General features: G+C 69.8%; 213 protein-coding genes, 4 tRNA genes and 4 pseudogenes (1 of these 221 cut by a window edge). 68 read left to right on the top strand and 153 right to left on the bottom strand.

All coding sequences use genetic code 11. From position 1 onward, the window contains the following. Positions 1-130: 130 nt before the first annotated feature. The 48 genes from rpsD to QQM67_RS01135 all read right to left on the bottom strand — a co-directional run bounded on the left by rpsD (position 131) and on the right by QQM67_RS01135 (position 37,563). Positions 131-757, bottom strand: a complete 627-nt coding sequence (gene rpsD / locus QQM67_RS01370) for a 30S ribosomal protein S4 (RefSeq protein ID WP_314171586.1) — start codon at positions 755-757, stop codon at positions 131-133. A 27-nt stretch (positions 758-784) separates the two neighbouring features. Continuing rightward, positions 785-1,186 (bottom strand): 30S ribosomal protein S11, encoded by a 402-nt coding sequence (rpsK, locus tag QQM67_RS01365; protein ID WP_241060872.1) that lies wholly within the window; start codon positions 1,184-1,186, stop codon positions 785-787. Between the two features lie 67 nt (positions 1,187-1,253). Next, positions 1,254-1,634, bottom strand: coding sequence for a 30S ribosomal protein S13 (rpsM, locus tag QQM67_RS01360; protein ID WP_241060870.1), 381 nt, complete (start codon positions 1,632-1,634; stop codon positions 1,254-1,256). Between the two features lie 207 nt (positions 1,635-1,841). After that, positions 1,842-1,955, bottom strand: coding sequence for a 50S ribosomal protein L36 (gene rpmJ, locus QQM67_RS01355; RefSeq protein WP_003956441.1), 114 nt, complete (start codon positions 1,953-1,955; stop codon positions 1,842-1,844). Between the two features lie 63 nt (positions 1,956-2,018). Continuing rightward, on the bottom strand, positions 2,019-2,240 hold the full coding sequence (gene infA, locus QQM67_RS01350; RefSeq protein ID WP_003948620.1) for a translation initiation factor IF-1: 222 nt from the start codon (positions 2,238-2,240) through the stop codon (positions 2,019-2,021). A 210-nt stretch (positions 2,241-2,450) separates the two neighbouring features. After that, positions 2,451-3,287 (bottom strand): type I methionyl aminopeptidase, encoded by an 837-nt coding sequence (gene map / locus QQM67_RS01345; RefSeq protein WP_314171570.1) that lies wholly within the window; start codon positions 3,285-3,287, stop codon positions 2,451-2,453. A gap of 236 nt (positions 3,288-3,523) precedes the next feature. Next, the gene (locus QQM67_RS01340; protein ID WP_314171569.1) at positions 3,524-4,192 is read right to left on the bottom strand and encodes an adenylate kinase; all 669 of its coding nucleotides are present in this window, start codon (positions 4,190-4,192) and stop codon (positions 3,524-3,526) included. Next, a complete protein-coding gene (gene secY, locus QQM67_RS01335) occupies positions 4,192-5,505 on the bottom strand; it encodes a preprotein translocase subunit SecY (RefSeq protein WP_314171568.1) in 1,314 nt (437 codons plus the stop codon). Before secY ends, QQM67_RS01340 begins: the two co-directional genes overlap by 1 nt. A 158-nt stretch (positions 5,506-5,663) precedes the next feature. Next, positions 5,664-6,128 (bottom strand): 50S ribosomal protein L15, encoded by a 465-nt coding sequence (gene rplO / locus QQM67_RS01330; RefSeq protein WP_314171566.1) that lies wholly within the window; start codon positions 6,126-6,128, stop codon positions 5,664-5,666. Between the two features lies 1 nt (position 6,129). Further along, positions 6,130-6,312, bottom strand: a complete 183-nt coding sequence (gene rpmD, locus QQM67_RS01325) for a 50S ribosomal protein L30 (RefSeq protein ID WP_314171564.1) — start codon at positions 6,310-6,312, stop codon at positions 6,130-6,132. Beyond that, entirely contained in the window at positions 6,312-6,914 is a 603-nt protein-coding gene (rpsE, locus tag QQM67_RS01320; protein ID WP_028433263.1) for a 30S ribosomal protein S5, read from the bottom strand. The genes rpmD and rpsE overlap by 1 nt, the downstream gene beginning before the upstream one ends. A gap of 43 nt (positions 6,915-6,957) precedes the next feature. Further along, on the bottom strand, positions 6,958-7,341 hold the full coding sequence (gene rplR, locus QQM67_RS01315) for a 50S ribosomal protein L18 (protein WP_314171563.1): 384 nt from the start codon (positions 7,339-7,341) through the stop codon (positions 6,958-6,960). A 3-nt stretch (positions 7,342-7,344) separates the two neighbouring features. Continuing rightward, entirely contained in the window at positions 7,345-7,884 is a 540-nt protein-coding gene (rplF, locus tag QQM67_RS01310; protein ID WP_314171561.1) for a 50S ribosomal protein L6, read from the bottom strand. Positions 7,885-7,907: 23 nt separating this feature from the next. After that, positions 7,908-8,306, bottom strand: coding sequence for a 30S ribosomal protein S8 (gene rpsH / locus QQM67_RS01305; RefSeq protein ID WP_314171560.1), 399 nt, complete (start codon positions 8,304-8,306; stop codon positions 7,908-7,910). A gap of 235 nt (positions 8,307-8,541) precedes the next feature. Next, the gene (locus QQM67_RS01300; protein WP_019354939.1) at positions 8,542-8,727 is read right to left on the bottom strand and encodes a type Z 30S ribosomal protein S14; all 186 of its coding nucleotides are present in this window, start codon (positions 8,725-8,727) and stop codon (positions 8,542-8,544) included. Positions 8,728-8,729: 2 nt separating this feature from the next. Then, a complete protein-coding gene (gene rplE / locus QQM67_RS01295; protein WP_314171558.1) occupies positions 8,730-9,290 on the bottom strand; it encodes a 50S ribosomal protein L5 in 561 nt (186 codons plus the stop codon). Further along, positions 9,290-9,613 carry a 50S ribosomal protein L24 gene (rplX, locus tag QQM67_RS01290; RefSeq protein WP_314171557.1) on the bottom strand — a complete coding sequence of 108 codons (324 nt, stop codon included), beginning with the start codon at positions 9,611-9,613 and terminating at the stop codon, positions 9,290-9,292. The genes rplE and rplX overlap by 1 nt, the downstream gene beginning before the upstream one ends. Positions 9,614-9,615: 2 nt before the next feature. Further along, the gene (rplN, locus tag QQM67_RS01285; protein WP_314171556.1) at positions 9,616-9,984 is read right to left on the bottom strand and encodes a 50S ribosomal protein L14; all 369 of its coding nucleotides are present in this window, start codon (positions 9,982-9,984) and stop codon (positions 9,616-9,618) included. 126 nt (positions 9,985-10,110) lie between these two features. After that, positions 10,111-10,398, bottom strand: a complete 288-nt coding sequence (gene rpsQ / locus QQM67_RS01280; RefSeq protein ID WP_314171555.1) for a 30S ribosomal protein S17 — start codon at positions 10,396-10,398, stop codon at positions 10,111-10,113. Continuing rightward, positions 10,398-10,622: a 50S ribosomal protein L29 gene (gene rpmC, locus QQM67_RS01275; RefSeq protein WP_028433254.1), complete on the bottom strand. Its 225-nt coding sequence runs from the start codon at positions 10,620-10,622 to the stop codon at positions 10,398-10,400. The genes rpsQ and rpmC overlap by 1 nt, the downstream gene beginning before the upstream one ends. Further along, entirely contained in the window at positions 10,622-11,041 is a 420-nt protein-coding gene (rplP, locus tag QQM67_RS01270) for a 50S ribosomal protein L16 (RefSeq protein ID WP_028433867.1), read from the bottom strand. Before rplP ends, rpmC begins: the two co-directional genes overlap by 1 nt. Before the next feature lie 5 nt (positions 11,042-11,046). Then, positions 11,047-11,883, bottom strand: a complete 837-nt coding sequence (gene rpsC, locus QQM67_RS01265; protein WP_241060851.1) for a 30S ribosomal protein S3 — start codon at positions 11,881-11,883, stop codon at positions 11,047-11,049. After that, complete coding sequence (gene rplV, locus QQM67_RS01260) at positions 11,883-12,230, bottom strand: 50S ribosomal protein L22 (protein ID WP_314171553.1); 348 nt, start codon at positions 12,228-12,230, stop codon at positions 11,883-11,885. Before rplV ends, rpsC begins: the two co-directional genes overlap by 1 nt. Before the next feature lie 43 nt (positions 12,231-12,273). Beyond that, positions 12,274-12,555 carry a 30S ribosomal protein S19 gene (gene rpsS, locus QQM67_RS01255; RefSeq protein WP_055485903.1) on the bottom strand — a complete coding sequence of 94 codons (282 nt, stop codon included), beginning with the start codon at positions 12,553-12,555 and terminating at the stop codon, positions 12,274-12,276. 12 nt (positions 12,556-12,567) lie between these two features. Next, positions 12,568-13,404, bottom strand: a complete 837-nt coding sequence (gene rplB / locus QQM67_RS01250) for a 50S ribosomal protein L2 (protein ID WP_070008918.1) — start codon at positions 13,402-13,404, stop codon at positions 12,568-12,570. A 39-nt stretch (positions 13,405-13,443) separates the two neighbouring features. After that, complete coding sequence (gene rplW, locus QQM67_RS01245) at positions 13,444-13,776, bottom strand: 50S ribosomal protein L23 (protein ID WP_314171551.1); 333 nt, start codon at positions 13,774-13,776, stop codon at positions 13,444-13,446. Next, on the bottom strand, positions 13,776-14,441 hold the full coding sequence (gene rplD, locus QQM67_RS01240) for a 50S ribosomal protein L4 (RefSeq protein WP_314171550.1): 666 nt from the start codon (positions 14,439-14,441) through the stop codon (positions 13,776-13,778). The genes rplW and rplD overlap by 1 nt, the downstream gene beginning before the upstream one ends. Positions 14,442-14,449: 8 nt before the next feature. Beyond that, the gene (rplC, locus tag QQM67_RS01235) at positions 14,450-15,094 is read right to left on the bottom strand and encodes a 50S ribosomal protein L3 (RefSeq protein ID WP_314171549.1); all 645 of its coding nucleotides are present in this window, start codon (positions 15,092-15,094) and stop codon (positions 14,450-14,452) included. Positions 15,095-15,110: 16 nt separating this feature from the next. Further along, positions 15,111-15,419 carry a 30S ribosomal protein S10 gene (gene rpsJ / locus QQM67_RS01230; protein WP_016909683.1) on the bottom strand — a complete coding sequence of 103 codons (309 nt, stop codon included), beginning with the start codon at positions 15,417-15,419 and terminating at the stop codon, positions 15,111-15,113. Positions 15,420-15,814: 395 nt separating this feature from the next. After that, a complete protein-coding gene (locus QQM67_RS01225; protein WP_314171548.1) occupies positions 15,815-16,996 on the bottom strand; it encodes an aminotransferase class V-fold PLP-dependent enzyme in 1,182 nt (393 codons plus the stop codon). Positions 16,997-17,009: 13 nt separating this feature from the next. Beyond that, positions 17,010-17,516 carry a MarR family winged helix-turn-helix transcriptional regulator gene (locus QQM67_RS01220; RefSeq protein ID WP_314171546.1) on the bottom strand — a complete coding sequence of 169 codons (507 nt, stop codon included), beginning with the start codon at positions 17,514-17,516 and terminating at the stop codon, positions 17,010-17,012. Positions 17,517-17,588: 72 nt separating this feature from the next. Further along, a complete protein-coding gene (panD, locus tag QQM67_RS01215; protein WP_314171545.1) occupies positions 17,589-18,020 on the bottom strand; it encodes an aspartate 1-decarboxylase in 432 nt (143 codons plus the stop codon). A gap of 188 nt (positions 18,021-18,208) precedes the next feature. After that, on the bottom strand, positions 18,209-18,766 hold the full coding sequence (locus tag QQM67_RS01210) for a YceI family protein (protein WP_314171544.1): 558 nt from the start codon (positions 18,764-18,766) through the stop codon (positions 18,209-18,211). Positions 18,767-18,978: 212 nt separating this feature from the next. Further along, the gene (tuf, locus tag QQM67_RS01205) at positions 18,979-20,172 is read right to left on the bottom strand and encodes an elongation factor Tu (RefSeq protein WP_314171543.1); all 1,194 of its coding nucleotides are present in this window, start codon (positions 20,170-20,172) and stop codon (positions 18,979-18,981) included. A gap of 222 nt (positions 20,173-20,394) precedes the next feature. Continuing rightward, complete coding sequence (gene fusA, locus QQM67_RS01200; protein ID WP_314171541.1) at positions 20,395-22,518, bottom strand: elongation factor G; 2,124 nt, start codon at positions 22,516-22,518, stop codon at positions 20,395-20,397. 39 nt (positions 22,519-22,557) lie between these two features. Beyond that, positions 22,558-23,028: a 30S ribosomal protein S7 gene (gene rpsG / locus QQM67_RS01195; protein ID WP_028433241.1), complete on the bottom strand. Its 471-nt coding sequence runs from the start codon at positions 23,026-23,028 to the stop codon at positions 22,558-22,560. A 2-nt stretch (positions 23,029-23,030) separates the two neighbouring features. Beyond that, positions 23,031-23,402, bottom strand: a complete 372-nt coding sequence (gene rpsL / locus QQM67_RS01190; RefSeq protein WP_003948652.1) for a 30S ribosomal protein S12 — start codon at positions 23,400-23,402, stop codon at positions 23,031-23,033. 294 nt (positions 23,403-23,696) lie between these two features. After that, positions 23,697-24,227: a DUF1707 and DUF4190 domain-containing protein gene (locus QQM67_RS01185; RefSeq protein WP_314171524.1), complete on the bottom strand. Its 531-nt coding sequence runs from the start codon at positions 24,225-24,227 to the stop codon at positions 23,697-23,699. An 88-nt stretch (positions 24,228-24,315) separates the two neighbouring features. Then, positions 24,316-28,215 carry a DNA-directed RNA polymerase subunit beta' gene (locus tag QQM67_RS01180; RefSeq protein ID WP_314172202.1) on the bottom strand — a complete coding sequence of 1,300 codons (3,900 nt, stop codon included), beginning with the start codon at positions 28,213-28,215 and terminating at the stop codon, positions 24,316-24,318. 127 nt (positions 28,216-28,342) lie between these two features. After that, positions 28,343-31,828, bottom strand: coding sequence for a DNA-directed RNA polymerase subunit beta (gene rpoB, locus QQM67_RS01175; RefSeq protein ID WP_314171522.1), 3,486 nt, complete (start codon positions 31,826-31,828; stop codon positions 28,343-28,345). A 518-nt stretch (positions 31,829-32,346) separates the two neighbouring features. Next, a complete protein-coding gene (rplL, locus tag QQM67_RS01170; RefSeq protein WP_070017404.1) occupies positions 32,347-32,736 on the bottom strand; it encodes a 50S ribosomal protein L7/L12 in 390 nt (129 codons plus the stop codon). Between the two features lie 117 nt (positions 32,737-32,853). Continuing rightward, entirely contained in the window at positions 32,854-33,393 is a 540-nt protein-coding gene (gene rplJ / locus QQM67_RS01165; protein ID WP_314171518.1) for a 50S ribosomal protein L10, read from the bottom strand. 296 nt (positions 33,394-33,689) lie between these two features. Continuing rightward, the gene (locus tag QQM67_RS01160; RefSeq protein WP_314171516.1) at positions 33,690-34,586 is read right to left on the bottom strand and encodes a LolA-like protein; all 897 of its coding nucleotides are present in this window, start codon (positions 34,584-34,586) and stop codon (positions 33,690-33,692) included. 148 nt (positions 34,587-34,734) lie between these two features. Continuing rightward, positions 34,735-35,457: a 50S ribosomal protein L1 gene (rplA, locus tag QQM67_RS01155; protein ID WP_314171515.1), complete on the bottom strand. Its 723-nt coding sequence runs from the start codon at positions 35,455-35,457 to the stop codon at positions 34,735-34,737. Between the two features lie 98 nt (positions 35,458-35,555). After that, positions 35,556-35,990 (bottom strand): 50S ribosomal protein L11, encoded by a 435-nt coding sequence (gene rplK, locus QQM67_RS01150; RefSeq protein ID WP_028433846.1) that lies wholly within the window; start codon positions 35,988-35,990, stop codon positions 35,556-35,558. 162 nt (positions 35,991-36,152) lie between these two features. After that, on the bottom strand, positions 36,153-37,031 hold the full coding sequence (nusG, locus tag QQM67_RS01145) for a transcription termination/antitermination protein NusG (RefSeq protein WP_314171514.1): 879 nt from the start codon (positions 37,029-37,031) through the stop codon (positions 36,153-36,155). Between the two features lie 70 nt (positions 37,032-37,101). Beyond that, positions 37,102-37,371 (bottom strand): preprotein translocase subunit SecE, encoded by a 270-nt coding sequence (gene secE, locus QQM67_RS01140; protein ID WP_314172201.1) that lies wholly within the window; start codon positions 37,369-37,371, stop codon positions 37,102-37,104. Positions 37,372-37,490: 119 nt separating this feature from the next. After that, positions 37,491-37,563, bottom strand: a tRNA-Trp gene (locus QQM67_RS01135). 175 nt (positions 37,564-37,738) lie between these two features. On the opposite strand from QQM67_RS01135, the gene QQM67_RS01130 reads away from it, so the two are divergent. Both QQM67_RS01130 and QQM67_RS01125 read left to right on the top strand, forming a co-directional pair. Continuing rightward, the gene (locus QQM67_RS01130; RefSeq protein WP_314171513.1) at positions 37,739-38,977 is read left to right on the top strand and encodes a pyridoxal phosphate-dependent aminotransferase; all 1,239 of its coding nucleotides are present in this window, start codon (positions 37,739-37,741) and stop codon (positions 38,975-38,977) included. A 158-nt stretch (positions 38,978-39,135) separates the two neighbouring features. After that, the gene (locus tag QQM67_RS01125; RefSeq protein WP_314171512.1) at positions 39,136-40,149 is read left to right on the top strand and encodes an adenosine deaminase; all 1,014 of its coding nucleotides are present in this window, start codon (positions 39,136-39,138) and stop codon (positions 40,147-40,149) included. Between the two features lie 31 nt (positions 40,150-40,180). On the opposite strand, the gene QQM67_RS01120 is transcribed toward QQM67_RS01125, so the two are convergent. Beyond that, positions 40,181-40,918 carry a TetR family transcriptional regulator gene (locus QQM67_RS01120; RefSeq protein ID WP_399064771.1) on the bottom strand — a complete coding sequence of 246 codons (738 nt, stop codon included), beginning with the start codon at positions 40,916-40,918 and terminating at the stop codon, positions 40,181-40,183. Positions 40,919-40,948: 30 nt separating this feature from the next. Between QQM67_RS01120 and QQM67_RS01115 the strand changes: the two genes are divergently transcribed. Further along, on the top strand, positions 40,949-41,656 hold the full coding sequence (locus QQM67_RS01115; RefSeq protein WP_314171511.1) for an NAD(P)-dependent oxidoreductase: 708 nt from the start codon (positions 40,949-40,951) through the stop codon (positions 41,654-41,656). Positions 41,657-41,864: 208 nt separating this feature from the next. On the opposite strand, the gene QQM67_RS01110 is transcribed toward QQM67_RS01115, so the two are convergent. The 6 genes from QQM67_RS01110 to QQM67_RS01085 all read right to left on the bottom strand — a co-directional run bounded on the left by QQM67_RS01110 (position 41,865) and on the right by QQM67_RS01085 (position 44,543). Continuing rightward, a complete protein-coding gene (locus QQM67_RS01110) occupies positions 41,865-43,019 on the bottom strand; it encodes a UDP-N-acetylmuramate dehydrogenase (protein WP_399064767.1) in 1,155 nt (384 codons plus the stop codon). A gap of 40 nt (positions 43,020-43,059) precedes the next feature. Further along, positions 43,060-43,494 (bottom strand): MaoC family dehydratase, encoded by a 435-nt coding sequence (locus tag QQM67_RS01105; protein WP_314171510.1) that lies wholly within the window; start codon positions 43,492-43,494, stop codon positions 43,060-43,062. Beyond that, on the bottom strand, positions 43,494-43,952 hold the full coding sequence (locus QQM67_RS01100; protein WP_314172199.1) for a MaoC family dehydratase N-terminal domain-containing protein: 459 nt from the start codon (positions 43,950-43,952) through the stop codon (positions 43,494-43,496). The genes QQM67_RS01105 and QQM67_RS01100 overlap by 1 nt, the downstream gene beginning before the upstream one ends. Before the next feature lie 143 nt (positions 43,953-44,095). Continuing rightward, the gene (gene rpmG, locus QQM67_RS01095) at positions 44,096-44,260 is read right to left on the bottom strand and encodes a 50S ribosomal protein L33 (protein ID WP_018834916.1); all 165 of its coding nucleotides are present in this window, start codon (positions 44,258-44,260) and stop codon (positions 44,096-44,098) included. Positions 44,261-44,351: 91 nt separating this feature from the next. Further along, positions 44,352-44,424 (bottom strand) — tRNA-Met (locus QQM67_RS01090). A gap of 46 nt (positions 44,425-44,470) precedes the next feature. Next, positions 44,471-44,543: transfer RNA gene (locus QQM67_RS01085), tRNA-Thr, on the bottom strand. Between the two features lie 233 nt (positions 44,544-44,776). Between QQM67_RS01085 and QQM67_RS01080 the strand changes: the two genes are divergently transcribed. Further along, positions 44,777-46,339: an amidohydrolase family protein gene (locus QQM67_RS01080; protein ID WP_314171508.1), complete on the top strand. Its 1,563-nt coding sequence runs from the start codon at positions 44,777-44,779 to the stop codon at positions 46,337-46,339. Between the two features lie 46 nt (positions 46,340-46,385). Then, complete coding sequence (locus tag QQM67_RS01075) at positions 46,386-47,057, top strand: SDR family oxidoreductase (RefSeq protein ID WP_314171507.1); 672 nt, start codon at positions 46,386-46,388, stop codon at positions 47,055-47,057. 60 nt (positions 47,058-47,117) lie between these two features. Here QQM67_RS01075 and QQM67_RS01070 read toward each other — a convergent pair whose 3' ends face one another. Further along, entirely contained in the window at positions 47,118-48,131 is a 1,014-nt protein-coding gene (locus QQM67_RS01070; protein ID WP_314171506.1) for a YihY/virulence factor BrkB family protein, read from the bottom strand. Positions 48,132-48,516: 385 nt separating this feature from the next. Here QQM67_RS01070 and QQM67_RS01065 point away from each other — a divergent pair, with 385 nt between their 5' ends. The 3 genes from QQM67_RS01065 (at position 48,517) to QQM67_RS01055 (ending at position 52,384) form a co-directional block, all read left to right on the top strand. Further along, entirely contained in the window at positions 48,517-48,963 is a 447-nt protein-coding gene (locus QQM67_RS01065) for a DUF7144 family membrane protein (RefSeq protein ID WP_314171505.1), read from the top strand. A gap of 1,433 nt (positions 48,964-50,396) precedes the next feature. Continuing rightward, positions 50,397-51,008 (top strand): hypothetical protein, encoded by a 612-nt coding sequence (locus QQM67_RS01060; RefSeq protein ID WP_314171504.1) that lies wholly within the window; start codon positions 50,397-50,399, stop codon positions 51,006-51,008. A 533-nt stretch (positions 51,009-51,541) separates the two neighbouring features. Then, complete coding sequence (locus QQM67_RS01055) at positions 51,542-52,384, top strand: DUF3800 domain-containing protein (RefSeq protein ID WP_314171503.1); 843 nt, start codon at positions 51,542-51,544, stop codon at positions 52,382-52,384. Between the two features lie 142 nt (positions 52,385-52,526). Here QQM67_RS01055 and QQM67_RS01050 read toward each other — a convergent pair whose 3' ends face one another. From QQM67_RS01050 to QQM67_RS01020, 7 genes and pseudogenes are all read right to left on the bottom strand, one after another. Next, positions 52,527-53,891, bottom strand: coding sequence for a tetratricopeptide repeat protein (locus QQM67_RS01050; protein ID WP_314171501.1), 1,365 nt, complete (start codon positions 53,889-53,891; stop codon positions 52,527-52,529). A gap of 1,266 nt (positions 53,892-55,157) precedes the next feature. Further along, positions 55,158-55,766 carry a hypothetical protein gene (locus QQM67_RS01045; RefSeq protein WP_314171500.1) on the bottom strand — a complete coding sequence of 203 codons (609 nt, stop codon included), beginning with the start codon at positions 55,764-55,766 and terminating at the stop codon, positions 55,158-55,160. Positions 55,767-56,818: 1,052 nt separating this feature from the next. Then, positions 56,819-56,932 (bottom strand): annotated as a pseudogene (locus tag QQM67_RS01040) (transposase); the annotation flags it as partial. Positions 56,933-57,038: 106 nt separating this feature from the next. Beyond that, positions 57,039-61,118, bottom strand: coding sequence for a trypsin-like peptidase domain-containing protein (locus tag QQM67_RS01035; RefSeq protein ID WP_314171498.1), 4,080 nt, complete (start codon positions 61,116-61,118; stop codon positions 57,039-57,041). A 6-nt stretch (positions 61,119-61,124) separates the two neighbouring features. After that, positions 61,125-61,436, bottom strand: coding sequence for a CU044_2847 family protein (locus QQM67_RS01030; protein ID WP_314171496.1), 312 nt, complete (start codon positions 61,434-61,436; stop codon positions 61,125-61,127). 81 nt (positions 61,437-61,517) lie between these two features. After that, entirely contained in the window at positions 61,518-61,649 is a 132-nt protein-coding gene (locus tag QQM67_RS01025) for a helix-turn-helix domain-containing protein (protein ID WP_314171495.1), read from the bottom strand. Continuing rightward, on the bottom strand, positions 61,649-61,840 hold the full coding sequence (locus QQM67_RS01020) for a hypothetical protein (protein ID WP_314171493.1): 192 nt from the start codon (positions 61,838-61,840) through the stop codon (positions 61,649-61,651). The genes QQM67_RS01025 and QQM67_RS01020 overlap by 1 nt, the downstream gene beginning before the upstream one ends. Positions 61,841-62,161: 321 nt before the next feature. Here QQM67_RS01020 and QQM67_RS01015 point away from each other — a divergent pair, with 321 nt between their 5' ends. Next, entirely contained in the window at positions 62,162-63,082 is a 921-nt protein-coding gene (locus tag QQM67_RS01015) for an FkbM family methyltransferase (RefSeq protein WP_314171491.1), read from the top strand. A 252-nt stretch (positions 63,083-63,334) separates the two neighbouring features. On the opposite strand, the gene QQM67_RS01010 is transcribed toward QQM67_RS01015, so the two are convergent. Both QQM67_RS01010 and QQM67_RS01005 read right to left on the bottom strand, forming a co-directional pair. Beyond that, the gene (locus QQM67_RS01010; protein WP_314171490.1) at positions 63,335-64,075 is read right to left on the bottom strand and encodes a GntR family transcriptional regulator; all 741 of its coding nucleotides are present in this window, start codon (positions 64,073-64,075) and stop codon (positions 63,335-63,337) included. Positions 64,076-64,077: 2 nt separating this feature from the next. Next, on the bottom strand, positions 64,078-64,284 hold the full coding sequence (locus QQM67_RS01005) for a hypothetical protein (protein ID WP_314171489.1): 207 nt from the start codon (positions 64,282-64,284) through the stop codon (positions 64,078-64,080). Positions 64,285-65,066: 782 nt separating this feature from the next. Here QQM67_RS01005 and QQM67_RS01000 point away from each other — a divergent pair. After that, positions 65,067-65,828: a GntR family transcriptional regulator gene (locus tag QQM67_RS01000; RefSeq protein ID WP_314171488.1), complete on the top strand. Its 762-nt coding sequence runs from the start codon at positions 65,067-65,069 to the stop codon at positions 65,826-65,828. A 67-nt stretch (positions 65,829-65,895) separates the two neighbouring features. On the opposite strand, the gene QQM67_RS00995 is transcribed toward QQM67_RS01000, so the two are convergent. From QQM67_RS00995 to QQM67_RS00980, 4 genes are all read right to left on the bottom strand, one after another. After that, entirely contained in the window at positions 65,896-66,717 is an 822-nt protein-coding gene (locus QQM67_RS00995) for a P-loop NTPase family protein (RefSeq protein ID WP_314171487.1), read from the bottom strand. Further along, the gene (locus QQM67_RS00990) at positions 66,714-67,283 is read right to left on the bottom strand and encodes an RNA polymerase sigma factor (RefSeq protein WP_314171486.1); all 570 of its coding nucleotides are present in this window, start codon (positions 67,281-67,283) and stop codon (positions 66,714-66,716) included. Before QQM67_RS00990 ends, QQM67_RS00995 begins: the two co-directional genes overlap by 4 nt. Before the next feature lie 316 nt (positions 67,284-67,599). Continuing rightward, positions 67,600-68,385: a glycosyltransferase family 2 protein gene (locus QQM67_RS00985; RefSeq protein WP_314171485.1), complete on the bottom strand. Its 786-nt coding sequence runs from the start codon at positions 68,383-68,385 to the stop codon at positions 67,600-67,602. Then, positions 68,379-69,167 carry a GntR family transcriptional regulator gene (locus QQM67_RS00980; protein WP_314172198.1) on the bottom strand — a complete coding sequence of 263 codons (789 nt, stop codon included), beginning with the start codon at positions 69,165-69,167 and terminating at the stop codon, positions 68,379-68,381. Before QQM67_RS00980 ends, QQM67_RS00985 begins: the two co-directional genes overlap by 7 nt. 463 nt (positions 69,168-69,630) lie before the next feature. Between QQM67_RS00980 and QQM67_RS00975 the strand changes: the two genes are divergently transcribed. From QQM67_RS00975 to QQM67_RS00920, 12 genes are all read left to right on the top strand, one after another. Next, positions 69,631-69,939, top strand: a complete 309-nt coding sequence (locus tag QQM67_RS00975) for a hypothetical protein (protein WP_314171484.1) — start codon at positions 69,631-69,633, stop codon at positions 69,937-69,939. Beyond that, positions 69,936-70,922, top strand: coding sequence for a DUF2637 domain-containing protein (locus QQM67_RS00970; protein ID WP_314171483.1), 987 nt, complete (start codon positions 69,936-69,938; stop codon positions 70,920-70,922). Before QQM67_RS00975 ends, QQM67_RS00970 begins: the two co-directional genes overlap by 4 nt. 148 nt (positions 70,923-71,070) lie before the next feature. Further along, positions 71,071-73,251: a cell division protein FtsK gene (locus QQM67_RS00965; RefSeq protein WP_314172197.1), complete on the top strand. Its 2,181-nt coding sequence runs from the start codon at positions 71,071-71,073 to the stop codon at positions 73,249-73,251. Between the two features lie 141 nt (positions 73,252-73,392). Beyond that, a complete protein-coding gene (locus QQM67_RS00960) occupies positions 73,393-73,650 on the top strand; it encodes a hypothetical protein (RefSeq protein WP_314171482.1) in 258 nt (85 codons plus the stop codon). Positions 73,651-73,684: 34 nt separating this feature from the next. Continuing rightward, the gene (locus QQM67_RS00955; RefSeq protein ID WP_314171481.1) at positions 73,685-73,867 is read left to right on the top strand and encodes a hypothetical protein; all 183 of its coding nucleotides are present in this window, start codon (positions 73,685-73,687) and stop codon (positions 73,865-73,867) included. Positions 73,868-73,884: 17 nt separating this feature from the next. After that, a complete protein-coding gene (locus QQM67_RS00950; protein ID WP_314171480.1) occupies positions 73,885-74,136 on the top strand; it encodes a hypothetical protein in 252 nt (83 codons plus the stop codon). A 74-nt stretch (positions 74,137-74,210) separates the two neighbouring features. After that, positions 74,211-74,870 (top strand): hypothetical protein, encoded by a 660-nt coding sequence (locus QQM67_RS00945; RefSeq protein ID WP_314171479.1) that lies wholly within the window; start codon positions 74,211-74,213, stop codon positions 74,868-74,870. Continuing rightward, complete coding sequence (locus QQM67_RS00940) at positions 74,870-75,214, top strand: hypothetical protein (protein WP_314171478.1); 345 nt, start codon at positions 74,870-74,872, stop codon at positions 75,212-75,214. Before QQM67_RS00945 ends, QQM67_RS00940 begins: the two co-directional genes overlap by 1 nt. Positions 75,215-75,370: 156 nt before the next feature. Continuing rightward, on the top strand, positions 75,371-77,353 hold the full coding sequence (locus QQM67_RS00935; RefSeq protein WP_314171477.1) for a DUF3987 domain-containing protein: 1,983 nt from the start codon (positions 75,371-75,373) through the stop codon (positions 77,351-77,353). 348 nt (positions 77,354-77,701) lie between these two features. Beyond that, a complete protein-coding gene (locus QQM67_RS00930) occupies positions 77,702-77,890 on the top strand; it encodes a helix-turn-helix transcriptional regulator (protein WP_314171476.1) in 189 nt (62 codons plus the stop codon). Between the two features lie 57 nt (positions 77,891-77,947). Further along, entirely contained in the window at positions 77,948-79,315 is a 1,368-nt protein-coding gene (locus tag QQM67_RS00925) for a tyrosine-type recombinase/integrase (RefSeq protein ID WP_314172196.1), read from the top strand. Positions 79,316-79,576: 261 nt separating this feature from the next. Further along, positions 79,577-82,672: an NACHT domain-containing protein gene (locus tag QQM67_RS00920; protein WP_314171475.1), complete on the top strand. Its 3,096-nt coding sequence runs from the start codon at positions 79,577-79,579 to the stop codon at positions 82,670-82,672. A gap of 180 nt (positions 82,673-82,852) precedes the next feature. Here the strand turns inward: QQM67_RS00920 and QQM67_RS00915 are convergent, their stop codons facing one another. Both QQM67_RS00915 and QQM67_RS00910 read right to left on the bottom strand, forming a co-directional pair. Continuing rightward, complete coding sequence (locus tag QQM67_RS00915; RefSeq protein WP_314171474.1) at positions 82,853-83,026, bottom strand: hypothetical protein; 174 nt, start codon at positions 83,024-83,026, stop codon at positions 82,853-82,855. Positions 83,027-83,142: 116 nt separating this feature from the next. Further along, positions 83,143-83,224: transfer RNA gene (locus tag QQM67_RS00910), tRNA-Tyr, on the bottom strand. A gap of 189 nt (positions 83,225-83,413) precedes the next feature. Here QQM67_RS00910 and QQM67_RS00905 point away from each other — a divergent pair. Beyond that, a complete protein-coding gene (locus QQM67_RS00905; RefSeq protein ID WP_169134387.1) occupies positions 83,414-83,902 on the top strand; it encodes a YajQ family cyclic di-GMP-binding protein in 489 nt (162 codons plus the stop codon). A 144-nt stretch (positions 83,903-84,046) separates the two neighbouring features. On the opposite strand, the gene QQM67_RS00900 is transcribed toward QQM67_RS00905, so the two are convergent. The 14 genes and pseudogenes from QQM67_RS00900 to QQM67_RS00835 form a co-directional block, all read right to left on the bottom strand. Next, a complete protein-coding gene (locus QQM67_RS00900; protein WP_314172195.1) occupies positions 84,047-84,847 on the bottom strand; it encodes an MSCRAMM family protein in 801 nt (266 codons plus the stop codon). A gap of 174 nt (positions 84,848-85,021) precedes the next feature. After that, a pseudogene (locus QQM67_RS00895) lies at positions 85,022-87,202 on the bottom strand (MMPL family transporter); the annotation flags it as partial. Positions 87,203-87,332: 130 nt separating this feature from the next. Next, positions 87,333-87,923, bottom strand: coding sequence for a TetR/AcrR family transcriptional regulator (locus QQM67_RS00890; RefSeq protein WP_314171473.1), 591 nt, complete (start codon positions 87,921-87,923; stop codon positions 87,333-87,335). Between the two features lie 181 nt (positions 87,924-88,104). Continuing rightward, positions 88,105-88,962: a zinc metalloprotease HtpX gene (htpX, locus tag QQM67_RS00885; protein ID WP_314171472.1), complete on the bottom strand. Its 858-nt coding sequence runs from the start codon at positions 88,960-88,962 to the stop codon at positions 88,105-88,107. Positions 88,963-89,170: 208 nt separating this feature from the next. After that, the gene (locus tag QQM67_RS00880) at positions 89,171-90,832 is read right to left on the bottom strand and encodes a proton-conducting transporter transmembrane domain-containing protein (protein ID WP_399065198.1); all 1,662 of its coding nucleotides are present in this window, start codon (positions 90,830-90,832) and stop codon (positions 89,171-89,173) included. 38 nt (positions 90,833-90,870) lie between these two features. Beyond that, a complete protein-coding gene (locus QQM67_RS00875) occupies positions 90,871-92,655 on the bottom strand; it encodes a complex I subunit 4 family protein (RefSeq protein WP_314172194.1) in 1,785 nt (594 codons plus the stop codon). Beyond that, positions 92,652-94,685, bottom strand: a complete 2,034-nt coding sequence (locus QQM67_RS00870) for an NADH-quinone oxidoreductase subunit 5 family protein (protein WP_314171469.1) — start codon at positions 94,683-94,685, stop codon at positions 92,652-92,654. Before QQM67_RS00870 ends, QQM67_RS00875 begins: the two co-directional genes overlap by 4 nt. Beyond that, positions 94,682-95,134: an NADH-quinone oxidoreductase subunit NuoK gene (gene nuoK / locus QQM67_RS00865; protein WP_314171467.1), complete on the bottom strand. Its 453-nt coding sequence runs from the start codon at positions 95,132-95,134 to the stop codon at positions 94,682-94,684. The genes QQM67_RS00870 and nuoK (QQM67_RS00865) overlap by 4 nt, the downstream gene beginning before the upstream one ends. Next, positions 95,134-95,781 carry an NADH-quinone oxidoreductase subunit J family protein gene (locus tag QQM67_RS00860; RefSeq protein ID WP_314171466.1) on the bottom strand — a complete coding sequence of 216 codons (648 nt, stop codon included), beginning with the start codon at positions 95,779-95,781 and terminating at the stop codon, positions 95,134-95,136. The genes nuoK (QQM67_RS00865) and QQM67_RS00860 overlap by 1 nt, the downstream gene beginning before the upstream one ends. Continuing rightward, the gene (locus QQM67_RS00855) at positions 95,778-96,443 is read right to left on the bottom strand and encodes a NuoI/complex I 23 kDa subunit family protein (protein ID WP_314171465.1); all 666 of its coding nucleotides are present in this window, start codon (positions 96,441-96,443) and stop codon (positions 95,778-95,780) included. Before QQM67_RS00855 ends, QQM67_RS00860 begins: the two co-directional genes overlap by 4 nt. After that, positions 96,443-97,405 (bottom strand): complex I subunit 1/NuoH family protein, encoded by a 963-nt coding sequence (locus tag QQM67_RS00850; protein ID WP_314172193.1) that lies wholly within the window; start codon positions 97,403-97,405, stop codon positions 96,443-96,445. Before QQM67_RS00850 ends, QQM67_RS00855 begins: the two co-directional genes overlap by 1 nt. After that, positions 97,402-98,619: an NADH-quinone oxidoreductase subunit C gene (locus tag QQM67_RS00845; protein WP_399064742.1), complete on the bottom strand. Its 1,218-nt coding sequence runs from the start codon at positions 98,617-98,619 to the stop codon at positions 97,402-97,404. The genes QQM67_RS00850 and QQM67_RS00845 overlap by 4 nt, the downstream gene beginning before the upstream one ends. Next, on the bottom strand, positions 98,616-99,410 hold the full coding sequence (locus QQM67_RS00840) for an NADH-quinone oxidoreductase subunit B (RefSeq protein WP_314171464.1): 795 nt from the start codon (positions 99,408-99,410) through the stop codon (positions 98,616-98,618). Before QQM67_RS00840 ends, QQM67_RS00845 begins: the two co-directional genes overlap by 4 nt. Continuing rightward, entirely contained in the window at positions 99,401-99,772 is a 372-nt protein-coding gene (locus tag QQM67_RS00835) for an NADH-quinone oxidoreductase subunit A (protein ID WP_314171463.1), read from the bottom strand. The genes QQM67_RS00840 and QQM67_RS00835 overlap by 10 nt, the downstream gene beginning before the upstream one ends. Before the next feature lie 449 nt (positions 99,773-100,221). Between QQM67_RS00835 and QQM67_RS00830 the strand changes: the two genes are divergently transcribed. The 7 genes from QQM67_RS00830 to rarD all read left to right on the top strand — a co-directional run bounded on the left by QQM67_RS00830 (position 100,222) and on the right by rarD (position 109,550). After that, positions 100,222-101,070, top strand: a complete 849-nt coding sequence (locus QQM67_RS00830; RefSeq protein WP_314171462.1) for a S1 family peptidase — start codon at positions 100,222-100,224, stop codon at positions 101,068-101,070. 294 nt (positions 101,071-101,364) lie between these two features. Further along, on the top strand, positions 101,365-102,609 hold the full coding sequence (locus QQM67_RS00825) for a sensor histidine kinase (protein ID WP_314171461.1): 1,245 nt from the start codon (positions 101,365-101,367) through the stop codon (positions 102,607-102,609). Positions 102,610-102,832: 223 nt separating this feature from the next. Further along, complete coding sequence (locus QQM67_RS00820; protein ID WP_314171460.1) at positions 102,833-104,176, top strand: sensor histidine kinase; 1,344 nt, start codon at positions 102,833-102,835, stop codon at positions 104,174-104,176. A 155-nt stretch (positions 104,177-104,331) separates the two neighbouring features. Beyond that, the gene (locus QQM67_RS00815) at positions 104,332-105,024 is read left to right on the top strand and encodes a response regulator transcription factor (protein ID WP_314172191.1); all 693 of its coding nucleotides are present in this window, start codon (positions 104,332-104,334) and stop codon (positions 105,022-105,024) included. 234 nt (positions 105,025-105,258) lie between these two features. Further along, positions 105,259-107,223 carry a 2-oxoacid:acceptor oxidoreductase subunit alpha gene (locus QQM67_RS00810; RefSeq protein WP_314171458.1) on the top strand — a complete coding sequence of 655 codons (1,965 nt, stop codon included), beginning with the start codon at positions 105,259-105,261 and terminating at the stop codon, positions 107,221-107,223. Next, positions 107,216-108,307 (top strand): 2-oxoacid:ferredoxin oxidoreductase subunit beta, encoded by a 1,092-nt coding sequence (locus QQM67_RS00805; RefSeq protein ID WP_314171457.1) that lies wholly within the window; start codon positions 107,216-107,218, stop codon positions 108,305-108,307. Before QQM67_RS00810 ends, QQM67_RS00805 begins: the two co-directional genes overlap by 8 nt. Before the next feature lie 214 nt (positions 108,308-108,521). Then, the gene (rarD, locus tag QQM67_RS00800; protein WP_314171456.1) at positions 108,522-109,550 is read left to right on the top strand and encodes an EamA family transporter RarD; all 1,029 of its coding nucleotides are present in this window, start codon (positions 108,522-108,524) and stop codon (positions 109,548-109,550) included. Here rarD and QQM67_RS00795 read toward each other — a convergent pair. The 4 genes from QQM67_RS00795 to QQM67_RS00780 all read right to left on the bottom strand — a co-directional run bounded on the left by QQM67_RS00795 (position 109,540) and on the right by QQM67_RS00780 (position 114,262). Beyond that, positions 109,540-110,490 carry an ABC transporter permease gene (locus QQM67_RS00795; protein ID WP_314171455.1) on the bottom strand — a complete coding sequence of 317 codons (951 nt, stop codon included), beginning with the start codon at positions 110,488-110,490 and terminating at the stop codon, positions 109,540-109,542. The two genes, rarD and QQM67_RS00795, sit on opposite strands and share 11 nt — an antisense overlap. Continuing rightward, positions 110,477-111,442, bottom strand: coding sequence for an ABC transporter ATP-binding protein (locus tag QQM67_RS00790; RefSeq protein WP_314171454.1), 966 nt, complete (start codon positions 111,440-111,442; stop codon positions 110,477-110,479). Before QQM67_RS00790 ends, QQM67_RS00795 begins: the two co-directional genes overlap by 14 nt. A 109-nt stretch (positions 111,443-111,551) precedes the next feature. Then, on the bottom strand, positions 111,552-112,928 hold the full coding sequence (locus QQM67_RS00785; protein ID WP_399064733.1) for a LolA family protein: 1,377 nt from the start codon (positions 112,926-112,928) through the stop codon (positions 111,552-111,554). A 320-nt stretch (positions 112,929-113,248) separates the two neighbouring features. After that, positions 113,249-114,262 carry a polyprenyl synthetase family protein gene (locus QQM67_RS00780; RefSeq protein WP_314171452.1) on the bottom strand — a complete coding sequence of 338 codons (1,014 nt, stop codon included), beginning with the start codon at positions 114,260-114,262 and terminating at the stop codon, positions 113,249-113,251. A gap of 300 nt (positions 114,263-114,562) precedes the next feature. On the opposite strand from QQM67_RS00780, the gene fahA reads away from it, so the two are divergent. Then, positions 114,563-115,819: a fumarylacetoacetase gene (fahA, locus tag QQM67_RS00775; RefSeq protein WP_314171451.1), complete on the top strand. Its 1,257-nt coding sequence runs from the start codon at positions 114,563-114,565 to the stop codon at positions 115,817-115,819. Between the two features lie 64 nt (positions 115,820-115,883). On the opposite strand, the gene QQM67_RS00770 is transcribed toward fahA, so the two are convergent. Together QQM67_RS00770 and QQM67_RS00765 are read right to left on the bottom strand one after the other, a co-directional pair. After that, complete coding sequence (locus tag QQM67_RS00770) at positions 115,884-116,732, bottom strand: FadR/GntR family transcriptional regulator (RefSeq protein WP_314171450.1); 849 nt, start codon at positions 116,730-116,732, stop codon at positions 115,884-115,886. 5 nt (positions 116,733-116,737) lie between these two features. Continuing rightward, entirely contained in the window at positions 116,738-118,111 is a 1,374-nt protein-coding gene (locus tag QQM67_RS00765; protein WP_314171449.1) for an enolase C-terminal domain-like protein, read from the bottom strand. A 341-nt stretch (positions 118,112-118,452) separates the two neighbouring features. Here QQM67_RS00765 and QQM67_RS00760 point away from each other — a divergent pair, with 341 nt between their 5' ends. Then, a complete protein-coding gene (locus QQM67_RS00760) occupies positions 118,453-119,373 on the top strand; it encodes a fumarylacetoacetate hydrolase family protein (protein WP_314171448.1) in 921 nt (306 codons plus the stop codon). 70 nt (positions 119,374-119,443) lie between these two features. Here the strand turns inward: QQM67_RS00760 and QQM67_RS00755 are convergent, their stop codons facing one another. The 15 genes from QQM67_RS00755 to QQM67_RS00685 all read right to left on the bottom strand — a co-directional run bounded on the left by QQM67_RS00755 (position 119,444) and on the right by QQM67_RS00685 (position 136,724). Beyond that, entirely contained in the window at positions 119,444-119,977 is a 534-nt protein-coding gene (locus tag QQM67_RS00755; protein ID WP_314171447.1) for a hypothetical protein, read from the bottom strand. Between the two features lie 226 nt (positions 119,978-120,203). Beyond that, positions 120,204-121,853 carry an NADH-quinone oxidoreductase subunit NuoN gene (nuoN, locus tag QQM67_RS00750; RefSeq protein ID WP_314172190.1) on the bottom strand — a complete coding sequence of 550 codons (1,650 nt, stop codon included), beginning with the start codon at positions 121,851-121,853 and terminating at the stop codon, positions 120,204-120,206. A gap of 11 nt (positions 121,854-121,864) precedes the next feature. Beyond that, positions 121,865-123,529, bottom strand: coding sequence for an NADH-quinone oxidoreductase subunit M (locus QQM67_RS00745; protein WP_314171446.1), 1,665 nt, complete (start codon positions 123,527-123,529; stop codon positions 121,865-121,867). A gap of 3 nt (positions 123,530-123,532) precedes the next feature. Then, positions 123,533-125,422, bottom strand: coding sequence for an NADH-quinone oxidoreductase subunit L (gene nuoL / locus QQM67_RS00740; RefSeq protein WP_314171445.1), 1,890 nt, complete (start codon positions 125,420-125,422; stop codon positions 123,533-123,535). 13 nt (positions 125,423-125,435) lie between these two features. After that, positions 125,436-125,735: an NADH-quinone oxidoreductase subunit NuoK gene (nuoK, locus tag QQM67_RS00735; RefSeq protein WP_028437880.1), complete on the bottom strand. Its 300-nt coding sequence runs from the start codon at positions 125,733-125,735 to the stop codon at positions 125,436-125,438. Beyond that, positions 125,732-126,694, bottom strand: a complete 963-nt coding sequence (locus QQM67_RS00730) for an NADH-quinone oxidoreductase subunit J (RefSeq protein WP_314172189.1) — start codon at positions 126,692-126,694, stop codon at positions 125,732-125,734. The genes nuoK (QQM67_RS00735) and QQM67_RS00730 overlap by 4 nt, the downstream gene beginning before the upstream one ends. 2 nt (positions 126,695-126,696) lie before the next feature. Continuing rightward, positions 126,697-127,473 (bottom strand): NADH-quinone oxidoreductase subunit NuoI, encoded by a 777-nt coding sequence (gene nuoI, locus QQM67_RS00725; RefSeq protein WP_314171444.1) that lies wholly within the window; start codon positions 127,471-127,473, stop codon positions 126,697-126,699. After that, on the bottom strand, positions 127,466-128,872 hold the full coding sequence (nuoH, locus tag QQM67_RS00720) for an NADH-quinone oxidoreductase subunit NuoH (protein WP_314172188.1): 1,407 nt from the start codon (positions 128,870-128,872) through the stop codon (positions 127,466-127,468). The genes nuoI and nuoH overlap by 8 nt, the downstream gene beginning before the upstream one ends. Before the next feature lie 41 nt (positions 128,873-128,913). After that, complete coding sequence (locus QQM67_RS00715) at positions 128,914-131,448, bottom strand: NADH-quinone oxidoreductase subunit G (protein ID WP_314171443.1); 2,535 nt, start codon at positions 131,446-131,448, stop codon at positions 128,914-128,916. Then, a complete protein-coding gene (gene nuoF, locus QQM67_RS00710; RefSeq protein WP_314171442.1) occupies positions 131,445-132,791 on the bottom strand; it encodes an NADH-quinone oxidoreductase subunit NuoF in 1,347 nt (448 codons plus the stop codon). The genes QQM67_RS00715 and nuoF overlap by 4 nt, the downstream gene beginning before the upstream one ends. Next, entirely contained in the window at positions 132,791-133,699 is a 909-nt protein-coding gene (nuoE, locus tag QQM67_RS00705) for an NADH-quinone oxidoreductase subunit NuoE (protein ID WP_314171441.1), read from the bottom strand. Before nuoE ends, nuoF begins: the two co-directional genes overlap by 1 nt. Further along, complete coding sequence (locus QQM67_RS00700; RefSeq protein WP_314171440.1) at positions 133,696-135,033, bottom strand: NADH-quinone oxidoreductase subunit D; 1,338 nt, start codon at positions 135,031-135,033, stop codon at positions 133,696-133,698. Before QQM67_RS00700 ends, nuoE begins: the two co-directional genes overlap by 4 nt. Further along, positions 135,033-135,800, bottom strand: a complete 768-nt coding sequence (locus tag QQM67_RS00695) for an NADH-quinone oxidoreductase subunit C (RefSeq protein WP_314171439.1) — start codon at positions 135,798-135,800, stop codon at positions 135,033-135,035. Before QQM67_RS00695 ends, QQM67_RS00700 begins: the two co-directional genes overlap by 1 nt. Continuing rightward, the gene (locus QQM67_RS00690) at positions 135,797-136,351 is read right to left on the bottom strand and encodes a NuoB/complex I 20 kDa subunit family protein (protein WP_028437888.1); all 555 of its coding nucleotides are present in this window, start codon (positions 136,349-136,351) and stop codon (positions 135,797-135,799) included. Before QQM67_RS00690 ends, QQM67_RS00695 begins: the two co-directional genes overlap by 4 nt. 13 nt (positions 136,352-136,364) lie before the next feature. Beyond that, the gene (locus QQM67_RS00685) at positions 136,365-136,724 is read right to left on the bottom strand and encodes an NADH-quinone oxidoreductase subunit A (protein ID WP_055488006.1); all 360 of its coding nucleotides are present in this window, start codon (positions 136,722-136,724) and stop codon (positions 136,365-136,367) included. Positions 136,725-137,598: 874 nt separating this feature from the next. On the opposite strand from QQM67_RS00685, the gene QQM67_RS00680 reads away from it, so the two are divergent. Continuing rightward, a complete protein-coding gene (locus QQM67_RS00680) occupies positions 137,599-138,369 on the top strand; it encodes a C40 family peptidase (protein WP_314171438.1) in 771 nt (256 codons plus the stop codon). Between the two features lie 135 nt (positions 138,370-138,504). Here QQM67_RS00680 and QQM67_RS00675 read toward each other — a convergent pair whose 3' ends face one another. Both QQM67_RS00675 and QQM67_RS00670 read right to left on the bottom strand, forming a co-directional pair. After that, positions 138,505-139,377 (bottom strand): hypothetical protein, encoded by an 873-nt coding sequence (locus QQM67_RS00675; protein WP_314171437.1) that lies wholly within the window; start codon positions 139,375-139,377, stop codon positions 138,505-138,507. A gap of 33 nt (positions 139,378-139,410) precedes the next feature. Beyond that, entirely contained in the window at positions 139,411-140,253 is an 843-nt protein-coding gene (locus QQM67_RS00670) for a peptidoglycan recognition protein family protein (RefSeq protein WP_314171436.1), read from the bottom strand. Positions 140,254-140,531: 278 nt separating this feature from the next. On the opposite strand from QQM67_RS00670, the gene QQM67_RS00665 reads away from it, so the two are divergent. Beyond that, the gene (locus tag QQM67_RS00665; RefSeq protein ID WP_314171435.1) at positions 140,532-141,545 is read left to right on the top strand and encodes an ArsR/SmtB family transcription factor; all 1,014 of its coding nucleotides are present in this window, start codon (positions 140,532-140,534) and stop codon (positions 141,543-141,545) included. Between the two features lie 53 nt (positions 141,546-141,598). Here the strand turns inward: QQM67_RS00665 and QQM67_RS00660 are convergent, their stop codons facing one another. From QQM67_RS00660 to QQM67_RS00630, 7 genes are all read right to left on the bottom strand, one after another. Beyond that, on the bottom strand, positions 141,599-142,426 hold the full coding sequence (locus QQM67_RS00660) for a class I SAM-dependent methyltransferase (RefSeq protein ID WP_314171434.1): 828 nt from the start codon (positions 142,424-142,426) through the stop codon (positions 141,599-141,601). 146 nt (positions 142,427-142,572) lie between these two features. Continuing rightward, positions 142,573-143,856, bottom strand: coding sequence for a geranylgeranyl reductase family protein (locus tag QQM67_RS00655; protein ID WP_314171433.1), 1,284 nt, complete (start codon positions 143,854-143,856; stop codon positions 142,573-142,575). Between the two features lie 229 nt (positions 143,857-144,085). Next, a complete protein-coding gene (locus QQM67_RS00650; protein WP_314171432.1) occupies positions 144,086-144,847 on the bottom strand; it encodes an alpha/beta hydrolase in 762 nt (253 codons plus the stop codon). Positions 144,848-144,921: 74 nt separating this feature from the next. After that, entirely contained in the window at positions 144,922-145,530 is a 609-nt protein-coding gene (locus QQM67_RS00645; protein WP_314171431.1) for a TetR/AcrR family transcriptional regulator, read from the bottom strand. A 72-nt stretch (positions 145,531-145,602) separates the two neighbouring features. Then, the gene (locus QQM67_RS00640; protein WP_314171430.1) at positions 145,603-146,295 is read right to left on the bottom strand and encodes a demethylmenaquinone methyltransferase; all 693 of its coding nucleotides are present in this window, start codon (positions 146,293-146,295) and stop codon (positions 145,603-145,605) included. A 255-nt stretch (positions 146,296-146,550) separates the two neighbouring features. After that, on the bottom strand, positions 146,551-147,747 hold the full coding sequence (mqnC, locus tag QQM67_RS00635; RefSeq protein WP_314171429.1) for a cyclic dehypoxanthinyl futalosine synthase: 1,197 nt from the start codon (positions 147,745-147,747) through the stop codon (positions 146,551-146,553). A gap of 109 nt (positions 147,748-147,856) precedes the next feature. Next, positions 147,857-148,729, bottom strand: a complete 873-nt coding sequence (locus tag QQM67_RS00630; protein WP_314171428.1) for a menaquinone biosynthetic enzyme MqnA/MqnD family protein — start codon at positions 148,727-148,729, stop codon at positions 147,857-147,859. A gap of 289 nt (positions 148,730-149,018) precedes the next feature. Between QQM67_RS00630 and QQM67_RS00625 the strand changes: the two genes are divergently transcribed. Further along, positions 149,019-149,222, top strand: coding sequence for a cold-shock protein (locus QQM67_RS00625; protein ID WP_028432886.1), 204 nt, complete (start codon positions 149,019-149,021; stop codon positions 149,220-149,222). Between the two features lie 84 nt (positions 149,223-149,306). Here the strand turns inward: QQM67_RS00625 and QQM67_RS00620 are convergent, their stop codons facing one another. The 5 genes from QQM67_RS00620 to QQM67_RS00600 all read right to left on the bottom strand — a co-directional run bounded on the left by QQM67_RS00620 (position 149,307) and on the right by QQM67_RS00600 (position 155,059). Then, on the bottom strand, positions 149,307-149,798 hold the full coding sequence (locus tag QQM67_RS00620) for a ribose-5-phosphate isomerase (RefSeq protein WP_314171427.1): 492 nt from the start codon (positions 149,796-149,798) through the stop codon (positions 149,307-149,309). Positions 149,799-149,971: 173 nt separating this feature from the next. Beyond that, positions 149,972-151,786 carry a dihydroxyacetone kinase family protein gene (locus tag QQM67_RS00615; RefSeq protein ID WP_314171426.1) on the bottom strand — a complete coding sequence of 605 codons (1,815 nt, stop codon included), beginning with the start codon at positions 151,784-151,786 and terminating at the stop codon, positions 149,972-149,974. Next, the gene (locus QQM67_RS00610) at positions 151,783-153,246 is read right to left on the bottom strand and encodes an FGGY-family carbohydrate kinase (protein WP_314171425.1); all 1,464 of its coding nucleotides are present in this window, start codon (positions 153,244-153,246) and stop codon (positions 151,783-151,785) included. Before QQM67_RS00610 ends, QQM67_RS00615 begins: the two co-directional genes overlap by 4 nt. Then, the gene (locus QQM67_RS00605; protein WP_314171424.1) at positions 153,243-154,337 is read right to left on the bottom strand and encodes an NAD(P)-dependent oxidoreductase; all 1,095 of its coding nucleotides are present in this window, start codon (positions 154,335-154,337) and stop codon (positions 153,243-153,245) included. Before QQM67_RS00605 ends, QQM67_RS00610 begins: the two co-directional genes overlap by 4 nt. Then, on the bottom strand, positions 154,334-155,059 hold the full coding sequence (locus tag QQM67_RS00600) for an HAD family hydrolase (protein ID WP_314171423.1): 726 nt from the start codon (positions 155,057-155,059) through the stop codon (positions 154,334-154,336). Before QQM67_RS00600 ends, QQM67_RS00605 begins: the two co-directional genes overlap by 4 nt. 147 nt (positions 155,060-155,206) lie before the next feature. Here QQM67_RS00600 and QQM67_RS00595 point away from each other — a divergent pair, with 147 nt between their 5' ends. The 3 genes from QQM67_RS00595 (at position 155,207) to QQM67_RS00585 (ending at position 158,687) form a co-directional block, all read left to right on the top strand. Beyond that, complete coding sequence (locus QQM67_RS00595; RefSeq protein ID WP_314171422.1) at positions 155,207-155,995, top strand: DeoR/GlpR family DNA-binding transcription regulator; 789 nt, start codon at positions 155,207-155,209, stop codon at positions 155,993-155,995. A gap of 144 nt (positions 155,996-156,139) precedes the next feature. Continuing rightward, positions 156,140-157,516, top strand: coding sequence for an MFS transporter (locus tag QQM67_RS00590; RefSeq protein ID WP_314171421.1), 1,377 nt, complete (start codon positions 156,140-156,142; stop codon positions 157,514-157,516). A 286-nt stretch (positions 157,517-157,802) separates the two neighbouring features. Further along, positions 157,803-158,687, top strand: a complete 885-nt coding sequence (locus QQM67_RS00585; protein WP_314171420.1) for a hypothetical protein — start codon at positions 157,803-157,805, stop codon at positions 158,685-158,687. A gap of 153 nt (positions 158,688-158,840) precedes the next feature. On the opposite strand, the gene QQM67_RS00580 is transcribed toward QQM67_RS00585, so the two are convergent. Continuing rightward, positions 158,841-159,308 carry a spore-associated protein A gene (locus tag QQM67_RS00580; RefSeq protein ID WP_314171419.1) on the bottom strand — a complete coding sequence of 156 codons (468 nt, stop codon included), beginning with the start codon at positions 159,306-159,308 and terminating at the stop codon, positions 158,841-158,843. Between the two features lie 290 nt (positions 159,309-159,598). On the opposite strand from QQM67_RS00580, the gene QQM67_RS00575 reads away from it, so the two are divergent. From QQM67_RS00575 to QQM67_RS00550, 6 genes are all read left to right on the top strand, one after another. After that, a complete protein-coding gene (locus QQM67_RS00575; RefSeq protein ID WP_314171418.1) occupies positions 159,599-160,603 on the top strand; it encodes a TetR/AcrR family transcriptional regulator in 1,005 nt (334 codons plus the stop codon). A 193-nt stretch (positions 160,604-160,796) separates the two neighbouring features. Continuing rightward, positions 160,797-161,690, top strand: a complete 894-nt coding sequence (locus tag QQM67_RS00570) for a BKACE family enzyme (RefSeq protein ID WP_314171417.1) — start codon at positions 160,797-160,799, stop codon at positions 161,688-161,690. Positions 161,691-161,851: 161 nt separating this feature from the next. Continuing rightward, the gene (locus QQM67_RS00565; RefSeq protein WP_314171416.1) at positions 161,852-162,907 is read left to right on the top strand and encodes a 3-hydroxyacyl-CoA dehydrogenase NAD-binding domain-containing protein; all 1,056 of its coding nucleotides are present in this window, start codon (positions 161,852-161,854) and stop codon (positions 162,905-162,907) included. Positions 162,908-162,981: 74 nt separating this feature from the next. Next, on the top strand, positions 162,982-163,485 hold the full coding sequence (locus QQM67_RS00560; RefSeq protein WP_399065191.1) for a thioesterase family protein: 504 nt from the start codon (positions 162,982-162,984) through the stop codon (positions 163,483-163,485). 368 nt (positions 163,486-163,853) lie between these two features. Further along, on the top strand, positions 163,854-164,789 hold the full coding sequence (locus QQM67_RS00555; RefSeq protein ID WP_314171414.1) for a TauD/TfdA dioxygenase family protein: 936 nt from the start codon (positions 163,854-163,856) through the stop codon (positions 164,787-164,789). Positions 164,790-165,121: 332 nt separating this feature from the next. Continuing rightward, on the top strand, positions 165,122-166,303 hold the full coding sequence (locus QQM67_RS00550) for a lipase family protein (RefSeq protein ID WP_314171413.1): 1,182 nt from the start codon (positions 165,122-165,124) through the stop codon (positions 166,301-166,303). An 80-nt stretch (positions 166,304-166,383) separates the two neighbouring features. Here QQM67_RS00550 and QQM67_RS00545 read toward each other — a convergent pair whose 3' ends face one another. The 5 genes from QQM67_RS00545 to QQM67_RS00525 all read right to left on the bottom strand — a co-directional run bounded on the left by QQM67_RS00545 (position 166,384) and on the right by QQM67_RS00525 (position 172,873). Beyond that, positions 166,384-166,902, bottom strand: a complete 519-nt coding sequence (locus QQM67_RS00545; protein ID WP_314171412.1) for an ASCH domain-containing protein — start codon at positions 166,900-166,902, stop codon at positions 166,384-166,386. Between the two features lie 45 nt (positions 166,903-166,947). Further along, on the bottom strand, positions 166,948-167,922 hold the full coding sequence (locus tag QQM67_RS00540; protein ID WP_314171411.1) for a hypothetical protein: 975 nt from the start codon (positions 167,920-167,922) through the stop codon (positions 166,948-166,950). Then, on the bottom strand, positions 167,919-169,289 hold the full coding sequence (locus tag QQM67_RS00535; RefSeq protein WP_314171410.1) for a radical SAM protein: 1,371 nt from the start codon (positions 169,287-169,289) through the stop codon (positions 167,919-167,921). Before QQM67_RS00535 ends, QQM67_RS00540 begins: the two co-directional genes overlap by 4 nt. Positions 169,290-169,518: 229 nt before the next feature. Next, entirely contained in the window at positions 169,519-171,444 is a 1,926-nt protein-coding gene (locus tag QQM67_RS00530) for an AMP-dependent synthetase/ligase (protein WP_314171409.1), read from the bottom strand. Between the two features lie 124 nt (positions 171,445-171,568). Further along, positions 171,569-172,873, bottom strand: coding sequence for an acetyl-CoA C-acetyltransferase (locus QQM67_RS00525; RefSeq protein ID WP_314171408.1), 1,305 nt, complete (start codon positions 172,871-172,873; stop codon positions 171,569-171,571). Between the two features lie 72 nt (positions 172,874-172,945). Between QQM67_RS00525 and QQM67_RS00520 the strand changes: the two genes are divergently transcribed. Further along, positions 172,946-174,361 (top strand): 3-oxoacyl-ACP reductase, encoded by a 1,416-nt coding sequence (locus QQM67_RS00520; protein WP_314171407.1) that lies wholly within the window; start codon positions 172,946-172,948, stop codon positions 174,359-174,361. 5 nt (positions 174,362-174,366) lie between these two features. Beyond that, a complete protein-coding gene (locus QQM67_RS00515) occupies positions 174,367-175,446 on the top strand; it encodes a MaoC/PaaZ C-terminal domain-containing protein (RefSeq protein ID WP_314172187.1) in 1,080 nt (359 codons plus the stop codon). Here the strand turns inward: QQM67_RS00515 and QQM67_RS00510 are convergent. Further along, positions 175,415-176,047 (bottom strand): TetR/AcrR family transcriptional regulator, encoded by a 633-nt coding sequence (locus QQM67_RS00510; RefSeq protein WP_314171406.1) that lies wholly within the window; start codon positions 176,045-176,047, stop codon positions 175,415-175,417. The two genes, QQM67_RS00515 and QQM67_RS00510, sit on opposite strands and share 32 nt — an antisense overlap. 245 nt (positions 176,048-176,292) lie before the next feature. On the opposite strand from QQM67_RS00510, the gene QQM67_RS00505 reads away from it, so the two are divergent. Both QQM67_RS00505 and QQM67_RS00500 read left to right on the top strand, forming a co-directional pair. Then, the gene (locus QQM67_RS00505) at positions 176,293-176,940 is read left to right on the top strand and encodes a TMEM175 family protein (RefSeq protein ID WP_314171405.1); all 648 of its coding nucleotides are present in this window, start codon (positions 176,293-176,295) and stop codon (positions 176,938-176,940) included. Between the two features lie 91 nt (positions 176,941-177,031). Continuing rightward, on the top strand, positions 177,032-177,931 hold the full coding sequence (locus QQM67_RS00500) for an MIP/aquaporin family protein (protein ID WP_314171404.1): 900 nt from the start codon (positions 177,032-177,034) through the stop codon (positions 177,929-177,931). Between the two features lie 252 nt (positions 177,932-178,183). Here the strand turns inward: QQM67_RS00500 and QQM67_RS00495 are convergent, their stop codons facing one another. After that, on the bottom strand, positions 178,184-179,662 hold the full coding sequence (locus QQM67_RS00495) for an MFS transporter (protein ID WP_314171403.1): 1,479 nt from the start codon (positions 179,660-179,662) through the stop codon (positions 178,184-178,186). A gap of 421 nt (positions 179,663-180,083) precedes the next feature. Between QQM67_RS00495 and QQM67_RS00490 the strand changes: the two genes are divergently transcribed. Continuing rightward, positions 180,084-180,563: a hypothetical protein gene (locus QQM67_RS00490; RefSeq protein ID WP_314171402.1), complete on the top strand. Its 480-nt coding sequence runs from the start codon at positions 180,084-180,086 to the stop codon at positions 180,561-180,563. 106 nt (positions 180,564-180,669) lie between these two features. On the opposite strand, the gene QQM67_RS00485 is transcribed toward QQM67_RS00490, so the two are convergent. The 7 genes from QQM67_RS00485 to QQM67_RS00455 all read right to left on the bottom strand — a co-directional run bounded on the left by QQM67_RS00485 (position 180,670) and on the right by QQM67_RS00455 (position 189,494). Further along, positions 180,670-181,275: a GOLPH3/VPS74 family protein gene (locus tag QQM67_RS00485; RefSeq protein ID WP_314171401.1), complete on the bottom strand. Its 606-nt coding sequence runs from the start codon at positions 181,273-181,275 to the stop codon at positions 180,670-180,672. A gap of 269 nt (positions 181,276-181,544) precedes the next feature. After that, positions 181,545-182,915 (bottom strand): permease prefix domain 1-containing protein, encoded by a 1,371-nt coding sequence (locus QQM67_RS00480; protein ID WP_314171400.1) that lies wholly within the window; start codon positions 182,913-182,915, stop codon positions 181,545-181,547. Next, positions 182,912-183,286 (bottom strand): PadR family transcriptional regulator, encoded by a 375-nt coding sequence (locus QQM67_RS00475; RefSeq protein WP_314171399.1) that lies wholly within the window; start codon positions 183,284-183,286, stop codon positions 182,912-182,914. Before QQM67_RS00475 ends, QQM67_RS00480 begins: the two co-directional genes overlap by 4 nt. Before the next feature lie 127 nt (positions 183,287-183,413). Next, positions 183,414-185,255, bottom strand: coding sequence for a sugar-binding protein (locus QQM67_RS00470; protein WP_314171398.1), 1,842 nt, complete (start codon positions 185,253-185,255; stop codon positions 183,414-183,416). Between the two features lie 127 nt (positions 185,256-185,382). Continuing rightward, positions 185,383-186,642 carry a vWA domain-containing protein gene (locus QQM67_RS00465; protein ID WP_314171397.1) on the bottom strand — a complete coding sequence of 420 codons (1,260 nt, stop codon included), beginning with the start codon at positions 186,640-186,642 and terminating at the stop codon, positions 185,383-185,385. After that, positions 186,639-187,922: an AAA family ATPase gene (locus QQM67_RS00460; protein ID WP_314171396.1), complete on the bottom strand. Its 1,284-nt coding sequence runs from the start codon at positions 187,920-187,922 to the stop codon at positions 186,639-186,641. The genes QQM67_RS00465 and QQM67_RS00460 overlap by 4 nt, the downstream gene beginning before the upstream one ends. Before the next feature lie 132 nt (positions 187,923-188,054). Then, the gene (locus QQM67_RS00455; protein ID WP_314171395.1) at positions 188,055-189,494 is read right to left on the bottom strand and encodes a hypothetical protein; all 1,440 of its coding nucleotides are present in this window, start codon (positions 189,492-189,494) and stop codon (positions 188,055-188,057) included. Here QQM67_RS00455 and QQM67_RS00450 point away from each other — a divergent pair. After that, positions 189,415-189,945, top strand: coding sequence for a helix-turn-helix transcriptional regulator (locus tag QQM67_RS00450; protein ID WP_314171394.1), 531 nt, complete (start codon positions 189,415-189,417; stop codon positions 189,943-189,945). The two genes, QQM67_RS00455 and QQM67_RS00450, sit on opposite strands and share 80 nt — an antisense overlap. Before the next feature lie 78 nt (positions 189,946-190,023). On the opposite strand, the gene QQM67_RS00445 is transcribed toward QQM67_RS00450, so the two are convergent. Next, positions 190,024-191,013: an LLM class flavin-dependent oxidoreductase gene (locus tag QQM67_RS00445; protein ID WP_314171393.1), complete on the bottom strand. Its 990-nt coding sequence runs from the start codon at positions 191,011-191,013 to the stop codon at positions 190,024-190,026. Between the two features lie 116 nt (positions 191,014-191,129). After that, positions 191,130-192,038 carry an SMP-30/gluconolactonase/LRE family protein gene (locus QQM67_RS00440; protein WP_314171392.1) on the bottom strand — a complete coding sequence of 303 codons (909 nt, stop codon included), beginning with the start codon at positions 192,036-192,038 and terminating at the stop codon, positions 191,130-191,132. Positions 192,039-192,500: 462 nt separating this feature from the next. On the opposite strand from QQM67_RS00440, the gene QQM67_RS00435 reads away from it, so the two are divergent. The 3 genes from QQM67_RS00435 (at position 192,501) to QQM67_RS00425 (ending at position 195,664) form a co-directional block, all read left to right on the top strand. After that, positions 192,501-193,301: a TetR/AcrR family transcriptional regulator gene (locus QQM67_RS00435; RefSeq protein WP_314171391.1), complete on the top strand. Its 801-nt coding sequence runs from the start codon at positions 192,501-192,503 to the stop codon at positions 193,299-193,301. 154 nt (positions 193,302-193,455) lie between these two features. Further along, complete coding sequence (locus QQM67_RS00430) at positions 193,456-194,385, top strand: LysR family transcriptional regulator (RefSeq protein ID WP_314171390.1); 930 nt, start codon at positions 193,456-193,458, stop codon at positions 194,383-194,385. Positions 194,386-194,491: 106 nt separating this feature from the next. Then, positions 194,492-195,664 (top strand): NAD-dependent formate dehydrogenase, encoded by a 1,173-nt coding sequence (locus QQM67_RS00425; protein WP_314171389.1) that lies wholly within the window; start codon positions 194,492-194,494, stop codon positions 195,662-195,664. 121 nt (positions 195,665-195,785) lie between these two features. Here QQM67_RS00425 and QQM67_RS00420 read toward each other — a convergent pair whose 3' ends face one another. Both QQM67_RS00420 and QQM67_RS00415 read right to left on the bottom strand, forming a co-directional pair. Next, positions 195,786-196,328, bottom strand: a complete 543-nt coding sequence (locus QQM67_RS00420) for a DUF1707 SHOCT-like domain-containing protein (protein ID WP_314171388.1) — start codon at positions 196,326-196,328, stop codon at positions 195,786-195,788. 156 nt (positions 196,329-196,484) lie between these two features. Further along, the gene (locus QQM67_RS00415) at positions 196,485-197,240 is read right to left on the bottom strand and encodes a class I SAM-dependent methyltransferase (protein WP_314171387.1); all 756 of its coding nucleotides are present in this window, start codon (positions 197,238-197,240) and stop codon (positions 196,485-196,487) included. A 102-nt stretch (positions 197,241-197,342) separates the two neighbouring features. Between QQM67_RS00415 and QQM67_RS00410 the strand changes: the two genes are divergently transcribed. After that, positions 197,343-198,374 carry an AraC family transcriptional regulator gene (locus QQM67_RS00410; RefSeq protein WP_314171386.1) on the top strand — a complete coding sequence of 344 codons (1,032 nt, stop codon included), beginning with the start codon at positions 197,343-197,345 and terminating at the stop codon, positions 198,372-198,374. A gap of 105 nt (positions 198,375-198,479) precedes the next feature. Beyond that, the gene (locus QQM67_RS00405) at positions 198,480-198,815 is read left to right on the top strand and encodes a putative quinol monooxygenase (protein WP_314171385.1); all 336 of its coding nucleotides are present in this window, start codon (positions 198,480-198,482) and stop codon (positions 198,813-198,815) included. Between the two features lie 30 nt (positions 198,816-198,845). Here the strand turns inward: QQM67_RS00405 and QQM67_RS00400 are convergent, their stop codons facing one another. The 5 genes from QQM67_RS00400 to QQM67_RS00380 form a co-directional block, all read right to left on the bottom strand. Then, a complete protein-coding gene (locus QQM67_RS00400) occupies positions 198,846-199,673 on the bottom strand; it encodes a phosphoenolpyruvate hydrolase family protein (RefSeq protein WP_314171384.1) in 828 nt (275 codons plus the stop codon). Further along, the gene (locus tag QQM67_RS00395; RefSeq protein ID WP_314172186.1) at positions 199,663-200,892 is read right to left on the bottom strand and encodes a Tm-1-like ATP-binding domain-containing protein; all 1,230 of its coding nucleotides are present in this window, start codon (positions 200,890-200,892) and stop codon (positions 199,663-199,665) included. The genes QQM67_RS00400 and QQM67_RS00395 overlap by 11 nt, the downstream gene beginning before the upstream one ends. An 83-nt stretch (positions 200,893-200,975) precedes the next feature. Next, the gene (locus QQM67_RS00390) at positions 200,976-202,238 is read right to left on the bottom strand and encodes a cytochrome P450 (protein ID WP_314171383.1); all 1,263 of its coding nucleotides are present in this window, start codon (positions 202,236-202,238) and stop codon (positions 200,976-200,978) included. After that, on the bottom strand, positions 202,238-202,990 hold the full coding sequence (locus QQM67_RS00385) for an alpha/beta fold hydrolase (protein ID WP_314171382.1): 753 nt from the start codon (positions 202,988-202,990) through the stop codon (positions 202,238-202,240). Before QQM67_RS00385 ends, QQM67_RS00390 begins: the two co-directional genes overlap by 1 nt. 110 nt (positions 202,991-203,100) lie before the next feature. Continuing rightward, a complete protein-coding gene (locus QQM67_RS00380) occupies positions 203,101-203,295 on the bottom strand; it encodes a hypothetical protein (protein ID WP_314171381.1) in 195 nt (64 codons plus the stop codon). Between the two features lie 123 nt (positions 203,296-203,418). On the opposite strand from QQM67_RS00380, the gene QQM67_RS00375 reads away from it, so the two are divergent. Next, a complete protein-coding gene (locus tag QQM67_RS00375) occupies positions 203,419-203,994 on the top strand; it encodes a dihydrofolate reductase family protein (RefSeq protein WP_314171380.1) in 576 nt (191 codons plus the stop codon). 87 nt (positions 203,995-204,081) lie between these two features. Here the strand turns inward: QQM67_RS00375 and QQM67_RS00370 are convergent, their stop codons facing one another. Beyond that, entirely contained in the window at positions 204,082-204,297 is a 216-nt protein-coding gene (locus QQM67_RS00370) for an EF-hand domain-containing protein (protein WP_277400611.1), read from the bottom strand. 212 nt (positions 204,298-204,509) lie between these two features. Next, positions 204,510-204,929: a VOC family protein gene (locus QQM67_RS00365; RefSeq protein WP_314171379.1), complete on the bottom strand. Its 420-nt coding sequence runs from the start codon at positions 204,927-204,929 to the stop codon at positions 204,510-204,512. 202 nt (positions 204,930-205,131) lie between these two features. Between QQM67_RS00365 and QQM67_RS00355 the strand changes: the two genes are divergently transcribed. Continuing rightward, a complete protein-coding gene (locus tag QQM67_RS00355) occupies positions 205,132-205,656 on the top strand; it encodes an AAA family ATPase (RefSeq protein WP_314171378.1) in 525 nt (174 codons plus the stop codon). 285 nt (positions 205,657-205,941) lie between these two features. Beyond that, entirely contained in the window at positions 205,942-206,751 is an 810-nt protein-coding gene (locus tag QQM67_RS00350; protein ID WP_314171377.1) for a hypothetical protein, read from the top strand. A 350-nt stretch (positions 206,752-207,101) separates the two neighbouring features. On the opposite strand, the gene QQM67_RS00345 is transcribed toward QQM67_RS00350, so the two are convergent. Continuing rightward, positions 207,102-208,442: a cation:dicarboxylate symporter family transporter gene (locus QQM67_RS00345; RefSeq protein ID WP_314171376.1), complete on the bottom strand. Its 1,341-nt coding sequence runs from the start codon at positions 208,440-208,442 to the stop codon at positions 207,102-207,104. A 160-nt stretch (positions 208,443-208,602) separates the two neighbouring features. Next, positions 208,603-209,769 (bottom strand): mandelate racemase/muconate lactonizing enzyme family protein, encoded by a 1,167-nt coding sequence (locus QQM67_RS00340; protein ID WP_314171375.1) that lies wholly within the window; start codon positions 209,767-209,769, stop codon positions 208,603-208,605. A 102-nt stretch (positions 209,770-209,871) separates the two neighbouring features. Here QQM67_RS00340 and QQM67_RS00335 point away from each other — a divergent pair, with 102 nt between their 5' ends. Continuing rightward, positions 209,872-210,555 carry a GntR family transcriptional regulator gene (locus QQM67_RS00335; RefSeq protein WP_314171374.1) on the top strand — a complete coding sequence of 228 codons (684 nt, stop codon included), beginning with the start codon at positions 209,872-209,874 and terminating at the stop codon, positions 210,553-210,555. On the opposite strand, the pseudogene QQM67_RS30560 reads toward QQM67_RS00335, so the two are convergent. The 4 genes and pseudogenes from QQM67_RS30560 to QQM67_RS00315 all read right to left on the bottom strand — a co-directional run. After that, positions 210,553-210,744: pseudogene (locus QQM67_RS30560) on the bottom strand (IS5/IS1182 family transposase); the annotation flags it as partial. The gene QQM67_RS00335 and the pseudogene QQM67_RS30560 sit on opposite strands and share 3 nt — an antisense overlap. Next, complete coding sequence (locus QQM67_RS00325; protein WP_314172185.1) at positions 210,734-212,047, bottom strand: dicarboxylate/amino acid:cation symporter; 1,314 nt, start codon at positions 212,045-212,047, stop codon at positions 210,734-210,736. The pseudogene QQM67_RS30560 and the gene QQM67_RS00325, both read right to left, overlap by 11 nt. 248 nt (positions 212,048-212,295) lie before the next feature. Beyond that, the gene (locus tag QQM67_RS00320) at positions 212,296-212,586 is read right to left on the bottom strand and encodes a DUF4229 domain-containing protein (RefSeq protein ID WP_314171373.1); all 291 of its coding nucleotides are present in this window, start codon (positions 212,584-212,586) and stop codon (positions 212,296-212,298) included. A 252-nt stretch (positions 212,587-212,838) separates the two neighbouring features. Continuing rightward, entirely contained in the window at positions 212,839-213,363 is a 525-nt protein-coding gene (locus QQM67_RS00315; protein WP_314171372.1) for a GNAT family N-acetyltransferase, read from the bottom strand. 176 nt (positions 213,364-213,539) lie between these two features. Here QQM67_RS00315 and QQM67_RS00310 point away from each other — a divergent pair, with 176 nt between their 5' ends. The 9 genes and pseudogenes from QQM67_RS00310 to QQM67_RS00270 all read left to right on the top strand — a co-directional run bounded on the left by QQM67_RS00310 (position 213,540) and on the right by QQM67_RS00270 (position 225,442). Further along, positions 213,540-214,640: a DUF3344 domain-containing protein gene (locus QQM67_RS00310; RefSeq protein WP_314171371.1), complete on the top strand. Its 1,101-nt coding sequence runs from the start codon at positions 213,540-213,542 to the stop codon at positions 214,638-214,640. Positions 214,641-214,701: 61 nt separating this feature from the next. After that, positions 214,702-215,874 (top strand): glycosyltransferase, encoded by a 1,173-nt coding sequence (locus QQM67_RS00305; RefSeq protein WP_399064680.1) that lies wholly within the window; start codon positions 214,702-214,704, stop codon positions 215,872-215,874. Beyond that, positions 215,871-217,433: an exopolysaccharide biosynthesis polyprenyl glycosylphosphotransferase gene (locus QQM67_RS00300; RefSeq protein ID WP_314171370.1), complete on the top strand. Its 1,563-nt coding sequence runs from the start codon at positions 215,871-215,873 to the stop codon at positions 217,431-217,433. Before QQM67_RS00305 ends, QQM67_RS00300 begins: the two co-directional genes overlap by 4 nt. 5 nt (positions 217,434-217,438) lie before the next feature. Continuing rightward, positions 217,439-218,938, top strand: coding sequence for an O-antigen ligase family protein (locus QQM67_RS00295; protein WP_399064676.1), 1,500 nt, complete (start codon positions 217,439-217,441; stop codon positions 218,936-218,938). Next, the gene (locus QQM67_RS00290) at positions 218,935-220,809 is read left to right on the top strand and encodes a lipid II flippase MurJ (RefSeq protein ID WP_314171369.1); all 1,875 of its coding nucleotides are present in this window, start codon (positions 218,935-218,937) and stop codon (positions 220,807-220,809) included. Before QQM67_RS00295 ends, QQM67_RS00290 begins: the two co-directional genes overlap by 4 nt. A 166-nt stretch (positions 220,810-220,975) precedes the next feature. After that, positions 220,976-221,653, top strand: a pseudogene (locus tag QQM67_RS00285) (polysaccharide deacetylase family protein); the annotation flags it as partial. A gap of 173 nt (positions 221,654-221,826) precedes the next feature. Beyond that, a complete protein-coding gene (locus QQM67_RS00280) occupies positions 221,827-223,020 on the top strand; it encodes a glycosyltransferase (RefSeq protein WP_314171368.1) in 1,194 nt (397 codons plus the stop codon). An 8-nt stretch (positions 223,021-223,028) separates the two neighbouring features. Further along, the gene (locus tag QQM67_RS00275) at positions 223,029-224,291 is read left to right on the top strand and encodes a YveK family protein (RefSeq protein ID WP_314171367.1); all 1,263 of its coding nucleotides are present in this window, start codon (positions 223,029-223,031) and stop codon (positions 224,289-224,291) included. Next, on the top strand, positions 224,288-225,442 hold the full coding sequence (locus QQM67_RS00270) for a GNAT family N-acetyltransferase (RefSeq protein ID WP_314171366.1): 1,155 nt from the start codon (positions 224,288-224,290) through the stop codon (positions 225,440-225,442). The genes QQM67_RS00275 and QQM67_RS00270 overlap by 4 nt, the downstream gene beginning before the upstream one ends. 108 nt (positions 225,443-225,550) lie before the next feature. Here the strand turns inward: QQM67_RS00270 and QQM67_RS00265 are convergent, their stop codons facing one another. After that, positions 225,551-226,325, bottom strand: the 3' portion of a protein-coding gene (locus QQM67_RS00265) for a glycoside hydrolase family 26 protein (RefSeq protein ID WP_314171365.1). Its footprint extends 560 nt past the window's final position; 775 of the gene's 1,335 nt are visible here — the last part of the coding sequence; the start codon falls outside the window, past its right edge; it ends in the stop codon at positions 225,551-225,553.

Raw genomic sequence — 226,325 nt, 5'->3', positions numbered from 1 at the left:
GACGATCAGCTGCTCCTGCACCTGGGTGTCGATGCTGCAACACCCTGGGGAGTAATCCCCAGACCCCAAGCAGACGCGTGGTGCACGCCACCAGGGACCGGCGCCGGAGCGGCCGTACGCCGTACCCGAACTACTTCGAGTACAGCTCGACGATCAGCTGCTCCTGCACCTGGGTGTCGATCACCTGGCGCTCGGGCAGCGAGTGGACGAGGATCCGCATCTTCGAGGGGATGGACTCCAGCCACGCCGGAACCGTCTTCTCGCCCGCCTCCGCGGCCGCCACCTGGAAAGGCGTGAGGTTACGGGAGGACTCGCGGACCTCGACGATGTCCGAAACGGACACGCGCGCCGACGGGATGTCGGTCTTGCGGCCGTTCACGGTGATGTGCCCGTGCCGGACCAGCTGACGGGCGTGGTCACGGGACTTGGCGAAGCCCGCCCGGTAGACCACGTTGTCCAGACGGGTCTCCAGGATGCGCAGCAGGTTCTCACCAGTCTTGCCCTGCTGGCGGTTGGCCTCGTTGAAGTACCCGCGGAACTGCTTCTCCAGGACGCCGTAGATACGCGCCGCCTTCTGCTTCTCGCGCTTCTGCAGCAGGTACTCGGAGTCCTTGGTGCGCCCGCGACCGTGCTCACCCGGGGGGTAAGGACGGATCTCGATCGGGCACTTCGCGCTCTCGCACTTGCTCCCCTTGAGGAAGAGCTTCTGCTTCTCCCGACGGCAACGCTTGCAGTCGGCCCCGGTGTAACGCGCCATTGTCTTTAGATCTCCTGTTTCAGCTGGTCAGACTCGGCGACGCTTGGGCGGGCGGCAGCCGTTGTGCGGGGTCGGGGTGACGTCCTGGATGGAGCCGACCTCGAGGCCGGTGGCCTGGAGGGAACGGATCGCGGTCTCACGGCCGGAGCCGGGACCCTTCACGAAGACGTCGACCTTGCGCATGCCGTGCTCCTGAGCGCGGCGAGCGGCGTTCTCGGCGGCCATCTGCGCCGCGAACGGCGTCGACTTGCGGGACCCCTTGAAGCCGACATGGCCGGCGGAGGCCCAGGAGATCACGTTGCCTGTCGGGTCGGTGATCGAAACGATGGTGTTGTTGAACGTGCTCTTGATGTGAGCGTGCCCGGCGGGGACGTTCTTCTTGTCCTTGCGGCGCACCTTCTTGGCGGCCGTACGGCCCTTCGGAGGCATATGGATTTACTCCTGTGGAGGTCGTCGGTCCAGCAACACGGACCGCTTGCAGCGAGTCCGGTGCGGACTACTTCTTGCCCGGCTTCTTCTTGCCGGCGATCGCGCGACGCGGGCCCTTGCGGGTGCGGGCGTTGGTCTTGGTGCGCTGACCGTGGACGGGGAGACCGCGGCGGTGCCGCAGACCCTCGTAGCAGCCGATCTCGACCTTGCGGCGGATGTCGGCCTGAATCTCACGGCGGAGGTCACCCTCGACCCGGAGATTGTTGTCCACGTACTCACGGATCTTGACGAGGTCTTCCTCGGCCAGATCCCGCACCCGGGTGTCGGGGTTGACGCCGGTCTCACCCAGGGTCTGCTGGGCAAGGGTACGACCGATGCCGAAGACGTAGGTGAGGGCGACCTCGACGCGCTTCTCGCGCGGGAGGTCGACGCCTGCGAGGCGTGCCATTCCTTGGGCTCCTGATGTGCTTTGCGGAGGTCTGCCGCAGCGCCGTCCCCTGTCCGCACTGCTACGGGCAGGGTCCCCGGCCTCCGACCGAGGGTGTCGTCCCCACCGACATGAGTTACAGGCGGGGGGTCGGGCGTCTGCGTATGTACTTTTCGCTTGCGTCGCGCGAAGAGTGCGATCCGTGCGAAGGCTTGCGGTGCTTCTGCTTCAGCCCTGGCGCTGCTTGTGGCGCAGGTTGTCGCAGATGACCATGACCCTGCCGTGGCGGCGGATCACCTTGCACTTGTCGCAGATCTTCTTGACGCTCGGCTTGACCTTCATGGATGAGGTTCTCCGGGTCAGGCCGCCGCCCCACGGCATGGGACAACGGCTCGATCTGTCGAGCTACTTGTAGCGGTAGACGATCCGCCCGCGGGTCAGGTCGTACGGAGAGAGCTCCACCACGACCCGGTCGTCGGGAAGGATACGGATGTAGTGCATCCGCATCTTGCCGCTGATGTGCGCGAGAACCTGGTGCCCGTTCTGAAGCTCCACCTTGAACATCGCGTTCGGCAGAGATTCGACGACCGTGCCCTCGATCTCGATGGCCCCTTGTTTTTTGGCCATGCTCTAGCGCTTCACCTTCCGGGATCGGCTACCTGGGGTGACCCCGGGCATACTGATACCCCGGGACCGACGAGCCAGTCTACGGTACCCGTCCGGCAAAGACGAATTCGGGTAGCCTCCCCGGCAATCAAGATCATCATGCCCGGCGCGCCAAACTCCGCGCGGCGCGGGCGCTCCACGGGGGGCGCCGGACGGGTTCCCGCCCGCGGATCAGCCGACGGGGTCGGGCGCGGCCGTGATCCCCAGCTCGGCGAGCTTCGCCCGGCCGCCGTCGGGCGCGGTCAGCACGAGCGGGCCCTCCTCGGTGAGGGCGACCGAGTGCTCCCAGTGGCTCGACCAGGTGCCGTCGTTCGTCTTGACCGTCCAGTCGTCCGAGAGCACATGCGTCTTGGGCGTGCCCATCGTCAGCATCGGCTCGATGGCCAGGCAGAACCCGGGCACCAGCTTCGGGCCGCGGCCGCGGCGGCGGTCCACGTAGTTCAGCAGATGCGGGTCCATGTGCATCTGGGAGCCGATGCCGTGGCCGCCGTAGTCCTCGACGATCCCGTACGAACCGGAGGCGGGGCGCGGCTGGCGCCGGACGTACCCCTCGATCGACCGCGAGACGTCCACGAGCCGGTTGCCCTTGCGCACGGCGGCGATGCCCGCCCACATGGACTCCTCGGTGACGCGGCTCAGTTCGCGGAGCTCGGCGGAGTGCCCGTCGCCCACGAAGACCGTGATCGCCGCGTCGCCGTGCCAGCCGTCGACGATCGCGCCGGCGTCGATGGAGAGCAGGTCGCCCTCCTTGAGGACGGTCTCCCTGTCGGGGATTCCGTGCACGACGATGTCGTTCACCGAGGTGCAGATGTTGCCCGGAAAGCCGCCGTAGCCGAGGAAGTTGGGCTTGGCGCCGTGGTCGGCGAGCACCTTCGCGGCGACCTCGTCCAGGTCCTTCGTGCTGGCGCCCGGCACCGCGGCGGCCCGGCACGCGTCGTGCATCGCCGCGACGACCAGGCCCGCCTCGCGCATCTTCGCGATCTGTTCCGGGGTCTTGATCTCCACCATGCGGCGGTGCCTTTCTCGACGGGGTGCTGTCGGGCTTTGAAGGGTCCTGACGGGGACATGATGGCTGCGTCGCGACGGCCGACCCCTTTGCCGGCCATGGGATACACGGGGGCGGAAGCGCATCGCCCCGCCTCACTCAGTGTGCCGTACGAGCCCGTGATCGCGAGACCGGGCCCGGGCACCGACCCGGACCGCGACCGCTGGCGCGGCCGTTGGTCACGGATCGCTCATCCCCGTCAGTCGGCGACCGAGTCCTTCGCGTCCTCGAGAGCCTGCATCGAGCGCTCGGTGACCTCGCTCACCTCGCCCAGCGCGGAGATGGTGGTGACGAGGTCCTGGCGCTTGTAGTGGTCGATGATCGGTTCGGTCTCGTTGTGGTAGACGGCGAGCCGCTTACGTACGGTCTCCTCGCGGTCGTCGTCCCGCTGGTAGAGCTCGCCGCCGCACACGTCGCACACCCCGTCGTTCTTCGGCGGGCTGTACTCGGCGTGGAAGACGTGGCTGCTGTCGCTGCGGCAGATGCGGCGGCCGGCGATCCGCTTGACGACCTCTTCCTCCGGGACCTCCAGGTCCAGCACGGCGTCGAGCCTCTGGCCCCTCTCCTCCAGGATCAGGTCCAGCGCCTCCGCCTGTGCGATGTTGCGGGGAAAGCCGTCGAGCAGGAAGCCGTCGGCGGCGTCCGGCTCGGCCATCCTGTCCTTCGCCATGCCGATCGTGACCTCGTCGGGCACGAGCTGGCCCGCGCGCATGTACTCCTGGGCCTGCTGACCGAGCGGCGTGCCCTGGCTGATGTTGGCGCGGAAGATGTCACCCGTGGAGATGTGCGGAATCGACAGGTTCTCGGCGAGGAACGCGGCCTGCGTTCCCTTACCCGCGCCAGGCGGTCCGACGAGGACGATACGCATCAGCGGAGGAACCCTTCGTAATTGCGCTGCTGAAGCTGGCTCTCGATCTGCTTCACGGTCTCGAGCCCGACGCCCACGATGATCAGAATGCTCGTCCCGCCGAACGGGAAGTTCTGCTGGGCGCCGAACGCGATCAGCGCGACGGTCGGCACCAGGGCGATCAGCCCGAGATACAAAGACCCCGGCCATGTGATGCGGTTCAGCACATAGGCCAGGTACTCGGCAGTGGGCCGACCTGCCCGGATGCCCGGGATGAAGCCACCATACTTCTTCATGTTGTCGGCGACTTCTTCGGGGTTGAAGGAGATCGCCACGTAGAAGAAGGCGAAGAAGACGATCAACACGAAGTACGTGACGATGTAAAGCGGGTGGTCACCCTTCACGAAATGGGCCTGGATCCACTGCGCCCAGCCCGCCTGCGATCCGCTGAACTGAACGATCAGCGCCGGAATGTAGAGCAGCGAGGACGCGAAGATGACCGGAATCACACCCGCCTGATTGACCTTCAGCGGAATGTACGTGGACGTACCGCCGTAACTGCGGCGCCCGATCATGCGCTTCGCGTACTGCACGGGGATACGGCGCTGGGCCTGCTCGACCAGCACCACGAGAGCCACCATGGCGAGGCCGCTGATGATCACCGCGCCGAACTCGATCCAGCCGTCGGCGAGCTTGCCTTGCTTCTTGATGGCCCACAGCGCGCCCGGGAAGCCGGCGGCGATCGAGATGAACATCAGGATGGACATGCCGTTGCCGATGCCGCGGTCGGTGATGAGCTCGCCGAGCCACATGATGAAGGCGGTGCCCGCCGTCATGCAGATCACCATGGTGACGGTGGTGAAGACCGACTGGTCCGGAATGATCTGGTCACGGACCTGGCACTGCGGGAAGAGGGTGCCACTGCGGGCGGTGGCCACAAGGCCCGTCGCCTGGAGGATCGCGAGCGCGACCGTCAGATAACGCGTGTACTGCGTGATCTTGGCCTGGCCGGCCTGGCCCTCCTTCTTCAGCGCCTCCAGCCGCGGAATGACCACGACCAGCAGCTGAAGAATGATGCTCGCGGTGATGTACGGCATGATGCCGAGCGCGAAAATGGTCAACTGCAACAGCGCGCCACCGCTGAACATATTGACCAGCCCGAAGAGGCCCTGGTTCCCCTTGGCCTCGTTCATGCACTGGTTGACGTTCTCAAAGCTGACACCCGGCACCGGAACGTGCTGCCCCAAGCGGAAGAGCACCACGATGGCGAGCGTGAACAACAGCTTCTTTCGCAGGTCGGGCGTCTGGAACGCCCGGGCGAACGCGGTGAGCACGGTGCCTCCTGCGCCCCCCGCGTCTCGCGCGAGAGGTGACGGTCTTGGGGTCGACAGATACCAACAGTGCCCGCCACCTTACCGGCGACGGTGCCCGCCGTGGAACGACGGACCGGGGACGCCCCGCTGGGACGCCCCCGGCCAGTCAGTAGGCGAACTCAGTCAAGCTCGGTGACGGTGCCGCCGGCAGCGGTGATCTTCTCCTTGGCGGAGCCGGAGACCTTGTTGACGGTCACCGTCAGAGCCACGGAGATGTCGCCCGACCCGAGCACCTTCACGAGCTCGTTCTTGCGGACGGCGCCCTTGGCGACCAGATCGGCCACCGTGACGTCGCCGCCCTTGGGGTAGAGCTCGGCCAGCCTCTCCAGGTTCACGACCTGGAACTGCTTGTGAGCCGGGTTACGGAAGCCCCTCAGCTTGGGCAGCCGCATGTGCAGCGGCATCTGCCCGCCCTCGAAGTTCTCCGGAACCTGGTAACGGGCCTTGGTGCCCTTGGTGCCACGTCCGGCCGTCTTGCCCTTCGACGCCTCGCCGCGACCCACGCGGGTCTTGGCGGTCTTGGCGCCCGGAGCCGGCCGGAGGTTGTGCACCTTCAGCGGGTTGTTCGCTGAAGAGTCAGCCATCTCAGTCGACCTCCTCGACCGTGATGAGGTGCCGCACGCTGTGCAGCATGCCGCGCACCTCGGGACGGTCATCGCGTACGGAGACGTCGCGGACCCTCTTCAGGCCGAGCGTCCGCAGCGTGTCCCTGTGGTTCTGCTTCGTCCCGATGACGGAGCGGGTCTGCGTGATCTTCAGGCGAGCCATTACGCACTCACCCCGGCACGTGCCCGCAGCAGAGCGGCGGGCGCCACGTCCTCGAGCGGCAGGCCACGGCGGGCGGCGATCTCCTCGGGGCGCTGAAGGCCCTGAAGCGCCGCACGCGTGGCGTGCACGATGTTGATCGGGTTCGCGGAGCCGAGCGACTTGCTGAGCACGTCGTGGATGCCCGCGCACTCCAGCACGGCACGCACCGGGCCACCGGCAATCACACCGGTACCAGGCGAAGCCGGCTTGAGCAGCACGACACCCGCGGCCTCCTCACCCTGGATCGGGTGCGGAATGGTGCCCTGGATGCGGGGGACCTTGAAGAAGTGCTTCTTGGCCTCCTCGACGCCCTTGGCGATGGCGGCCGGCACCTCCTTGGCCTTGCCGTACCCGACACCCACGGTGCCGTCACCGTCGCCCACCACGACCAGCGCGGTGAAGCTGAAGCGACGTCCACCCTTCACAACCTTGGCCACGCGGTTGATCGCGACGACGCGCTCGACGTACGCGGTCTTCTCGGCGGCGGCGCCGCCATCCCGGCCCTTGCGGTCCCGACGCTCGCCGCCACCGGCGCCGCCTCCGCGGCGCTGGGGTCCAGCCATTGGAATTACCTCTCTCCTTTATCCGCTCAGCGTTGGAACCGGCTCAGAACTTGAGCCCGGCTTCACGGGCGGCGTCAGCCAGAGCGGCAATCCGCCCTGCGTATTTGTTTCCGCCGCGGTCGAACACGACGGTCTCCACACCCGCGGCCTTCGCACGCTCGGCGACGAGTGCGCCCACCTGCTTGGCCTGTGCGCTCTTGTCACCCTCGGCACCGCGGATCGACGCGTCGAGCGACGACGCCGAGGCCACGGTGTGGCCCGCCAGGTCGTCCACGACCTGGGCGACCATGTGGCGGTTCGAGCGCGTCACCACAAGGCGGGGACGGGCGGGAGTGCCCGAGACCTTCTTGCGGATGCGGATGTGACGGCGCTTGGCGGCGGCGCGCTTGTAGGCGTCGCCCTTAGCGATCTTCACGCCGTATGCCATGGCTTACTTACCAGCCTTTCCGACCTTGCGGCGGATGGTCTCGCCCGCGTACTTCACGCCCTTGGCCTTGTACGGGTCAGGCCGGCGCAGCTTGCGGATGTTGGCGGCGACCTCGCCGACCTTCTGCTTGTCGATGCCTTCGACCGAGAACTTGGTCGGCGACTCGACCTTGAACGAGATGCCCTCCGGCGCCTCGACCAGGATCGGGTGGCTGTAGCCCAGCGAGAACTCCAGGTTGGAGCCCTTCGCCTGGACGCGGTAACCCACGCCGCTGATCTCGAGTTCCTTGGTGAATCCCGCGGTCACGCCAGTGATCATGTTCGCCACCAGCGTGCGGGACAGACCGTGCAGGGCCCTGTTCCGGCTCTCGTCGTTCGGACGGGAGACGACCAGCGCGCCGTCCTCGCCCTTCACGATCTCGATGGGCGCGGCAACGGTGTGCGAGAGGGAACCCTTGGGTCCCTTCACGGCGACCGCCTGGCCATCGATGGTGACGTCCACACCGGCGGGAACCTGGATGGGGAGCTTGCCGATACGCGACATTGCTTTGCCTCCGTTCCCTTCCGTTACCAGACGTAGGCGAGGACTTCCCCGCCCACGCCCTTCTTCTGTGCCTGCTGGCCGGTGAGGAGTCCGTGGGAGGTGGAGATGATCGCCACTCCCAGGCCGCCGAGCACCTTGGGCAGGTTGGTGGACTTCGCGTAGACCCGCAGGCCCGGCTTCGAGATCCGCTTGATGCCTGCGATCGAGCGCTCGCGGTTGGGCCCGAACTTCAGCTCGAGCACGAGGCTCTTGCCGACGTGGGCCTCCTCCGTCCTCCAGCCGGTGATGTAGCCCTCCTGCTGGAGGATCTCCGCGATGTGCGACTTGATCTTGCTGTGCGGCATCGCGACGGAGTCGTGGTACGCCGAGTTCGCGTTACGCAGACGCGTCAGCATGTCCGCGATCGGATCGGTCATTGTCATGTGATGGCCTTCGGCCTCTCTCGCCGGGGTTTCCTGTGTGCGCCCTCCTTCTCCCCGTACAGGGACGGGACAGGTGGGGTGCGGGGACCTACGGCGTAGTAAGACGGTCACGGACGGCGGGCGGCCGGCCGCACGACTCGCGGTCGTACGACGGACGCCCTCCGGCCTTGATGCTCTTACCGAGAGCCCTGGCTGGCCCGTGTCCGCTCGCCCGCGAGGGACGAGCGACCGCGGGTTACCAGGAGCTCTTGGTGACGCCCGGCAGCTCGCCGCGGTGTGCCATCTGACGGAGGCACACACGGCACAGGCCGAACTTGCGGTAGACGGAGTGCGGACGGCCGCAGCGCTGGCAGCGCGTGTACGCGCGGACAGCGAACTTCGGCTTGCGGCCCGCCTTGGAGATCAGAGCCTTCTTCGCCATGGTCAGTTCTCCTTGAACGGGAAGCCGAGGTGACGGAGAAGGGCGCGGCCCTCGTCGTCGTTGGTCGCCGTGGTGACCACGGTGATGTCCATGCCCCGGACCCGGTCGATCTTGTCCTGGTCGATCTCGTGGAACATGACCTGCTCCGTGAGACCGAAGGTGTAGTTGCCCCGCCCGTCGAACTGCTTCTGCGACAGACCGCGGAAGTCGCGGATGCGCGGCAGCGCGAGGGAGAGCAGGCGGTCCAGGAACTCCCACATCCGGTCGCCGCGCAGCGTCACGTGCGCGCCGATCGGCATGCCCTCGCGCAGCTTGAACTGCGCGATGGACTTGCGGGCCTTGGTCACCGCCGGCTTCTGGCCGGTGATCGTGGCGAGGTCCTTGATGGCACCGTCCATCAACTTGGAGTCGCGGGCGGCGTCACCCACGCCCATGTTGACCACGATCTTGGTGAGACCGGGGATCTGCATGACGTTGTCGTACTTGAACTCGTCCTGCAGCTTGCCCTTGATCTCCGAGCGGTACCGCTGCTTGAGGCGCGGTGCTTCAGTGGTGGCAGTCATCAGATGTCCTCACCGGTCCGCCTGGCAACGCGGATCTTGTTGCCGTCGTCATCGAAGCGGTACCCGACGCGGGTGACGACCTTCTTGCCGTCCTTCTCCACCACGAGCTGCACGTTGCTCACGTGGACCGGAGCCTCGGTCGTCACGATGCCGCCCGTCTTCGAACCACGAGCGGTCTGGCCGGCCTTCGTGTGCTTCTTGACCCGGTTGACACCCTCGACCAGGACACGGTCCTCGCGGGGGTAGGCCACGATGACCTTGCCCTGCTTGCCCTTGTCCTTGCCGGTGATGACCTGGACCAGGTCGCCCTTCTTGATCTTCATCGTCACAGCACCTCCGGCGCGAGCGAGATGATCTTCATGAACTTCTTCTCGCGCAGCTCCCGGCCCACGGGGCCGAAGATGCGGGTGCCGCGGGGGTCGCCGTCGTTCTTGAGGATGACCGCCGCGTTCTCGTCGAAGCGGATGTACGAGCCGTCGGGCCGGCGGCGCTCCTTGACGGTGCGCACGATGACGGCCTTGACGATGTCGCCCTTCTTCACGTTCCCGCCCGGGATCGCGTCCTTGACGGTGGCGACGACGACGTCACCGACGCTCGCGTAGCGCCGGCCCGAACCGCCGAGAACACGGATGGTGAGAATCTCCTTCGCACCCGTGTTGTCGGCGACGCGCAGCCGGGACTCCTGCTGGATCACGTCTATCTCCTGATCGTCTGCCGGTTCCCGGCAGGGTCACACCTGCGGGGCGTGCCCTGCCGAGCCTGGCGGAACTTCCTGGGGGTCCCCAGGCCGATTGCCAAGCCGGTTCCGTTGCGGAACCGCTTACTTCGCCTTCTCAAGAATCTCGACGATGCGCCAGCGCTTGGTCGCGGACAGCGGCCGGGTCTCCATGAGGAGTACGCGGTCGCCGACCCCGGCGGCGTTCTGCTCGTCGTGCGCCTTGAGCTTGTTGGTACGGCGGATGACCTTGCCGTACAGCGCGTGCTTCACGCGGTCCTCGACGGCGACGACGACGGTCTTGTCCATCTTGTCGCTGACGACCAGACCCTCGCGGGTCTTGCGGAAACCGCGCTCCTTGGTTGCCTTCTCAGTCACATTCGTCTCGCTCATCAGGCGCTCTCCACCGTCTCGATGCCCAGCTCACGCTCACGCATCAGGGTGTAGATCCGGGCGATGTCCTTACGCACGGCCTTCAGCCGGCCGTGGTTCTCCAACTGCCCGGTCGCCGCCTGGAAGCGGAGGTTGAACAGCTCTTCCTTGGACTCGCGAAGCTTGCCGAGAAGCTCCTCGTCGCCCAGCTCACGCAGCTCGGAGGCCTTCGTACCGGCCGCCATCACGACTCACCTGCCTCGCGCCGAACGATCCGGCACTTCATCGGAAGCTTGTGGGCGGCGCGGGTGAGCGCCTCCTTGGCAATCTTCTCGTTCGGGTAGGACAGCTCGAACATCACCCGGCCCGGCTTGACGTTCGCGACCCACCACTCCGGAGAGCCCTTGCCGGAACCCATGCGGGTCTCGGCGGGCTTCTTCGTCAGCGGGCGGTCCGGGTAGATGTTGATCCACACCTTGCCGCCACGCTTGATGTGACGGGTCATGGAGATACGAGCTGCCTCGATCTGCCGGTTCGTCACATACGCGGCGGTCACGGCCTGGATGCCGTACTCGCCGAACGAGACTTCGGTGCCACCCTTGGCCATGCCCGTGCGCTTCGGGTGGTGCTGCTTACGGTGCTTGACCCTGCGCGGGATAAGCATGGCGGTCAGCCCTCCTTCCCGGCAGCGCCGGGCTCTGCCGCCGCACCGGCGGGCGCCGCGGCCTCGGCCTTGGGGGCCTCGGCGGGTGCGCTCTGCTGCTGCGGCTTGCGGCCGCGGCCGCCGCGCTCGCCACCACGACGGGGGCGGTCGCTGCCGCCACCGCGCGACGGGCGGTTGCCCGCACGGGCGGCGGCGTTCTCGGCGCGGACCTCAGCGATGTTCTTGACGTCACCCTTGTAGATCCAGACCTTCACGCCGATGCGGCCGAAGGTGGTCCTGGCCTCGAAGAAGCCGTAGTCGACGTTCGCGCGGAGCGTGTGCAGGGGCACGCGGCCCTCGCGGTAGAACTCCGAGCGGGACATCTCGGCGCCGCCGAGGCGGCCACCGCACTGGATCTTGATGCCCTTCGCGCCGGCCTTCATCGTCGTCTGCATGCTCTTGCGCATGGCACGGCGGAAGGAGACGCGGGAGGAAAGCTGCTCGGCGACGGCCTGTGCCACCAGTTGCGCATCCGTCTCGGGGTTCTTGACCTCGAGGATGTTGAACTGGATCTGCTTGCCGGTCAGCTTCTCCAGGTTGCCCCGGAGCCTGTCGGCCTCGGCGCCGCGGCGGCCGATGACGATGCCGGGACGTGCGGTGTGCACGTCGACACGGACGCGGTCACGGGTGCGCTCGATCTCCACCTTGGAGATGCCGGCCCGCTCCATGCCCTGCGTGAGCATCTTGCGGATCGCGACGTCTTCCTTGATGTAGTCCTTGTAGAGCTTGTCGGCGTACCACCGCGACTTGAAGTCGGTGGTGATGCCGAGGCGGAACCCGTGCGGGTTTACCTTCTGGCCCATTACCGGGTTCCTTCCTTGCTGCTCAAGACCACGGTGATATGGCTCGTCCGCTTGCGGATCCGGTAGGCACGCCCCTGGGCGCGCGGACGGAAACGCTTGAGGGTCGGGCCCTCGTCGACGTACGCCTCGGAGATGAAGAGGCTGTCGGCGTCCGTGTGGTCGTAGTTGTGTGCGGCATTGGCGATGGCGCTGTCGAGCACCTTGCCCACCGGCACGCTCGCGGCCTGCGGTGCGAAGCGCAGGACCGCCTGAGCCTCCGTGGCAGGCAAGCCACGGACGAGGTCCACCACCCGGCGGGCCTTCATGGGCGTGACGCGCACATAGCGCGCGGAGGCCCTGGCTTCCATGGTTGTCCCTTCGGTGTCAGTCATAGGTCTTCACACCCCGCCATCAGCGGCGACGCGACTTGCGGTCGTCCTTGACGTGGCCGCGGAAGGTGCGGGTCGGCGCGAACTCGCCGAGCTTGTGGCCGACCATCGACTCGGTGACGAACACCGGGACGTGCTTGCGGCCGTCGTGCACCGCGATCGTGTGGCCGAGCATGGCCGGGACGATCATCGAGCGGCGGGACCAGGTCTTGATGACGTTCTTGGACCCGGCGTCGTTCTGCGCGTCCACCTTCTTGATGAGGTGGTCGTCGACGAAGGGCCCCTTCTTGAGACTGCGCGGCATCTGATCCGCCTCCTAGCGCTTCTTGTTCGTCTTGCGGCGGCGGACGATGTACTTGTTGCTGGCCTTCTTCGGCGAGCGCGTACGCCCCTCCTTCTGACCCCACGGCGAGACCGGGTGGCGGCCACCGGAGGTCCGGCCCTCACCACCACCGTGCGGGTGGTCGATCGGGTTCATGACCACACCGCGGACGGTCGGCCGGACGCCCTTCCAGCGCATCCGGCCCGCCTTGCCCCAGTTGATGTTCGACTGCTCGGCGTTGCCGACCTCGCCGACGGTGGCGCGGCAGCGGACGTCGACCAGGCGGATCTCGCCGGACGGCATGCGCAGGTGGGCCATGCGGCCCTCCTTCGCCAGCAGCTGCACGGACGCACCGGCGGACCGGGCGAACTTCGCGCCGCCGCCGGGCCGCAGCTCGATGGCGTGGATCGTCGTACCGACCGGGATGTTGCGCAGCGCCAGGTTGTTGCCCGGCTTGATGTCGGCCCCGGGGCCGTTCTCCACGCGGCTGCCCTGCGCGAGGCCGGCGGGCGCCAGGATGTAGCGCTTCTCGCCGTCCGCGTAGTGCAGCAGCGCGATGCGCGCGGTGCGGTTCGGGTCGTACTCGATGTGCGCGACCTTGGCAGGCACGCCGTCCTTGTCGTGACGACGGAAGTCGATCACTCGGTAGGCGCGCTTGTGGCCGCCGCCCTGATGGCGAGCGGTCACACGACCGGCGTTGTTACGGCCGCCCTTGCTGTGCAGCGGGCGGACCAGTGACTTCTCCGGCGTGGACCGCGTGACCTCGACGAAGTCGGCGACACTGGCGCCACGACGGCCCGGAGTCGTCGGCTTGTACTTGCGGATACCCATTTCTCAGTCCTCGTCCGATATCGGACGGTCCTGCCTCCGTCAGGAGACCGGGCCGCCGAAGATGTCGATTCGGTCGCCCTCGACGAGGGTCACCACGGCGCGCTTGGTGTTGGCGCGCCTGCCGTAGCCGGTACGGGTGCGCTTGCGCTTGCCCTGCCGGTTGAGCGTGTTGACCCCGCTGACCTTGACCGAGAAGACCGCCTCGACGGCCTGCTTGATCTGGGTCTTGTTGGCACGGGGGTCGACGATGAACGTGTACTTGTTCTCGTCCAGCAGCGCGTAGCTCTTCTCCGAGACCACGGGCTTGATCAAGATGTCACGGGGGTCCGTGAACGTCTTGCTGGTGGCCTGGGCGGCTGTTGCCTCGCTCATCAGGCTTCGCTCCCTTCGAGCTCTGAGGTGGCAGCCTTCTGCGGGCCGGCCACGAAGGACTCGAAGGCGGCCTTGGTGAAGACCACGTCGTCGGAGACGAGCACGTCGTACGTGTTCAGCTGGCCCGGCTCCAGGATGTGGACCTGGGGCAGGTTCCGGGCGGAGAGCCAGGACGCCTCGTCGGCGCGCTCGGCGACCAGGAGCACGTGCTTGCGCTCGCTGACCTTGCCCAGCAGCGTCTTCGCGGCCTTCGTGGAGACCTCGCTCTCCACGACTCCGGAGACGACGTGCACGCGGCCGTGGCGGGCCCGGTCCGAGAGGGCACCGCGCAGGGCGGCGGCCTTCATCTTCTTCGGCGTCCGCTGCGAGTAGTCACGCGGCACGGGACCGTGCACGACGCCGCCGCCCGCGAACTGCGGGGCGCGCGTCGAGCCCTGACGGGCGCGGCCGGTGCCCTTCTGGCGGTACGGCTTCCTGCCGCCGCCGCGGACCTCGCCGCGGGTCTTCGTCTTGTGCGTGCCCTGGCGGGCAGCGGCCAGCTGGGCGACGACGACCTGGTGGATCAGCGGGACGCTGACCCGCGCGTCGAAGATCTCCGAGGGGAGCTCGACGGTCCCGGCCTTGTCGCCGGCAGGCGAAAGGATGTCAACGGTACTGGTAGTCATGGTTAACCTCAGGCCCCCTTGGCCGCGGTGCGGACCAGGACGAGGCCGCCGTTCGGACCGGGAACCGCGCCCTTGATGAGCAGCAGGCCCTTCTCCGCGTCAACGGCGTGGACGGTCAGGTTCTGGGTGGTGACCCGCTCGTTGCCCATGCGGCCGGGCATCCGCGTGCCCTTGAAGACACGGCCGGGTGTGGCGCAGCCGCCGATGGCACCGGGCTTGCGGTGGATGCGGTGCGCACCGTGCGAGGCCTTGCCGCCGCGGAAGCCGTGGCGCTTCATGCCGCCGGCGAAGCCCTTGCCCTTGGACTTGCCCGTCACGTCCACCTTGCCGCCGGCCTCGAAGGTGTCGGCGTTGATCTCCTGGCCGGGGCTGTACTCACCGGCGTCGGAGGTACGCAGCTCGACGAGGTGCCGGCGGGGAGTGACGTCGGCCTTGGCGAAGTGGCCCTTGAGGGGCTTGTTCACCTTGCGCGGGTCGATCTCGCCGAAGGCGATCTGAACGGCTTCGTAGCCGTCCTTGTCTGCGGTGCGGACCTGGGTCACGACATTGGGCCCGGCCTTGACCACGGTCACGGGCACGACGCGGTTGTTGTCGTCCCAGACCTGGGTCATGCCGAGCTTCTCGCCCAGGACGCCCTTGATCTGCTTAGCCATCTTCTTCCCGCACCCCTCAGAGCTTGATCTCGATGTCGACGCCGGCCGGGAGGTCCAGGCGCATCAGCGAGTCAACGGTCTTGGGCGTCGGGTCGAGGATGTCGATCAGACGCTTGTGGGTGCGCATCTCGAAGTGCTCGCGCGCGTCCTTGTACTTGTGCGGCGACTTGATGACGCAGTACACGTTCTTCTCAGTGGGCAGCGGCACCGGGCCCGCGACCGACGCGCCTGTGCGCGTCACCGTCTCGACGATCTTCTTCGCAGAGTTGTCGATGACCTCGTGGTCGTAGGCCTTGAGCCGGATGCGGATCTTCTGTCCCGCCATGGCTACTTCGTAGTCCTGTCTCTCGTAAACGCTCTGGAACCCATGGGTGCCGTCCTCCTCGACTCCCGACCCACGCGGTCGGGCGTGTCGTATCCCTTCCCGCAACGAACCGCGGAGGTTTCTCTCGAGAGAAAGGATTCGGGGGTACGGACCCACCGGGCGCCTGGTTGGAAGCCCCTCCTGCACTTCCCGGAAGATTCCCGTACTTCCGCTCCTGATAAGGGGCGACGAATACGCTGGGACTCGCTTCCGGTCCTCCCGGCGGGAGGCGTGCAGCATCGGCACTCAACCGAGCAACCTGGACAGTGTGCCATATGGCATTTGGCTCATGCCAATCGGCCCGATCTCCGGATTCGGAGGTGGGCCGCCGGGGCGGCGGGCGCGGGCGAACGGCCTCAGGCCTGCGAGCAGTTCAGCACATCGAGTGCGCGGTCCATGTGGTCCGCGGTGTTGCAGAGGTGGGGCGAGAGCCTGACGTTGCCCTCGCGAACCGCGATGTGGATCCCCTCACGTTCCAGACGCTCCGCGATCCGGTCGGCCCGGCCGCGGCGCGGGCCGAGCACCACGAGGTTGGAGCGCTCGCGGAGCGTCCGCGGGCCGATCACCTCGAAGAGCTCCGGGTCGACTCCGTCCAGCAGGCGCCGCACGAGCCGGCGGCCGTGCGCTTGGATCGCGGGCGGGCCGATGCCGGCGAGCAGTTCGACGGCGCTCTTCCAGGCCGCCGTGTCGAGGAAGTCGGCGGGACAGAAGACGTCAAGGTCACGCACCCCGCGGTCCTCGATCGTGTACGAGCGCATGTGCTCCAGCCCCCGTCCGCGCTGCTGGGCGAGCCAGTAGACGCGGTGCGGCTCGATCGCGGAAATCAGTGACGGCGCGAGCCAGGCGAACCCCGTGCCGTACGGGCCGCACATCCACTTGTAGCCGCACGAGACGAGGGCGTCGACGGGCGTCGAGGCGACGTCGACGGGACGGGCGCCGACCGCCTGCGAGCCGTTCACCACGAACAGGGCGCCGGCCTCCCGGCAGATCTCGCCGAGCGAGCCGAGGTCCGCGGCCGCGCCCGTGAAGGAGTCGACCCAGGTGAGCGCGAACACGCGCGTACGCGCGGTGAGCGAGGCCCGCACGCGCTCCGGATCGAGGAGCCCGTGCGGGCCCCGCGGCACGAACCGCACCCGTACGCCGTGGTGTTGCTGTGCGAGCCAGGGCAGCACGGTGGCCGGGTAGTCGCCCTCGACGCACAGCACCTCGTCGCCGTCCTGCCAACGCAGGCCGTACGCGACGAGGTTCAGGCCGTGCGAGGTGCTGTCGCCCAGCACGATCTCCTCCGGGCGTCCTCCGACGAACGCGGCGAGCAGGGAGCGCAGTTCCTCGGGTCGCTCGGTGAAAGCCTCGTCGGGGATGCGGTGCGGTGCGGCCTTCTCGTGTGCCGCCTCGCAGGCCGCATGTACGGCGGACGTGGGCATCGGCCCCTGATGCGCGGTGTTGAGCCAGACATGGCCGTCCGGGTCGCCGAAGTACGCGGTGTAATCGGGCAGTTCGGCCATGGCCTCCCCCGCCCTCGGGCTCCTCTCCGCCATGCGCTCGCCGTCCTCAGTGTCCGGCAGCCGTGGAGACGACGCAGTCGGCGCCGCGGCAGACGGCGTGCTCGCACAGCCGGCAGACGCGGCGCGCACCCGGCCTGTCGCCGGGAAGCTGCGGGAGCAGCCCCTTCAGCGCCTGCTCCAGGCCGGCGGTCTCCTCGGGAGTCAGCCGCCCGACGAGCCCTTCGAGCACCTGCCTGCGGGCGCGCAGCATCTCGTCGGCCGCCGCGTCCCCGTCCTCACTCAGGCTCAGTCCGCGCGTACGGCCGTCGGGGCCCGGGCCACGGACCAGGAGCCCCGAATCGACCAGCCGCCCCACGACCCGTACGCATCCGGAATGCGTGACCCCGAGGGTCTCGGCGAGCTCCGAGACGGACTGCCCGGGACGCGCCCGTACGGTCAGCACCGCGGCGACGGCCGCCGGATCGAGACCGGAGGCGTCCCGCAGCGCCCGGTCCAGCAGGTCGCCGAGGCCGACGGTCAGTGCGCCCAGCCAGTTCGCGGTCAGCGTCGTCATCGCAGAAGCATGACACAGACACATGTCTCGCGCATACGTTTTCGCGTGCTCGGCCTCAGGCGGCGACTCGGGTCATCCCGCCACGGACGCGGCTGCCGCGTGCGGGCTGCGGACGGCGTCGCCGCCGGGGACCGCCTCGGCGGCGTCCGCACCGGTGCCCACGATCCGGTTGTCCGCGTCGACGTGTACGACGGCGGGCCGCAGTGCACGCGCCTCCGCGTCGTCGACCTGGGCATAGCTGATCAGGATGACCAGATCGCCGGGGTGCACGAGGTGTGCCGCGGCCCCGTTGATCCCGATCACGCCCGAGCCCCGCTCGCCCTCGATGACGTACGTCTCCAGGCGCGAGCCGTTGGTGATGTCGACGATGTGGACCAGCTCGCCCGGCAACAGATCGGCGGCGTCTATGAGTTCGGCATCGACCGTGACGGAGCCCACGTAGTGCAGGTCGGCCTCGGTCACGGTGGCCCGGTGGATCTTGGACTTGAACATGGTGCGCAGCATGGCGTCGCTCCTGAGGAAGAAGGTCGCGCCCTCGCGAGGAGGTGCGCGCCGACCCCGCCATCGTATGCGACCGCGCGAGAAGCCCCGTAAGACGGCCTGTACGACGGGCCGTACGGCAAGACACGACGCGGCCCACGCCGACGAGCCGCCGTGGCTCATCGCGTGGGCCGTCGTACGCGCGTGGTTGGTCAGCCCTGCTTGATGGCCGAGACCTCGAACTCGAGCGTGACCTTGTCGCTCACCAGGAAGCCGCCGGTCTCCAGCGCGGCGTTCCAAGTGACGCCGAAGTCCTGGCGGTTGATCGTGGTGGTGCCCTCGAAGCCGATCCGGCTGTTGCCGAAGGGGTCGGTGGCCTGGCCCTCGTAGGTGAACGGAACGGTCACCGAGCGGGTCACGCCCTTGATGGTGAGGTCGCCGGTGACGTCGAACGCGTCGTCGCCGCTCTGCCGGACCTCCGTCGAACGGAAGGTGATCTCCGGGTGCTCGTCCATCTTCAGGAAGTCGTTGCCGCGCAGGTGGGCGTCGCGGTCGGTGTTGCGGGTGTCGATGCTCTCGGCCTTGATGACCAGTTCCACCGACGACCTCTCGGGGTTCTCACCGTCGATGTGGGCGGTGCCGGTGAAGTCGTTGAACGCCCCGCGCACCTTCGTCACCATCGCATGGCGCGCTACGAAGCCGATGCGGGTGTGGGTGGGATCGAGGGCGTAGTCCCCGGTCAGCTTGGCGTAATCGGTAGCAGTGGTCATGGCATTCCTCCAGATTCACAAGGGTCACGGTGCTTGCTTGCCTATGCGTGAACCTCGTTGAACGCTGAACTATTCCACTCACGGCCCACTGATTGCCGCTTGCCGGAGTGCGGTCTCCCCGGGCAGCACGAAGGGGCCCGTACGACGTGCGTCGTACGGACCCCTTCGCCGCCTTCAGGCCGGCAGCCCCCCTCGGAGAAGGGAGCGGCGGGTCACTTGATGATCTTCGTGACCTGGCCGGCGCCCACGGTACGGCCACCCTCACGGATGGCGAACTTGAGGCCCTCTTCCATGGCGACGGGCTGGATGAGCTGGACGCTCATCTCGGTGTTGTCGCCCGGCATGACCATCTCGGTGCCCTCGGGGAGGGTCACGACGCCGGTCACGTCGGTGGTACGGAAGTAGAACTGCGGGCGGTAGTTGTTGAAGAACGGGGTGTGCCGGCCGCCCTCGTCCTTCGACAGGATGTAGGCCTGGCCCTCGAACTCCGTGTGCGGGGTGACCGAGCCGGGCTTGATGATGACCTGGCCGCGCTCGACGTCCTCGCGCTTGATGCCGCGGAGCAGCAGACCGACGTTCTCACCGGCCTGGCCCTCGTCGAGGAGCTTGCGGAACATCTCGATGCCGGTGACGGTCGTCGAGGTCTTCTGCTCCTTGATGCCGATGATGTCGACGTTCTCGTTGACCTTCAGCACACCGCGCTCGATGCGGCCGGTGACGACCGTGCCGCGGCCGGTGATGGTGAAGACGTCCTCGATCGGCATCAGGAACGGCTTCTCGACGTCACGCTCGGGCTGCGGGATCGCGTCGTCGACGGCGTCCATCAGCTTGGCGATGGAGTCCGACCACTCGGCGTCGCCCTCAAGGGCCTTGAGCGCGGAGACCTTGACGACCGGAACGTCGTCGCCCGGGAACTCGTACTCGGAGAGCAGCTCACGGACCTCGAGCTCGACGAGCTCCATGATCTCCTCGTCGTCCACCATGTCCGCCTTGTTGAGGGCGACCACGATGTACGGCACGCCGACCTGGCGAGCAAGGAGGACGTGCTCCTTGGTCTGCGGCATCGGGCCGTCGGTGGCGGCGACCACGAGGATCGCGCCGTCCATCTGGGCGGCACCGGTGATCATGTTCTTGATGTAGTCCGCGTGACCCGGGCAGTCGACGTGAGCGTAGTGACGGTTCTCCGTCTGGTACTCGACGTGCGCGATGGAGATCGTGATTCCGCGCTGGCGCTCTTCGGGCGCCTTGTCGATGCTGTCGAACGCGGAAGCCTCGTTCAGCTCCGGGTACTTGTCGTGCAGCACCTTGGTGATCGCCGCGGTAAGAGTCGTCTTACCGTGGTCGATGTGACCGATGGTGCCGATGTTGACGTGCGGCTTAGTCCGCTCGAACTTCGCCTTCGCCACTGGGGTCCTCCTGTGGACTGGTGCTGTACACCCTCCACATTCTGCGGAGGGGTTCAGATGGTCGTTATGAACCGGTCAGGACCCCGAGGGGGATGCCCTTGACCAGTTCGCTTGGGGGGCTGGCGGCCGGGGACCCCGGCACAGCCGACGGACGAGCCGTACGGTCTGCACCGAAGTGCCCCGAATGCCTTTGCTCCAGCCTAAGGGTTGAGCAACGCGGTGTTACTCGCCCTTGGCCTTCGCGATGATCTCCTCGGCGACGCTCCGCGGAACTTCGGCGTAGGAGTCGAACTGCATGGAGTAGTTGGCACGGCCGGAGGTCTTGCTGCGCAGGTCTCCGACGTAACCGAACATCTCCGACAGCGGGACCAGGCCGGTGACGAGCTTGGCGCCACTCCGGTCGTCCATGGACTGAACCTGGCCACGACGGGAGTTGATGTCGCCGATCACATCGCCCATGTACTCCTCGGGCGTGGTGACTTCGACCTTCATCATCGGCTCCAGCAGCGCCGGGCTCGCCTTGCGCGCGGCATCCTTGAACGCCATGGAACCGGCGATCTTGAATGCCATCTCCGAGGAGTCGACGTCGTGGAAGGCACCGTCGAGCAGCGTCACGCGGACGCCGGTCAGCGGGTAGCCCGCCAGCACACCGAACTCCATGGCCTCCTGGCAGCCCGCGTCCACGGACGGGATGTACTCCCGCGGGATGCGGCCACCGGTGACCTGGTTGACGAACTCGTAGCCGTCACCTTCGAGCGGCTCGACGGCGATCTGCACCTTCGCGAACTGACCGGAACCACCGGTCTGCTTCTTGTGGGTGTAGTCCACCTTGTCGACCGCCTTGCGAAGCGACTCGCGGTACGCCACCTGCGGCTTGCCGACGTTGGCCTCGACCTTGAACTCGCGCTTCATGCGGTCGACCAGCACGTCCAAGTGCAGTTCGCCCATGCCCGCGATGATCGTCTGGCCGGTCTCCTCGTCGGTCTTGACCTGGAAGGACGGGTCCTCCTCGGCCAGCCGCTGGATCGCGACGCCCAACTTCTCCTGGTCGCCCTTGGACTTGGGCTCGATCGCGACCTCGATCACGGGAGCCGGGAACTCCATCGACTCGAGGATCACCGGGTTGCTCGCGTCGCAGAGAGTCTCACCGGTGGTGGTCTGCTTGAGACCCATGACGGCGACGATGTCGCCGGCACCCACCGACTCGATCTCCTCACGCTTGTTCGCGTGCATCCGGTAGATCTTGCCGATGCGCTCCTTCTTGCCCTTCACCGAGTTCATCACCTGCGAGCCGGTTTCCAGCTTGCCGGAGTAGACCCGGATGAAGGTGAGCTTGCCCAGGTGCGGATCGCTCGCGATCTTGAATGCGAGCGCCGACATGGGCTCCTGCTCCGACGGCTTCCGCGACAGGACCTCTTCCGGGTCCTTCACGGAGTGACCCTCGATCGCCTCGACGTCCAGCGGGGACGGGAGGTAGCGGGCGATGGCGTCGAGCAGGGGCTGAACGCCCTTGTTCTTGAACGCCGTTCCGCAGAAGACGGGGGTCACGGTGGTGGTGCCCTCGGCGCCGGTGGAGGCGAGGGTGATACGGCGGATCGCCGCGTAGAGCTGCTCCTCGGTGGGCTCCTGGCCCTCCAGGTACAGCTCCATCATCTCCTCGTCGTTCTCCGCGACGGCCTCGAGCAGATTGCCGCGCCACTCGTCGGCGGCCTCGGCGTGCGTGGCCGGGATGTCGACGGTGTCGTACATCTCGCCCATCTTCGCCTCGGGCGACCAGACCAGCGCCTTCATGCTGACCAGGTCGACGACGCCCTTGAAGTCCGCCTCGGTCCCGATCGGGATCTGCATGACCAGCGGCACCGCACCGAGGCGGTCCACGATCATGTCGACGCAGCGGTGGAACTCCGCGCCGGTGCGGTCCAGTTTGTTGACGAAACAGATGCGCGGCACGCCGTACCGGTCCGCCTGACGCCAGACGGTCTCGGACTGCGGCTCGACGCCGGCCACGCCGTCGAACACCGTCACGGCACCGTCGAGCACACGCAGCGCACGCTCCACCTCGACGGTGAAGTCGACGTGGCCGGGGGTGTCGATGATGTTGATGGTGTAGTCGACGTCGTTGAGCGGCCAGTGAGTGGTCGTCGCGGCAGACGTGATCGTGATGCCGCGCTCCTGCTCCTGGGCCATCCAGTCCATCGTGGCAGCGCCGTCGTGGACTTCACCGATCTTGTAGCTGCGACCGGTGTAGAACAGGATCCGCTCGGTGGTCGTCGTCTTGCCCGCGTCGATGTGGGCCATGATCCCGATGTTCCGGACCTTGGCCAGGTCAAGTGAAGTGGTAGCCATAAGGCTTCAGTCTTCTCTCGGTCTCGATGGGGTCTGCGACTACCAGCGGTAGTGCGCGAAGGCCTTGTTGGACTCGGCCATCTTGTGAGTGTCCTCGCGCTTCTTCACGGCGGCACCGAGCCCGTTGGAGGCGTCGAGCAGCTCGTTCAGCAGGCGCTCGGTCATGGTCTTCTCGCGGCGGGCGCGCGAGTAACCCACGATCCAGCGCAGCGCGAGCGTGGAGGAACGGCCGGGGCGGACCTCGACCGGAACCTGGTATGTGGCGCCACCGACGCGCCGCGAGCGGACCTCGAGGGTCGGCTTGACGTTCTCCAGCGCGCGCTTGAGGGTGATGACCGGGTCGTTGCCGGTCTTCTCCCGCAGGCCCTCCATGGCGCCGTAGACGATGCGCTCCGCAGTGGAGCGCTTGCCGTTCAGCAGCACCTTGTTGATGAGGGACGTCACCAGAGGAGAGCCGTAGACCGGGTCGATGATGACCGGGCGCTTCGGGGCGGGGCCCTTACGAGGCATGGTTACTTCTCCTTCTTGGCGCCGTAGCGGCTGCGAGCCTGCTTGCGGTTCTTGACGCCCTGCGTGTCGAGGGAGCCGCGGATGATCTTGTAGCGAACACCCGGCAGGTCCTTCACACGGCCGCCGCGCACGAGCACGATGGAGTGCTCCTGCAAGTTGTGGCCCTCACCCGGAATGTAGGCCGTGACCTCGATCCCGCTGGTCAGACGCACACGCGCGACCTTACGCAGGGCCGAATTCGGCTTCTTCGGGGTGGTCGTGAAAACACGCGTGCAGACGCCGCGACGCTGAGGGGAACCCTCGAGTGCGGGCGTCTTGTTCTTCTCGACCTTGTCCTGCCGGCCCTTCCGGACCAGCTGCTGGATCGTAGGCACCGTTTCTCCGGTTTCTGTGTGCCGTCTCGGTAAAGCTAACCTGGGCCACTCTCCCGACCCACGAGGTCGGGCGTGTCGAAAACCGCACAGCCCCGCGCCAAGGCGAAGGGCCCTCCTCAGGTGAGAAGCATGCAGATCCGGTGCCGCCGTTCGCACTTCCCGAGCGTCTGATCGCTTACGAGAGAGCAGGGGGCACCCCAGGCACAAGGTCAGAGCGTACCTATCGCGTCGTCCCCGGTCAAAACAAGCCTCCACGCTGCCCACGGATCACACGGGCCCCAGGTCGGCGGCCTGTCAGAGCACGGCGAAGACGACCGCCAGCAGCCCCGTCAGTGCCATGCAGATCCATCCCAGCAGCAGCCCGGCCACCGCCGCGCTCTCGCCGCGCTCTCCCGTGCGCCGCACCTCGCGGCGCGCCTTGTGCCCGAGGATCACGCTCGGCGCCGCTCCCAGCCAGAAGAGGTAGGGGGCGTTGAGGCCGTACATCAGCGGCGCCGTGAACGCGGAGAAGACAGGCGCGGCGATGCCGCAGACGAGCGCCGCGGTCGCCGTGCTGTTCTGCCGCCGCGGAAAGGTGTACGGCATCACCGTTTGCGGCTGGAAGGGCATCAACTGGCCCTGGCCGGACGGACGTTGGAAGGTAGGCGGAACGGCACTGGGCCCGTTGGGCACATCCCCCGTCAGCTGCTGGAGCTCCTCGACCGTACGGGCCGCGACGGCTCGCCCGACCCTGTAGTCGTACTCGTCCTTGTTCAGCCGTCCCTCCGCGTACGCGGCCTTGAGTACGTCTGCCGCCCGGTCCCGGTCAGCGTTCCCGGCGAGCATCCGACCACCCCCTCCGGATCATCATGCACGGAGGGCGGCCGCTCCGGGTAGGAACGGCCGCCCTCTGTAGCAGAGCTATGACCTCGGGTCAGGCGTTGTACGGACCGTAGTCGTAGTCCTCCAGCGGGACCGCCTGGCCGGAGCCCGTGCCGAACGGCGAGTAGTCGATGTCGTCGTAGCCGACGGCCGAGTACATCGCCGCCTTCGCCTCCTCGGTGGGCTCCACCCGGATGTTGCGGTAACGGGACAGGCCCGTACCGGCCGGGATGAGCTTGCCGATGATGACGTTCTCCTTGAGGCCGATCAGGGAGTCGGACTTGGCGTTGATCGCCGCGTCCGTCAGGACCCTGGTCGTCTCCTGGAAGGACGCCGCCGACAGCCACGACTCGGTGGCCAGCGAAGCCTTGGTGATGCCCATCAGCTGCGGACGGCCGGAGGCCGGGTGGCCGCCTTCCGCCACGACGCGACGGTTCTCACCCTCGAACTTCGTACGCTCCACCAGCTCGCCCGGCAGCAGCTCCGCGTCGCCGGACTCGATGATCGTCACGCGGCGCAGCATCTGCCGGATGATGATCTCGATGTGCTTGTCGTGGATCGAGACGCCCTGCGAGTTGTAGACCTTCTGGACCTCGCCGACCAGGTGCACCTGGACCGCACGCTGGCCGAGGATGCGCAGCACGTCGTGCGGGTTGGTGGCACCCACCGTCAGCGCCTGGCCGACGGAGACGTGGTCGCCCTCGCCCACCAGCAGCCTGGCGCGCTTGCTGACCGCGTACGAGGTCTCGTCCGAGCCGTCGTCCGGGGTGACGACGACCTTCTTGGTCTTCTCCGTCTCCTCGATACGGACCCGGCCGGCCGACTCCGAGATCGGCGCGACGCCCTTGGGCGTACGGGCCTCGAACAGCTCGACCACACGCGGCAGACCCTGCGTGATGTCGTCACCGGCCACACCACCGGTGTGGAAGGTGCGCATCGTCAGCTGGGTGCCGGGCTCACCGATCGACTGGGCCGCGATGATGCCGACGGCCTCGCCGATGTCGACGAGCTTGCCGGTGGCCAGCGAACGCCCGTAGCACATGGCGCAGGTGCCGACCGCCGACTCACAGGTCAGGACGGAGCGGGTCTTGACGGTCTCGACGCCGTGCCGCACCAGCTCGTCGATGAGCACGTCGCCCAGGTCGGTGCCGGCCGGGGCCAGCACCTTGCCGTCGACGACGATGTCCTCGGCGAGGCAGCGCGCGTACACGCTGGTCTCGACGTCCGCGGCCTTGCGCAGCACGTCGTCGGCGCCCTTGGCCGCGATCTCCAGCTTGAGGCCGCGGTCGGTGCCGCAGTCCTCCTCGCGGATGATCACGTCCTGGGAGACGTCGACGAGACGACGCGTCAGGTAGCCCGAGTCCGCGGTACGCAGGGCGGTGTCCGCGAGACCCTTGCGGGCGCCGTGCGTGGAGATGAAGTACTCCAGCACGGAGAGGCCCTCACGGAACGACGCCTTGATCGGCCGCGGAATGGTCTCGTTCTTCGCGTTGGACACCAGACCGCGCATACCGGCGATCTGACGCATCTGCATCATGTTCCCTCGGGCGCCCGAGTCGACCATCATGAAGATCGGGTTCGTCTTCGGGAAGTTGTCGCTCATCGCCTCGGAGACCTCGTTGGTCGCCTTCGTCCAGATCGCGATGAGCTCCTGCGTGCGCTCGTCCTTGGTGATCAGACCGCGCTCGTACTGCTTCTGGACCTTCTCGTCCTGCGCCTCGTAACCGGCGATGATCTCCGGCTTGGCGTCGGGGACGACGACGTCCGAGATGGCGATGGTCACGCCGGAGCGGGTCGCCCAGAAGTAACCGGCCGACTTCAGGTTGTCCAGCGCGGCCGCCACGGTGACCTTCGGGTAGCGCTCGGCCAGATCGTTGACGATCTGGGAGAGCTCCTTCTTGCCGACCGAGTACTCGACGTACGGGTACTCCTCGGGCAGCAGCTCGTTGAAGAGCGCACGGCCCAGCGTCGTACGCAGCCGGAAGCCGTCGCCGGGCTGCCACTCGGGCTCGCCCTGCTCGGGCAGCGGCGGCGTCCAGTCCGCCGGCGGCACGGAACCGATCGGGAAGCGGATGTCGATCTCGGCCTGGAGCGAGAGCTCCCCGGCGTCGAAGGCCATGATCGCTTCGGCGGTGGAGTTGAACGACCTGCCGTCGCCGACGGTCTCGCGCTGCTCCTCGGTGGTGGTGAGGAAGAACAGCCCGAGCACCATGTCCTGCGTCGGCATGGTCACCGGCCGGCCGTCGGCCGGCTTGAGGATGTTGTTCGAGGACAGCATCAGGATGCGGGCCTCGGCCTGCGCCTCCGCGGACAGCGGCAGGTGCACGGCCATCTGGTCACCGTCGAAGTCCGCGTTGAACGCGGTGCACACGAGCGGGTGGATCTGAATGGCCTTGCCCTCGACCAGCTGCGGCTCGAAGGCCTGGATGCCGAGGCGGTGCAGCGTCGGTGCGCGGTTGAGCAGCACCGGGTGCTCCGCGATGACCTCTTCCAGCACGTCGTACACGACCGTGCGGCCGCGCTCGACCATGCGCTTCGCCGACTTGATGTTCTGCGCGTGGTTGAGATCCACCAGGCGCTTCATCACGAACGGCTTGAAGAGCTCCAGCGCCATCGCCTTCGGCAGACCGCACTGGTGCAGCTTGAGCTGCGGGCCGACGACGATCACCGAACGGGCCGAGTAGTCGACGCGCTTGCCGAGCAGGTTCTGCCGGAAGCGGCCCTGCTTGCCCTTGAGCATGTCGGACAGCGACTTCAGCGGACGGTTGCCGGGGCCCGTGACGGGGCGACCGCGGCGGCCGTTGTCGAAGAGCGCGTCGACGGCCTCCTGAAGCATCCGCTTCTCGTTGTTCACGATGATCTCGGGCGCACCGAGGTCGAGCAGACGCTTCAGCCGGTTGTTCCGGTTGATGACGCGGCGGTAGAGGTCGTTCAGGTCGGAGGTCGCGAAGCGGCCACCGTCCAGCTGCACCATCGGACGCAGGTCCGGCGGGATCACCGGCACGCAGTCCAGCACCATGCCCTTGGGGCTGTTGCTGGTCTGGAGGAAGGCCGAGACGACCTTGAGGCGCTTCAGCGCCCGGGTCTTCTTCTGGCCCTTGCCGGTACGGATGATCTCGCGGAGCCGCTCCGCCTCCTCGTCCAGGTCGAACGTCTCCAGGCGCTTCTGAAGGGCAGCGGCGCCCATGGAGCCGTCGAAGTAGGTGCCGAAGCGGTCGCGCAGCTCGCGGTAGAGCAGCTCGTCGCCCTCCAGGTCCTGGACCTTGAGGTTCTTGAAGCGGGACCACACCTCGTCGAGGCGGTCGATCTCGCGCTGCGCGCGGTCGCGGATCTGCTTCATCTCGCGCTCGGCGCCCTCGCGCACCTTGCGCCGTACGTCCGCCTTGGCACCCTCGGCCTCGAGCTCGGCCAGGTCGGACTCCTGCTTCTTGGCGCGGGTCTCCAGGTCGGCGTCGCGGCGCTGCTCGATCTGCTGGCGCTCGACGCCGACGTGCGCCTCCAGGGAGGGCAGGTCGCGCGTGCGGCGCTCCTCGTCGACGTACGTGATCATGTACGCCGCGAAGTAGATGACCTTCTCCAGGTCCTTCGGAGCCAGGTCCAGCAGGTACCCGAGGCGCGACGGAACGCCCTTGAAGTACCAGATGTGCGTGACGGGCGCGGCCAGTTCGATGTGGCCCATCCGCTCGCGGCGCACCTTGGCGCGGGTGACCTCGACACCGCAGCGCTCACAGATGATGCCCTTGAAGCGGACGCGCTTGTACTTGCCGCAGTAGCACTCCCAGTCCCGGGTCGGACCGAAGATCTTCTCGCAGAAGAGTCCGTCCTTCTCGGGCTTGAGGGTGCGGTAGTTGATGGTTTCGGGCTTCTTGACCTCGCCGTGCGACCACTGACGGATGTCGTCAGCGGTGGCCAGGCCGATCCGCAGTTCGTCGAAGAAGTTGACGTCGAGCACTCTCGTCAATCCCTCTCAGGGTTGTGTCGATGAATGGTCTGAGCGGGGTTTGGAGGGGTCTCCTCCAGGCCCCCAGGGCCGAAGGGGGAGGCCGGAACGCCTGGCGATCGCGTCCCGGCCAGACCCGTCAGACCTCTTCGACGCTGCTCGGCTCGCGCCGGGACAGGTCGATACCGAGCTCTTCCGCCGCGCGGAAGACGTCTTCGTCCGTGTCACGCATCTCGATGGACATGCCGTCCGAGGACAGCACCTCCACGTTGAGGCAGAGCGACTGCATCTCCTTGATGAGCACCTTGAACGACTCAGGGATGCCCGGCTCGGGGATGTTCTCGCCCTTGACGATGGCTTCGTAGACCTTCACGCGGCCGGTGACATCGTCGGACTTGATGGTGAGCAGCTCCTGCAGTGCGTACGCGGCGCCGTACGCCTCCAGTGCCCACACCTCCATCTCACCGAAGCGCTGGCCACCGAACTGTGCCTTACCGCCCAGCGGCTGCTGGGTGATCATGCTGTACGGGCCGGTCGAGCGCGCGTGCAGCTTGTCGTCGACCAGGTGGTGCAGCTTGAGGATGTACATGTAGCCGACCGAAATCGGGTCCGGGAACGGCTCGCCGGAGCGGCCGTCGAACAGGTGCGCCTTGCCGGAGGGCAGAACCATCCGGTCGCCGTCCCTGTTCGGCACGGTGGCCTGGAAGAGGCCCGCGATCTCGTCCTCGCGCGCACCGTCGAAGACCGGGGTGGCCACGTTGGTGCCCGAGGCGACGTCGTCCGCGCCGATCTGCTGGAGCCGCCGCGCCCACTCCTCGTCGATCCCCGCCACGTTCCATCCCTGGGAGGCGAGCCAGCCCAGATGGATCTCCAGCACCTGTCCCGGGTTCATGCGGGACGGGACGCCGAGCGGGTTGAGGATGACGTCGACCGGGGTGCCGTCCTCCAGGAACGGCATGTCCTCGACCGGGAGGATCTTGGAGATGACGCCCTTGTTGCCGTGACGGCCGGCGAGCTTGTCGCCGTCGGTGATCTTCCGCTTCTGCGCGACGTACACACGCACCAGCTGGTTCACACCCGGGGGCAGTTCGTCCCCCTCCTCGCGGTCGAAGACGCGGACGCCGATGACCTTGCCGGTCTCGCCGTGCGGCACCTTCAGCGAGGTGTCGCGGACCTCGCGGGCCTTCTCACCGAAGATCGCGCGAAGCAGCCGCTCCTCGGGGGTCAGCTCCGTCTCGCCCTTGGGCGTGACCTTGCCGACCAGGATGTCGCCCGCCTCGACCTCGGCACCGATGCGGATGATGCCGCGCTCGTCGAGGTCGGCGAGGACCTCCTCGGAGACGTTCGGGATGTCCCGGGTGATCTCCTCGGGGCCGAGCTTGGTGTCACGGGCGTCGACCTCGTGCTCCTCGATGTGGATCGAGGAGAGGACGTCGTCCTGCACCAGACGCTGGCTGAGGATGATCGCGTCCTCGTAGTTGTAGCCCTCCCACGGCATGAACGCGACGAGCAGGTTCTTGCCGAGCGCCATCTCGCCTTCGTCGGTGGACGGACCGTCGGCCAGGACCTGGCCCTCGATCACGCGCGAGCCCTCGTCCACGAGCACCTTCTGGTTGAAGGAGGTGCCCTGGTTGGAGCGGGTGAACTTCGCGACGCGGTACGTGGTGTAGGTGCCGTCGTCGTTGGCCACCGTGACGTAGTCGGCGGAGACCTCCTGGACGACACCGTCCTTCTCGGCCTTGATGACGTCGCCGGCGTCGACCGCGCAGCGGTACTCCATGCCGGTGCCGACCAGCGGCGACTCGGCCTTGATGAGCGGCACGGCCTGCCGCATCATGTTCGACCCCATGAGCGCGCGGTTGGCGTCGTCGTGCTCGAGGAAGGGGATCATGGCCGTCGCGACCGACACCATCTGGCGCGGCGAGACGTCCATGTAGTCCACGTCGTCACCGGGGATCAGGTCGACCTCGCCGCCGCGGCGGCGGATGAGCACCCGGTCCTCGGCGAAGCGCATCTCCTCGGTGAGCGGCGCGTTCGCCTGGGCGATGACGAAGCGGTCCTCCTCGTCGGCGGTCAGGTAGTGCACCTCGTCGGTGACGACCCCGTTGATCACCTTGCGGTACGGGGTCTCCACGAAGCCGAAGGCGTTCACGCGGCCGTACGACGCGAGCGAGCCGATCAGGCCGATGTTCGGGCCTTCCGGCGTCTCGATCGGGCACATGCGGCCGTAGTGCGAGGGGTGCACGTCACGGACCTCGAAGCCCGCGCGCTCACGGCTCAGACCGCCCGGGCCCAGCGCCGAGAGGCGGCGCTTGTGGGTGAGGCCCGAGATCGGGTTCGTCTGGTCCATGAACTGCGACAGCTGGCTGGTCCCGAAGAACTCCTTGATGGAGGCGACGACCGGCCGGATGTTGATCAGCGTCTGCGGCGTGATCGCCTCGACGTCCTGAGTCGTCATCCGCTCACGGACCACGCGCTCCATGCGGGCCAGGCCCGTGCGGACCTGGTTCTGGATCAGCTCGCCGACGTTGCGCAGGCGGCGGTTGCCGAAGTGGTCGATGTCGTCGGTCTCGATGACGATCTGGTCGCCCTCGGCCGACGTCGACTCGGTCTCCCCCGCGTGCAGCTTGACCAGGTACTTGATCGTCGCGATGACGTCGGCGGTGGTGAGCACGCCGGAGTCCAGCGGCTCCTCGCCGCCGAGCTTCTTGTTGATCTTGTACCGGCCGACCTTGGCGAGGTCGTACCGCTTCGGGTTGAAGTAGAGGTTCTCCAGGAGCGTCTGCGCGGCCTCACGCGTCGGCGGCTCGCCCGGACGCAGCTTGCGGTAGATGTCGAGCAGCGCGTCGTCCTGCCCCTGGGTGTGGTCCTTCTCCAGGGTGGCGCGCATCGACTCGTACTGGCCGAACTCCTCCAGGATCTGCTCGTTCGTCCAGCCGAGCGCCTTGAGGAGGACGGTCACCGACTGCTTGCGCTTGCGGTCGATGCGCACGCCGACCATGTCGCGCTTGTCGACCTCCATCTCCAGCCACGCACCCCGGGACGGGATGATCTTGGCGGAGTAGATGTCCTTGTCGGAGGTCTTGTCGATGGAGCTGTCGAAGTAGACACCCGGCGAGCGGACGAGCTGCGACACGACGACGCGCTCGGTGCCGTTGATCACGAAGGTGCCCTTGTCCGTCATGAGCGGGAAGTCGCCCATGAAGACGGTCTGGGACTTGATCTCGCCGGTCTCGTTGTTCGTGAACTCGGCGGTGACGAAGAGCGGAGCCGCGTACGTGAAGTCGCGCTCCTTGCACTCGTCGATCGAATTCTTAGGGGGCTCGAAACGGTGGTCGCGGAAGGTCAGCGACATCGACCCGGAGAAGTCCTCGATCGGGGAGATCTCCTCGAAGATCTCTTCCAGACCGGACTTCGTCGGGACGTCGTTTCCACTCTCCAGCGCAGCCTCGACCCGGGACTTCCAGGCTTCGTTGCCGAGCAGCCAGTCAAAACTCTCGGTCTGGAGCGCAAGGAGATTGGGAACCTCGAGAGGCTCCTTGATCTTCGCAAAAGAGATACGCAGCGGGGCGGTGCTGGCGCCGTTGTTCGAATTGGCGGTCGAGGCAGTGCGCGAGGCGGCCAAGAGGGGGTCCTTCCGAGGGCTCGGACTCTCTACGCGCATACCGGTGCCCCTGGTGACGGGCAGGGAGCAGCTAACAGGCAGCGCAAAGGGTCAGTGTAGCCTCAAGGCCCACTGATGTCCAGAGCAGATTTCCGGGACCGGGCCTCGGTCCCGGTCTCCGCCTCCAGCCGGTGGCAATCTCTCCTCCGGGAGGACCCTGTCCTTCGTTCCCTCCGGGAGGGCCCCCTAGTTGTTCATCTCTGCCGCGGCCCGTCCCGACGGCCTCGGTACGTCAGGGCGGAACGTGCTTGCCGCAACACTTCCCGCTTCGTCCTCGATCCATGCCTCGGAACCCGGATCGATGCGAACGGCGCGTCCAGAGAATTGCGCGCCAAGTGCCGTTCGTCAAGGGCCCCACGGCAGCGAAGATCACCATACCCGCCCGTTCCGAGGGGTCTCGCGAGCGCTTCGAAGACGCCGAAGGGCGACCACCCGGCTGGGTGATCGCCCCTGGCTGGGGGGTCTCACGACCCCGTCGATCACTTGACCTCGACGGAGGCGCCGGCGCCCTCGAGGGACTCCTTCGCCTTGTCCGCGGCGTCCTTCGCGACCTTCTCGAGGACCGGCTTCGGGGTGCTGTCCACGAGCTCCTTGGCCTCCTTCAGACCCAGCGAGGTCAGCTCGCGCACGACCTTGATGACCTGGATCTTCTTGTCGCCGGCGCCGGTGAGGACGACGTCGAACTCGTCCTGCTCCTCGGCCTCCTCGGCGGCACCGCCACCCTGGCCGGGGGCGGCGACGGCGACGGCGGCCGGAGCCGCGGCCTCGACGTCGAACTTCTCCTCGAAGGCCTTCACGAACTCGGAGAGCTCGATGAGGGTCATGTCACTGAACTGCTCGAGCAGCTCGTCCTGGCTGAGCTTCGCCATGGTGGCGGTCCTTCCACTAGTCCGGCTGGTGCCGTGTGTATGAATCGACGGGTTCGTCAGGCTTGGAGCCCGCTGTGACCGGGTGCGTGTGACTGCCCGGCCTCGACGGGAGCCGAATTACTCGGCACCGCCCTGCTCGACCTTGCTGCGCAGCGCGTCCGCGGTGCGGGCGAACTTCGTCAGCGGGGCCTGGAAGGTCGCCGCGGCCTTCGCCATGGACGCCTTCATGCCGCCGGCCAGCTTGGCGAGCAGCACCTCGCGGGATTCGAGCGCCGCGAGCTTGTTCAGGTCTTCGGCGCTGTACAGCGCGCCGTCGACGATGCCGCCCTTCACTACCAGGGCGGGGTTCTCCTTGGCGAAGTCACGCAGACCCTTCGCCGCCGCGACCGGGTCACCGGTGACGAAGGCGACGGCCGACGAGCCCGTGAAGAACTCGTCGAGCTCGTTGATCCCGGCCTCGTTGGCCGCGATCTTGGTCAGTGTGTTCTTCACCACGCGGTACTGAGCGTTCTCACCGAGCGAGCGGCGCAGCTCCTTGAGCTGGGCAACCGACAGCCCCGTGTACGCGGTGACCACTGCGGCGCTGGAGTCACGGAACTTGTTCGTGATCTCCTCGACGGCGGCGATCTTGTCGGGTGCGACCTGGTCCCTCGCCATGAGCCTCGGCCTCCTTCCGGGTGATGAGACCGCTCGGAAGGGGCTGGAACGACGAAACGCCCCTGCGCAGGCGCTGGGGCGTGGCTCGACCGGAAGACGACGCACGCGTCTCACGGGAGCTTCCTCATCACCTACGCGGGTCGTCCGCGGCTAGCGGATCCTTCGGCCACCGTGCCTCTTGGATCAGCACGACGACGACCAGCGGTCTTTGGCTTCGTACGAGATTACGCGAACGCCCCCTCCGGCACCAAATCCGGTGCCGGAGGGGGCCGTACGCCTGGTGGCCCGCCGGCTGCTCAGCTCTGGCCGGGCAAGGCCTTCTCGAAGGGGACGGTGTCGGAGGCGGCCGGTGCCTCGACCGAGACCTCGGTGCCGTAGTCGGAGTAGAAGACCGTCGAGTCGAGGTTGCCGTTCGTGCCCTTGGCGCGCTCCTGCTTCTTCACGAGCAGGTCCTCGCCGTCGATCCAGACGTCGACCTTCTCGGTCTTGAAGCCCTGCTGCTTCAGCTGGCCGGAGAGCTCGTCGAGGTCCTTCTCGCTGAGCTTCTTCGACTGCATGCGGGCCAGCTCGGCGACCTCGACGGTGCCGCTGTAGTGGACCGTCTTCTTGCCCTTGACGTTCTCGGAGCCGACCTTCTTCACCTTGCCGCTGGCCAGGAGCAGATCGACCGAGCGGGCCGGGTTGTTGTTCTGCATCTGGTCCTTGATGAGCGCGCCCGAGGGGCCCGCCTGCTCGGCCAGCTTGTCGTAGTCGTACTTCATCCAGTGCTTGCCCTTGCCCGCCGTGGAGGCGAACGCGTCGCCGAGGTTCACGTACATGGCGTCCTCGGTGTAGCGCGCGGGCATGGGCTTGCCGCTCGTCGGCATGCCGCTCGCGCCGGAACCCTGCTGCGTGACGGTCATCTCGGCGGTGGTGCCGCCGCCGGACCAGTCGACGGAGCCCTCGGTCTTCGTGGAGATCTCGCCCCGCGGAGTGCCCTGGGACTGGTCGCCCTCGACCTTCGCGGACTTCTTCTCCTCCGTGGTCCTGGACGCCTGCTCCAGCTCCGTGATGGCCACCTGCGCGGGCGAGAGGCCCTGCTTGTCCTTGGAGCCGCCGCCGGAGTCCTTGCCGCCGGATTCGCCGCCACAGGCCGTGAGACCCGCGGCCATCACAACTACGGCCGCTGTCATGGCGATTCGGGCGTGGCGCATGTGATTCCCCCTGTTTTTCCACTTGTTGAGCAGTACGCAGAGGACCTTATCCCGGACATGCCCGCCCCGTGCAACGCACACCGGGCCCCGCCCTCCGAAGAGGACGGGGCCCGGGTCACATCGCTGCCCGCGCGGGCTGAGCAGGGGCTCAGACGGCGGCGGGGTCCTCCTCCACGAGGAGGTTGCGGGTGCGGTTGGGGTCGACGGGGATGCCGGGGCCCATCGTGGTGGTGATGGACGTCTTCTTCACGTACCGGCCCTTGGCGGCCGACGGCTTCAGCCGCTGGACCTCGTCGAGCGCCGCGGCGTAGTTCTCGACGAGCTGCGTGTCGTCGAACGAGGCCTTGCCGATGATGAAGTGGAGGTTGGCGTGCTTGTCGACACGGAACTCGATCTTGCCGCCCTTGATGTCGTTGACCGCCTTGGTGACATCGGGCGTGACGGTGCCGGTCTTCGGGTTCGGCATCAGACCGCGCGGACCGAGCACGCGGCCGAGACGGCCGACCTTGCCCATCAGGTCCGGCGTGGCGACGACGGCGTCGAAGTCCAGACGGCCGCCGGCGACCTCCTCGATCAGCTCGTCGCCGCCGACGATGTCGGCTCCCGCGGCCTCCGCGGCTGCTGCACGGTCACCGGTCGCGAAGACCAGGACCCGGGCGGTCTTGCCGGTGCCGTGCGGCAGGTTCACGGTGCCGCGGACCATCTGGTCGGCCTTGCGCGGGTCGACGCCCAGGCGCAGGGCGACCTCGACGGTCGCGTCGAACTTCTTGGTGGAGGTCTCCTTGGCGAGACGGACGGCCTCGAGCGGGGCGTAGAGACGCTCCCGGTCGATCTTGGCCTCCGCGTCGCGGAAGTACTTGCTGCGCTTCACTTCTGCTCCTGACAGTGTCGTCGTACGGCTGCGGCCGCACGGCGGTTACGGAGTCGTGGTACGGGCCTGCGCGGGCCCTGCCACGGTGGTCTGGCCGGTCAGCCCTCGACGGTGACGCCCATGGAACGGGCCGTACCGGCGATGATCTTCTCGGCCTGGTCCAGGTCGTTGGCGTTCAGGTCGGGCATCTTCGTGGTGGCGATCTCGCGCACCTGGTCACGCGTGATCTTGGCGACCTTGGTGGTGTGCGGGGTGCCGGAGCCCTTGTCCACGCCCGCGGCCTTCAGGATCATCTTCGACGCCGGCGGCGTCTTGGTGATGAAGGTGAAGGAGCGGTCCTCGTAGACCGTGATCTCCACGGGGATGACCCAGCCGCGCTGCGACTCGGTCGCCGCGTTGTAGGCCTTGCAGAACTCCATGATGTTGACGCCGTGCTGACCCAGCGCCGGGCCGACCGGCGGCGCCGGATTGGCGGCTCCGGCCTGGATCTGGAGCTTGATCAGCCCCGCGACCTTCTTCTTCTTGGGAGGCATGCTCTCTCCGGGTCCTTGTGAGAGGTGATTCGGCCTCCATCCTTCGAGCGGATGAAGGCATACCGCACAACGATAGCCCGTACCGTCGTGCGCACTGAAACCGGCAGCTCAGGCGACCTGCGACGGAACGCGCCGGGCCGCCGAACTGCCGGGCGGGAAGGCTCAGTTCTTCTGGATCTGGTCGAAGCTCAGCTCGACCGGGGTCTCCCGGCCGAAGATCTCGACGAGGCCCTTGACCTTCTTCGAGTCGGCGTTGATCTCGTTGATCGTCGCCTGGAGCGTGGCGAACGGGCCGTCGGTGACGGTGACCGAGTCGCCCACTTCGAAGTCCAGCACCTGGACCTCGACCTTGCGCCCAGGCCCGCCCGCCGGCTTGCCCTCTTCCTCGGCAACCGCCGCCTTCGCGGCCTTCTCCTCGGCCTCGGGGGCGAGCATCTTGACGATCTCGTCGAGCGTCAGCGGGTACGGGTCGTAGGCGTTGCCGACGAAGCCGGTGACGCCCGGGGTGTTGCGGACGACGCCCCAGGACTCGTTCGTGAGGTCCATCCGTACGAGCACGTAGCCCGGGAGCTTGTTCTGCCGGACGGTGCGGCGGTCGCCGTTCTTGATCTGGACGACCTCTTCCTGGGGCACCTCGGCCTGGAAGATGAAGTCCTCGACGTTGAGCGAGACCGCGCGCTGTTCAAGATTCGTCTTCACGCGGTTCTCGTAGCCCGCGTAGGTGTGGATCACATACCACTCGCCGGGCAGGAGACGCAGCTCGTCACGGAGCGCGGCGACCGGGTTCTCGGCCTCGGGCTCCTCCGCGGTCTCGTCGGCCTCGACGTCCGACTCGGCGTCAGCGTCGACGTCCGACTCGGCGTCGGCCTCGACGTGGAGCGCGGCCTCCTCCGCCGGCTCGCCGGCGTCCGCCTCGGCGCCGAGCGCCGGGGAGTCCCCGTTGTCCTGGTCCGCGTTCTCGTCCGCAGCCTCGACGATGTCGCGTGCGGTGTCGTCGCCCTCGCCGGGCTCGACGGCATCGTTCAGGTTCGGATCAGACACGGTGGCTGCTTCTTCCTGGCTTCATGGGTTCGAACATACGGAAAGCACCGCGGGCGGTGCCTTCGCGGGCTCAGCCGAAAACGTACTTGACGGCCTGGGTGAAGCCGTAGTCAATCACGGTCACGAGACCAATCATGATGACGACGAAGACAATCACCACTGAGGTGTACGTCGAGAGCTGATGCCGGGTTGGCCAGACGACCTTGCGGAGCTCCGCGATGATCTGACGGTAGAAGAGTCCGAGGCGGCCCAGTGGGCCCTTCTTCCCGCGCTTGCCCCCGCGGCGCGGCCTGCCCTCCGACGACCCTCCTGGCTCTGGGACCTGGGTGGTATCCGTGATCTCCGTCACTCGTCCTCACCTGATCCGGGTCGTTGCCATGCGGCGTCCGGCCCGGCCGCACAGCGGTGCATTTCAGTACGTACGCAAGCACTCACACGCCGCTTGGACGGTGTGTGGAGCAGGGCCGGAGGGACTCGAACCCCCAACCGCTGGTTTTGGAGACCAGTGCTCTTCCAATTGAGCTACGACCCTTTGTGATTCCCCAACTTACCCCATCGGAACGACTGCTCGGTGTGCGCACGGGGCGACGGCCGGGGATCGACGACGTGTGAGTGTACGTGCTCCGTGGTCGGGCGTCGAACACGTAACGCCCGCCCGCGGGGAATCCCCGGTGCCGGGCTGCGGCGGCGTCTGGGAACATGCCCTTATGAGCGCTGCAACGCCACCTGGACAGTCACCCACCGAACGACGTGTCTCGGCCCGAGTGGGGTCGATCTCCGAGTCCGCGACGCTCGCCGTCGACGCCAAGGCCAAGGCCCTCAAGGCCGCCGGGCGTCCGGTGATCGGCTTCGGCGCGGGCGAACCGGACTTCCCGACGCCGGACTACGTCGTGGACGCGGCGGCGGCGGCCTGCCGCGACACGAGGAACCACAGGTACACGCCTGCCGGCGGCCTTCCCGAACTGAAGAGCGCGATCGCCGAGAAGACGCTGCGCGATTCCGGTTACGAGATCGAGCCCGCGCAGGTGCTCGTCACCAACGGCGGCAAGCAGGCGATCTACGAGTCCTTCGCCGCGGTCCTCGACCCGGGCGACGAGGTCATCGTCCCGGCGCCGTACTGGACGACGTACCCCGAGTCGATCAGGCTCGCGGGCGGCGTGCCCGTGCCCGTCGTGGCCGACGAGACGACGGGCTATCTCGTCGACGTCGAGCAGCTGGAGGCGGCGCGCACCGAACGCACGAAGATGGTGGTCTTCGTCTCCCCCTCCAACCCCACCGGCGCCGTCTACCCGCGCGCGCAGGTCGAGGCGATCGGCAAGTGGGCCGTGGAGCACGGGCTGTGGGTGATGACGGACGAGATCTACGAGCATCTCGTGTACGGCGACGCCGTGTTCACCTCGCTGCCCGCCGTCGTGCCCGGGCTGCGCGACAAGTGCGTGGTCGTCAACGGCGTCGCCAAGACGTACGCGATGACCGGCTGGCGCGTGGGCTGGGTCGTCGGCCCGAAGGACGTCGTGAAGGCCGCGACGAACCTCCAGTCGCACGCCACCTCCAACGTCAGCAACGTGGCGCAGGTCGCCGCCGTCGCCGCGCTCTCCGGCGGCCTCGACGCCGTCGCCGCGATGCGCGCCGCCTTCGACCGCCGCCGCCGCACCATCGTGCGGATGCTGAACGAGATCGACGGCGTCGTCTGCCCCGAGCCCGAGGGCGCCTTCTACGCGTACCCCTCCGTGAAGGGCGTGCTCGGCAAGGAGATCCGCGGCAGGCGTCCGGCGAGCAGCGTCGAGCTGGCCGAACTGATCCTGGAGGAGGCGGAGGTCGCGGTCGTGCCGGGTGAGGCGTTCGGCACCCCGGGATATCTGCGGCTCTCGTACGCGCTCGGCGACGAGGATCTGGCCGAGGGCGTCTCGCGCATGCAGAAGCTGCTGGGCGAGGCGCACGACTGACCGGCTTCTGCTGAGAGCCTGTCCGCTGAGAGGCGTCCGCTTCTCGTGCGGGACGGCCCTCCGGCGTACGTGCCGGGGGGCCGTTCCCGTGTTCGGGCAAGCGCTCGTTCAGGGAAAAGCGGGTACCGGCGGGCGGACGCTTGCGGCAGGATCTGTGGATGGCTGTCCGAGATCTGCGCACCCTGCCCAAGGCCCATCTCCATCTGCACTTCACGGGTTCGATGCGTCCGGCCACGCTGCTGGAGCTCGCCGACAAGTACGGCGTGCATCTGCCGTCGGCCCTCAGCGGCGGCGAACCGCCCAGGCTGCGCGCCACCGACGAGCGCGGCTGGTTCCGTTTCCAGCGCCTCTACGACATCGCGCGCTCCTGTCTTCGCGAGCCGGATGACATCCGGCGCCTCGTGCGCGAGGCCGCGGAGGAGGACGTGCGGGACGGTTCGCGCTGGCTTGAGATCCAGGTGGACCCCACCTCGTACGCACCCCGGCTGGGCGGTCTGATCCCGGCGCTGGAGATCATCCTGGACGCCGTCGAAGGCGCGGCGCGCGAGACCGGCCTCGGGATGCGGCTGGTGGTGGCGGCGAACCGGATGAAGCACCCGCTGGACGCCCGTACGCTCGCGCGGCTCGCCGTCCGCTTCCGGGACCACGGCATCGTCGGGTTCGGGCTCTCCAACGACGAACGCCGGGGATTCGCCCGCGACTTCGACCGGGCCTTCGCGATCGCACGCAACGGCGGGCTGCTGGCCGCGCCGCACGGCGGCGAGCTGACGGGGCCGGGCAGCGTGCGCGACTGCCTGGACGACCTGGGGGCCTCCCGCGTCGGGCACGGGGTGCGGGCGGCCGAGGATCCGGCGCTGCTGGCGCGGCTCGCGGAGCGGAACGTTACCTGCGAGGTGTGTCCCGCCTCGAACGTGGCGCTCGGCGTGTACGACAAGCCGGAGGACGTGCCGATGCGCACGCTCTGGGACGCGGGGGTGCCGATGGCTCTCGGCGCCGACGACCCGCTGCTGTTCGGCTCGCGGCTCGAAGCGCAGTACGCCATCGCCCGGGACGCGCACGGGTTCGCGGATCACGAACTGGCCGAGCTGGCACGGCAGTCGGTGCGTGCGGCGTCGATGCCGGCGGATGTACGGGCGCAGGTGCTGGCCGACATCGACGAGTGGCTCGCCTGAACGACCGGAGCAGCCCTCCACGTCCTCGCGGTCAGTCTCGCTCGGGCGCGATCCCGGCGAGCAGCGTACGGACGACGCCCGCCGCGAAGTCCTCCAGGGGCTGCTGCCCTTCCTCCGCGCCGCCGCCGATGTTCAGCAGAATCGCCCGCTGGTTGCATGCGCCGAGCAGGAGCGCCGCGGCGGCCTCCGGATCGGCGCCGGCGCGGATGCGCCCCGCTTCGCGCTCGGCGCGCAGATACCCGGCGAGCGCCTCGACCGGCTTGTGCGGTCCCGTGCCGAGGCTGCGCATGGCCTCGTCGTGGCGTTGCAGCAGCTTCGGTTCGGCGAAGAGGGACGCCGCGATGGGGAAGCTGCGCTCGTAGAAGAGGGCCGCGCGCCGGGCGATCTCGACGAGGTTCTGCTCGACGCTGCGGGCAGCGGGCCCGTCGCCCGCAGCGTCCTGGTCGTTGAGCTGTTCCAGGAGCAGGTTGAGCGGCGGAAGGCGCTCCTTCAGTACGTCGACGAAGATCTCCTCCTTGCCCGCGAAGTGCTTGTAGAGGGCGGCCTCCGAGCAGTTCGCGGAGCGGGCGATCTCCTTGGTGGTGGCGCGGGCGAGGCCGATGGTGCGCATCCGTTCCTCGGCGGCGTCGAGGATGCGCTCACGGGTCGGCCGTGCGGAAGCCGGCGACCCCGAGGCCGACGAACCGGAGGCGGACCTGCCGGGCGTCCGCCGGCCTGGGCGGGCTGAGCGGCCCGAGCCGCCAGAGGAACCTGTGAGGTGAGTGGGCATTCACCCACTTTAATGGCAGAGTGGCGAGTGGTGAGTGAACACTCACCCACCTTCGTGGTCACGCACTCAGGAAAGGCGACGCTGATGCGCTTCACGGTCTTCGGAGCGACCGGCGGCACGGGCCGCCAGCTCGTACGGCAGGCGCTGGACGCCGGGCACGAGGTCACCGCGGTGGTCCGGGACCCGTCCCGGCTGCCCGTACCGGAAGGAGAGCCCGAACGGAAGGATCGGCTCCAAGTCGTCACCGCGGACGTCACCGACGCCGAGGCTCTTGCCCCCGCGGTGGCCGGCCGTGACGCGGTCCTCTCGGCACTCGGCGCACCCAGCAACCGGGCGGCGGGCATCGCCTCGCGCGGCACGCGGGAGATTCTGCGCGCCATGGAGGCGGGCGGAGTGCGCCGCTACGTCGGAGTGAGCGCGGCGCCCGTCGGGCCCTGGGGAGAGGGCGAGAGCCTGCTCGTCCGGACGGTGATGCTGCCGCTGGTGCGCAGGGCGCTGCGCGAGGTGTACGCGGACCTGGCGGTGATGGAGGACGTCGTACGGGAGAGCGGCCTGGACTGGACGGTGGTACGGCCGCCGAGGCTGACCGACAAGCCCGCGAAGGGCACGTACCAGCGGGTGATCGGCGGAAATGTGCAGCGCAGCAACACCGTCCCCCGTGCCGACCTCGCTGCGGCGATGCTGGCGATGGTCGACGATCCGGCGACGGTGAAGCAGGCGGTCGGGGTCGCGTCCTGACGTCCGTATGAGAGGCCCCTATAAGAGGGGTGCGGACAGTCGACCCGGTGCCCGGAGTCCGCGCCCCGGGCGCACGGATGCTCACAGGGGCACGGGGCGCACGCGGAGCGCTGGCCGGTCGTGTGCGCGAGCCGGAGTACGGAGTACGGAGCATGGCCCAAATCACATGCGTGCGGGCCCTGTTCGGGAGCGGAGCGGCGTACTGCCCCTACAGCTCGCAGCCCACGGTCACGGGCTCGTTGACGAGCGTGACGCCGAACGCCTCGCGCACCCCGTCCCGTACCTCACGGGCGAGCGCGAGCAGATCGGCCGTGGTGGCCTCTCCGCGGTTGGTGAGGGCGAGGGTGTGCTTCGTGGAGATGCGGGCCGGGCCGCTCCCGTACCCCTTGCCGAACCCGGCGCGGTCGATGAGCCAGGCCGCGGAGGTCTTCGTGCGGCCCTCCCCCGCCGGGAACGCGGGCGCCGCGACGTCCTTGCCCAGGCGCTCGGCGACGCGGGCGGTGAAGGCGGTGAACTCCTCGTCGTCGAGCACGGGGTTGGTGAAGAAGGACCCCGCCGACCAGGTGTCGTGGTCCTCCGGGTCGAGCACCATGCCCTTGCCCGCGCGAAGCTTGAGCACGGTCTCGCGCGCGGTCTGCGCCGAGACGCGGTCGCCGGGTTCGACGCCGAGGACGCGGGCGGTCTCCGCGTACTTCAGGGGCGCCGACAGGCCGCCGGCGTCCTCGAGTTCGAAGCGGACGCGCAGTACGACGAAGCGCGAGGGGTCGGCCTTGAAGCGGCTGTGGCGGTAGGAGAAGCCGCACTCGGAGTTCGGGATGGTGACCGTCTCGTCCGCGCGCCGGTCGTAGGCGACGACCTCGGTGAGGGTCGCGGACACCTCCTGCCCGTACGCGCCCACGTTCTGAATGGGCGTCGCCCCGGCGGAACCGGGAATCCCGGCCAGGCACTCGATGCCCGCGAGGCCCGCCTCGACGGTGCGGGCGACGGCCTCCGACCAGTTCTCGCCTGCGGCCAACTCCAGCCTCGTGCCCGAGAGTCGGAACCCCGAGGTGGCGATGCGCAGGGCGGTGCCCGGGAAGCCCTCGTCCGCGATGACGAGGTTGCTGCCGCCTGCGACGATCAGCAGCGGAGTGCCCGCGGCGTCGGCCTCGCGGACCGCGGCGACGACCTCGTCGTCGGTCGTCGCGGTGCGGAGGCGGGCGGCGGGACCGCCGAGCCGGAAGGTGGTCAGCGGGGCGAGGGGGGCGTCATGGAGTTCCTGCACGCGCTCAAGCGTACGAGAGTGGGCAGGGCGGGCGCTCTCGGGCGACGCCGTACGCCCGGAGCGACACCCGTACTCCCCCGACCCGACCCGAGGCTCCACTGAACTACGAGCTCCCCGCTCCGGATGCGGCACGCGGCCGTCAGGCGAGCCGCACCACCGCGCGCGACATTCCGAGCACCTTCTGGCCCGCGCTCATCACCGTCAGGTCCACCCGCACGGTGCGCGCCTCGTCGTCGAGCTTGGCCGCGACCTTTCCGCTCACCTCGATCGACGCGCCCTTGTCGTCGTCCGGCACGACGACGGGCCTGGTGAAGCGCACCCCGTACTCGACGACCGCCGCCGGATCGCCGGTCCAGTCGGTCACGACCCGGATCGCCTCCGCCATGGTGAACATGCCGTGGGCGATCACGTCGGGCAGACCGACGTCCTTAGCGAACCGCTCGTTCCAGTGAATGGGGTTGAAGTCGCCCGAGGCGCCCGCATAACGCACGAGGCGTTCGCGGTCGACGGGGAAGGTGCACGGGGGCAGTTCGGTGCCCGTCTCGACGTCCGCGTATGCGATCTTCGCCGCCATCAGGCCTCCGCCTCCTCGGGGCCGCGCGCGACCAGCTTGGTGTGGGCGGTCACCACGTGCTCGCCCGACTCGTCCAGCACCTCGCCGCGCACGTCGAGGATGTCGTTGCCCGCCATCGACTTGATGGACTCGATCGTGGAGGAGACCGTGAGCCGGTCCCCCGCCCGTACGGGACGGGTGTACGCGAACTTCTGGTCCCCGTGCACCACTCGGTCGTAGTCGAGGCCCAACTGCGGGTCCTCGGTGACCTGTCGGGCCGCGCGGAAGGTGATGGCGAAGACGAACGTGGGCGGCGCGATCACATCGGGGTGCCCGAGGGCTTCGGCCGCCTCCCGGTCCGTATAGGCCGGATTCGTGTCACCGATGGCTTCGGCGAACTCGCGGATCTTCTCGCGGCCCACCTCGTACGGACTGGTGGGCGGATAGCTCCGCCCGACGAAGGACTGGTCGAGCGCCATGGGGCGCGTCACCTCCTGAACGGTGCTGGTGAAGCGGGGCCGTATCACGGGAGCCGGGCCGGGCGGAAGCGGGCAGGGGGCGCCGCGGGCAACGACACGAGGCCGTCCCCGGGTGTGGGGACGGCCTCGCAGAAGGGCCTGATTCAGCGCGTCTCGCGGTGCGCCGTGTGCGCGTTGCAGCGCGGGCAGTGCTTCTTCATCTCCATGCGATCCGGGTTGTTGCGCCGGTTCTTCTTGGTGATGTAGTTCCGCTCCTTGCACTCCACGCAGGCCAGCGTGATCTTCGGGCGGACGTCGGTGGCAGCCACGTGAGTGCTCCTTGACGGACAGATGGGTCAGACAAGCAGGAAGAGTAGCCGATCGAAGGACCGAACCCACAATCGGCTACATTCGGTGAAGTAGCGGTGACCGGACTTGAACCGGTGACACAGCGATTATGAGCCGCTTGCTCTACCGACTGAGCTACACCGCCACGATGCGCGGACTCCCATCTCCCGACGGGAGATCTCACACATCAGAGCCCCAAAACGGAATCGAACCGTTGACCTTCTCCTTACCATGGAGACGCTCTGCCGACTGAGCTATTGGGGCGAGCGGTGAAGACATTACACGTCTGGCAGCCAAACGTGAAATCCGTATCGACCCCGTCAGCCGCCCCTCCAGGGCCCTGCTTCAAGGGTCTCATCCGGAGTCCTCGGAGGCCCCAAACTCCCCTCGCACCACGTCAGTACGACTATTCGCCTCCTCCTCGCCGGTGCCGTGCGGGCGCCCTACTCTCTACTCACGCTGCGTGATCATGATCATCCGCCGATGTGGGGAGTGCGATGGCCGACAGCCACTCAGAGGAGCCGGGAAACGGCGACGGCCCCCTCGACGAACCGGCCGCGAACGACGGCCGCAGCGGTGACACGAGCGGCCGTGAGAGCGGTCGACCGGAGGACCGTCCTGAAGATCGTCCGGAGGGCGGGGCGGCTGCCGCCCCCGGTGCCGAATCCGGTGCCGAATCCGAAGCCGAAGCCGGTACGGAGTCCGGTGCATCCGGTACGTCCGGTGCTTCCGGTGGCGACGCCTCGCATGGCACCTCCGCGCGCGGGCCCGCTGCCGGCTCCGAGCCCGCGGCGCCCCGCGAACCGGCCACGCCCCGCGACGCCACCGCGGACGGCGCGTCCCCCCGCAGCCTCATGCTGTGCGGCGCACGCCTCGCCGACGGACGCACCGTCGACGTACGGCTGGGCGGCGGCCGCATCGAGGCGGTCGGTACGGCGGGCAGTCTCGCGCAGGGACCGCAGCCCGCGGGCGGTTCGAGGGTCGACCTCGCCGGCTATCTGCTGCTCCCGGCGCCGGCGGAGGCGCACGCGCACTACGACACCGCGCTGACCGCGGTCTCCCCCAGCTCCGACGGCCCGCCCCGCAGCGCCCCCGAGGACGTGCAGCGGCGTACGACCGAGGCAGCACTGCTGCAACTCGGCCTCGGCGCCACCGCCACGCGCACCCACGTACACATCGGGGACGTCGCGGGCCTGCGCTCGCTGGAGGCGGTGCTTCAGGCCCGCCGGGCGCTGCGCGGTCTCGTGGAGTTGAGCACCGTGGCCGTGCCGCGGCTGCTGACCGGCGTCGCGGGGGCCGACGGCCTCTCGATGCTGCGGGACGCGGTGAAGATGGGCGCGTCCGTCATCGGGGGATGCCCCGACCTCGACCCCGATCCTGCGGGCTATGTGGACGCCGTACTGGAGGTCGCGGCGGAGCACGGCTGCCCTGTCGACCTCCACACCGACGGTGGAGATCCGGCCCGGCTGTCCAGGCTGGCCGCCGCCGCGGGAGGGCTGCGGCCCGGCGTCGCGATCGGGCCGTGCGGGGGCCTCGCGAGGCTGCCGCACAAGCCGGCCGTGCGCACGGCCGAGCGGCTGGCCGCGGCGGGGGTCACCGTGGTGTGCCTGCCGCAGGGCGACTGCGGTGTGCTGGAGCGTCCTTCGCAGACCTCACCGTCGCGTGTGGCACCCGTACGGCTGCTCAGGGCGGCCGGCGTGACGGTGGCGGCGGGCAGCGGAGCTCTGCGGGACGCCGCCAACACCGTCGGCAGGGGCGATCCGCTGGAGGCCGCGTATCTGCTCGCGTCGCACGGGGAGGCGGATGCGGAGGCCGCGTACGACGCGGTCTGCGCGCGGGCCCGCACGACGATGGGCCTCCCCGAGGTGCGGGTGGAGGCGGGGTTCCCGGCGGAGCTGGTGGCCGTGCGCGGTTCGGAACTGGCGGGGGCGCTGTCGCTCGCGTACAGCCGGATCGTCGTACACCGGGGGCGCGTTGTGGCGCGCACCAGCGCGGTCCGCGAGTTCTGCGACTTCACCGGTACGTCGGAGTTCGATTTGCCCCGGCAGTCGCAGGGCTGACGGCGCCTCAGCACGCGCCCCGGCGGCTCTGACGTACGGTCGGGGCATGCGCACAGTCATCGCTGGTGGACATGGTCAGATCGCGCTGCGGCTCGAGCGCCTGCTCGCTGCGCGAGGGGACGAGGTCGCGGGCATCATCCGCAACCCGGAGCACGCCGAGGACCTGCGGGCCGCGGGTGCCGAACCGGTCGTCTGCGACCTGGAGTCGGCTTCCGTGGACGAGGTCGCCGCTCATCTGGAGGGCGCCGACGCCGTGGTCTTCGCCGCCGGAGCGGGCCCGGGCAGCGGCGCGGCACGCAAGGAGACGGTGGACCGGGCGGCGGCCGTTCTCCTCGCGGACGCGGCCGAACGGGCAGGCATCCGGCGCTACATCATCGTCTCGTCCATGGGTGCGGACGCGGGTCTGACGGAGCCGCCGCCTGGCGCCGACGCGGTCTTCACCGCGTACCAGCGGGCAAAGGGGGCAGCGGACGACGCCGTACGAGCGCGCGACGGGCTCGACTGGACGGTGCTGCGGCCCGGCCGCCTGACCAACGATCCCGGCACGGGAACCGTCCGGCTCGCCGAGCGGACGGGTCGCGCGGAGGTGACGCGGGACGACGTGGCGGCGGTGCTGGGCGCTCTGCTGCACGCTCCGGGGACCGCCGGAAAGACGCTCGAACTGATCGGCGGCGACACTCCCGTCGACGAGGCGGTGGGAGCGGTCGTGCTGGGGTGAGTCGGGGATCGGTGCGCGCCGGGCGGCGGAGCACGGTGACGACCGGCGCCGGCGCACGGCTCAACTGCCCGCGTCTCTGCGCAACTTGGCGACCTCGGCGTTGAACTGCGCGCCAGCGAGCAGCGCCAGGTTCGACATCCACAGCCACACCAGGAAGACGACGATTCCGGCGAGGGACCCGTACAGGCGGTGGTACGTGCCGACGTTCGAGGTGTAGAGCGCGAAGCCCGACGACGAGGCGAGCCACAGCAGTACGGCGAGGGCACCGCCCGGTGCCCGCTTCCGCACACCCCGCGTCCCGGCCGGTCCCGCGCGGAAGACGAGGAGCACGAGCACGGCCGCGAGGCCCAGCAGCAGCGGCCACTTCGTCGTGTTCCATGCATCGGCGGCGAAGTCGTCCATGCCGAGGAGTCCGCCGGCCGTGCGCGCGACCTCGCCGCTGAGCACGAGCACGAAGACGCTCGATACCAGCAGAGCGAGCAGCGCCAGCGCGGTCAGCACGATCCGCGGGACGGTCCGCCACACGGGGCGGTGGTCCTCGACGCCGTGCATCGAGTGCAGCGCGCGGCGGAAGACGCTGAGGTAACTGGACGCGGACCAGAGCGATCCGGCCGTACCGAAGACGGCGAGCAGCCAGGCCGCGGTGCTCTGCGCGGCCATGTCCTTGAGCACGCCCGCCATGAGCTCCCCGGACTGGGCGGGCAGGACGGTGGTGACGCGGGCGATGAGCTCCCTCGTGGCGTCCGAACCGGCGAGGCCCACGGCGGAGACGGTCACGAGCAGGGCGGGGAAGATCGCGAGCACCGCGTAGTAGGTGAGGGCGGCGGCCCAGTCCGTGACGTCGTCGTTCCAGATCGACACGGGCGTACGGCGCAGCGCGGTGCGGCACTCTGCGGCGCTGCGCAGTGACGCGTGCGCCGGTGCGGCCTCGGAGGAAGTCCTGGAGGAAGCCTCCGAGGAAGGGGACGGCGGTGCCGGAGGGGCGGTGGCTTCGGACGGCTCGGCGGGGCCGCGCCCGCGGTCGCCGGCTCCTGCCTCTCCTCCCGCGTCTCCCTCGGTCACGCGTGTGCTCACTCGGGACGCCTCCACGTCGCGCGGCGCACTCGTCGGCTCATGGCCCTGCCGAGCGCTGCCGCTCTCCTTGCCCTGCGCTGTTCTGTTTCTCTGTCCTGTCGTACGCGTCTGGCCGGGTTCGCCGTACCGGAAACATGGTGCGCACAGGGCCGGCGCGGGCAGCGCGCGGGGTACCGCAGAGGGTCGTCGGGGCACGAGCGCCGAGGCCCGGGCGGCAGGGCCCGGGAGGGGGCGGGTGGCGCACGGGGGCCCGCTGGACATCGCCGCCTACGGGCCCTCTGACCTGGGAAAACGTCTCCGGTCGCAGGTTGCCGAGATTCTGACAAACTGGGGCATAAGCACCTGAACAGGTGAAGGTAGACCTTGCAAGAGGGAGGGTCTCGACATGGCAACTCATGCTGCCGGCGGAGCGCACGCGGGTACCGCGGTTCGCAGTACCGGCAAGCCGATGTTCAGCGGCTGGACGAAGCTGGCCGGCGCTCTGATGTTCTTCGGCGGGCTGCTCGCCGTCTCATCGGGTGTCGCCGCCCTGCGCGAGGACGCCGTTTTCGCATCACCGCAGAGCTACGCGTTCGACTACAGCCTCACGGGCTGGGGATGGGTGCATCTGTTCCTCGGCGCCGCGATAGCGGTCGCCGGGATCGCGGTGCTGTTGACGGGCGCTACGTGGGCCCGATGGATCGGCATCGGACTTGCCGGTCTCGGCATGATCGCCAGCTTCATGTGGCTGCCTCACTTCCCGCTCTGGGCAGTCATCACGCTGGCCGTGGACGTGTTCATCATCTGGGCGCTCTGCGCGGGGATGGGCACGCGATCGCAGGCGTCGACCTAACCCCGCCGAGGTGGCGGCTCCGGACCGGACATACGGGCCGGAGCCGTCCGCCTGCCGGCGTGCACGCGGCGCCGGGGCTCCGTGACCCCGCCGTTCCCGGCTCCGGGCCGTGAACGAGCGGCTGGCCGGGGCCACTTGGCAACGCGGCACGGACGGGTACGAATGCGGCTCCCCGGCTCACACGGGAACACGAAAAGGCCCCTGCCTGCGCTCATGCAGGTCAGGGGCCTTTTCCTTGTCTGTGGCGGCGCTAGGATTCGAACCTAGGAAGGCTGAGCCGGCAGATTTACAGTCTCCACTGGCAACACCTGCTGACCTGCACATTCATCGGGAAAGCTGCGCACTGCCCCACGCTAGCCCCGCAGAGCACCTTGATTGCCGATGCTACCGACGGGCGAGTGTGTAGCTGGTGGATCACGGGTCACAGATGTCAGAACCACTCGTCGCCATTCGTCCGCAGCCGCGGCCGGACCCCCTCCGACCTTCGTAAACAAAGAGCTTCTCTTGATGCTCATGTACATGAAGCCGGATGGCGTGTTCTCGCGGGCTCCGAATCCACACTTATCGTGTCGGCCCTCCGCTCAGCCCCATACGCAGGCTAAGCCGCAGCACCCAACGGGGCTCCGATGGACGGGCAGGTGAGTCCCCCACGGTCCCGTTCGGTCAGGTAGTCCCTGGCGCCTTCGCAGAGGTGTCCTCGACGGAGTGGATGATGTCCAGGGTATGGATGCGTAATTCGGAAGCTGGCGATGCCGCAATACGTGCCCAAGTCTGTGATGCCGATGTCGAGCCCGGCAGGCCGCCTCAAGCTCGTCGAGGATCTCAGGGAGGAGCGACGGCTCGGCTTCCGACGAACCCAGCTTGATTCAGGTGTGCGAGCACGTTGCGGGCGCGCTTCAACTGCGCATCAGGCACCCGGGGGTTCGTCCCTCCGGCCAGGAGAAGGAGAGACTGCACGGTGCAGACGCGTGCCAAACCTGGCCGCCGGTTAGCCGTGAAGTCGTCAGGGAAGCAGACTTGTGGTGGATTCGTGTTCTCAGGGATCGACCACTGAGCGGCAACTACGCTTCGCTAGGGCACCGTTCACGTCATTGGGTCCGCGTCTCGTCCGGGCCTAGCGGCTCAAGCAACTAGCCGCTGGGGTGATCTGCTGGGTGCTCATCGGGGATCAAGGCCGGGGGACGATGTTGGGCGACTCAGCACGGCGGGCTACCCGTAAGACCGCCGCCATCCGTGCGCTGGATGCTAAGCGGGCCATAGGCGACGAGCCGCCGGACAGCGACCGTCGGTTCAAATGGGTGACGGCGGGCCTGGGCCTACTCATCCTCATCGCTGCCCCTATGAGCGTCGTGATGTCGGAGGGTGAAGAGGGGCCCGGGGATCCTCCTAGCCCTACTCCCAGTCCGCCACTGCAGGGTGATCCACCTTCAGACATGAACCTGCAGGAGATCTACGCCGAAAACATTGTCGACGGCCGAAAGAGTCTGATCCCGGGCAGGCTCCGCTACTCCGACCTGGACAACGAGGCTTCGGTAGGCGATGAGTTCACCCTGGACGTGCTCGCAAAGAATCGATGGGGCGCCAGCGCATCGCCGTCGCCCTCTGTCCAACCTCCGGCCTCAGAAGAGGACATCAAGGTCGGGGGGCTCATCGGGGTGAAGGTTCACTGCTCCGGTGCAAGGGCACGGTGCGTTCGGCTGTCGACGGAGCGCCAGAATGTCTTAGGCAGGGCAGGCGAGGAACCGGCAAGATGGCAGTGGTCCATCGCGCCGAAGGAAGCTGGTCCTTTGACCGTCACCCTCACGGCCTCTACCTACTACCGCAGTTCGAACATAGTGCTTTCTGAGACGGATCCTCTCAGTCAGACAGTTGAGGTAACAACGCCACCTGGTGAAAAGGTCGGGAGTGCCACAAACTGGGTCCTTGGGCTTCTCACGGCCCTTGGAGGTGTGGGCGGGCTTCTCTCCGCGGTTGAGTTCGGCCGACGCCGCCGGTCGCGACGCGAACAACGACCTGCCGCCCAGGATGCCGAGCCGCAGAGCTAATGGAGGTTCCTGGTTGGAAACGGCCGGCGGCGGAGCGGTCTCCTGGAGACGTCAAGGAGCCTGTGCCGCACGTGCCGGGACCAAACCGAGAAGGGAAGCAAGGCAGTGATCGATGTCAACGAGAGTGTGTCGAAGTGGGGTTGACCGTGAGCCTCCGTGGCCTGCTCGTGCAGGGAGGACGGCATCTCCGGTTCTCGATGTCGCTGCCACTACTCTCCTGGCTGCTGAGTCTTTCGGGCACCGTCACCAGTTCGCCGTACTGGAGCCACGTTGTCAGGTGAGTGCTGCACGGCACGACGAACAGTGATGTAGCCACATCGGGAAGAGCTGTCGCGCCGCCCGCCGGGATGACTGGCCGGTGTCCCGCACGCTACGACTGAGAGGGCGGCAGGCATGTTTTTTCCCGCCTTGAGTGGGATACAACCATTGCGCCACCTTGTGTGTCTTCAAGGCTATCGAGTGTCGGGCATGCCCCGCGCCCAGGTCGAGCACTTCCCCCGCGGGATCGGAGTGCGTGAGACAGGAGACACCGCATGCAACTGGTCTTCATAGACGACAGTGGTCAGCGCAACCCGCGTCGCAAGGGTCTTGGAGAGTTGGTCTCTATTGGGGCTGTCATGTTCCCGGAGGAGAAAGTAGCCGGATACACCGAGAAGATTGCGGAATTACGTGCCGCCGTGGGCATGCCTGAGGACCAAGAGTTCAAATGGAGCTGCCCGAAAGGTAGCTTTCTCGCCCGGTCGGGCGAAGCCACCCGCAAGCAGCTCCGGCGAAGAATGTTGGAGATCGCTGCTGAGTGCGAGGTGCGCACTGCTGTCGTGATATGGGATCGAAGCAAGCTGGCCTGGGACAGGTCTATTGTCGCCAACAAGGTACTCACATACCTCTACGAGCGCATTGAAAAGCATCTCAAGACGATGGGCCAGCGAGGTGTAGTGATAGCGGACATGCCCGGTGGGGGTCCTGCCGACCAGAGTAAGTGGTTGTCCGACTCTCTTGACCTGACAACCCTCGGCACTCGCTACACCGAGCCCGAGCAGGTCGCTATACCAATCGTGACTGCACCGTCCCACCATGTGCCACACATCCAGCTCGCTGACCTTGTAACTGCGGCTACCACTGCCGCCTTCGCCGGGTTCAATTCGGGACTCGAACTTGTGGACCTACTCAAGCCCCTTGCTCGTAAGAATGCCTACGGAAATATGAGTGGGGTCGGCGTTGCTCTGCAACCGGCTGAGCTGATGGATCTCTATTTCTGGGTTCTCGGAGAAGAGTCGTACTGGAAACGCGGCACTCAGTACAAACTTGGCCCCAGTGGAAGTCCTTTTGCTCAGCCTGGGCGCGATTTTCAGAAGGATGATGGGATGCCCGAATGAGCAGGCCCACCGACGGCCAGCCCTGGGCTTGGCTTGGCTTGGCAAAGGCGAAATCTCTCCACTGTTGAGCGGTGCCTTGAATGCGGCGCCAACCCTGTACTGGATCAGCTCTTCCGAGTCGGAGCGCACCTGACACTGTGGCTCAGCCTGCGCGTTGCTCTTGTAGCCAGCTTCGAAGGCTCTGGTCGAAGTCGCGGACCACGCCTGCGCCACGTCGCCGGTACGGCGCGAGCGATTCCCGCATTCCCTGGGCGCTCGTCAGGGTGCGTGTCGACTGGACTCCCGTCATCGTCCGCAAGGCCCGGTCAAAGGTGTTCACCGCCTGCTCCAGGTGCCCCTGAGCGACCTGCATCCGGCCCGCATCCGCGAGCGTCAGGCCGTTGATACGCCGGTAGACCTCGCCCGGCCGACCGGCGACCGCGCCCTTGTAAGAGCGCTCGGCTTCCCGATACCGGCCCGTCGCCGAAAGTATCTTCGCCGTATGCGAGTTGACCGTCGACATCGGCGACGCCCACAGCGCCGACCAGCCCGGCACTCCACCGGTCTCCCCCGCTGCCGAAGCCAACTCCCGCGCTCGGTACGACTCCTTCAGCGCACGATCGGTCTGCTTCTCCTCCGCCAGAGCCCGCGCCTGGCAGATCACGAACAGCGCCCGTGTACCGCCGTCCACACGCTGCTCCCCGCGGCTCATCATCTGTTCCGCTAACGCCAGTGCGTGGTCCGTGGTCTTGATGTTGATCGCATGGTGGACACGGCCTCGGAGGACGAACGCCTCGTGCACCGGGTTGGCCGCCTCCATCGTCAGCCGCTGCGCCTGGATGTAGCGGAACTGCGCATGGCCGTGCTCGCCGGCGTCGTACGCCTTCCATGCGGCCAGGCAGGCGAGACTGGCGGTCGCGCTGAGCATGTCCCGATGCACGCGTTCGCTGGCGAAGTTGCCCCGGCACATCTGTAGGGCGTCCTCCAGATACGCCGTCACCGCGCGCCGCGCGTGCTGGCCCCCGTACTTCTCGTCGATGTGCGTGTAGACCGCCGTCATCTCTTGCACGGCCGTCACATCACTGGCCCCGACGCGGCCCCCGGCGTGCGCCGAGCACGCGCGGCCCCAAGCATCGCTCGCCAGCGTGACCGGCGTCGCGGCTGCCGCTGTCGAATACGCGGCCGTCTTCAGGAACCTGCGTCGTTCCATCTCGGCTCTCCCCAGCTCGATCAGCACCTCGACAGGGTCCTCGCTCATGCTGGCGATGCCGTCGAGACCGTCATCCATGCTAGGCATGCCGATGTCTCGCAGCGTCAGGCTCCGGCCAAGCCTTCGGCTCAGCGCCTCCAACAGGTAACGCTGGGTGTCCGGTTGCGGCAGTCCTCCATTGATCCAGTACGTGACCGCGGCGTGGTTCGTCTGAATCACGTCTCCGTGCTGCGCAGCGATTCCCTTGACTCGTTCCGCGAGTGCTCGGCGACTCAGACCGGACGCGTCGACGAGTTCAGCAAGGGTCTCATTACGCACTGTTGACCCCATGGGCTAATACCACCGCCTGCGTCGTTTATCCACGTTATCCACTCTCAGAGCGCGAGGGGGATACCGCTGACAGTAGCGGAGCGATTGCCTTGAGCCACATCGAGACCTCGTCGAGGAGCCGTGATGGCCCCGCCCAACTCCAGTGCCACCAACAGAGGTTGGGGCGGGCTGGTGCTTGCCCCGACCTCGACGCATACGCGCGCTTGTTCCCGAGGCCTTCTCCATTGATCGCTCTGCTGAAGGGAGTCGCCCGATGGCTGCCCGTACAGCCACCCCGACGCCACTACTGAAATGGGGGCCGAAAGCTCTGCCCGTGCCCTTTGTTACGGCTTGGAGCAATGAGAACCCGGCACTCCGGTCGTTGACTACCCGCACCGATGGCGCCGGCCTCTGCTACAGGGACGAGACGCCCACCGACCGAGACCAGCACGGCGTGCTGTGGGCACGCGTACGACAAGCGTCCGGCGAAGGCCGCCCGCACTACCGGTTACTGCACCCGGTCCGTCAACGGCAGGCGATGCGGGCACTGTTGTGCCAAGTCTGCGGAGGTCCGGCGAGCCGAACGTCGCGTGGATGGCTGTTTCTCACACCGGGCTCGGACACCTCGGCGGCGACGGATGAAGTGGAAGACGTGGAGGGCGCCCTATCCACCAAGCCCCCGATCTGTGAAGGGTGCGCGCAGCTCGCCCTTCGACACTGCCCACACCTGACGAACCCGATCGCCGTACGATCCCGTCGGCCCCGCGTGTGGGGTGTCTTCGGCGACCAGTACGCGCCCGTCAGCTCGAGTCGGGGGTTCACCCACGTCCCCACGGACGGCTACCTGCCCTACGGCCAACTCCCGGCCGCCGCACGATGGTTTCTCGCTTCTCAACTCGTACTGGAACTCACGCGCTGCACGCTTGTCGAGCTCGACCGGCACCCAGCAGCATCTCGGCGACAAGCTCCGTGATCTCGCAGATACCCTGCTGCCATGGCCGACGAGGGACACGTCCAGATGCAAGCCGGGACATGGGACAGCGACCAGAGGCTCATCACTTTCGTGCGGGCTCGGCTTCGTGACCTGGAGCTAGAACATCCACAGGGCAGTTCGGGCCACCGGTACGTACGCACAGCCCAGCGCATGGTCGAAGAGTTCGTGGACCGCAGGCGCGCGGCGGGGCGTGAGGGCCTACACGGGCCCGAGGCCCTGGCTCACACGGACGTTTGGGGGCTTCGCGTCGCGGTCACGTACGCGGCTGAACTCTGGGCAGATCACGAGGACTTCCGGGACGAGTGGCGTCCCTGATCCCCTGACGCTGTTGACCCTTCGCCGTTGCGCTGCGCCGGCGGGAGTAGAAGGTCTCTGTCCGGGTGGCTCTCGCCTGTCACGTTGCCCTTGACGCCCAGGTCCTCCCGCGCGGCGTCGTGGAAGTTGTTGATCGCCTGGAAGGCGGCTCTGTTCCGTTCACGCCACTCAGGCAACGTTCCTGACTTCCTGCCGGTGGCCTGCCAATCAATCTCGGCCACCGCCTCGTTGAGCTGATGACCGGCTTCCACAACGCCATCGCCGCCGAGCAGCATGACCCGCTCGAAAGCGCGGCCGCAGAGTCGGCTAGCGTCGCGTATCTCGGCGGTCATCTCGGGCTCCGACTTCTGGCCTTCGCGTATGCCTTCCTTGTGCTCGTACAGCTGAACCGCGAGGAAGATGCTCGCTCGGACGCGGTCGACATACCCCTCGTACGCATCGAGCTTCTTGTCGTCCCACCGGGTCAGCAGCTCGTGACGGTTGCGGCTTCGCTCCAGCATGTAGTTGGTCACGTGGGTCATCAGGGCCCCGAGTAAGACGGCGCTGATCGTCACAAATTGTTCGCTGGTATCCAAGTCGCCCCCATGGCATAGAACTTGTCGTCCAGATGTCCTGATGACTCTATGGGAGGAGCGGTGCAATACAACGCTCGGAGATCCGCGTAGTGCGGCACCAAACGGCACACACGGACGTCGCGGTGCCGGCGATGGCGGCCAAGGTGTACGCGTCGGGCGAGCCAGGCTGAGGCGCATAGAACGGCGAGACCTGCGGCGAGCTGGTGCTTGGGGCCTCCAGTAAGGCGTTGTACGGCAGCAAGTTTCCAGCGTTGCCGATTTTTCATGCCGCCTTTTCCTTCTTTCCAATCGACATTTCTACAGAGAAAGACATTTTGGAAAGGCGCAGGCAGTCGAATCGGGTACTTATGGAAACTCCCCTGACCTGCGGAAAGACACCGTGAGTCACCGCTTGCGCTCCCGTGTCTCGTACGCCAAGGATGGATTCCGCAACGATACGAGCAGGGGGATGGAGGTGAAAAAGTATGACCGGAATCGATGCAGTCGTTTTCCTCGGAGGGCTATTTATCACCCTCGAAGTTCTCAAGCGCACCAGGGGGTGAAGACCCCCTCGGCCATACGAGTTCGTGAAGGCGCGGACCGGTGCCGTCGTGCAGAAGACGTATGCATGTGGGGCTGGTGTACGCAGCGCAGAGGGTGATGCCTCCGGCGAGGTAGAGCAGGCTTTCGACGGTCACGGCGCGCACCTCTCGGGGCGACCCGGGCACTGCTCCGGGTTGCCCCGACATGGCGGGGCTGCGGGTCGCGTGCCTCTCGGCGGTGCGGAGCAGGAGGACGGCTCGCAACTCCTAGGTGGAGCTGCCGTGGTCGCGGAGCTGCGTCCACTGGCCGGCGAGTGCATGCGCGGCGGAATGGAGCCGGGCGAGGGTGCCGTGCAGGGCGTGCTGTCCGCATGGGCTACGCCACTGCAACGCCTGGCACCGGTAGCGGTCCTGCTCGTCGAACAGAGCGTTGAGCGAGTCGTCTTTAGGCGGCGTCCTATGTGGTGAGGCGGATGCATCTCTTGTGGCCGCATAGGGCTGCGGCGCGCCCGAGGAATGCCAGGTAGTTGCGGAATGGCGTTCGTAGCGGTGGTTGAGTCTGCGGTAGCCGGTCAGCCAGGACATGGTGCGTTCGATCACCCATCGGCGCCGGCCCAATCGTTCGCTGGAATCAACGCCTTTGCGGTCCGGCGCGTTTGCCAGCCCCCGGAACCTGCCCACGAAGCTCTCGGCAACTGGCCGCACGGTGTCCAGCATCTGCCCGAACGACCGCTCCCCCTCCTGCTCCGGCTCACCTCCTGACGGAGTAGCGGCCCACATCCCCCAGCGACAGCGCTAGGATCCCGTGGTCGTGCCCGACGATCAGCCGCTGTGCCACCCATGTGACGGCAAGTGCGGGATGGTGTACGGGAATCTCCTCGACCAGCGCCCGGTCCGCCACGTCCCACAGGCGCACGGTCCGGTCACTGCTTGCGGTGGCGAGGAGGGGCCCGCCGTCACCGACCACGCTTACTGCGTTGACCGCGCCCGTGTGGCCCGAGAGATCTCCGACGAGTTCGCCCCGCTCAGCGTCCCACAAGCACACCCCTCCATACGCGTGCGCGGTGGCGAGCGTGGTTCGCCCGGCCACGGGCAGCGAGCACATTGCAAAAGTCTCGGTTGCAGCAACCAACTTGTGGCGTTGACCAGAGATCGCGTTCCACAGCCACACAGCGCCGTCCTGTCCGTCCGTGGCCGTTGCTATGTACGGTTGCCCAGCGAGTTCCACGGCACACATGGCGTAGATCCCGCTGTGGAAGCGGGAGAAGTGCGGGGTCTCGTTGGTGAGTGGATCCCAAAGCCATGCGGCACCGTCGGTGTGGCCCACGGCCAGGAGCGTTCGGTTGCTGACGTGCACGGAACACACGGTGTAGGCGGGCTTGACACCCAGACGCAGGGACCGTGGCAAGGCGTCCGGGGGGCCCCACAGCCACACCGCTCCGTCGTCACCGCACCCGGCGAGGTACTGCCGGTCGAGGTGGCGTAAGGAGCACAGAGCGCGCACCCAGTCGCGGTTGCCCTTCAACGCGCTGACGACGGTGCCAGAGTCGGGATCTCGCAGCTCGCTGGCGCCGTCGTCGCCGCCAGCGGCCACTAGCATTTCGTCGCTGATGTACGCAGGGGCGAGGGCGCGGATCGCGCTCACGCGGCTGGCGCTCGGCGCCGCCGGGTCCCACAGTCGCACGGTGTGGTCGGCGCCCCCACTGGCGAGCAGGTCTCGGCCGTTGACGCGCAGAAGGCAGAGGGAGTCCACCGAGTCGGAGTGGCCTTGGAGGGTTATGCGGGTCCGGCCGGTGTCCGGGTCCAGCAGTCGGACCAGATCGCCGCTCGTGCTGGCAAGCAGCGAGTGTCCCTCGACCGTGACAGCGCGCAGTGTGAAGGCCAGATCCTCACCGGGGATGGTGCCCACGCACCAGCCGCTCACCGGCTCCCACAGTCGAACGGTCTTGTCCGCGCCCAGACTTGCCAGCAATTGGCGCTGTTCCACCTCCACGGCGCACAGGGCGACGACGGAGCTCTCGTGTCCCTCGAGGACGCGGACGATCTCGCCGGTGTTGGGACGCCAGAGAACAATGGAGCTGTCTCCTTCGTCCCCACTCGACGCCAGGAGGGTTTCGTCGTCGACCGCCACCGCGCACACATTCTCGACCAAGTCGCTGTGCCCCGAAAGGACCGCGGTGCACTGTCTGACGGTGGGATCCCAGATACGGACCGTTCCATCCGCACTTGCGGTTGCGAGGCGGGGGCCGTCGGCCGCGTCGAACGCGCACATGTCGCGGATCGAGCTGAGGTGGCCGCTCAGGTGTCCCGCGGAGCACTGCCGGGACTCGTTCCACAGCCAGACGTCGTTGTCCGCGGCGAGCGCGAGGTAGGTTTGCCCGTCGACGATCAGGCCGCACATCGCCCTGATGCGGCCGAACGCGGGTGTGAGGCGTCTTACTGCCCGGGCGGTGACTGGGTCCCAAAGCCGAACGGTTCCGTCCCCAGAGGCGCTGGCGAGCAGAGTGCGGGACGCGGGGCCGAGGGCGCACACGGAGCGGATCTCAGCACTGTGGCCCTCAAGGACCGCCTCTTCGGCGCGCGGGGCGACTGCCGCCCACTCGGCTCGGTACGGCCCGTTCGCCGCCAGAGGCCCGTAGACCTGTCCGAACCCTTCCTGCGTCTCGGTCACGCTGAAGAGGGCCGCACGCTGAGCTGGGTCGCAATCGATAGCCTGCGGCGTCCGGCGCAGGAGCTGGGCGCGTTCCTTGGCCGCCCGGGAGCACGCTGAACCGCTCGCAGGGATGAGGCGCCGCAGGTCTGCGTGGAGCGCGTATTCCGCCTCCGCAAGGAGCTCATCGACGACACGGCCGTGGACTGCGTGCCGGGGCAGCGAGCGCAGCAGGTACGCGGGCGCGCGATCCCAACCGAGCCGTCGGCCGTAGGCGATGAAGGAGCGCGTGAGCTCTCGCTCGTCGGTCACGGTCGAGCTGAGCTGCACGCGGTATTGGCGCAGCGCGTCGTTGAGAGCTTGGTGGAAGAGCCGGAACACGCCCGTGTTCTGGTCGTTGACGCCCGTCTCGACGAGGAAGTTCGCGGCTGACGAGCTTGCCAGGGATTGGAGTTGGTCCTCGGTGAGGCGATGGCCCGTGAGTTGTTCCACCGCGGCGCTCCACAACGGCAGAGGGAGCCCCGGTGCCTCGGCGTAGGCCAGGACGCTCAGGGCATCTTCCGCCGGAGCGCCGTCGACGGCAGGCAGCCGTGCGAGGTAGTCATTCAGCGCCGCGGCAACTGTGGGCGTGAAGGTGATGTCGGCGGGCGTGACCGCGTGGGCGTCGTGCAGGCCGTGAGCGCGCGCGGTGAGCCCGGCCACGAGGAAGTTCGCGTCGGCGAGTTCGGCGATGCGGGCAGCGACCGGGCGTGCGGTGCGCTCGTCGCCATAGGGGTTGTCGGGCCGCTCGTCGCCCAGAAGTTGGAGTGTGACCATCGTGTACGCGACGAGGTCCGCCGCGGCGAAGAACTCGGGAGCGTCGAGGTCGATGACGCGGCCCGCCGTGCCGAACGGGTCCAACAAACTGCCGGCATCGTCCCTGCGGCGGCTGCCGATCAGCACCCTGACGTGGAGATCCGCGCAAGTCTCGGCCAGCGGGATGGCGATGTGCCGCGCGATCAGGCGGGCCTGCTGCGCACTGGTGGCCTCGTCAAGGGCGTCGATGACCACGATGAAGGGTTCTTGCGCGGAGGCGGGCCGCTCGGACAGCGCGGCCCGTAGCACGGAGGCCAGGTCGCTCGGGCGCTCGGGCGGCGCGGCCGAGGCCGCAGTGGCGATCTCCCCGGCCACCTCGAGAGCGGTCTTTCCCTTGGCGTGCACGGCGCAGGAGACCGAGCCAAGGGGGGCACGCAGGGCGTCGTCGTCCGCCGGGAGCGACGCGGCGATACCGGAATCCGCCGAGGTGACCACACGTCCGAGCACCGCGGATTTGCCCACGCCGGGCGACCCGGTCACTATCAGGACTTTCCGCGGCGCGGTAGCGCAGGTCATCCAGTCGATGATCTCGGTGAGCGCGGCGGTGCGGCCCCGGAACCGGAAGCCCTGTTCGGCGTCCGTGCTCACGCCGCGGGCGCGTGGCTTCCAGTGCCGGCCAGCCTCCGGGTCGTCGTCCAGCGTCCAGCCCCAGGCAGCGAGCGCTGTTTCGCCCGCCGCCTCGGCCGACCAGTCGGCGAGCAACGCGATCTTCTGGTTGGGCAGGCACTTGTCGGCCTGATGGAGCGTGAAGGCCCGGGCATCACCCGAGCCACTGGCTTGCCCGACCAGACCCACGATCGACCGGTACGTCGGTGACCACAATGCTGCGCCGCTGTAGCCGGGTTTGATGGGATAGCGCGAGGCCGTGTCGAGTCGCACCCACCCGTAGGCGAGCGACTCGCCGACCGTGCCGTCCGATGAATTGCCGAACAGGTCACCGTCGGGGAACCCGAAGGCCCACCACGCCTCGCCGACGAGGGCGGACGGCGTCGGCCGCCGCAGCCGCGCCGCTGGCTCACCGGAGACCGGCTCCGCGAGTATCAGGACCGCCACATCCTGCGCGCGGCGCTTTGCCGGAGCCTCCGGCGCGACCAAGTCCCGTACCCGAAAGCGCCGGTCCATGAACTGGTCCGACTTGGGGAATGCCACCCACAGCTCACGCGTCTTCTCCCAAGTGGGGCAGGCGACATGCGCGCACGTCAGCACCCGGTGGTCGTCGATGAGGAAGCCAGAACCCTGCGCCCTCTCGTCGTGCTCCGTGCCGTGCACTGCAGCCACCCAGGCATCGGTGCCCGGGCGGGGGCCCGATCCGGCAGCGGCGTTCATCGAGGCTCAGGCTCCATCCGCCGCCGCGGGACGCCACACCAGAGACACCTCGAAGTTCGCGTCCGTCGAAGCTTTGGCGACCAACCAGTTGGCCGTCCCACTGACTTTGACACCGAACTTCACCTGGACCTCCGCGGGGCGGAGCGCCGCGGCCTGGTCGAGTACCGTACGGGCGGCTTCCACAGCCGGCCGTACGGCTTCGCGGACCTGGCCCGCGATCTCCGCAGTGCCGACTTGGTGGAACTCGTCCGTCGGCTCGATCTCGAACCTGACGACCGTCTCGTCGTCCAGCTCGTACGACACCACCTGATCTGCCATCGCGGCCCCCATAGATTGAGATCACAGTTTAATCGCGCTGGCCGTAAGGCACGCGCGGCGGGGTGGGTCATGAGCTGGTCCTCAGCGGCAGTTGTGGATGGTGGAGGTCGAGACGCGGTACTCGGCCGCGAGTCTTTTCACGGACTCGTCGGCTTCGAAGCGGCGGCGTATCTCAGCACGCTGAGCGGCGGTCAGGTTCGGCGGATGCGGCATCACACGCTCCCGTCCGGACTCACGGGCACCGGCTCGGCGGCGTCCAGGTCGAAGGACCAACGGCGGCCCTCGGCGGTGCGGTGCTCGTCGTGCCGCCCCTCAACGACGCACGGCTCAAGCGGCCCGTCACCGACCGGCAGCATCCCGGCGGAGCAGCCGGACAGTGGCTCGATGTCGTCAAGCCACGGCACGGCCTGCGGGCCCGGGACATCAGGCCTCCAACGCGAGCTAACCTCCGACTCCAGCGCGGCGCGAAGCGTCGCCGCGCTCGTCTGCACGGGGTGCTAGCCGTAATGCAGATGGCACCCCTGGCACATGGCGTGCAGGGTCGCGTCGGCGCAGTTCATGTACAGAGGGCAGAGCAGTGTTCAGGTCGTAGGCCAACGCTGCGCTCCGATCACGCCGTTAGGCTTCGGCTACGGCGTCAGGCCGCGCTCCTCCGCGTTGGAGACGCGAGCGCCGAAGCACTGGTCAGGTTCCGCGGAGACTCTGGAAGAGGCGGGCGCTGGGCGATGACTAGGCCGGGTGGACAACTCCTGCGGCATCTTAGGCGGGGCTACGTCCGATACGCCCCAGGGAGCCTCGGCAAGAGCGCGCTCGCGCGCCGCTACTTGAACCCCCAGCTCCGTGATCATCCGCAGTGGCGTGTTGTGCGGACCCGGTTCGCAGGTCGCATTCTCGTCGATACGCAGGACCTCATTCAGCGCTACCTGTACATATTCGGCGTCTGGGAGCCGCACCTGACGCAGTGGCTGCGGCAGCAGTTGAAGCCTGGGGACGTGTTCGTCGACGTAGGCGCGAACGTCGGGTACTTCAGCGTGCTTGGCTCGTTCCTGGTCGGTCCGGACGGCAAGGTCGTAGCGGTGGAGGCGTCACCGGCGCTCCATCGCAGGCTCGTTCAGCACGCCTGCATGAACGGTTGCCGGAACCTGCGCACTGTCAATGCCGCGGTCTCCGACGAGGACGAGACTCTGAAGTTCGTTCAGGCAAGCTCCCGGAACACCGGCGCGACGAGCTCGGTACCTTACGAGGGGCCGGCGGAGTCCGAATTCGAGGTCGATGCACATCCGTTGACGCAGTTGCTCAGCGACGCGGAGGTCGAGCAAGCGCGCGTGATCAAGATCGACGTTGAAGGCGCGGAAGGCGCAGCTGTACGTGGCCTGGGGTCGGCACTGCACCGGCTGCGGACGGACGCCGAAGTCGTTGTCGAGGTGAGTCCAGAGCGCATGCGGACCCTGGGGGACTCCGTCGACGAGCTGCTCATGGCGTTCACCGACCACGGCTTTCACGCGTACCGCCTGGTCAACGACTACGACCCGGGGAGCTATCCCTCGGCCATCCGCCGTCCTCAGCCTCCTCGTCGCTGGCGAAAGCCCGTCACGCAGGAGATGGACCTCGTATTCTCCCGCATCGATGCCGAATGGCTGACCTGATACGCACGGGCCCCTCACGCGCTTCGCGTGAGGGGCCCGTCTTGGTCCGTCAGCTGGTCGGAGGCCAGAGTCCCCGCTTGCGCAGGTCGTCCTTCAACCAGTCAGGGGCGTAGGGCCGACCGGCGTACTGCTGAGCGCAGGGCGTCAGGCAGGCGTAAAGATCCCAACCTGGCCCAGACCCGCTCTCGATGAGCGCCACCGTGATCTTCTCCGACCTCCACTCATCGCAGACGCAGCACTTCTTGCCGACCATCACGACGCCCCACCACCGACTCGCCCGGTGGCGACGGCCCGAGAGCAGACCACCTCGACCCGGTCGCCCGGCGCCACGAGACGGGCGCCTTCGGCGACTCGTCCCCGGGCATCCACCGACGCGCGCTCGATTTCCAACACAGTCGCTGCCGGTGGGAGATTGAGACGCTCAGCTTCGTCCTGCGTGGGCGGCCGCGTCCTGATCCGTTCTGTGACGTGCGTCAGGCTGACGCTGGCAGCCTCCAGGCCCAAGGAGATCTCGGCGCCCCAAGGCAGCTTCGCCGGCGGGGGCTTCAGGAGTTCCGCCAGATCGATGGGGACGTAGATGCTCGCCAGGCTGCACGGGTGCTTGTCCCTCCGGCTGAAGTAGAGGTACTGCGCCAGTTCGGTGCCGGGCTCGACTTGCATCAGGGCCGCGAGCGGTTCCTCCGCGAAGACCGAGCCGGGCCTGACGTACGTCTCGATCTCGACGTGGTGCGCCTCCGGCTGAGGGCACCCATCGCTGCACGCGCTGACGTAGGAGATCCGCTGAGGCGGACGTCGGACGAAGCTGCCGCGTCCGTGGAATGTCTCGATGAGCCCCTCGGCCTGGAGAACGTCGAGAGCGTGCCGCACGGTCAGCCGGCTCACCCCGTACTCTTCGACGAGCGCTGGCTCTGTCGGCAGACGATCGCCGGCGCCGAGCTTCCCCTCGGTGATCTGCTCGCGGATCGAATCCGCGACTCGCTGATAGCGCGCCACTGTCACCACCGGCCCTTCGAGCGAAACGCCGCGAACCGCGTACGAATGTGCATCGTCAGGGTCTCCCCCGTTTCGAAGCGGAGGCGTTTCGCCTTGTGCGGAAGCGTCACGATGTTGGAGACGATGAGGGGCTGACCGCCGATCTGGATGACGTCTCCGCGGAGAACCGTGGCGGAACTGACCGAAACAGGCACGCTGTTCGGTTGCATCAGAGCTCCTTCAGGTCGGGGGTGACACCAAGCGCAGCTACAGATCTCGTAGATGACCGGCCAGGAGTCCTGTGCCGTTGACCTGAGTTCGCCTTCCGTGCATTGCCTGTGCGCGCCCATGCGACAGGCGACGGAGACGTACGGCGCCTGCCAGTCCGGCGCACGCTGTTGCTGTGCGTGGCTCATCAGCGCACCTCGATAAGGTGTGAGTGAGCTCCGGTTGCGCATCGCGACGGGCGGGTCGGTGGGTGTGTGATTCGCTGTTGTGTCCCGAGGATTAAGGGCCGGGACGGCTGAGTTCGAGGAATCGCGCCGGTGGCGGGTTGTTGTGCTGTCAGGAGTAGCTCATGGTGCGCGTGAAGCACGCGCCATGGCTGCTCGCCGACACAGTGACTACGGTTGATCACGTCGCTCAGCTCCCTTAAAGCTGACGGCCATGCCCCCGGGCAGTCGGCGCTGTCGCGGGGGTCCCCATTCGGACGGCGGCCCATACGGTCATGCCGCCTGCACTGACTTCCTGACCGAAGCGATCGGCTGATTCCAGCGCCCCTAACAGGGCCTTCCAGATCTCCGGGGAGACCTGGTCAGGTACTTCGGCTTCCACGAGGAAGTGGTTCTGCTGTTCCTTCACCTCTGGCGTGAGCCCTTCGGCGGTCAGGCGGTCCGCAAGCTCCTCTGCGCGGGACGCAGGTGTAGGCATGCGGAAGTCCTCCGTCGCACCGACTGATCACGTGAAGTAAAGGTGCTTAATCAGCTTAGCCCTCGTGGGCTAGATTTTCCATATGCCTGAGCAGCCGCCGTACCTCCGCATCGCCGACTTGCTCCGGGAGCGCATCGCCAATGGGGAGTGGGCAGTTGGAGAGAAGCTGCCGTCGCGCGCACGGCTCGGCGAGGAGTACGGCGTGGGTCACAACGTCGTCCGTCGCGCCAACGACCTGTTGATCAGCCAGGGCATCCTCGAAGGCCGCACCGGTTCGGGCACCTACGTCGCGGAGCCTCGCTCACGCCTGCGGATGGTTCGCTCGCTGAGCCGTGAGCGGCGGGGAGGCTCACCGTTCCACGCAGACATGGCGGCTCTGGGCAGGCAGGGCACGTGGGAGAGCCACACCGAGGCGAAGGTGCCGGTTCCGGGGGACATCGCAACCCGGCTTGGCATCGAGGAGGGCGACTTCGGCGTCCGTACGCGGTACGAGTTCATGGGCAACGGCAAACCCGTACAGCTCTCGACGAGTTGGGAGCCGTACGACCTCACCGGCGGGACGCTGATCGTGCTCCCCGAAGGCGGACCGCACGCCGGCCGCGGCGTCGTCGAGCGCATGGCGGAGATCGGTGTCACCGTCAGCCATGCAGTCGAGCAGCCAGAGCCACGGCGCGCGACAGCCGAGGAGGTTGCGCTCCTCGGCCTCACGCGTAGCGCACTGGTCACGCAGATTCATCGCACGTACTACAGCGACGACGGGCGCCCAGTGGAGACGGCGGACATCGTTGTGCCAGCTTCACTGTGCGAGATCGTGTACGAGGTGCCCATCAGCTCAGTCGACTAGGCGGCGACGGTACAGAAGCGCAGGAAAGGAACCACACATAGCTGAAGTTGAGAAACTGGAGCAGCGACTATCGCCGCAATCTTTCGTGTTTGAATAGTCGGCACAGAGCTACGTACTCTGCTTCTAGATCCTCGCTTCGCAGGTGCACTTCGCTGTTTTTCAGATTGAGTTCAATTAGAGCCTTCAACGCCGCGGCATTGGAACGGGGGTCACTCATCTTGCAGAAGACTATCGGCGTATTCTGGGATAGCGAAAGCGCCTTTCTAAGTTCATTTTCACTGCATTCAATCTCATTTCGAGGTTGATTTACTGCAACGACGTACGAGAGTTCCCCTTGTTCAAGAGATTCCAAGATCGGGAAGCCATCATCTACTCGCTGTGCATCGAGAATAACTACCGCGCCAATCGACCCGAGAAGCTCTGGCTCCAAGCTGCATGCACGTTCTGCATTCCCCAGCTCAAGCAGGCGTATCCCCGCCTTCGCATCAAGTTCCATGATGCCGACTTGAATAAACTCGGCGAGCTCGTGTGTTTGACTCTCGTGGGGGATGTACATCGGAACAGTAGGTGAGTCTGTTAGCGTTTCAATGAAAGATGTCTTTCCCACCCTCTTCGCTCCCGTGATGAGGATATTCCCATATGTGCGGGACTGGGGTTCATCTGCACGATAGGCATCGGAGGTCCGCTTGCCATCACTGTTGTCCTTTGCGCCAACTGATGGCGGCCCTCCTGCCATCCAAGCCATCAACGCGGCGGCACCCTTAACGGCTCTAGGTGACGGCGTGGACGAGCGGCGAAAGCCGGAACCCAGGAATCCTAGAATGTCATCTACGGCTACAAGCTCGTACATCTCCTCAGGCTGGGAAAATCCTTGGCGTTTTCTTTTCACTCCGCCTCCATGTCTTTGCTGAGCCCAGCCGGCCACTTCGAAGGGAAGACCATCTCAGATTCGACTTCCTCTATGATCGCGTTCCGGGCCCGCATCACCTGGACGCGCACAGTACTCTCAGAAATGGCCAAGTGCTCAGCGATTTCACTGTAATCCCACTCGTCTTGCCACCGCAGGAGTGCAACCCTGCGGCGGCCAGAGGGCATAGCATCGATAACCTTCCAGCATCGTTCAACTATGTCCATGACAGCGGCGTGAGGTGCATCTACGTTCGCCGCAACGTCTTCAAGGCTATCGAGAGACTTGTGTGCGGGCCTTGACTCCCTCCACAAGTCATACAGTTTATTCTTCAGAACCCGGTACAACCAAGCACGCTGAGCACTTTGGTTGCGGTTTTCAATTCTTCCCCACTGCAATGCCGCTGCTTGGAAGGTTTCTTGGACCATATCCTCAGCTAAGTGCTTCTTTTCATTTTCAAGCGTCCTACTGGCAAAGTCAACCAACTCATCGCACATCTCCAGGTACAGATGTGCGACCGCTGCCCATTGCTCCGGTGGAACGCACACTGCTATTTACTCCTGCTCCGGAAGCGTTTTGCAAGCTGTCATGCCGAAACCTACCTGGACAAATACTGCCGGTCCTCCCAACCCGCGCTTCTGTATGAGTCTGATCCCCCGCGGGGCCTGCGTTGCAAGGGTCAGTAGAGTCTTGCGCCGCGAGCGCTCGGACATGAGCATAAGAACTCCCGCGCCGGTCAATGCAGTGCGGAGGTGCACCCACACGATGGGCTGTCTCGTGACCTCCGCCGACACGCTCGCCCAAGCCTGCCCCAGAGTCGTGATGACCTTCATGCCCATACATCGTTCACGGCTTGGGTTTTGTTTACAGTTGGCGGAACTTTTTTCCAGGCAAGCAAGTCCAACCGAGTCCGCTCAACTCTCTCGTCCTGGCGTCTACGACGGCCATGCGCGCCTCACGCTCATCCTTGTGTGCATGCGCTGCCTGATTCGTCGCCTGCCCTGGCCACTTGCGGTACAGGAGTCCGACCTCGCGCGTGAAGTAGCCGCGGCTCACGGCGTTCAGGGCAAGCAGCAGCCCCGTGTCCTCCGACGCCGGCAGGGCCATCCAGCCGCCGAGGGCGAGCAGGAGGTCGCGGCGGATGCAGAGGGTCGCGGGGTGGACTTGGGCGCGGAAGTCGTGGGACTTCCAGTGCTCGTGGACAGAGCCACGCTCGATGGGGCCCTCGGCAGGGTCGGCGTCGAAGCCGACCGTGGAGCCGTCCGGAAGGGCGTCGAGCACGCGAGAGGTCGTCCAGGCGACGTCCGGCTCGCGATCGAAGACGGCGATGTCGCGGGCCAGTGCGCCCGGGGTGAGCATGTCGTCAGCGTCGAGAACCTTGACCAACTCGCCCTGTGCGCGGGCGAGTCCGATGGTTCGCGCGACTCCGGGGCCGCCTCGCCGGCCCTGAGCGAAGCTCACTCGCGGATCGTCGGGCACAAGAGGGGCCACCTCGTCGGTCTCGCCGTCCTCCTGGATCACCCACTGCCATTCCCACCCGTCCGGCAGCTCCTGCTCCTGGAGCGAGCGGTACGCGTCCGGCAGGTGGTGAGCGCCGGGAGCGTGGACTGCCGTGAGCACAACGATGCGCTGCCGCAAGGGGGTTACCACCGATCCAGTGGAGAGACGAAGGTCAATTCGGTGCGGTCGCCGGGGAGGATGACGTCCGACATCTCCACCAGGCGGTCTTCGGTGCTGTACGAGAACTTGCGGAGCACGAACACCGCTGTCCCGGGCGGCAGCTCCAGTTCTTCGGCCTCTTCGGCGGAGGGCGGGCGCGCGGTGATGCGTTCCTCTATGCGGTCGAGCTCGATGCCCACCGTGTAAAGCTGGTTCTGAGTGCCGCCGGGCCAGGGCTCGTTCGTCTCGTCGAGCAGGTCGGGGTTCTTCGCGATCATGTCGCGGAGGAGGTATGAGGTCACGAGCGTGAAGGGCGCCGGCTCGGCGCTGTAGCGCGTCCGGTAGGTGCGCCGGAGCATGTCCGTGCCCTCGGGTACGCCGAAGGCGTTCGCCAGGTCTTCGTCCGCCGGGATCTGCTCGTACTTCGCGTGGAAGACGAGGTCGTCGACGGTCAGTCCGGTGTCGTGCTCTGTCGAGCCCGTCTGCAACCGCTTCGTTTCCGGCTCGCGGGCGCGGTCCTTCTCCCACTGGTGCCGTTCGTTCGTACGCGACACCAGCTTCCGCGGCGTACGTACGAAGGTGCCGCGGCCGTGCTTCTTCTCGACGAGCCCTTCGGCTTCCAGCTGCGCGAGCGCCTGGCGCACCGTCGGCAGCCCCTTGTTGTAGCGCTCCACGAGCTTGGCCTCGGTGGGCAGCTTGTCGCCCGGCTTCAGCTCACCTGCGCGGATGGGGCGCCGGAAGTCATCCGCGATCCGCTCGTACGCCTTCGCCATGGCCACTCACCGTTCCGTTCTCTCGACGAGCCCAGCATACGAGTCATCAAGAGGACTTGACGAGTCGGGAGAGGAACGTCATAGTCGAGAGCAGTCATCAAGATGACTTGAGGACAGGACTTCTTGATGGCGACCTGACTGCCTTACGCCCGCCCTCCCGGTGGAGCTGGCGGTCAGTGAGCGCCCGGAGGGCCTGGTGACAGAGGACCGAAGGAAGCGCCCGCGGATTGAGAACTCAACAGAGTGCACCTGGACGAATGAGTGCTTTTGATCTCCGGCATCGCCTCTCCGAAGGCATGTCGGAGGTCATGACCACTCGTTCGCCGACGAGGTGAGTGGTCCCTGCGCAAGTCATCGCGCGAGCAGCCCAGTTGTGCTGCTCGCGCCCACGCCGGGGAGCGGCCAACGGATCAGGAAGCCCGCTGCCCCGAGTCCCATCCCACCGACGAGACGAGGAGAGAGCATGCGTGCCTACGCAGGCGATCAGGAGGCCTGGCAGGCCTCCGAGTTCGAGGAGCTGGCCCTGAGTTTCGAGGAACCCGCCGAGTGCTTCCGGGACTTGTTCCTCGGCTTCCCCGGTGAGTCGTACGAAGTGCGGGAAGCCCGACTGGCTGCCGCTCGTGATGTGCTCGCAGAGCTCGACGAGTTGGGCCAGCTCGACGAGATCGCCCGGGTGAACGCCGCCTACGCTGCGGCGCTCCGCGACGTCGCGCCGCTGTGGGAGCACCCCTCGAAGCGGACGCGTCTGCCGCGGACCAAGGGAGCCGCGTGACTGCTCCCGGCCCTCCGCCCTTCGGCAAGGCGGAGAAGGCGCTGCTCGTCGCGGTGGTGCCCGCCGGAGTCGCCGTCGGCGGCCTCGGGTTGGCGACGTCCTTCGGTTCGGTCGCCCGCGCCGCCGAACGCTGGCACTTCGCCTCCCCCTGGATGCTGCCAGTCGGGATCGACGCGGCGATTCCCGTGTTCACCGCGGCCAACTTGCTGCTCATCAGGCTGGACATGCGCCTGTCGTGGGTGCGTTGGGTGCCGTGGGCGCTGACGTTCGTCACGTGCTGGCTCAACGTCGCGGCCGGCGACAGCCTCTCCGCGAAGGTCGCCCACGGCACGATGCCGCTGTTGTGGGTCGGTCTCTCCGAGGTCGTCGCCCACGTCTACGCCGTACGTATCGGGGCTGCGACGGGGGCCCGTATGGAACGCATCCGCAAGTCCCGCTGGCTGCTGGCTCCTCGCTCGACGTTCGCCCTGTGGCGTCGCATGACGCTGTGGGAGATCACCAGCTACCGCGAGGCGCTGGAGCGGGAGAAGGAGCGGCAGCTTGCTCGGGCGGGCCTTCGTGAGCGATACGGGCACCGCTGGCGCCGAGAGGCACCGCTGCGGGAGCGCGTCCTGCTCAAGCTCGGGGATGTCGCGCCGGACGGGACTCTTGACGATCCGGACGAGGCGAACGGCGATGAGGCCGGTGAGCAGGAGTCCGGACGGGCTCCTAAGGCCGCCTGCCCGCCCCGTCAACGAGCTGCTCGGCGCAAAGCATCACGCGGCAAGACGCGGCGGCCTTCGTTCGAGGAGCACTTGGTCAACGCCCGTGAGACGACCGCGGATTGGCCCGACTCATCGCTTACGGCGGAGCGTATCCGTGACGCCGTCGGTTGCGGGCAGGCCCGATCCCGCGAGCTCCGCGAGGAGCTGAAAGCGGAGCGCCGTCGGCAGTCGACCGAGGAACAGCAGCTTCCCGAGCTCGAACCGACAGTGGCGAGCTGATCCGTACAGCCCCGTCGGCCGACCGAATCGGTCGACGGCTCTCCGACTCGACTCGCGGAGTCGAGACCGCTCATGCGCCGGGCCCGGCTGACGTACCTACCACAGCAGCAGCCGGGCTCGGCGCGTCCCTACACGGAAGGACGTGCCAGTGAATCATGACGACGAGAACGAGCTCTTCGAGCGACTCGAATCTGAAATGGCGCTCGAAGAAGGCAACGGGGTGGTCGACCTGACCGAGGCGCGGTCGGCCCGCTCCGAACCGACCGAGTCGGCAAGATCAGCGCACGACGAGTCCGGTGACCCAACGGCTCGACTCGCGGTCGACAGAACTGGAGGGCCGTCGGGCCCCGGCTTCATGGATCGGGTGCGCGGCGCCAAGCGCCGGCCTGTGCTCCCGGCATGGGCCACTTCCAAACCAGAGTTCGTCACCGCTGCCGGATGGCTCGCGGGCCACACCTGGCACACAGCCGCGTACCACGGGGTGCGCCTCCCCTGGTACGGGCTGATGTTGACGGCTCAATCTCCAAGCGGCATCGCTCAGTTCGTGGGCGGCTCTATGCGCTGGCTGGCCGATCGCGAAGGCGACCCGCTGCGCGCGGCAGCCGCCAGGCGCGAAGACGTCGCGGAGTACCTCAAGCTCAGCCGGCAGCGCGACCGCCGAGTCCGCTGGCGGACGCTCGTCGCCGTCGCCGCCTCCGTCTTCGGGATGTCGACGGCGATGTCCCTGTACGTACTCGCTCCTGCCTGGCTGCTCGTCCTCTCCGGAGCGATGGTCACGCTCGCGCTCGGCTGGCTCGGCCAGCCCGCGGACGAGCCGGTGGTTCACCGGGCTGTCGAGATCCCGAAGGTCCAGAAGCTCACCAGCGACATCGTGCTCCGCGCGCTCGGCTCGCTCGGCATCGGCCAGATCAACCAGGCCATCGCCAAGGGACGGGACCCGCTCACGTTCACCGCGCCCATCACCCGGGACGGGCCCGGCTGGCGCGCCGAGGGCGACCTCCCCTTCGGCGTGACCGTCGCGGACGTCGTCGACAAGCGGGACAAGCTCGCTTCCGGTCTGCGCCGTCCGCTTGGCTGTGTATGGCCGGACGCCGTACCCGACGAGCACACGGGCCGACTGGTGCTGTGGGTCGGGGATCAGGACATGTCGAAGGCCAAGCAGCCGACTTGGCCGCTCGCGAAGTCGGGTTCCGTCGACCTGTTCAAGCCCGTCGCCTTCGGCACCGACCAGCGGGGGCGTTGGGTGGAGATCACGCTCATGTACATCGCGGGCGTCATCGGCGCGATTCCCCGCATGGGCAAGACGTTCCTCCTACGCCTCCTGCTGCTGATCGCGGCGCTCGACCCCCGGGCCGAGCTGCACTTGTTCGACCTCAAGGGCACAGGCGACCTGGGGCCGTTGGAGCAGGTCGCCTACCGCTACCGCGCCGGCGACGACGACGAGGACATCCTCTACATCCTCGCCGACCTGCGGGAACTTCGCGGGGAGCTGCGGCGCCGGGCCAAGGTCATCCGCTCTCTGCCGCGGGACCTGTGCCCCGAGTCGAAGGTGACCAGCGACCTGGCGTCGAAGAAGTCCCTGGGGCTCCACCCGGTCGTGGTCGGCGTCGACGAGTGCCAAGTCCTCTTCGAGCACCCCAGGTACGGCGAGGAGATCAAGGAGATCTGCACCGACATCACCAAGCGCGGCCCGGCGCTGGGCTTCGTGCAGCTCCTCTCAACACAGCGCCCGGACAAGGACGCCCTTCCGCCCGGGATCGGCGCCAATGCCTCCGCGCGGTTCTGCCTCAAGGTCCTGGGCCAGATCGAGAACGACATGGTGCTCGGCACCGGCGCGTACAAGCGCGGCGTACGGGCCACCATGTTCGCCTGGGCGGACAAGGGCATCCACTACTTCGTAGGGGAGGGTGCCGACGCTCGCATCGTCCGCTCCGTCTACGCGGACGCTGTCCTCGCCGAGCGCATCGCGCTGCGGGGACGGAAGCTGCGACAGGCCGCTGGCACTCTCGCCGGCCACGCGCTCGGCGAGGAGCCGGAAGGAGATCCCGCCGCCTCGTACGACCTACTCGCCGACATCCTCGCCGTCCTCAGCCACAAGGAATCCAAGCTGTGGTCCGAGGAAGTCGCCTCCCGGCTGGCCGAGTTGAGGCCGGAGATCTACGGCGAGTGGAGCGCCGAGCAGCTCACATCCGCGCTCAAGCCGTACGGGATCAACACGATCCAGATCGGCCGCCGAGTCGACGGCAAGGTCGTCAACCGGCGAGGCATCGCCCGTAGCGACATCGCCAATGCAGTCGCGGAACGTGACGGAAAGTCCGACGCCGCATGAGATCCGGGGCCGCTCCCGCTAGCAGCACGCCTCGCTAACGTTAGCGGCCCCGCTAGCGCGCCATTCCCCATGTGACCAGGCCGCTAGCGGATAGCGGCCTGGTCCGGGGACACCTTTCAACCGCCGCTTCAGGGGGACTTCATGACCTCGACGCTCGACGCTATCGCCGGTCTTCTCTTCATCACTCTCAGCTACGCAGCACTGTGCGCCGTCTCGCCGTTTGGCAACTGCCGCAAGTGCCGCGGCTTCGGCTTCTACATACGCCGGACCCGCCGCGGGCGCATCAAGCGCGGTCCCGACTGCCGCCGTTGCCTCGGCTACGGCAAGCGCATCCGGATCGGCCGGCACATCTACAACCTCGTCGCACGACTGCACCGCGACCACTCCCAGACCCTCTGACCGCCGGGCCTCTCCGGCAGAAAGGACCCCGATCGTGATCACGCTCTCGCTCGTGCTGCTCTTCGGCTTCATCGTCGCTCTTCTGCTCAAGTACCGCGCCGTCACGGCTGGTTCGGCAGTCGCCTCGCTGCTCTTCGGCTTCTACCTCGCCAACACGCCCGTCGCCGGGCCCATCAACCAGGTCATGACCGCCCTCGTAACCGCCATAGGCAACTGACACCGAAGGAGCTCGACATGTGCAACTCGATCACCGCCACGCCCTCGTCGCCCTCGTCCCCGATCTCCCTGACCGCCGTCGGCGAACTGCGCGACGCGCTCACCGCGTTGCAGCGCGGCAACGCCCCGGTCGCCGTCTCCGCGCTCATGGCCATCGACTCCGAGTCATGGGCCGCCATGGAGGCGCGCCTGGCCGCCGTCGGCGGAGACCTCCGCGAACTGCTCGACGCCGCCAGCGAGAACACGCACGTACGACTCCCGCTGCACTGACCCCGCTCCGTACGGCCCGGCCATGGGCCGTACGGCGCACGCCGTTCCCTGCTCCTGCCAACCGGAGAACCTTCATGGCTGACACCAAGGCGAAATGGTTTCGCACCCTGCCGGAGAGCGTGTACGCGCTGGGCGCCGCCGCCCGCGAGTACCGCCTCGCACTCCACACCGCCAAGCTCGGCATCAGCAACACCGACCCGACCCGCACCCACCACCACCTCGGCGAACTCGCCGTCCCCGGTACGCCGTTCCACCGCCCGCACGATGTCGCCCTGGTGTCGGTCAGCGACCTGTACACGGGGCTGGAGAAGCAGGTCCACGGCCTCTTCGAGAACGCGGCACGCGCCTACGCCCATGGCGCAGCCTGGGCGATCAAGTCGGTCCTGGAAGGCAGGCAACCGGCGCACGTGCTGCTGCACCGCGAGCGGGGCCAGTACCTCTTCATGGGCGAACTGCCCGACTTCCGCGAAGGGTTGGCACGGTGGACCGGCGGCAGTCGGCTCAACTCGCTGCGCGAGGACCTCATCTTCCGGGAGAGCGCACGCCGCGCGGCCGACTCCCTCGGCGCGGAGCAGGACCTCGAAGCACACGAGTCCGCGGCTCTGGCTGCCGCTCTCGACTCCGCCGAGGGCCTCGCGCAGACCGCGTACGACTACGGCGAACTCGCCGAGAACGCCCTGCACTTCGCCATCGACAGGGCACGCACGAACCGGCTCCCGAAGGACGCTCAGTGATGCCGCAAACGAACAATAGGCCCACTCAGCAGCAGCCGGGTTCGCCCGAGGAGGTCTACGCCCGGGGGCCGAGCATCGAGCAGGAGATCGCCTCGCTCGCGGAGCTGAGCGAACGGCACGCACACGACAAGGCGTTGCCCCGCGAGTTCTGGCTGCGGAAAGCGGCATTAGTGGATCGCATCGCGCTCAGCGAAGCCGCGGCGTACGGGCCCGAACTCGCGAAGTCGGCGATACGGGCGGCGGAAGCGGCGGCCGTACAGCTGCACGCGTACGACGCGAAGCACCGCAACCGCGAGTACGTGCGCCAGCAGTACCGCGTCTGGAGCCTCACCGAGGACTCCTGACTACGCCCGGGGCAGCGGCCAACGGATCAAGGAAGCCCGCTGCCCCGGCCTCCCATCCCACGAAGAAACAGGAGGTACGTACAGCATGCCTCAATGCAGGTACTGCCCGCTGCCCCGCCCTGTGCAGGACCAGCAGCATGCGGGGGAGGCGTCGCGATGACCGAGCAGCCCCACATGCCCGCCGGAAGCCGGCACGGCAACGTGCACGCTCTGCACTCCGTTGCAGAACGGGGTGGAGCGCCCTGCGATCTGGAGGCCGAACAGGCGGTCCTCGGCTCGATGATGCTCGCGGCCGAGGTGATCGCCGAGGTGCAGGCGACGCTCAGCGCCGAGGACTACTACCGCCCTGCACACGAGACCATCCACCGCTCCGCCGCCGTCCTGCACGGCCAGGGCAAGCCCGTCGACCCGATCACCCTGACCCACTACCTCGGTCAGACCGGAGACCTCGGCCGGGTCGGCGGGCCCGCGTACGTCCACGGGCTCGTCCAGGCCGTACCGACGACGGCGAACGCCGGCTACTACGCGGAGATCGTCCACGAACTGGCCGAGCGGCGCCGCCTGATCCAGGCCGGGACTCGTCTCGTCCAAGCGGCCTCCACGCCGGACGCCACGGCCGAAGAGGTGCGCGAGGCCTTGGCGCTCGGGGAGGAGAAGCTGCCCGAGGCGTGGTCGGAGCCGATCCCGCTCAACGCGCGGCCGCAGCTTCCGCGCTTCCCGCTGCACGCGCTGCCGTCCTGGCTCGGGGACTTCTGCTCAGCGCTGGCGGAGGAGACGCAGACGCCCCCGGACATGGCCGCGGCGCTGGGCCTGAGCGTGCTCGCCACGGCGGCCGGCGGGCGCGTCGTGGTGCGCGTACGTGGCCGTTGGCACGAGCCGACCAACCTCTACGTCGTGGTCGCGCTGCCACCGGCGAACCGCAAGTCCGCGGTCTTCTCCGCCATGACAGGCCCGGTCTACGAGGCGGAGAAGCACCTCGCGAACCAGGCCGCCGGGAGCATCGTCGAGGCCGAACTGACCCGGAAGATGGCTCAGGAGGCCGCGGACAAGGCAGCCACTCGCGCGTCTTCGGCCGAGGGGCCGGAGCGGGACAGCCTCGTCGCCGAAGCCATCGACCTGGCTCAGCACGCCGAAGCGTTGACGGTTCTGCCGAAGCCGCGGCTGCTGGCGGACGACTCCACCCCCGAGACGGTCACCTCGCTCATGGCCGAGCAGGGCGGACGGCTGGCGGTGATGTCCGCGGAGGGCGGCATCTTCGACATCATCGCCGGGCGCTACTCCGGCGCCCCGAACATGGAGGTCTTCCTCAAGGGCCACGCCGGCGACCGACTCAAGGTCGACCGCCGCAACCGCGAGGAGTTCATGGAAGCCCCCGCGCTGACCATGGGCCTGGCCGTACAGCCCTCCGTGCTGGAGGACATCGGCAAGAACCGCGGCTTCGACGGCCGCGGACTCCTCGCCCGATTCCTCTACGCGCTGCCGGACTCCCTCGTCGGCTACCGCAAGATCGGCCCGGCACCAGTGCAGGCGTCGGTCGCGGCACGGTACGAGCGCAACGTCACAGCCCTGACGCTGTCGCTCGCCGAACGGGCAGAGCCGTACGTCCTTCGCCTCTCCCCGGATGCGGGCGCAGAGCTGCTCGGCTTCGAGGAGCGGATCGAGCCTCAACTCCGGGCGCGGGGCGGCAAGCTGGGCCATGTCGGCAAGTGGGCGGGCAAGCTCGTCGGCACCGCAGCCCGCATCGCCGGACTCCTCCACGTCGCCGCCCGCCTGGAGGACGGCTACGGCACACCCATAGAGCCGTCGACGATGACGTCCGCCATCGAGATCGCGGACTACTTCGCGGACCACGCCCTGACGGTCTTCGACCTCATGGGCGCCGACGCCGCCCAAGCGAGGGCCCAGTCACTCCTTGAGGTGCTCCACGCGAACGCCTGGGAAACGGTCTCGCGCCGCGACCTGTTCGCCAAGCTCTCCCGCTCGGAGTTCCCGACGGTCGCCGACCTGGAACCAGCCGTCGCCCTCCTGGAAGAACACGGCTACCTTCGCACCCACACCCCACCCCGCACCGGCAAGCGAGGCCGCCCGCCAGCACCGCGGTACCTCATCCACCCGCAGGTGAGGGAGGGCCAGGCATGAGCGCAAACCGCCGCATCTCCAAAGGGTCCGCCGCGCAAACCGCAGTATCCGCGGAAACTCCACCCCCGCGCAGCTGACCAGCGCCGACACACTCTCCCGGAGAGCTATCGCCGCCCTCCGCAGAACCACGCAGAACCCCCGCACAAACAGCGCCCGCCATGCGCTCGACGGCGGACGAACCGTCCGCCTCGGCCTTTGTGCGGCACTTCCGATGGTTTCTGCGACTGCTGCCCGGCTGCTCCAACTCCGCAGCTCAGGCAGCACGTTCATGTCTTTCCGCGGATTGTGCGGTTTCCGCGACAGCCGGTACCGCCCCGAGACCGCGGCTCGGAACAACAGGAGGCTCGAATGCCCCGCCAGCGACACCTCAAGTTGACCGAAGTCCTCGAAGAGATCGACATGTCCCGCGCCGCCTTCTACCGCATGCGCGCACGCGGCAAGGCACCCAAGCTCATCAAGCTCCCCAACGGCCAACTGCGCGTACGCCGCAGCGACCTCGACGCCTGGTGGACCAACTGCGAACAACAAGCCGCCTGACCCAACCCACCCCGAGCCCGGTGTGAGCCGGGCGTCTCTCTTGAGAAGGGCACCATGATGGGGAAGACGTACGACGTGCGTATCTGGAGCGTCCGGCAACGCAAGGACCGTCGCCAGTCCTCAGCTGAGCTTCGGTGGAAGACCGGCGGCACTCCGCATTCTCAGACCTTCCGAACCAAGACACTCGCTGACGGCAGGCGTGCAGAACTACTGCGCGCCGTACATGAAGGGGAGCCGTTCGACGAGGAAACCGGAGTTCCACTCAGGGAACTCCGTGAGGAGAACGACGTGACGTGGTTCCAACACGCGCGGGACTACATCGAGATGAAGTGGCCGCACTCACCCGGCTCCACCCGACGGACCCTCGCTGAGGCGATGGCGACCGTCACGCCAGCCTTGGTGAAGGACACCAAGGGCATGGCTGACGTCAACACAGTTCGTACAGCTCTCTACAGCTGGGCTTTCAACGTGAACCGCCGCGACGAAGCTCCGCCCACACAGGTCGCCCGGGTTCTCGACTGGTTCGAACGGAAGTCGCTGCCCGTCTCAGCTGTCGCGGACCGGTTGCGCGTACGTGCGGCCCTCGAAGCGCTCACCAAGAAGTTGGACGGCAAGACGGCCGCCGCAGCGACGATCCGCAGGAAGCGAGCGATCTTTCACAACGCTCTCGGGTACGCCGTGGACGCCGAGCGGTTGCCTAGCAACCCTCTGCCGCTCGTCCAGTGGCGAGCGCCGGAGCAGGTCGAGGAGGAGGTGGACCCGGCATGCGTGCCAGACCCCCGTCAGGCAGCAGCGCTGTTTGACGCCGTACGCACGCAAAGCCCTCGCGGTCGGCGGTTGGTGGCGTTCTTCGGCTGCATGTACTTCGCAGCCGCACGTCCCGCCGAGGTGATCGGTCTCCGAAGGGACGACTGCGACCTCCCGCGCCGCGGCTGGGGCGAGTTGCGGCTCCGCGAGACCCGTCCTCGATCCGGTTCAGCGTGGACGGATTCGGGACTGCCACACGACGAGCGGGGGTTGAAGCACCGACCGCGCAAGGCCGTCCGTCCTGTTCCGATACCGCCGGACCTGGTGGCCATGCTGCGCTGGCACGTCACCGCCTACGGCGTGGCACCCGACGGCCGACTCTTCCGCACCATGCGCGGCGGACTCATCCAGGACACCGGTTACGGCGAGGTCTGGGCCGAAGCCCGCCGAAGGGCCCTGAGCCCAGCTCAGTACACCTCGCTTTTGGCGAAGCGCCCGTACGACCTTCGCCACGCGGCAGTCTCCACATGGCTTAGTTCGGGAGTGGAGCCACAACTCGTTGCCAAACGCGCCGGTCACAGCGTCGCCATTCTGTTCCGCGTCTACGCGAAGTGTCTAGACGGCGCGCAGGACACGGCGAACGCCCGGATCGAAGCCGCCCTGAGGACGGCTAGGTAAAGCCGGACGTCACTCACACGCCGATCCGAGGAACCAACGGAACCAACTTGAGACCCATGCAGCATGCGACGCGAGAGCGTGCCCTCTGGTGATCAACGGAGAAGTGGCCAGTGATCAGCCTTTCCGTTTTCGCTGGCCACTTCCCGTCTGTGGCGGCTAGGCACGGTCCTGTCGCGGCAGGAGCAGATGCGGACCTAATCCAACGGTGCACTCATGGCGCTACTGGCACAATGCCAGGGTCCGCAAGGAGGAGGGGTTTCGATGCTCGCGGAGACCGCAGCATTACGGCTGGGCACGACCGTGGCGAATGCGGCGGGGCAGTTGTGGCTGAGGAGCAATCAGCGAGAGCAGGAGCGTTCGCTACCGATGGAGGAGCTCGTACGGGTTCGGGTGCCCGGCGTCCGGCTCCAGCGCGAAATCAGGCAACAGTTCGAGCAGATCACCAACGCGGTGTTCGACCGACTGGAGCCGTTCTTGAAGCATGCATTTCAGCGCTTGGAAGAGGGCGGTCGCCAAGCGGTGGTCGATGCCGTGTCTGACACGTTCACGCAGGCGGATCTCTCGGACAAGTCCCTCCTCGCCACGAACGCCCAGGCGGCTGAGCTGATTCGCAGCATCACAGATTCCGTGAACGGACCCGTCGGCCTGAATGAGGCGGAAACCCGCCTCTACGAAGTGCTCTTTGCTGAGTGTGCCGAGTACTACGTTCGCATCGTGCGCAGCCTGCCGGTGTTTGAGGAACGAGCGGCAGCGGAGCTGCTCGCGCGTACGGCCACGTTGGGCAGCGAGGTGGCGCGAATTTTGGAACGACTTCCGGATCGAACACTGTTTGCACCCGATGGCACAGACCAGGATACTGCCTTCCGCCGAACCTACCTGGAAGTGGTCAGCAGGGATCTCGACGAAGTAGAGCTGTTCCGTCGTACATCCGACCAGGCGTCCGCACCCCGCGTGCGGCTGTCAGTCGCGTACATCAGTTTGCGAACCACTGGAGACGACGGAAAGTCCCGACGCACCGCGCGCTCTGCGCCACTACTTAGGCCCGACATGAGCTACTGGGAAAAGGCCGGTAGCGAGGGCTCCGGCACCCGGGTCGAGACAGCGCTCCGCGAGGCGACCCGCGTGCTCCTTCGGGGCGATGCCGGCTCGGGCAAGACAACTTTGTTGCGCTGGCTGGCCATCACCGCGGCGCGCGGAGCCTTCACCGGTGAGCTGGCCGATTGGAACGGCCTCACCCCCATCTTCATCAAGCTGCGTGACTACAGTGGCCGCACTCTTCCCAATCCGGACGCAATGCTTGACGCAATCGCCGGACACGTCACCGGGATCATGCCTAGGGGGTGGGTAGAGAGACAGCTCTCCAGTGGCAGGGCACTGCTTCTGATCGACGGCGTGGACGAACTGCTCGACCGGGAACGCCGAGCAGTGCGGGACTGGCTGCGCAAGTTGCTGGGGCAATACGCCAATGTGCGGGTTGTCGTCACCTCACGCCCCGCGGCAGCCAGCGCGGACTGGCTGCGGCGTGAGGACTTCACAGTCCTCCACCTAGACCGGATGACGCCGCCGGACCTAGCGGCCTTCGTACGGCAGTGGCACCACGCAGTTCGGGAGCTGGGCGACGAACTGCCCTGCACCGTGGAGGAACTACCCCAGTACGAGCAGTTCCTGCTCACCAGCCTCAAAGACCGCGCTCATCTTCAATCTCTCGCGGGTACGCCATTGTTAGCAGCCATGTTGTGCGCGATGCACCTGAACAGGGGCCGCCAACTACCCCGGGATCACATGGAGCTGTATCGCAACGCCCTGCACACTCTGGTCCACGACCGAGACGCGGATCGCAATGTGCCGAGCGCTGTAGACAGCCAACTCAGCCTTAGCGACAAACTCGTCATAATGAGGGATCTTGCATGGCGAATGTCGGACAACAACCTCAGCGAAATCGAGTTGGAGAGGGCGGCCGCGTACGTCACGGCGAAGCTGAGGGCCATGCGCCATCTGGACGTTCTGGACGGCGACCGGACCCTGGAGCAACTACGGCATCGCTCCGGAATCCTCCGATCCCCCGCAGAGGGGCGTGTGGACTTCGTGCACCGCACCTTCCAGGAGTACCTGGCTGCAGAGGAGGCGGCAGAGGAAGACCGCATCGGCAACCTGGTCGGTCGGGCACATCTGGATCTGTGGCGAGAGACGATCATCATGGCTGCGGGACACGCCAACACGCGCCAGCGGGAAGAACTTCTCGCTGGCATCCTTGACCGCGCCGAAAAAGAACGGCGCCACGCGCGCAAGCTTCGACTTTTGGCGGCGGCCTGTCAGGAGACAATGCCTTCCGTATCTGAGACGCTCGCACACCGTCTGGACGAGGCCATAACCCAGCTGCTTCCCGCTAAGCGAGACACGGATCCACCCGCTTTAGCCGCGGTGGGATCCAGCCTGCTGCGTTGGTTACCGCGATCATTGGGGCAACTCACCGAGAAGGCTGCGGCACAAACGGTACGGACCGTGGCACTGATCGGGGGTGAGGAGTCGCTTGAACTTCTGTCAGGATACGTGGGGGATGATCGTAGCGACGTTATCAAGCAGCTCATCCGCGCATGGAACTATTTCGATGCCGACGCCTATGCCGACGCTGTCCTGTCACGACTGTCGTTGACAGGAAGTCTCGTATCACTCACTCATTCCGGCCAACTACACGCGGCAAGTCGACTGCGTTCATTAACCCGCCTCCAAATAACTTCCTCAGCGCCGCAACTCGAGATGCTCGCCGAATTTCCCCCTCTACAGCACCTATGGATAAGCAATATGCGCGGTAGTGCTGACTTGTCATTCCTCCGAGTCCATTCGAACCTGGAGGAATTTCTATTGTTCGGTGATGCGTCGCTAAACAATACATCTGCGATCGCGAATCTCAAGGAACTGAACTGGCTCGGGGTTCCTCTGACTGGAGACTTAGACCTGAGAAACTTGCGCCTGCTTCCCAAGCTGCAAACGCTCAGTTTGCATCACGTTGCAGACAAGGATCTGCGCCCGTTGACGACCCTCGCCAACCTTCCACACTTGCACCTACTGGGGAATGATAGAACTAAGCTGCCTCACCTCAAGAATCTTGCAGGAATGAATAGTCTGCAAACCCTAGCGCTCTTCGACAACGACGTGAGTGGCTGGCTTCTTTCACTCAAGAATACCCCTGCCTCGTTGACCGAGTTGCATCTTTTCGACTGCGTTGCACCCCCCGACCCTCAAGTCTTCAGGAAATTCGAGAACCTAAACTTTGTCTATCTCTCCGATTGCTGCACCCCCAACGGCGCGCCCATCACAACACTGGACATCCCAGGTGTGCGCACCGAGGTCACCTGACATGCAAGAACCACCACCTGCTGCCAGGACGCAGGTCCACGCATAGCCACGAGTCCTTTCGATGACCGCGTCGGTCGTCCGCACACAAGATGACAAGCTCTCCGGGAGTGCCGACACGAAGCCCTCTGGACGAGACGCGCATGAGCCTGCTCCTGCAAGCCAGGTACCTGCACGCAAACATCAATCACCCAACGTCCAGTCGGGAAACTGCACCACGGCGGCCCCGACGTTGACGTGGAACAGGATGCGCCGCTCAGCGGTAGCGTCGCCGCCCCAGTACCCGTGTTCGAGTGCGGAACCGCAACTCAGGACGGATTGATGCCCCACGCCTGCCCCACACAAGCTGGTCAGCATGCGAATCAGGGTGAGACAAAGTGGGGCATACGCCGCAAGAAGCGCGACCACAGGAAGGCGGCGCAGAAGGGGCCCGTGACCAGCTTCCACGCTGGTCACGGGCCCCTTCTTGTCTGTGGCGGCGCTAGGATTCGAACCTAGGAAGGCTGAGCCGGCAGATTTACAGTCTGCTCCCTTTGGCCGCTCGGGCACACCGCCTGGGATTGCTGCCCGGCCCCGCCCGTAGGCGGTGCTCCGTGGCAACGCCGTAAACCATACCCGATGACCGGGGGTGCTTCGCCACCCGGTTGATCAGGGGTGCGGGGGCTGCTCAGTGGCTAGGCTGGCCCGCGGTTCGCGTCGCGGGCCGCCTGTTTGACGGATCTATCTACGAGGAGCCAACTCACCATGGCCGACTCCAGTTTCGACATCGTCTCGAAGGTCGAGCGGCAGGAGGTCGACAACGCCATCAACCAGGCCTCCAAGGAGATCTCACAGCGCTACGACTTCCGCGGCGTGGACGCCTCGGTCGCGTGGTCGGGCGAGAAGATCGAGATGCGGGCCAACGCGGAGGAGCGGGTGAAGGCCGTACTCGACATCCTCCAGTCAAAGCTGATCAAGCGCGGTATCTCCCTCAAGGCGCTGGACGCGGGCGAACCGCAGGCGTCCGGCAAGGAGTACAAGATCTTCGCGTCACTCAAGGAGGGCATCGCGCAGGACGAAGCCAAGAAGATCGCGAAGGTCATCCGCGACGAGGGGCCGAAGGGCGTCAAGGCCCAGGTCCAGGGCGACGAGCTGCGGGTCTCGTCCAAGAGCCGGGACCATCTCCAGGAGATCATCGCGCTGTTGAAGGGAAAGGACTTCGACTTCCCGCTCCAGTTCGTGAACTACCGCTGAGTGGGCCGGTGGCAGGCCGCAGCCGCGCGGTCCGCTCACCGGCCCCGCGCGGGCCGGGCGGCGCGCGCACGCGCACTCCGCTCGTGTCGCGCGCCGTGCACCGGGCCCTGCGGGTTTCCCGGCCTGAGGAGCCGGGGCGCTGAACTACTCGTCCGGGTGGTGCAGTTCGATGTCGAAGCCGTCGACTCCCCGACCGTCGACGTGCAGAACGCTCGCCACCGGCGGATAGCCGCCGGCGATGACGGAGTAGTCGCCGGCGTCCAGGTCGGAGAAGGCGTAGGCGCCGTCCTTGCCGGTCGTGGCGGTGGCGACCACGTTGCCCGCGGCGTCGACGAGCGTGACCCTGGCGTCCGGCAGCGGTTCGCTGTCCGCGCCCGCTCGTACGATGCCGTGCACCCGTGCGCCCGCCGCGAGTTCGATCTCGATGCGGGTGACCTCGTCCCCGTCCACCTCGACGGAGCGGGCCGTGGGCCGGTGTCCCGGTGCGTTGACCGCGAGCGTGAAGGCTCCGGTCACCAGCTCGTCGAAGCGGAAGTCGCCCCGTCCGCCGGTGGTGGCGGTGGCCAGCGCCTCGCCGCGCACATCCGTCACCACGACCAGCGCCCCCGTCACCGGGCGGCCGTCCGCGGCGCTGCGGACGCGGCCCGCCAGACCGCTGGTGCCGGTGAGCAGGACGTCGTGGGCCAGCGGCTCCTCGCCGACCGCGACCGTCGAGGCCTGCGGCTGGTGGCGGTCGGCGGCGGCGATCAGCACGTAGCTGCCGGGCCCGGGGGCCGGCATCGCGTACGAGCCGTCGAACTGGGCGACGGTGCGGCCGAGTTGACGTCCGTCGAGTGAGATCAGCGTCAGCGCGGCGCGCGCGAGCCCCTTGCCGGCGGCGTTGCGCACGGTCCCGCGGACGGCGCATCCGTTCCCCTCGTACGGGCCCTCGGCGGGGCCCGCCATCGTGGCCGTCAGCGCATGCGCACCGGGCTCGTGTGCCGTGGCCGTTCCGGCGCCGGCCTCGTAGGCGCCGGCGCCCACGCCCACCGGTACGCGCGCGGGCCCGGCCGAGGGCGGCGGGATCGCGCCGGCCGGCTCGGCGGCGGGCTCCGCGGGACCGGAGGCGCCGGGGTCGTCGCGCAGACCCTCGCCCTCCACGTCCACGTCCGGCAGGGCGCGGTCCAGCCACCGTGGCAGCCACCAGGCGGCGCGGCCCAGCATCGCCAGCACCGCCGGGACGATGGCCATGCGCACGATGAACGCGTCGAAGAGGACGGCGATGGCGAGACCGAAGCCGATCATCTTGACCATCGAGTCGGTCGACCCGATGAAGCCGGAGAACACCGCGATCATGATGACCGCCGCGGCGGTGACGACCCGTGCCCCGTGCCGGAAGCCGGTGACGACGGCCTGTCCCGGCCGCTCCCCGTGGACGTACGCCTCCCGCATGCGTGTGACCAGGAAGACCTCGTAGTCCATCGCCAGTCCGAACACGACGCCCACCATGAAGATCGGCATCATCGACATGACGGGACCGGTCTCCTCGACGGCCATCAGGTCGGCCAGCCAGCCCCATTGGAAGACGGCGACCACCGCGCCGAGCGCGGCGAGCACGGAGAGCAGGAAGCCGAGCGCGGCCTTGAGCGGCACGAGGATCGAGCGGAAGACGACGATCAGCAGCAGGAAGGCCAGACCGACGACGAGTGCCAGATAGGGGGCGAGGGCGTCGTCGAGCTTCTGCGAGACGTCGATGTTCATCGCGGTGGCGCCGGTGACCAGCACGTCGGCGTGCGTGTCCGCCTCTATGCCGTCTCCGGCTCCGCGGATGGCGTGCACCAGGTCCTCGGTCCTGGTCGAGGAAGGCTCGGAGCGCGGGATCACGTTGATCATCGCGGTGTCGCCGGCCTTGTTGTACTTGGCCGGGGTCACGGTGAGCACGTCGTCGAGGCTCTTCACGGTCCTGGTGACCTCGCCGACGGCGGCCTTCGGGTCGTCGCTGGTTCCGGCGTCGACGACGACCGTCAGCGGGCCGTTGAAGCCCGGCCCGAAACCGTCGGAGAGCAGGTCGTACGCCTTGCGCTGCGTGGTGTCCGTCGGCTGCGAACCGTCGTCGGGCAGGCCGAGTTCGAGCGAGCCTGCCGGGACCGCGGCCGCGCCGAGGCCGATGACCGCGAGCAGCAGCACGGTGACGGGCCTGCGGACGACGAAACGCGCCCAGCGCGTGCCCATGTTGGGCCTGGCCTCGGCGCCCGCCGCCTTCGCGTCGTCGCCGCCGTCCTTCTGCTTGCGCCGTGCGTTGCGCCGCGCGCCCGCGGGCCGCACCCTCTTGCGCGCGTATCCGAGCAGCGCGGGGATCAGCGTGAGCGCGATGAGGACCGCGATGGCGACGGTGCCCGCGGCCGCGACGCCCATCTTGGTCAGTACGGGGATGTCGACGACGGCGAGCCCGACGAGCGCGATCACGACGGTGAGTCCGGCGAACACCACGGCGGAACCGGCGGTGCCGACCGCCCTGCCCGCGGCCTCCTCCCGCTCGCGGCCCTCGGCGAGTTCGGCGCGGTAACGGGAGACGATGAAGAGGGCGTAGTCGATGCCGACCGCGAGGCCGATCATCATCGCGAGCGTCGAGGTCGTGGAGTCCAGATCAAGCGCCTCCGACAGCGCGGTGATCGTGGAGATGCCGATGCCGACGCCGATCAGGGCGGTGAGCAGCGGAAGTCCGGCCGCGATCAGCGAGCCGAACGTGATCAGCAGCACGACGGAGGCGATGCCGATCCCGATGACCTCCGTGGAGCCCGTCTCGGGCACCTTGTTGAGCGCGTCGCCGCCGACTTCGACGGTCAGGCCCTTGTCCCTGGCGTCCTGGGCGACGTCCTGGAGCGCGTCGCGCGAGGACTCCTCCAGCTCCATGCCGGGGACCTCGTACGAGACCTGCGCGTACGTGAGCGTTCCGTCCCTGCTGACGGCCTTCGCCTTGAACGGGTCGACGACGGAGGCGACTTCGGAGCCCGAGCCGAGTTCGGCGACGGCCTCCTGGACGGTGGTCCTGTTGCCGGGCGCGGTGATCTTCTGCCCGTCCGGCGCCTTGAAGACGACGCGCGCGGTCGCACCGTCGGCGCTCGAACCGGGGAAGCGGTCCTCCAGCAGGTCGAAGGCCTTCTGCGCCTCGGTGCCCGGAATCGAGAAGGACGCGGAGCCCGCGGTGTGCGCCTGCGCGGCGCCCACGCCGGCGAGCGACAGCAGCACCACCCAGAGCAGGGCGACGAAGTGCCGTCGCCGGAAGGCGAATCGGCCCAGTTTGGAGAGGAAAGTGGCCACGAGGACGTACTCCCGGTCAAGTCGTGGTCTTGCAGGGCGGGTTGCATCGGCCCGACGACGTGAGCGGTCGCGTCAGGTGCTGCGGGTGTGGCACGGGAACGGTTCTGGACGGTCTGGTTGATCTGGACGGTCAGGCGCCGAGGGCGGGGAGAACCACGGCGTCTGTGTACGAGATGAGGAAGTCCTGGGTGGGCGGCTGTTCGTCGATCAGGGTCCTGGCCGCGAACGCGCCGATGAGCATGTGCAGGACGTACTCCGTCGCGGGGTTGTCCGCGCGGATCTCGCCCCGCTCGACGGCGCGCCCCAGCATCCTGCGCAGCTCTTCCAGCTCGGGTTCGATGAGCAACTCGCGGAAGGCCTGGAGGAGATCGGGGTTCGCGTGCACCGCCATGGCCAGACCCCGCATGAGCGCGGAGTCCTGCTCCAGCTGGCAGTCGCTCTGGCGCATGGCCAGCTCGTGGAAGTCGCCGCGCAGCGAGCCGGTGTCGACGTCGGCGAGCCGTAGCGGCTTCTCGTGGCGGAGCGCCCTGACGACCAGCTCGGCCTTGCCGCCCCACTGGCGGTAGAGGGTGGCCTTGCTGGAGCGGGTGCGTGCGGCGACGGCGTCCATGGTGAGGGCGTCGTAGCCGACCTGCCGGAGCAGGTCGAGCACTGCCGCGTACAGCTCGGACTCACGCTCGGGCGTGATCCGGCTGCGGCGCGCCGCCGCGGCTTCGGCCATGCTCGCTCCCCTTTCCCGAACGAAACTGTTTCGTACAGCAGCAGGCTAACCGTCCGCCCCGCGGAACGAAACCGTTTCGTACGTGAGGTGCTTCACGTAGGGCACGTACGAGCAAGGGGCGTACGTACGAGCCGTACGTACGGGCAAGGCGCGCGCCTGCGGGCAGGACCCGGCGGGCCGGCTACCGGCGGCCGGCCATGCGCTCCAGGCGGGCCACGCGCCGGCTCATCGGCGGGTGCGTGGAGAAGAGCCGGGCCATGCCCTCGCCGCGACGGAACGGGTTGGCGATCATCAGATGGCTCGCCGTCTCCAGCCTCGGCTCGGGCGGGAGCGGCAACTGGCGGGTGCCGGCGTCGAGTTTGCGCAGAGCGGAGGCGAGGGCGAGCGGGTCGCCGGTGAGCTGGGCGCCGGAGGTGTCCGCCTCGTACTCCCGCGAGCGTGAGACCGCGAGCTGGATCACGACGGCCGCGAGCGGCCCCAGGATCATGACCATCAGCATCCCGAAGAGGCCCGGGCCCTCGTCGTCGTCGCTGCGCCCGAAGGGGATCAGCCAGGCGAAGTTGACGAGGAACATCACCACGGAGGCGAGGGCTCCGGCGACGGACGAGATGAGGATGTCGCGGTTGTAGACGTGGCTCAGCTCGTGGCCGATGACGCCGCGCAGCTCACGCTCGTCGAGGAGGCGGAGGATTCCGTCGGTGCAACAGACGGCCGCGTTGCGGGGGTTGCGGCCGGTGGCGAAGGCGTTGGGCGCCTGGGTGGGCGAGATGTACAGCCGCGGCATCGGCTGCCGGGCCGCCGTGGAGAGCTCGCGGACCATCCGGTACAGCTCGGGGGCCTCGAACTCGCTGACGGGGCGCGCGCGCATCGCGCTCAGGGCGATCCTGTCGCTGCGCCAGTACGCGTAGCCGTTCGTGCCCAGAGCGACGAGCAGTGCGATGACGAGGCCCGTACGGCCGAAGAAGCTGCCGATGACGATGATGAGTGCCGACAGGCCCCCGAGGAGCAGGGCTGTCCTCAGCCCGTTGTGCCGGTGCACAGTACGCCCTCCAGTGGTGCAGCAGGGGAACCCTGAGCCGCGTGGTCGTGCCACGGTTCGGTGGAACCTCTCCGCCCTGGTCAACGCCGGGAGCCGGACAACAGTTCCCTGCCAGGCACGACGTGCCCCGTACGGCCGCATGCGGGTCCGGAAGCGAGCACGGGGCCCCGTCCGGAGCCCCGGCGCGGGGCCCGGACTCGGCGGACCGCTACCGCAGGCCCCCGGCGGTGAAAATGAGCACGAGATCCGGGTCGAGGGAGAGGGCGATGCCGACGGCCGCGGTGAGCGCGATCCCGGCAGACAGCGGAGTGGCCATGCGCGCGCCGCCCGGCTCCCCCACGCCCTGCGGACGGCCGGCCCCGGCGGCGGACTCGGGGACGGCCGGGCGGAAGACGAGCGCGGTCCAGCGGAGGTAGTAGAAGAGGGCGATCACGACGTTCACCGCCATGATCACGGCGAGCCAGCCCAGGCCGTTGCCGACCGCGGCGGAGAAGATCGCCACCTTCGCGAAGAGCCCGATGACTCCCGGCGGCAGTCCCGCGAGGCAGAGCAGGAAGAAGGCGAGGGCCAGGGCGGCGAGGGGGTGGGCCGCGTACAGGCCGCGGTAGTCGCCCAGTCTGTTGGCGCCGCCCGCACGTCCTATGTGTGCGACGACGGCGAAGGCACCGAGGTTCACCGCCCCGTACATCAGGAGGTAGGCGACTGTCGCGCCGACGGTCGACAGGGCCGGGCCGGAAGGCTCCGTACCGCCCACGTCCGGCGCCGCGGCGGCGAGGGGCACCAGCAGATACCCCGCCTGTCCGACGGAGGACCAGGCGAGCAGGCGCACGGCGCCGTGCGCGCGGTCGATGCGCTGGCGCAGCGCCGCGGCGTTCCCTGCCGTCATCGTGACGGCGGCGAGCACGGCCAGGGCCGGGCCCCACAGCTCCGCGCGGGAGGAGAACGCCTCGACGACGAGGAGGATGAGCCCGGAGATCCCGGCGGTCTTGCCGACGACGGACAGGAACGCGGCCACCGGCACCGGCGCGCCCACGTATGTGTCCGGCACCCAGAAGTGGAAGGGGACGACCGACGCCTTGAAGGCGAAGCCGACGAGCGTGAGGGCGATGCCCGCGCCGGCCAGGGTCTCCAGCTGCGGATCGGCGCGCGTGAGGCCCTCGCTGATCCCCTGGAAGTAGAGGGTGCCGGTGACGGCGTAGAGGAAGCTCGCCCCGAGGAGGGTCACGGCGGTGGCGGTCACGGAGGAGAGGAAGAACTTCAGGGCGGCCTCCGCCGATCCGCGGCTTCCGCGCCGCAGCCCGACGAGCGCGAAGGCCGGCAGCGAGGCGGTCTCCAGCGCGATGACGAGGGTGACGAGGTCGCGGGAGGCCGGGATGAGCGCGGCGCCGGCGGTGGCGGACAGCAGCAGGAACCAGTACTCGCCGGCGGGCAGCCGCAGGTCGCGCACAGTAGGCATCGACAGCAGGGCGGTGACGAACGCCGCGCCCAGCACCAGGAATTGGAGCACGAGCGCGAGGGTGTCGGCGGAGTAGCTGCACGCCTGGGAGCCGTCGGGGAGGCAGAACGTGCTGAGGTCCCTCGTACGGAGGAAGAGCAGGGGCAGCGCGGCCAGCAGCAGCGACACGGCGGAGACCGGGCCGAGGAGCCGCTTGCCGCGCTCGGGGAGGAAGAGGTCGGCGACGAGGACGGCGAGGCCCGCCACGGCGGCGACGGTCGGCGGGGAGATCGCCAGCCAGTCGACGGACTGCACGGCGGAGTCCGCGAGTCGGGCCGATTCGGCGAGCGGTCCCGAGTGCGCGAGCTGCGCGGGTGCGGTGGCGTGCGCGGGGTGTACGGCTGCGGGGTGTACGGCCTGGGCCGCGCCCCGCATGGCCTCCGCTGCCTGCACGGCCCCGTAAGTGAGGACGGTCATCGGGTCACTCCTGGAAGGAGGTTCTGCACGGCGGGGTCTGTGAGCCCGAGGAGGAGCGCGGGCCACAGTCCGGCGGCGACGGTGAGGGCGACGAGCGGCGTCCAGGCCGCGTACTCGTAACTGCGTACGTCGGGCAGGCGCACGGTCGCGGGTGCGGGGTGCTCTCCCGGGGCCGCGGGCTCCGGAGACGTGCCGGGCTCCGGGTCGCGCAGCTGCCAGCGCTCGTGGTGTTCGGGGGCGCCGCGTTCCTCCAGGGGGTCGCCCATGCAGACGCGGCGCACGACGACGAGCATGTACGCGGCGGTGAGCAGCGTGCCGAGACCGCCGACCGCCATGTACGTGATGAACGCGGGCCGGCTGAGCCCGTCGCCGGGGTCGAAGGCGCCGAGCAGCGCGAGCATCTCCCCCCAGAATCCCGCGAGTCCGGGCAGGCCGAGCGAGGCGACGGCGCCGAAGGCGATGAGGCCGCCGAAGCGCGGTGCGGTGCCGTACAGCGCACCGCCCGTCTCACCGGAAAGAGTGTCGAGGTCGGTGCTGCCCGCGCGCTCCTTGAGGGCACCGACGAGGAAGAAGAGCAGCCCGGTGATGAGGCCGTGCGCGACGTTCGCGAACAGGGCGCCGTTGACGCCCGTCGGTGTCATCGTCGCGATGCCGAGCAGCACGAATCCCATGTGCCCGACGGACGAGTACGCGATGAGCCGCTTGAGGTCGCCGTGCGCGCCGCGGCGCGCGAGTGCGAGGCAGGCGAGCGATCCGTAGACGATGCCGGTCACGGCGAGGGCGCCCAGATACGGGGCGAAGGCCCGCATCCCCTCGGGGGCGATGGGCAGCAGGATGCGTACGAATCCGTACGTGCCCATCTTCAGCAGCACGCCGGCCAGCAGCACGGAGCCGACGGTCGGCGCGGCCGTGTGCGCGTCGGGCAGCCAGCTGTGCAGCGGCCACATCGGGGTCTTGACGGCGAGACCGGCGCCGATGGCGAGCACGGCGACGATCTGGGTGGCGCCGCTGAGCGCGGGGTGGCTGTCGGTGGCGAGTGCCACCATGTCGAAGGTGCCGGTCTTGAAGCCGATGAGAAGGAGGCCGAGCAGCATCACGACGGAGCCGAGCAGCGTGTAGAGGATGAACTTCCAGGCGGCGGGGCCTCGTTCCGCTCCGCCCCAGCGGGCGATGAGGAAGTACATCGGGACGAGCACGGTCTCGAAGGCGAGGAAGAACAGGACCAGGTCGAGCGTGGCGAAGGTGGCCAGCGTTCCGGCCTCCAGGAGCAGGATCAGGGCGACGAAGCCCTGGGGGCGGCCGGCGCGGCGTGCGGGGGTGTCTCCAGCCTCCGTCCCGCTCGCGTCGTCTTCGGACGTGGCTCCCTCTTCGGACGGGTTCGCGGAGGCGTCCGGACTCGCCGCCGTGGCCTTGGCGTTGGCGCCGTAGCTGTAGAGGGCGCAGAGGAAGGTGAGCAGCGCGGTCAGCAGGAGCAGTGGCAACGAGACGCCGTCGACCCCGAGATGGAGGTGAATGCCGAGGGAGGGGATCCACTCGACGTCCGACTCGGCCTGCATGGTGCCGGGCCGGCCGGTGTCGAAGCCGAGGGCGAGGACGACGGATGCGGCGAGCACGGCTCCTGTGACGGTGACGCCGTGCCGCAGCACCGCCTGCTCCGGGTCGCGGCCCTTGAGCCCGGGCGGCGCGGGCAGCAGGGCGGCGGCGGAGCCCAGCAGGGGAAGGACGAGCACGGCGATGAGGAGCGCCTGCATGACGGTGTTGCTGAGGGAGATCACGGTCAGGCCCCTCCGGTTCCGGCGGCGACGAGGACGACGGCCACGGTGAGCAGCAGCGAACCCACGACGAGCGCGCCGAGGTAGGTCTGCGTATTGCCGGTCTGCGTGCGGCGTACGAGCGTGCCCAGCAGCCGGGGCCCCAGCGCCGCGCCCCGTACGTAGGTGTCGACGACTTCGCGGTCGATGAAGCGCACGAGGCGGGCGGCGGCGTGCGTCGGGCGTACGAACAGCGCCCGGTAGGCGGCGTCCAGCCGGAAGCCGTGCGCGGCGGTCTCGTGCAGGCGGCCGAGCAGCAGCCGTCCCGGGTCGGCCGGGTCGGGGGCGGAGGCGATGTCTCCGTAGGCGGGTTCGTGGGTGGCGATGGCCTCGGCCTCGGAGAGGGCGGGGTCGCCCTGCGGGTGGGCGGCCACGGCGCCCATGGGTGCGCGGGACGCCGCGAGGGCGGTGGTGTGCCGCCATGCGCCGTACGTCGCGACGACACCGACGAGGGCGACGCCCGTGGCGAGCACGGACGTCACGAGGGAGGGAGCGAGCGATCCGCTGTCGAACCATCCGGACAGCGGGCCGAAGGCGAGGCCGAGCGCGAGGGAGGGGACGGCCAGCACCCACAGCACGATGTTCATGACGGCGGGCTCACGCCCGTGTTCCTCGGCGGAGGCGCGGGGGCCCTCGCCGCGGAAGGCGAGGAGCCACAGGCGCGTGGCGTACGCCGCGGTCAGCAGTGCGCCGAGCATGCCCGCCACCAGCACGATCCAGCCCGCGGCCGGGGTCGGGCCGCCCGCGTGCGCCTCGCCGAACGCGGCGTGCTCCGCGGCCCCGAGGACCGCCTCCTTGGAGAAGAAGCCACTGAAGGGAGGGATCGCGGCGAGGGCGAGCAGCCCCACCGTCATCGTCCAGTACGCGTCCGGGGCGATCTTGGTGAGGCCGCCCATGCGGGCCATCGCGGCGAGCGAGTTCGTACCGGCGGCGTGGATGACGACGCCCGCGGCGAGGAAGAGCAACGCCTTGAACGCGCCGTGCGTAAGGAGGTGGAACACTGCGGCGCCACGGTCGGTGACGGCCAGCGCCCCTGCCATGTAGGCGAGTTGACCGATCGTCGAGTAGGCGAGCACCCGTTTGATGTCGTCCTGCGCGAGCGCGGAGAGCGCCGACCCGACGATGGTGACGGCGGCCGTCGCGGCCAGTACGACGAGCGCGGCGGTGGAGGCGGCGAAGACGGGAAGCAGCCGCGCGACCACGTACACACCGGCCGCGACCATCGTGGCCGCGTGGATCAGCGCCGACACGGGCGTCGGGCCGGCCATCGCGTCCGGCAGCCAGGTGTTCAGCGGGAACTGCGCGGACTTGCCCGCGATCCCGGCGAGCAGCAGCAGCGCGATGACGGTGGGGTGCGACAGCTCGAACTGGGCGAGCTGGGAGGTGAGTTTGCCGGTGATGCCGCTGATGCGGAAGGTCCCCGCCTCGGTGGCGAGCACCAGGATGCCGATGAGGAACGGCACGTCGCCGAGCTTGGTGACGAGGAACGCCTTGATCGACGCGGCCCGTGCGGCCTGCGTCTCCCAGTAGTGCCCGACGAGGAAGTAGGAGCAGATGCCCATGACCTCCCAGCCGACGAGCAGCACGATGAGGTCGTCCGCGTAGACGACGAGCAGCATCGCGGCGGTGAAGAGGGAGACGAAGGCGGCGTAGCTCGCGTAGCGCGGGTCGTCGCGCAGATAGCCCGTCGAGTAGAGCTGTACGCACGAGGCGACGACGCCGACGAGCACGGCGACCAGGACCGCGAACCCGTCGAGGTGGAGGGCGAGTTCGACGGGGAGGGCGGCGTCGCCCGTCGGAGTCAGCTCGGTCGCGGCCCTCAGGGGCTCGCCGCCGCCCTGGCGCACCGCGACGGTGACGGCGAACGCGGTGGACAGGAGAGTCGGCAGCACGGCCAGCGGCCGGGCGAAGCCGGGCGCGCGGCGGCCTGTGAGGAGCCCCGCGACCGCTCCGAGGAACGGCAGCAGCGGGACGAGGGCGGCCAGGGTCGTGGTGCTCACGCTGTCTGCCTCCCGCTGTCGGTGGTGGCCGTCGCACCGGCCCTGTCGCTCGGTCCGGTCCCGGTGCCGCCGGAGCCCGTATCGCTGTCGCCGCCGGTTCTCGGGGGCCCGCCGGCCGCGTCGTCGCCGTCCGTTCCCGGGCCGCCTTCGCGGAGGTCTCTGAGCCGGTCGATGTCGGAGCTGCCGCGGCTGCGGTACACGAGCAGCACGATGGCGAGGCCGATGCCGATCTCGGCGGCGGCGATGGCGATGGTGAAGAGCGCGAGCGCCTGGCCCGTGTGGAGCTCCTCGCGGAGCCAGACGTCGAACGCGACGAGGTTGAGATTGACGGCGTTGAGCATCAACTCGACCGACATCAGCATGAGGATGGCGTTGCGGCGGGCGAGGACGCCGTAGAGGCCGGTGGAGAAGAGGAGGGCTGCGAGCACGGCCGGGTACGCGAGATGCATCAGCGCTGCCCCTCCTGGTTCTCCTCCGGCGCGGTGTCGTTCCCCGGGCTCTTCGCCGGGCTCTTCCCCGGGTTCTGCTCCCGGGTCTGCTCCCGGGTCTTCTCCGGTGCGGCCCGCCGGGAGAGGACTATGGCACCGACGAGCGCCGCCAGCAGCAGTACGGACAGCGCTTCGAAGGGGAGCACCCAGCCGCGGAAGAGCGCCTCGCCCGTGACCCGGGTCGATCCCTTCGCGGCGGTGTCCAGTCCGATCCAGGTGGTGCGGAAGGCGTCGACGACGACAGTGACGAGCGTGGCCGCCGAGACGACGGCCACGCCGAGTGCGAGCGGGCGGTTGCCCGAATCCGCGTCGGGCGAGGGGCCTATCGGCGCCTTGGTGAGCATCAGCCCGAAGAGGAGGAGTACGACCACCGAGCCCACGTAGATCAGCACCTGCACCCAGGCGATGAACTCGGCCGTCAGCAGCAGATATTCGACGGCGACCCCGCCGAGCGCGGCCACCAGCCACAGGGCGGCGTGCACGAGTTGCTTGGTCGTGACGGTGATGAGCGCGGCCGCGAAGGTGGCCAGCCCGACGAGGACGAAGACGATCTCGACTCCGGTGGGCGAGAGGAAGCCGGGGTGGGCGCCGGCCGCGGCCAGGTTCACGAATCGTCCTCCTGACCGTCCTGCTCACGCTCCTGCGGGTCCTGCCGGTCCCGCCCGGGGGCCGGCGCTGCGGAGTCCGGCTCCGGCTCCGGCCCTGTCCCCGGCTCCGGCCCGGACTGCTGCTCCCGCTCGGACTCCGCCTGCTGTGCGGCGAGTTTGTCCGCGGTCTTGCGTGCGGCGCCGATCTCCTTGGGCTCCTCGGCCGCCGGATCGAGCGGCGGCGGCTCGGGCACCGTCCACATCCACTCCCGGAGCTTGTCGCGTTCGTGGGTGAGGTCGCGGATGTCGGTCTCGGCGTACTCGAACTCCGGTGACCAGAACAGCGCGTCGAACGGGCAGACGTCGATGCAGATGCCGCAGTACATGCACAGCGCGAAGTCGATCGCGAAGCGGTCGAGGACGTTGCGGCTGCGCTCGCGTCCGCCCGGGGCGGCGGCCGGCATCGTCTCCTTGTGGGAGTCGATGTAGATGCACCAGTCGGGGCACTCGCGGGCGCACAGCATGCACACCGTGCAGTTCTCCTCGAAGAGCCCGATCACGCCCCGGCTGCGCGGCGGCAGTTCGGGCTGTGCGTCGGGGTACTGCGCGGTGACCGAACGGCGCGTCATCGTACGGAGGGTGACGGCCAGGCCCTTGGCGAGTCCGGAGCCGGGCACGGGCATTACTGGATCACCACCTTGACGACGCCGGTGAGGGCGATCTGGAGAAGGGCGAGCGGGACGAGCACGGTCCACGCCACGCGCTGGATCTGGTCCTCACGCAGCCGCGGGTAGCTCACCCGCAGCCAGATGACGACGAATGCGAGCACGGCGGTCTTCAACAGCGTCCACACCCAGCCGAGTTCGCCGGAGGCCGGTCCGTGCCAGCCACCGAGGAAGAGCACGGCCGTCAGCGCGGAGAGCACGACGATGCCCGCGTACTCGGCGAGCAGGAAGAGCGCGAACCGCAGCCCGGTGTACTCGGTGTACGCGCCGAAGATGATCTCGGAGTCGGCGACCGGGGCGTCGAAGGGCGGACGCTGGAGCTCCGCGAGCCCGGCGGTGAAGAAGACCAGCCCTCCGATGATCTGCCACGGCAGCCACCACGGCTGCCAGGCGTCCAGGATGCCCGGCAGCGAGAGCGTGCCGGCGGCCATCGCGACGGAGGCGGCGGCGAGCAGCATCGGCAGCTCGTACGCGAGTAGTTGAGCCGCGGTACGGAGTCCGCCGAGGAGCGAGAACTTGTTGGCGGAGGCCCAGCCGCCCATGAGCGAGCCCAGAACGCCCACGCCCATCACGGCGAGTACGAAGAAGACGCCCGCGTCCACGACCTGGCCGACCGCGTCGCCCTCGCCGACCGGGATGGCGATCAGCACGACGAGGTACGGCAACAGCGCGATGGCCGGGGCGAGTTGGAAGACCCGGCGGTCGGCGCCGCTCGGCACGATGTCTTCCTTCTGCGCGAACTTCACGCCGTCGGCGACGAGTTGGGCCCAGCCATGGAAGCCGCCCGCGTACATCGGACCGACGCGGCCCTGCATGTGCGCCATCGCCTTGTGCTCGGCCTGCCCGACGACGAGCGGGAGAAGCAGGAACGCCAGCAGCACGGCGAGCAGCCGCCAGAGGACGTCGACCACATCCATCAGGCACCGCCCCCCGCGGGCGGGCCGCCCGAGCCGCCGGATTCGCCCCCGCCGGCGCCGGGTTCACGGGAGCCGCGGTCCGCGGCGCCGCCGCGGGGTTCACCGCGGCTGGCGCCAGGTTCACCCGAGTCGCCGGAATCACCGTTGCCGCCGCCGGAATCGCCGCCACCCGCGCCCGGCTGGTCACCGCGGGCCGCGGCGTCACCGCCGGAATCGCCGCCGCCCGCGCCGGGTTCGCCGCCGCGGTCCCCTCCGTCACCGCCCGACTCGCCCCCGCTGGCGCCCGGTTCACCGCCGGATGCCGGGCCGGATGCCTGCCACGGCGCGTCGGAGGGGCGGGGCCGGGGTCCCGACCCCGGCTCCGGGGTCTGGCCCTGGCCCTGTCCCTGCCCCTGCTCCTGCTCCTGCTCCTGTGTCTGCGACTGCTCCGCCTCACCGCGCTGGCTCGCCGAGCCCGCGCTCGCCGACCGCGCACGTCGGGCGGGACGCTCCCCCGTACCCGCACGGCCCGCCCGTCCGCGCGCGGGGCGCGACGGTACGGGCGGGAGCTGTCCCTTGAGCGGACCCCACTCGTTGGGGTCGGGGACGCCGGGCGGCAGCATCTGCCTGCGCCTGGGGGCGCCGTGGGCCGACTCGCCGGGCTCGACCGCGCCCGGCCACGCCTTGGCGACGCGCGCTGCGAGCACGAAGTCCTTGCGCAGCGGGTGTCCTTCGAATGCCTCGGGGAGCAAGAGCGGCGTCAGGCCCGGGTGTTCGGTGAAGACCACGCCGAACATCTCGTGCGTCTCGCGCTCGTGCCACGCCGCACCGGCGAAGACCGCCGTCGCGCTCCGCAGCACGGGCTCGTCGTGCGGCACCGTCGTACGGAGAAGCAGCCTCCGTACGGAGCCGACGTGCGGCCCCTCGGACGGCAACGAGACGACATGCGCGCACACCTGGAATCCGGTGCCCGGCTCGTCCACGGCGCTCAGCCAGTCGAAGAAGCCGCAGCCGAGCGCGTCACGGGCCTTCAGGAGCGCGGGAATCCACGATTCCGTGGGCACGTCGACGGTGAGCAGGCCGTACGCCTCCTCGGCGCGAGCGCCCTCGCCGAACAGCTCCTCGGCACCCTCGGGCAGCCAGCCCGCGGGCACGGTCGCGGACTCGGGCAGAGGCGCGGCCGTGGCCTCGGAGTCGGCCGCCGCGTCGCCCGCTTCAGGCTCGTCGGGCCCGGTCACGGGTCACCACCCTCCTCCGGCTCGGCCCCCGGATCCGGCTTTGGCACCGGCCCCGGCGCCGCGTCCGCCGAGGAACCTTCCGCGCTCTTCTCGTCCTCCGCTCCCGTCGCAGGCGGCGGGGAGACCAGGCCCTTCGTGAGCGCCGCGGGCGAAGTGCGGCGCCCCGCGCCTCCGCCCGGCTCCGGTGCGCCGCCACCGGGCCCGTACCGCTGTGCCGTCGACTCCCGCGCGATCTTCTCCTGAAGCTTCAGGACGCCTTGCAGCAGCGCTTCGGGACGCGGCGGGCAGCCCGGCACGTACACGTCGACGGGGATGATCTGGTCGACGCCCTTGGTCACGGAGTACGAATCCCAGTACGGGCCGCCGCAGTTGGAGCACGCGCCGAAGGAGATCACGTACTTCGGCTCCGGCATCTGCTCGTGCAGCCGCTTCACCGCGGGCGCCATCTTGTCGGTGACGGTGCCCGACACCACCATCAGGTCCGCCTGCCGGGGCCCGGGAGCGAAGGGGATCACCCCGAGCCGGATGAAGTCGTGCCGCGCCATCGACGCGGCGATGAACTCGATGGCGCAGCAGGCCAGTCCGAAGTTGAAGACCCAAAGGCTGTACCGGCGGCCCCAGTTGAGGATCACCTTCATCGGCTCGGGGGCGAGCCTGGCCAGTGGGCCGATCGTCCTCGCCGCGAGCCCGCCGGAGCCGCCGGCCCCGGCCCGGGCCGGATCGGGAAGGTCCGCCGGTCCCTTCCCCGGGTTCTGCGGGTTCTCCCCGTGATCCCTGTTCGTCACGTCCATTCCAGGACGCCCTTCTTCCATGCGTACAGCAGGCCGACGGTGAGGAATCCGAGGAAGACGAACATCTCCGTGAGCGTGATGCCGCCGAAGCCGGGCGCTGCGAATACGGTCGCCCACGGGAAGAGGAAGACCGAGTCGACGGCGAAGATCACATAGAGGAACGCGTAGACGTAGTAGCGGATCTGCGTGTGCGCCCAGCCCTCACCGACCGGGTCGACTCCGCATTCGTAGGTCAGGAACTTCTCCCGCGTCGGCACGACGGGACGCAGCAGCCGCCCCGCCCCGAAGGCCACGGCGACGAAGAGCACTCCGACCACCGCGACCAGCCCGACGACCGAATAGCCGTGGAAATAGTCCGGCACGTCTGCCCTTCCTCACTCGGTCACTGCTCGCTCGACGCTCGCTGTGCTGATGTGCCCGGCGCGGCGGCGCCTCTGTTCCGTCCGGCTGTTTCCCTCCGCGTCTTCCGTCCGCGTGCTCCTCCGCTTCCGTCCGCCGGACCACGAGGCCGCCCGCACCGTGCGCGACTCTCACCACGCCGTACGCGTTACGTGCGTCCAGCGCCTTGTACGCACGGGAGTCTAGGGCGTACGCGCAATCTTTCACCCGGCAGGACCTGGCAGCCGAACACATGCCGCATGTGCCCCTGTATGGGGCCGTTGTCGCCGGAAACCGCCCCTTGCCAGTGCGCGCGCGGCCGGAAGAGAATCGCACAACGCTTGACGGGGCCCGGCCAATTCCCTGATTTCCAGGACGATTTGGGCCGTCTCCGCCGGGCTACGCGCGTAACCCCCCACGAGAGGAAAAACCCGTGCAGAATCGACGCAAGACGATCTCGAGACTCATAGCCGGTGCGGCGGTTGCCGCCGCCGCGCTGGGCCTGGCGCCGATGGGTGCGGCCATGGCCGGCCAGGAGGACGGTGCGAAGGCCGAGCAGTCCAAGGCCGCCGCCGCCCCGGAGCAGCACTCCGACGACATCAGCGCCAAGATCGTCGGCGGAGAGCCCGCGGAGAAGGGCGAGTTCCCGTGGATGGTCCGGCTCTCCATGGGCTGCGGCGGTGCGCTCTTCGAGAAGGACATCGTCCTGACCGCCGCGCACTGCGTGGAAGGCAGCGGTGAGAACGACAGCATCACCGCCACCGGCGGCGTCGTCGACCTCGAGGACTCCGACAAGGTCGAGGTGAAGTCCAAGGAGGTCCTCCAGGCCCCGGGCTACGACGGCAAGGGCAAGGACTGGGCGCTGATCAAGCTCGCCAAGCCCATCGACCAGGAGACGCTGCCCATCGCGGAGGACGACGCCAACAACAAGGGCGACTTCACCATCGCCGGCTGGGGCGCCGACAAGGAGGGCGGCGAGCAGCAGCAGAAGATGCTCAAGGCCACCGTGCCGTTCGTCGACGACGACACCTGCAAGAAGGCCTACTCCGAGCTCATCCCGGGCGAGGAGCTGTGCGCGGGCCTCGTCGACGAGGGCGGCGTCGACAGCTGCCAGGGCGACTCCGGCGGCCCCATGTTCCGTAAGGACGAGGCCGGCAAGCCCGTCCAGGTCGGCATCGTCAGCTGGGGCGAGGGCTGTGCGCGCAAGGGCAAGCCCGGCGTCTACACCGAGGTGAGCAACTTCGCGGCGGACATCAAGAAGGCCGCCGGCGAGCTGGGCTGACGCCCGGCCGTCCGGCCTCCGTCCATGTGACGAGCGTCATGTGACGCGAGTCCGTGAGACCGCGAGGCGTGAAGCCGCGAGTCCATGAGACGGCGACGCCCGCGCATCTGCCTTCGGGCAGGGCGCGGGCGTCGTCGCGTGCGGAGGGCCGGGCGACCGGTCCTTCCGCGAGGCGCACCCGGTGACCGGCCGGGCCGGGGCGGCGGGACCGGGGCGGAAAGGTGGGGTTATCCCCACGTCGTCCCCCCTCCGAACCCCATGGCGCAACCCCCGCCCACCGGGCAGTCTTGGCGCATGACCGCGAGTGCACACCCTTACGGCCACGGGGACCAACGGGACGAGCCCCTTCCGCCGCCGGCGCCGGTGCTCAGCGCGCAGACGTGGCGGGAGATCGCTCATCTGCTGAGCAACATGCCGGTCGGGGTGGCGGGGTTCGCGTACATCGCTGTCTGCATCTACGCCAGCGCCATGCTCTCGTTCACGCTGGTCGGCCTTCCGCTGCTCGCGCTGACGCTGCTCGGCGTCCGCGGCCTCGGGCGGTTCGAGCGCGCGCGGGCGCGGAAGCTGCTGCGCGTACGGGTCGAGGAGCCGAGCGCTCTGCGTGCGCGCGAGGAGGGGTTCCTGTCCTGGCTGTGGACGCAGCTGAAGGACTCGGTGGCCTGGCGGCACGTGCTCTACTTCTTCATCCGCCTGCCCTGGGGCTGGCTCAGCTTCGGCGTGACGCTGCCCGCGCTCTTCGTGGGCTGGCCGGTGCTCCCGTGGCTGGCGCGCGGCCTGACCAACGTGGACCGTGCTCTCGTACGGGCTCTGCTCTCGCCGTCGGACGAGCTGGAGCGGCGCATCGCCGAGCTGGAGTCGGATCGTGGGTCGGTGGCCGACACCGCCGCCGCGGACCTGCGCCGCATCGAACGCGACCTCCACGACGGCGCACAAGCCCGCCTCGTCACCCTCGCCATGGACCTCGGCCTCGCCAAGGAAAAACTCCTCGAAGACCCCCAAGCCGCCGCCGACATGGTCGACGAAGCACACGGCGAAGTGAAACTCGCCCTCCAAGAACTCCGCGACCTCGCCCGCGGCATCCACCCCGCCATCCTCACCGACCGCGGACTGGGCCCCGCCCTGTCCGCACTCGCCACCCGCTGCACCGCCGACGTCACCGTCACCGTCGACCTCCCCGACCGCCCCGCCCAAGCCATCGAAGGCATCACCTACTTCACCGTCTCCGAACTCCTCCAGAACATCACCAAACACTCCGCCGCCACCACCGCCCGCATCGACCTCTGGCGCAACCACGACCGCCTCCTCCTCCACGTCACCGACAACGGAAAAGGCGGCGCCGACACCACCAACGGCACCGGACTCGCCGGACTCGCCGACCGCCTCACCGCCGTCGACGGACTCCTCATCCTCGACTCCCCCGCCGGCGGCCCCACCACCATCACCGCCGAACTCCCCTGGCGCGGACGGGAGATCGGCGACGCGCGGTCCGGAGGCAAGGCCCCGCGCGCGAAGCGGAAGAGCCTGCGGCGCGCCGGCTGACTCCGTGCCCGGAGCCGAACCCGGGCCACAGCACGGCCCGCGGCCCCTGGGCCCCCGGCAGGGGTGGGGTAAACCCCCTCACCGAGACGCGTGCACACGCCATGGCCCGGAACGCCGTCCGCGACGGACCCTGTAGGAGAAGCCCGCGAGCCGTACCCGGCCCGGGCTCCGCCCCCCACTGAGGCACACACCCACCACGGACCCGGAAGGACGGGCATCACCCATGGCCACCGCATCCGAGATCGCGCGGCCCCGCCCCCACGGGGTGCCGGGTGTGCTGCGTGCCCCCTTCGAGGGCCGCGCCTGGCGCGAGCTGCTGCACGTCGTGACGGGCATGCCGCTCGCGTGCGTGTTCTTCGTGTACGCGGTCAGCATGCTCTCGGTGGGCGCCGGCCTGCTGATCACCTTCCTCGGCGTGCCCGTCCTCGCCGCGGGCCTGCTGGGCTGCCGCGCCGTCGGCCGCCTGGAGCGCGCCCGTGCGCGCGTACTGCTGGACGTGGACGTCGCCGAGCCCGAGCCCGTACGCGCGCTCCAGCGGCGCCGCGGACTGATGCCGTGGGTGGGGGCTCTGCTGCGCAGCGGCGTCTCGTGGCGGCATCTGCTCTACACGGTGCTGCACTTCCCGTGGGCGCTGTTCTCGTTCGTCGTCTCCGTCGTCTTCTGGTCCGTCAGCCTGGGGCTGACGCTGTATCCCGCGTGGCAGTGGGTCTTCCCGCGCCATCTGGGCCAGCCGGGGATGCAGGTGGGGCCCGACGGCGTGACGGCCGACGGCACCACGGAGATCGGCGGCACGTACCTGGAGAGCCCGCCCGAACTCGCGCTCACCGCCCTCGTCGGGGTGGCGCTGCTGCTGATGACGCCGTGGATCGTACGGGGGCTGACCCAGGTGGACCGGCTGATGGTGCACGGGCTGCTCGGGCCGTCACCGCTGGCGACGCGCGTACGGGAGCTGGAGTCGGATCGTGGGTCGGTGGCCGACACCGCCGCCGCGGACCTGCGCCGCATCGAACGCGACCTCCACGACGGCGCACAAGCCCGCCTCGTCACCCTCGCCATGGACCTCGGCCTCGCCAAGGAAAAACTCCTCGAAGACCCCCAAGCCGCCGCCGACATGGTCGACGAAGCACACGGCGAAGTGAAACTCGCCCTCCAAGAACTCCGCGACCTCGCCCGCGGCATCCACCCCGCCATCCTCACCGACCGCGGACTGGGCCCCGCCCTGTCCGCACTCGCCACCCGCTGCACCGCCGACGTCACCGTCACCGTCGACCTCCCCGACCGCCCCGCCCAAGCCATCGAAGGCATCACCTACTTCACCGTCTCCGAACTCCTCCAGAACATCACCAAACACTCCGGCGCCACCACCGCCCGCATCGACCTCTGGCGCAACCACGACCGCCTCCTCCTCCACGTCACCGACAACGGAAAAGGCGGCGCCGACACCACCAACGGCACCGGACTCGCCGGACTCGCCGACCGCCTCACCGCCGTCGACGGACTCCTCATCCTCGACTCCCCCACCGGCGGCCCCACCACCATCACCGCCGAACTCCCCTGGCGGGTCTGAGGCGACGCCCGCCGGCGCAGGGCACCGCTCCGGCACACGCTCGCCGGCGGCCCCGCGCCCCGCTGCCGCCGTCCGCCCGCCCGGCTGCCCCGAGTCTGGAATGCTGAGCGCGTCGCATGCGTCGTACTGAGCAGTCCGAACAGGAGACGGGGGCCATGGCGGAGGGCGTGCAGGACGTGGAGGACAGGGCGCGGGTCGTGATCGCCGAGGACTCGGTGCTCCTGCGGGAGGGCCTGACCCGGCTGCTGACCGACCGGGGCCACGAGGTCGTCGCGGGGGTCGGGGACGGCGAGGCACTGGTCAAGACCGTCGCCGACCTGGCGGCCGCGGGCTCCCTGCCGGATGTGGTCGTCGCCGACGTACGGATGCCGCCGACCCACACGGACGAGGGCGTACGGGCTGCCATCGCGCTCCGCGAGGCCCACCGCGGCCTGGGCGTCCTGGTGCTCTCGCAGTACGTGGAGGAGCAGTACGCGACGGAGCTGCTGGCGGGATCCAGCAGCGGCGTCGGCTATCTGCTCAAGGACCGCGTCGCGGAGGTGCGGGAGTTCGTGGACGCGGTGGTCCGTGTCGCCGAGGGCGGCACGGCGCTCGACCCCGAGGTGGTCGCACAGCTTCTGGGCCGCAGCCGCAAGCAGGACGTACTGGCGGCGCTGACCCCGCGCGAGCGGGAGGTGCTGGGGCTGATGGCGGAGGGGCGTACGAACTCCGCGATCGCACAGCAGCTGGTGGTCAGCCACGGTGCCGTCGAGAAGCACGTGAGCAACATCTTCATGAAGCTGGGTCTGTCGCAGAGTGACGCTGATCACCGCCGCGTGCTGGCGGTGCTGACGTATCTCGACTCCTGATCGAGTCCGCCGCGGCAGACTGCCGGTCCGCGGCGGCACCGACTCCCCCCGCACCGCCCTGACCTGGGCGTTCGACGGGAGGCGCGGGACTTGGCAGTGCCGGGCGGGGTACGGATCGGGCGGCCCGCCGGGTGTCTCAAGGAGTCGTCCGAGATGTGGTCAGTCCAGGGAAGGTAACCCTTACCGACGTACGATGGCTGGCGAGCACGCAGCCCCGAGGAGGTCCGATCCACCGTGACCAACCAGGTCAACAGCCCAGCCGGGCAGCACCCGGGCGCCGACGAGCCCGCGGCGGACGGCACGAACGGCGCCAACGGGGCGAACGGGGCCACGGCGCACGCCAAGGAGGTCCGGCGCCTGGACCGGGTGATCATCCGCTTCGCGGGCGACTCGGGCGACGGCATGCAGCTGACCGGCGACCGCTTCACGTCGGAGACGGCCTCCTTCGGCAACGACCTCTCGACACTGCCGAACTTCCCGGCGGAGATCCGCGCCCCCGCGGGCACCCTCCCCGGTGTCTCCTCCTTCCAGCTGCACTTCGCCGACCACGACATCCTCACGCCGGGCGACGCCCCGAACGTGCTCGTCGCGATGAACCCGGCGGCCCTGAAGGCGAACATCGGCGACGTGCCGCGCGGCGCTGAGATCATCGTCAACACCGACGAGTTCACCAAGCGCGCGATGGCGAAGGTCGGTTACGACGTGAGCCCGCTCGAGGACGACTCGCTCGACGGCTACCGGGTGCACGAGGTGCCGCTGACCACGCTGACCGTGGAGGCGCTGAAGGACTTCGAGCTGGGCCGCAAGGACGCCGGCCGCTCGAAGAACATGTTCGCCCTCGGCCTGCTGTCGTGGATGTACAACCGCCCGACCGAGCAGACCGAGCACTTCCTGCGCACCAAGTTCGCCAAGAAGCCGCAGGTCGCCCAGGCGAACATCGCCGCGTACCGGGCCGGCTGGAACTTCGGCGAGACCACCGAGGACTTCGCCGTCTCCTACGAGGTGGCACCCGCCACCACTGCCTTCCCGCCCGGCACGTACCGGAACATCTCAGGCAATCTCGCCCTCGCCTACGGCCTGATCGCGGCCTCGCACCAGTCCGGCCTGCCGCTGTTCCTCGGCTCGTATCCGATCACCCCCGCGTCGGACGTGCTGCACGAGCTGTCCCGGCACAAGAACTTCGGGGTGCGCACCTTCCAGGCCGAGGACGAGATCGCAGGCATCGGCGCCGCGCTGGGAGCGGCCTTCGGCGGCGCGCTCGGTGTGACGACGACCTCCGGGCCGGGCGTGGCGCTGAAGTCGGAGACCATCGGCCTGGCGGTCTCGCTGGAACTGCCGCTGCTGATCGTCGACATCCAGCGCGGCGGCCCGTCCACCGGGCTGCCCACCAAGACCGAGCAGGCCGATCTGCTCCAGGCGATGTACGGACGCAACGGCGAGGCTCCCGTGCCGATCATCGCGCCCTCCACCCCGGCCGACTGCTTCACCGCGGCGCTGGAGGCGGCCCGCATCGCGCTCACCTACCGCACCCCGGTCCTCCTTCTCTCCGACGGCTACCTCGCCAACGGCTCGGAGCCCTGGCGCGTACCGGAGACGGGTGAACTCCCGGACCTGAGCGTGCAGTTCGCGCAGTCACCCAACCACCGGCTCGACGACGGCACCGAGGTCTTCTGGCCGTACAAGCGCGACCCGCAGACCCTCGCGCGCCCGTGGGCGGTCCCGGGCACGCCCGGCCTCGAACACCGCATCGGCGGCATCGAGAAGCAGGACGGCACCGGCAACATCTCCTACGACCCGGCCAACCACGACCTCATGGTGCGTACGAGGCAGGCGAAGGTCGACGGCGTCGACGTCCCGGACATCGAGGCCGACGACCCGGACGGGCGCGCGAAGACCCTTGTGCTGGGCTGGGGTTCGACGTACGGGCCGGTCACCGCCGCCGTGCGCCGGCTGCGCCGGGACGGGCAGCACATCGCGCAGGCGCATCTGCGCCACCTCAACCCCTTCCCGTCCAACCTGGGCGCCGTACTGAGGCGTTACGAGAGGGTGATCATCCCCGAGATGAACCTCGGCCAGCTCGCCACCCTCGTCCGTGCCGAATTCCTCGTCGACGCCCACTCCTACACCCAGGTCAACGGCATGCCCTTCAAGGCCGAGCAGCTCGCGACCGCATTGAAGGAGGCCTCCACCGATGACTGAGACGACACCGGAGACCCGGCGGAGCGAGGCGCTCTCGCTGGTCCCGAAGGCCGAAGCGGCGCAGACCATGAAGGACTTCAAGTCCGACCAGGAGGTGCGCTGGTGCCCCGGCTGCGGCGACTACGCCGTGCTGGCGGCCGTACAGGGGTTCATGCCGCAGCTCGGGCTGGCCAAGGAGAACATCGTCTTCGTCTCCGGCATCGGCTGCTCCTCCCGCTTCCCGTACTACATGAACACCTACGGGATGCACTCGATCCACGGGCGTGCCCCCGCCATCGCCACCGGCCTGGCGAGCACGCGGCGCGACCTGTCGGTGTGGGTCGTCACGGGCGACGGCGACGCGCTGTCCATCGGCGGCAACCACCTGATCCACGCGCTGCGGCGCAACGTGAACCTGAAGATCCTGCTCTTCAACAACCGCATCTACGGGCTCACGAAGGGGCAGTACAGCCCCACGTCGGAGACGGGGAAGATCACCAAGTCGACGCCGATGGGCTCGCTGGACTCACCGTTCAACCCGGTGTCGCTGGCGCTGGGCGCGGAGGCGTCGTTCGTCGCCCGTACGGTCGACTCGGACCGCAAGCACCTCACGAGCACGCTGCGCGCGGCGGCCGACCACCACGGCACGGCGCTGGTGGAGATCTACCAGAACTGCAACATCTTCAACGACGGCGCCTTCGAGGTGCTGAAGGACAAGCAGCAGGCGCAGGAGGCGGTGATCCGCCTGGAGCACGGCGAGCCCATCCGGTTCGGCGTCCCCGGGGAGGACGGCCTCGGCTCGAAGGGCGTCGTCCGCGACCCGGCCACCGGTGATCTGCGCATCGTCGACGTCGCGGAGCAGGGCACCGACGGCGTCCTCGTGCACGACGCGCACGCGGAGTCCCCGACCACGGCGTTCGCGCTCTCGCGGCTGGCCGATCCGGAGACCCTGCACCGCACCCCGATCGGCGTGCTGCGCGACGTCCAGCGGCCCGTCTACGACGCGGACATGAACACGCAGCTGGAGGCGGCCGTGGAGAACCAGGGCAAGGGCGACCTCGGCGCGCTGCTCGCCGGCAACGACACCTGGACGGTCGCGGGCTGAGGCATCCCCGGCCGGAAGCCAGGCCGAACCCAAGCCGGACAACTGTGCAGCGCGAGACGCGGCCCCGCCGGATCGTTCCGGTGGGGCCGCGGTCTGTGCGTGTGCGGGACCTCCGCGGCGTCAGTACCGTCATGTGGAACGGAGATGACAGCCGAGTTCCGGCGGCGTTACGGTCGCCCCGGCAGCTACGGCTCGCACCGGAGGAGGACGGTTCGTGGGAACTGGGAACGACCAGCGGGCCGGTCTGCTCTACGGGTTCGCCGCCTACGGCCTCTGGGGAATCCTTCCCCTCTACTGGCATCTGCTCGACTCCACGCCCCCCGGCGAGGTCCTCGCCCACCGCATGGTGTGGTCCCTGCCGACGGCCCTGGTGCTGCTGACCGTGCTGCGGCGGCGGTCCTGGATAGGGCCGCTGCTGCGTCAGCCCCGGCGGCTGGCCCTGGTCGCCACGGCCGCCGCGGCGATCTCCGTCAACTGGGGCCTGTTCATCTGGTCGGTGAGCGTCGGCAAGGTGCTGGAGTCGTCCCTGGGCTACTTCATCAATCCGCTGGTCTCGATCGCCTTCGGAGTGCTGCTGCTGCGCGAGCGGCTGCGTCCCGCGCAGTGGGCCGCCGTCGGCATCGGCGCGAGCGCGGTGGCGGTGCTGAGCATCGCGTACGGGCAGGTGCCCTGGCTGTCGATCTCGCTCGCGCTGTGCTTCGCCACGTACGGGCTGGTCAAGAAGCGGATCCTGCTGGACGGTGTCGACAGCTTCAGCGCGGAGACCGCCGTGCAGTTCGTGCCCGCGATGGGCTTCCTGCTCTATCTGGGGGCCACCGGCGAGGGCTCCTTCGTCGCCGGAGGCGTGGGCCACGCGCTGCTGCTCGCCGTCTCGGGGCTGGTCACCGCCGTGCCGCTGATCTTCTTCGGGAGCGCGGCCGTGCGGCTGCCGCTCTCCACCGTGGGCCTGCTCCAGTACCTGACGCCGACGCTGATGTTCGTCCTGGGGCTGCTGGCCTTCCGTGAGGAGATGCCGCCGGAGCGCTGGGCGGGCTTCATCCTGGTGTGGCTCGCGCTGTGCGTGCTGAGCTGGGACGCGCTGCGCACGAGGCGCCGCGGCCGGGAGCAGCTGCGTACGGCGGAGGCGCGCGCGGAAGAGGCGGCCGAGGCAGCGGAAGCAGGCGGGTCCGCCGGAGCGGCCGCGGTCGAGGGAGCCTCCGGGAGCCCGGCGGAGCCCTCCGCCCCGTCCTCCCCTAAGACGTGACGTCGCGGTTGGTGAAGCGCGCCCAGGCCGCGGAGCCGAACACGGCGGTGTAGAGCCCCTGGAGGCCGAGGTTCTTGACCAACTCGTCCCAGTAGACGGGGTCGCGCAGCAGATCGGCGAAGCTGAGCCAGTAGTGCGGGAAGAGATACGGCTGGACGGCGTGCAGCTGCGGAATGGTGTCCACGATCTGAACCATCAGCAGCAGCCCGACAGTTGCGGCCATCGCGGCGATCCCGCTGTTGGTGAGCGTCGAGATGAACAGCCCGAGCGCGGCCAGCCCGGTCAGTGAGAGGGCCACGGCGACGGCGATCACCAGCGCCCGCAGCAGTCCCTCCGACAAGGACACCGTCGTCCCGGAGAGCAGCGTGACCTTCCCCAGCGGGAAGAGGACAGCGCCCGTGGCGAGGGCGAAGGCCGCGACGACGAGGGTCGCGGCGAGGCAGAAGACCATCGTGCCCGCGTACTTCACCAGCAGCAGCCGCGTGCGCCCCGCGGGCGCGACCAGGAGATAGCGCAGCGTTCCGGCGTTGGCCTCGCCCGCCACCGAGTCGCCCGCGACGACGCCCACGGTCATCGGCAGGAAGAAGGGCAGCGTCGCGGCGAGCGAGGTGAAGACCAGGAACAGGCCGTTGTTGGTGATCTGCGAGATGAACGCCGGGCCGGCGCCGTCCCCGCCGCCGGCCGAACCTCCGTCCGCCGTCTCGATCTTGACCGCGATGCCGACCAGCACCGGGATCACCGCGAGCACCCCCAGCAGTGCGAGGGTGCGCCAGCGTCGGAACGTCGTGAGCAGTTCGCTGCGGAGAAGGCCGGACGTGCGGCGGCGGGCCCGGCCCGCGCGCAGGGCGGCGGCCTCGCCGGACGCCGGGCCCGGCCCGGAGCCGGAGACGGAGCCCGAACCGGCGCCCTGCGCGGGGCCGATGAGGTCAGCCTGCGACATCGAAGCCCTCCCCGGTGAGCGACACGAAGACGTCCTCCAGCGACGCGCGGGTCACGCCGAAGCCCCGCACCCGGACCCCGGACCGTACGAGCGCCGTGTTCAGATCGGCGAGATCGGGAGCCGGAACCGCCTCCGGCGGCGGCAGTTCGCCGGACACCTCGTCGCCGAGCACCGTCAGGTCGGCCAGGCCGTGCTCCTTCAGTACGCGCGCCGCCTCGGCGCCGTCCGGCGTCGCGACCGTGAGCCGGCCGCGCGCGCCCGCGGACATCTCGGCGACGGTGCCCTGGGTGACGAGCCGTCCGCGGTTCATCACGGCCGTGTGCGAGCAGACCTGCTCGATCTCGTCAAGGAGGTGGGAGGAGAGGAAGACGGTGGTGCCGTCATCCGCCAACGCCCGTACGAGTGAACGGATTTCGCGCATGCCCTGCGGGTCGAGCCCGTTGGTCGGCTCGTCCAGCACCAGCAGTTCACGGGGCTGGAGCAGCGCCGCGGCGATTCCCAGGCGCTGCTTCATGCCGAGCGAGTACGCCTTGGCCTTCTTGCCCGCGGCCGCGGAGAGCCCGACCCGCTCCAGGGCCCGCTCGACCCGCGCCTTGCGCGTACGGGGATCGGCGGCGGGATCGGCGGCGTCGTACCGGTGGAGGTTGCCGCGCCCGGAGAGGAAGCCGTAGAGGGCCGGGCCCTCGATGAGGGCGCCGACGCGCGGCAGCACCCGCCGGGCCGCGGACGGCATCGGCTCGCCCAGCACGCGGATGCCGCCCTCGGTGGCGTCGATGAGCCCCAGCAGCATCCGGATCGTCGTGGTCTTGCCCGAGCCGTTCGGCCCGAGGAAACCGAAGACGCTGCCGCGCGGAACGGCCAGATCGAGCCCGTCGACGGCGAGTTGGCCGCCTCGGTAGCGCTTGCTGAGCCCGCGCGTCTCGATGACCGTTGCGGGGGACGGCTGGGCCATGGCGCTCCCGTGGTCTCGTCGGTGGATCTGCCTCCGGTAAGGCCGTCCCCACCACCCGCGGCGGGCGGTGGGGACGGGTCGGTCGGTCACGACGTGCAGTACGGGAAGGTCACTTGGCGGCGGCGTCGGCGGCCTTGATCAGACCCTCCTTCGTCACCGCGCCCACGTAGACCTTTCCGTCGTCCGTCATCAGAGCGTTCACCAGCCGGGTGTGGAAGATACGGCCCGTGCCGAAGTCGCCCTCCGCCTTCTCGGTGAAGCTGTCGAGCAACTTCCCGCCCTGCTGGGACTTTCCGTCGTCGCCGCGGGGGGCCGGGGCGCCGGGGAAGCCGCTCGCTCCGCCCTTGCCCATGTCGATCTCGGCTACGGAACCCCAGCCCTTGCCGAGCGTGTTCAGCCCGGAGAGCCCGAACTCCTCGCCCTTCTCCGGCTTCCGCAGCTTCTGGAACTTCTTGAACTTCTCGGACTTCTTGAACTCGCCGTGCTCGCCGGGCAGTCCGGACCTCCCGGGCTTGCCGAGGTGCTCGCGGTGGCCCTTGCCGTGCGGCCCGGCCTCGGTGACGTCGGTGCCCTTCGGCGGCTTGAAGTCGAAGGTGCCGGCGTCCGGCTTGCCGAAGTCGACCTTGGTGTAGCCCACATCGACGACCGGCTTGCCGCCGCCCTTCGGCGCGAGCGTGAACTTCAGGGGCGTGCCGTTGTCCGCGTCCACCGCGATACGTACGGAGTCGACGGTCGAATGCGTGGCGCCCTTGGGCTTGATGAGGAGTTGGTAGGCGTCGCGGCCGGCGACCTTCGCCGTACCGTCGACGGTCACGGACGTGGTGTCGTCCGCCGCCTTCAGCGCCTGCTTGGCGGCCTTCTGCGGCGTGACGTCGCCGAGGCCGCCGCCGGGCGCACCATGGTGGCCCTTGCCGTGTTCGCTGTGCTTGCCGTGCTTGCCGGCGCCCTTCGGCGCCTTCGAGTGGTAGGCGGAGTCCGACCCGCTGTCGTACGCCCACACCTCGTCGCCGTTGCGGATGAAGCTGTACTCGGACGCGTCCTCGACGACGGAGACGCGCTGCTTGTCGGGGCCGTCGGCCGCCACGCGGAGCGTGTGCTCGCCGGAGGCCAGTTCCATCAGCTTGTCCTGGGGTGCCGCGCCGGGGCCCTTGCCCGCTCCGCCTTCGCCGCCGCGCTCGCCCTCACCGTGGGGGCCTCCGCCGAAGAGGCCGCCGCCCTGATTGCCGCTGCCGCCGCCCGCGACGCCGGGCATCTCCGGCAGACCGAGGTCGGTGGTGATCTTCACGGTGCCGGACATGTGCTGGGTGTCGGACGCGGCCATCTTCGCCAGCAGTTCCTCCGCCGAGATCTTCGGCAGATCGGGGGCACCGGTGTTGGCGAGCGCCGGGACGAGCCCGATGGTCACCGCGGCGATTCCTGCGACGCCGGCTGGTATCCCGTACCTGACGGCCTTCCTGCCGGGTGTCCTCGGTTGGATCTGTGCCATGTCGTGCCCTACCTCCGGGTCGGTGGCCGGTTCTGTTCGTGCACTCGTCCGTCCCCTGCCCTGCTCGGCCATTGTCCCCGAATTCCACGGGAACGTGCGGGGTGGAGTCTCAATGGCACCAAACCGGTGAGCGTTCCGCGTCAGCCGGTGGAGGCAACTGCGCCTACTCCTGCGGGTGGAGAGGCGGGGGCTCACGTCCCCCGTGCGGAGGCCCACGAATGGGTGCGAACCCTGAGCCGCCGGACGGCGCCCGGGACGTTCACAAGGCCTGCCGCGGTCCTCCCGCGGTATCAGACGGCCCGGTCTCAGACGGCGCGGTCTCAGACGGCGCGGTGCACCACCGCGTCGCACAGCTGCGAAAGGGCCGCCTTGGCGGCGCAGTCGGGCAGCGGCGTCAGCATCTCGCGTGCCTCGTTCGCGTAGCGGACGGTGTCCTGACGGGCCTGTTCGAGGGCGGGGTGCGCGCGCAAGGCCTTGAGGACTTCTGCGTGCCGGGCGTCGTCCGTCAGATCGCCGTCGAGCAGGTCGAGCAGGCCCCGGTCCTCGGCGGTGGCCTGCGGGGAGGCCGCGCGGGCGCGGAGATGGAGCACGGGAAGGGTCGGGACGCCCTCGCGCAGATCGGTGCCGGGCGTCTTGCCCGACTCGTGGGAGTCGCTGGCGATGTCCAGCACGTCGTCCGCGAGTTGGAACGCGGTGCCTACGCGCTCGCCGTACTGGGTCAGGATCGAGACGACGCTCTCGTCCGCCCCGGACATCAGCGCCCCGAAGCGCCCCGCGACCGCGATCAGCGAGCCGGTCTTGCCCGCGATGACGTCCAGATAGTGCTGCACCGGGTCGCGGTCCTCACCCGGGCCCGCGGTCTCCATGATCTGGCCGGTCACCAGCCGCTCGAAGGCCTCCGCCTGGATGCGCACCGCCTCGGGGCCCAGGTCGGCGAGGATGTGGGAGGCGCGGGCGAAGAGATAGTCACCGGTCAGCACGGCGACCGAGTTGGTCCAGTTGACGTTGGCGCTGGGGACGCCGCGGCGCACGTCCGCCTCGTCCATGACGTCGTCGTGGTACAGCGTCGCCAGATGGGTCAGCTCCACCACGACGGCGGAGGGCACGACCCCCGGGGCGTACGGATCGCCGAACTGTGCGCCGAGCATCACCAGCAGCGGGCGGAAACGCTTCCCGCCCGCCCGTACGAGGTGCTGCGCGGCGCCCGTTATGAACGGCACGTCGCTCTTCGTGGCCTCGAAGAGACCTTCCTCGACAGCAGCCAGCCCCGCCCGGACATCGGCCTCGAGAGCCTTGTCCCGCACGGTCAGTCCGAAGGGCCCGACGTCGGTCACGAGGGGGTCTCCTGTCTGCATACGACGAATGAGCGATCGCGGGGAACGCTCGCTGCTTTCACTTCCGGTGTTCGCTTCCGGTCGCCGCCATCACCCGGCAGCGTATCCGGTCAGGTGTGGATCTCCGTGGGCGCGTATCACCTGACGGGCACGGGCCGGGCCGGGGCCCGCTCACACCGCCCCCACCTCCCCTTCGCCCGCCGGACACGGGTGCGCGGGGACCTGGCCCGAACGCCTCCGGAAGGGTGCCCGTACGCTGAACTCGCCCGTGACCGGCGACGATCTCAAAGGCGAGGCACTGTGACTGACGCGACCCTTCCCCCACAGCCACGCGTGGGAGGTGCCCCCATCCACCTGCCCGAGGGCGACCCCTTCGGCCCGGACAACCTCCCGTACGGCGTGTGCACCACCCCCGAGAATCCGGACCGTCCGCACATCGTCGTGCGCTACGGCGACCGGGTGCTGGACGCGGGCGGTGCGGCGGCGGCCTTCGGCTCCTCGTACGCGGATCTCCTCCAACAGCCGCTGCTCGGGCCGCTGATGGCGGCGGGGCGGCCCGTCTGGCAGGCCGTGCGCGCCGAGTTGCGCGAGTGGCTGACCGCACCGGAGCACCGCGGGACGGTCTCCGGGTTCATGCGCCCGCTGTCCGGGGTGACGATGCGGCTGCCCTTCGAGGTCGCCGACTACGTCGACTTCTACGCGAGCGAGCACCACGCCACCAACGTCGGCAAGATCTTCCGGCCCGACAGCGCGGCGCTGCCCGCCAACTGGAAGCACCTGCCCATCGGTTACCACGGCCGGGCCGGGACCGTGGTCGTCTCGGGCACCCCCGTCGTACGGCCCAGGGGCCAGCGCAAGCCCCCGCACGAGGACGCACCGCTCTTCGGCGCCTCGCGGCGGCTCGACATCGAGGCGGAGGTGGCTTTCGTCGTCGGCACTCCGTCCCAGCACGGCGAGAGCGTGCCGCTCTCCGGCTTCCGCGACCACGTGTTCGGAGTGGCACTGCTCAACGACTGGTCCGCGCGCGACATCCAGGGCTGGGAGTACGTGCCGCTCGGCCCCTTCCTCGGCAAGTCCTTCGCGACGTCCGTGTCGGCGTGGATCACCCCGCTCGACGCCCTGGACGCCGCCCGGACCGCACCGCCCGCGCGCGATCTGCCGCTGCTGCCCTACCTGGACGACTCGGCGGAGCCGGAGCCCGGCGGGATCGACCTGCGCATCACGGTGAGCATCAACGGGCACACCGTCTCGGAGCCGCCGTTCTCCGCGATGTACTGGACCGCCGCGCAGCAGCTCGCGCACATGACGGTCAACGGCGCTTCGCTGCGTACGGGCGACCTGTACGCGTCCGGCACCGTGAGCGGACCGGAGCCCTCGCAGCGCGGCTGCCTGCTGGAGCTGACGTGGGGCGGCAAGGAGCCCCTCCAACTGCCGGGCGGCAGCCGCGGTTTCCTGGAGGACGGCGACGAGGTGACCCTCTCCGCGTGGGCCCCGGGACCCGGCGGCGGGCGCATCGGCCTGGGCGAGGTGACGGGGACGGTGCGGCCCGCACGGTAGGGCGACAGGGCGCCGTCGGCGGCCGGACCGGGGCGCAGCCGTTTCACCGCACCGCCGGAGGACGTCAGGCGCCGGGCCCGGGCGTGCCCTCCCGTACCGCGTCGAGCCGCTCGCGCACCCACGTCTCCACGTCGTTGACGTGGCGGCTCGCCGCGGCGAACGCACCGAGGCTGTCGCGGGCGCGCAGCGCACGGTGGATGTCCATGTGCTGCTGATGCGTCCAGGCCAGGACGTCCGACTTGACCAGGGCCCGCCACACGCGGGCCCTGGCGGTCCGGTCGCTCACGGACGAGACGAGGGACTGGAGCGTCCTGTTGCCCGTCGCCGCGACGATGTCGGCGTGGAACGCCAGGTCCTCGCGGACGAGTTCGCCGGGATCGTGCAGCGTCCGCATCCGCTCTATCCGCTCCAGCAGCGCGTCGAGCGCGGCGTCGTCGATGCGGGTCGCGGCGAGCGCCGTGGCGCCGGGCTCCAGGACCTTGCGGCACTCGAGCATCTCGTCGAGCGCCGTGTCCTGGGCGAGGTCGAGGAAGCTGCCGATGGCGCTCATCAGCCGGTCGGGGCGGAGGTCGGTGACGAACGTGCCGTCGCCGCGCCGTACGTCGAGGACACCGGCCATCGCGAGAGCCCGTACGGCCTCGCGCAACGAGGGGCGGGACAGCTCCAGTTCGCCCGCGAGCACGGACTCCGGCGGCAACCGGTGCCCGGGGGCGAACTCGCCGGTCTCGATGCGCCGCTTCAGGCGGCCGATCGCCACGTCCACGACGCTGCCGGTGCCGGTACCGATGCCGGTGCCGGTGCCGGTGCCCGTGCCGTCGGCGTCCCCTCCGGGAGCCATGCTCACGCCGCCGTCCTCGCCGCTGCCTCTGCGGGCGGTGCCGCCTCTGCCGGAGCCGCCTCCGCCGGCCGTCATGCCCGTCACGGTGTCACCGGGGCCGCCGCGCCGCTCCATACGGCGCCCTCCGGGAAGCGGTGGGCCTCCAGCGACTCCCGGCGGATCTGCGCGCTGTAGCCGGGGACTTCGGGCACGCGGTAGCGCGAGCCCTCGACCCGTACGGGATCGTGGAAGTGCTCGTGCAGGTGGTCGACGTACTCGACGACGCGGTTCTCCATGGAGCCGCTGACGGCCACGTAGTCGAACACCGAGAGGTGCTGCACCAGTTCGCACAGGCCGACGCCGCCCGCGTGCGGGCACACCGGCACGCCGTGCGCTGCGGCGAGCAGCAGTGCGGCGACCGCCTCGTTGACTCCGCCGAGCCGGCAGGCGTCGATCTGGCAGATGCCGATGGCCTCGGCCTGGAGGAACTGCTTGAACATCACGGCGTTGTGCGCGTGTTCACCGGTGGCGACGTGAACGGGCGCGATGCGGCGCTGGATCGCGGCGTGGCCGAGCACGTCGTCCGGGCTGGTGGGCTCCTCGAACCACCAGATGCCGAACTCCCGCAGCGCGTCCGCCCATTGGACGGCCTCGTCGACGCCGAGCGTCTGGTTCGCGTCGATCATCAGCCTGCGGTCCGGGCCGATGATCTCGCGGGCGATGCGGCAGCGGCGCACGTCGTCGTCGAGGTCGGCGCCCACCTTCAGCTTGACCGAGTCCCAGCCTTGCTCGACGGCCTCGCGGCAGAGCCGTGCCAGCTTCTCGTCGTCGTAGCCGAGCCAGCCCGCGCTGGTCGTGTAGGCGGGGTAGCCGTGCTCGCGTACGTACGCCTCGCGTTCGGCGCGGCCGGGCACCCGCGACTCCAGCAGTTCGACGGCCGCCTCGGGCGTGAGCGCGTCCTTGAGGTAGCGCCAGTCGACGAGGTCGACGATCTGGCGCGGTGTGAAGTCGGCGAGCAGCTTCCAGACGGGCTTGCCCGCCTGCTTGGCGGCCAGGTCCCAGGCGGCGTTGATCACGGCGGCGGCGCCGAGGTGGATCGCGCCCTTGTCGGGGCCGAGCCAGCGCAGCTGGCTGTCGCCGAGGAGGTGGCGGGAGAATCCCCCGAGATCGCCGGTGATCTCTTCGACGGACATGCCGACGGCGCGGCGCCCGATCGCCTGCGCGGCACCGACCGCAAGGTCCGTTCCCCGGCCGATCGTGAACGTGAACCCGTGGCCCTCGGACACCCGCGGCTTCTCCCGGCCCGGCGCGACGCCGTCGCTGTCTCCGTCGCCGTCTCCGTCGTCGCCGACGTGGAGGATCACATACGCGGCCGAGTAGTCGGGCGCCTCGTTCATGGCGTCAGAGCCGTCGAGGGCGCGCGAGGTGGGGAAACGGACGTCGATCGTCTCGACGTCGACGATGCGGGCGGTCATCTGCACTCACTCCCGATACGTGCGGCAGGGCGGCGGTTGGCCGCGCCGTGGGACGCGCTGCCGTTGCGTGACGGGACTCAAGATGTCAGACGTCTCGTGGTGATCGCCATACCGCCCTCCGTCGCCACCTCGAACAACGCGTGAGGTGGGACGAGTTCGACCGGCCTCTTGTCAGGCCCTGGAGCGGACGTTACGTTCCAGCGGTCAGACGTCTTCCCTCCCACCGGAGCCGGCTCGATCAGCGGAGCCGGCTCGACGAGCAGGACCGCACGCCCGTCGGACACTCGCCGCGGGACCCGCACGGCCACAGTGAGCAGCACGAGCGGAAGAGAGGAGCAGCGATGACACGCATAGTGCGCTTCGCTGACGACAGCGGAACCGTACGCACCGGCGTCGCCGACGAGGCGGGAGCCCTCCGCGCGTTCGACGGCACGCCACGCATCGCCGACCTGCTGCGGCTCTCCTCCGGGGAGCTGCGCGCCCTGGCGGGGAAGGCCGCGGGCACACCCGCCGTCTTCGCGGAGGACGACGTCGTGCTTCTCCCGCCGCTGGACGGGCTGATGGAGCTGTGGGCGGCCGGCGTCACCTACGAGCGCTCGCGCGAGGCACGGGTCGCCGAGAGCACCGAACAGTCCGTCTATGAGCGCGTCTACGACGCCGAACGCCCCGAGCTGTTCTTCAAGGGCCAGCCGTGGCGGATCGTGACGGACGGCGAACCCGTCGCCGTACGGGACGACTCGGGGCTGAACGTGCCCGAGCCCGAACTCGGACTCGTCCTCAACAGCCGGGGCGAGACGGTGGGTTACGTGGTCGTCGACGACGTCAGCTCCCGCACCATCGAGGGCGAGAACCCGCTCTATCTGCCCCAGGCGAAGATCTACGGCGGAAGCGCAGCGGTCTCCTCCGGCATCGTCCCCGCATGGGAGCTGGCCGACACGGGCGCGCTGCGGATCACGCTCACCGTCAGCCGCGACGGGGCCGTCGCCTTCGAGGGCGAGACGTCGACGGCAGCCTTCCACCGCGATCCGCACGGCCTGGCCGAACACCTCTTCCACGCCCAGCCGTTCCCCGACGGCGCCGTACTGGCGACGGGAACCGGCATCGTCCCCGGCATGGACTTCACGCTCCAGGGCGGCGACACGGCCCGGATCGAGATCGAGGGCGTGGGCGTGCTGTCGAACCCGGTGGCCGGCCACCAGGCCCGACTGGACTGGCTGGTCGAGGCGGTGGACCGGCCGCTCGTCCGGCGCGAGCGGCGTTGAGGTCCACGCCGGGTCGGTCGACCCGGTCTGTCGACAGGATCGGTCAGCGAGGCCCGGTCGGGCCCGGATCTCACTCGGCCGGGATCAGCTTCGACATGTCCTTCGGGTCCTTGGGCAGCTTCACCGGCGCGTCGGCCACGCGGGCGTAGACGTCCGTCGCCCCGCCGTTCCAACTCACCTTCATCGACTTGCCCTTGAGGGCGCCGACCTTGCCGTTCGTACGGTCTTCGCCCGTGCCGCCCGGGCACTTGAGGACCAGCGTCTGCCCGCCCGCGTCCATCACACGGCCCGTGCAGTTCGTCTCCTCACGCAGCAGCGTCACCGCGTCGCCCACGATGGCCAGCACGTACTGCTTGCCCTTCGCCTTCCAGATGCCGGGCAGCCGGCCGGACTTGCCGTCGTCGGCACCGCCGCCGCCGGGCTGCTCCGGCTTCTCCGCGGACGCGGAGGCGGAGGCGGACGGCGACTCGGACTTGCCCCCCTCCGGCTTGCCGCCACCGGCGTCGTCCTTGCTGCCGTCGTCGCCGCTCCCGCAGCCGCTCACCAGCAGCGCACCGGCCACGATCACGGCCACCGCCCCCGCCCTCCGCACCGTCGCGCGCACCCCGTACCCCTTCGTCGATCACCGATTCCACGCCCTGCCGCCCGCAGGGCCCCGCAAAGCTAGCAGTCACGGGCCGCGCGGGCGCCGAATATCAGCTCGTTCCGATACGCGGCGGGGCAAGAGGCGTACGAACCAGGACTCTTCACCGGGGGCCACGCCGAACAGCCGCTGCCCGGCGCCCCGTTCGCAGGGTGCCGGGCAGCGGCGTGAGGGTCGGCGGAGCCGGTCAGCGGACGAAGACGCCCGCCTGATTCGCCAGGTCCAGGAAGTACTGCGGGGCGACGCCCAGCACGATCGTCACCAGGACGCCGACCGTGATGGCGGACGTCGTCCACACGCTGGGGACGGCGACCGTCGGCCCGTCCGTCTTCGGCTCGCTGAGGAACATCAGCACGATCACGCGGATGTAGAAGAACGCCGCGATCGCCGAGGCGATGACACCGACCACGACCAGCGGGCCCGCGCCGCCCTCCGCAGCGGCCTTGAACACGGCGAACTTGCCCGCGAAGCCGGACGTCAGCGGAATCCCGGCGAACGCGAGCAGGAAGATCGCGAAGACGCCCGCCAGCAGAGGTGAACGGCGGCCCAGGCCCGCCCACTTGGACAGGTGTGTGGCCTCGCCGCCCGCGTCCCGTACGAGCGTGACCACCGCGAAGGCGCCCAGCGTCACGAACGAGTACGCGCCCAGGTAGAAGAGCACCGAGGAGACGCCGTCCCTGGACGTGGCGATGACACCGGCGAGCAGGAAGCCCGCGTGCGCGATCGACGAGTACGCCAGCAGACGCTTTATGTCGGTCTGGGTGATGGCCACGACCGCGCCCGCCAGCATCGTCAGGATCGCGACGCCCCACAGCACCGGGCGCCAGTCCCAGCGCAGGCCCGGCAGCACCACGTACAGCAGGCGCAGCAGCGCGCCGAACGCGGCCACCTTCGTCGCCGCCGCCATGAAGCCGGTGACCGGCGTGGGCGCGCCCTGGTAGACGTCCGGGGTCCACATGTGGAACGGCACGGCGCCGACCTTGAACAGCAGGCCCATGACGACCATGGCGCCGCCGATCAGCAGCAGCGCGTCGTTGCCGGTCGTCTCGGCCAGCACGGCGCTCGTGGTCCGGTCCGCGTTGCCGATGACGCGGGCGAGGCCCGAGTAGCTGAACGTGCCCGCGAAGCCGTACAGCAGCGCCGCGCCGAAGAGCAGGAACGCCGACGAAAAGGCGCCCAGCAGGAAGTACTTGACCGCCGCCTCCTGCGAGAGCAGCCGCCGGCGGCGGGCCAGCGCGCACAGCAGGTAGAGCGGGAGGGAGAAGACCTCCAGGGCGATGAAGAGCGTCAACAGGTCGTTGGCGGCGGGGAAGATGAGCATGCCGCCGACCGCGAAGAGGAGCAGCGGATAGACCTCGGTGGTCGTCCAGCCCGCCTTCGTGGCCTCCTTCTCGCCCTCGCCGCCCGGTACGGACGCGGGCTGCGCGGCCCAGGAGTCCACGTTGTTCCCCGAGTGCCCGCGCGGCTCAAGCCGCCGCTCCGCGAAGACGAAGACCGAGACCAGCCCGACCAGCAGGATCGTGCCCTGAAGGAAGAGCGTCGGCCCGTCCACGGCGATGGCGCCCATGCCGGCGATCGCCGCCTTGGTCGTCGCGTGCCCCGTGACCGCGAGGCCGAGCACCGCCGCGAAGGCGGCGGCCAGGCCCAGCGCCGTGAGGATCAACTGCGCGCCGTAGCGCAGCTTCCGGGGCAGGAACGCCTCCAGGACGATGCCGATGACGGCCGCCCCCAGCACGATCAGCGCCGGTGACAGCTGGCCGTATTCGATCTTCGGAGCCTGGAGCTTCTCGGCTCCGAGTGTCCACAGGCTGGGGACGGCTCCCGCTGCCCCTGCCATTACCACCGCGCTCACTCGTGGTCACCTCCGGCGTGCTTTGCCGGCTTGTAGTCGAACCAGCCCATCTCGGCGACGTGATGTTCCGGTCGTGGGTCCTTCTGCCGTACGTCCGACAGCGTGTGCTCCACGGCCGGGTCGACGATCTTCGTCAGAGGCTGCGGGAAGACCCCGAGGAGGATGAGCAGCGCCACGAGCGGTGCCGCCACCGCCAGTTCACGCAGCCGGAGATCCGGCATCGCCCGCACCTCGGGCTTCTCCACGGGGCCGGTCATCGTGCGCTGGTACATCAGCAGTACGTACAGCGCCGCGAGGATGATGCCGACCGTCGCGACGACGCCCGCGACCGGGTACCGGCTGAACGTGCCCACCAGCACCAGGAATTCGCTGACGAACGGCGCCAGCCCCGGCAGCGAGAGCGTCGCCAGACCGCCCACGAGGAACGTCCCTGCGAGCACCGGCGCGACCTTCTGCACACCGCCGTAGTCCGCGATGAGCCGCGAGCCGCGGCGGCTGATGAGGAAGCCGGCCACGAGCATCAAAGCCGCGGTGGAGACGCCGTGGAAGACCATGTAGAGCGTCGCGCCGCTCTGGCCCTGGCTGGTCATCGCGAAGACGCCGAGGATGATGAAGCCGAAGTGGGAGATCGAGGCGTACGCGATCAGCCGCTTGATGTCGCGCTGGCCGACGGCCAGCAGCGCACCGTAGAGGATGCTGATCAGCGCCAGTACGAGCACCACCGGCGTGGCCCACTTGCTCGCCTCGGGGAAGAGGCCGAGGCAGAAGCGGAGCATCGCGAAGGTGCCGACCTTGTCGACGACGGCGGTGATCAGCACGGCCACCGGAGCGGTCGACTCGCCCATCGCGTTGGGCAGCCACGTGTGCAGCGGGAAGAGCGGCGCCTTCACGGCGAACGCGAAGAAGAAGCCGAGGAAGAGCAGCCGCTCGATGTTGGTGCCCATGGTGAGATCGCCGTCGGCGCGGGCCTGAGCGATCTGCTGGAGCGAGAACGTGCCCTCCCCGAGCTGGTCGGAGGTGACGACGAAGAGCCCGATCACCGCGGCCAGCATGACGAGACCGCCGACGAGGTTGTAGAGCAGGAACTTCACAGCCGCGTACGAGCGTTGCTTCGCGGCCTCCTCCTCGCCCGCCGCGTGCGCGCGGTCGCCGAAGCCGCCGATGAGGAAGTACATCGGGATGAGCATGGCTTCGAAGAAGACGTAGAAGAGGAAGACGTCGGTCGAGACGAAGGAGATGATCACCATCGCCTCGGTGGCGAGCATCAGCGCGAAGAAGCCCTGAGTGGGCCGCCAGCGCCGGTTGGGGCGGGCGGGCTCCAGCTCGTCCGCGTCGTGCCAGGCCGCCGCGATGATGAACGGCAGCAGCAGCGCGGTCAGGGTGATCAGCACGGCCGCGATGCCGTCCACACCCAGCTCGTACCGCACGCCGAAGTCCGAGATCCAGGCGTGCGATTCGGTGAGCTGGTAGCGGGAGCCGCCCGGGTCGAAGCGCGCCAGCACGATCAGCGCGGAGACCAGCGTCGCCACGGAGAACAGCAGCGCCACCCACTTCGCGGCGGCCCGCTTGGCGGCGGGCACGGCCGCGGTGACGACCGCGCCGGCCGCGGGCAGCGCGGCCGTGACCGTCAGCAGGGGGAATCCTGCGTTTGCTACAGACATGACTCAGACCGCCCTCATCAGCAGGGTCGCGGCGACCAGGATCGCCGCGCCGCCGAACATCGAGACCGCGTACGAGCGGACGAAACCGTTCTGGACCCGGCGCGTACGTCCGGAGAGACCGCCGAAGGCGGCGGCGGTGCCGTTGACCGCGCCGTCGACCACCTTGTTGTCGGCGTAGACGAGTCCGCGCGTCAGATACTCGCCGGGCTTGACCAGGGCGACGTGGTTGAAGTCGTCCTGGAGCAGGTCCCGCCGGGCCGCGCGGGTCAGCAGGCTGCCGCGCGGCGCCAGGAACGGCACCGGCCGCCGCCCGTACTGGAGCCACGCCCCCGCGACGCCGAGCAGCAGCGCCACGATCGTCAGCCCCGTCACCGCGGACGCCGAGAGGGGCGAGTGCCCGTGCTCGAACTGCGTGACCGGCTCCAGCCAGTGGACGAAGGACTCACCGGCCTTGAACAGGCCGCCCGCGAAGACCGATCCGACGGCGAGCACGATCATCGGGATCGTCATGACCTTCGGGGACTCGTGCGGGTGCGGCTCCTTCTCCTGGCCGCGCCAGCGCTCCTCGCCGAAGAACGTCATCAGCATCACGCGCGTCATGTAGTACGCGGTGATGGCCGCGCCGATCAGCGTGACTGCGCCGAGGATCCAGCCCTGCGTACCGCCCTTGGCGAACGCGGCCTCGATGATCTGGTCCTTGGAGAAGAATCCGGAGAGCCCGGGGAAGCCGATGATGGCGAGGTATCCCAGGCCGAACGTCACGAACGTGACCGGCATGTACTTGCGCAGGCCGCCGTACTTGCGCATGTCGACCTCGTCGTTCATGCCGTGCATCACGCTGCCTGCTCCGAGGAAGAGCCCCGCCTTGAAGAAGCCGTGCGTGACGAGGTGCATGATCGCGAACGCGTAGCCGATCGGGCCGAGTCCGGCCGCGAGCACCATGTAGCCGATCTGGCTCATGGTCGAGCCGGCGAGCGCCTTCTTGATGTCGTCCTTCGCGCAACCGACGATCGCACCGAAGATCAGCGTGACCGCGCCGACGCACACGACGGCGAGCTGCGCGTCCGGCGCCCCGTTGAAGATCGCGCCGGAGCGGGTGATGAGGTAGACGCCCGCGGTCACCATGGTCGCGGCGTGGATGAGGGCCGAGACCGGAGTCGGACCCTCCATCGCGTCACCGAGCCAGGACTGGAGCGGCACCTGGGCCGACTTGCCGCACGCGGCGAGCAGAAGCATCAGCCCGATCGCGGTCAGCTTGCCCTCGCTCGCGTCCGTCGCGTTGCTCAGCACGGCCCCGAAGGAGAAGCTGCCGAACGTCGTGAACATCAGGAAGATCGCGATGGCCAGGCCCGCGTCGCCGACGCGGTTGACCAGGAACGCCTTCTTCGCCGCGACCGCCGCGCTCGGCTTGAACTGCCAGAAGCCGATGAGCAGATACGAGGCGAGGCCCACGCCCTCCCAGCCGACGTACAGCAGCAGGTAGTTGTCGGCGAGGACGAGCAGCAGCATCGCCGCGAGGAACAGGTTGAGATAGCCGAAGAAGCGGCGGCGGCCCTCGTCGTGCTCCATGTAGCCGACCGAGTAGATGTGGATCAGCGAGCCCACACCGGTGATCAGCAGCACGAAGGTCATGGCGAGCTGGTCGAGCTGGAAGGCCACGTCCGCCTGGAAGCTCTGCACCGGCACCCACGTGAACAGGTGCTGGTGCAGGGTGCGTCCGTCGGCGGGCTTGCCGAGCATGGCGGCGAAGAGGACGACGCCGACGACGAACGAGGCCCCGGCGAACAGCACGCCCAGCCAGTGCCCGGTCCGGTCGAGTTTCCTGCCGCCGCACAGCAGCACCGCAGCGCCCAGCAGCGGGAAGCCGACGAGCAGTCCGATCAATGACTCCACTGGTTCGTACCCCTTACAGCTTCATCAGGCTGGCGTCGTCGACCGAGGCCGAGTGACGGGAGCGGTACATCATCACGATGATCGCCAGGCCGACCACGACCTCGGCCGCGGCGACGACCATGACGAAGAACGCCATGATCTGGCCGTCGAGATTGCCGTGGATGCGGGAGAAGGCGACCAGGGTCAAGTTCGCCGCGTTCAGCATCAGTTCGATGCACATGAACACCACGATCGCGTTCCGCCTGATCAGCACTCCTGCGGCGCCGATGGTGAACAGCACCGCCGCGAGATAGACGTAGTTGACGGGGCTCACTTGGCGGCCTCCTCTTCCCGGGCCTCTCCGTCGCGGGCCTTGCGGGCCTCACGGCCGCCCTCTCCCGCGTCGTCGGCGTCGTCCACGTCCCGCTCGGGGTCGTGGGGTTCGCCGTACATCCGGCCGTGCTCGGCCTGGCCGTGGCTGTCGGCGGTGCGCTGCTCCAGCGCGGCCACGCGGTGCAGCGCCTCCGGACCGACCTCGCGGACCTGGCCGCGCCGGCGCAGCGTGGCGCTGATGGTCAGCTCGGACGGAGTGCCGTCGGGCAGCAGGCCCGGGCGGTCGACGGCGTTGTGCCGCGCGTACACACCGGGCGCGGGAAGCGGGGGCAGCTGCGTGCCCTTCCTGACGCGCTCCTCAGCCTGTTCGCGCTGCGACTTGGACTTCTCGATGCGCTCGCGGTGCGTCAGCAGCGTCGCGCCGACGGCGGCGACGGTGAGCAGCGCGCCCACCACCTCGAAGGCGACGACGTACTTGGTGAACAGCAGCGTGGCCAGTGCCGGCACGTTCCCGCCGGAGTTGGCCGCCCCGAGCCCCTGGAAGGTGTGCACCCCGGCCTGTCCGAGACCGGAGACGAGCAGGATGCCGAGGCCGAGGCCGCAGGCGGCGGCGAGCCAGCGCTGGCCCTTCAGCGTCTCCTTGAGCGAGTCGGCGGCGCTCACACCCACCAGCATCAGCACGAAGAGGAAGAGCATCATCACGGCGCCGGTGTAGACGACGATCTGCACGATGCCGAGGAAGTAGGCGCCGTTGGCGAGGTAGAAGAGCGCCAGGATCACCATCGTCCCGGCGAGGCAGAGAGCCGAGTGCACGGCCCTGCGCAGCAGTACGGTCCCGAGCGCGCCGAGCACGGCGATCGTGCCCAGCACCCAGAACGCGGCCGTCTCCCCCGTCGAGGTGGACGTCGCGGCAAGGGTGAACTCCCCCGTCGAGGACGCCATGGCGGGCAGCGCGGGCATGGTCACCGCCCCTCCTTCGAGTCGTTCCCGGAGCGGTTGCCCTCGGCCCGTACGGCGGTGCCCTCGGCGCCGGTGTCGGCGTAGGCCGCGTCCCGCGAGGACGGGTCGACGCCGTCGGCGTCCGAGCCGGCGGGGGCGTCGGTCACCAGCGGCTGGGCCGCGGGCTCCGCCGACCCGAAGTCGCGGGCCGACTCCTGCGGATCGCCGCTGTCGGTCGCGTGCTGCGGCACGGTGCCGGGGGCGGCCTCGGTCACGAGGCCCCGGTAGTAGTCCTTCTCCGTCATGCCGGGGTAGATGGCGTGCGGAGAGTCGACCATGCCCTCCTCCAGGCCCGCGAGCAGCTCCTTCTTGGTGTAGATGAGCGATTCGCGGGAGGAGTCGGCGAGTTCGTACTCGTTCGTCATCGTCAGCGCGCGGGTCGGGCACGCCTCGACGCACAGGCCGCACAGGATGCAGCGCAGATAGTTGATCTGGTAGACGCGGCCGTAGCGCTCGCCCGGCGAGTAGCGCTCCTCGTCGGTGTTGTCCGCGCCCTCGACGTAGATGGCGTCGGCGGGGCAGGCCCAGGCGCACAGCTCGCAGCCGACGCACTTCTCGAGGCCGTCGGGGTGCCGGTTGAGCTGGTGGCGGCCGTGGAAGCGCGGTGCCGTCGGCTTCTTGTACTCGGGGTACTGCTCGGTCAGCCGCTTCTTGAACATGTCCTTGAAGGTCACGCCGAAGCCGGCCACGGAGCTGCGGGGGGTCTTGGGATGCAACCCCTGGTCGTCGTTCTCAGGCACCGTCGGCCTCCTTTCCGTCAGAGTTCTGGGCGGCCTGCCCTTCCGCGCCCGCCTCGTCCGCGGACTCCGCGCCCGACGGACCGACCAGCGCGTGGTCGTGGCGCGAGCGGCGGCGCGGCACCGGCGGCAGCGTCTGACCGGGCAGCGGCGGTACGGGGAAGCCGCCCGCCATCGGATCGAAGACCTCCGGGTCCGCCTCGGCCTTGGCGGCCTCCTCCGCCTCCTCCTTGCGTCCGCGGAAGACGTCGACGACGAAGGAGATCAGCAGGATCGCGAGGGCCGCGCCCGCGACCCAGTAGACGATCCCGGCGAAGTCGTAACCCTCGTTGCGCATCGCCCGCACGGTGGCGACGAGCATCAGCCACACCAGGGAGATCGGGATGAGGACCTTCCAGCCCAGCTTCATGAACTGGTCGTAGCGCACACGCGGGAGCGTGCCGCGGATCCAGACGAAGAAGAAGATCAGCAGGACCGTCTTCAGGAAGAACCACAGCAGCGGCCACCAGCCGTGGTTGGCGCCCTCCCAGTACGTGGAGATCGGCGCCGGCGCCCGCCAGCCGCCCAGGAAGAGGGTGGCCGCGAGGGCGGAGAGCGTCACCACGTGCACGTACTCGGCGAGCATGAACAGCGCGAACTTGATCGAGCTGTACTCGGTCTGATAGCCGGCGACGAGGTCGCCCTCGGACTCCGGCATGTCGAACGGCGCCCGGTGCGCCTCGCCGACCATCGAGACCATGTAGATCAGGAACGAGACCGGCAGCAGCGCCGCGAACCAGGTGTCCCCCTGCGCGTCCACGATCGCCGACGTCGACATCGAGCCGGAGTAGAGGAAGACGGCGGCGAAGCTCAGGCCCATCGCGATCTCGTAGCTGATGACCTGCGCGGTGGCGCGGACCGCTCCGAGCAGCGGGTACGTCGAGTTCGACGACCAGCCGGCGAGGACGACGCCGTACGCGCCGATGGAGGCGGTGGCCAGGATGTACAGCGCCGCCACCGGAAGGTCGGTCAGCTGCATCGCCGTGCGCGTCCCGAAGATGGACACCTCGTTGCCGGGCGGCCCGAAGGGGATCACGGCGATCGCCATGAACGCCGGGATGGCGCCCAGCACAGGTGCGAGCAGATACACGACCTTGTCGGCGCCCTTGACGACGACGTCTTCCTTGAGCATCAGCTTGATGCCGTCGGCGAGCGACTGGAGCATGCCCCACGGGCCGTGCCGGTTCGGGCCGATGCGCAGCTGCATCCACGCGACGACCTTGCGCTCCATGACGATGGAGATCAGCACGGTGACCATCAGGAACGCGAAGCAGAAGACGGCCTTGAGCGCGATCAGCCAGATCGGGTCGTGGCCGAAGACGGACAGGTCCTCGTCGGCCAGGAACCTGGGGGTACCGCCCACGCCGAAGGCAGCGGGGGACTGCTGAACGTCAGAGAGCGCGCTCACGCGCCCACCTCCTCGTGTACGGCGCTGTCGCGCGGCCCGGGTCCCGCCGCGATGCGGACCAGCTCACCGGGGAGCGCCCCCGTGTCCGCCTGGACGCCGCCGCCCGTCGAGTTGAGCGGAAGCCACACGACCCGGTCCGGCATCTGCGTGATCTCCAGCGGGAGTTGGACGCTGCCGAGCGGCCCGGAGACCGACAGCACATCGCCGTCCGCGACGCCCGCCTCCGCGGCCGTGGCCCTGGAGAGCCGGGCGCGCGCCGGATGCCTCGTGCCGGCCAGCGCCTCGTCGCCGTCCTGGAGCCGGCCCTGGTCGAGCAGCAGCCGGTGCCCGGCGAGCACCGCCTCGCCCTTGCCGGCCTGGGGCGTGGAGGACGCGGTGCCGGTGGAGCCGGCGCCGCGGGCGAAGGAGCCGGTGGAGCGCTCCGCGTCCCATCCGCCGAGCCTGTCGATCTCGCCGCGGATCGTCCGTACGTCCGGCAGGCCCAGATGTACGTCGAGGGCGTCGGCGAGCATGTGCAGCACGCGTGCGTCCGGCTGTACGTGGCGGCGCGTCATCTGGTCCGCCTTGAGGGACGCCTCGAACGGCCTTGCCCGTCCCTCCCAGTTGAGGAACGTGCCGGCCTTCTCGACGACGGCGGAGACCGGCAGGACCACGTCCGCGCGGTCCGTCACCTCGCTGGGCCGCAGCTCCAGGCTGACGAGGAAGCCCACCTCGTCGAGCGCCTGCGCGGCACGCGCCGGGTCGGGCAGGTCGGCGAGTTCGACGCCGCCGACGACCAGCGCCGCCAGCTCGCCGTCGACCGCGGCGTCGACGATGCCTGCTGTGTCCCGGCCCGCCGCCGAGGGCAGTTCGGCCAGGCCCCAGGCTCGCGCGACCTCGTCGCGGGCGCGGGCGTCGGAGACGGGGCGTGCGCCCGGCAGCAGCGTCGGCAGCGCGCCCGCCTCGATGGCGCCGCGCTCACCGGCGCGGCGCGGAATCCACACCAGCCGGGCGCCGGTGGCGGCGCTCGTACGCACCGCGGCGGTCAGCGCACCGGGCACCGCGGCCAGCCGCTCCCCGACGACGATCACGGCGCCCTCGGCGCGCAGCGCGTCGGCCGCGGCCTCGCCGGTCTCGTCGAGTCCGACCCGCCCTGAGAGGGCGTCGAGCCACTCGGTCTCGGTCCCGGGCGCGGCGGGCAGCAGCGTGCCGCCCGCCTTCTCCAGACCGCGGGTGGCGTACGAGGCGAGGGAGAAGGTGCGCTGGCCGCGCTTGCGCATGGCCTTGCGCAGCCGCAGGAAGACGCCGGGCGCCTCCTCCTCGGCCTCGAAGCCGGCGAGCAGCACGGCGGGCGCCGCCTCCAGCAGGGCGTTGGTGACTCCCGCACCGTCGAGGTCCTTGCCGTGGCCGGCGACGGTGGACGCCAGGAACTCGGCCTCCTCGCGGGAGTGGACGCGGGCCCGGAAATCGATGTCGTTGGTGCCGAGCGCGACCCGCGCGAACTTCGCGTACGCGTAGGCGTCCTCGACGGTGACCCGGCCGCCGGTCAGCACTCCGGCCCGTCCGCGCGCGCCGGCGAGCCCGCGGGCCGCGGCCTCCAGCGCCTCGGGCCAGCTCGCCGGGGCCAGCTCGCCGTCCTCGCCGCGCACGAGCGGCGTGGTCAGCCGGTCGGGGCGCTGCGCGTAGCGGAACGCGAAGCGGCCCTTGTCGCAGATCCACTCCTCGTTGACCTCGGGGTCGTAGCCCGCCATGCGCCGCATGACCTTGCCGCGCCGGTGGTCCGTACGGGTCGCGCAGCCGCCCGAGCAGTGCTCGCAGACGGACGGCGAGGAGACCAGGTCGAAGGGGCGCGAACGGAAGCGGTACGCCGCCGAAGTGAGCGCCCCCACCGGGCAGATCTGGATGGTGTTGCCCGAGAAGTACGACTGGAAGGGGTCGCCCTCGCCCGTCCCGATCTGCTGGAGCGCGCCGCGCTCCAGCATCTCGATCATCGGGTCGCCCGCGATCTGGTTGGAGAAGCGGGTGCAGCGCGCGCACAGCACGCACCGCTCGCGGTCCAGCAGGACCTGGTCCGAGATCGGCACCGGCTTGGCGAAGGTGCGCTTGGCGCCCTCGAAGCGGGAGTCGGCCGAGCCCGTCGACATCGCCTGGTTCTGGAGCGGGCACTCGCCGCCCTTGTCGCAGACGGGGCAGTCCAGCGGGTGGTTGATGAGCAGCAGCTCCATCACGCCGCGCTGTGCCTTCTCCGCGACGGGCGAGGAGAGATGCGTCTTGACGACCATCCCGTCGGTGCAGGTGATCGTGCAGGACGCCATCGGCTTGCGCTGGCCCTCGACTTCGACGATGCACTGGCGGCAGGCACCGACCGGGTCGAGGAGCGGGTGGTCGCAGAAGCGCGGGATCTCGATGCCCAGCTGCTCGGCGGCGCGGATGACCAGCGTGCCCTTCGGCACGGAGATCTCTGCGCCGTCGATGGTGAGCGAGATCAGGTCCTCCGGCGGACGGTCCGCCTCGCCCCCCGAGGAGGTCTTCGCGTCTGTGGTGACTGTCACGCCTTCACCTCCGGGTGAGCGGTCTGGTGGTGGTCGGCCCAGATGACCGACCTCGCCGGGTCGAAGGGGCAGCCGCCCCCGTCGATGTGCTGCTCGTACTCCTCGCGGAAGTACTGGAGCGACGAGTAGATCGGGGAGGCGGCACCGTCGCCGAGAGCGCAGAACGACTTGCCGTTGATGTTGTCCTGGATGTCGTCGATCTTGTCGATGTCGGCCTTCGTCGCCTTGCCCGCCTCGAAGTCGCGCAGCAACTGGACGAGCCAGTACGTGCCTTCGCGGCAGGGCGTGCACTTGCCGCAGGACTCGTGCGCGTAGAACTCGGTCCAGCGGGTGACGGCCCGTACGACGCAGGTCGTCTCGTCGAAGCACTGGAGCGCCTTGGTGCCGAGCATCGAGCCGGCGGCGCCCACGCCCTCGTAGTCGAGCGGCACGTCGAGGTGCTCGTCGGTGAGCAGCGGCGTCGAAGAGCCGCCCGGCGTCCAGAACTTCAGCCGGTGGCCGGGGCGCATGCCGCCGCTCATCTCCAGCAGCTGGCGCAGCGTGATGCCGAGCGGCGCCTCGTACTGCCCGGGGTTGGCGACGTGCCCGCTGAGCGAGTAGAGCGTGAAGCCCGGGGACTTCTCGCTGCCCATCGAGCGGAACCACTCCTTGCCCCTGTTGATCAGGGCGGGCACCGACGCGATGGACTCGACGTTGTTCACGACGGTCGGGCACGCGTAGAGGCCGGCGACGGCCGGGAACGGCGGGCGCAGCCGCGGCTGTCCGCGCCGCCCCTCCAGGGAGTCCAGCAGCGCCGTCTCCTCACCGCAGATGTACGCGCCGGCGCCCGCGTGCACGGTCAGCTCCAGGTCCTTGCCCTCGCCGAGCGCGTTCTTGCCGAGGATGCCCGCCTCGTACGCCTCGCGCACGGCCAGGTGCAGCCGCCGCAGTACGGGCACGACCTCGCCGCGCAGATAGATGAAGGCATGCGAGGAGCGGATCGCGTGGCAGGCGATGACGATGCCCTCGATGAGGGAGTGCGGGTTGGCGAACATCAGCGGGATGTCCTTGCACGTGCCCGGCTCCGACTCGTCGGCGTTGACGACCAGGTAGTGCGGCTTGTCGTCGCCCTGCGGGATGAACTGCCACTTCATGCCCGTCGGGAAGCCCGCGCCGCCGCGGCCGCGCAACCCTGCGTCCTTGACGTACGCGATGACGTCGTCCGGCGGCATGGCCAGCGCCTTGGTCAGCCCGGCGTATCCGTCGTGGTGCCGCTTGTACGCCTCCAGCGTCCACGCCTCCGGCTCGTCCCAGTGCGCGGAGAGGACGGGAGTGAGCAGCTTCTCCGGTGATTCCGTCGCCATCACTCGCTCTCCTCACCCGGCTCGGACCGGACCGGGCCCGCGGGACTGTCCGGATCCGACGCGGACGTCGACTGGGGCAGATCGTGCGAACTGGGGTGGCTCTCCGGGGCTTCCTCGCCCGGGAGCGGCACCGGCTGGTCCTGCGGGCCGGGAGGCCCGAGGGGGTGTGCGAGCCGGCCGCGCGGCGCCTCGCCCCTGGCCAGCCGCAGCCCCGCGAGGGAGGGGTCGCCGCCGGCGCCGGTGGCCTCGGCCGCGCCGGGACGCTCGTCGGGGAAGCCCGCGAGGATGCGCGCCGTCTCCTTGAACGTGCACAGCGGCGCCCCGCGGGTGGGCGCCACCTCGCGTCCGGCGCGCAGGTCGTCGACGAGCCTCCGCGCCGATTCGGGCGTCTGGTTGTCGAAGAACTCCCAGTTGACCATCACGACGGGCGCGTAGTCGCAGGCCGCGTTGCACTCGATGTGCTCCAGCGTGACCTTGCCGTCCTCGGTGGTCTCGTTGTTGCCGACGCCCAGGTGCTCCTTGAGGTCGTCGAAGATGGCGTCGCCGCCCATCACCGCGCAGAGCGTGTTGGTGCAGACGCCCACCTGGTAGTCGCCGGAGGGCTTGCGCCGGTACATGGAGTAGAACGTCGCGACGGCGTTGACCTCGGCCGTGGTGAGTTCGAGCATCTCGGCGCAGAAGCGCTGCCCGGTGGGCGTGACATGGCCCTCCTCGGACTGCACGAGGTGCAGCAGCGGCAGCAGCGCGGAGCGGCTGTCGGGATACCGGGCGATGATCTCCCGTGCGTCCGGCTCCAGCCGCTCTCGTACGTCGGCCGGGTAGTCCGGCGCGGGCATCGCGGGGATGCCGAGCATGGGTGCCTCGGGGGCGGAGCCTTGTTCTCGGGCACTGCCGGGCGCGGTGGTCATCGGTCGACGCCTCCCATCACGGGGTCGATGGACGCCACCGCGACGATGACGTCGGCGACCTGGCCGCCTTCGCACATCGCCGCCATGGCTTCGAGGTTGGTGAAGGAGGGGTCGCGGAAGTGCACGCGGTACGGGCGTGTGCCGCCGTCGCTCACGGCGTGCACGCCGAGTTCGCCCTTCGGGGACTCCACCGCCGCGTACGCCTGCCCCGGCGGGACCCGGAAGCCCTCGGTGACCAGCTTGAAGTGGTGGATCAGGGCCTCCATCGAGGTGCCCATGATGTTCTTGATGTGGTCCAGCGAGTTGCCGAGACCGTCGGGGCCGAGCGCGAGCTGCGCGGGCCAGGCGATCTTCTTGTCGCCGACCATGACGGGGCCGGGCTCCAGCCGGTCGATGCACTGCTCGATGATGCGCAGCGACTGGCGCATCTCCTCCAGGCGCAGCAGGAAGCGCCCGTAGGAGTCGCAGGTGTCGACGGTCGGCACCTCGAAGTCGTACGTCTCGTAACCGCAGTACGGCTGCGACTTGCGCAGGTCGTGCGGGAGCCCCGCGGAGCGCAGGATCGGTCCGGTGGCGCCGAGCGCCATGCATCCGGCCAGGTCGAGGTAACCGACGTCCTGGAGGCGGGCCTTGAAGACGGGGTTGCCGGAGCACAGCGCGTCGTACTCGGGCAGGTTCTTCTTCATCTTCTTCAGGAACTCGCGCAGCGCGTCGACCGTGCCGGGCGGGAGGTCCTGGGCGAGGCCGCCGGGCCGGATGAAAGCGTGGTTCATCCGCAGGCCGGTGATCAACTCGTAGAGGTCCAGGACGTGTTCGCGGTCCCGGAAGCCGAAGATCATGACGGTGGTGGCGCCCAGCTCCATGCCGCCGGTGGCGATGGCCACCAGATGCGACGAGAGCCGGTTCAGCTCCATCAGCAGGACGCGGATGACGTTGGCGCGGTCCGGGACGTCGCCCTCGATGCCGAGCAGCTTCTCCACCGCGAGGCAGTACGCCGTCTCGTTGAAGAACGGCGTGAGGTAGTCCATGCGCGTCACGAACGTCGTGCCCTGCGTCCACGTCCGGTACTCGAGGTTCTTCTCGATGCCGGTGTGCAGGTAGCCGATTCCGCAGCGGGCCTCGGTGACGGTCTCGCCGTCGATCTCGAGGATGAGCCGGAGCACGCCGTGCGTGGACGGGTGCTGCGGGCCCATGTTGACGATGATCCGCTCGTCGTCGCTCCTGGCGGCAGCAGCGGCAACCTCGTCCCAGTCGCCGCCGGTGACGTCGTAGACGGTGCCCTCGGTGGTCTCGCGGATGCCCGCGGGTGCGTGGGGGGATGTTGGCGTGCTCATCAGCTGTACGACCTCCGCTGGTCGGGAGCCGGGATCTGGGCGCCCTTGTACTCGACGGGGATGCCGCCGAGCGGGTAGTCCTTGCGCTGCGGGTGGCCCTGCCAGTCGTCGGGCATCATGATCCGCGTCAGAGCCGGGTGGCCGTCGAAGACGATGCCGAAGAAGTCGTACGTCTCGCGTTCGTGCCAGTCGTTGGTCGGATAGACCTCGACGACGGAGGGGATGTGCGGGTCGCCGTCCGGCGCGCTGACCTCGATCCGGATCACACGGTTGTGGGTGATCGAACGCAGGTGGTTGACGGCGTGCAGCTCGCGTCCCTTGTCGCCCGGGAAGTGCACGCCGGTCACGCCGGTGCACAGTTCGAAGCGGAGCGCCGGGTCGTCCCGGAGCGTCCGCATGACCTGGACGAGGTGTTCGCGCGCCACGTGGAAGGTCAACTCGCCGCGGTCGACGACGGTCTTCTCGATGGCTTCGGCGGGGGGCAGGCCCTGCTCCTCCAGCGCGCCCTCGAGTTCGTCCGCGATCTCGTCGAAGTCCCCGTGGCCGGCTCCGCCGCCAGGGCCTCCGTACGGGCGCCGGCTGGCGCCGGGAAGCCGGACCGTCCGGACCAGGCCGCCGTAACCCGAGGTGTCGCCGCCGTTCTCGGCGCCGAACATGCCGCGGCGGACGCCGATGATCTCGCCGGGGTCCTGACGGGGAGCGGGCACGGAGCCGTTCGCGCTCTCCCCGTTTCCGTTGCCGCCCTCGCTGTTGTTCTGCTCGCTCACCGAAGGAGCCCCTTCATCTCGATCGTCGGGAGCGCCTTGCGCGCCGCCTCCTCCGCCTCGCGGGCCGCCTCTTCGCGGTTGACGCCGAGCTTCTCGCCCTGAACGTGCTTGTGCAGCTTGAGGATCGAGTCCAGGAGCATCTCGGGGCGCGGCGGGCAGCCGGGCAGGTAGATGTCGACCGGCACGATGTGGTCGACGCCCTGCACGATCGCGTAGTTGTTGAACATCCCGCCCGACGAGGCGCAGACCCCCATGGAGATGACCCACTTGGGGTTGGGCATCTGGTCGTAGACCTGCCGCAGCACGGGAGCCATCTTCTGGCTGACGCGGCCCGCCACGATCATGAGGTCGGCCTGGCGCGGTGACCCGCGGAAGACCTCCATGCCGAAGCGGGCGAGGTCGTAGCGCCCGGCGCCCGTCGTCATCATCTCGATGGCACAGCAGGCGAGTCCGAAGGTCGCCGGGAACATGGACGACTTGCGCACCCAGCCCGCGGCCTGCTCGACGGTGGTCAGCAGGAAGCCGCTCGGCAGCTTCTCTTCGAGTCCCATTGCGTACCTGCCCCTAATCCCATTCCAGGCCGCCGCGACGCCAGTCGTAGGCGTACGCGACGCCGATGAGGGCGACGAAGACCAGCATTTCGGCGAGGCCGAAGATTCCGAGGGAGTCGAAGTGGACCGCCCACGGGTAGAGAAAGACGATTTCGATGTCGAAGACGATGAAGAGCATCGCCGTCAGGTAGTACTTGACCGGGAATCGCCCGCCGCCCGCCGGCTGCGGAGTGGGCTCGATGCCGCACTCGTACGCCTCCAGCTTGGCCCGGTTGTAGCGCTTGGGGCCGATGACCGATGCCGCGACCACCGAGAAGATCGCGAAGGCCGCCGCGATGGCTCCCAGTACAAGGATTGGCGTGTAGGCGTTCACCGCTCCCCGCTCCTTCCAGTCGACCCTGGGGCCCCTCCCTGACCGGTTGGACCGGAGAGGCCGTCGACGCTGACTGCCGGCTGTCCGCCGGGCGAATGTCCCACCTCCATGAAGATCGCTTCTATGTGAGGCAGTTCACAAGCCCTTGCGGGAGGCATCTTATGCCCGGGCCTTGTGATCTGCGACACGGGGTCCCGGTAGGAGTTTGTGATCTCCACCACCCGGTACCGAAACCGCACGTCAGAAGGATGTCGATCTTCAACTGCGAAGGCTCGCAAGGCCTTTCCCGGAACCCGCCGCGAAGTGGCCGTACGGGGAGCGCAGACGCCTTGTCACGGGGTGCGGAAGTGCACCGCCGAATTCCATTCGGAACCCCCGGGACCGATATCCGAACGAGACCCGGGCGCATCACGAACGAGACCCTGCGAGCAGGAGCCGGACCGCACCGCCGCCCGGCGCGGCACGAGTGATCAAGCAGCGGGACGGGAAGCCGGTTCGTGAACGCCGGCACAAACCCTCCACGGCCGGCCACTTCCTTCACGCTTCGCACATCGTCTCCCGCCCCGCCAAAAGGGATGACAGCACCTCAAACACCCATTCATGAACAGACTTGGCAGCGGTCGTGTGACCTATGCCACGCACCTCGTTGGCAGCGCCTGCCACCTTTGCATGTGCCGCGCGGTAACTGATATGCGCGAACGCAATGGGCGCATTACGGACAACTACGTGGTCACAGGGCCGTAGTTGGACGCTCTTCCGTGACCGGATCGAGACCTTGGAAGATCAACAGGGCCTCAACTGGGCGAATACGGGCTGACTGTGGCGCATCGCACCTTCTTTGAACGGATCATCCCGGCCCTGCTATCCATTCCCCATGTCCAGGAACGCTCACGTACCCAGACACCGGAAGCCCCGCAGCAGCAACGTCAACAGGGCGCTGCGCGCAGGGGCGACGGGTGGCGTCTTGGGAGCGGTCGCCCTCACCACGGCGATCTCCCCGGCGTCCTCGGCGGCCGAGAAGGACGAGGCAGCCGACACAGTCGAAACGGCCGCGGTCAGCAACACCGTTGAGGAGTCCACCGCGCAGGCGGCCGACTCGCTCCAGACGAACGCACTCCAGCGCGAGGTGACGCACGCGGAGACAAAGGCCGCCCAGAGCGCACAGGACGCGGCGCAGAAGGCCGAGAAGAAGGCCCAGGCCGCCAAGCGCAAGGCGGAGGCCGCCCGCAAGAAGGCCGCCGAGGCCCGCGCTTCGCGCACCAGCGGGCGCACCGCCCTCTCGGCGGGCAGCGGCAACGTCGCCGGACTCGTCAGCTTCCTCAAGGCCCAGGTGGGCAAGTCCTATGTGCTGGGCGCCAGTGGTCCGTCCGCCTACGACTGCTCAGGACTGACCCAGGCCGCCTTCAAGCAGCTCGGCGTGAGCCTGCCGCGTACGTCGCAGGCGCAGTCGACCGCGGGCACGCCCGTCTCCATGGACTCGCTCCAGCAGGGCGACCTCCTCTACTGGGGCGGCGCGGGCAGCGCGTACCACGTGGGCGTCTACGTCGGTGACGGCAAGTTCATCGGCGCGCAGAACAGCTCCACGGGCGTCGTGGAGAAGCCGCTGGACTACGACCCGCCGACGGGCGCGATCCGCCTCACCTGAGGCCGCCGCCGCACGGCGTACGAAGTCCCGGAAGCCAGAAGCCAGAGCAGCTCGGGGAAGCTCACCGAAACCAGCGAAGGGGCCCGCCGCGGCCGCCGGAACTCCGGCGGCACGGCGGGCCCTTCGCCGTGGATGTCAGCGCTGGGGCACATCCGGGAGCAGGGCGTCCGGGTGGTCGATGAAGATGTTCGTCATGAAGCCGTTGAACTGCGGGACGTGCGCCCACCACGGGTTGCTGAAGCCCTCGGTGTTGACCAGGTCGCCGCGCTGCTGGAAGTCGACGGTGACCTTCGTCGGCCCGTTCAGGGTGTGCACGACGGGCGAGTCCAGCTTGGGCTCGCTGTGCACCTTGACCCCCGTGCCCCACGTCCCGAACTCCCAGCCGCCCGGCTGCGGCTGGCCGGGGCCGGGCTGCGGCGGTGCCCCGCCGTCCACGGCCGCCGCCGTCTGCTGGAGCAACTGACGTGCCTCTCCCTCCGCCTGGTCGTACCTCTCGGGGTAGGCGGAGCGCTGCACGCTCTGCGCGAGGTGCCCGGTGGACTGGTTCTTGTCCTCCTCGTCGGACTTGACGGCCCTCTCGAAGTACGAGCGCGACGCGTGGCTCACGTCCAGGATCTGCTCGGGCGTGCCCCAGCCCTGCGACGGCCGCTGCTGGAAGACGCCGAGAGAGTCGCTGTCGCCGTGGTTGAGGTTGCGCATCCCCGATTCCACGATGCCGGTCTCGAACGCGGACAGCATCACCTTGTCGTTGACCTTCATCTCCCGGCCGACCCGGTAGACGGTCTTTGCTGCTTCGAGGTCGTAGGCCATGGACTTCCCCCTGGTCTGCTGCGGGCTGTTCTCGTGCGAAGCCGCCGCCCCGGCAGGAGCGGACTGCTGCGGTTCCTGTGCGCTCTGCGCGTCCTGCGTGCTCTGCGCGTCCTCGGTGTCCTTGGTGTCCTTCTCGTCCGTGTCCCCGAGGCGGGCCAGCTGCCGCTTGCCCCAGTCACGGATCTCATCGAGGGCCATCGTGCTCCCCTTACGTCGGCCTTCCGGCTGGGCTCAGTTCTGCGGGACTCCGGGCAGGAGGGAGTCCGGGTGATCGATGTAGATGTTCGTCATGAAGCCGTTGAACTGCGGGACGTGCGCCCACCACGGGTTGCTGAACCCGTCGGCGACGACGAGGTCGCCCCGCCGCTGGAAGTCGACGGTGACCTTCGTCGGCCCGTTCAGGGTGTGCACGACCGGCGAGTCCAGCTTGGGCTCGCTGTGAACCTTGACCCCCGTGCCCCACGTCCCGAACTCCCGGCCCCCCGGCTGCGGCTGGCCCGGGGACGGGGCTGGCGCCGGACCGCCCTGCCCGTTGAGGTGCTTCTCGACCTCCTTGCGGAAGCCGTCCATGTCGCCCGGCCAGAACGCCGGGTCGCTCTTCCGCTGGGGCGCCCACTCCTTGTGCCCGATGGCCCGCGACGCCGGCTGGTGCACGTGCTTGAGCAGGGCCGCCACCCCGCGCGGGTACGCGTCGAGCTGCTCGGGGGTCCAGTCCGGGCGGGTGCCCACCGACTCGGCCTCGACGCCGATCATGTACTCGTTGCCCTGGTCCTTGGGCACGCTCTCCCACGGGCCGCCCGTGCCCGCGTGGTACGCGACCCCCGCGGCGATGACGATCCAGGTGCCGTCCCGGGCCAGGCCGAGCTGGGCACGGGGCCCGGGCAGCGAGGAGTCGCCGTCCCTGACGATGTTCAGGCTCGGGTAGTTGCCCTCGGCCGGGCCGGCGGTGTGGTGCAGCAGGATTCCCCGTACGTCACCCATCTCGCCGTGACCACGGCCCTGCCAGCCGTTGTCTTCCTGAACCTTCAGGCCGCCCTGCCTGAGCACATCGGCCAACCACGTCATGTTCGGCATGAGGTGTCCCCCCGTTTCCTTGCTGGCGATCCCAAGGGCCTTACGGTGCGGGGCAGTTGGGCCCCTCACTGGCCCTGTGTCCGTACGTCCCACACTCCCCGGCACGCATTCACACGCCAACCCCGTTCGACCTGGCTCAAAAAGCGCAGGTGGCGACGGGTCCGGCGGACAAGCAGGCTTGACAGCGAAACGGACGGGCGCTGCATCCTGAAGGAGCACGAATCCCGAGGAGCCTCGCCCTCCTCGGGGCCACGGGGGAGAGAAACGAGGTACCGGCCATGCCGATCCGCATCCACTTCGGAGCCGACGACCTGGCGAGGACTCAAGTGGCAAGCGCGCCCGATCCGTTGTGGGAGACGCTGCTCAGCCTGCATCTGCTTCAGGAGCGCGAGGGGAAGACCGTCTTCGGAAGGTGGCGGGAACGCACACGCTCGCGGCTGCCCGTGTCGGTGCGCAACCTCCTCTTCCCGCTCGCGCCGCCCCGCGGCTATTCGCCGGACTTCCTCACCCCGGCCGAGTCCGCCGACGGGCTGGAGGCGGGCCTCGAAGCGCTCCTCTCCACGCCGCGCGAGCGGCTGCGCACCGACATGCGCAGGCTCGCCGCGAGCCGTCACGTCCCGGTGTGGGCGAGGGACGTGGGCCCTCGCGGACTGGAGCGCCTGGCCGACGCCGTCAGCAGCTACCACGAGCTGGCCCTCGCCCCGTACCAGTCGCAGATCCGCGGCCACGTGGAGGCCGATCGCGCGGAGCGCGCCCAGCGCGTGCTGAACGGCGGCGTTCAGGGGCTGCTCGACGGCCTCCATCCGAATCTGAGCTGGCAGCCACCCGTCCTGGAGCTGCGGGGCACCCGCGTGAACCGCGACATGTGTCTGCACGGGCGCGGTCTGCGTCTCGTCCCGTCGTTCTTCTGCCGCCGCAATCCCGTGACGCTGCGCGATCCGGCCCTCCAGCCGGTGCTCGTCTATCCCGTCCAGCACCAGCCGGGTTGGGCCGACGCCCACACCGAGGGACGACGGCAGACGGAGAGCGGGCAGAGCCCGTGCGCGGCGCTGCTCGGCCGGACGCGCGCCGCGGCGCTGGAGGTCGTCGCGTCGGGGTGCACCACCTCGGAACTGGCCCGGCGCCTGAATGTCTCACCGGCCACGGCCACGCACCACACCGCGGTCCTCCGGGACGCGGGGCTCATCACCTCGCACCGCGCGGGCGGCAACGTCCGCCATACGCTGGGGACTCTGGGCTCCGCGCTGCTTCAGAGCGCGGCACCCGCGGACGAAGCGCTGCCGACCGCGTGACGCGGACCGCTCGCCGGTCGAGGCGCGGTGCCGGCGCAAGGCTCCCGTCCGGCTCAGAACTCCGCGCGGAACACGCGGAAGGCGTTCTTGTACCACTCGATCCGGGATCCCAGCCGGTACGAGCGGCGCACCTTGGGGTCGGGGATCTGCTCGTACTGCGCCATGGTGGCGACGTGGTCGCGGTAGCGCAGCGACGGGTTCCAGCGTGCGATGTCCGAGCTGCCGCGTACGGCCGTCCAGAACGGCGGGTAGCGGTACCACCGGCCGAAGAACTTCTTCAGCAGCTGCGTCGACCTGGCCACCCAGGGAGCCGCGCCGTCGAAGACGAGCTCGCCGGAGGTGAAGCGATCGGTGAACCGCCGCAGCAGCTCCCGTAGTTCGTCCTCGTGCAGATACATGATCAGGCCCTCGGCGATGATCAGCACCGGCTTGTCGGCAGGGATCTCGTCCAGCCAGTCGGCGTCGGTCACCGACGAGGCGATCATTCGATAGCCGTCGGCTTCGTCGTAGAGCTTGCGGCGAAGGTCGATGACGTCGGGCAGGTCCACGTCGAACCACCGCACTCCGGCGGGCAGTTCGAGCCGGAAGGCCCGGGTGTCCAGACCGCACGCCAGTTGCAGCACGGTCGCATCAGGGTGGCGCCGCAGGAAGTCGGCGGTCCAGTGGTCGAACTGCTTGGACCGCAGCGCGACGCCGAACCGGCCGCGGGTGGAGCTCGGTTTGTCGAGCCTCTTCCAGTCGTAGTCGATGCGGTCCACGGCCTCGGCGGCGAAGCGGTCGCCGAGGACGGGTTCGGCGTCCTTGGCGTCCGCCGCCCTGAGGAACAGCGTGACGAGCATGGTTTCCTGCACGCCGGTGAAGTCGACCTTCTCAGCCTTCATCGATCACTCCTGCCCGACCGACAGGCCGATCGTGTCGACGAGTTGGCTTCCCCGGGCGCCATCGGCCTCGCACCTACAGTTCGTTCAGAATATTCTGAACGAACTGTAGGTGCGGGTGCGTCGGGCGGCAAGGCGTGCGGACGGCGCTACGCGCGCGGTGCGACCTTGCTGAGGCCGTTGATGACGCGGTCCATCGCGTCGCCGCCCGACGGGTCCGTCAGGTTGGCCAGCATCTTCAGTGCGAAGCGCATCAACAGCGGGTGGGACAGGCCGCGTTCGGTCGCCACCTTCATCACCTTCGGGTTGCCGATGAGCTTCACGAAGGCCCGGCCCAGCGTGTAGTAGCCGCCGTAGGTCTCCTTGAGGATCTTCGGGTAGCGGCGCAGGGCCAGTTCGCGCTGTGCCGGGGTGGCGCGTGCCTGCGCCTGGACGATGGTCTCGGCCGCGATCACGGCCGACTCCATGGCGTACGCGATGCCTTCGCCGTTGAACGGGTTCACCAGGCCGCCCGCGTCACCGACCAGCAGCAGGCCCCGCGTGTAGTGCGGCTGCCGGTTGAAGGCCATGGGGAGCGCGGCGCCGCGGATCGGGCCCGTCATGTTCTCGGGGGTGTAGCCCCACTCCTCCGGCATGGAGGCCGTCCACGCCTTGAGGATCTCGCGCCAGTCGAGCTCCTTGAAGTCGTCCGAGGTGTTGAGGACCCCCAGGCCGACGTTGCTGGTGCCGTCGCCCATCCCGAACACCCAGCCGTAGCCCGGCAGCAGGCGGTCCTGCGCGCCGCGGCGGTCCCACAGCTCCAGCCAGGACTCCAGGTAGTCGTCGTCGTGGCGGGGCGAGGTGAAGTACGTGCGGACGGCCACGCCCATCGGGCGGTCCTCGCGCCTGTGCAGGCCCATCTTCAGGGAGAGGCGCGTGGAGTTGCCGTCGGCGGCGACGACGAGCGGGGCGTGGAAGGTGACCGGGGTCTTCTCCTCGCCGAGCTTCGCGTGGACGCCGGTGATGCGGCCGCCGGCGTCGAGGATCGGCTCGCCGACGTTGCAGCGCTCGTACATGCGGGCCCCGGCCTTCTCGGCCTGCCGGGCCAGCTGCTCGTCGAAGTCGTCGCGCTTGCGGACGAGTCCGTAGTCGGGATAGCTGGCCAGCTCGGGCCAGTCGAGTTCGAGACGCTGGCCGCCGCCGATGATCCGCAGGCCCCTGTTGCGCAGCCAGCCGGCCTCCTCGGAGATGTCGATGCCCATGGCGACGAGCTGCTTCGCGGCGCGCGGCGTGAGGCCGTCGCCGCACACCTTCTCGCGGGGGAAGGCGGTCTTCTCCAGCAGCAGTACGTCCAGGCCGCTGCGGGCCAGATGGTAGGCGGTGGTGGCCCCGGCGGGGCCGGCACCTACGACGATCACATCGGCGGTCCGCTCGGAGGTGACGGTGTCAGTCACTAGGACTCCCGCAAAGGCTGGGTACTGGGCAGTTGCAGTCTAAGAGGACCGCATGGCGCGCACGGTCTCGGCCCGGGCCTGGGGCCGGTGGCGGCAGCGAGCGCGGCGGCCAAGGTGACCACGAGATCTCCGGTGTCTGGTTCTTCTTGGTCGATGAACCAGACACCGGAGACCTCGCTACTTCCCGCTCAGGACGCGCCGCCGCAATCAACGCACTTCGAACCACGCCCTAGCCGTCCACACGGGACCAGAATGCGGTCAGGGCGCGCGCCGCCGGGTGCGGGTCGGTCACCGGCCACCAGTGCCCGGCATTGGCGAGTTCGGCGATCTCGGCACCGGCTGCCTCGCCTGCGGACCGGTGCTGCGCAGGCGTACCACTGGCTTGTTCGGCGTCCGCGAGGGCGATCAGGGCCAGGCCGGGCCGCTGTTGCGCCTTCGCGAGGCCTCGGCCCGCGTCGGCCATCACCGGCTGGACGGCCGACCGCAGAAGCGAGAGCACTGCCCGCCCCATGCCCTCGTCCATCCCGGCGGCCACGCGCTCCGCTGCCGGGCCGGTCATTCCGAGCGCGCCGACGACCTCCAGCCGCTGCGCCAGCGTGCCGCCGAAGAGTTCCTTCACCGAGGCCTCGCCTGCCCCTTCCTGTTGCCACACCTGGGCCCGCGGGTGCCAGACATAGTCCGGGGCGAAGAGGCCGAGTGCGTCCGATGCCCAACTGCGGATCAGATCCGGACGTGTCATCGCGATCTGGGCGACGTGCGCGCCACCCCAGTCGTGGCCGACGAGGTCGACGGGTTCCCGGAACTGCTCCAGCCGCGCGGCGAGCCAATCGCGGTAGCCCTCGACGGTGGCGGAGAAGTCGTTCGACGCGGGCACCCCGAAGCCGGGCGGGGACAGCGACACCGCGTCGTCCCGGCCGAGCGCGGCGATCAGCGGTCCCCACACGCCGGCGCTCTCCGGATTGCCGTGCACGAGTACCAGAGGAACAGGCATTTCTCGCTCCTTATTTGCGTGCATGTATGCAAGTAACTGTAGCAGCGGCCGGTGCGGGAGACCACTGCCGGAAGTTACGGCGTGACGGAGAACGCCGCGCGTACCGAGCGCGTCGCCTCCCGGATGAGGGTGGGGACGTTGCGCACCGGAGGCTGGGCGATGAGTTGCAGGCCGGTCCCGCGGACCAGGGCGACGATCAGCACGGCGGCCGCGGCCGGGTTCGCGTCGGGCCGGATGGACCCGTCGGCGACGCCCTGGCGGACCACGTCCGCCAGGAACTGCCGGAAGTCGGCGTCCCGGCGCGCGAACAGCGGAGCCAGCACGGGGTCGGCCGCGATCGCCTCGCCCCACAGTTGCAGGAACGCGCGCGCCGACGGTGTCCGCCGCACGACGTTGCGCAGGTACGCCTCGATGATCCGCACCAGGTGGTCCAGGCCGTCCCCCTGGCAGGCCGGGACGTCGAACCGCTGCGCCTCGTCGACCACGGCTTCCAGCAGCCGTTCCCGGCTGCCGAAATGGTGGTAGACGATGCCGCGGCTGTACCCGGCGGCTTCCCCGACCTCGGCGAGCGTGACGGCTCGGGACCCGCTGCGCGCGATGAGCGCCATCGCCGCGTCCAGCACGCGCCGTTCGGTCTCGGCGCGGCGTTGCTCCTGCGTTCGCCTGGCCGGCCGATCGGTCATGCGTCACACCCCCTGGCCGGCCTCGTGGTCAACGAAGTGTGCCATGGCGTCCTCCCGTAGGCGGGACACGGCCTAGTCGCGTACGCCGCGGTGCAGCGCCACCACTCCACCCGTCAGGTTCCGCCAGGCCACCTTCGCCCAGCCGGCCTGCTGAAGGCGGCGGGCGAGCGCGGGCTGGTCGGGCCAGGCGCGGATGGACTCGGCGAGGTAGACGTACGCGTCGGGGCTGGAGGAGACGGCTCTCGCGACCGGCGGCAGCGCCCGCATCAGGTACTCGGTGTAGACGGTGCGGAACGGCGCCCAGACGGGGTGGCTGAACTCGCAGATGACGACGCGCCCGCCCGGCGCGGTGACGCGGTGCATCTCCCGCAGGGCCTCGTCCGTGTCGTGCACGTTGCGCAGGCCGAAGGAGATGGTCACGGCGTCGAACGCACCGTCGCGGAACGGCAGTCGGGTCGCGTCGCCCGCGGTGAAGGGCATCCACGGATGCCGCTTCCTGCCCTCCGCGAGCATTCCCGTACTGAAGTCGCACGGCACGGTGTACGCGCCCGCCGCGGCGAACGGCTGGGACGAGGTGCCCGTGCCGGCGGCGAGGTCGAGCACGCGCTCGCCCGGCCGCGCGTCGACGGCGCGGGCGACGGCCCGCCGCCACAGCCGCGTCTGCCCCAGCGAGAGCACGTCGTTGGTGAGGTCGTACCGCGCGGCGACGTCGTCGAACATCGCGGCGACTTCGTGCGGCTGCTTGTCCAGGGAGGCGCGGGTCACTCCCCCATTGTGTCCCGCCCCTCACGGCGCACCACTACGGGGTCGCCCCGCGCCACGACCGCACCCGAACAAACCGTCGCCCTCCGCACCGGCGGGACGCACCGCATGCTCCGCACCACCGCGAACACCCGGACGGCGCCGAGGAGTTCGGACACCCGGCAAGGCTGCCGAGCAGGAACGGCAGCCGCGGGCCTCCGGTGGGCCCGCAATCGCGCTGTGCGCGTGGGCTCCGTGGGCAGGCCCGCCCGGCAGGGGCTACTTCGCCTCGATGAGGTTGAGCTCCGGGTGCGCGCTGCCGCCCGCGATCGCCGTCGACGAGAAGTGCGAGACGACGCGGTCGTCGGAGGGGTCGTCCGCCGGGTCCTCGTGCACGACCAGGTGCTCGTACGTCGTGCTCCGCTGCGCCGGAACCCGGTCGGCCGCGCGGATGAGTTCGAGGAGCTCCGTCCGGTTCGAGCGGTGCTTCGCGCCCGCCGAGGAGACCACGTTCTCCTCCAGCATCACCGAGCCGAGGTCGTCGGCGCCGTAGTGGAGGGAGAGCTGGCCGACCTCCTTGCCCGTGGTGAGCCAGGAGCCCTGGATGTGCGCGACGTTGTCGAAGAAGAGCCGCGCGATGGCGATCATGCGCAGGTACTCGAAGAGGGTCGCCTGCGTCTGGCCCTTCAGATGGTTGTTCTCCGGCTGGTACGTGTACGGGATGAACGCGCGGAAGCCGCCCGTGCGGTCCTGCACCTCGCGGATCATCCGCAGGTGCTCGATCCGCTCGGCGTTGGTCTCGCCGGTCCCCATCAGCATCGTCGACGTGGATTCCACGCCGAGGTTGTGCGCCGTCTCCATGATCTCCAGCCAGCGCTCGCCCGACTCCTTGAGCGGCGCGATGGCCTTGCGCGCCCGCGCCGGGAGCAGCTCCGCGCCCGCGCCGGCGAATGAGTCGAGCCCGGCGGCGTGGATACGGCGGATCGCCTCCTCGGGCGTCACGCCGGAGATCTTCGCCATGTGCTCGACCTCGGACGCGCCCAGCGAGTGGATCACCAGCTCCGGGAAGCGCTCCCTGATCGCGGCGAAGTGCTCCTCGTAGTACTCGACGCCGTAGTCAGGGTGGTGGCCGCCCTGGAACATGATCTGGGTGCCGCCCAGTTCGACCGTCTCGGCGCAGCGGCGCAGGATGTCGTCGAGGTCGCGCGTCCATACGTCGTCGCTCTTCGGCGAGGCGTAGAAGGCGCAGAACTTGCAGGCGGTCACACACGAGTTGGTGTAGTTGATGTTCCGCTCGATGATGTACGTCGCGATGTGCTCCGTACCCTCGTAGCGCTTGCGCCGGGCGGCGTCGGCCGCCGCGCCCAGGGCGTGCAGCGGTGCCGAGCGGTACAGGTCGAGCGCTTCCTCGGGGGTGATGCGGACGCCCTCGGCAGCACGGTCGAGAACGGCCTGACGGTCGGTGGTTTCGGACACCGGGGCGTCCCTCCGGAGGTGGCTGGCGGCTTTTCCCTTGCCCGGCCAGCGTACGCCAGCCCCCTGGGGCGCCCTCGGCCCGCGCCCCCGGGGGAGCGTGCGGGCCCGCTCAGCCCTCGCCGGGTTCGTGCAGCAGGTCGACCCGTACGTCCGCCGGATAGTCGCCGGAGGCGGCGGTGCGGCGCACGAACTCGGCGACGCCCTGCAACTGGCGGCGGCCCAGCCGGAAGTCGAGCGTGGTGAAGTACCGCTCCAGCACGGGGGGTTCGAAGACCTCCCAGCGCGCCGCATGCTCCGCGACCTTGGCGACCTCCTCCAGCGCGAGGTCGATGGAGGAGAGGAAGGCGCGGTGCACGTCGTCGACCGTGCCGGGATGGCGGGCCAGATAGTCGCGGCGCACGGCCCACACCGCCATCACGAACGGCAGGCCCGTCCACTCCTTCCACAGCTGGCCCAGGTCGTGGACCTCGAGGCCCGGCTCGGGAAGGTTCCGCAGATACGCGCGCAGCCCGACGTCGCCGATGACGACGGCGGCGTCGGCCTCGCGCATCATCCGCTCCAGGTCGGGCTCGCACGTGAAGTAGTCGGGGCGCACACCGAACCGCTCGTCGAGCAGCAGCCGGGCCAGCCGTACGGATGTGCGCGACGTGGAGCCCAGCGCGACCCTCGCGCCGTCGAGCCTGTCCAGCGGCACACGCGAGACGATCTCGCACGACATCACCGGGCCGTCGCAGCCGACGGCGATATCCGGAAGGGCGACGAGCTGATCGGCATTCCTGAGGAATTCGACGAGGGTGACGGGCCCTATATCCAGATCGCCGTTCACCAACTGGTCGCTCAGCTTTTCCGGGGTGTCCCTCGTGAGCTCCAGATCCAGGAGGGAGCCGGTGTGAACCAAACCCCAGTAGAGCGGCAGGCAGTTGAGGAACTGGATGTGCCCCACACGCGGGCGGGAGCTGGGAACCCTCGGAAACTCAGTCACACACCGGAGCGTACGCCGCAGGCGCGGGCGGCCCGTCACAGCCCCGCCCCGTGGGAACGCGGGCCGGTTCCCGGCGAGCGGCCGGGAGCGAAACCGAGCAGCGCACGACCGAGATCGTCTGCTCTTCCGCCTCGCGCGGCACCGTGCTACGCTCGCTCGCAAGTTGCAGTTTGGTTTCCTTGCAGTACCTGAGCCTGCGGAGCATGTGACCGCGGGCTCTCGTCGTTTTCAGAGACTTCTTAGCGGGGTTCTGGGAGCAGGGCGACCCTTATAGGCCCAAGGAGGGCTTATGGCTACCGGAACCGTCAAGTGGTTCAACGCTGAAAAGGGCTTTGGCTTCATCGCCCAGGACGGCGGCGGTCCCGATGTCTTCGTCCACTACTCCGCGATCAACGCGACTGGCTTCCGCTCCCTGGAGGAGAACCAGCTCGTGAGCTTCGACGTGACCCAGGGTCCGAAGGGGCCGCAGGCGGAGAACGTCACCCCTCAGTGACCTGAGTCGCACCACCCAAGGAGCCCCTGCCGGACACCGGCGGGGGCTCCTGCCGTGTGCGGCACGGCGCGCACGGCCGGGCGCTCAGGAGCGCTCGTAACCGCCGATGGCGGCGACCTTCTCCGCGGACGCGGAGCGTTCGTCGAAGCGCTGGCCGAGCCATTCGTCGACGAGCGTGCGGGCCAGCTCCAGCCCGATCACGCGCTGCCCGAAGCAGAGCACCTGGGCGTTGTTGCTGAGCACCGAGCGGCGCACCGAGTAGCTGTCGTGAGCCGTGACGGCGCGTATGCCGGGGACCTTGTTGGCGCTGATGGCCACGCCCAGGCCCGTGCCGCACACGAGCAGCGCGCGGTCGGCCCGTCCTTCGGCGACGCGTCGGGCGGCCTCCACGGCGACGTGCGGGTAGGCGACGTGCTCGCCGGTACCGACTCCGACGTCCCAGACCTCGGCCACCCGCGGGTCGGCGGCGAGGTCGCGCTTGAGGGCCTCCTTGTAGTCGAGGCCCGCGTCGTCGCAGCCGACGACGACGCGCAGCGGTCCGTGGTCCGGCTGCGGGGCGGCCGTGGTGGTGTCCATGTGACGTGCTCCTTCGTGACTGCGCTGCCGTGACTGCGCGGCCTTGACTGCGCTGCCTTGACTGCGCTGCGGCGGTCTTCAGCCGCGGCAGGACGTGGTGGTCGTACGGGGGCGTGACGGTCGGGGCGGCGCGTACGGCGACGGCGTACGGGAGACGGCCGGTGCGGGCCGGATCACGGCGTCGGGCCGCCCACCGGAGAGTCCACCGGGACGTCGACGGCTCGCGCTCCGGACCCGGCGCCCGCTCCGGCGTCGAGGACGGCACTGAGCGCCGCGGCCAGCGAGACCGCGCCGGGGTCGGGCGTTCCGACGCTGCGTTCGGCGAGCGGGCGTGCCCTGCCCACGCGCGGACGCAGCCGTGAGGTCGCCTCGGCCGCCCTGCGCGCCTCGTCCACGGCGGACGCGAACGCCTCGGCGACGGGCGCGCCCGTGCCTATCGCCTCCCTGAAGGCGGCGGCGAACGGCGCGAGCGCGTCGACGAGCGTCTTGTCGCCCGGGGCCGCGTTCCCGAGCCGCGTGACAGCGGCGAGCGCCGACTCGGCCGCCGCCGCCAACTCGTCCCGGCCGGGCGCCCGTTCGGCGGGAAGGTCCCGTCCCAGCGCGCGCAGCCCGGCGCCCCACAGCGCGCCCGAGGTGCCGCCGGCCTCGGCGGCCCAGGCGTCACCGGCAGCGGCGAACAGGGCCGCGGGCGCGGCGCGTTCGGCATGGGCGCGCTCGGCGGCCGCGAGCGCCGCGTCGACGCCCTTGCACATGCCGCGCCCGTGGTCGCCGTCGCCCGCCACCGCGTCGAGCCTGCCGAGCTCCGCTTCCTGGTCGTGGAGCACGGTGTGCGCGGCGCGCAGTGCCCGTACCGCTGCGGCGGAGGTTTCCTCGGCGCCGCCGCTCGCGGTGGGAAGGGGTGCCGAGGCGCCGGCGGATCGGGGTCGCGGCGCCGTGTGCGCCCGCCCCGGCGCGGCACCGGCACCGGAGGCGTTCGCCTGCACTGCGCCGCGGCGAAAGGCCGGGGTGTCCGCCGGCGCCAGCCACAGCCGCTCCAGTTCGTCGTCGAGCCAGGTGAGCGTGAGCGAGCAGCCGGCCATGTCGAGACTGGTGACCAGCTCGCCGACCTCCGGGCGTACGGGCCGGAGTCCGGCCTCGGCCAGCAGCCGGGACACCGAGCCCCACAGCACGTACAGCTCCTCGTACTTGGTCGAGCCGAGGCCGTTGAGGACGACGGCGACCCTGCCGTCGGCCCCGCGGCCCTCCGCCTCCTGCCGCTCCGCCAGCAGGCCGTCGACGAGCGTGTGCGCCAGCTCCTCCGCGGTCGTCAACTCGCCCTCGCTGACGCCGGGTTCACCGTGTATGCCCAGGCCGAGGCCGAGCTTTCCGCCGGGCACGGCGAACAGCGGGGCCTCCGCTCCGGGCAGGGTGCAGCCGTCGAAGGCCACGCCGAGCGTGCGGGTGCGGGCGTCGGTGCGCTCCGCGATCCGTACGACCTCCTCCAGGCCGGCGCCCTCCTCGGCGGCGGCGGACGCGGTCTTGAAGACGACGAAGCCGCCGGCGATGCCGCGCCGCAGCGAGCGGTCGGCGGCCGGGGCGCTGGCGATGTCGTCGGTGACGGCGTAGCACCGCGCCGGGACGCCCTCGTCCGTCAACTGCTGTGCCGCGAGGCCGAAGTTGAGCACGTCGCCCGCGTAGTTCCCGAACAGGAAGAGGACGCCCGCGCCGCTCTGCGCCTCGACGGCCACCGAGTGCGCCTGCGCGGCCGACGGCGAGGTGAAGACGTTCCCCACGACCGAGCCGTCGGCGAAGCCGGGCCCCACGACGCCGCAGAACGCCGGGTAGTGGCCGGAGCCCCCGCCCGTGAGGACGGCGACCTTTCCGTGCGGGGGCGGTGCGGCCCGTACGACTCCGCCCGGAACCGCCCGTACGTGCTCGGGGTGTGCCGCGGCGAACCCGGCCACCATGTCGTCGGCGAAACGCGCCGGATCGTTGAACAGCCTGGTCATGTCGCACTCCAGCCTTCGCGGGCGGCGGCGAGGCCACGCAGATAGGAGGCGTAGCCGGCCGCGTAGAAATCGACGGCCTCGGGTTCCGGCGTGACGGTCCGGCGCCGGGCGCGCCACTGCTCGGCGTCGATCGGTTCGCCGAGCGCTTCCCAGCAGATCTGTGCCGCGCCGCGGATGCCGACGGCCTCGTCGCACACGTGCAGATCGGTGCCGAGGACGCCGGCGAAGATGCGGGCCCACTCCGCGGAACGCGCCCCGCCGCCGCAGGCGGTGACCGCTCCGGACGCACCCAGGGTCTCCATGCAGTGCCGGGCCGAGTAGGCGACCGACTCGCACAGGGCGCGTACGAGGTCGGCCCGCCGGGTCCTCGGCGTGAGCCCGTCCAGCCGGCCGCGGGCGCGGGCGTCCACGAACGGAGCCCGCTCGCCGCTCTCGGAGAGGAACGGCAGCGCCGTCACCCCGCCGGAGCCGCGGGGCGAGGCGGCGAGCAGCGAGTCCAGCTCCGCCACGTCCACGCCGAGGAGCCCGAGGAGCCAGTCGAGTCCGGCCGTCCCGATCATCGCGGGCATGACGCGCAGATAGCGGCCCGCACGCGGGGTGGCCAGCAGCATGCCGGCGGGGTCCTCGCGTACGGGTGGCACCGGGTCGTCGGTGAGGACCTGGCTGGCGAGGGTGGTCCCGATGATGAGGCTGCCCTCGCCGGGCGCGGCGATCCCGGAGCCGAAGCCGCACGCCGGGATGTCGAACGGGCCCGCCGACACGGGGAGTCCGGCGGGCAGCCCGAGCTCGCGCGCGATGCCGGGCAGCAGGCTGAACAGGGCGCCGGGCGGCGCGGGTTCGGCGAGGAGCCCGCGGTGGGCGCTGAGCCCGCACAGCTCCAGGGCGGTCGCGTCGTACGTACGGGAGGCGATGTCGAGGAACGGCAGCGAGGCGTCGGACGCGTCGACGGTGATCTCGCCGGTGAAGCGCTGCACGATCGCGTCGACGCAGTAGCCCGCGACGGCGGCGCGGGAGAGCCGGTCCGGCTCGTGCTCCGCGAAGTGGGCGAGGAGAGGGGCGGCGCAGCCCGGGAACATCCCCGCTCCGGTGCGTTCGTGGACCTTCCGGAAGACGCCGTCGGCCGTCCACTTCTCCAGCACGGGGGCCGCCCGGCCGTCCATCCAGGAGACGGCGGGGCCGACCGGCCGGGCCTCCTCGTCGCGCAGCCAGAGCCCGTCGCCCTGGCCGGTGAGGGCGAGGGCCTCCACCGGTTCGCCGGGGCGGAATCCGGCGGCTTCGGCGACGGACTCGCGTACGACCGTGATCACCGTGCCCACGACCTCGTCCAGGTCCTGCTCGACGCGCTGCCCCGGCAGGGTGCGGACCGTGCTGCGGGCCACGTGCGGACGTGTCGTGCTTCCGTCGCGGCCTATCAACTGGGCCTTGGTGAGCGAGGTTCCGACGTCCACTCCGACGATCACGGCCGGACACCTCCCGCGTTCGCGGTCGCCGCGGACGCCACCGAGGGGTTCGCCACGTAGCGCAGGGGCTCGCCGCGCAGGAACCGGGCGGCCTCCCCCGCGCTGATGGCGGCGGCGCGGTGTGCGGTCTGCCTCGTGGCACCCGCGAGGTGGGGCGTGGTGACGACCCGCCCGCCCCAGCCGTTCGCCTCGTGCAACGGCCAGTCGGCGGGCGGCGGTTCGATGTCGTAGACGTCGAGCGCGAGCGCGCCGAGCCGGCCGGAGGCGAGCAGATCCGGCAGCGGCGCGTAGTCCAGGAGCCCGCCGCGGGCGGAGTTGACCAGCACGGCGCCCTCGGGGAGCAACCGCAGGTTGTCCGCGTCGAGCAGGTGCCGCGTCTCCGGCGTGAGCCGGGCGTGGAGGCTCACGAGGGAACTGCGCCGGAGCAGCTCTTCGAGTTCGACGAGTTCGACCCCGTCGGCCGCGGCCCGCTCCCGGTCGGTGTACGGGTCGGCGACGAGGACGTGGGCGCCGAAGGCGCGCAGCACGCGGGCGACGATCGAGCCGATCGCCCCGTAGCCGACGAGGCCGGCGACCGAACCGTCCAGTTCCAGGCCCGCGTTGTCGTACGCGTAGTAGTCGCCGCGCCACACGCCCTGCTTCAACTCGGCGTCGGCGGCGGGGATCCGGCGCAGCGCGGCCAGCATCAGGCCGACGGCGAACTCGGCGGCGGCCGCGGCGTTGCGGCCCGGTGCGTAGCTGACCGTCACGCCCGCCTCGGTGGCCGCCGCCAGGTCCACGTTGACCGGACCGCCGCGGCAGACGCTTATCAGCCGCAGCGCGGGCGCGGCCCCGATGACCTTCGCCGTGAAGGGCGCCATCTGCGTCAGCGCGATCTCCGCGTCCCCGAGCGCGTCGAGCAGTTCCTCCTCGGTGCCGCTGGCCTCGTCGACTCCGCCGTCGGGGCCGCCGACCGGTCCGAAGGGCTCGACGGGCCAGGGCGAGCGGAGAGTGCGGAAGTCGAGGGGGAGGCCGGGGGCGGCGTCGCGCAGGGCGTCCGTGAAGAGCTCCGGCGCGACGAACGCGTCACCCGCTGCCAGGACCCGGGTCATGGCCGGTCACCTTCCTTCCGTCCCTCTTGGCTCTGGGCTCCTCCGGCTTCCCCGGCCGTCGCGCCCCTGGTGAGCTGCTCGGTGAGATAGCCGCTCACGGCCGCGTGCTCGGGGGCGGCGAAGGCGGCCCCGGCGAGCGCGTCCTCGGCGGGCGCGTAGCGCGGATTCGGTATCGCGACCACCGTCATTCCGGCCGCGGCTGCGGCCCGCAGCCCGTTGCTGGAGTCCTCCACGGCAAGGCAGTCGTGTGCCGGAACGCCCAGCCTCCGTGCGGCGGCGAGGTAGACGTCCGGGCTCGGTTTGCCGCGCGGGACCTCGGCGCTGGAGACGGTGGCCTTGAAGTGGTGGTCGATCCCGTGCCGTACGAGTACGGCGTCGATGACGCGGCGCGGCGCGGAGGAGGCGAGCGCCACGGGGGCCAGCGCGGCCGCCTCGCTCACCATCTCCCGGGCGCCGGGCAGCAGTTCGATGCGGCCTTCTTCGAGGGCGCTGATCATGCCGTCCACCACCGTTCTCTCGGTGTCCTCCGCGGTGTCTCCGCCGCCCGCGAACTCGGTGAGGAAGGCCGCCCACTCCGGTGCGCTCATGCCCTGGCAGCTTCTGGTCTGCTCGGGCCCCCACCGCACGCCTCGTGCCGAGGCGAACGAGGTCCACAGCTCCTCCCAGAGATGCTCACTCTCGACGAGCACCCCGTCCATGTCGAATACCACTGCTGCGGCCACGGCCGACACTCCTTAACGTCGCGGTGGCAGCAAATTAACACTCGTCCTGTTACATGTCACCAGTAGAGTGTTAGAGCCGACGGGTAAGGGGATGCGATACGTACCGGCCGGCACGACGGCGAGCACGCACGAGGCAGGATGGTCCGCATGACCGCCCAGGGAGCACGCGCCACACGCCGTCAGCGACAGCAGACGATCATCGACCACGTCCTGGCCCACGGCGACGCCAGCGTCGCCTCGCTCACCGAGCTGACCGGGGTCAGCCTGATGACCGTCCACCGCGACATCGCGGACCTGGCCGACCAGGGCATCCTGCGCAAGTACCACGGCGGCGTCTCCGCGCAGCCCTCGACGGTCTTCGAGTCCAGCTCCGACTTCCGGCTGCACTCGCACACGCGGGCAAAGGAGGCGCTGGCTCGCGAGGCGCTCTCGTTCGTCACCCCCGGCATGTCGCTGATGCTGGACGACTCGACGACCGCGCTCGCGCTGGCCAGGCTGCTTCCGCAGGTCGGGCCGCTGACCGTGGTCACCAACTACCGGCTGATCCTGGAGGAGTTGCGCGGCGCCGAGGACGTCCGGCTCATCTGCATCGGCGGCGAGTACTCGCGTACGCACGACTCCTGGATCGGTCTGCCGGCCCTGGAGATGATCGGCGGCTTCTCCGTGGACGTCACGGTGCTCTCCACCTCCGCGATGACCGCGACGATGACGTTCCACCAGGAGCAGGAGATCGTCGCCGTCAAGCGCGCGATGCGGGAGGCGGCCGCGATGAGCGTGCTGCTGATGGACCACAGCAAGGTGGGACGCAGCGCGCTCCACCGGCTCGCGGGGGTCGACTCGTTCGACCATGTGCTGCTCACCGGACCCGAGGACGACGAGGAGCTGCTCACCGCGATGGGCAAGCTGACCGACGTACGGGTCGTGGACGGCCGCTAGCCCCTGCCCGAGGCCGCGTCCTCCGGGAGGAACAGGCCGTGCCTCACAGAAATCATCGTTAGTTTTAACATCGCTATTGATATTTTTCTCGCCCCGACTGAGGATCTGCGGCATCAACGTGTGAACCTCAGGTTGGAGGCCGTGATGCCGGGACGTGCTGCGGAATCCCCCGCGACCGCGGGGACGGGACACGGGCGGGGAGGGCTGCTGGAACGCATCGGCCTGCCGAAGTCCCTGCTGCTGGGATACGCCGGGGTACTGCTGTTCATGATCGGCGACGGCGTCGAGAGCGGGTACATCGCGCCGTACATGGCCGACCACGGCGCGGGGACGGACGTGAGGGCCGGCTATGTGATGACCGTCTACGGCGTCACGGTCATGCTGGCCTCCTGGTTCTCCGGCGCGCTCGCGGAGGTGTGGGGCCCGCGCAGGGTGATGTGGATCGGCCTGGGCATCTGGGCCGTCTTCGACGTGCTCTACCTGGTGGCCGCCCTGGGCGCCGAGAGCTACCCGATGATGCTGGTCTTCTACGGGATCAGGGGCTTCGGCTATCCGCTCTTCGCCTTCGGCTTCCTCGTGTGGATCACCGACACGGCGCCCAAGGCCCGGCTGGGCACCGCGGTCGGCTGGTTCTACTTCGCCTTCACCGGCGGGCTGCCCACGCTGGGGTCGCTCTGGGCGAGCCTGACGATCCCGCCGCTCGGGCAGCTCGGCACCCTGTGGTCCGCACTCGGGCTCATCGTGGCCGGCGGTCTGATCTCCCTGGTCGGGGCGCGTGCCCGGGCGGGCGGCGACAGGCTGGCGCCGCCCGAGCTGACCACGGCGCAGAGCCTGGCGAACAGCGTCTCCATCGTGAAGACCCATCCACGCGTCGTGGTGGGGTGCGTGGTGCGGATCATCAACACCGCGCCGGAGTTCGGCATGCTGGTCTACCTGCCGCGGATCTTCTCCGACGACGTGGGCTTCGGCACCGACAAGTGGCTTCAGCTGCTCGCGATCATCTACGGCACGAACATCTTCTTCAACCTCATCTTCGGGGCGCTCTCCGACAAGATCGGCTGGCGTACGACGATCGCGGGGTTCGGCGCACTCGGGTGTGCGATCAGCGTGAGCGTCCTGTACTTCGTACCGACGTGGCTCGGCCCCGACTACTACTGGGTGGCCGTGCTGGCCGGGATGCTCTACGGGGCGACGCTCGCCGGCTTCGTACCGATCTCGGCGCTCATCCCGTCGATGGCCCCGGAGAACAAGGGCGGCGCCATGGCACTGCTCAACCTCGGGGCGGGCGGCGCGGCGTTCGTCGGGCCCGCGCTGGCGAGCCTGTTCTTCCCGCTGGCCGGAGCCGCGGGGGTGACGATCGTCTTCGCGGCGCTGTATCTGGTGGCGCTCGCGCTGACCTTCGTCCTCAAGCTCCCGGAGGAGACGGGCAGTACGCCCTCCGGTGACGCCGAGGGCCCCGGCACGGCAGGAGGTACGGAGCGGGCGCCGGTCGCCACCGCTGCGCCCGCGAGCGGGAGTTAGGGGCGCGGGGCGGTACGGGGCCCGGGTGCGGGGGCCGGGCGGGACCCCGCAGCCGGGCCTAGCCGGGCCTCGCCGGGCCTCGTCCGGCCTGCTCGCGGGCCTTCTCGCACGCTGCCGCGATTGGCCGCAATTGGTCCGGCATGTGGGGAAGTTGCCCTGCTCAGGGTCTATACGTGTGTGCTAAAAGTGAATCTGTCCGGGGGCAAATTGTGGCCGCCGCAGTACCGTCTGTCAGTGAACCGGGGTAAGGGGACCATCGGGATCGCTCGGAGCACGGGAGCTGCTCATGCTGACCACATGCCCGCACTGCGGCACCAGATCGCCGGCCTCGTCCGACGCATGCGCAGGGTGCGGCCGCGCCCTGTATCCGCTCACGGCACCTCCGCCGCCGCCACCGTTCAAGCTCCGCACCAGGACCAACTACGTCCGGCTGGGGATCACTTTGGGCGTCGTGGGTCTCCTCGTCGGCGCCGGTACGTCCTCGGGCATGCTGATGAACCGCGACGACGCGCGCGACGACCGCGCCGACCACCAGGTCTCGCAGTACAAGATGGTCGACACCGGGGCCTCTCCCGAGGCGTCTCCGACCACCGAGGCCGCCAAGCCGAAGCTCAAGAAGAAGAAAAAGGCGGAGTCGCCGACTCCCACTCCCACCCCGAGCAAGCCGTCCACCAGCGCACCCGCCGAACCCGAACCCCCCAAACCGTCCCACACCGGGCTGCCAGCCGGATTCCACACCGTGATGGACCAGGCGGGCTTCTCCCTCGCCGTGATGGAGGGCTGGCAGCGCAGGGAGGTCAGCCCGACCCAGATCGGCTACCTGCCGCCGACCGGTGACGAGTACCTGCACATCAGCCAGGTGGCCAGCGCGCCCAAGTCCTCCTTCATCAACTTCATGGAGCTGGAGCAGGGGATGCAGCAGTCGGACAACGGCTACTCGCGGATCCGGCTGAAGCACAACAACTTCCACGGACACCCGGGAGCGCGCTGGGAGTTCAACTACACGCCTGAGGGCGGCGAGACGATGCGCGTCGTGGAACAGGCGTACATCGACGACAACGGCACCGAGTTCTCGATCTACTTCGAGGCTCGCGAGCGGCTCTGGGACGCCGAGAAGGACCTGGTCTTCAGAACTGCGCTCAAAACCTGGAAGCAGCCCGGGGAAGCGTAGGACGGGTGAGGGCAGGACAGCCGGCCGAAGGGAGCAGGTGCAAGCCCTCACGGTCAGGGGCGGTTGACCGTTCCCCCTGGTCAACCGCCCCTGACGTTCCGCCGCCGTGCGAGCGCGCAACAGCGCCCGCACGGCCGCCCGTTCAGCCGGAAGCTACTTCAGCGTGCCGCAGTTCGAGCCGCTGTTGAAGTACTCCTCGTCGCCGATGACGCCGCTCCACTCGATGCAGTGCCCCGAGCCCTCGTCCACATAGACCGGACCGGCGTACGTGGTGAACTCGCCCTCTTCGACGACCGGTTCGGTCTCCTGGTCGTCGAGAAGCACGCGGACGGAGGCCGACATGTGGACCGGGTCGCCCTTCTCGTTGCGCACGGTCACGACGCAGTTCTTGCCGGTGCTGCGGTTGTAGGTCAGGAAGACGGTGCCCAGGTCGGCGATCCCGGCGGAGTTCACCACCGAGTATCCGGCGCCGCACTCCCCGTTGTAGGCCGCCCTCGGCGCGGCGGCACTCGCCGCGGCGCCGGAGGCCGTCGCCGCCGAGGCGGTGCCCGCGGTGGCGATCAGGCCCGTACCCGCGACGAACACGGCTGCGGCCGCCAGAGCGGCACTCTTCGAACGCATAACTGTTCCCCCAGTCATGGTCAATGACTTGCTCGGTCGATGATCGGTCGAACGGGATCGGCAGCCTCCGCCGATCCACCAGAAGAGACCGGCGAACCGGTGCGGGGGTTGTACACGGATCCCGTCCGGACTGACGTGCAGTCAGTGGCGGGGACGGACGGACGTCGTCCGCGTTGCGTCACTGACTGAGACATAAGTCAGCAGCGCAACACCGGTCTACCATTGCATCTCCGGCGACCTTGGAACGCGGGTGTTGCGTTTTCCTCAACGCGTCTCGTACGGTGACCCGCATGCAGCACGAGCCGGGAAGCAGCGTCGCCGACACAGTCGGCGACGTCTCCGCGCGCGTACGGGAGGTGATCGGCCAAGCCGGTTGCAGCCAGCGGGAGTTCGCGCGGCGGATCGTCATGGATCCGTCGAAGCTGAACCGTTCCCTCGGAGGCAGCCGCCGCTTCACCGTCGCCGAACTGGCGCGCATCGCGGACGCCGGAAGCGTCGACGCCGCGTGGCTGCTCGGCACTGGCACGGGCTCCGGTGCCGGATCCGGCTCGGGCACGGGCGTGGCCAAGGGCGCAGGCGCGGCCGGAAACGCGCGCTCCGGCGTGGAGCGCCACTCCACTGCGGAGGCACCCCAGGGCGGCCGCGCACTCCAGATCGTCCGCGAGACGGTGCGCCTCATCGCCGAGCGAGGCTTCCACGCCGTCCGCGTCGCCGACATAGCCGAGGCCTGCGAGACCAGCAGCGCCGCCATCCACTACCACTTCCCCGGCCGCGCCGAGCTGCTCGAAGCCGCCGTGCGCTGGTGCATGGACGAGGACACCGCGCGCCGCGCCGCCCGCATAGCCGAGGCGCACGACGCCGCCGACGAACTGCGCCAGCTGATCGAGCTCCAGATCCCGCGGAACGCGCAGCAGCGCCGGCAGTGGCTGGTCTGGCTCGACATGTGGGCGGAAGCGGCCCGTTCCACGGCCGTCGGCCGGCTGCACGCCGACTACTACAGGCAGTGGCGTACGACGGTCGCCGATGTGATCCGGCGCGGCATCCGCCAGGGCGTCTTCCGCGAGGTCGACCCGGAGTCCGCCGCCCTCCATCTCACCGCTCTCATCGACGGCCTGGCCGCGCAGGCGCTCGCGACGACGCCCGGCGGGCGTGCGGCCGCTCCCCTCGCCGACCGCGGTGATCACGACACCGACACCATGCGGACCGTGCTCCTCGCCCACGTCGCAACGGAGCTCGCCGCGAAGCCCGCCGCCCCGGGGCCGGCGCCGCAACCCGCCTCGGAACCCGCCCGGTAGCCGGGCCCGGCACGAGCGGTGTGCCGGGCGCCCCGGGAAAACCCGTCCCTGTTTCCGTCAAGTCCCAGTCCCCGTCAAGTCCCAGTCCCCGTCAAGTCCCAGTCCCCGTCCCAGCCCCGTTCCCTGTCCCCGTCCCGTTTCCTGTCCCGTTCCCGTCCCCTCAACGTCACGTCCGTACGAGCGGAGGAAGACCATGCCCATGAACAGCTCCGTCGTCATCACCTGCGCCCTCACCGGGGCCGGCGACACCGTCGGGCGCAGCCCGCACGTCCCGGTCACGCCCGAGCAGATCGCCCGCTCCGCCGTCGAGGCCGCCGGAGCCGGAGCCGCCGTCGTGCACATCCACGTGCGCGACCCCGAGACCGGTGCGCCCGCGCGCGACCCCCGCCTCTACCGGGAGGTCGTCGAGCGGATCAAGGAGACCGGCACCGACGTCGTGATCAACCTGACGGCGGGCATGGGCGGCGACCTCGTCATCGACCCGGAGAACCCGCTGACGCACCTGCCCGGCACCGATCTGGTCGGCGGCGTCGAACGGCTGCCCCACGTCGAGGAGCTGCTCCCCGACATCTGCACCCTCGACTGCGGCTCGCTCAACTTCGGCGAGGGCAGCAACCTCTACATCTCGACGCCCGACATGCTGCGCGCGGGAGCCAAGCGCATTCAGGAGCTGGGCGTGCGCCCGGAGTTGGAGATCTTCGACACCGGCCAGCTGTGGTTCGCCAAGCAGCTGCGTGACGAGGGCCTGCTGGACGACCCGACCGTCTTCCAGCTGTGCATGGGCATCCCCTGGGGAGCCCCGGCCGAGCCCGGCGTACTGAAGTCGATGGTCGACATGCTGCCCGAGGGCGCGCAGTGGGCCAGCTTCGCGCTCGGGCGGATGCAGATGCCGTGGGTCGCGCAGTCGATCCTGCTGGGCGGCAACGTACGGGTCGGGCTGGAGGACAACCTCTACCTCAGCAAGGGGGTCAAGGCCACCAACGCCCAACTCGTCGAGCGCGCGGTGCAGATCACCGAGCTGCTGGGCGCACAGGTCGCCACGCCCGACCAGGCCAGGGAGCGTCTCGGCCTCAAGCCCCGCGCCTGAGCGGGACGCGTGCCCCAGGGGACCGGCTGCGCGCGGCCTCACCCACCCCGCGTACGGCCGGGCCCCGCCCCCGCAAACCGGAACCCGCGACCGGACCCCCCGCACACCCGCACTTCCAGCGCCCCCGCACCCCCAGCTCCGAACGTGAGGACACCCACAGCATGACCGCCGCACCCTCCCCCGGCCCGTCCCCCGCCCCCGGCGGGACGCCCCGCCGCGCACCCTGTCCGCCCGAGGACGTACGACGCGTCGCGTGCGTCGGAGCCGGCGTGATCGGCGGCGGCTGGGTGGCGCACTTCCTCGCCCGCGGCTACGACGTCACCGCCTGGGACCCGGCGCCCGACGCGGAGGAGAAGCTGCGCCGCCTCGTCGATGCCGCCTGGCCCGCCCTGGAGCAGCTCGGCCTCGCCGAGGGGGCCTCCACCGCCCGGCTCACCGTCGTGCCGGACCTCCGAGAGGCCGTCGCGGACGCCGAGTTCGTGCAGGAGAGCGCGCCCGAGAAGCTGGAGCTGAAGCGCTCGCTGCTGGCGGAGCTGGACGCCGCCGCCCCGCCCGGCGTCGTCATCGCCTCCTCCACCTCGGGCTACCCGATGACCGACATGCAGGGTGAAGCGGCGGACCCGGGGCGGCTGCTGGTGGGCCACCCGTTCAACCCGCCGTATCTCATTCCGCTCGTGGAGGTCGTCGGCGGCGAGTCGACCGAACCGGAAGCCGTCGCGTGGGCGTCGCGCTTCTACGAGGCGGCGGGCAAGTCCGTCATCACGATGGACCGCGAACTGCCCGGCTTCATCGCCAACCGGCTCCAGGAGGCCCTGTGGCGCGAGGCGCTGCACATGGTCGCCAACGGCGAGGCGTCCGTACGCGACATCGACGACTCGATCACCGAAGGCCCCGGTCTGCGCTGGGCGTTCATGGGTCCGTGCCTCACCTTCGCGCTCGCGGGCGGCGAGGGCGGCATGGCCCACATGCTGGACCACTTCGGTCCGTCCCTGAAGTCGCCGTGGACGCGGCTGGAGGCGCCGGAGCTCGACGCCTCGCTGCGTGATGCCATGGTCCTGGGCTGCGACGAGGCAGCCGCGGGCCGCTCCATCGCGCAGCTCGTGGCCGAACGCGACCAGGGCGTCATCGACGTACTGCGCGCTACCGGCCGCCTGCCGCGTGGCCGTGGAGGGCACAAGGACCGAGGAGAAGCGACCGCCGAGGGAGAGAGCACGTGAGCACCGAGCAGAGCGAACAGAGCGAACAGCAGGACGAGCACAGGGAGCAGCCCGTACAGGCGGAGCCCGCCGAGATGCCCGGACAGCCCGGTCCGGCCGGGCCGCAGCCCCCGCTCGACGGCCCGATCCAGGACCACACGGCGACCGTGCGCCCGGAGTGGATCGACTACAACGGCCATATGAACGAGGCGTTCTACGTACTCGTCTTCGGACACGCCACGGACGCGATGATGATCGAGACCGGCATGGGCCAGCAGTACCGCGAGCAGAGCGGGTGCTCCCTCTACACCGCGGAAGCCCATGTTCGCTATCTCCGCGAGGTCTCCGAGGGCGCCGAACTCACCGTCCGTACGCGGGTCCTGGGCGTCGACGCGAAGAAGGTGCGCCTCGTGCTGGAGATGCGTGCTAAGGGCCGCAAGGATCCGGTGGCCACCTCGGAACTGCTCATGATCCACGTCGACCAGTCGGCCGGCCGGGCCGCGCCGTTCCCCGACTCCGTGCGCGCACGCTTCGCGTCCCTGACGGAGAAGGCACCGGCGTGGGCGGGCGGCTCCATCGGCCCGGTGCCCAAGTCATAGCCCCGCGGCGTCCGTCGGCCGCCCGTCCCCGTCCCCGTCCCCGTCCGTCGTCCGCCCGTCCGGTGGTCCGTCCGGCGAGCCGTCTCGGGGAGCCCTTCCACGCCCTCCCACGAGCTGTCTCACGCGACTGTCCGCATCGCGGGCGGGCGTTGACGATCCCGACGTCACACGCACAGAATGTGGCCATGATCCAGCACACCTCCGCCGCCTGTGGACGCCTCAGCGTGCCGTGGCGGCGCGGGTGTGAGCGGTCCGGTCGATAGGTGCGTTCAGCGCCGCTTCGCGCACCACGCACCCGTCGCGCACGTACGGACGTACACGCGCCTCGACTCCCCCGACCGACCGCCGACTTCCAAGGATCATCAGCCATGACCGTCACCCCCGCCCACACCCCTGCCCTGCGCGACGCCCGCGTTCCCGCCGACGGGATGTACGAGGGGCGCCGCACCCTGCGCCGGCTTCCCGAGGGCGCGCAGGAGCGCCCGTACGAGCTCTTCGACCTGGTCCCCCAGGGCCGCGTCATCGGCGCGGAGATCCGCGGCATCGACCTCTCGCAGCCGCTCACGCCCGCGCTGCGCGACGAGTTGAACAGGGCGCTGCTGGAGTGGAAGGTGCTCTTCTTCCGCGGCCAGGGCCTCACCTCCCGCCAGCAGCGCGACTTCGCCGCGAACTGGGGCGAACTGGAGACCAACCCGCTGCTGGCGCGCGGTTCCTCGGCCGAGGTCGTCCGCTTCGAGAAGGGCGGCAACGCCGCCCCGACGTTCGAGAACGTCTGGCATACGGACGTCACCTTCCGCGAACGGCCCGCGCTCGGCGCCGTGCTCCAGCTCCACGAGGTCCCGCCGGTGGGCGGCGACACCATGTGGGCGGACATGGCCGCCGCCTACGACAACCTTCCCGACACGGTGAAGGCGCGCATCGACGGCGCGACGGCCGTTCACGACTTCATCCCCGGCTTCGTGCGCTTCTACGGCCCGGAGAAGCTGATCCCGTTGCAGGAGCAGTTCCCGCCCGTCGAGCACCCCGTGGTGCGCACGCACCCCGAGTCGGGCCGCCGGATGCTCTTCGTCAACACGTCCTTCACCACGCACATCGTGGGCATGGACCGCGAAGAGAGCGACCGTCTGCTGAGCTACCTCGTACGCCAGGCGCATGTGCCCGAGTACCAGGTGCGGTTCCGCTGGCAGCCCGGCGACATCGCCTTCTGGGACAACCGCGCCACCCAGCACTACGCGATCGACGACTACGCCCCGCACCGCCGCGTCGCGGAACGCGTCGCGATCGCGGGCGACCGGCCGTTCTGACCGGGGCCTGAGCCGGGCCTCAGCCGGGGCCGCCTCAGCGGGGCCTTCTGACGGGGCCCCCTCCCCACGCGGAAGGCCCCGCCCGGCAACGCGTAATCCCGGCGCCGCGGGCGACATGCCCGCGGCGCCGCTCTGTGCCGAGCGTGCACAACTCCTTTGTGCTGTCCGTGCACAACTGCGCCGCGCCCCCTGGCCAAGGTACTGACGCGTCAGTACGTTCCACCCGACGAGCCCAGCATTTCCGAATCGTTGGGAGACCCCCCATGCACATCCCCATTCGAAGAAGAGGCCCTCGAACCGGAGGAGCCCGTAGCAAGGCGGTCACCGCAACAATGGCGGTGGCCGCTTTGTGCGTTCCGGGTGCGTTGGCCGCTCCGGCGGCCGCGGCGAGCGCCGGTACGAGCGCCGGCGCCCGCGCCGGCACGGAGACCCCGAAGGCCGCGCAGCCGGGCGACATCGTGAGTGCCGAACCGACCGAGTTCCAGGTCTTTCCGAACGTGCCCCTCCCCACGCACGCCTGGAAGATCCAGTACAACTCGACCGACGCGAAAGGGAAGTCGAACACCGTCTCCGGCACCGTCCTCGTGCCGAAGGACGACCGCGAGGGACCCCGCCCCTTGCTGACGTACGCGGTGGGCACCGTCGGCATCGGCGATCAGTGCGCGCCGTCCGCGGGCTTCCCGAAGGGCGAGACCCGCGAAGCCCCGCTGATCGAGGGCGCGTTGCTGCGGGGCTGGGCCGTCGCCGTCACCGACTACGAGGGCCTGGGAACACCGGGCACGCACACGTACACGGTGGGCCGCGCCGCCGGAACGGCGGTCCTCGACGCGGCCCGTGCCGCACAGCGGCTGCCGGGGGCGCAGGAGCACGGCGTCGGCCAGGACTCGCCCGTCGGCATCATGGGCTACTCGCAGGGCGGCCAGGCCAGCGGCTGGGCTGCGGAACTCGCGGGCTCGTACGCTCCGGAGCTCCAGGTCAAGGGCACCGCGAGCGGCGGAGTTCCGGCCGATCTGCCGAAGGTCGCCGAGTACAACGACGGCGACGAGGAGGCGGGGCTCGTGCTGATGTCGGCCATCGGCCACGACGCCGCCTACCCCGAACTCGCCCTGAACGGCTACCTCAACGACGAGGGCAAGCGGATCGCCCAGGTCATGAAGGACGGCTGCCTCGCCGAGGCGCAGGAGGCCGGCGCGAACAAGAAGGTCGAGGACGTCACCACGGAAAACCCCATGGACCAGCCCGACTGGCAGCAGCGCCTCGCCGAGGACAAGCTCGGCACCAAGGCACCGGGCGCGCCCGTGTACCTGTACCACGGCGAGGCCGACGAGATCATCCCGTACGACGTCGGGAAGCAGCTGCGGGCCGACTGGTGCGCGAAGGGCAACACCGTCGAGTGGACGAGCTTCCCGCTCTCCCCGCACGCGGGTACGGCCATCCTCGGCTCGATCCCCGCGATGAACTGGCTCTCCGACCGCTTCAAGGGCGAGCCGACCCAGGGCGACTGCGCAGGCTGACCGCCGCACCGCCCGCAACGCAACACCCCGCCCCGGCTCCGGCCGGGTGGACCCCGGCCCCGCTGACACGCGAACCAGCGTCAGCGGGGCCGGAGTTCGCCCGTGTCTTCCACGAGCCGGAAGCGCTCCAGTACGACCTGGGTCGAGTCGTCCACGGTGAACCCGGGGTCTCCGAGCGCTGCGCGCATCTCCCTGCCGTGCCAGAACTCCTCGTGCGCGGCGCGCCAGGCCGCGACCGTCTCATGGCCCTCGCCCTCGTCGCGTGCGTGGGCGAGATCCACTTCGGCGAGGGCCACGACACGTACGTCCGTCGTCTCGACGACGGCGACGGGATCGGCAGCGGAGTCGATCAGCACGGCCCGCGCGCCCGCCTCCGGCAGCGGCTCGCCGTCTTGTTCGTACTCACGCAGGAGCCCGGTCGTCGCCGTCTTCGTACCCTCCAGGATCGCCGCGACCAGCGCATCGCGCAGCGGCCCGGGAAAGCCGAACTCGGCGCGCGGCAGCGGCGCGTGGGCATCGGACGGCTCCGGCCCGCGCGCCTCCCGCCCGTCCGCATCCGGCCCGTGCGAAGGTGCCGTCCCGCCGTACGAAGAGGTCATCCGCCCACGGTATGCGCGGTCGCCGCCGCACCGGCGCGATCCGCCTCAACCGCTCCAGGCAGGCGCGCGTTCGACGTGAAGGGCGCGTCCGGTGGTCAGCGCCTCCGCCGCGCGCTCCGCAGTGGCACCGCTCAGGCCCGTGCCCCGCGACAGCGCGCGCAGAGTCAGGACCTGGGCGGCCATCATGGCGACGACGGGGTCGCCGGAGGCGAGATGGGACTCGCAGCCCGGTCCGGCCAGATCGCCGTCGCCGAGGCGGCGTCCGGCCCGCAGCTCCTCGATGAGCTCTTCGATGCGCGTACGCAGGGGATCGGACGCCTCGCTCGCCGCCCAGCGCAGATAGGGGAGTTCGCGCGTGCCCATGGCGACCACCACGGTCTCCGCCATCCGCCGGACGTCCGGATCGGGGTCGAGCAGACGGTGCGCCTGGCATACGGGGATGCACGTACAGACCTTGTTACAGGTGCAGACCGTGCCTCCGGTGCCGCCGACGGAGCCTCCCGTCGTGCCTCCGGTGGTGGAGGAGCCCCCCGTGGTGCCGTACGTCGGGTCCGCCGGGTCGGGGTAGTAGCTGGACGGCGGCGCGGTGTCCGTCTCGGTCGGGTACGGCGGCGGGGTCTCGGTGTACGGGTCGGAGGTCGGTGCCCCGGTGTACGGGTCCGACTCCGTCGGGGACGGCGTCGGGGAGTAGGGGTCGTAGGACGACGGCGACGAGGGCGACTTGGGATCGTCGTCGTCACAGCCGCTGAGCAGGAGAGCCGCCGCGACGGACGACGCGATGCCCGCGCCGAGGAAGCCGCGCCGCCCGGACTTCGCCGCCCACGGCGGACTGGTGATGGGCAGGACCTCGACGGGCCCGGTGGAGCCGTCCGCGTTCACCCGCTGGATCTCGTAGCGCGGAGCGGACCGCGCCCCTTCGGACCCGGCCTGCCCGGACCCTGCACCTTCGGTTCCGTTCCCCTCGGACCCGGGCTTCCTGGGGCGCCTCGGCTGCGGCCAGGGCAGCATGACGTCGTTCACTCGGCACCTCCGTGTACGGCGCAGGACTCGCCGGCCTGCCCGTCCCGCCAGACCAGGCCGCCCGATCCGGCGATACGGGTCAGGAGCTGGTCCTTCACCAGCTCCCGTGTGATGTGGCAGCGCTGCGACCCCGCGAACTCGCCCCGTCCGTTCGCCGCCAGGGACTTGTGGTAGCAGTCGCCCGCGCAGTTCCACTTGGCGAAGCACCCGTCGCAGAAGGACCGCTGCTCGACGCCCAGCCCGCGCAGCCGGTCGAGCGCGTCCATGTCGAAGGTGTAGCCGCCGTCCGGACCCTGCGATCCGTAGAAGAAGACGTCCGCGAACTCGTTGTCCTCGGAGAACGCCTCGAAGCAGGCCGAGACGTTCCCCGACGGGCTCAGGCAGAAGTTGTCCTGCGTGACACCGCAGAAGTGGTTGGTGAGGGTGCCCACCCGGGCCGCGCTGTAGATCAGTTCGTGGCCGAAGCGGGCGGCACGGCCCTGCGCCTCCCGGTACGCGGCGATGAAGTCCTCGGTCTCGGCGTCCGGTTCGCCCTCGTGCCGCCCCAACTGGTAGGCGGGCTCGACCTGCACGCGCTTCGGCGTGAAGTTCGACAGGACGAACTCGATGGAGTCGGGCAGCAGCGGGATCTGCTCGGCGGTGACGGTCAGCCGCACCGCGTACGGGTAATCAGCCTCGGTGAAGCGCCGCATCGTGTGCATGACGCGCGAACTCGACCCGGTGCCCCGCACCGTCGGCCGGTGCTCGTCGTGCACCTCCGGCAGGCCGTCGAACGAGAGGCTCATGCCCCCGTTGAGATTGGCGATCATCCAGTCGATCTGACGGTCGGTGAACACGCCGTTCCCCGCCGACGCCGCGATGACGTCCAGATCGCCCGCCCGCTCGCGCGCGTACGCCAGCGACTCGGTCATCAGGTTCCAGTGGACACTGGGCTCTCCGCCGCCGTGGTAGTTCACCCCGGCGAAGGGCGCACCCTGCTGCCGCGCGTTGTCGATGACGAAGTCGATGCCCCGCTTGGCGACGTCCGTCGTCATATACGTGGCCGCGGTGTCGCCCGCGGAGGCGTAGCAGTAGGTGCAGCGCAGGTTGCACGCGGTCGTCAGGAAGAGCGTCACCTCGGTCGGCGAGGGCGTCCCCTGTCTCCGGGTGACCGGTGACGGAGGCCTTCGCAGCAGGCCGGTCTCGCGGGCGAGCGCGACCACGCTCTCGTCGCCGCCCTCACCTGCCAGCACGCCGGGAAGGGCCGCCACCAGGCCCTTGGTGGCGGCGAAGGCCGCGCCGTGCAGCGGTGCGTACACCAGGTACGCCTCGTCCTCCAGCGGGATCGCGAATATGTCCGGGCCGAATGTCCCCCGGTTTTCGTTCAAGAATCGCTCCAAGCCCCTCGTAAGCGATCCCTGTGACGCAACACCACCGGACCGCGACTCAGCGCAATCATCTGCGGAGGGTGAGGTTCCTGCAATAGCTCCGCCGACCCGATCTGCCCTGCGGCGTTCCCGAACTGCCCTACCGCGGCGGCGACTTGGGGACCGCCGCCGCGGCCCGGGGGTGCCGGGCGGCCCGGCGCCCCGCATCACACGGGCCGAGGCCCCGGCGTCACTTCTCGTACAGCTTCGCGATCTCCGCCTCGTAGTCCCGTACGATCGCCGCCCGCTTCAGCTTCAGCGACGGCGTCAGATGGCCGCCCTCCTCCGTGAAGTCGTGCGGCAGGACCGTGAAGCGGCGGATCGATTCGGCACGGGAGACCATGCGGTTCGCCTCGTCGACCGCCTGCTGGAGGTTGGCGAGCAAGTCGCCGTCCTCGACGAGCTGTTCGGGAGAGAGATCCTTCTTCTTGTGCATCTGCTGCCAGTGCGCGAGCCCGTCCGGTTCGAGCGTGATGAGCGCGGTGATGTACGGGCGGTCGTCGCCGACCACGAGGCACTGGCTGACCAGGGGGTGTGCCCGCAGCCAGTCCTCCAGGGGCGCCGGCGCGATGTTCTTCCCGCCGGAGGTGATGATGAGGTCCTTCTTGCGGCCGGTGATCGTCAGATAGCCGTCGTCGTCGAGGGCGCCGATGTCGCCGGTCGCGAACCATCCGTCCTCGCCCACGTCCGGCACCGCGGTCCGGCGCTGCGCGTCCCAGTAGCCGCTGAAGACGTGCGCGCCCTTCAGCAGCACCTCACCGTCGTCGGCGATGCGCACGGCCGTGCCGGGCACGGGCCAGCCGACGGTGCCCAGCCGGGGCTTGAGCGGCGGCGTGCACGTCGAGGCGGCGGTCGTCTCGGTGAGTCCGTAGCCCTCGAAGACGGAGATGCCGGCGCCCTCGTAGAACGCGGCGAGCCGCGATCCGAGCGGCGAACCTCCGCTGATGACGTAGCGGCACCTCCCGCCGAGCGCGGCGCGGATGCGCCGGTAGACCAGCAGGTCGTACAGGCCGCGCGCAGCCTTCAGCCCCGTGCCGGGGCCGCCGCCGCGCCCGTGCTCCTGCTTCTCGACGGCCTCGCCGTACCGGCGTGCGATGCGCGCGGCGCGGTCGAAGGACGAGGCACGGCCCATCTTCTCGGCGGTGGCGCGGCCGGTGTTGTAGACCTTCTCCAGCACGTACGGGATGCCGAGCAGGAACGTCGGCCGGAAACCCGCGAGATCGGCGAGGAGTTCCTCGGTCTGGATGCTCGGCGCATGCCCGAGCCGCACGCGCGCCCGCAGGCACGCGACGGCGACCATCCGGCCGAAGACGTGCGAGAGCGGCAGGAACAGCAGGGTGGAGGCGGGGTCCTTGCTGACGGACTTGAAGACGGGGTGCAGCAGTTCGATGTCGTTGTCGATCTCGGCGAAGAAGTTGCCGTGGGTCAGCACGCAGCCCTTGGGCTGCCCCGTCGTGCCGGAGGTGTAGATGAGGGTCGCGATGTCCCCGGGGGACACGAGCCCGCGCCGCTCCGCGACCACGTCGTCGTCCAACTGCCTGCCGCCGCCCGCGATCTGCGAGACCGCGCCGGCGTCGAGCTGCCAGAGGTGTTCGAGCGCGGGCATCGCGCCGCGCTCCTGCGAGAGCATCCGCACCTGCTCGACGTTCTCCACGGCGCAGCCGCGTGCGCCCGAGTGCTGGAGGATGTAGCGGGCCTGCGAAGCAGAGGACGTCGGGTAGATGGGGACGGTGACGAGGCCCGCCGCCCAGCCCGCGAAGTCGAGCAGCGTCCACTCGTACGTCGTACGGGCCATGATGGCGATCCTGTCGCCCACTTCGAGGCCCAGGGCGATCAGGCCCTTCGCGGTGTTGAGGACCTCCTGGGCGAACTCGGACGCGGTCACGTCCCGCCAGGTGCCGTCCGGCTGCTTGCGGCTGAGCACCGCCTCGAAGGGCGCCTCGACGGCGTTGGTGAACGGGATGTCACCGAGGGAACCGCTCGTGACCGCGGGGGCGAACGGCGGCATCGTGACCTGACGTACGACGCCGTCCCGCACCTCCTTCTCCGGCTCGACGAGCGTGGGCCCGGCGGTGGTCCCGGGCGCGGATACCTGGCTTGCGGTCTGGGTCGTCACGAGCGGCTCCTGTTCGTGAGGTACCTCGTTGAATTGAGCCGATCCGCACGGCCGACGGAGTCGACGGTGACGGGGAAGCCGACGGCGTCGGGCGAGTCCGGCGGATCAGCGGGAGGAGAGGCACTCAGGCCTTCTCCAGTACGGCCGTCACCCCCTGCCCACCCGCCGCGCAGACGGAGATCAGGCCGCGCGCGCCCGCATCCGCGTCCTCGCGCTCCGCGAGGAGCTTGGCGAGGGTGGCGACGATGCGGGCGCCGGTCGCGGCGAAGGGGTGTCCGGTCGCCAGCGACGAGCCGGCGACGTTGAGGCGTTCGCGGTCGACGGGCGCGAGCCCGCGCTTCTCCCAGGCGGCGAGGGTGGCCAGCACCTGGGACGCGAACGCCTCGTGGATCTCGAAGAGTTCGAAGTCCTCGATGCCGAGCCCGGCACGCTCAAGCATCCTGGGCACGGCGTACGCGGGCGCCATGAGCAGGCCGTCCTCGCCGGGCATGCCGTCCTCCTCGTAGAAGCTGACGGCGCCCGTCTCGTACGCGGAGAGATACGCGAGCGGCGTGAGCCCGTGCCTCTCGGCCCACTCCTCGCTCGCGAGCAGCACGGTCGCGGCGCCGTCGGTGAGCGGCGTGGAGTTGCCGGCGGTCATGGTCGCGTCCGGCTCGGACGTGCCGAAGACGGGCGCCAGCTCGGCGAGTTTGTAGACCGAGGTGCCGGGGCGCAGGTTCTGGTCCCGGGCCAGTCCGCGGAAGGGGACGACGAGGTCGTGCAGGAACCCGCTGTCGTACGCGGTCGCGAGGTTGCGGTGGCTGGCGGCGGCGAGCACGTCCTGCTCGTGCCGGGTGATGCCCCACTCGCGTGCGGTGCGGGCGGCGTGCTCGCCCATGGAAAGGCCGGTGCGCGGCTCGGAGTTGCGGGGGATCTCGGGCACGAGGTGCCGCGGGCGCACCCGGGCGATCTCCTTGGCCCTGTCCAGAAGCGTCTTGGCCCTGCGCGCCGCGAGGAGGATGCGCCGCAGTTCGTCGTTGACGCCGAGCGGCGCGTCGCTCGTGGTGTCGGCGCCGCCCGCGATGCCCGCGTCGACGGCCCCGAGCGCGATCTTGTTGGCGACGGCGATGACGGCCTGGAGACCGGTGCCGCAGGCCTGCTGGATGTCGTACGCGGGGGTGCGCGGGTCGAGCCGGGAGCCGAGCACGGTCTCCCGCGCGAGGTTGAAGTCACGGCTGTGCTTGAGCACGGCGCCGGCGACGAACTCTCCGACGCGGCGCTCGCCCGTCAGGCCGAAGCGCTCGATCAGCCCGTCGAGCGCGGCAGAGAGCATCTCCTGGTTCGAGCACGTCGCGTACGGGCCGTCCGAACGCGCGAAGGGGATGCGGCTGCCGCCGATGACGGCGACCCGGCGCGGGGGTTGGGAACTCATGAGGCCGCTGGAACTCATCCTCGACCAAACTCCTGACCTGAAAGTAACCTTACTCGGAAGTAAATTTACGCGAACCGGAGGGATCAGGGAATGGCCGACCGCTATCTGCATTGGACCAACACACGTCCGGGCCGTCTCCTCTCCCGCCGGCTCGGCCTCCCCCGTCCCGTACCGCTCCACCGCTGGTCGGCGGAGCGGCCCGTGCTCGAAGGCAGCCTGTTGCACCTGACGCCCGTGCCGCCGCGCGGCGGCGGTGCGCACGCGAAGGAACTGGCAGGGGTGCTCGACGGCATCGGCCTCCCGGTCCGCACGGACGCAGCCGACGCGGAGCCGGGAAGGCGGTACGCCGCCGTCGTGGTCGACGCTACGGGCATACGCGACGTACCGGAACTGCGGCGGGTGCACGAATGCCTCCACCCCGTGCTCCGGTCCGTCGCCACCTGCGGCCGCGTCGTGCTGCTCGGCTCCCGCCCCGACGGCGGCGACCACCATCAGGCCGCCGCGCAGCAGGCGTTGGAGGGCTTCGTACGCTCGCTCGCGAAGGAGACCGGCGGCGGGCGCACGGTGCAGCTCGTACGGCTCGCGCCCGGAGCCGCCGCCGGGGACGCCGAGTCCACGCTCCGCTTCCTGCTCTCACCCAAGTCGGCCTACGTCAGCGGCCAGGTCGTCGAGATCGGCGAACCCGTGACGGGCGGGGCCGCCGGGCCCGCCCGTACCACCGATTCCACCGATTCCACCGGTTCCGGGGTGGCGGCCGTCGACTGGCAGCGCCCGCTCCAGGGGCGTACGGCCCTGGTGACCGGCTCCGCGCGCGGCATCGGCGCGTCGGTCGCGGCGACGCTGGCGCGGGACGGCGCACACGTCGTCTGCCTCGACGTCCCGCAGGCGGAGGACGAACTGGCCGGCGTCGCCGAGTCGTTGGCCGGCACGGCCCTGCCGCTCGACATCACGGCGGACGACGCGGGCGCGCGCATCGCGGCGGCCCTTCCGGAGGGCGGCCTCGACGTCCTCGTCCACAACGCGGGCATCACGCGCGACCGCCGGCTCGTCAACATGAGCGCCGACCGGTGGGATTCGGTGCTGGAGGTCAATCTGGCCTCGGTGCTGCGCACGACCGACGAGTTGCTGGCCTCGGGCGCGCTGCGGCGAGGCACCGGCCGCGTCGTGGCCACCGCCTCCATCGCGGGCATCGCGGGCAACGTCGGCCAGACCAACTACGCCGCGAGCAAGGCCGGAATCATCGGTTTCGTACGTTCCCTCGCGCCGCGCGCCGCGGTGGAGCACGGTGTAACGGTCAACGGCGTGGCCCCCGGTTTCATCGAGACGCAGATGACGGCGGCCGTTCCCTTCTTCATCCGCGAGGCGGGCAGGCGCATGAACTCCCATTCCCAGGGCGGTCTTCCCGTCGACGTGGCCGAGACCACCGCCTGGCTGGCGGGGCCCGCGTCCTCCGCCGTCAACGGCCAGGTCGTACGGGTCTGCGGCCAGAGCCTGCTGGGAGCGTGAGCACCATGACCCTGCACCGTCTGACCGCACCGCCCCGGCTGCCGCTGGTCCTCGTGCGGGGCGCCCTCGCGTCGCGGTCCAAGCGCGGCCCGTACGAACAGGCCCGGCTGCCCGACGAGCGGCTGGTGCTGCCGGACGCGCGCATCGACGCCCGGCGGCTGCGCGCGTACAACCACGTCTGCGGGTTCGCGGACGCCGAACGGCCGGACGCCGAACGGCCGGACGCGCAGCAGACGGAGGGACCGGCGGCGAGCCCGCAGACGGGGCCGCCCGGCGCTCCCTCGGACAACTCCCTTGTCCCGCCCAGCTATCCGCACGTGCTGGGCTTCCCCCTCGCGATGCAGCTGATGGCGGCGCCGGACTTCCCCTTCCCGGTGCTCGGCCTCGTCCACACCGGCATCGAACTCACCCAGCACCGCGCGCTGCGGTCCGGCGACCGCCCCGAGATCTCCGTACACGCGGAGGGGCCCGGACCGCACCGGCGCGGCAGCCGCTTCGACGTGGTGACGGAGGCACGGCTGGAGGGGCGGCTCGTGTGGCACTCACGCAGCACCTATCTGTTCCGGCACCGCAGCGCGCACACCCCGGCGGCCGAGGCCGCGGGCCGCAACGGAAGAGCCGGCGAGAGCGACGCGGAGCCACCGGCGGCGCCGCTGCCGCTGCGCGAGCACTGGGATCTGCCGTCCGGCCTCGGCCGCCGCTACGGCCGGGCCTCAGGCGACCGCAACCCCATCCATCTGCACGCCCTCACCGCGAAGCCCTTCGGCTTCCCCCGCCACATCGCCCACGGCATGTGGACCTTCGCCCGCTGCCTCGCCGGCACGGGCGCCGCGGCGGGGAGCGAACAGCTCACCGCCCGCGCGGAGTTCAAGGCCCCGGTGCTGCTCCCCTCGACCGTCGCCTACCGCGTGGACGAGCCGACCGCCTCCGCGGGCGGCTACCGCGCCCCCGTGCGCGTGCACCGCTTCGAACTGCGCAGCGGCGGCGACGACGGCCCCGGCGGCGCGGGCGACGGCGCGGTGAACCACGACCCGGAGCGGGAACGGCTGCACCTCACCGGTGAGGTGACCAGCGAGCGCCCTTGATCATCTGTTCCAGGCCCGTCCAGCAGAAGTTCATGAGCGTGGCCGCCGTCTCCTTCGGCGAAGGGACCGCCTCCGTACGGGCGTTGGCCCACACCGCAAGCGACTCGGCGGCGCCCACCATGGCGTGTGCGAGCCCGGACACCTCGCGCTCGGCGAACTTCTCGTCGCACCCCGCGTCCACGGCGGCCCTGCTCAGCAGCAGCGTCACCAGCTCCGTGATCTCGGCCCGCATCGCGGCGATCTCACGGGCGAAGGGCTCGCCCTGCGTGTCGGCACGGTGCAGCACGGACCAGCCGTCGGGCCGTGCCGCGGTGTGCGCGAAGAAGGCGCACAGCCCTTTCCACAGCTGCTGTTCGGCGCAGGCCGCGCCGCCTTCGGCCTTCCCCGTGCCACCCCGCACGGCTTCGACGAGCGCCGCCCGCTCCCTCCGTATGCACGCCGTGAACAGGTCTTCCTTCGACTTCAGATACAGATAGACGAGCGGCTTGGAGACCCCCGCCTCCTCCGCTATGTCGTCCATCGACGCCGCCTGGTAGCCGTGCCGCGCGAAGCCCGCGACCGCCGCGTCCAGCATCTGCCGCTCGCGCACCTCACGCGGCATCCGCCGGCGCCCCCCAGTGCTTCTGCTCTTGGTCCCCACCTGTACGCCCCTCCGCGTCGTCTCCCCCGTCTCCCCACGGAATCCTCGGACGTAAGCGTACGCGGACCCTCCGTCAACGCACCTGGCGAGCGCCGCCCGCTCCGCTCCATGCCCGTCCATGCCCGCGTCCCCGGTTGCGTACGACTCCCGGCGCCACAAGCGCGTGATGAATCCGGCGATACCGGCACACCCGTACCATCCGGGACGTGGACCACGCACCGGCCGCACCCCGGCGAGGCGGAGGGCTCGAACGCCTGGAGAGCCTCTCGGACAACGTCTTCTCCATCGCCATGACGCTGCTGGTGCTCGACATCACCGTCCGGCGGGGGCTGAGCACCGAGGCCTTCCGCGAGGCGCTGCATCTGAACCTCCCCCACATCGCCGCGTACGCCCTGAGCTTCGCGGTCATCGCGGAGTTCTGGCTCGACCACCGGCGCATCCTGGCCTCGTTCCCCGCCGTGGACGGCAGGGTCACCGGCCTGACCCTGCTCGGCCTCGGCCTCACGGCGCTGGTGCCCTTCCCCACCGCGCTGCTCGCCGAGTACAGCAGCCAGCCGCAGGCCGTCGCCGTCTACGGCCTGAACGTCGCCGCGCTGAACGCGGTTCATCTGACGCTGCTGCTCGCCTCACACCGGCGGCTCGGCCCCGCTCCCGGCGAGAAGGCACGCCGGACCCGCCGTCTCGACGCCGCCGACCTGGCCTCGACGGTGCTCGTCTTCGGCACCACCGTGCCCCTCGCGTTCGCCTCACCGACGGCGGCCAAGTGGTTCTGGCTCGCGCTCTTCCCGGCCAAATTCCTGATCGGGCGCCTGCAACGGCGGGCCCGTACGCCATCGGGTGGACAAACGGGGTGACGCGCGCTCAGCCCCGCTGCCACGCAGGCCCCCCTGCTTACGGTTTCCGGGAGGGGCAGGCAGGGCTGTTCCGAGCGACGAAGGAGAGCCGATGGCTGAGCAGCACACGAAGAGCGGTCAACGCCGAATCGGTTACGGCGGGGGACTCAGCGGTGAACTGATCGCGGAATTCCTCGGCACCTTCGTCCTGATCCTGATCGGCTGCGGATCGGTCGCCGTCGCCGTCGTCGGACTCGTCGGCTCGGGCCGTCAGACCGGCGCCTTCGGCCCCTCGAACTGGCTCATCATCTCCTGGGGATGGGGTCTGGCCGTCGTCTTCGGCATCTACGTCGCGGGCGGGATCAGCGGCGCCCACATCAATCCGGCCGTGACGCTCGGCTTCGCGGTGCGCGGCCACTTCCCCTGGAGAAAGGTGCTTCCGTACTGGGGAGCACAGCTGGTCGGCGCCTTCGTCGCGGCCTCGCTCGTCTACGCCACGTACCACTGGGCGATCGACGCCTTCAACGCCAAGGAAGGGACGGGGCGCGAGAAATCGCTGCCCACCTTCTCGATCTTCGCGACCTTCCCCGCCGAGTACTTCGGGAATTCGTGGTGGGGGCCGTTGCTCGACCAGATCGTCGGCACCGCTTTCCTGCTCCTGCTCGTCTGCGCACTCATCGACATGCGGAACACGGCGCCGAAGTCGAACATGGGGCCCTTCCTCATCGGCCTCGTCGTCGTCGCGATCGGTCTGACGTACGGGTCGAACGCGGGCTACGCCATCAACCCGGCCCGCGACTTCGGCCCCCGGCTCCTCACCTTCTTCGAGGGATGGGGCGCGATCGCCTTCCCGGGGAATTTCGACTGGTTCAGCAGTTACTGGTGGATCCCCATCGTCGGCCCGCTCATCGGCGGCGTCATCGGGGCGCTGGTCTACGAGTACTTCATCAGCCGCGTCATCACGACCCGCGGCCAAATGCACCCCGAAGGGGAAGCGGGCGAGGCCGCGTAGAGCGGCAAGCACCCCTGAGCGACGGAGAGACAGAGAGAGCAGAGAGAACCGAGCGACTCGGAAGACCTCCGCGACCGGAAGCCCCGCAGGGCTCCGGAAGCGGGGGTCTTCGCCGTGTGACCGGCGTGCACCGCGCGGCACGGGAGCCGGATTTCGCGGCCCTTGCGCGAAGAAGCCCGCCGATACGTCCCGGCCAGGGCGCCCGATGGGCGTCCCGGACCGGCACGTACCGACGAGCTCAGCCGCCCCGGATCAGCTCGCCTGCTCCTGCGCGGAGAGCGGCTTGGCGATGTCCTCCAGCGAGCGGCCCTCGGCCGAAACCGCCAGGAACGCCGCCACCACGCCGGCCGCGCACATCAGGCCTGCGCCGATGTTGAAGGCGAGCGTCGTGTCGGCGAGTACGCCGTTCTCCGTGAGTTCGGCGAAGATCAGCGGCCCGGTGATGCCGCCGACGGCCGTGCCCAGCGCGTAGAAGAACGCGATGGCCATGGCCCGGGTCTCCATCGGGAAGATCTCGCTGACCGTGAGGTAGGCCGAACTGGCGCCCGCGGAGGCGAAGAACAGCACCACGCTCCAGCACATTGTCAGCGTCGTCGCCGAGAGCACCCCGCTGGAGAACAGCGCGGCGGTGCCGAACAGCAGCGCACCGGAACCTATGTAGGTGCCGGAGATCATAATCTTCCGCCCGACCGTGTCGAAGAGCGGGCCGAGGAGAATGGGACCGAGGAGATTGCCGATCGCGATCGCGACGAAGTAATAACCGGTCGAACCGGGAGGCACGTCGTAGAAGGCGGCGAGAATCGCCCCGAATCCGAAGGTTACGGCGTTGTACAGAAACGCCTGGCCGATGAAGAGCGAAAGCCCCAGAAAAGCGCGGGAACGGTACTTGGAGAAGACCGTGCGGGCGATCATGCCGAAACCGATCGCCTGACGCTGATTGATGGCGATCTCACCGGAGGGCTCGGGCAGGCAGCCCTCACCGTGCTGGGCGATGCAGCGGGCCTCCGCGTCCTTCACGATGGATTCGGCCTCGTCGCCGCGTCCGTGGATGAACAGCCACCGTGGACTCTCCGGCACGTTCCTGCGCACCACCAGGATGACCAGGCCGAGGACGACGCCGAAGGCGAAGGTCAGACGCCAGCCGACGTCCGCCGCGAAGATCTCCGTGTCGAGCATGGGGATCGAGAGCATGGCGCCGGCAGCGGCTCCCAGCCAGAAGCTGCCGTTGATCATGAGGTCGACGCGGCCCCGGTACTTCGAGGGGATCAGCTCGTCGATCGCCGAGTTGATGGCCGCGTACTCACCACCGATGCCGAAGCCCGTCACGAAGCGGCAGACGAAGAACCACCAGCTGTCGAACGACAGGGCGGTCAGCGCGGTCGCCGCCAGATAGACGGCGAGCGTGATGAGGAAGAGTTTCTTACGTCCGTAACGGTCCGTCAGCCACCCGAAGTAGAGTGCGCCGAGACATGCTCCCGCCACGTACAGCGCGGCTCCCAGCCCTGTGACCTGGGCCGAGCTGATATCGAGGCCACTACCGGGTTCGGACAGTCTGCCGGCGATGTTGCCGACGAGGGTGACCTCCATCCCGTCCAGGATCCAGACCGTCCCCAGTCCGATCACGATCATCCAGTGCCAGCGTGACCAGGGCAGCCTGTCGAGACGGGCCGGTACCGCTGTTCTGACTGTGCCTGATGAAAGCGTCCCGCTGCTTCCACCTTCAACTGCCATTGCATACTCCGTCTGAATTGTTCGCTGTTTTCAGGCCATGCCGCTCACCGCCTGGGGTCAGGTCGCGAGCTCAATCGGCAGGCCCGGCCGCACAGTTAACACGCATGTCGACTCGTGGAAGCACCGTATTGATTCAAAGGTCCGGCCAATTCCGCGCCGGTCGGCGGGCACCGGACGGCACTTCACCCATCACGGAACATCCCGGACTCGGCGCGAGTTCGGCGGATCGTGTACAACGCCGGGCGCTTTCCAGAAGGGCATATGCCAATTGACGATCGCCCCGGACTCCGCCGATTCCGGGGAGCGCGGGGCGAGTTGACGTACGGGCGGTCAACTGCCACGCGACCGGGGGCAGTCGGGCTCCGCGGGCACTCAAGCGTCGCCGGGCATCGGCCGGGCCGCATCGGACAAGCTTCTGCACATGGACTGGATGCCTCTGCTCTCCACACTCACCGGCGCCGTCATCGGCATCGCCGCCACCCTGATCGCCGACCGCAACCGCTGGCGGCGCGAAGAGGCCCGGCACTCGCTGGACATGCGGCGCGAGGTCTACACGGAGTACGTCTCCGCGCTCAAGTCGGCGGGCGAGGAGATACGTGCCGTGGCGCTGGGCGATCACATGTCGGACTCGGCGCGCGACGCCGCCGTGCGGGAGGCGTTCCGCAAAACCGGTCTCCATACGGCGAGCGAGCGCCTCTGGCTCGTGGGACCGCGGCGGGTCGTGGCGGCCGGAAACGAGGCGTTCCACAGCCTGAGCCGGATACGCGACGCGTACGCCGAGGGCGCGGCGGTCGGATCCGACGAGGACGCGCCTCTGATCGCGCAGCGCCGCGCGGCGATGGCCCGCATGCGCAGCGAGATGCGTGAGGACCTGGGCGTGGGCCCGCTCGGGATCGAATGAGCCCTCCACACGCCGGACTTGGGCCGCACGGCCGCCGCCGGGCCGTGTCCGTGCCCGCCGTGTACGGCGTGTACGCGGCGCGCCGTGACCACGGCGCACGCTGTCGTCAGTAGCCCCGCCAGATGTTGTCGAAGGCGTCCTTCTCGATGGTCCGCCGCTGGCGTACGGCCTCCAGCTCCACCGAGGCGTCGCCGACCGCGACGAGCACGGTCTCCACGGCGTCGTCGGCCACGCCAGGGGAGTCGCCCACTCCCCCGGCTTGGATGCCGACCGTCCTCGCGAGAGTCGCGAGGACGGGCTCGCCGGAGGCCCAGCGGTCCCTCGCCAGTTGCCGCTCGGGCACGTCGGCCGTGATCAACTGGCCGGTCCGGAGAGGCACCCAGCGGCGGCGCCGGCGTGTGAGCTGCCCGTCGGCCTCGAGAGCGGTCAGATATGCCGGGGCCAGGCCGCGCCCCCTGCGCCACAGCCAGTCGCCGACGGATTCGTACGGCGCGTCCCGGACGAGCGCCGCCGCGGCGTGGTCCAGCAGGCGGTCGGCGACGGCCCCGCGGGGGCGGGGCACGATCGTGTCCCCGTCCAGCGCGACCTCCCCGGCGGCCATGAGGTCGATCAGCTCGGCTCCCGCCAGCGCGAGCGACAGCTCGCCCGGCTCGACGGGGCGGCTGGGCTCCACGTCCATGGCCGTGATCATCAAATCCCGCGGTGTGGTCATAGAGGGCTCCCCATCAGGGGCATCGGCGGGCGCTGCGACGCCCGCTCTTCCGGCGCCCGTACGACGCCGAACGGCACTTCCGCCCGCCACGCTCGGTCGCCCCGCGACCACCCCCGGGAGACGGCGGCGAGCGGGCCGGAGCCGCCGGGCACCTTGTGCGGCTCGGGCCATGCCGGGCGCGGCCCGGGCCACCGGCGAGCACTCCCCCGACGGCGAGCACTCCCGTTATCCAGGCTAAGAAGCGGGCGCGTCCGCCGCACCCCGGCGGGTCAGAGGTAGCCGAAGAGCGGCGGAAAGAGCAGGGCCACGACCCAGGCCCACACGGCGTACACGGGCAGGTAGCCGGTCTGCCAGCGCTCCAGCGCCGCGAACGGAGTGCGCCGCCGTACGAAGCCCAGCAGCAGCCACGCCGACCACGCGAGGTTGGCCAGCAGGACGACGTTCTCGCCGAGCGCCGCGGCCTTGTTGGGTGTGGTGCCGTACTCGGTGATGCGGCCCGTGATCTCCAGCAGCACCAGCACGTCGATGGCGAGCGCGCTGACCACGAGGACGAGTTGCAGCGTGTCGAACAGGCCGGGCGGGGCCAGCGGATCGCGGGCCGAGAGCGAGTAGAGCAGCAGCCCCAGCACTACGACCAGCAGCAGGTCGAAGAGGATCAGCGCTTCCCGCTCGATGTCGTGGCCGGCGCTCCAGCCGAAGGCGACGAGGAAGGCCAGCAGCACCAGGGTGAACAGCGGCGTGAACAGCCGCGCGAGCACGGGCGCCATGTTCTCGACGACGCTCTGCTTGGCCTCGACGAGCCACCCGGCCACCACGACCGCGGCGACGCCGCCGCAGGGAAGCAGCCACTGCACGATGAAGGTCTCCGGGACGATGCCGATGGCCTCGAACGTCCCGAAGACGAACGCGATCAGCACCCCTCCGCCGGCGGCGATGAGGGCGAGGTAGACGAACCATTCGCCGGTGAAGCGGATGAAGTCCATGCGCCGGCGTGCGGACCGTATGTCGTCGGCGACGTAGGCCAGACCGACCGCGAACCACAGGGCGATGGGGAGATGGATGGCGGTCAGGACCACCGACTGCGAGCCGTCCGCGAGCGGATAGACGTTGGCCGCCACGGCGCCCAGCGCGAACAGCCCCAGCAGTATCCCGATCAGTGCCCGTCCGACCTGGCGGCGCCAGGCCAGGAAGGCCGCGAGCCAAGGCAGCGTGAACAGGCCGAGGTTGGGACGGTAGAACGCGACGTCGTGCTCGATGTTCATCCCGAACAGTTCCGGCACCTTGACCGAGATCGCCGCGCCCGCCGCGCAGACGACCATCGCGAGCAGGTCGCGCCGCGGCCGGGTGTCCGCCGCCGGGCTGCCGGTCTCGCCGGTCAGCACCAGCTGCTTCCACAGGCGTTCGGAGTGTTCCCGGGCGAACTCCCGCGACAGCTCGTCCAGTCCGCCCATGCGTTTGACCGCGACCAGGAACGCCTCGTCGGCGCGCAGGCCGATGGCGGTCAACTCCTCGACGGAGCCCCGGAGATGGTCCTCCAGCTCCTCGGCGTCGGACGTACGCAGCTCCGGGCGCCGCTCCACGTACTGGCGCCACTGGGCGAACTGGGCCTCCAGACCGTCCTGTTCGTCTGGCAACGTCATGCCGGGCCCTCCAGCGGTATCGCCGTGAACGTCTTCAGATCGCCGGGGCCGAGCCAGACCTTCTTGAGGGCGTCCACGACCGTGTCCCACTGGCGGCGCTGCTCGGCGAGTTCGGCCAGACCGCTGTCGGTGATGCGGTAGTACTTGCGCCGCCGCTCCCCCGCGACCGACTGCCAGCTCGACTCGACGTGCCCGAGCCGCTCAAGCCTGTGCAGCAGCGGGTAAAGCAGTCCCTCGGTCCACTCCAGCTCGCCACCGGACAGATCGTTGATCCGCCGGAGGATCGCGTAGCCGTAGCTCTCGCCCTCGGCCAGGATGCCCAGCACCATCGGCGTCGCCGAGGCGGCCACGAGATCCTTGGTGACCCTCACGAGACCTCCCTGCGTGCCCGTTCTCCCCATGCCTAGGGCTACGATGCATAGTAGTTCTAGGTATCAGGCCCGCACAAGAAGCAGGGATCGTGCGCGAATTGGGGCTCACCGCTCACCGGCAGCGCCCTCACGTGCAGGGGAGCGGGCCTCCGGCGAGCGGGATGCCGGTGCGGCGGGCCTGGGCGACGGACGCGGCGGAGTCCTCGCTGCGTGCCGCCTCCGTCGGAATCTCCGGGTCGGCCGGGACGGTCGGACGGCCCGGCGGCGGCGTGTACCCCTCCAGCCGGGCGGTGCCCCACACGTACGTGTCGGCCTGGGCGCTGCCGAACGGCGACCAAGCGAGCCGCGTCTGACCGGTCTTGTCCTTGGTGTCCGAGTCGTACACGAGGATGTTCGCCGCGAACCGCTCGGGATCGGCCGCGGCCGGCAGCTCCCCGAGCGGGATCTTCGCCTCGATCGTGTAGCCCCGGTACGGATCGCCGACCGCGGCGGCGACGCGCATGCCGGGCGCGGTCTCAGCGGCGGGACCCTGACGGTTGTCGGCGTCCCGCTCCGCGACCGGGCCGCCGCCTCCGTCCGTGTACGGGAAGATGCCGGTCTTGAACGTGACCGAGGTGTCGTCGCCGTCGCCGCGGGGGTCGAGCGCGATCTCGACGGAGTCGGTCCGCCAGTGCCTCTTGGCGTCGTCCGGGTCCAGGCCGGTCCCCTCGCGGTCGTCCGTGACCGTGACCAGCACGAAGAGGTCGTCGCCGTGCCGGGACATCTTCGCCGTCGCGGAACAGTCGGCGTCGCTCGCCTCGTCGCCCTCCCAGTGCCGCAGGCGCAACTCCGGCCCGGGGTACTCGCCTTCGCCCTCGACGCCGTTCAGCACGGGAGCCGCGGCCACCTCGGGAACGGTGGTGGACGGGGCGGCCGGGAAGCGGGGCTGTGCGCCGTTGGCAAGCCAGGGCATGCCCACGCGCCGCGTCCACTCGCGGAACTCGGCGTACAGCGGCCGGAGTTCGTCCTGCTCGCGCACGGGCGCCTCGACGACCTCGCCCCCGTGCACCAGCACGCTGAACCAGTCCGAACCCAGCTTCTCGGGGTCGGTGGGGACCTCGGGCGGCAGCGCGGCCCAGCCCTGGGTGCGGTACATGCGGCTCGCGTCCCGCTCCACCTGCGCCCAGGACTTCCCGTGCTCGCGCGACGTGTGCCCCGACCAGACGCCGACCACGGGCAGGCCCGTGTCCGGGTCTCTACGGCGCTCCCGGGGCGGTTCCGGCCCGAGGAGGTCCGCGAAGCTCTGGTTCTGGGACAGCAGCCTCCGGGGCCGCCACGGCCTCAGCCCCTCGCACGTCAACTGGCCGGGGAACGCCCGGCGGTCGCCGGCCAGGAAGAACGCCTCGATCGCCAGCCGCGCCGACATCTGGTGCCCGCCGTGCTGGTTGAACGGGCGCGGGTCCATGGTCACGACGGTGTGCGGCGTGGCCATGCGGAACAGCCGGACCATGCGGTCCAGGGTGTCGCGCTCGTGCCAGATCCGCTCGGTGAGCGGGGCGGAGAGCGTGTACCAGAAGTCCGGCTTGTCGAGGTAGAAGATGTTCTCGATGCCCGCGAGCGCGGTCGCGGAGCGCTCCTCGTCCTCGCGCAGCATGCCGAGCGGCGCGCCCTCCTCGGGGCCGACCGCGTTGCCGCCGCCCTCTCCCCGGGTGATGGTGACGACGCCGGTACGGAGCCCCAGGCGCTCGTGCCACAGGCCGAAGGTGGAGAGGTTTCCGGACTCGTCGTCCGGGTGCGCGCTCACGAACAGCACGTCGTGGTGGGCGGGTTGGTGCCTGCCGTGATGCCGCTCGCCGCCCGTACGCCGCTCCGCCGCCTGCGCGGCGGGCATCCCCGCCGTGTAGACGGCGCCCACCAGGCCGGAGGCCATGGCGGCGTTCACGCGCCGCCGCGAGAGCCCCGCCGTGCCTTCCCCGTTCGACTCGGTCACGATGCAAACCCCTCTGCTTCGCCGCTGCTTCGCCTCTGCATCACGTCGCCCGGCAACTCTTCGGCATCTGCCGTGCCGGGGCAAGCGTGTTGCGCGCAGCGAGAGGGCGCCGCACGGGTGTCGGGGCTCATCGGTCGGCGGGCGACGAGCCGATGGAGACCACGCGTGCCCACTCGGGCGGCGAGTCCGGCGCGCGATCGGGGTGGCCCTCGTGCCGCGACCGGCCCGGCCGCTCCCGGGGGAACAGCCCGACCACCGTCCGGCAGGGCGGTCGCGTGCCGGGCCAGGGCGTCTGCCCGTCGGTCAGGGCCACGACCACGTCGGGCCGGGGCTGCGCCCGAAGGGCCTTGGCGAAGCCCGTACGGAGATCCGTACCGCCCCCGCCGACCAGCGGGATTCCCTCGGCACTGCACAGCGGGTGCACCGTATCGGCCGCCGCGTCGCACGGCACCACGCTGATCAGGTCGCGACGGCCGCCCAGCGCACGGGAGATCGCGGCGACTTCGAGGAGCGCGCTGCCCAGCTCGGCGTCGCTGACGGACCCGGACGTGTCGATGACCACGGCGACCCGTGGCGGCCTGCGCCGGAGGCTCGGCAGGACCACGCCCGGCACACCCGCCGAGCGCCGCGACGGCCGCCCGTACGTGTAGTCCTCGCCGACGCCGGGCCCGGAGACCGCCGAGCGGACGGCCGCGCCCAGCAACTCCCGCCACGGCTGCGGCGGATGGAACGCCTCCTCCGCCCACCGCCGCCATCCCTTCGGGGTGTTCCCCGGGCGGGCGGTGATGCCCTGCGCCACCCGGAAGCGGACCGCGTCCCGCTCCTGGGCGCTGAGGCCGTGCGCGCCGTCCGGTCCCAGGTCCCACTCGCGTCCCAGCCCGTCGGCGCCGCTGCCGCAGTCCAGCCAGGCCATGCTCTGCGTGTACGGGCCGAGCCGGAACCGGCGCAGGTAGTCCTCCATCAGCTCTCCCTCGGGCAGCCCCAAGTCCCCCGGCTGGACGGCCCCTTCGGGGCGGACGAGCCCCTCTCCGTACACGTCGTCGTTGATCTCGCAGTCCGCGGCGATGTTCATCCGCAGCCGCTCACCCGCGCCGGCCGGCCCGCGCCGCCGTGCGATCCGGTCGCTGCGGCCGTGGTGGTCGCGCAGCAGGTGCGACACCTCGTGCACCCATACTCCGGCGAGCTCCTCCACCGGCGTACGGTCCACGAACGCGGGCGAGACGTAGCACCGCCAGTGGCGGTCGACGGCCATCGTCGGCGTCCGCCGCGACTCCACGACGTGCAGGGCGAACAGGGCGGTCGCCAGATACGGCCGCACCCGGACGGCGTGCAGCCGGGCGGCGAAGAGCTTGCCGAGGTCCAGCGCCCCCGGTGCCGGCGCCGTCATCGGCGCGCCTTCGCGGCGACGGCGGCGGTCCGTTCGGCCACGCGGTCCGCGCGCCGGGACAGCGACGCCACTCCGGTGAGCCGCTCGATCGACTCCGGAACGTCCCAGCCCTCCTGGCGCAGCGACCCGAGTGTGGCCGCGGGGACCACGACCACGTCCGGGGCGCCCGTCTCGGCGGCCCGTACGAGCAGCGTCCAGGCCGCGTCCCAGCGGGACTTCTCCGGGCGCGCCCTGATCGCCTCCACCACACCGTCGAGCACGGCCTGCCGCAGATCGCCGCGCTCGGGCAGGGCGGCGCCGTCCGGGTCGGCGAGGAGCACCTCGGGGTCAGGCAGGTCCATCCGGTCCAGGGCGGCCAGCAGCTCCAGCCCGGGGCCGTCCCCCACCGCGCCCCTGACCAGCAGGGAGAGCACGTCTCTGGACGAGCCGGCCGCCGTCGCGAAGGCGATCAGCCGCAGCGTCGTCTCCCAGCTCCGGGGCGACGGCCAAGGACCGCCCCGGCGGGCCTCGTTGCCGGGCAGACGGTGTACGAGGCCGGGGCGCGCGGCCAGGAGCCCGCACACCGCGCGGCGGGCGAAGGCCACGGACTCCGGCAGCCGTTCGGGGTCGAGCCGCGGCAGCGTCGCCCGGGGCCAGGTCCCGCCGAGGCCTCGTACGACGACCTCGTGGTCGTGGCTCCACTGAAGATGCACGAACCGGTTGGCGAGAGGCGGGCTCAGCTCCCAGCCCTCGGCGGCAGAGGACCGCGGATTGGCGGCGGCCACGATCCGTACTCCCGGCGGCAGTTGAAGGGCTCCGATCCGGCGCTCCAGGACGACGCGGAGCAGGGCGGACTGAACGGCCGGTGCAGCGGTGGAGAGCTCGTCCAGGAACAGCAGCCCGTGTCCGGCCCGTACGAGGCGTACCGCCCAGTCCGGTGGAGCCATCGGCACGCCCTGCTCCGCGGGATCGTCCCCGACGACGGGCAGTCCCGCGAAGTCGGACGGCTCGTGCACGCTGGCGATCACGGTGGTCAGCGGAAGGTCCAGGGCCCCGGCGAGCTGGGTCAGGGCCGCGGTCTTGCCGATGCCCGGCTCTCCCCAAAGGAGTACGGGCAGATCGGCGGCGACTGCCAGCGTCAGGGCCTCCAGCTGGACGTCGGGACGCGGTTCGGTGGTGAAGTCGCGCAGCAGAGCCAGCAGTTCGCCGGCGGTGTCGAGGCGGGAGGCGGGGGCGGAAGCGGGAGCGGCGGCAGTCGCGGAGGTGGCAGTGGTCTGTGCGGACGGGGTGCATGTGGGCATAAGTGATCACCTGTGAGCTCGTGGCGGGCGGAGTGGTGTCCGGTGACGTGCGAGGTGCGTTCGTGACGTGCGGGTGCGTTCGTGACGTGCGGGGTGAGTACGGTGCGTCGGGCCCCCGCGGGCCCCGGTCGGTCAGCGGGAGGTCGCGTGGCGTGGGAGGGCGCGGCGGTCACGGGAGCGCCGGTCACGGGTGCCGCGTCGCTCCGGGGCGTTGCGGGCGGGTCCGGGCTCGGCCAGGCCCGCCCTGAACAGCCCGTAGGAGACGCGGCGTTGAGCGGCCGCCGCCAGTTCGTCCCGCAGCGGACCGCTGCGCAGTGTCGCGTCGGAGCCCAGCAGGCCCTCGACAACGGCCAGGGCCCCGGCGGTGTCGCCGTGATCCAGGCGCTCGCGGACGCCGGTGAGGCAGTCCGGGCGGCGGTGTGCCTCGTCGATCGCCCGCAGGCAGGGCAGCGGGGTGCCGCCCAGGGCGGCCAGAAGCTCCTCGCGCCGGATCTCGGCCGGGTCGTGATCCAGAGGGGCCAGCACCCCGTCGACCAGGCCGATTTGGTGCTCGGCTCCCCGGCACCGCACGAGGCGTGGCCGTCCCGCTCCCCCGTCCCCGGACCTGGATCCGGCGCCCGCTGACACGGTCGTCGGACGATCCGGTACGAGCGCGGAGGAGACCAGCGGGTGCAGCCGGTCGGCCTCGATGAGACCGGCACGGATCAGTTCCAGGTCGGGCAGCACCCAGGTCGCCGCGTCGGGCAGAACCGGCAGCGCGGAGGCACCGCCGGGCGTGGAGGCGCCCCCGTCGGCGGCCCGCAACTCGCGCGTCCCGGGCCGGGTTCTGCTTGCCGCCAGGTCCAGGACCAGCCGCTGACGTGCCCCGAACCGTACGGTGAGGCCGCCGGTTGACCGTCCCTCGGCCTGAAGCAGAATCGCCGCCTCGGCGGCCCACCGGTCGACCGCGCAGCGGTGCCCCGGAGGCACGCTCACCGGCAGATCGGGATCCGTCGCCAAGCCGCCGTCCATGGGCGGGCGTCGGGCGCCGGACCGGCCCGCGAGCTCCTCGGCCCTGCGCGCGTCCCACAGGTGCCGGTGCAGATCGAGGCGGAATCGCCGGTTGGGACGGGGATGCGGATGGCCGCGCGTGCCGTCCTCGTCCCGCGATCCGTTCCACAGCGCGAGGCTCATCCGCTGGCCGCCGTCCGCCCAGGCAGGGGGAGTACGCACCACCAGGTGCACCGGGCCCTCGCCGTCACGCCCCGCGGTGCCGTACCGCGCGAGCGTGAGGGTCAGCCCCGGGCGCAGCAGCCCGTCGGGAGCGACCCTCGGCATGTGCCAGCGCAACAGATCGGGCGCGAGACGGCGAAGGTCCGCGCGGATCCGGGATGCGATCTCCCGGCCCGAACCACGCGCCAGGGAACGGAGATCGAGGTCGACGTCGATGCCTGCGGCGGCGCACGCCCCCGCCCAGTCGCCGACGCTTCGGCGGGCGGTCGCTGTCTCGATCATGGACGGCGGTACGGCGAACTCACGCACGCGCCGCCAGAGGGAAAGGCGGGAATCCCCGTTCGCGGTCTCAGTGAGCATCAGCGCTCACCTTGCGCGGACGGGACCCCCAATCTGTCAACAATGTGAGTCGTCATCGCCCGGGATGGTATCCCCCTCGTCTCGATCTGTCAGGTGCCGTGGGGACCGAGGGAGGCCGACTCCGCGCGGAGAGAGGTCAGTTGGCAGGCCGCAGGACGGATCGGTCGAAGAGCGCGACACGCCTCCAGGACTGGCGGGAGCCTTCGGCACCAACACACGCTCGGACCGCCCACGCCTCTCCCGGCGCGAACGGGACGTACTGATCGAGTGGTTCCAGTCCGAGTCGAAGGAGCTCGTCGCGAGGAAGCTCGGAATCCAGGCGCGCACGGTGAGCACCTATCTGGACCGCGTACGCATCAAGTACGCCAACGCCGGCCGCGTAGCGCGGACGAAGACCAACCTCGTGGCGCGGGCCATCGAGGACCGTCTGATCGGGCCCGAAGACCTGTAGCGGCGCAGGACTCCGGTCGCTGCGCCGCTGACTGCGCACCGCACGCGGCACGGACCCGCGGCCCCGGCATCGGCCGGATCAGGGCGTGGCCGCCTCCAGGAAGCGTTCGAGCTCGGCGCGGGTGTCGGGGCCGCACGGCTGGAACACGACCTCCGTGACGCCGCGCTCGGCGAAGTCGTCCAGGCGGCGCCGGATCTGGTCGGGGGTGCCGCTGACCGTCACGTCCTGGAGCATCCCGTGACCGCCCGCCTTCCACGCGGCCTGGTCGGCCTCGTTGAGCTCGACGCAGTGGCCCTCGTGGACGGCGAGGTGCCGCTGCCCCTCGGGGGCCCGCTCCACGACGTCCATCCACTCGTCGCCGCCCGGGAGTTCACGCACCGCGGCGGGACCGCCGAACTCGTAGGCCCCGTGGTAGGCCAGGGCCCAGCCCGGTCCGCCGCTCAGGCGGGCGTGCTCGGAGTCGGTGGCCTCCCCCTCGTCGAGCACCGTTCCCCATACGAGGTTCGGCACCCACGAGTACTCGCTCATGAACTCCGGCAGCTGGAGCGTCACATAGAGCCCGTCGGCGAGCTGCTTGGTCACCTCGTGCCCCTTGGGCCCGAGGGCGCTGATGAGCACGGGTACGTCGACGGGACGGGCGGGCGCGTGTCCGTCGGGATGCAGCATCTGCATCTGCGCGCCCTCCCATTCGACGATCTCTCCCCGCAGCAGCGCGCGGTAGGCGCGGATGTAGGAGTCCATGAAGGACCAGGTGATCGCGCGGTATCCCATGGCGCGGCGGCCCGTGAACCCGGTGCCGAAGGCCACCGCGACCCGGCCGGGCGCCAGTTCGGCGAGCGTGGCGGTCGCGGCGGCGTTGACCATCGGGTGGCGCAGGCTCGGGATGAGCACGCCGGGGCCGAGGCCGATCCTCTCGGTCCGCTCGGCGGCCAGCGCGAGGGTCATCCACACGTCCGGGCTCTGCTGAGGCGTGTCGTAGACCCACGCCCGCGCGTACCCCAGTCGTTCGGCCAGAGCTATGTTGTCCGGCGAGTCGAGGGCGGTCGGGAAAGCACAGGAGACATCCACGGCCCCTCCATTTCAGATGTCGGATCGGATGGACGGCTGGATCGGGCGGAGGCCCCGCGGCCCGCGCCGCAAGGCGTAAGGCCGGGCCCGGCCGGGCCGGGCCGGGCCGGGCCGCTCTAGGGCAGGCCCGCGTGCGGTATCTCGACGCGCACCGCGAGCAGTTGGGCTTCGCGTACGGGCCTGCGCTCGTGCTCGGGGAAGGAGGGCGCGGCACACAGGTACAGGGTGCGGCCGTCGTCGCCGCCGAGCATGCAGGCGAAGACGCCGGTGCCGGTGGGGATCTCGTCGATGATGTCGCCGCCCTCCTGGACGCGTATGACGCGGGCGTGGAGTGCGTCGGCCACCCATATCGCGCCGTCGGCGTCCGCGCAGATCCCGTCCGGGCCGACCTCTAGACGCTCCACGGCCTCGCCGACGTCCTCGGTCTGAGGCGTCTCGCCGAACTGCGCCCACACGCGCCGGTTGCTCAGTTCGCCGTCCTCGCCGATGTCGAAGGCGGTCAGCCTGCCGGCGAACGTCTCCGCGACGACGAGCACTCCGCCGGGCAGGATCACCATGCCGTTGGGGAAGCCGAGGTCCTTCGCCGCCGTCGACACCGTGCCGTCGGCGTCGACCCTCGTGAGGGTGGTGTAGCGCAGCGCGGCCCCGCCCATGAGGTCGAAGCCGAAGTTGCCCACGAAGGCGCGTCCGTGCTCGTCCACGACCATGTCGTTGAGCACCCCGGTGACGGCGCCGGACAGGTCGGCGTGCTGCGTCAGCTCTCCCGACTCCTCACGGACGAGGAGCCGGTGATCCCGCATGGAGACGATGAGCGCGCGCCCGTCGGGCAGGAAGCCCAGTCCGGACGGCTGGCCGGGCACGTCCGCCACGACCTCGACTCCGCCGCGGCCGTCGGTGGAGACGACCTTGTTCGTGTAGAAGTCCGAGACCCACAACCGGCCGTCGTGCCACCGCGGGCACTCCAGGTAGGAGTATCCGTCCAGCACGACCTCCAACTCCGGGGTCGGGGGCTGTCCTTCCTCCATCGTGACCTCGTTCCCGTACGTCGTTTCCGTACGTCGTCCCGTACGCCGTGGCCGGCAGGTCGGAGGGCTCGTCCGGGGGCGCTCCGGAGAGCGAGCACGTCGCACGACGGCCGCCTGCCGAAAGCCGTCGTGCCGTGCCGTGACTGACTAAGCGCATAGTCATTCCGTCTCAGTCCGGCGTCAAGAGCCCTGACAGACCGGTGTTGAAGAAGGCCGTCTGCGGTGGTCTCGTGGCCGCCCTGGGGGCTTGTCCGTGCCGGGAGTTGACTAAGCGCCCAGTCATGCGCCCGTGGTACACATTCCAAAGGCACTCGTCGCGCAGGGCGTCACCAGGCAGTCACCGCATCAGGCAGTCACCGCATGCGAGCCGTGACCGGGCCGGGGCCGGGCCGCAGCAGGGCCGGGGCGGAGTCGGCAGCGAAGCCCGAACCGGTACGGAAGCGCAGGAAAGGGCGTCTCGGCATGGCCAAACGGCAGGCCCGCTTCACACCGCAGGAGATGGACGACGATCCCCGCCTCCAGGACCAGTCCCCGGAGCTGTGGCGCGGGGAGTTCGGGGACGTCGCGAGCGGCCTGCTCGCCTCCGCGGTCCGCTGCTTCGCGGCCAACGGGTTCCACGCCACGACCACGCGCGACATATCCGCCGGGGTCGGGCTCAGTCCTGCCGCGCTCTACGTGCACTTCCCGTCCAAGGAACTCGTCCTCTACGAGATCACCCGGATCGGCCACGAGCGCGCCCTCGCGCACGTACAGGTGCCCGAGGTCGAGGCGGCAGCCGGCGCCGCGGAGCGGCTGCGCCTGATCATGAAGCGGTACACCGCCTGGCACGCGCGCCACCATGTGGCGGCGCGAGTCTGCCAGTACGAACTCAACGGGCTGACCCCGGAGCACTACGACGAGATCCGCGAACTGCGCCGCCGTACCAACGAGGTGTTCCGCGACGTCGTCGCCCGCGGCGTCGCGGACGGCGCTTTCGCGCAGGTCGACGTGAACAGGGTCGTGCGCGGCACGCTCTCACTCGGCATCGACCTGGTCCGCTGGTACCGGCTGGACGGGCCCGACTCCCCGGAGGAACTGGGCGAGTTCTACGCCGACCTCGCGCTGAAGATGGTGACGAGCGCCGCGCCGGGCGAGCAGCCCGCGGGGTCGTCGCGGCAGGGCAACGGCCGGAAGTCCGGCGGCGCGCACTGGCGTGGCGCGGTGCAGCCCCCGGTGGAACGCGCGACCGGGAACCCCATGCCGCGTCCGAGGCCGCCGGCCTGAAGCGGCGATGGCGTGCTCTGGCGCGGTCCCCGTGACGCAACAGCGAGGCCCCAGGTGTCGTACTCCCCGTCGATGCAAGGGACTTGCGCCGTCAGGACGGGCACGTGCGGCGACCGCTCTGGACTGGGGCCCGCGCGCGGGCACATGCTGAGTCATGCTGCTTCGCCAGTTGGAATACCTGGTCGCGCTCGCCCGGGAACGGCACTTCGCGCGCGCCGCCGCGGCGTGCTTCGTCTCCCAGCCCTCGCTGTCGGCAGGCATACGGAAGCTGGAGAGCGACCTGGACGTACCGCTCGTCCAGCACGGCGCCCGCTTCGAGGGGCTGACCCCGGAGGGCGAGCGCGTACTGCGCCGGGCCCGGATCATCCTCCACGAGCGCGACGCGCTCCAGCAGGAACTCGCCGAGATGCGCGGCCAGTTGACGGGGACTCTGCGGCTGGGGGCCATCCCGACCGCCATGACCGTCGCGTCCCTGCTGACGACGCCGCTGTGCGAGCGCCACCCTCAGGTGACCGTCGAGCTGGAGTCGCTGTCGTCACGCGACATCATGCGGCGGCTGGCCGAGTACGAGATCGACGCCGCCCTCACGTATCTGGACGACGACGCCTTGCAGGGCGTACGCAAGTTCCCGCTCTACGAGGAGCGATATCTGCTGCTCACGCCGGTGGACGGGCCGTACGCCACGCAGCCGGAGGTGAGTTGGGCCCAGGCGGCGCAGGTTCCGCTGGTGCTGCTCTCCCGGAGGATGCGCAACCGCCGGATCCTCGACGAACTCTTCGCCGCCGACAAGGCCACCGCCTCCCCCGCCGTCGAGACCGACACCGTCGACGGCCTCTACGCGCACCTCGCCTCCGGCCGCTGGTCGAGCGTCATCTCCCATGCCTGGCTGCATATGTTCGGCATCCCGGCCGGGATGCGCGTGGTCCGGCTGGCGCACGCCGCGGCCCACCGTTCCAGCGTCGGCCTCGTCGTCACGGCGCACGAGCGCGAGTCCGCGATGGTGCGCGCACTGCTGACGGTCGCGGGCGGGGCAGGCGTACGCGACGCGCTCGACACCCTGCTCAGGGCGCACCTGGAGTCATAGGGGGCCGCTATCCCCGCATAGAAGACATTCCTTTGACCGTCCCGGCGCCGCGCGAGGACCGTGAAGACCGTCCCGCACCCCGCCTCGACGACGAGGAGCCCGCGCCATGGCCAAGGTTCTCTGTGTGCTGTACGACGACCCCGTCGACGGATACCCGGCCTCGTACGCCCGCGACGACCTGCCCCGCATCGACCGCTACCCCGACGGGCAGACGACCCCCTCCCCGCACGACACCGACTTCACCCCGGGCAGCCTGCTGGGCAGCGTCTCCGGCGAACTCGGCCTGCGCGCCTTCCTGGAGAGCCGCGGCCACACCCTGGTCGTGACCTCCGACAAGGACGGTGACGGCTCGGAGTTCGACCGCGAACTCGCCGACGCGGACGTCGTGATCTCCCAGCCGTTCTGGCCCGCCTATCTGACGGCCGACCGCATCGCGAAGGCTCCGAACCTGAGGCTCGCCGTCACCGCGGGCATCGGCTCCGACCACGTCGACCTCGACGCGGCCATCGCACACGGCGTCACGGTCGCCGAGGTCACCTTCTCCAACAGCATCAGCGTCGCCGAGCACGTCGTGATGATGACGCTCTCCCTCGTACGCAACTATCTGCCGTCCCACCAAGTCGTCCTGGACGGCGGCTGGAACATCGCCGACTGCGTCCAGCGCGCCTACGACCTCGAAGGCATGCACGTCGGCACGGTCGCCGCCGGACGCATCGGCCTCGCGGTGCTCCGCCGCCTCGCCCCCTTCGACGTCAAGCTGCACTACGCCGACCGGCACCGCCTGCCGGCCGATGTGGAAGAAGAGCTCGGTCTGACGTTCCACGCCTCGGCGGCGGACATGGTGCCCCACTGCGACGTCGTGACCATCAACGCACCGCTGCACCCCGAGACCGAAGGGCTCTTCGGCGACGAGCTGCTCGGCACCATGAAGCGCGGCGCGTACCTCATCAACACCGCCCGCGCGAGGATCGCGGACCGCGACGCCGTCGACCGTGCCCTGCGCAGCGGCCAGTTGGCCGGATACGCGGGCGACGTGTGGTTCCCCCAGCCCGCACCGGCAGACCACCCCTGGCGCACCATGCCCCACCAGGGCATGACACCCCACGTCTCCGGCTCCACGCTCTCCGCGCAGGCCCGCTACGCGGCCGGTACCCGCGAGATCCTCGAAGCCTGGCTCGCCGGCACGCCCATCCGCGAGGAGTACCTCATCACCGACGGCGGTGGCCTGGCGGGCGCCGGAGCACACTCCTACTCGGTCACGGCCGGCGGCGGCGCCTGAGCCACGGCTCGGCTCCGGCAGACGCCCTCGGCCAGGCATGGACGGCGTGGTCGAGGGGTGTCGCCGAGGGAGCCGCCGAGTAGCCACGCGGAGCCCGGCGGAGCTCCGAATGCCGGGACCCTCAGCGCCTCGCGTGGCGGATCTTCAACCGCCCGAACCCCATGGCCCCGGAGACGCGAACCCTGAGCCCACCCGGGCCGGAGCTCCGCGGGGGCTTGTAACGCGGGTCCTTCCACACGGTGCTCAGACCCTCGACGTCGACGACCGCGTCCCGGGGCACCGTGATCTTCGCCCCGCCGGTGCCCAGTTGCAGCTCGATGTCGACGACCGGATGCTCGACGACCGCCCGCGACAGATCCAGACGCACATGTCCGAACGCGGACTCGACCTTGAGGGTCCGCGGCACCCGCCACGCACCGCGCCGCCGGGTCCGCCCGCTGGCGGCGCCGATCGTGGACGCGGTGCCCGCGTCCTTCTCGGGGAGCGACACGAGAGCCGACGCGAGCTCGCCGTGCGTCGAAGCGCTCAGCGCCCGGTGCAGCCGCTCGTCCATCTCCTCGTGGGAGATGCACCCTTCGGTGTACGCCTCCTGCACGCGCCGCACGGCGGTGTCGCGGTCGTCGTCACCGACCAGCGACGTCGGGTCTTCCGGCAGGGAGGTCACGGTCTCACCTTAGTGCCGCGCGGGCGCTGCGCCTCTGCCCAGTCCGCGACGGGCCCCCGCAACGGCCGACTCCCCCAACCGCTTCGAAGATCAGGGGAGTTGGCGAGCCACGCGTCCGTACCCGCGCCGCGCTGTCGCTGATTTCAGCTACGCGATTCAGCTCTGAGGACGCGTTGCCTGTACGAAGGTGACCCGGCCGAACCGGAGGTCGGCGTGCGCGACTTCCCGTGCGTCGCCGAACCCGGCCCCGGCCAGCAGCGCGACGATGCCGTCGCCGTGGTTGCGGGCCACGACCGGGTTGTGCGCGACCCGGGAACGCATGAGGCCGGGAACGTGCCGCAGGGCGTGGACCAGGCCGCGGGCATGGCCGTGGGTGGAGTGTCCGCCCTCCTCGCCTTCGGATGCCGGCCCGCCGAAGTCGACGATGGTGACCCTCCCGCCCGGCCGCAGGGCACGAAGCGCGTCGCGCGCGAACGCGACCCGGCCGTCGTCATCGACGTGGTGCAGGGCCAGCGACGAGATCACGTGGTCGAGCGAGGCGTCCTCGCCGGGGATCCGGTCCGCGTATCCCCGTACGAGGGTGAGGGAGACGCCGCGGCGGCGTGCCTTGCGCGCGGCCCGGCGCAGTGCCGCCCCGTCGGGGTCGAGCCCGGTCACCCGGGCCCCCGGCTGCGCCGCGAGCACGGTGAGCGACAGGTTGGCCGTTCCGCAGCCGACGTCGACCACCGCCTGGCCGGGCTCGACGGCGGCGAGTCCGGCGACCCGCTCGTGCAGGGCGCGCACTCCGACGGCTCGCGTGAAGACGTCGTAGAGCGGGAGAAGCCAGGGCTTCCCCATGCCCGGCAGGAACGGGCGGTCGCGCTCCTGCGGGGTGCGCTGGTCGAGGATCCGTACGTCGGCCGTCGTCGCCATGGGGCGCTCCCTCTGCTCTGTGCCGGGCCGGACAGACCCGGTCTCCTCACCTCCCAGTCTTGGACATCCTGCGGTCGCCGAGCAGGATGTACGTTGGTCGGCATGGGACATTCTTCGGTCGATGACTCAACGGAAGTCCCGTCGACGGGGGTCCTGTCGACGGGGGTCCCGTCGACGCTGCGCACGGTGCGCCCCGACGGCACGCCGGTCTACCGCTACCGGCAGCGGCCCGGCGTGCCTCCCGTGTGGGTGACCCGCTTCGACACCGCGGCCGCCCACGCACACCTTCCACCGGACCACCGGCACGCCCACGACTTCTTCGTCCTGGTCTACGTCGAGGAAGGCGCGGGCTCGTTCACCGTCGACGGCGCCGAACGGCCGCTGCGCGCGGGCGATGTCCACGCCGTGCCGCCCGGGCAGGTCATCGGCGTCGCCTCCGTCACCGGACTCGCCCACAGCCGCGCGTGGTCGGTCGCGTTCACGCCGGACGCGGTTCCCGCTCTGGCCTCCGTCTCGCCGCTGGCCTGGGCACACCATCCACTGCTCGCTCTGTTCGCGCCCGGAGCGGGGCCCTGCCGGGCGGCCGAGCCCGGCCGTGCGAGCTGGTCGGGTTGGATGGCGGAGCTGGCCGAGGAGCTCGCCGACCCGGACCGGCTCGGCGCCCACGAGGCCGTCGCCGCGCTCCTCACCCGGATCCTGGTCGCGGCCGCGCGGCTGGCGCCGCCCGCACCTGGCACGCCGGACCCGCTCGTCGACCGGGTCTTCGCCGAGATCGAGGAGAGGTTCCGCGAGCCGGTCTCCGCCGCGGACGTCGCCCGTGCGCTCGGCTATACCCCGGGGCACCTGACGACCGTGCTCCGCCGGCGCACCGGCCGCCCCCTGCTGGAATGGATCACCGAGCGGCGCATGACCGAGGTCCGGCGAATGCTGCGCGAGACCGACCTGCCGCTCGACGCCGTGGCCGCCCGGACCGGCCTGCGCGACGCCACCTATCTCGTCCGCCGCTTCCGGGCCCGCTACGGCACCACCCCGCAGCGATGGCGCCGGACCATGGCAAGCCCGGCGGAGTCCGTTCAGGTCGACCTCCGGCGCCGCACGCCGGATATGTATGTTGGCAGGCGGTCGGCCGGCTGAGGAGCGCCGCCTTCAATTCGCCGGCTGCCGGCACCAGTTCCCCGTACTGCACCAGTTCCCCGTACAGCGGCCCACCGGCAACCTCCAGACCAGGGAGAGAGCAGCATGATCTTCATTACGGCGAAGTTCCGGGTACTGCCCGAACACGCGGACCGCTGGCCCGACATCGCACGCGACTTCACCGAGGCGACCCGCGCGGAGCCGGGCTGCATGTGGTTCGACTGGTCCCGCAGCATCGACGACCCGACCGAGTACGTACTGGTCGAGGCGTTCCGCGACGACAAGGCCGGTGCCGCGCACGTCGGTTCCGAGCACTTCAAGACCGCTCAGCGCGAACTGCCCCCGCATCTCGCCGAGACTCCCCGGATCATCAACGCGAACATCGACCAGGACGACTGGTCGGAGCTCGGCGAGATGTCCGTCGAGCGCGCAGGTTCCTAGAGCCGGAGCTCAACACCGGCCCGCTCACCGCTAGTCGGCGGCGGGAAGCTGCTTGAACGCGAGGAGCTGCGCGGCGATGGCGCGTTCCGTGGGCAGCCGTTCCATCGACGAGGCACCGAAGAAGCCGGTGATGCCCCGCGTCCGGGACAGGACGTACCGCACGTCGTCCGGCTCCGCGAGCGGCCCCCCGTGACACAGCACATGGATGCGGGGCGACACGGCGACGGCAGCGTCGCGCATCTCCTGGATGCGGTCGACGGCCTCGTCGAGACTGATCGTCGTCCTGGCGCCGATACTGCCCTTCGCCGTCAGGCCGAGGTGCGGAACGATGATGTCGGCACCGGCCTGCGCCATGGCGACGGCCTGGTCCGCGTCGAACACGTAGGGAGCGGTGAGAAGTTCGCGCTCGGCGGCGAGCCTGATCATCTCGATCTCGAGATCGAAGCCCATGCCGGTTTCTTCCAGGTTGGCGCGGAAGACGCCGTCGATGAGCCCGACGGTCGGGAAGTTCTGCACGCCGGTGAACCCGATCGCGCGCACCTGGTCGAGGAACCACGGCATCCGGCGGAACGGGTCGGTGCCGCAGACACCCGCAAGGACGGGCGTGGATTCGACGACGGGCAGCACCTCGCCGGCCATTTCCATCACGATCGCGTTGGCGTCGCCGTACGGCAGCAGTCCGGCCAGCGAGCCGCGTCCGGCCATCCGGAAGCGCCCCGAGTTGTAGACGATGAGCAGGTCGACGCCGCCTGCCTCGGCCGCCTTCGCGGACAGCCCGGTGCCGGCGCCGGCACCGATGATCAGCCGACCCTCCTCCAGCTGGCTGCGGAAGGCGGCGAGTGCCTCATCACGGTTCATGGCGCTTCCTCTGAATGAGTCGGTGCAGATGGTCGGCGACCGATTCCGCGAACTCGGCGTCGTTGACGTGCCGTTCGGTGTCGACCACCTCGACGGCGCTGCCGTCGACCGCCGCGAGCGCGGCGCCGGCACACGCGGCGTCCGCCTCCGGATCCCAGAACGGCTTGCCCGGAGCGTCGAGGGCGGAGAATCCTCCTCGCGGTACGAACAGCGCGGCCGGGCCGGTCGACGCGGCGAGCTTCGTACCCACCACGCGGCCGATCTCGGCGCACTCGGCCGTGCTCGTCCGCATCAGCGTCACCGCCTCGTTGTGGGCCAGCAGCGTGCGGCCTTCGAACTGCTCCGGAACGGTGCTCCGCGGGCCGAAGTTCACCATGTCGAGCGCACCGAGGCTCACCACCTGCGGCACGCCGGCCGTGGCCGCCGCGGTGAGCCGGTCCGGGCCGGCGGACAGCACGCCGCCGCCGACCTCGTCGGCGATCTCGGTCGTGGTCAGATCGAGCACGCCCGCGAGGTGACCCTCGGCCGCGAGCGCCTCCATCGTGCGTCCGCCAGAGCCGGTCGCGTGGAACACCAGCACCTCGTAACCGAGTTCTTCGAGTCGTCGCCGCGCCGCCTCCACGGCGGTCGTGGTGACGCCGAACATGGTCGCCGCGACGAGCGGCTTGTCCTGCGGCGCGTCGCCGGCACGTCGCCGGTCGTCGTACGCGGAGGCCATCCCTGCGATCGCCGCCGCCGCGTTCGCGAGGACCTCACGGGAGATCGAGTTGACGCCGGCGATGTCGACGACGCTGTACATCAGCGTGACGTCGGACGTGCCGACGTAGGCGGAGACGTCACCGGCGGCCATCGTCGAGACGAGCAGCTTCGGCAGACCGACGGGCAGCGCCTTCATGACGGTCGCGGCGATCGAGGAGCCGCCGCTTCCGCCGAGGGCGAGCACACCGCTGAGCCTGCCGCGTGCGTGCAGATCCTCAGCAACGGCCTTGGCACCGGCGGCCATCGACGCCAGCGCGTGCGCTCGGTCGCGCCGGGCCCTCAGCGCCTCCAGGCTCGTTCCCGCGGCCTCGGCGACGGCGGCGGCCGTCACGTCCGCGGCGAGGTCCGATGTCCCCAGCACTCCCGTGTCGACGAGCACGACGTCGAGTCCCCGCTCGACGACGAGGTCGCGAACGAACGCGTACTCACGGTCCTTGGTGTCCAAGGACCCCAACAACATCACTGCCACGTCGGCGCTCCTCCTGCGGTTCGCTCATGAGGCCGGACGGTCGCCTCATACTGTGGCCGGACGGTCGCCCCCGCTCAAGAGGCCGGAGTCCAGCGCACCGGCAGGTGGGTGATGCCGTTGATGAAGTTGGAACGCAGCCGGACCGGCTGCCCGTCGAGTTCCAACTCCGGCAGGCGGGCGAGCAGTTGGGAGAAGAAGATCCGCATCTGCATGCGGCCGAAGTGCGCGCCGAGGCACATGTGGGGGCCCTGGCCGAAGGCCAGGTGGTCGTTGGGCGTGCGGGTGATGTCGAACCGGTACGGGTCGGGAAAGGCGCGCTCGTCGAAGTGCGCGGAGGCGTGGTAGACGACGACCTTGTCCCCCCGCGCGATCCGCTGCCCGGCGAGTTCGGTGTCCCGGGCGGCCGTGCGGCGGAAGCTGAGCACCGGCGGGTGCCAGCGCAGCATCTCCTCCACGGCCGACGGTACGAGGCCGGGGTCGGCGCGCAACCGCCGGTAGGCGCCGGGGTGTTCGAGGAGGGCCAGGACGCCGCCGGGCAGGGCGCTGCGCACGGTGTCGTTGCCGGCGATCACGACGAGGAAGAAGAACATGGCCAATTCCTCCCCGGTCAGCGGGCGGCCGTCCTCGACGGTGGCGGTGGCCAGCGCGGTCATCAGATCGTCGGCGGGGTGGCTGCGCTTGTGCCGTGCGAGTTCGTGCGCGTAGTCGAACATGTCGCGCAGCATCGCGGGTGAGCGCGGGTCGACGGGCCGCCCGTCGGCGTCGCGTACGACGTCGGCGTGCTCGGGGTCCTGGTAGCCGATGACCCTGTTCGTCCACTTCAGCAGCAGGCCGCGGTCGGACGCGGGTACGCCGAGCAGCTCGGCGAGGTTGGCGAGCGGGAAGTCGTCGGTGACCTCGACGGGCAGGTCGCAGCTCCCGCGCCCGGCGACCGCGTCCAGCAGTGCGGCGGCCCGTGCCGTGATCTGCTCGGTGAACCGCTCCAGGCGCCGCCGGGTGAAGACCGCGGCGGCCAGGCGGCGGATCCGGCTGTGCTCGGGCGGGTCCATGTTGAGGATCATCCGCCGGATGAAGTCGAGGTCGTCGGGGGCGGGGTCGCGGATCTGGGTGGCGCCGAGCCAGGACGAGTAGACGGCGGGGTCGCGCAGCACGTCACGGACGTCCTGGTAGCGGGTGACGGCCCAGTACCCCGGCCCGGCCGGCCAGTCGTCCACCTCGTGCTCGTCCTGCCGGCAGACGGGCGCCTCGTCGCGGAGGCGCCGGAAGCCGTCGTGCGGGATGCCGCGCGCGAACACGCGCGGGTCGAACACATCGGGTCCCGCGGCGGGTTCGGCCATCAGTGGCTCTTGAGGAAGCGCTCGACGCAGGTGGCGAGGGCCACCGGGGACTCGTCCATCGCGTAGTGCCCGGCGTCGGGGAAGATCTCAAGTTCGAGGTTCGGGTACCAGGCTCCGAAGGTCGCCCGCATGGTCTCCGCGCCGAGCGCGGGGTCGTGCCGCCCGGCGATCACCTGGACCGGTACGTCGCTGCCCTTGATCTCGGTGTGGAAGTCGGTGTCCGCCCACGCGGGCAGATAGGCAGCGAACGCGTCGCGGTCGGAGTGCTCCAGCGAGTGCCGCACCATGGCGTCCAGCCAGGTGCCGGTGAGCCGGTTCCCGGTGGTGAAGTCGATGATCGCCCGTCGGCTGCCGGCGCTGTCGGCGGCGCCGTCGAACAACTGCCGGCTCTGCTCGTCGAACGGCACACCGCTCGCGGGCACCGGCGACACACCGACGAGCGCCCTCACCCGCTCCGGCGCGTCGGCGTACACGCGCTGCATGACCGATCCGCCCATCGAGTGCCCGAGCAACGAGAAGCGGTCTGCGCCGAGTTCGTCGGCCGCGGCCAGGACGTCGCCCGCCGCCTCGGCGATCGAGTACCGGCCCGTCTCGCCGCGACGGTCGCCGTGGCCGCGGTAGTCCAGGAAGACGTAGCCGAACGCCTCCCGGTTCAGGTGCGGCAGCAGGGCCTGCCAGGACCGCGACGAGCCGAACCAGCCGTGCAGAACCAGCACGGTGTGCGCTCCGGTGCCGACACGCTCGATGCTCATGTTCCGCCCTCCGCCGCCGAGTTGGGACTCCGGCGATGCTAGGACGAAGGCCCGGGCCGGGGAACACGGCACCGTCGCGGCCAGCCCGCCGCTCGGGACGCGGGCAGGGTTCACTCCGAGGCGCGTACGGCCTCCGCGATCTCCTCGTCCGCCAGGGCGATGGCCGCGTCGGCCCGCCGGTACCAGACCTCCCGCCGGGCAGGGGCCAGGCTCGCCCAGGGGTGGCGCTCGGCGGAGAACCCGAGCGTCGCGTACAGCGCCATCGCGTACCGCTCCCGGCGGTCGGCATCGCCCTCAGCGGTCACTGGTTCCTCCGTACTGGTGGGTGAGCGCGGGCTTCGCAACGCTGCGCCCCGTCCTGCGGCGATGAGTTTCGCAGTCGTCCCGGTCTGTATCCCCATCGACCGACCGCACTCGAGGAGACCGACATGACCGCCACCTACACCTTCGACGTCTTCTCCAGCCTCGACGGCTACGGCGCCGCCGGCGGCGACTGGACCGGCTACTGGGGCAAGCAGGGACCCGAGCTGCTCGACCGCCGCCTCGCCCTCTACAGCGCGGAGCAGCGGATGGTCTTCGGGGCCGGCACGTACCGGCTGTTCACGCGGATGCTGGCCTCCAGCACCGAGGAGTCCGAGGTGCGCGACCCCTGGGTCACACGGATGAGGAACCTGCCGGCGACGGTGGTGTCGGCGACGCTCGAAGGACCTCTCGACTGGCCGGACGCGACCCTCGCCGGCGGCGACGCCGTCGAAGTCGTCGCCCGCCTCAAGGAGGAATCCGAGGTGCCGCTGCGCTCGCACGGCAGCCTGTCGCTGAACCGCGCCCTGATGGCCGCGGGCCTGGTCGACTTCGTGCAGGTAACGCTCTTCCCCGTCATCACCGGTCAGAGCGGCCTGGACCCGGTCTTCCAGGGTGCGGCCGACTTCGACCTGCGACTGCTCGAGAACCGCACGCTCGACGCCGACATCCAGGAGCTCATCTACCGGCCCACGCGCCACTGAGGCCGCCCCCGAACCTCCGGAGAAAGCACGGAAGTTGGCCGCCGCCACCGCCCCGGCGCCGCGCGCGGGGTGCCGGAACGCCCGTGGTCAGTCCGCGCCGCCCTGCATCGGCGCCCAGAACTCCTCGAACGACATCGTGCCGTCGCCATCCGTGTCGAGTACGTCGATGAACTGCTGCGCCTGCTCCTCGGTGAGGTGCTCGCCGCGCAGCTCGGCGACGACCTGCTGGTACTCCTTGGCAGTTATCTGCCCGTCACCGTCGAGGTCGTACGCATCGAAGACCTTGCGCGCAGCCGCTTTCATGTCCACCACGTGAGTTCGCCTTTCCTCGTTGGATGTTGTGCGATGTTACTGCGCAACGATCCCTGAGCAGCACGGGGAAGCGGGACGCCCGCTGAAGTCCGGGCCAGGCTTCGGCGGTCTCCAGGCAGCGGTTGATCCAGACTGTCGGCGGAGGCTGGTGCGGCCCGCGGTTTGACGACGTGTCGCAGGGCGAGGCCACGGCTCAAAGCCAGCTAGTCATCGGAGCCATCCAAGTAGAGGCAGAAGGGATGACCGGCCGGGTCGAGCAACACCCTGACGTCGTCCTGCGGCTGGTGACCGACTTCCCGGGCACCGAGTTCGAGCGCGTGCGCCACTGCTGTCGACAGATCGACGACTTCGAAGTCAAGGTGCATCGTGATCCGCTGGGCGTCCTGCTGGGCGGGCCAGACCGGAGGCACGTACTCCTCCGAGAACTGGAAGGCGATGTAGACGACGCCCTCCGGCGGTGCGATCGCCGCCCCCTCAGCGTCTTGCTTGGCGATCTCCCAGCCCAGCAGGTCTGAGTAGAACCGTGCCAGCGCATGCGGATCCGGCGCCTCCAGCACCACGCCCCACCAGTCGTGTCTCGACATGCGAGGAGTGCCGGGCTCGTGGCTGGGTCGTCCGCGCATGTCGTCGAGTATTCCAGGGGCGACTGTCGTCGTCGCGGGTGAAGTGGTGCGAGACGAGGGTCTGCTCGACCAGGTCGAAGGTGTCGAAGACGGCATGCCGCTCGGGGACGTCGAACGGCTGACCAACCTGGGAAACGCCGAAGCCGTACGGGATTCCGCTGAGCCCATTCGCGCAGCCCGTACAGCGCTAGCGTTTGGTCCCGTGATCGTATGGCTGAACGGCACCCACGGCGCAGGCAAGACGACGACCAGCGCACTCGTGCAACAACTGATCCCGGATTCACGGGTGTTCGACGCCGAGAAGGTCGGCGAGACACTCATGGACATCACGCCGGGCCTGCCCGAGACGGGCAACTTCCAGCACTGGCCGCCCTGGCGCCCGCTCGTGGTCGAGACCGCCCGCCACGTACTCGACTACACCGGCGGCACCCTGGTGATGCCCATGACCGTCCTGGTCGAGCAGTACTGGCGCGAGATCAGCACGGGCCTCGCCCGACATGCCATTCCGGTACGGCACTTCGTCCTCCACGCCGACCAGGACACCCTCCGCGCGCGCATCGCCGGAGACACAGTCATCGGCCCCGACTCACCGTTCCGTCTCGAGTATCTGGAGCCCTACGCCGAGGCGGCCCGCACGTGGCTGCACGGCGAGGCCGAGGTCATCGACACCACGCACCTCACGCCCGCCCAGGCCGCCCAGCAGATCGCTGAAGCCGTCAAGAGTTGATGGCCGTCGAACGCGTCCAGCCCCGCGCCCCGCGCGCTCCCCTACTTGTCGCGGTCCAGGATTCCCTCCCGCGCCGAGACCAGCGGCGGTATCACGGATTCCCCGGCGACGTTCGCCGCCGCACACCCAGCACGTATGTCGCCCCATGGCAACAGCTAAAAGTCACTCGGCCGACCTCAAGTGCGCCATGGGCGCGCCTATTTGAGCAGCCCGACCGGCCGCCGAAGCTTCATACGGGGCGCCACAATGAGGGCATGCGCAGGCCGTGTATTGAGCTGGGTTGAGATGGATGCAGTGACATGGGTGGCCGCTGCGGTGTCGCTGGCGAGTGCCGTGGCGACTGTGGTGCTGGGCGCCTTGTTCGAGCAGCGACGGCAGCGTGGCGTTCGCGAGGAAGCCCGTCGCGACACGGTCGGCCGTTACGCCGAGCCGCTGTTGCAGGCCGCCACGGCGCTCCGAACACGGCTCGCGCATGCGGTGGAGAGGGACCTGGGCGGCCGGCTGGACCGGCCCGCCGAAGGGGCTGCCAACCGGTACCGGCACCAACGGGACGTCGACTATTACCTCTACGACACCCTCTACCGCATCGGCTGCTACCTCGGATGGTCGCGGGTGCTGCACCAGGAGCCGCGCTATCTGGACGTGGGCAGCCGGGAGCACAACCGTGAACTCATGCGGCTCCTTGGGGCCGTGTCCGCAGCGATCACCGCGGAGACCGAGGACTGGACGTTCCAGCTGTGGACCGGGGAGACCTGGGTGCTGGGTGACCTGATGATCGACCCGCACACCTCACCAGGAGACCCCAACCGAGTCATCTCCGCCCTGCGCTTCCATCACGAGATCCGCGAGAACCCCGACTTCGGCCGATGGTTCGCGCCGCTGATCGAGGACTTCGGCCGCTTCGCCGCTGACCGGAACGCCGGCAGGCTCCGTTTGATCCAGATACACAACGCGCTCGGTGAGCTGATCTCGTTCTTGGACCCCTACGGGTCTGATACGAGGTCGTCGTTCGAGCCGTTGCCGCTCGACGACCCGTCTCCTGACACTCCCCCGACCTCCGGAGAGGCCAGGGGAGTCGGCGAGCCGTCCCAGTAGAACCGCGACTTACGCCGCCGCGGCAGCGGCCCGCGGCTCCGGTTCGAAAGCGTCCAGTCCCGCGCCCCGCGCGCTCCCGTACTTGTCACGGTCCAGGATTCCCTCCCGGGCCGAGACCAGCAGCGGTATCACCGATTGTCCGGCGACGTTTCTCGGCGGAGTACTTGATTCCAGTCGGGCCTGCCCAGAACGACGCTCAGCGGATCACCATGCACATTAACTTCGCGGAGTGGCCTCGTTCCGCGATCGGAACGAGGCCACTCCGCGCGCTGTAGAGCGGAGACGTACGGCAACCGTGGTGAATCCCAGAGGCTGCGCAGGGTCTAAGAAGTCGCTGGAGAGCCGTTTGGTCAGGTGCCGGCGGCGACCTTGGTTCCATCGGCTGTTTCCGATGATGCGGGCGTTTTCTTGGGATAGAGCATGGAGCGGGCTCGGGTGCTGTCGAAGTCGTTCTCCCACTTGCCGATCACGATGGTGGCGATGGCGTTGCCCAGAACGTTGATGAAGACACGGCCCTCGTTGAGGATGCGATCGATACCGACGATCAGTGCCAGGGCGGCCAGGGGGATGTGGCCGACTGCGGTGACGGTGCTGGCGAGAACGATGAACGCGCCGCCGGCGATGCCGGCAGTGCCCTTGCTGGTGAGCATCATGACGCCCACCATGACCAGCTGCTGTTGCCAGGACAGATCGATGCCGACGGCCTGGGCCATGAACATGGAGGCCATCGTCAGGTAGACCGCGGAGCCGTCAAGGTTGAACGAGAAGCCGGAGGGGATGACGATGCCGACCACCGGCCGACCGATCCCGAGGGTCTCCAATTTGCGTACGAGCTGCGGCAGGACGGCCTCGCTGGAGCAGGTGCTGAGCGCTACGAGCAGTTCGGCCTTGAGGAACCGCATGAGAGCGAACAGTCCGAGGCCGCAGACCCGCATGATGGCACCCAGCAGCACCAGGACGTAGACGATGCAGGTCGCGGTGAACAGGATGATGAGATAGGCGAGTTGCTTCAGGCTCTCGGCACCGTAGGTGGAGACCACCATGGCCAGGGCACCGAAGGTGCCCACAGGAGCCAGCCGCATCACCCAGCCGACGATCCGGAACACCACATCCGACAAGGCGCGGATGCCGTTGGTCAGTGGGGCCGCCTCCTCCCCGGCCATGTTCAGCGCTATGCCGAAGACGATCGAGACCAGAAGGGCAGCCAGGATCGCGTCCCCCGTGATCGCGCCGAACAGTGAGGTGGGGATCAGGGAAGAGATGAACCCGGTGAAGGTGGCGTGTTCTTCGCTGGTCTTGGGGACGTCGTCCGTGTTCAGCGTCGAGGGGTCTACGTTCAACCCGGCGCCGGGCTGGAAGACGTTCGCGACGACCAGCCCGATCAGCATCGATGCCAGCGACAGCACGAGGAAGTAGCCGATCGCCTTCACGCCGATCCGGCCCGCCTTGCGCAGGTTGTCCATGGAGGCGATGCCGGTGGTCACCACGCAGAACACGACGGGTATCACGATCATCTTGACCAGTGCGATGAACCAGTCGTTGAGCGGACTGAGGGCTTCTCCGAAGCCGGGTGCTGCGATGCCGACGGCGATCCCGAGGACTGCGGCCAGCACCACCTGGAACCACAGCTCACGGATGAGTCGGCTCAGCCGAGACCGCTGCGGGCGGTCGGAGGCGGTGGTGGATGTCATGGTTCGTGCTCCCTTGCGATGACGCTGAAGATCCCTGTCCTGTGAAGTGCAGGGGACGAGAGGCAGTCCCCGTCTCGGGTGATGTGTGCGGTGCGCAGATGCAATTGGGCGCTGGTGGCCTGAACCTCTGGGTCGTTCGGGCGGCTTGGGCTCGATTCGGTCAGCTGTGCAGCTCGCGCAGCACCCTGTAGAAGGCCGCCTTGCCTTCGAAGCCAACCCCCGGGATGTCGGTGAGCCCGACCTGGCTCTTCTCGACGACTGCGTCGTCGGCGAAGCCGCCGGTGGGCTGGAACTCGCCGGGATAGGACTCGTTGCCGCCGAGCTTGAGGGCGGCGGCGATGTGCAGGGAGAACTGGTGTCCGCCGTGCGGGATGCAGCGGCGTGAGGACCAACCGTGCTGACGCAGCATGTCCTGGATGCGCAGGTACTCCACCAGGCCGTAGCTGAGCGCGGGATCGACCTGGATGACGTCCCGGTCAGGGCGGAGGCCGCCGTAACGGATGAGGTTGCGGGCGTCCTGGAGGGAGAAGAGGTTCTCGCCGGTGGCGATCCGGCCGGAGTAGTTCTCGGCGACCACGGCGTTGAGGCGGTAGTCCAGTGGGTCGCCGATCTCCTCGTACCAGAAGAGGCCGTAGGGCTCGATAGCCCGTCCGTATTCCAGCGCGGTGGCCAGGTCGAAGCGGCCGTTGACATCGACGGCAAGGCGGGACCCGTCCCCGTCCAGGACGTCGATGACGGCCTCAATGCGCCGCAGGTCCTCCGCCAGGTCGGCGCCGCCGATCTTCATCTTGACGACGTCGTAGCCCAGGTCGAGGAAGCCGCGGATCTCGTCTTGCAGATCACTCAGGGACTTGCCCGGGGCGTAGTAGCCACCAGCGGCGTAGACGAAGACCGAGTCGTCGGGCTCGCCGTCGCCGTAGCGGTCCGACAGCCACCGGTACAGCGGTTTGTCCGCGATCTTGGAAGCGAGGTCGAACAGCGCCATGTCCACCACACCGACCGCGACCGAACGTTCCCCGTGTCCGCCGGGCTTCTCGTTACGCAGCATGATCTCCCAAGCCCTGGCGGGATCCAGCCCGCCCTGCTCGTCCAGCAGGCTGCGGGGCTCGGCGTCCATCAGCCGCGGCAGGATGCGCCGGCGCAGAATCTCCCCCGCGCTGTAGCGGCCGTTGGAGTTGAAGCCGTACCCCACGACGGGCCTTCCGTCACGGATGACGTCGCTGACGATCGCCACGATCGAGCAGTCCATCGCGCTGAAGTCGATCCATGCGTTCCGGATTGAGGAGCTGATCGGGATGGTGCCTTCGTAGACAGCAGTGATCTTCACTCGAGGCCTTTCTCATATCTTATAAGTTGCGAGGATGTTAGGGTGAGTTGACGGAACAGGCGCTGTCAAGGGCTACGACGTCCGGAAGGATTTGCAGGGGCGATGGAAGGCACGAACCTTTTCCTCAGCAAGAGCGATCTTGCCTACACGGAACTCCGTCGCCAGATCCTCTCCGGCGCTATCCCGGCCGGTTCACGGTTGGCCCAGTACGAGCTGGCCGGCTCTCTCAACATGAGCATCACGCCCCTACGCGAGGCCATCAGGCGGCTCAGCAGCGAGGGGCTGGTCGACGTCGAGACCCACCGCGACGTCCGGGTGTCATCCATGAACTCCGAGGAGGCCCGGCAACTGTTCGAGGTACGACTCTCGTTGGACCCCACAGCGGCTGAACTCGCCGCGACACGGCGCACTCCCGAGGACATCACCGCTATGCAAGCCGCGGTCGACAACCTGCTCCCCGTCACGCGCCAGTGGGGCGAGGATGCGCTCACCGCCCATCGCACCTTTCATCAGGCGCTGTACCGTGCCTCCCACAACGACGTTCTCATCCGCCTCCTGGACGACCTGTGGGACAAGTCCGACCGCTACCGCCGCCTCGGCCTCGAACTTCCGCCCGGCGACGAACCCCGTACGCGGGACCTCCAGGAGCATCACGACCTCGTTGAACTCATCAAGGCCGGCCAGGCTGCCGAGGCAGCCCAGCTCATGCGCGACCACATCATCCACAGCCTGACCGCCTCCGCCATCACCGCGCTCGAAGACCGCGAAGGTACCCAGGCCGACTGAGCCGCCATGGGTGAGCAGCCGCAGCGTTGGCGGGGTTCCGTGTCCGTCGGTGATCATGTGGTGCTTGGGGCCGGCGCTGCCCCGGTCGACCGATGACGGCCCGGTTCGGCCCCTCGTCACCGGAGTCGACCGGGGCCGCGACCGGTCGAGCCGGGCAGCCGCCGATGCCTCAGGGTGGCTACGCCGCCGCGGCTGGCTGCACCTCAGGCTCGAAAGCGTCCAACTCTGCCCCACGGGCGCTCCCGTACTTGTCGCGGTCCAGGATTCCCTCCCGGGCCGAGACCAGCAGCGGTATCACCGATTGTCCGGCGACGTTCGTCGCCGTCCGCATCATGTCCAGGATCGGGTCGATCGCCAGCAACAGGCCGACGCCCGCCAGGGGAAGTCCGAGCGTGGAGAGCGTGAGGGTCAGCATGACCGTCGCGCCCGTGAGGCCCGCCGTCGCGGCGGAGCCGATCACCGAGACGAAGACGATCAGCAAGTACTCGCGGACTCCCAGGGGGACGCCGTAGAACTCGCCGATGAAGATGGCCGCGATCGCCGGGTAGACCGAGGCGCAGCCGTCCATTTTCGTCGTCGAGCCGAAGGGCACCGCGAACGACGCGTACTCCTTCGGGACGCCGAGCCGTTCGGTGACCTTCTGCGTGAGCGGCATGGTGCCCACGGACGAGCGGGAGACGAAGGCGAGTTGGATCGCCGGCCAGGCGCCGCGGAAGAACTGGAGCGGGTTGACCTTCGCGACCGTCGTCAGCAGCAGCGGGTAGACGCCGAAGAGGACGAGGGCGCAGCCGATGTAGATGTCGGCGGTGAAGGTGGCGTACCTGCCGAGGAGATCCCAGCCGTAGTCCTTGATGGCGGTGCCGATGAGGCCGATGGTCCCGATCGGGGCGAGCCGGATGATCCACCACAGCGCCTTCTGGAGCAGCGCGAGTACGGACTCGCCCACGGCGAGCAGCGGGGCGGCCTTCTCACCGAGCTTGAGCGCGGCGACCCCGGCGACCGCGGCCATGAACACGATCTGGAGAACCTGGAGTTCGGTGAACGGCGTGATGACGTCCGTCGGAATGATCCCGGTCAGGAAGTCCAGCCACGACCCCGACTCCTCCGGCTTGGCGGCGTCCTTGGCCGAAAGCCCCGTGCCCGAACCGGGGTTGGTGAGCACGCCGATGAGAAGGCCGATGGCGACGGCGATCAGCGACGTGGCCATGAACCACAGCAGGGTCCGGGTGGCGAGCCGGGCGGCGTTGTGCACGTTCCGCAGGTTCGTGATCGAGACCATGATCGCGAAGAAGACGAGCGGGGCGACGGCCAGCTTCAGCAGCTGGACGAAGATCTCGCCGGTCTTGGTCAACGCGGCCCCGAGCCCGGCGATGTCACCGCTGCGCGCGAGCCACCCCAGCAGTACGCCGAGGACCAGACCGAGCAGGATCTGCGCCCAGAACGGGACCTTGGGTATCCGTCCGCGCGAGCCCTCGGGCGCCCGCGGCGTCAAGTCGGCGGCGGGCTCTGGGGATTCGGAGACGTCTGAGGACGAGGACGACGAGGACACGGTCGGACTCCCGCTCGGCAGTGGGTCATCGGCTCCCCGGAAAGAGAATTCCACCGGGGATTACGACCACGCACAACGCCGGGCCGGGCAGCGGCCATTCCCGGCGGAACATGAAGAGCGTGTGACAAGTCCGGCCTGCGGCCGCCGCCCGCCGAGGAGTTCGGGACCGCGCAGTGATCGGCGAGGGCGGCCTAGGCGACGCCGTCCTCCTGGCTCTGGTTCGCCGTGAGCCGCTCCTTGGCGCGGCCCACCCCGTCGACGAGCTGCTCCGACATCGCGTCCCGCTGCCTGCGCAGCAGTACGAAGCTGATCGGCGCCGAGACCACGAGCGCCAGCAGCACGACCCACAGCGGGTTGGACTTGCCGATGCCCTCGGGGATGATCCCGGTGTACGCGAGGACCGCGACGACGACGAGGCAGCCGGCGAAGACGCCGGCCCGCATGGCGGTGTAGCGGAGCGTTGCGTGCGACTTGCTGCTCACGGGGGTCTTCTCCGGTTTTCTCGGGTGATACGGCGCGGCGGCCTCTCGTGCCGCCGCCGGCGCGGGTGCCGATGCGAAGGCCGTCGCCGGGAGGCGTGTGCCTGGTGGGGCCAGGCGGCACCGGCACGGCCTCCATCCAGTCAAGCACAGCGCCGCAGGCGATCACTCCGGCCCCTTCCCGCGGGCGCATCCCGGCCGGACAAGGCCGTCGGCGCTGTGATCCACGACGATCCGTGACGGCCGGCCGGCGGGCTACGTGAGCGGCAGCCAGAGCGTCACGTCGTCCCGCAGGTCGCCCTCGGCGACCTTGATCGCGTCCGGCAGCCGCCCGACCTCGCGGTAGCCGCAGCCGGCGTAGAACCGCTCCAGGCCGAGCCCGCCCCGGCACGTGAGCCGCAGCGCGGTGATGCCCTCCATGCCCCGCGCCGCCTTCTCGACCTCGCACATCAGCTCCCGCCCGTGGCCCTTGCCCTGGAGCGAGGGGTGCACCATCACCGTGTAGACGGAGCACCAGTGGCGCTTGAGCCGGTGCATGTTGTGTACGAGGAAGGCCGCGGCGGCGACCGCCCCGTGCTCGTCGCGTCCGATCAGCAGCCGCGTACGGCCCGCCTCGGCCGAGGCGAGGTGGGCCATCAGGTCCGGGCGCACGTCCTCCGGAGTCACCGGCGGGACGAAGCCGATCGCACCGTCCGCGTTGGTCACGTCCGCCCACAACGCGCTCAGGCCGTCCCGCAGTTGAGGAGTGATCGGCGGGTCGAGTTCGAAGGTGAGCGGCATGCGACCGACCTTAACCGAGCATTCGTCCGGTCCTTCCGATGCCCTGATCGGCCCCACCCGCACCATCGAGTGTCCGCTAGTCAGTGAAAAGGTAAAGATGACCGGCGTGCCGCCCGAATTTCAATGACGCCCTTTGTCAAGGTCTCTCTGTTTCGTGACGGGAGACGGAGTCATTCATGGTGGTCAAGAGGAAATCAGCGGTGCGTGGGCTGTGCTTCGCCGTGGTCTGCGCGGCTGCGACGGCGTCGCTGTCGGCGCCGGCGACGTCCGCGCCCAAGCCCGAGCCCAAGCCCGAGCAGCGGCAGGCGCTCAAGGAGCGGTACCACGCGACGCGCCACGGCGGGATCGCGACGGCCGCGAACGCGTCGATCACGTGCCGCAAGCCTCTCGCCGACGCGGCCTCGTGCAAGTCGGCCCAGAAGGGCGGGGAGGGGCGCAACAGCGGCTACGACATGTTCTACTCCGACGTCGACCGTGACCCCAACACGTACAACTCCACCCGGGCCACCCTGCGGCTGCCGAAGAACGCCCAGGTCAGCTACGCGCGCCTGTACTGGGGCGGCAACCTCCGCGTCGGCGAGGTCAAGCCCGCCAAGGACAACGGCCGCGTGCTGGTCGCCGAGCCCCGCGGCCGGTACCGCGGTGTGAAGGCGGACACGGTCCGCACGCACCGCCGCGCGGACGGAGCCGACGCGTACCAGGCGTCCGCGAACGTGACGCCCCTGGTGCGCAGCAGCGGTCCCGGCGCGTACACGGTGGCGCAGCTCAATGTCGCGAAGGGCCACTCCAAGGCCGGTGCGTGGGGCGGCTGGACGCTGGTCGTGGCGTACGAGAACCGCAAGTCGCCGCTGCGGCACGTGAGCGTGTGGGACGGATTCGCCGCGTCCGAGCGTCACCGCGGGGGCGTGCCCGTCGCGACGCGTCCGATGAGCTTCCCGGCGGGCGCCAAGGGGTACGTCGGCGCCGTCGGCTACGACGGCGACCGCGGCTCCGGTGGGGACTCCCTCAGCGTCGCCGCCGGCAAGCGCGCCGGAATGCCGCTGGCGAACTCGGCGAACCCGCGGAACGACACGTTCAACTCGACGATCACGAACCGCGGACGCGAGGTCGCGGGACGCGTTCCCGCGCACCGCAACACGCTCGGCTACGACTCCGACCTGTTCGACGCGAGCCAGGCGCTGCGGTCCGGCGGGAGCAACCTGCTCTTCCGCTTCACCTCCGGCGACGACGACTACCTGCTCGGCGCGCTCTTCGCGCAGGTCGACGCCCGCCGCTGAGTCCTGGAACCCACTCATTCCGCCAAAGCCTGTCCGGTAGTGACGTTGAGGAGACGTTCGGGTGCTTTCCCAGCGCAGAGAGCGAAGAGACCGGCTGACGGTTCTTCATCTGGCACAACCGGTCGAAGGCGGTGTGGCGAGGGTCGTGTCCGATCTGGTCGGGGCCCAGACGCGGGAGGGAGTACGCGCCGTCGTGGCCTGTCCCGAGGGCGGGAGCCTCTCCCGGCAGGCCGCGGCGGCGGGTGCAGAAGTGGAGCGCTGGGCGGCCGTACGAGAGCTCGGGCCGCACGTCGCGGACGAGACCCGGCGGGCGCACCGGCTGATCCGGCGCGTGGATCCCGACGTCGTACACGCGCACAGCGCGAAGGCAGGACTCGCCGCCCGGCTCGCGCTGCGCGGCAGGGTCCCCACCGTGTACCAGCCGCACGCCTGGTCGTTCGAGGCCGTCGAGGGCGGCACCGCGCGGCTCGCACGCGCCTGGGAGCGCCTGGCCGCGCGCTGGACGCACCGCGTGCTGTGCGTGAGCGAGGCCGAGCGCCGTACGGGAGAGCAGGCCGGAGTCGCGGCGCGATGGGCCGTCGTGCACAACGGGGTGGCGGAGGTCGAAGACCGTGGACGGGCCGCCGCCCGCGCGGAGTTGCCCCAGCTGGGCGCCGTACCGCGGGACGCACCGCTCGTCGTGTGCGTGGGGCGGCTCTGCCGGCAGAAGGGGCAGCGCACGCTGCTGAGCGCGTGGTCCCGCATCGCCGAGGACGTACCGGACGCGTGGCTCGTGCTCGTCGGCGACGGACCCGACCGCGCGGAGCTCGGCGAGGCGGCTCCCGGCCAAGTGCTCTTCGCCGGAGCCAGCGACGAGGTGGACCGCTGGTACGCGGCGGCCGATCTGGTCGTACTTCCCTCCCGCTGGGAGGGCATGGCGCTGACTCCGCTGGAGGCGATGGCCTGCGGGCGTCCCGTCGTCGTCACGGACGTGGGCGGCGCGCGCGAGTGCCTGCCGCCGGCGCAGCTGGATACGTGCCTCGTCCCTCCCGGAGACCCGCGGGCCCTCGCCGAGTCGGTCACGCATCTGCTGCGCGAACCGGAGCTGCGGGACTTCATGGGCGAGGCCGCGCGCAAGCACGTGCGGGCGGACTTCGACGTACGGCAGACCGCCGCCGCGGTGCTGTGCCTGTACCGCGAACTGCTCGGCGCACCGGCCCCCGACGCGGCGGTCAGTGAGCAGGGTGCACGATGACGACGGACAGCAAGGAAGAGCGCTCGCGCCGCGCGCGCGTGGTGACCCGGCCGGTCACCGGCGCGGACGGGAAGTCCGCGGTGGGCCCGGCGGCGGACGGAAGCGTCGCCGTACGGGCACCGCACCAGGCAGGCGACCGGACGGACATCCCGTCGCCCGTCGGTCCCCTGCGCAGACGCCGGAACCTGCTGCGCCTGAGGCACCGCGGCGCCGCCGCCCTGGCCGCCGCGGACGCGGCCGCGTCCGCATCGGTCGTCGCGGCCGTCGGCGGCGCCCACACCGACGCCCTGCTGCTGGGGCCCGTCGTCTGCGGCGCGCTCGCGCTCAACGCGCAGGCGGGGCTGTACCGGCCGGGCCTGCGGACGTACGCGCTCGAAGAGCTCCCCGCGCTGGCCGCCCGCGCCGCGGTCGTCTGGTGCGTGGCCGCCGCGCTCCTCGCGGCGTTCGACCGCCCGGCGGCGCTGACGTGGATCGTGCTGCTCGCCGCGATCGCGGCGAACGCCGTGCTGGCGGGCTCGGCACGCGCCCTTGTGCACGGCTTCCGACGTACGAGGGCTCGGCGCAGACCGCGTCCCGCGCTCATCGTCGGCAGCGGCCGGCTGGCCCGCACCGTCGCCGGGATCTTCGCCGAGCACCCCCGCTACGGGCTGCGGCCCGTGGGGTTCGTCGACCTCGTCGGCGACGGGGACGCGGACGACGACGCGGGCGGCGAGGACGACGTGCAACTGCCCGTGGTCGTCGTCCTGGAGGACGCGACGAGGGCGGCCATCCAGAACACGGTCCGCGACGTGGTGTTCCTGCGCTCCCCCTGGGAGGACGCCCAGAACGCCCTGCTGGCACGCGCGTTGGGCGAGCGCGGCGTGGCGGGCTGGCTCGTGCGGCCGGGCTGCGCGGTGGGGGTGCACGGGACACACGAGGGGGGCCCTTCGCATGTGTGGGGTTTCTCGTGCCGCCGGCTGTCCCTGGAGTGCCCGGGCTCGGGGTGGAGCTGGCGCAAGCGGCTGCTCGATCTGGTGCTGGTCGTACCCGCGCTGGTGCTCGCGGCCCCGCTGCTGGCCGCCTGCGCGCTGGCCGTACGGATCTCGGACGGGCCGGGGGTGATCTTCCGTCAGGAGCGAGTGGGCCTGGGGGGCGGCCCGTTCACGCTCCTGAAGTTCCGCACCCTGCGCCCCGCGGACGAGCGCGAGTCGGCCACGCTGTGGAGCGTCGCCGACGACGACCGCATGAGCGCGGTCGGCCGGACGCTGCGCCGTACGTCGCTGGACGAGCTGCCGCAGCTGTGGAACGTGCTGCGGGGCGACATGAGCCTCGTGGGGCCGCGGCCCGAACGCCCGTACTTCGTGCAGCAGTTCAGCGAGGAGTTCCCCGGCTACGCCGAGCGGCACCGCTCGCCCGTCGGCATCACGGGCCTCGCGCAGGTGCACGGGCTGCGCGGCAACACCTCCATCGAGGACCGGGCGCGCTTCGACAACCACTACATCGAGACGTGGTCGCTCTGGCAGGACGTACGGATCATGTTCCGCACAGTGACCTCGTTCTTCCGCCTCGAAGGACGGTGATCGAGGTGACGGTCGCACTGCCGGAGAGCCGCCGCCCGCCGCTGGGCGACGGCGGCCGGGACGGGCCCGGGCAGGGCCGGGACGCGGGCGGCGGAACCGCCCGTACCGGCGGCGGGCCCGCGCCGCGGCCGTCTCTGACGAGCGCGGCGTTCTGGCGCCGCTGGGGCCCGATGGTGCCCACGGTCGCGACGGTGCTCGTCCTCTGCGTGCCGGTGCGGACCGGCGACGTGACCCAGTCCAAGATCACTGCCGCAGACGCGGCCTCCCTGGTGCTGGTGGTGTGGTGCCTGGTGAGGCTGCTGCGCGGACGCGGCGGTCGGTTGACACCCAGGGCGGCGGCGGTGCTCGGGGCACCGGCCGCCGCCTTCGCGGTGGCGACCGCCGCGTCCGCCGACCCCTGGGCGAGCCTCCCCGGCTTCGTCCGGTACCTCCAGATCTTCGTGCTGGTCCCCGGTGCGGTGCTGCTACTGCTGCGAGGGACAAGGGACTTCCGGCTGCTGTGCCGGGCCGTGATCCTGCTCGCTCTGGTGCAGGGGGCGGTCGGCGTGGTGCAGAACCTCACCGGGACCGGTGCGTCGTACATGGGGCAGGACATCCGCGCCGTGGGGACGTTCGGACCGCTGGACATCATGGGGATGTCGACGGTCGTCTCGCTCGGGCTGGTGGCGGCCTTCGCGCTCTGCCTGGCGGAGCCGGGCGACAGCTCACGGCGGCAGCGGATCACGGCGGGGTGCTGCGCCGCGGCGCTGGTGCCTCCGCTGATCCTCTCCTTCAGCCGCGGCGCGTGGATCGCCACCGCGGTCGCCTGCACGGTGGTGCTGCTGCTCGCGGGCGTACGCAGGGCGGTGGCCGTGCTCCTCGCGCTGGCCGCCGCGTCGGTGGTGCTGGTGGCCGGCTTCGGGGTCGGCTCGGCGATGGTCGAGGAGCGTCTGACGAGCATCGTCGACATCGGCTCGGCGCCGGACCGTTCGGTCACCGACCGCTACAGCCTCTGGTCGGCCGCCGAGGGCATGTGGCAGGACGCACCCGTGACGGGCGTCGGCCCCAAGAACTTCCCCGCGCACCGCGACGGGCACGCCTCGCTCGGGCTCTCCTCCGGAAGCGACACCGCGGGCGCGGGCCTTCAGTTCCAGAAGGAGCCGCTGCTCTCGCCGCACAACATGTATCTGCTCGTCCTCAGCGAGCAGGGCCTGATCGGCATCGTCGCGCTCGCGGGCGGCGGGAGCGTGCTCCTCGTCCAGGGGCTGCGGCGCCTGCGGTCGGCTCGCGTGACGTACCGGCACGGCGGCGCCGCGGACGCCCCGGGCGCCCCGGACTGCGGGCTGGTCGCCGCGGGGCTGCTGACCTGGCAGGCCGTCGACTTCCTCTACGCGGACATCGGGGGTCCCTCGACCGTGCTGACGGCCGTCGTGCTCGGCGCGGTCAGCTGGTGGGCCCTCGCACCCTCACCCCTCGCACCGTCCACCCGGCGAAGCCAGGGGGAAGAAGAGGCACCCGCCCGATGACGGACACGCAAGCCTCCCGCACCACCACTCAGGACGCACCGCCGTCCACGGAGCCCGGCGGCGGGAGCGCCGGGGCGGCTCCCCTGCTGGGCAGATTCCTCGCACGGGCGGCCGTCATCACTGCGGCGCTCACGGCGGCCGGTGCGTTCTGCGGGCTCCTGCGCGACCAGGCCATCGCGAGCTTCTTCGGCGCCGACGCCGACACCGACGCATTCCTCGTCGCCTGGACCGTCCCGGAGCTTGCCGCGACGCTGCTGATCGAGGACGCGATGGCGCTGATCCTCGTGCCCGCCTTCAGCCTCGCCCTCTCCCGTCGGAGCGCCGGCGGCTCCCGTACCGAGGACGGCGGCGCACCGGCGCAGCACGGTGCCGACGGGCCCGATCCGGTACGGGCCGTGGTACGGCGGACACTGCCCCGGCTGCTGCTGGGGCTCTCCGCGATCGCCGCCCTGATGATGCTCTCCGCGCCGCTGCTGGTGGAGGCACTGGCGCCGGGACTGCGCGACGCGCGTACGGCCGTCGACTGCATGCGCCTGACGTCGCTGACCGTGGTGACCTTCGGGCTCGCCGGATACTTCAGCGCCGCGCTGCGCGCGCACCGCCGCTTCGTCGCACCGGCCTCGATCTACGTCGCGTACAACGTGGCGATCATCGGCGTCATGGTCACCGCGCACGCCGCGTGGGGGGTGCGGGCCGCGGCCGTGGGGGTCGCGGCGGGCGGAGCGCTGATGGTGCTCGTCCAACTGCCGTCGTTCATCCGGCAGTTGCCGCGGGAGAGGCGCGGCAGGGGCGCGCGTACGGGTGGCAAGCCGGCGGTCAAGGAGGCGGTGCGGGCACCGGGCGTCGCCCCCGTCCCCTCGTACGCCGCGGACGCGCAGCCCGTGCCGGACGCGCGCTCCGCTCCCGCTTCCGCTGCCCCAGCCGCGTCCGCCCCGGCCCCGGCCCCGGTCGCGAGCGCGACCTCCGCACCGGTGCCGTCGCCGGGCCGGGCCGCGTACAGCGGGCGCGTGGCGCTGCTCGGCTTCGGGATGCTGGCGCCGGTCGTGACCTTCGCCGTCAGCCGCCAAGCGCAGGTGCTCTTCGAGCGCTATCTGGCGGCTCCGCTGCCCGCGGGCGCCATCTCGCACCTCAACTACGCGCAGAAGGTCGCGCAGATGCCGATGGTGCTCTCGCTCATGGTGTGCACCGTCACGTTCCCCGTCGTCGCCCGGGCGATGGCCGACGGCGACAAGGAGCGGGCGCGCCTGCGCGTGGAGCGCGACCTCGCGCTGGTCGGCATCGTCGTGCTGCTGGGCGCGGCGTACGTCACCGCCTGCGCGCCGCAGCTCATCCAACTCCTCTTCCAGCGGGGCGCGTTCGACGCGCACGACACCGCCGACACGGCGTCGGTGATGCGGGTCTACAGCTGCGGCCTGCTGGGACACAGCCTGGTGGGCGCCCTGGTGCGTCCGTTCTTCTCCGGTACGCGGCCCACCTGGTATCCCGCCGCGGCGATGGCCGTCGGGCTGCTCGTCACCGTGGTCGCCGGGGTGCTCGCGGTGCACCGGTGGGGCGTGCACGGCATCGCCGCGGCCAACGCCGCCGGAATCCTCACCGCCGCGCTGCTCCTGATGCACGGCCTGGGTGCGCGCGTGGTGGCCATCGACGTACGCCGGGTCGCGGCCGGGCTGGCGCGGCTGCTGCTGGCAGCCGCCGTCGCCGCCGCGGCGGCCTGGGGTGCGGCGCTGCGCGTCGCCGATCCGCTGGCCGGTGCCGCGGTGGGCGGGGTGACAGTCCTCGTCGTCTTCGCGTCCGTGGCTCATCTCGTACGGGCCCCGGAGGTCTCTCAGCTGTTCGCCACCGTCAAACGAAGGTTCGCTCATGTCCGCTGAGTCCGCTGAGTCCGCTCAAGCCGCTGAGTTCCGTGCCCGCATCCCCGCTCTGCCGCTGCCGGCGCCGCAGCGGCGCGTGCCCGTACCGGCGTCCGTGCGCGAGCCGGCGACCGCCACGGGCACGGCACGTGCCGGTATCCGCCGGAGACGTCCCCCCTGGGTGCTGATGTACCACTCGGTCTCGGGCTGCACCGAAGACCCGTACCGGATCACGGTCTCCCCGTACCGCCTCGACCGGCAGCTGCGCTGGCTGCGCGACCGCGGCCTGACCGGAGTCGGCGTCGGCGAACTGATGCGGGCGCGGGCCGCCGGGCGCGGAGCGGGGCTGGTCGGGCTGACGTTCGACGACGGCTACGCCGACTTCGTGGACAGCGCCCTTCCGCTGCTGCACCGGCACGGCTGCACGGCCACCGTCTTCGTACTCCCCGGACGGCTCGGCGGCGACAACGCCTGGGACGAACTCGGCCCGCGCAAGCCGCTGTTGAGCGCCGAAGGCATCCGCGCCGCCGCGGCGGCCGGCATGGAGATCGGCTCGCACGGCCTCATGCACACGGATCTCACGACCGCCGACGACGCCACCCTCGAACGGGAGACCCGGCACAGCCGCGCGCTCCTCGCCGACATCACCGGAACCGGCCCGGAGGGCTTCTGCTACCCGTACGGGACCGTCGACGCCCGCGCGATCGAGGCCGTGCGCACCGCCGGTTACGGCTACGCGTGCGCCATCGACCCGGGCGCGCTCACGTGCATGCACGCGCTGCCCAGGGTGCACATCGACGCGTCCGACTCCTCCGTGCGGCTGTTCCTGAAGAGGGCGCTGAACCCGCTGCGCCGCAAGCCGCTGCCCGAGGACGAGGCGGCGCCGGTCTCGGCGCCGGTGACGCCCGAGGAGGCCGCGGACTCCCGTACGGCCCCGGACGCGGACAAGGACTCGGCCGGGAACGGAGCCCGGAACGGAAGCGTGGAAGCAAGCGGGGACGAGGGCGCCGTCGGGAGCAGCCAGGCGGGCGGCAGTCGATGAAAGTCGCACACATCATCACGGGGCTCGGCGTGGGCGGCGCCGAGCAGCAACTGCGGCTGATGCTCCGCCATCTCCCCGCCCGCTGCGACGTGTTCACCCTCACCGCGCCCGGCTCCGTCGCCGAGGGCATCCTCTCCGACGGCCACCGCGTCACCCATCTCGGCATGTCCGGCAACCTCGACGCGACGGTCATGCCGCTGCTGGTGCATCTGCTGCGCGGGGGCCGCTACGACCTCGTCCACACCCACCTCTACCGGGCCTGCCTCTACGGCCGTCTCGCGGCACGGCTCGCGGGAGTACGCGCCGTGGTCGCCACCGAGCACTCCCTCGGCGACGACACGATCGAGGGCAGGCCGCTGAGTCCCGGGGTCCGCGCGCTGTATCTGGCCTCCGAGCGGCTGGGCAGCGCCACGGTCGCCGTCTCCGAAACCGTCGCGCAGCGCCTGCGGCGATGGGGCGTGCCCGCGGCGCGGGTGCACACCGTGCCCAACGGCATCGAGGCGGACCGCTTCCGCTTCGATCCGGCGGCCCGCGCGGCGACGCGGGAGCGACTCGGCATTCCCGAGGGAACCTTCGTCGTGGGCGGGGTCGGCAGGCTGGTGCCGGGCAAGCACTTCGAGACGCTGGTACGGGCCGTCGCCGTACTGCCCGACGCACAGCTGCTGCTGGCGGGCGACGGCCCGGAGCGGGAGACGCTCCACGGCATCGCCTCGGCCCTCGGCGCGCTCGACCGCATCCATCTGCTCGGCGAGTGCGACGGTACGGTCGCCTCCGCCGGGGGCGGCACCTGGCAGATCCCCGATCTGCTGGCCGCGACGGACGTCTTCGTCTCGCCCTCGTCCGACGAGGCGTTCGGGCTCGCTGTGCTCGAAGCACTCGCGTCCGGTCTGCCGGCGCTGCACGTCACATGCCCGGCCATCGACGACCTGCCGCCCGAGGAGGCGCCCGGCGCGCGCCGCATCGGCACGGGCGTGCCCGAACTCACCGCGCTCCTCTGCGAGTACCAGAAGGCCGGTCCCGTACGGCTGCCCGTACCGCCCGTCGTGGACCGCTACGACATCGTCCGCAGCGCGGAGCGGCTGATGGCCGTCTACCGCGCCGCGACGGGTGCACCGCAACTGCCCGCACCGGCGCCGACAGCGGCGACTCCCGTACCGGCGCCGACATCCCTACCCCTGACATCGAGGTGAGTCCTGCCATGTCCAAAGCCGCACAGGGATCGGCCAAGTCCCCCACCGCGGGCGGCTCGGCGCGCACGAAGCAGTCCCGGCGCGAGGCCCGCTCAGCGAACTCCGGCGCCGGCGACGGCGGCGGCTCCTCCGCGGCCCCCGAGGTGACGAAGAGCGCCGAACAGGCCACGACGACGAGGACGGAGGCGGTGAAGACCGGCACCGGTCCCAGAGATGACTCCGGCAAGACCGACACGACCGGCACGACGAGCACGACCGGCACGACCGGCGACGCGACGGGCGCGAAGACGGCGTCCACGTCGGACGACGCGACCGGCCCGGCCGAGAGCGGAACCGCCGGCCCGCCCCAAGGCGCCAACGCACCGAAGAACACGGGCACTTCGCAGGGCGCCGGCCCGCCGCAGGGCACCGACGCACCGCGGGGCGGCACAGGTACGCCGAAGAGCGGCACCGGCACCAAGACCTCCGCCCTCACCAGGACCACGCCGCTGCGCGCCAACGCCCTCGCCGCCGGCGCGCGCCCCCGCGCCCCCCGCCCGGAGCCCGCGCCCGCCACCACGAGGGGCTCGGCCCGGCGGAGGCTCAGGGCATGGCTGCGCCGCGTGCCGTCGTGGTGGCCGGTGCCGCTGTGCCTGGTCCTGGGAGCCGGAGCCGGAGCCGCGTACTCCGAGGCGACGCCGGCGCAGTACGCCGCCATCAGCTACGTCGTCGTCTCGCCCTCCGGCGGGTCGGAGGCGGCGGGGGCGCTGGGCTACGCACAGGCCTACGGCAAGATCGCGACGGACCCGGTGATCCTCGCCGACGCTGAGAGGCGGGCCCATCTGCGCCCCGGCACCATCCGCGACGGAATCCAGGCGAGCACCTCGCCCGACGCACCGATGGTGCAGATCACCGCGACCTCGTCCAACGCGTCGCAGGCGGCGAAGAACGCCGACGCCGTCGCGAAGGCCCTCACGCACACGGCCAAGACGTCGGTGAAACGGACGGGCGCACGGCTGACCGTCCTCTCCGACGCCATGGCGCCCGCGACCCCCGTCTCGCCGTCGGCGACGGTCGCGGTCTCCGTGGGCGCGTGCGCGGGCGGGCTGATCGGCGGCCTGGTGCTGCTCGCGCTCCCGCAGTCGCGCCGCCGCACGGCCTCGGCCGGAGCGGCGCCCGCCACGCACGGCGCACCCACCACGGCCGCGGCCACCGCGCCGACCGCAACCGCCGCCGACCACGTGCGGACCGCGTCCGCGAACACCGACTCACGGACGGAGCAGGAACGATGACCACCGCCACCGTCTGCCGCGACCCGTCGCACTTCGGTTCGCTGTCCCGCGAGTGGGACGAGCTGCGCCGCCGCAGCCCGGGGGCGACCACGTTCCAGTCGCACGCGTGGCTGCACTCCTGGTGGCAGTCGTACGGAAGGGCGGGCCGGCTCCGCGTCGTACTCGTACGCAGCGGCGGCCGGCTCGTCGCCGCGGCACCGATGATGCTCACTCACCGGCCGCTGCCCGCGCTGGTCGCGCTCGGCGGCGGCATCACCGACTTCTGCGACGTGCTGCTGGACGGCGACTGCCCCGGCGCGGCCGGACACCTCGCAAGGGCCCTGCACCGGGCGTCGCGCGGCGCGCTCATCGACATCCGCGAGGTGCGCCCCGGTGCCGCGGCCGAGCAGGTCTACGGCGCCTGGCCCGGCATCCGCCGGAGGCTGACGGACTCCGTGTGCCTCGAACTGCCCGGCGTCCCCATGGAGGAGCTGCTGGGACGTCTGCCCTCGGCCAGCGCCAAGCGCACCCGGCAGAAGCTCCGCAAGATCGACAAGATGGGGATCAAGGAGCACGACGTGCTGCCGTCCGAGGCGGCCGACGCCGTGCGTACGCTGCTCCGCCTGCACGAGATGCAGTGGGAGGGCCGCGGTGTGACGCCCGAGCACCTGCGTCCCCGCTTCCGCGCGCATCTTGAACGTACGGTCGAGCAGCTGGCGGAGAGCGGCGACGCGACGCTCACCGAATACCGCATCGACGACGAGCCCATCGCCTCGGACATCACCTTCACCAGCCGGGACATGGTCTGCGGCTACCTCTACGGCGCGCACCCGCGGCTGCGCTCGCAGCGCGTGGACATCACCACGATGCTGCTGCGGAACGCCGCCACGCACGCGGACGTCGAGGGGTGCGGCACGCTCAACCTGCTGCGCGGAGCGGAGCCGCACAAGGCCCGCTGGCAGGCCGATCCGGTAGCCAACCAGCGGCTGCTGATGGCCCGTCGGGAGATGGCGCCCGCGCTGGGCCTGCACTCCGCGCAGATCGCGGGACGGGAGCTCGCCGCCGAGGCCGTACGCCGGAGCCGGGCCGCGGATCTGCTGCGGCGCATCCGTCCGGGCGGCCGCGGTCCGACGGGGGCGGAAAGAGAGCGCACGGAGCGAGACCGGACCTAGGCGTCCATCTCCTCCGCCCCAGCGCGCGGGCGCCCGCTCCGGGCGCCCGCGCCTTTCTCATGAGCCATCACCGACCGCGTACGAGCGGCCGGTTCCCCATCCCCCCTGCTAGTCCTCGGACTTGCGCCAGTTCTTCCACCAGTCGGTCAGCCCCTTGCCGAACCGCACGCAGTAGTCGCCGACGACGTAGCAGTCCTCGTGCCGCGGCACGCGCGCGCCCGGCTCCGTCGGCACGGGGATCGCGGTGCCGGAGGGCGAGGGCGCGGACGGACCGGGCGAGGGCTTCCTCGTCGCTCCCGGCGCTCCCGGCGCTCCCGGCGCTCCCGGCGCGCTCGGCCCCGGCGACGGCGCCGGCATGCCGCCGGATCGCGCGAAGAGCGCCGAGCGGAACGTCTCGGCGGAGTCGGGGTTGTCGGGGCACTGCCACACGCCGTGCGGGCAGTAGTCCGTGAGCGTCTGGTACAGCGGCTTGTGCAGGTCGAACCAGTCGAGCATCCGCCGGACGTACTCGGGGTTGTCGCCGTTGCGGAAGAGCCCCCACTCCGGATACGAGATCGCCTTGCCGTGCTCCCTGGCGAAGTCGACCTGGTCCTGGAGGCCGAGCGGCTCGTCGACCTGTCTGTCGAAGGGCTGGCCCGCGGGCTGGTCGTAGGTGTCCATCCCGATGATGTCGACGGCGTCGTCGCCCGGGTAGCACTCCGTCCACGGGACGGCGTCCCGGCCGCGGGCGGGCGCGTAGTCGAAGCGGAACCGCTGCCCCGGCACGGAGCGCATCGTGTCGACGATGCGGCGCCAGTACGTCTTCCACGCCTTCGGGTCCGGGCCGCAACGGTGCGAGTACGTCAGGCCGTTCATCTCCCAGCCGAGGACGATCACCGTGTCC

The sequence above is a fragment of the Streptomyces winkii genome (assembly GCF_032248595.1).
GTDB classification, from domain to species: Bacteria; Actinomycetota; Actinomycetes; order Streptomycetales; family Streptomycetaceae; genus Streptomyces; species Streptomyces winkii.
Note: the sequence above shows the minus strand (reverse complement) of the source record. Positions and strands in the feature narration are given on the sequence as shown.

Excerpts from the sequence above, each read along its gene's own strand:
- QQM67_RS01015 (WP_314171491.1), top strand. The coding sequence starts at position 62,162 with ATGACTAGGCCGGGTGGACAACTCCTGCGGCATCTTAGGCGGGGCTAC.
- QQM67_RS00665 (WP_314171435.1), top strand. The coding sequence starts at position 140,532 with ATGCCGATCCGCATCCACTTCGGAGCCGACGACCTGGCGAGGACTCAA.
- QQM67_RS00805 (WP_314171457.1), top strand. The coding sequence starts at position 107,216 with ATGACTGAGACGACACCGGAGACCCGGCGGAGCGAGGCGCTCTCGCTG.
- QQM67_RS00335 (WP_314171374.1), top strand. The coding sequence starts at position 209,872 with ATGGAAGGCACGAACCTTTTCCTCAGCAAGAGCGATCTTGCCTACACG.
- QQM67_RS00795 (WP_314171455.1), bottom strand. The coding sequence starts at position 110,490 with ATGTCGCAGGCTGACCTCATCGGCCCCGCGCAGGGCGCCGGTTCGGGC.
- rplJ (WP_314171518.1), bottom strand. The coding sequence starts at position 33,393 with ATGGCGAGGGACCAGGTCGCACCCGACAAGATCGCCGCCGTCGAGGAG.
- QQM67_RS00745 (WP_314171446.1), bottom strand. The coding sequence starts at position 123,529 with ATGTCTGTAGCAAACGCAGGATTCCCCCTGCTGACGGTCACGGCCGCG.
- QQM67_RS00820 (WP_314171460.1), top strand. The coding sequence starts at position 102,833 with ATGGCCACCGCATCCGAGATCGCGCGGCCCCGCCCCCACGGGGTGCCG.
- rplP (WP_028433867.1), bottom strand. The coding sequence starts at position 11,041 with ATGCTTATCCCGCGCAGGGTCAAGCACCGTAAGCAGCACCACCCGAAG.
- QQM67_RS00645 (WP_314171431.1), bottom strand. The coding sequence starts at position 145,530 with ATGACCGATCGGCCGGCCAGGCGAACGCAGGAGCAACGCCGCGCCGAG.
- QQM67_RS00275 (WP_314171367.1), top strand. The coding sequence starts at position 223,029 with ATGTCCAAAGCCGCACAGGGATCGGCCAAGTCCCCCACCGCGGGCGGC.
- QQM67_RS01065 (WP_314171505.1), top strand. The coding sequence starts at position 48,517 with ATGGCAACTCATGCTGCCGGCGGAGCGCACGCGGGTACCGCGGTTCGC.
- QQM67_RS00980 (WP_314172198.1), bottom strand. The coding sequence starts at position 69,167 with ATGGCGAAGGCGTACGAGCGGATCGCGGATGACTTCCGGCGCCCCATC.
- rpsC (WP_241060851.1), bottom strand. The coding sequence starts at position 11,883 with ATGGGCCAGAAGGTAAACCCGCACGGGTTCCGCCTCGGCATCACCACC.
- QQM67_RS01225 (WP_314171548.1), bottom strand. The coding sequence starts at position 16,996 with ATGGCGGAGAGGAGCCCGAGGGCGGGGGAGGCCATGGCCGAACTGCCC.
- QQM67_RS00315 (WP_314171372.1), bottom strand. The coding sequence starts at position 213,363 with ATGCCGCTCACCTTCGAACTCGACCCGCCGATCACTCCTCAACTGCGG.
- QQM67_RS00310 (WP_314171371.1), top strand. The coding sequence starts at position 213,540 with ATGGTGGTCAAGAGGAAATCAGCGGTGCGTGGGCTGTGCTTCGCCGTG.
- rplF (WP_314171561.1), bottom strand. The coding sequence starts at position 7,884 with ATGTCGCGTATCGGCAAGCTCCCCATCCAGGTTCCCGCCGGTGTGGAC.
- rpsH (WP_314171560.1), bottom strand. The coding sequence starts at position 8,306 with ATGACAATGACCGATCCGATCGCGGACATGCTGACGCGTCTGCGTAAC.
- QQM67_RS00385 (WP_314171382.1), bottom strand. The coding sequence starts at position 202,990 with ATGAGCATCGAGCGTGTCGGCACCGGAGCGCACACCGTGCTGGTTCTG.
- QQM67_RS00390 (WP_314171383.1), bottom strand. The coding sequence starts at position 202,238 with ATGGCCGAACCCGCCGCGGGACCCGATGTGTTCGACCCGCGCGTGTTC.
- QQM67_RS01060 (WP_314171504.1), top strand. The coding sequence starts at position 50,397 with ATGAACCTGCAGGAGATCTACGCCGAAAACATTGTCGACGGCCGAAAG.
- QQM67_RS00555 (WP_314171414.1), top strand. The coding sequence starts at position 163,854 with ATGACCGTCACCCCCGCCCACACCCCTGCCCTGCGCGACGCCCGCGTT.
- rplB (WP_070008918.1), bottom strand. The coding sequence starts at position 13,404 with ATGGGTATCCGCAAGTACAAGCCGACGACTCCGGGCCGTCGTGGCGCC.
- QQM67_RS00930 (WP_314171476.1), top strand. The coding sequence starts at position 77,702 with ATGCCCCGCCAGCGACACCTCAAGTTGACCGAAGTCCTCGAAGAGATC.
- QQM67_RS00490 (WP_314171402.1), top strand. The coding sequence starts at position 180,084 with ATGGACTGGATGCCTCTGCTCTCCACACTCACCGGCGCCGTCATCGGC.
- QQM67_RS01220 (WP_314171546.1), bottom strand. The coding sequence starts at position 17,516 with ATGACGACGCTGACCGCGAACTGGCTGGGCGCACTGACCGTCGGCCTC.
- QQM67_RS00855 (WP_314171465.1), bottom strand. The coding sequence starts at position 96,443 with ATGCCCGTGCCCGGCTCCGGACTCGCCAAGGGCCTGGCCGTCACCCTC.
- rpsE (WP_028433263.1), bottom strand. The coding sequence starts at position 6,914 with ATGGCTGGACCCCAGCGCCGCGGAGGCGGCGCCGGTGGCGGCGAGCGT.
- QQM67_RS00375 (WP_314171380.1), top strand. The coding sequence starts at position 203,419 with ATGACCGCCACCTACACCTTCGACGTCTTCTCCAGCCTCGACGGCTAC.
- QQM67_RS00450 (WP_314171394.1), top strand. The coding sequence starts at position 189,415 with ATGGACGGCGGTACGGCGAACTCACGCACGCGCCGCCAGAGGGAAAGG.
- QQM67_RS00815 (WP_314172191.1), top strand. The coding sequence starts at position 104,332 with ATGGCGGAGGGCGTGCAGGACGTGGAGGACAGGGCGCGGGTCGTGATC.
- QQM67_RS00765 (WP_314171449.1), bottom strand. The coding sequence starts at position 118,111 with ATGACCGCCCGCATCGTCGACGTCGAGACGATCGACGTCCGTTTCCCC.
- QQM67_RS00605 (WP_314171424.1), bottom strand. The coding sequence starts at position 154,337 with ATGACCCGGGTCCTGGCAGCGGGTGACGCGTTCGTCGCGCCGGAGCTC.
- QQM67_RS00680 (WP_314171438.1), top strand. The coding sequence starts at position 137,599 with ATGTCCAGGAACGCTCACGTACCCAGACACCGGAAGCCCCGCAGCAGC.
- rpsG (WP_028433241.1), bottom strand. The coding sequence starts at position 23,028 with ATGCCTCGTAAGGGCCCCGCCCCGAAGCGCCCGGTCATCATCGACCCG.
- QQM67_RS00905 (WP_169134387.1), top strand. The coding sequence starts at position 83,414 with ATGGCCGACTCCAGTTTCGACATCGTCTCGAAGGTCGAGCGGCAGGAG.
- fusA (WP_314171541.1), bottom strand. The coding sequence starts at position 22,518 with ATGGCTACCACTTCACTTGACCTGGCCAAGGTCCGGAACATCGGGATC.
- QQM67_RS00435 (WP_314171391.1), top strand. The coding sequence starts at position 192,501 with ATGGCCAAACGGCAGGCCCGCTTCACACCGCAGGAGATGGACGACGAT.
- rplD (WP_314171550.1), bottom strand. The coding sequence starts at position 14,441 with ATGACTACCAGTACCGTTGACATCCTTTCGCCTGCCGGCGACAAGGCC.
- panD (WP_314171545.1), bottom strand. The coding sequence starts at position 18,020 with ATGCTGCGCACCATGTTCAAGTCCAAGATCCACCGGGCCACCGTGACC.
- QQM67_RS01100 (WP_314172199.1), bottom strand. The coding sequence starts at position 43,952 with ATGGCGCTCGACCAGTCCTTCGTCGGGCGGAGCTATCCGCCCACCAGT.
- QQM67_RS00615 (WP_314171426.1), bottom strand. The coding sequence starts at position 151,786 with ATGACCAGGCTGTTCAACGATCCGGCGCGTTTCGCCGACGACATGGTG.
- QQM67_RS00670 (WP_314171436.1), bottom strand. The coding sequence starts at position 140,253 with ATGCCGAACATGACGTGGTTGGCCGATGTGCTCAGGCAGGGCGGCCTG.
- QQM67_RS01120 (WP_399064771.1), bottom strand. The coding sequence starts at position 40,918 with ATGCCCACTCACCTCACAGGTTCCTCTGGCGGCTCGGGCCGCTCAGCC.
- QQM67_RS00760 (WP_314171448.1), top strand. The coding sequence starts at position 118,453 with ATGACACGCATAGTGCGCTTCGCTGACGACAGCGGAACCGTACGCACC.
- QQM67_RS00465 (WP_314171397.1), bottom strand. The coding sequence starts at position 186,642 with ATGACGGCGCCGGCACCGGGGGCGCTGGACCTCGGCAAGCTCTTCGCC.
- QQM67_RS00550 (WP_314171413.1), top strand. The coding sequence starts at position 165,122 with ATGGCGGTGGCCGCTTTGTGCGTTCCGGGTGCGTTGGCCGCTCCGGCG.
- QQM67_RS00280 (WP_314171368.1), top strand. The coding sequence starts at position 221,827 with ATGAAAGTCGCACACATCATCACGGGGCTCGGCGTGGGCGGCGCCGAG.
- QQM67_RS00960 (WP_314171482.1), top strand. The coding sequence starts at position 73,393 with ATGACCTCGACGCTCGACGCTATCGCCGGTCTTCTCTTCATCACTCTC.
- QQM67_RS00345 (WP_314171376.1), bottom strand. The coding sequence starts at position 208,442 with ATGACATCCACCACCGCCTCCGACCGCCCGCAGCGGTCTCGGCTGAGC.
- QQM67_RS00270 (WP_314171366.1), top strand. The coding sequence starts at position 224,288 with ATGACCACCGCCACCGTCTGCCGCGACCCGTCGCACTTCGGTTCGCTG.
- rplC (WP_314171549.1), bottom strand. The coding sequence starts at position 15,094 with ATGGCTAAGCAGATCAAGGGCGTCCTGGGCGAGAAGCTCGGCATGACC.
- QQM67_RS00660 (WP_314171434.1), bottom strand. The coding sequence starts at position 142,426 with ATGAAGGCTGAGAAGGTCGACTTCACCGGCGTGCAGGAAACCATGCTC.
- infA (WP_003948620.1), bottom strand. The coding sequence starts at position 2,240 with ATGGCCAAAAAACAAGGGGCCATCGAGATCGAGGGCACGGTCGTCGAA.
- QQM67_RS01340 (WP_314171569.1), bottom strand. The coding sequence starts at position 4,192 with ATGCGTATCGTCCTCGTCGGACCGCCTGGCGCGGGTAAGGGAACGCAG.
- QQM67_RS00920 (WP_314171475.1), top strand. The coding sequence starts at position 79,577 with ATGCTCGCGGAGACCGCAGCATTACGGCTGGGCACGACCGTGGCGAAT.
- QQM67_RS00785 (WP_399064733.1), bottom strand. The coding sequence starts at position 112,928 with ATGGCACAGATCCAACCGAGGACACCCGGCAGGAAGGCCGTCAGGTAC.
- QQM67_RS00945 (WP_314171479.1), top strand. The coding sequence starts at position 74,211 with ATGGCTGACACCAAGGCGAAATGGTTTCGCACCCTGCCGGAGAGCGTG.
- QQM67_RS01035 (WP_314171498.1), bottom strand. The coding sequence starts at position 61,118 with ATGAACGCCGCTGCCGGATCGGGCCCCCGCCCGGGCACCGATGCCTGG.
- QQM67_RS00585 (WP_314171420.1), top strand. The coding sequence starts at position 157,803 with ATGCTGACCACATGCCCGCACTGCGGCACCAGATCGCCGGCCTCGTCC.
- rpsK (WP_241060872.1), bottom strand. The coding sequence starts at position 1,186 with ATGCCTCCGAAGGGCCGTACGGCCGCCAAGAAGGTGCGCCGCAAGGAC.
- QQM67_RS01125 (WP_314171512.1), top strand. The coding sequence starts at position 39,136 with ATGGCTGTCCGAGATCTGCGCACCCTGCCCAAGGCCCATCTCCATCTG.
- rplR (WP_314171563.1), bottom strand. The coding sequence starts at position 7,341 with ATGGCATACGGCGTGAAGATCGCTAAGGGCGACGCCTACAAGCGCGCC.
- rpsD (WP_314171586.1), bottom strand. The coding sequence starts at position 757 with ATGGCGCGTTACACCGGGGCCGACTGCAAGCGTTGCCGTCGGGAGAAG.
- QQM67_RS00495 (WP_314171403.1), bottom strand. The coding sequence starts at position 179,662 with ATGGCAGTTGAAGGTGGAAGCAGCGGGACGCTTTCATCAGGCACAGTC.
- QQM67_RS00935 (WP_314171477.1), top strand. The coding sequence starts at position 75,371 with ATGACCGAGCAGCCCCACATGCCCGCCGGAAGCCGGCACGGCAACGTG.
- nuoF (WP_314171442.1), bottom strand. The coding sequence starts at position 132,791 with ATGGCGACGGAATCACCGGAGAAGCTGCTCACTCCCGTCCTCTCCGCG.
- QQM67_RS00650 (WP_314171432.1), bottom strand. The coding sequence starts at position 144,847 with ATGCCTGTTCCTCTGGTACTCGTGCACGGCAATCCGGAGAGCGCCGGC.
- QQM67_RS00510 (WP_314171406.1), bottom strand. The coding sequence starts at position 176,047 with ATGCCGCGTGAGGTGCGCGAGCGGCAGATGCTGGACGCGGCGGTCGCG.
- rpmC (WP_028433254.1), bottom strand. The coding sequence starts at position 10,622 with ATGGCGGCCGGTACGAAGGCCTCCGAGCTGCGTGAGCTGGGCGACGAG.
- QQM67_RS00790 (WP_314171454.1), bottom strand. The coding sequence starts at position 111,442 with ATGGCCCAGCCGTCCCCCGCAACGGTCATCGAGACGCGCGGGCTCAGC.
- QQM67_RS01160 (WP_314171516.1), bottom strand. The coding sequence starts at position 34,586 with ATGCGCCACGCCCGAATCGCCATGACAGCGGCCGTAGTTGTGATGGCC.
- rplE (WP_314171558.1), bottom strand. The coding sequence starts at position 9,290 with ATGACTGCCACCACTGAAGCACCGCGCCTCAAGCAGCGGTACCGCTCG.
- QQM67_RS00370 (WP_277400611.1), bottom strand. The coding sequence starts at position 204,297 with ATGAAAGCGGCTGCGCGCAAGGTCTTCGATGCGTACGACCTCGACGGT.
- QQM67_RS00925 (WP_314172196.1), top strand. The coding sequence starts at position 77,948 with ATGGGGAAGACGTACGACGTGCGTATCTGGAGCGTCCGGCAACGCAAG.
- QQM67_RS00675 (WP_314171437.1), bottom strand. The coding sequence starts at position 139,377 with ATGGCCCTCGATGAGATCCGTGACTGGGGCAAGCGGCAGCTGGCCCGC.
- QQM67_RS01075 (WP_314171507.1), top strand. The coding sequence starts at position 46,386 with ATGCGCACAGTCATCGCTGGTGGACATGGTCAGATCGCGCTGCGGCTC.
- QQM67_RS00400 (WP_314171384.1), bottom strand. The coding sequence starts at position 199,673 with ATGAACCGTGATGAGGCACTCGCCGCCTTCCGCAGCCAGCTGGAGGAG.
- QQM67_RS00730 (WP_314172189.1), bottom strand. The coding sequence starts at position 126,694 with ATGCCCGCGCTGCCCGCCATGGCGTCCTCGACGGGGGAGTTCACCCTT.
- QQM67_RS00410 (WP_314171386.1), top strand. The coding sequence starts at position 197,343 with ATGGGACATTCTTCGGTCGATGACTCAACGGAAGTCCCGTCGACGGGG.
- QQM67_RS00480 (WP_314171400.1), bottom strand. The coding sequence starts at position 182,915 with ATGACGTTGCCAGACGAACAGGACGGTCTGGAGGCCCAGTTCGCCCAG.
- QQM67_RS00915 (WP_314171474.1), bottom strand. The coding sequence starts at position 83,026 with ATGCTGACCAGCTTGTGTGGGGCAGGCGTGGGGCATCAATCCGTCCTG.
- QQM67_RS01030 (WP_314171496.1), bottom strand. The coding sequence starts at position 61,436 with ATGGCAGATCAGGTGGTGTCGTACGAGCTGGACGACGAGACGGTCGTC.
- QQM67_RS00900 (WP_314172195.1), bottom strand. The coding sequence starts at position 84,847 with ATGGCGGGCCCCGCCGAGGGCCCGTACGAGGGGAACGGATGCGCCGTC.
- QQM67_RS01185 (WP_314171524.1), bottom strand. The coding sequence starts at position 24,227 with ATGCTCGCCGGGAACGCTGACCGGGACCGGGCGGCAGACGTACTCAAG.
- QQM67_RS01105 (WP_314171510.1), bottom strand. The coding sequence starts at position 43,494 with ATGGCGGCGAAGATCGCATACGCGGACGTCGAGACGGGCACCGAACTG.
- QQM67_RS00545 (WP_314171412.1), bottom strand. The coding sequence starts at position 166,902 with ATGACCTCTTCGTACGGCGGGACGGCACCTTCGCACGGGCCGGATGCG.
- QQM67_RS00365 (WP_314171379.1), bottom strand. The coding sequence starts at position 204,929 with ATGCGCGGACGACCCAGCCACGAGCCCGGCACTCCTCGCATGTCGAGA.
- QQM67_RS00840 (WP_314171464.1), bottom strand. The coding sequence starts at position 99,410 with ATGGACGTGACGAACAGGGATCACGGGGAGAACCCGCAGAACCCGGGG.
- QQM67_RS00290 (WP_314171369.1), top strand. The coding sequence starts at position 218,935 with ATGACGGACACGCAAGCCTCCCGCACCACCACTCAGGACGCACCGCCG.
- rpsS (WP_055485903.1), bottom strand. The coding sequence starts at position 12,555 with ATGCCGCGCAGTCTCAAGAAGGGGCCCTTCGTCGACGACCACCTCATC.
- rplK (WP_028433846.1), bottom strand. The coding sequence starts at position 35,990 with ATGCCTCCCAAGAAGAAGAAGGTCGCGGGGCTGATCAAGCTCCAGATC.
- QQM67_RS00690 (WP_028437888.1), bottom strand. The coding sequence starts at position 136,351 with ATGGGACTCGAAGAGAAGCTGCCGAGCGGCTTCCTGCTGACCACCGTC.
- QQM67_RS00825 (WP_314171461.1), top strand. The coding sequence starts at position 101,365 with ATGACCGCGAGTGCACACCCTTACGGCCACGGGGACCAACGGGACGAG.
- QQM67_RS00700 (WP_314171440.1), bottom strand. The coding sequence starts at position 135,033 with ATGAGCACGCCAACATCCCCCCACGCACCCGCGGGCATCCGCGAGACC.
- QQM67_RS00520 (WP_314171407.1), top strand. The coding sequence starts at position 172,946 with ATGGCCGACCGCTATCTGCATTGGACCAACACACGTCCGGGCCGTCTC.
- QQM67_RS00430 (WP_314171390.1), top strand. The coding sequence starts at position 193,456 with ATGCTGCTTCGCCAGTTGGAATACCTGGTCGCGCTCGCCCGGGAACGG.
- QQM67_RS00580 (WP_314171419.1), bottom strand. The coding sequence starts at position 159,308 with ATGCGTTCGAAGAGTGCCGCTCTGGCGGCCGCAGCCGTGTTCGTCGCG.
- rpsJ (WP_016909683.1), bottom strand. The coding sequence starts at position 15,419 with ATGGCGGGACAGAAGATCCGCATCCGGCTCAAGGCCTACGACCACGAG.
- QQM67_RS00575 (WP_314171418.1), top strand. The coding sequence starts at position 159,599 with ATGCAGCACGAGCCGGGAAGCAGCGTCGCCGACACAGTCGGCGACGTC.
- QQM67_RS00565 (WP_314171416.1), top strand. The coding sequence starts at position 161,852 with ATGACCGCCGCACCCTCCCCCGGCCCGTCCCCCGCCCCCGGCGGGACG.
- QQM67_RS01130 (WP_314171513.1), top strand. The coding sequence starts at position 37,739 with ATGAGCGCTGCAACGCCACCTGGACAGTCACCCACCGAACGACGTGTC.
- rplW (WP_314171551.1), bottom strand. The coding sequence starts at position 13,776 with ATGAGCGAGGCAACAGCCGCCCAGGCCACCAGCAAGACGTTCACGGAC.
- QQM67_RS00590 (WP_314171421.1), top strand. The coding sequence starts at position 156,140 with ATGCCGGGACGTGCTGCGGAATCCCCCGCGACCGCGGGGACGGGACAC.
- nuoK (WP_314171467.1), bottom strand. The coding sequence starts at position 95,134 with ATGCATCTCGCGTACCCGGCCGTGCTCGCAGCCCTCCTCTTCTCCACC.
- QQM67_RS00350 (WP_314171377.1), top strand. The coding sequence starts at position 205,942 with ATGGATGCAGTGACATGGGTGGCCGCTGCGGTGTCGCTGGCGAGTGCC.
- QQM67_RS01025 (WP_314171495.1), bottom strand. The coding sequence starts at position 61,649 with ATGCCGCATCCGCCGAACCTGACCGCCGCTCAGCGTGCTGAGATACGC.
- QQM67_RS01055 (WP_314171503.1), top strand. The coding sequence starts at position 51,542 with ATGCAACTGGTCTTCATAGACGACAGTGGTCAGCGCAACCCGCGTCGC.
- QQM67_RS00300 (WP_314171370.1), top strand. The coding sequence starts at position 215,871 with ATGACGACGGACAGCAAGGAAGAGCGCTCGCGCCGCGCGCGCGTGGTG.
- QQM67_RS00415 (WP_314171387.1), bottom strand. The coding sequence starts at position 197,240 with ATGGCGACGACGGCCGACGTACGGATCCTCGACCAGCGCACCCCGCAG.
- QQM67_RS01210 (WP_314171544.1), bottom strand. The coding sequence starts at position 18,766 with ATGACCACTGCTACCGATTACGCCAAGCTGACCGGGGACTACGCCCTC.
- QQM67_RS00940 (WP_314171478.1), top strand. The coding sequence starts at position 74,870 with ATGCCGCAAACGAACAATAGGCCCACTCAGCAGCAGCCGGGTTCGCCC.
- QQM67_RS00440 (WP_314171392.1), bottom strand. The coding sequence starts at position 192,038 with ATGGAGGAAGGACAGCCCCCGACCCCGGAGTTGGAGGTCGTGCTGGAC.
- QQM67_RS00425 (WP_314171389.1), top strand. The coding sequence starts at position 194,492 with ATGGCCAAGGTTCTCTGTGTGCTGTACGACGACCCCGTCGACGGATAC.
- QQM67_RS00880 (WP_399065198.1), bottom strand. The coding sequence starts at position 90,832 with ATGCGGGGCGCGGCCCAGGCCGTACACCCCGCAGCCGTACACCCCGCG.
- QQM67_RS01000 (WP_314171488.1), top strand. The coding sequence starts at position 65,067 with ATGCCTGAGCAGCCGCCGTACCTCCGCATCGCCGACTTGCTCCGGGAG.
- QQM67_RS01005 (WP_314171489.1), bottom strand. The coding sequence starts at position 64,284 with ATGCAACCGAACAGCGTGCCTGTTTCGGTCAGTTCCGCCACGGTTCTC.
- rplL (WP_070017404.1), bottom strand. The coding sequence starts at position 32,736 with ATGGCGAAGCTCAGCCAGGACGAGCTGCTCGAGCAGTTCAGTGACATG.
- QQM67_RS00515 (WP_314172187.1), top strand. The coding sequence starts at position 174,367 with ATGACCCTGCACCGTCTGACCGCACCGCCCCGGCTGCCGCTGGTCCTC.
- QQM67_RS00975 (WP_314171484.1), top strand. The coding sequence starts at position 69,631 with ATGCGTGCCTACGCAGGCGATCAGGAGGCCTGGCAGGCCTCCGAGTTC.
- QQM67_RS00570 (WP_314171417.1), top strand. The coding sequence starts at position 160,797 with ATGCCCATGAACAGCTCCGTCGTCATCACCTGCGCCCTCACCGGGGCC.
- QQM67_RS00525 (WP_314171408.1), bottom strand. The coding sequence starts at position 172,873 with ATGAGTTCCAGCGGCCTCATGAGTTCCCAACCCCCGCGCCGGGTCGCC.
- rpsM (WP_241060870.1), bottom strand. The coding sequence starts at position 1,634 with ATGGCACGCCTCGCAGGCGTCGACCTCCCGCGCGAGAAGCGCGTCGAG.
- rpmJ (WP_003956441.1), bottom strand. The coding sequence starts at position 1,955 with ATGAAGGTCAAGCCGAGCGTCAAGAAGATCTGCGACAAGTGCAAGGTG.
- QQM67_RS00625 (WP_028432886.1), top strand. The coding sequence starts at position 149,019 with ATGGCTACCGGAACCGTCAAGTGGTTCAACGCTGAAAAGGGCTTTGGC.
- rpmD (WP_314171564.1), bottom strand. The coding sequence starts at position 6,312 with ATGGCTCGCCTGAAGATCACGCAGACCCGCTCCGTCATCGGGACGAAG.
- QQM67_RS00460 (WP_314171396.1), bottom strand. The coding sequence starts at position 187,922 with ATGCCCACATGCACCCCGTCCGCACAGACCACTGCCACCTCCGCGACT.
- rplV (WP_314171553.1), bottom strand. The coding sequence starts at position 12,230 with ATGGAAGCCAGGGCCTCCGCGCGCTATGTGCGCGTCACGCCCATGAAG.
- rplX (WP_314171557.1), bottom strand. The coding sequence starts at position 9,613 with ATGAAGATCAAGAAGGGCGACCTGGTCCAGGTCATCACCGGCAAGGAC.
- QQM67_RS00770 (WP_314171450.1), bottom strand. The coding sequence starts at position 116,732 with ATGACGGCCGGCGGAGGCGGCTCCGGCAGAGGCGGCACCGCCCGCAGA.
- QQM67_RS01080 (WP_314171508.1), top strand. The coding sequence starts at position 44,777 with ATGGCCGACAGCCACTCAGAGGAGCCGGGAAACGGCGACGGCCCCCTC.
- QQM67_RS00500 (WP_314171404.1), top strand. The coding sequence starts at position 177,032 with ATGGCTGAGCAGCACACGAAGAGCGGTCAACGCCGAATCGGTTACGGC.
- QQM67_RS01300 (WP_019354939.1), bottom strand. The coding sequence starts at position 8,727 with ATGGCGAAGAAGGCTCTGATCTCCAAGGCGGGCCGCAAGCCGAAGTTC.
- rplO (WP_314171566.1), bottom strand. The coding sequence starts at position 6,128 with ATGGCTGACTCTTCAGCGAACAACCCGCTGAAGGTGCACAACCTCCGG.
- QQM67_RS00455 (WP_314171395.1), bottom strand. The coding sequence starts at position 189,494 with ATGCTCACTGAGACCGCGAACGGGGATTCCCGCCTTTCCCTCTGGCGG.
- QQM67_RS00620 (WP_314171427.1), bottom strand. The coding sequence starts at position 149,798 with ATGGACACCACCACGGCCGCCCCGCAGCCGGACCACGGACCGCTGCGC.
- QQM67_RS00395 (WP_314172186.1), bottom strand. The coding sequence starts at position 200,892 with ATGTTGTTGGGGTCCTTGGACACCAAGGACCGTGAGTACGCGTTCGTT.
- QQM67_RS00560 (WP_399065191.1), top strand. The coding sequence starts at position 162,982 with ATGCCCGGACAGCCCGGTCCGGCCGGGCCGCAGCCCCCGCTCGACGGC.
- QQM67_RS00950 (WP_314171480.1), top strand. The coding sequence starts at position 73,885 with ATGTGCAACTCGATCACCGCCACGCCCTCGTCGCCCTCGTCCCCGATC.
- nuoE (WP_314171441.1), bottom strand. The coding sequence starts at position 133,699 with ATGACCACCGCGCCCGGCAGTGCCCGAGAACAAGGCTCCGCCCCCGAG.
- map (WP_314171570.1), bottom strand. The coding sequence starts at position 3,287 with ATGGTGGAGATCAAGACCCCGGAACAGATCGCGAAGATGCGCGAGGCG.
- QQM67_RS00890 (WP_314171473.1), bottom strand. The coding sequence starts at position 87,923 with ATGGCCGAAGCCGCGGCGGCGCGCCGCAGCCGGATCACGCCCGAGCGT.
- rpsQ (WP_314171555.1), bottom strand. The coding sequence starts at position 10,398 with ATGAGCGAGACGAATGTGACTGAGAAGGCAACCAAGGAGCGCGGTTTC.
- nuoN (WP_314172190.1), bottom strand. The coding sequence starts at position 121,853 with ATGGCAGGGGCAGCGGGAGCCGTCCCCAGCCTGTGGACACTCGGAGCC.
- QQM67_RS00595 (WP_314171422.1), top strand. The coding sequence starts at position 155,207 with ATGACCGCCCAGGGAGCACGCGCCACACGCCGTCAGCGACAGCAGACG.
- QQM67_RS00485 (WP_314171401.1), bottom strand. The coding sequence starts at position 181,275 with ATGACCACACCGCGGGATTTGATGATCACGGCCATGGACGTGGAGCCC.
- QQM67_RS00405 (WP_314171385.1), top strand. The coding sequence starts at position 198,480 with ATGATCTTCATTACGGCGAAGTTCCGGGTACTGCCCGAACACGCGGAC.